The organism is Micromonospora sp. CMU55-4 (assembly GCF_011602315.1).
GTDB lineage: Bacteria > Actinomycetota > Actinomycetes > Mycobacteriales > Micromonosporaceae > Micromonospora > Micromonospora chalcea.
This window is the reverse complement of record NZ_JAAOLH010000009.1, coordinates 56,757-260,840: the sequence shown is the minus strand read 5'-3', so window position 1 is coordinate 260,840 and position 204,084 is coordinate 56,757. Positions and strand designations below refer to the sequence as shown.

The 204,084-nt window shown below is 73.6% G+C and carries 184 protein-coding genes, 1 tRNA gene and 2 pseudogenes (1 of these 187 cut by a window edge); 127 read left to right on the top strand and 60 right to left on the bottom strand.

Going from position 1 to position 204,084, the window contains the following annotated elements; translation table 11 throughout:
• Positions 1-38: 38 nt before the first annotated feature.
• The 3 genes from HA073_RS18180 to HA073_RS18170 are packed head-to-tail and all read right to left on the bottom strand — an operon-like array spanning position 39 to position 1,803.
• Positions 39-593 (bottom strand): GNAT family N-acetyltransferase, encoded by a 555-nt coding sequence (locus HA073_RS18180; protein WP_043329442.1) that lies wholly within the window; start codon positions 591-593, stop codon positions 39-41.
• Positions 590-1,318, bottom strand: a complete 729-nt coding sequence (locus HA073_RS18175; RefSeq protein WP_043329444.1) for a monooxygenase — start codon at positions 1,316-1,318, stop codon at positions 590-592. The genes HA073_RS18180 and HA073_RS18175 overlap by 4 nt, the downstream gene beginning before the upstream one ends.
• Positions 1,315-1,803, bottom strand: coding sequence for a YbaK/EbsC family protein (locus tag HA073_RS18170; RefSeq protein WP_064445214.1), 489 nt, complete (start codon positions 1,801-1,803; stop codon positions 1,315-1,317). The genes HA073_RS18175 and HA073_RS18170 overlap by 4 nt, the downstream gene beginning before the upstream one ends.
• Before the next feature lie 513 nt (positions 1,804-2,316).
• Here HA073_RS18170 and HA073_RS18165 point away from each other — a divergent pair.
• The 9 genes from HA073_RS18165 to HA073_RS18125 all read left to right on the top strand — a co-directional run bounded on the left by HA073_RS18165 (position 2,317) and on the right by HA073_RS18125 (position 13,064).
• Positions 2,317-2,823 (top strand): SAV_6107 family HEPN domain-containing protein, encoded by a 507-nt coding sequence (locus HA073_RS18165; RefSeq protein WP_064445215.1) that lies wholly within the window; start codon positions 2,317-2,319, stop codon positions 2,821-2,823.
• 155 nt (positions 2,824-2,978) lie between these two features.
• Positions 2,979-3,740 carry a hypothetical protein gene (locus tag HA073_RS18160; protein WP_064445216.1) on the top strand — a complete coding sequence of 254 codons (762 nt, stop codon included), beginning with the start codon at positions 2,979-2,981 and terminating at the stop codon, positions 3,738-3,740.
• A complete protein-coding gene (locus HA073_RS18155; protein ID WP_166456909.1) occupies positions 3,737-5,563 on the top strand; it encodes a DNA polymerase Y family protein in 1,827 nt (608 codons plus the stop codon). Before HA073_RS18160 ends, HA073_RS18155 begins: the two co-directional genes overlap by 4 nt.
• 93 nt (positions 5,564-5,656) lie before the next feature.
• Positions 5,657-9,007 (top strand): error-prone DNA polymerase, encoded by a 3,351-nt coding sequence (locus HA073_RS18150; protein ID WP_166456908.1) that lies wholly within the window; start codon positions 5,657-5,659, stop codon positions 9,005-9,007.
• A 96-nt stretch (positions 9,008-9,103) separates the two neighbouring features.
• Complete coding sequence (locus HA073_RS18145) at positions 9,104-9,283, top strand: hypothetical protein (RefSeq protein ID WP_030500224.1); 180 nt, start codon at positions 9,104-9,106, stop codon at positions 9,281-9,283.
• 31 nt (positions 9,284-9,314) lie between these two features.
• The gene (locus HA073_RS18140; RefSeq protein WP_030500225.1) at positions 9,315-10,046 is read left to right on the top strand and encodes a methyltransferase domain-containing protein; all 732 of its coding nucleotides are present in this window, start codon (positions 9,315-9,317) and stop codon (positions 10,044-10,046) included.
• Complete coding sequence (locus tag HA073_RS18135; protein ID WP_166456907.1) at positions 10,043-11,206, top strand: alkaline phosphatase family protein; 1,164 nt, start codon at positions 10,043-10,045, stop codon at positions 11,204-11,206. The genes HA073_RS18140 and HA073_RS18135 overlap by 4 nt, the downstream gene beginning before the upstream one ends.
• An 84-nt stretch (positions 11,207-11,290) precedes the next feature.
• On the top strand, positions 11,291-12,550 hold the full coding sequence (locus tag HA073_RS18130) for a DNA polymerase IV (RefSeq protein ID WP_069089022.1): 1,260 nt from the start codon (positions 11,291-11,293) through the stop codon (positions 12,548-12,550).
• Positions 12,551-12,665: 115 nt separating this feature from the next.
• Entirely contained in the window at positions 12,666-13,064 is a 399-nt protein-coding gene (locus HA073_RS18125; protein WP_030500228.1) for a DUF3040 domain-containing protein, read from the top strand.
• Positions 13,065-13,557: 493 nt separating this feature from the next.
• Here the strand turns inward: HA073_RS18125 and HA073_RS18120 are convergent, their stop codons facing one another.
• From HA073_RS18120 to HA073_RS18110, 3 genes are read right to left on the bottom strand one after another with little or no spacing between them, the layout of a single operon-like run.
• Positions 13,558-16,026 (bottom strand): DUF3488 and transglutaminase-like domain-containing protein, encoded by a 2,469-nt coding sequence (locus HA073_RS18120; protein WP_166456906.1) that lies wholly within the window; start codon positions 16,024-16,026, stop codon positions 13,558-13,560.
• A 16-nt stretch (positions 16,027-16,042) separates the two neighbouring features.
• A complete protein-coding gene (locus tag HA073_RS18115; protein WP_030500230.1) occupies positions 16,043-17,341 on the bottom strand; it encodes a DUF58 domain-containing protein in 1,299 nt (432 codons plus the stop codon).
• 1 nt (position 17,342) lies between these two features.
• A complete protein-coding gene (locus HA073_RS18110; RefSeq protein WP_043329458.1) occupies positions 17,343-18,398 on the bottom strand; it encodes a MoxR family ATPase in 1,056 nt (351 codons plus the stop codon).
• A gap of 401 nt (positions 18,399-18,799) precedes the next feature.
• Between HA073_RS18110 and leuS the strand changes: the two genes are divergently transcribed.
• The gene (leuS, locus tag HA073_RS18105) at positions 18,800-21,640 is read left to right on the top strand and encodes a leucine--tRNA ligase (RefSeq protein WP_166456905.1); all 2,841 of its coding nucleotides are present in this window, start codon (positions 18,800-18,802) and stop codon (positions 21,638-21,640) included.
• Positions 21,641-21,686: 46 nt separating this feature from the next.
• Here the strand turns inward: leuS and HA073_RS18100 are convergent, their stop codons facing one another.
• From HA073_RS18100 to HA073_RS18090, 3 genes are read right to left on the bottom strand one after another with little or no spacing between them, the layout of a single operon-like run.
• On the bottom strand, positions 21,687-22,364 hold the full coding sequence (locus HA073_RS18100; RefSeq protein WP_369799370.1) for a TVP38/TMEM64 family protein: 678 nt from the start codon (positions 22,362-22,364) through the stop codon (positions 21,687-21,689).
• A gap of 29 nt (positions 22,365-22,393) precedes the next feature.
• Positions 22,394-23,116 (bottom strand): type 1 glutamine amidotransferase, encoded by a 723-nt coding sequence (locus tag HA073_RS18095; protein ID WP_043329464.1) that lies wholly within the window; start codon positions 23,114-23,116, stop codon positions 22,394-22,396.
• A complete protein-coding gene (locus HA073_RS18090) occupies positions 23,106-24,353 on the bottom strand; it encodes a MurT ligase domain-containing protein (protein ID WP_064446416.1) in 1,248 nt (415 codons plus the stop codon). Before HA073_RS18090 ends, HA073_RS18095 begins: the two co-directional genes overlap by 11 nt.
• Positions 24,354-24,708: 355 nt before the next feature.
• Between HA073_RS18090 and mraZ the strand changes: the two genes are divergently transcribed.
• The 25 genes from mraZ to HA073_RS17965 all read left to right on the top strand — a co-directional run bounded on the left by mraZ (position 24,709) and on the right by HA073_RS17965 (position 50,997).
• Complete coding sequence (mraZ, locus tag HA073_RS18085) at positions 24,709-25,140, top strand: division/cell wall cluster transcriptional repressor MraZ (RefSeq protein ID WP_013287610.1); 432 nt, start codon at positions 24,709-24,711, stop codon at positions 25,138-25,140.
• A gap of 204 nt (positions 25,141-25,344) precedes the next feature.
• Entirely contained in the window at positions 25,345-26,454 is a 1,110-nt protein-coding gene (gene rsmH, locus HA073_RS18080; protein ID WP_166456918.1) for a 16S rRNA (cytosine(1402)-N(4))-methyltransferase RsmH, read from the top strand.
• Complete coding sequence (locus HA073_RS18075) at positions 26,451-27,032, top strand: hypothetical protein (protein WP_043329466.1); 582 nt, start codon at positions 26,451-26,453, stop codon at positions 27,030-27,032. Before rsmH ends, HA073_RS18075 begins: the two co-directional genes overlap by 4 nt.
• A 3-nt stretch (positions 27,033-27,035) precedes the next feature.
• Positions 27,036-29,249 (top strand): penicillin-binding protein 2, encoded by a 2,214-nt coding sequence (locus HA073_RS18070; RefSeq protein WP_064445225.1) that lies wholly within the window; start codon positions 27,036-27,038, stop codon positions 29,247-29,249.
• Positions 29,250-29,301: 52 nt separating this feature from the next.
• The gene (locus tag HA073_RS18065) at positions 29,302-30,864 is read left to right on the top strand and encodes a UDP-N-acetylmuramoyl-L-alanyl-D-glutamate--2,6-diaminopimelate ligase (protein WP_187694459.1); all 1,563 of its coding nucleotides are present in this window, start codon (positions 29,302-29,304) and stop codon (positions 30,862-30,864) included.
• Positions 30,861-32,270 carry a UDP-N-acetylmuramoyl-tripeptide--D-alanyl-D-alanine ligase gene (gene murF, locus HA073_RS18060; protein ID WP_043329471.1) on the top strand — a complete coding sequence of 470 codons (1,410 nt, stop codon included), beginning with the start codon at positions 30,861-30,863 and terminating at the stop codon, positions 32,268-32,270. The genes HA073_RS18065 and murF overlap by 4 nt, the downstream gene beginning before the upstream one ends.
• On the top strand, positions 32,267-33,394 hold the full coding sequence (gene mraY / locus HA073_RS18055; RefSeq protein ID WP_043329473.1) for a phospho-N-acetylmuramoyl-pentapeptide-transferase: 1,128 nt from the start codon (positions 32,267-32,269) through the stop codon (positions 33,392-33,394). Before murF ends, mraY begins: the two co-directional genes overlap by 4 nt.
• A 231-nt stretch (positions 33,395-33,625) precedes the next feature.
• On the top strand, positions 33,626-35,041 hold the full coding sequence (locus tag HA073_RS18050; protein WP_176722845.1) for an FtsW/RodA/SpoVE family cell cycle protein: 1,416 nt from the start codon (positions 33,626-33,628) through the stop codon (positions 35,039-35,041).
• The gene (gene murG, locus HA073_RS18045; protein ID WP_043329477.1) at positions 35,041-36,147 is read left to right on the top strand and encodes an undecaprenyldiphospho-muramoylpentapeptide beta-N-acetylglucosaminyltransferase; all 1,107 of its coding nucleotides are present in this window, start codon (positions 35,041-35,043) and stop codon (positions 36,145-36,147) included. The genes HA073_RS18050 and murG overlap by 1 nt, the downstream gene beginning before the upstream one ends.
• Before the next feature lie 31 nt (positions 36,148-36,178).
• Complete coding sequence (murC, locus tag HA073_RS18040; RefSeq protein WP_064445228.1) at positions 36,179-37,657, top strand: UDP-N-acetylmuramate--L-alanine ligase; 1,479 nt, start codon at positions 36,179-36,181, stop codon at positions 37,655-37,657.
• Complete coding sequence (locus HA073_RS18035; protein ID WP_166456904.1) at positions 37,654-38,472, top strand: cell division protein FtsQ/DivIB; 819 nt, start codon at positions 37,654-37,656, stop codon at positions 38,470-38,472. Before murC ends, HA073_RS18035 begins: the two co-directional genes overlap by 4 nt.
• A 227-nt stretch (positions 38,473-38,699) precedes the next feature.
• Positions 38,700-39,815 (top strand): cell division protein FtsZ, encoded by a 1,116-nt coding sequence (gene ftsZ / locus HA073_RS18030; protein ID WP_030500246.1) that lies wholly within the window; start codon positions 38,700-38,702, stop codon positions 39,813-39,815.
• Between the two features lie 9 nt (positions 39,816-39,824).
• Positions 39,825-40,571: a YggS family pyridoxal phosphate-dependent enzyme gene (locus HA073_RS18025; RefSeq protein WP_064445230.1), complete on the top strand. Its 747-nt coding sequence runs from the start codon at positions 39,825-39,827 to the stop codon at positions 40,569-40,571.
• 193 nt (positions 40,572-40,764) lie between these two features.
• Positions 40,765-41,466, top strand: coding sequence for a cell division protein SepF (locus tag HA073_RS18020; RefSeq protein ID WP_166456903.1), 702 nt, complete (start codon positions 40,765-40,767; stop codon positions 41,464-41,466).
• A gap of 28 nt (positions 41,467-41,494) precedes the next feature.
• A complete protein-coding gene (locus HA073_RS18015) occupies positions 41,495-41,800 on the top strand; it encodes a YggT family protein (protein WP_030500249.1) in 306 nt (101 codons plus the stop codon).
• Positions 41,801-41,841: 41 nt separating this feature from the next.
• Positions 41,842-42,648, top strand: a complete 807-nt coding sequence (locus HA073_RS18010; protein WP_043329484.1) for a DivIVA domain-containing protein — start codon at positions 41,842-41,844, stop codon at positions 42,646-42,648.
• 300 nt (positions 42,649-42,948) lie between these two features.
• The gene (locus HA073_RS18005; RefSeq protein WP_375336238.1) at positions 42,949-43,485 is read left to right on the top strand and encodes a hypothetical protein; all 537 of its coding nucleotides are present in this window, start codon (positions 42,949-42,951) and stop codon (positions 43,483-43,485) included.
• Between the two features lie 2 nt (positions 43,486-43,487).
• On the top strand, positions 43,488-43,796 hold the full coding sequence (locus tag HA073_RS18000) for a DUF167 domain-containing protein (protein WP_064445232.1): 309 nt from the start codon (positions 43,488-43,490) through the stop codon (positions 43,794-43,796).
• Between the two features lie 22 nt (positions 43,797-43,818).
• Positions 43,819-45,324 carry a potassium/proton antiporter gene (locus HA073_RS17995; RefSeq protein ID WP_166456901.1) on the top strand — a complete coding sequence of 502 codons (1,506 nt, stop codon included), beginning with the start codon at positions 43,819-43,821 and terminating at the stop codon, positions 45,322-45,324.
• 224 nt (positions 45,325-45,548) lie between these two features.
• Positions 45,549-45,968 carry a TraR/DksA C4-type zinc finger protein gene (locus HA073_RS17990; protein ID WP_030500254.1) on the top strand — a complete coding sequence of 140 codons (420 nt, stop codon included), beginning with the start codon at positions 45,549-45,551 and terminating at the stop codon, positions 45,966-45,968.
• Positions 45,969-46,034: 66 nt separating this feature from the next.
• Entirely contained in the window at positions 46,035-46,637 is a 603-nt protein-coding gene (gene lspA, locus HA073_RS17985) for a signal peptidase II (protein WP_064445234.1), read from the top strand.
• Positions 46,634-47,578, top strand: coding sequence for an RluA family pseudouridine synthase (locus HA073_RS17980; protein ID WP_064445235.1), 945 nt, complete (start codon positions 46,634-46,636; stop codon positions 47,576-47,578). Before lspA ends, HA073_RS17980 begins: the two co-directional genes overlap by 4 nt.
• Before the next feature lie 2 nt (positions 47,579-47,580).
• Positions 47,581-48,435 (top strand): hypothetical protein, encoded by an 855-nt coding sequence (locus tag HA073_RS17975; protein ID WP_166456900.1) that lies wholly within the window; start codon positions 47,581-47,583, stop codon positions 48,433-48,435.
• Between the two features lie 140 nt (positions 48,436-48,575).
• Positions 48,576-50,114 carry a hypothetical protein gene (locus tag HA073_RS17970; RefSeq protein WP_064445237.1) on the top strand — a complete coding sequence of 513 codons (1,539 nt, stop codon included), beginning with the start codon at positions 48,576-48,578 and terminating at the stop codon, positions 50,112-50,114.
• A 49-nt stretch (positions 50,115-50,163) separates the two neighbouring features.
• Positions 50,164-50,997, top strand: a complete 834-nt coding sequence (locus tag HA073_RS17965; RefSeq protein WP_069089032.1) for a DUF2567 domain-containing protein — start codon at positions 50,164-50,166, stop codon at positions 50,995-50,997.
• On the opposite strand, the gene HA073_RS17960 is transcribed toward HA073_RS17965, so the two are convergent.
• Complete coding sequence (locus HA073_RS17960) at positions 50,963-51,667, bottom strand: LON peptidase substrate-binding domain-containing protein (protein WP_043329490.1); 705 nt, start codon at positions 51,665-51,667, stop codon at positions 50,963-50,965. The two genes, HA073_RS17965 and HA073_RS17960, sit on opposite strands and share 35 nt — an antisense overlap.
• Before the next feature lie 108 nt (positions 51,668-51,775).
• Here HA073_RS17960 and hisD point away from each other — a divergent pair, with 108 nt between their 5' ends.
• The 12 genes from hisD to hisF all read left to right on the top strand — a co-directional run bounded on the left by hisD (position 51,776) and on the right by hisF (position 59,882).
• A complete protein-coding gene (hisD, locus tag HA073_RS17955; protein ID WP_166456899.1) occupies positions 51,776-53,101 on the top strand; it encodes a histidinol dehydrogenase in 1,326 nt (441 codons plus the stop codon).
• A complete protein-coding gene (locus HA073_RS17950; RefSeq protein ID WP_166456898.1) occupies positions 53,098-54,171 on the top strand; it encodes a histidinol-phosphate transaminase in 1,074 nt (357 codons plus the stop codon). The genes hisD and HA073_RS17950 overlap by 4 nt, the downstream gene beginning before the upstream one ends.
• The gene (gene hisB, locus HA073_RS17945; protein ID WP_018785239.1) at positions 54,168-54,779 is read left to right on the top strand and encodes an imidazoleglycerol-phosphate dehydratase HisB; all 612 of its coding nucleotides are present in this window, start codon (positions 54,168-54,170) and stop codon (positions 54,777-54,779) included. Before HA073_RS17950 ends, hisB begins: the two co-directional genes overlap by 4 nt.
• A 5-nt stretch (positions 54,780-54,784) precedes the next feature.
• A complete protein-coding gene (locus HA073_RS17940) occupies positions 54,785-54,946 on the top strand; it encodes a hypothetical protein (protein WP_166456842.1) in 162 nt (53 codons plus the stop codon).
• Positions 54,946-55,569 carry an imidazole glycerol phosphate synthase subunit HisH gene (hisH, locus tag HA073_RS17935; RefSeq protein ID WP_043329494.1) on the top strand — a complete coding sequence of 208 codons (624 nt, stop codon included), beginning with the start codon at positions 54,946-54,948 and terminating at the stop codon, positions 55,567-55,569. Before HA073_RS17940 ends, hisH begins: the two co-directional genes overlap by 1 nt.
• A 19-nt stretch (positions 55,570-55,588) precedes the next feature.
• On the top strand, positions 55,589-55,909 hold the full coding sequence (locus HA073_RS17930) for a hypothetical protein (RefSeq protein ID WP_069089035.1): 321 nt from the start codon (positions 55,589-55,591) through the stop codon (positions 55,907-55,909).
• Positions 55,910-55,928: 19 nt separating this feature from the next.
• Positions 55,929-56,657, top strand: coding sequence for a bifunctional 1-(5-phosphoribosyl)-5-((5-phosphoribosylamino)methylideneamino)imidazole-4-carboxamide isomerase/phosphoribosylanthranilate isomerase PriA (gene priA, locus HA073_RS17925; protein ID WP_069089036.1), 729 nt, complete (start codon positions 55,929-55,931; stop codon positions 56,655-56,657).
• Entirely contained in the window at positions 56,654-57,076 is a 423-nt protein-coding gene (locus tag HA073_RS17920) for a RidA family protein (RefSeq protein ID WP_043329499.1), read from the top strand. Before priA ends, HA073_RS17920 begins: the two co-directional genes overlap by 4 nt.
• A gap of 80 nt (positions 57,077-57,156) precedes the next feature.
• Positions 57,157-57,603 (top strand): MarR family winged helix-turn-helix transcriptional regulator, encoded by a 447-nt coding sequence (locus HA073_RS17915; RefSeq protein ID WP_043331106.1) that lies wholly within the window; start codon positions 57,157-57,159, stop codon positions 57,601-57,603.
• A gap of 1 nt (position 57,604) precedes the next feature.
• Positions 57,605-58,030 (top strand): organic hydroperoxide resistance protein, encoded by a 426-nt coding sequence (locus HA073_RS17910; protein WP_064445243.1) that lies wholly within the window; start codon positions 57,605-57,607, stop codon positions 58,028-58,030.
• Complete coding sequence (locus HA073_RS17905; protein WP_166456897.1) at positions 58,027-59,028, top strand: NADP-dependent oxidoreductase; 1,002 nt, start codon at positions 58,027-58,029, stop codon at positions 59,026-59,028. The genes HA073_RS17910 and HA073_RS17905 overlap by 4 nt, the downstream gene beginning before the upstream one ends.
• A gap of 86 nt (positions 59,029-59,114) precedes the next feature.
• The gene (gene hisF / locus HA073_RS17900; RefSeq protein WP_043329502.1) at positions 59,115-59,882 is read left to right on the top strand and encodes an imidazole glycerol phosphate synthase subunit HisF; all 768 of its coding nucleotides are present in this window, start codon (positions 59,115-59,117) and stop codon (positions 59,880-59,882) included.
• A 7-nt stretch (positions 59,883-59,889) separates the two neighbouring features.
• Here the strand turns inward: hisF and HA073_RS17895 are convergent, their stop codons facing one another.
• Both HA073_RS17895 and HA073_RS17890 read right to left on the bottom strand, forming a co-directional pair.
• A complete protein-coding gene (locus HA073_RS17895) occupies positions 59,890-60,351 on the bottom strand; it encodes a hypothetical protein (protein ID WP_043329504.1) in 462 nt (153 codons plus the stop codon).
• A gap of 116 nt (positions 60,352-60,467) precedes the next feature.
• Positions 60,468-61,103: a YitT family protein gene (locus HA073_RS17890; protein WP_043329506.1), complete on the bottom strand. Its 636-nt coding sequence runs from the start codon at positions 61,101-61,103 to the stop codon at positions 60,468-60,470.
• A gap of 59 nt (positions 61,104-61,162) precedes the next feature.
• Between HA073_RS17890 and HA073_RS17885 the strand changes: the two genes are divergently transcribed.
• Together HA073_RS17885 and HA073_RS17880 are read left to right on the top strand one after the other, a co-directional pair.
• On the top strand, positions 61,163-62,614 hold the full coding sequence (locus tag HA073_RS17885) for a PLP-dependent aminotransferase family protein (protein WP_064445245.1): 1,452 nt from the start codon (positions 61,163-61,165) through the stop codon (positions 62,612-62,614).
• Positions 62,615-62,686: 72 nt separating this feature from the next.
• Positions 62,687-63,994, top strand: a complete 1,308-nt coding sequence (locus tag HA073_RS17880; RefSeq protein ID WP_309228039.1) for a low temperature requirement protein A — start codon at positions 62,687-62,689, stop codon at positions 63,992-63,994.
• A 71-nt stretch (positions 63,995-64,065) separates the two neighbouring features.
• On the opposite strand, the gene HA073_RS17875 is transcribed toward HA073_RS17880, so the two are convergent.
• The 3 genes from HA073_RS17875 to HA073_RS17865 all read right to left on the bottom strand — a co-directional run bounded on the left by HA073_RS17875 (position 64,066) and on the right by HA073_RS17865 (position 67,740).
• Positions 64,066-65,892, bottom strand: coding sequence for a long-chain fatty acid--CoA ligase (locus HA073_RS17875; RefSeq protein WP_043329509.1), 1,827 nt, complete (start codon positions 65,890-65,892; stop codon positions 64,066-64,068).
• 139 nt (positions 65,893-66,031) lie between these two features.
• The gene (locus HA073_RS17870) at positions 66,032-66,982 is read right to left on the bottom strand and encodes a terpene synthase (protein WP_043331108.1); all 951 of its coding nucleotides are present in this window, start codon (positions 66,980-66,982) and stop codon (positions 66,032-66,034) included.
• Positions 66,983-67,110: 128 nt separating this feature from the next.
• Positions 67,111-67,740, bottom strand: a complete 630-nt coding sequence (locus tag HA073_RS17865) for a TIGR03085 family metal-binding protein (RefSeq protein ID WP_030500278.1) — start codon at positions 67,738-67,740, stop codon at positions 67,111-67,113.
• Positions 67,741-67,933: 193 nt separating this feature from the next.
• Here HA073_RS17865 and HA073_RS17860 point away from each other — a divergent pair, with 193 nt between their 5' ends.
• Positions 67,934-69,802, top strand: coding sequence for an ABC transporter ATP-binding protein (locus HA073_RS17860; protein WP_181373759.1), 1,869 nt, complete (start codon positions 67,934-67,936; stop codon positions 69,800-69,802).
• On the top strand, positions 69,799-71,589 hold the full coding sequence (locus HA073_RS17855) for an ABC transporter ATP-binding protein (protein ID WP_043329513.1): 1,791 nt from the start codon (positions 69,799-69,801) through the stop codon (positions 71,587-71,589). The genes HA073_RS17860 and HA073_RS17855 overlap by 4 nt, the downstream gene beginning before the upstream one ends.
• A gap of 4 nt (positions 71,590-71,593) precedes the next feature.
• Here HA073_RS17855 and rpsD read toward each other — a convergent pair whose 3' ends face one another.
• Positions 71,594-72,202: a 30S ribosomal protein S4 gene (gene rpsD / locus HA073_RS17850; protein ID WP_064445248.1), complete on the bottom strand. Its 609-nt coding sequence runs from the start codon at positions 72,200-72,202 to the stop codon at positions 71,594-71,596.
• A gap of 67 nt (positions 72,203-72,269) precedes the next feature.
• On the opposite strand from rpsD, the gene HA073_RS17845 reads away from it, so the two are divergent.
• Positions 72,270-73,004, top strand: coding sequence for a DUF2470 domain-containing protein (locus HA073_RS17845; protein ID WP_166456896.1), 735 nt, complete (start codon positions 72,270-72,272; stop codon positions 73,002-73,004).
• Positions 73,005-73,015: 11 nt separating this feature from the next.
• On the opposite strand, the gene HA073_RS17840 is transcribed toward HA073_RS17845, so the two are convergent.
• The 3 genes from HA073_RS17840 to HA073_RS17830 are packed head-to-tail and all read right to left on the bottom strand — an operon-like array spanning position 73,016 to position 75,083.
• Positions 73,016-73,612: a TetR family transcriptional regulator gene (locus tag HA073_RS17840; RefSeq protein ID WP_030500283.1), complete on the bottom strand. Its 597-nt coding sequence runs from the start codon at positions 73,610-73,612 to the stop codon at positions 73,016-73,018.
• A complete protein-coding gene (locus HA073_RS17835; protein WP_166456895.1) occupies positions 73,609-74,364 on the bottom strand; it encodes an ABC transporter permease in 756 nt (251 codons plus the stop codon). Before HA073_RS17835 ends, HA073_RS17840 begins: the two co-directional genes overlap by 4 nt.
• A complete protein-coding gene (locus tag HA073_RS17830) occupies positions 74,361-75,083 on the bottom strand; it encodes an ABC transporter ATP-binding protein (RefSeq protein ID WP_043329517.1) in 723 nt (240 codons plus the stop codon). The genes HA073_RS17835 and HA073_RS17830 overlap by 4 nt, the downstream gene beginning before the upstream one ends.
• A gap of 110 nt (positions 75,084-75,193) precedes the next feature.
• Here HA073_RS17830 and HA073_RS17825 point away from each other — a divergent pair, with 110 nt between their 5' ends.
• The 5 genes and pseudogenes from HA073_RS17825 to HA073_RS17810 all read left to right on the top strand — a co-directional run bounded on the left by HA073_RS17825 (position 75,194) and on the right by HA073_RS17810 (position 79,080).
• Positions 75,194-75,583: a MerR family transcriptional regulator gene (locus HA073_RS17825; protein ID WP_069089041.1), complete on the top strand. Its 390-nt coding sequence runs from the start codon at positions 75,194-75,196 to the stop codon at positions 75,581-75,583.
• Positions 75,584-75,734: 151 nt separating this feature from the next.
• Positions 75,735-76,382: pseudogene (locus HA073_RS30670) on the top strand (phosphoribosyl-AMP cyclohydrolase); the annotation flags it as partial.
• A 180-nt stretch (positions 76,383-76,562) separates the two neighbouring features.
• Positions 76,563-76,976 carry a phosphoribosyl-AMP cyclohydrolase gene (gene hisI, locus HA073_RS30665; protein ID WP_043331113.1) on the top strand — a complete coding sequence of 138 codons (414 nt, stop codon included), beginning with the start codon at positions 76,563-76,565 and terminating at the stop codon, positions 76,974-76,976.
• Positions 76,973-78,526: an anthranilate synthase component I gene (locus tag HA073_RS17815; RefSeq protein ID WP_043329521.1), complete on the top strand. Its 1,554-nt coding sequence runs from the start codon at positions 76,973-76,975 to the stop codon at positions 78,524-78,526. The genes hisI and HA073_RS17815 overlap by 4 nt, the downstream gene beginning before the upstream one ends.
• On the top strand, positions 78,523-79,080 hold the full coding sequence (locus tag HA073_RS17810) for a Trp biosynthesis-associated membrane protein (protein ID WP_069089042.1): 558 nt from the start codon (positions 78,523-78,525) through the stop codon (positions 79,078-79,080). Before HA073_RS17815 ends, HA073_RS17810 begins: the two co-directional genes overlap by 4 nt.
• Here HA073_RS17810 and HA073_RS17805 read toward each other — a convergent pair.
• Entirely contained in the window at positions 79,073-79,348 is a 276-nt protein-coding gene (locus HA073_RS17805; protein ID WP_166456893.1) for a hypothetical protein, read from the bottom strand. The two genes, HA073_RS17810 and HA073_RS17805, sit on opposite strands and share 8 nt — an antisense overlap.
• Before the next feature lie 443 nt (positions 79,349-79,791).
• Here HA073_RS17805 and trpC point away from each other — a divergent pair, with 443 nt between their 5' ends.
• From trpC to trpA, 3 genes are read left to right on the top strand one after another with little or no spacing between them, the layout of a single operon-like run.
• On the top strand, positions 79,792-80,595 hold the full coding sequence (gene trpC / locus HA073_RS17800) for an indole-3-glycerol phosphate synthase TrpC (protein ID WP_030271968.1): 804 nt from the start codon (positions 79,792-79,794) through the stop codon (positions 80,593-80,595).
• Between the two features lie 35 nt (positions 80,596-80,630).
• Positions 80,631-81,857, top strand: a complete 1,227-nt coding sequence (trpB, locus tag HA073_RS17795) for a tryptophan synthase subunit beta (RefSeq protein WP_166456892.1) — start codon at positions 80,631-80,633, stop codon at positions 81,855-81,857.
• Between the two features lie 4 nt (positions 81,858-81,861).
• On the top strand, positions 81,862-82,665 hold the full coding sequence (gene trpA / locus HA073_RS17790; protein WP_043329522.1) for a tryptophan synthase subunit alpha: 804 nt from the start codon (positions 81,862-81,864) through the stop codon (positions 82,663-82,665).
• 122 nt (positions 82,666-82,787) lie between these two features.
• On the opposite strand, the gene HA073_RS17785 is transcribed toward trpA, so the two are convergent.
• A complete protein-coding gene (locus HA073_RS17785) occupies positions 82,788-83,324 on the bottom strand; it encodes an NUDIX hydrolase (RefSeq protein WP_166456891.1) in 537 nt (178 codons plus the stop codon).
• A gap of 117 nt (positions 83,325-83,441) precedes the next feature.
• Between HA073_RS17785 and lgt the strand changes: the two genes are divergently transcribed.
• Positions 83,442-84,653, top strand: coding sequence for a prolipoprotein diacylglyceryl transferase (gene lgt / locus HA073_RS17780; RefSeq protein ID WP_205797687.1), 1,212 nt, complete (start codon positions 83,442-83,444; stop codon positions 84,651-84,653).
• An 11-nt stretch (positions 84,654-84,664) separates the two neighbouring features.
• Positions 84,665-85,852: an NAD(P)/FAD-dependent oxidoreductase gene (locus HA073_RS17775; RefSeq protein WP_043329527.1), complete on the top strand. Its 1,188-nt coding sequence runs from the start codon at positions 84,665-84,667 to the stop codon at positions 85,850-85,852.
• Between the two features lie 17 nt (positions 85,853-85,869).
• On the opposite strand, the gene HA073_RS17770 is transcribed toward HA073_RS17775, so the two are convergent.
• On the bottom strand, positions 85,870-86,712 hold the full coding sequence (locus HA073_RS17770) for a GNAT family N-acetyltransferase (RefSeq protein WP_043329528.1): 843 nt from the start codon (positions 86,710-86,712) through the stop codon (positions 85,870-85,872).
• A 145-nt stretch (positions 86,713-86,857) separates the two neighbouring features.
• Here HA073_RS17770 and gltB point away from each other — a divergent pair, with 145 nt between their 5' ends.
• The 3 genes from gltB to HA073_RS17755 all read left to right on the top strand — a co-directional run bounded on the left by gltB (position 86,858) and on the right by HA073_RS17755 (position 93,684).
• Positions 86,858-91,516 carry a glutamate synthase large subunit gene (gene gltB, locus HA073_RS17765; RefSeq protein ID WP_166456889.1) on the top strand — a complete coding sequence of 1,553 codons (4,659 nt, stop codon included), beginning with the start codon at positions 86,858-86,860 and terminating at the stop codon, positions 91,514-91,516.
• Positions 91,509-93,014 (top strand): glutamate synthase subunit beta, encoded by a 1,506-nt coding sequence (locus tag HA073_RS17760; RefSeq protein ID WP_166456888.1) that lies wholly within the window; start codon positions 91,509-91,511, stop codon positions 93,012-93,014. The genes gltB and HA073_RS17760 overlap by 8 nt, the downstream gene beginning before the upstream one ends.
• A 142-nt stretch (positions 93,015-93,156) precedes the next feature.
• Positions 93,157-93,684 carry a hypothetical protein gene (locus HA073_RS17755; RefSeq protein WP_043329534.1) on the top strand — a complete coding sequence of 176 codons (528 nt, stop codon included), beginning with the start codon at positions 93,157-93,159 and terminating at the stop codon, positions 93,682-93,684.
• A 52-nt stretch (positions 93,685-93,736) separates the two neighbouring features.
• On the opposite strand, the gene HA073_RS17750 is transcribed toward HA073_RS17755, so the two are convergent.
• Positions 93,737-95,272: a M1 family metallopeptidase gene (locus tag HA073_RS17750; protein ID WP_166456887.1), complete on the bottom strand. Its 1,536-nt coding sequence runs from the start codon at positions 95,270-95,272 to the stop codon at positions 93,737-93,739.
• A gap of 195 nt (positions 95,273-95,467) precedes the next feature.
• Between HA073_RS17750 and HA073_RS17745 the strand changes: the two genes are divergently transcribed.
• Positions 95,468-96,253: an SGNH/GDSL hydrolase family protein gene (locus tag HA073_RS17745; protein ID WP_113972516.1), complete on the top strand. Its 786-nt coding sequence runs from the start codon at positions 95,468-95,470 to the stop codon at positions 96,251-96,253.
• Between the two features lie 66 nt (positions 96,254-96,319).
• On the opposite strand, the gene HA073_RS17740 is transcribed toward HA073_RS17745, so the two are convergent.
• Positions 96,320-97,774, bottom strand: coding sequence for an MFS transporter (locus HA073_RS17740; protein ID WP_166456886.1), 1,455 nt, complete (start codon positions 97,772-97,774; stop codon positions 96,320-96,322).
• A gap of 182 nt (positions 97,775-97,956) precedes the next feature.
• Between HA073_RS17740 and HA073_RS17735 the strand changes: the two genes are divergently transcribed.
• Positions 97,957-98,538 carry a TetR/AcrR family transcriptional regulator gene (locus HA073_RS17735; protein ID WP_043331116.1) on the top strand — a complete coding sequence of 194 codons (582 nt, stop codon included), beginning with the start codon at positions 97,957-97,959 and terminating at the stop codon, positions 98,536-98,538.
• Between the two features lie 37 nt (positions 98,539-98,575).
• Here the strand turns inward: HA073_RS17735 and HA073_RS30660 are convergent, their stop codons facing one another.
• Both HA073_RS30660 and HA073_RS17730 read right to left on the bottom strand, forming a co-directional pair.
• The gene (locus HA073_RS30660; protein ID WP_082930966.1) at positions 98,576-98,830 is read right to left on the bottom strand and encodes a hypothetical protein; all 255 of its coding nucleotides are present in this window, start codon (positions 98,828-98,830) and stop codon (positions 98,576-98,578) included.
• A gap of 26 nt (positions 98,831-98,856) precedes the next feature.
• Positions 98,857-99,195, bottom strand: coding sequence for a hypothetical protein (locus HA073_RS17730; protein WP_233514627.1), 339 nt, complete (start codon positions 99,193-99,195; stop codon positions 98,857-98,859).
• A gap of 183 nt (positions 99,196-99,378) precedes the next feature.
• On the opposite strand from HA073_RS17730, the gene HA073_RS17725 reads away from it, so the two are divergent.
• Positions 99,379-100,146, top strand: coding sequence for a DUF5753 domain-containing protein (locus HA073_RS17725; protein WP_166456885.1), 768 nt, complete (start codon positions 99,379-99,381; stop codon positions 100,144-100,146).
• Entirely contained in the window at positions 100,137-100,343 is a 207-nt protein-coding gene (locus HA073_RS17720; protein ID WP_166456884.1) for a DUF397 domain-containing protein, read from the top strand. Before HA073_RS17725 ends, HA073_RS17720 begins: the two co-directional genes overlap by 10 nt.
• A 207-nt stretch (positions 100,344-100,550) precedes the next feature.
• Here HA073_RS17720 and HA073_RS17715 read toward each other — a convergent pair whose 3' ends face one another.
• Together HA073_RS17715 and HA073_RS17710 are read right to left on the bottom strand one after the other, a co-directional pair.
• Entirely contained in the window at positions 100,551-100,760 is a 210-nt protein-coding gene (locus HA073_RS17715; RefSeq protein ID WP_166456883.1) for a Fic family protein, read from the bottom strand.
• Between the two features lie 113 nt (positions 100,761-100,873).
• Positions 100,874-102,283, bottom strand: a complete 1,410-nt coding sequence (locus tag HA073_RS17710; RefSeq protein WP_166456882.1) for an alkaline phosphatase PhoX — start codon at positions 102,281-102,283, stop codon at positions 100,874-100,876.
• 184 nt (positions 102,284-102,467) lie between these two features.
• Between HA073_RS17710 and HA073_RS17705 the strand changes: the two genes are divergently transcribed.
• The 4 genes from HA073_RS17705 to HA073_RS17690 all read left to right on the top strand — a co-directional run bounded on the left by HA073_RS17705 (position 102,468) and on the right by HA073_RS17690 (position 107,192).
• Positions 102,468-104,984, top strand: a complete 2,517-nt coding sequence (locus tag HA073_RS17705) for an FtsK/SpoIIIE domain-containing protein (protein ID WP_140946360.1) — start codon at positions 102,468-102,470, stop codon at positions 104,982-104,984.
• Positions 104,981-105,808, top strand: a complete 828-nt coding sequence (locus HA073_RS17700; RefSeq protein ID WP_166456881.1) for a hypothetical protein — start codon at positions 104,981-104,983, stop codon at positions 105,806-105,808. The genes HA073_RS17705 and HA073_RS17700 overlap by 4 nt, the downstream gene beginning before the upstream one ends.
• Positions 105,809-105,954: 146 nt before the next feature.
• A complete protein-coding gene (locus HA073_RS17695; RefSeq protein WP_013287536.1) occupies positions 105,955-106,218 on the top strand; it encodes a DUF6244 family protein in 264 nt (87 codons plus the stop codon).
• Between the two features lie 170 nt (positions 106,219-106,388).
• Positions 106,389-107,192 (top strand): alpha/beta fold hydrolase, encoded by an 804-nt coding sequence (locus HA073_RS17690; protein ID WP_064445267.1) that lies wholly within the window; start codon positions 106,389-106,391, stop codon positions 107,190-107,192.
• Between the two features lie 41 nt (positions 107,193-107,233).
• Here the strand turns inward: HA073_RS17690 and HA073_RS31160 are convergent, their stop codons facing one another.
• On the bottom strand, positions 107,234-108,826 hold the full coding sequence (locus HA073_RS31160) for a GMC family oxidoreductase (protein ID WP_166456880.1): 1,593 nt from the start codon (positions 108,824-108,826) through the stop codon (positions 107,234-107,236).
• A gap of 79 nt (positions 108,827-108,905) precedes the next feature.
• On the bottom strand, positions 108,906-109,772 hold the full coding sequence (locus HA073_RS17680; protein WP_166456879.1) for an aldo/keto reductase: 867 nt from the start codon (positions 109,770-109,772) through the stop codon (positions 108,906-108,908).
• Between the two features lie 163 nt (positions 109,773-109,935).
• On the opposite strand from HA073_RS17680, the gene HA073_RS17675 reads away from it, so the two are divergent.
• The 6 genes from HA073_RS17675 (at position 109,936) to HA073_RS17650 (ending at position 117,486) form a co-directional block, all read left to right on the top strand.
• The gene (locus HA073_RS17675) at positions 109,936-110,301 is read left to right on the top strand and encodes a YciI family protein (protein WP_043329557.1); all 366 of its coding nucleotides are present in this window, start codon (positions 109,936-109,938) and stop codon (positions 110,299-110,301) included.
• A 405-nt stretch (positions 110,302-110,706) separates the two neighbouring features.
• Positions 110,707-112,155, top strand: a complete 1,449-nt coding sequence (gene pyk, locus HA073_RS17670) for a pyruvate kinase (RefSeq protein WP_043329559.1) — start codon at positions 110,707-110,709, stop codon at positions 112,153-112,155.
• Positions 112,152-113,030, top strand: a complete 879-nt coding sequence (locus tag HA073_RS17665) for an acyl-CoA thioesterase II (RefSeq protein ID WP_043329561.1) — start codon at positions 112,152-112,154, stop codon at positions 113,028-113,030. Before pyk ends, HA073_RS17665 begins: the two co-directional genes overlap by 4 nt.
• Before the next feature lie 70 nt (positions 113,031-113,100).
• Entirely contained in the window at positions 113,101-113,568 is a 468-nt protein-coding gene (locus HA073_RS17660; protein ID WP_043329564.1) for an Rrf2 family transcriptional regulator, read from the top strand.
• 111 nt (positions 113,569-113,679) lie between these two features.
• Positions 113,680-114,780 (top strand): sulfite exporter TauE/SafE family protein, encoded by a 1,101-nt coding sequence (locus HA073_RS17655; RefSeq protein ID WP_104112821.1) that lies wholly within the window; start codon positions 113,680-113,682, stop codon positions 114,778-114,780.
• Between the two features lie 420 nt (positions 114,781-115,200).
• Entirely contained in the window at positions 115,201-117,486 is a 2,286-nt protein-coding gene (locus tag HA073_RS17650) for a cellulose binding domain-containing protein (RefSeq protein ID WP_166456878.1), read from the top strand.
• Between the two features lie 167 nt (positions 117,487-117,653).
• Here HA073_RS17650 and HA073_RS17645 read toward each other — a convergent pair whose 3' ends face one another.
• Both HA073_RS17645 and HA073_RS17640 read right to left on the bottom strand, forming a co-directional pair.
• Positions 117,654-118,649, bottom strand: coding sequence for an LLM class flavin-dependent oxidoreductase (locus tag HA073_RS17645; protein WP_205797685.1), 996 nt, complete (start codon positions 118,647-118,649; stop codon positions 117,654-117,656).
• A gap of 61 nt (positions 118,650-118,710) precedes the next feature.
• The gene (locus HA073_RS17640) at positions 118,711-119,190 is read right to left on the bottom strand and encodes an Lrp/AsnC family transcriptional regulator (protein ID WP_030503801.1); all 480 of its coding nucleotides are present in this window, start codon (positions 119,188-119,190) and stop codon (positions 118,711-118,713) included.
• 83 nt (positions 119,191-119,273) lie between these two features.
• Between HA073_RS17640 and HA073_RS17635 the strand changes: the two genes are divergently transcribed.
• Positions 119,274-120,449 carry a PLP-dependent aspartate aminotransferase family protein gene (locus HA073_RS17635; RefSeq protein ID WP_166456876.1) on the top strand — a complete coding sequence of 392 codons (1,176 nt, stop codon included), beginning with the start codon at positions 119,274-119,276 and terminating at the stop codon, positions 120,447-120,449.
• 36 nt (positions 120,450-120,485) lie between these two features.
• Here the strand turns inward: HA073_RS17635 and HA073_RS17630 are convergent, their stop codons facing one another.
• Positions 120,486-121,235 (bottom strand): transcriptional regulator, encoded by a 750-nt coding sequence (locus HA073_RS17630; RefSeq protein WP_166456875.1) that lies wholly within the window; start codon positions 121,233-121,235, stop codon positions 120,486-120,488.
• 35 nt (positions 121,236-121,270) lie between these two features.
• A tRNA-Leu gene (locus tag HA073_RS17625) sits at positions 121,271-121,344 on the bottom strand.
• 104 nt (positions 121,345-121,448) lie between these two features.
• Between HA073_RS17625 and HA073_RS17620 the strand changes: the two genes are divergently transcribed.
• The 11 genes from HA073_RS17620 (at position 121,449) to polA (ending at position 133,958) form a co-directional block, all read left to right on the top strand.
• Positions 121,449-122,069: an ANTAR domain-containing response regulator gene (locus HA073_RS17620; RefSeq protein WP_043331122.1), complete on the top strand. Its 621-nt coding sequence runs from the start codon at positions 121,449-121,451 to the stop codon at positions 122,067-122,069.
• A 36-nt stretch (positions 122,070-122,105) separates the two neighbouring features.
• Positions 122,106-123,326, top strand: coding sequence for a hypothetical protein (locus HA073_RS17615; protein WP_166456874.1), 1,221 nt, complete (start codon positions 122,106-122,108; stop codon positions 123,324-123,326).
• Positions 123,327-123,583: 257 nt separating this feature from the next.
• A complete protein-coding gene (locus HA073_RS17610; RefSeq protein ID WP_043329570.1) occupies positions 123,584-124,744 on the top strand; it encodes a branched-chain amino acid ABC transporter substrate-binding protein in 1,161 nt (386 codons plus the stop codon).
• A gap of 105 nt (positions 124,745-124,849) precedes the next feature.
• Positions 124,850-125,800, top strand: coding sequence for a branched-chain amino acid ABC transporter permease (locus tag HA073_RS17605; protein ID WP_043329571.1), 951 nt, complete (start codon positions 124,850-124,852; stop codon positions 125,798-125,800).
• Positions 125,797-126,936 (top strand): branched-chain amino acid ABC transporter permease, encoded by a 1,140-nt coding sequence (locus HA073_RS17600; protein WP_030503807.1) that lies wholly within the window; start codon positions 125,797-125,799, stop codon positions 126,934-126,936. The genes HA073_RS17605 and HA073_RS17600 overlap by 4 nt, the downstream gene beginning before the upstream one ends.
• Positions 126,929-127,774, top strand: a complete 846-nt coding sequence (locus HA073_RS17595) for an ABC transporter ATP-binding protein (protein WP_030503808.1) — start codon at positions 126,929-126,931, stop codon at positions 127,772-127,774. The genes HA073_RS17600 and HA073_RS17595 overlap by 8 nt, the downstream gene beginning before the upstream one ends.
• Positions 127,764-128,474, top strand: a complete 711-nt coding sequence (locus tag HA073_RS17590; protein WP_043329572.1) for an ABC transporter ATP-binding protein — start codon at positions 127,764-127,766, stop codon at positions 128,472-128,474. Before HA073_RS17595 ends, HA073_RS17590 begins: the two co-directional genes overlap by 11 nt.
• Positions 128,475-128,506: 32 nt before the next feature.
• Positions 128,507-129,418 carry an ABC transporter substrate-binding protein gene (locus tag HA073_RS17585; RefSeq protein WP_104114974.1) on the top strand — a complete coding sequence of 304 codons (912 nt, stop codon included), beginning with the start codon at positions 128,507-128,509 and terminating at the stop codon, positions 129,416-129,418.
• 2 nt (positions 129,419-129,420) lie between these two features.
• Entirely contained in the window at positions 129,421-130,392 is a 972-nt protein-coding gene (locus HA073_RS17580; protein WP_043329574.1) for an amino acid ABC transporter permease, read from the top strand.
• 5 nt (positions 130,393-130,397) lie between these two features.
• Positions 130,398-131,186, top strand: coding sequence for an amino acid ABC transporter ATP-binding protein (locus HA073_RS17575; RefSeq protein ID WP_369830118.1), 789 nt, complete (start codon positions 130,398-130,400; stop codon positions 131,184-131,186).
• 72 nt (positions 131,187-131,258) lie between these two features.
• Complete coding sequence (gene polA / locus HA073_RS17570) at positions 131,259-133,958, top strand: DNA polymerase I (protein ID WP_166456873.1); 2,700 nt, start codon at positions 131,259-131,261, stop codon at positions 133,956-133,958.
• Positions 133,959-134,052: 94 nt separating this feature from the next.
• Here polA and HA073_RS17565 read toward each other — a convergent pair whose 3' ends face one another.
• From HA073_RS17565 to HA073_RS17535, 7 genes and pseudogenes are all read right to left on the bottom strand, one after another.
• The gene (locus tag HA073_RS17565; RefSeq protein ID WP_113972500.1) at positions 134,053-134,448 is read right to left on the bottom strand and encodes a MerR family transcriptional regulator; all 396 of its coding nucleotides are present in this window, start codon (positions 134,446-134,448) and stop codon (positions 134,053-134,055) included.
• Between the two features lie 7 nt (positions 134,449-134,455).
• Positions 134,456-135,205, bottom strand: coding sequence for an SDR family NAD(P)-dependent oxidoreductase (locus tag HA073_RS17560; RefSeq protein WP_166456872.1), 750 nt, complete (start codon positions 135,203-135,205; stop codon positions 134,456-134,458).
• 40 nt (positions 135,206-135,245) lie between these two features.
• Positions 135,246-136,112: a CPBP family intramembrane glutamic endopeptidase gene (locus HA073_RS17555; RefSeq protein ID WP_166456871.1), complete on the bottom strand. Its 867-nt coding sequence runs from the start codon at positions 136,110-136,112 to the stop codon at positions 135,246-135,248.
• Between the two features lie 44 nt (positions 136,113-136,156).
• Positions 136,157-136,501, bottom strand: a pseudogene (locus tag HA073_RS17550) (DUF3140 domain-containing protein); the annotation flags it as partial.
• The gene (locus HA073_RS17545; protein ID WP_043329581.1) at positions 136,488-136,706 is read right to left on the bottom strand and encodes a DUF2945 domain-containing protein; all 219 of its coding nucleotides are present in this window, start codon (positions 136,704-136,706) and stop codon (positions 136,488-136,490) included. The pseudogene HA073_RS17550 and the gene HA073_RS17545, both read right to left, overlap by 14 nt.
• 41 nt (positions 136,707-136,747) lie before the next feature.
• Entirely contained in the window at positions 136,748-137,299 is a 552-nt protein-coding gene (locus HA073_RS17540; protein ID WP_166456870.1) for a Uma2 family endonuclease, read from the bottom strand.
• 107 nt (positions 137,300-137,406) lie between these two features.
• Positions 137,407-138,210, bottom strand: coding sequence for a class I SAM-dependent methyltransferase (locus tag HA073_RS17535; RefSeq protein WP_113972497.1), 804 nt, complete (start codon positions 138,208-138,210; stop codon positions 137,407-137,409).
• 312 nt (positions 138,211-138,522) lie between these two features.
• Here HA073_RS17535 and rpsA point away from each other — a divergent pair, with 312 nt between their 5' ends.
• Both rpsA and coaE read left to right on the top strand, forming a co-directional pair.
• Entirely contained in the window at positions 138,523-140,052 is a 1,530-nt protein-coding gene (gene rpsA, locus HA073_RS17530) for a 30S ribosomal protein S1 (RefSeq protein WP_051611429.1), read from the top strand.
• Between the two features lie 161 nt (positions 140,053-140,213).
• Entirely contained in the window at positions 140,214-141,392 is a 1,179-nt protein-coding gene (gene coaE, locus HA073_RS17525) for a dephospho-CoA kinase (RefSeq protein WP_069089072.1), read from the top strand.
• A gap of 36 nt (positions 141,393-141,428) precedes the next feature.
• On the opposite strand, the gene HA073_RS17520 is transcribed toward coaE, so the two are convergent.
• Positions 141,429-143,048: a hypothetical protein gene (locus tag HA073_RS17520; protein WP_240925821.1), complete on the bottom strand. Its 1,620-nt coding sequence runs from the start codon at positions 143,046-143,048 to the stop codon at positions 141,429-141,431.
• 300 nt (positions 143,049-143,348) lie between these two features.
• Here HA073_RS17520 and uvrB point away from each other — a divergent pair, with 300 nt between their 5' ends.
• The 4 genes from uvrB (at position 143,349) to HA073_RS17500 (ending at position 147,701) form a co-directional block, all read left to right on the top strand.
• Positions 143,349-145,454: an excinuclease ABC subunit UvrB gene (gene uvrB, locus HA073_RS17515; RefSeq protein ID WP_043329585.1), complete on the top strand. Its 2,106-nt coding sequence runs from the start codon at positions 143,349-143,351 to the stop codon at positions 145,452-145,454.
• 25 nt (positions 145,455-145,479) lie between these two features.
• Positions 145,480-146,316, top strand: coding sequence for a helix-turn-helix transcriptional regulator (locus tag HA073_RS17510; protein ID WP_166456869.1), 837 nt, complete (start codon positions 145,480-145,482; stop codon positions 146,314-146,316).
• A gap of 24 nt (positions 146,317-146,340) precedes the next feature.
• Positions 146,341-146,709 carry a VOC family protein gene (locus HA073_RS17505; protein ID WP_043329588.1) on the top strand — a complete coding sequence of 123 codons (369 nt, stop codon included), beginning with the start codon at positions 146,341-146,343 and terminating at the stop codon, positions 146,707-146,709.
• Positions 146,710-146,804: 95 nt separating this feature from the next.
• Positions 146,805-147,701, top strand: a complete 897-nt coding sequence (locus tag HA073_RS17500; protein ID WP_030503826.1) for a DUF5753 domain-containing protein — start codon at positions 146,805-146,807, stop codon at positions 147,699-147,701.
• A 116-nt stretch (positions 147,702-147,817) separates the two neighbouring features.
• On the opposite strand, the gene HA073_RS17495 is transcribed toward HA073_RS17500, so the two are convergent.
• The gene (locus HA073_RS17495; RefSeq protein WP_030503827.1) at positions 147,818-148,111 is read right to left on the bottom strand and encodes an antibiotic biosynthesis monooxygenase; all 294 of its coding nucleotides are present in this window, start codon (positions 148,109-148,111) and stop codon (positions 147,818-147,820) included.
• Between the two features lie 385 nt (positions 148,112-148,496).
• On the opposite strand from HA073_RS17495, the gene HA073_RS17490 reads away from it, so the two are divergent.
• Entirely contained in the window at positions 148,497-149,495 is a 999-nt protein-coding gene (locus HA073_RS17490) for a TerC family protein (protein WP_043329590.1), read from the top strand.
• A gap of 7 nt (positions 149,496-149,502) precedes the next feature.
• Here the strand turns inward: HA073_RS17490 and HA073_RS17485 are convergent, their stop codons facing one another.
• Both HA073_RS17485 and HA073_RS17480 read right to left on the bottom strand, forming a co-directional pair.
• A complete protein-coding gene (locus HA073_RS17485) occupies positions 149,503-150,339 on the bottom strand; it encodes a C40 family peptidase (RefSeq protein WP_223201373.1) in 837 nt (278 codons plus the stop codon).
• 129 nt (positions 150,340-150,468) lie between these two features.
• A complete protein-coding gene (locus HA073_RS17480; protein WP_043329594.1) occupies positions 150,469-151,566 on the bottom strand; it encodes a mandelate racemase/muconate lactonizing enzyme family protein in 1,098 nt (365 codons plus the stop codon).
• Positions 151,567-151,610: 44 nt separating this feature from the next.
• Between HA073_RS17480 and HA073_RS17475 the strand changes: the two genes are divergently transcribed.
• Complete coding sequence (locus HA073_RS17475) at positions 151,611-152,408, top strand: tyrosine-protein phosphatase (protein WP_043329595.1); 798 nt, start codon at positions 151,611-151,613, stop codon at positions 152,406-152,408.
• A gap of 5 nt (positions 152,409-152,413) precedes the next feature.
• Here HA073_RS17475 and HA073_RS17470 read toward each other — a convergent pair whose 3' ends face one another.
• Positions 152,414-153,280: a serine hydrolase gene (locus HA073_RS17470; RefSeq protein WP_113972493.1), complete on the bottom strand. Its 867-nt coding sequence runs from the start codon at positions 153,278-153,280 to the stop codon at positions 152,414-152,416.
• A gap of 61 nt (positions 153,281-153,341) precedes the next feature.
• Between HA073_RS17470 and HA073_RS17465 the strand changes: the two genes are divergently transcribed.
• Positions 153,342-154,007 carry a class I SAM-dependent methyltransferase gene (locus HA073_RS17465; RefSeq protein ID WP_166456868.1) on the top strand — a complete coding sequence of 222 codons (666 nt, stop codon included), beginning with the start codon at positions 153,342-153,344 and terminating at the stop codon, positions 154,005-154,007.
• Between the two features lie 528 nt (positions 154,008-154,535).
• Here HA073_RS17465 and typA read toward each other — a convergent pair.
• Positions 154,536-156,404, bottom strand: coding sequence for a translational GTPase TypA (gene typA / locus HA073_RS17460; RefSeq protein WP_166456867.1), 1,869 nt, complete (start codon positions 156,402-156,404; stop codon positions 154,536-154,538).
• A gap of 131 nt (positions 156,405-156,535) precedes the next feature.
• Between typA and HA073_RS17455 the strand changes: the two genes are divergently transcribed.
• The gene (locus tag HA073_RS17455; RefSeq protein ID WP_064445291.1) at positions 156,536-157,993 is read left to right on the top strand and encodes a DedA family protein; all 1,458 of its coding nucleotides are present in this window, start codon (positions 156,536-156,538) and stop codon (positions 157,991-157,993) included.
• Between the two features lie 32 nt (positions 157,994-158,025).
• Positions 158,026-158,898, top strand: coding sequence for a lytic transglycosylase domain-containing protein (locus HA073_RS17450; protein WP_064445292.1), 873 nt, complete (start codon positions 158,026-158,028; stop codon positions 158,896-158,898).
• 81 nt (positions 158,899-158,979) lie between these two features.
• Here the strand turns inward: HA073_RS17450 and HA073_RS17445 are convergent, their stop codons facing one another.
• The gene (locus HA073_RS17445; RefSeq protein WP_166456866.1) at positions 158,980-161,115 is read right to left on the bottom strand and encodes an efflux RND transporter permease subunit; all 2,136 of its coding nucleotides are present in this window, start codon (positions 161,113-161,115) and stop codon (positions 158,980-158,982) included.
• 133 nt (positions 161,116-161,248) lie between these two features.
• Here HA073_RS17445 and HA073_RS17440 point away from each other — a divergent pair, with 133 nt between their 5' ends.
• The 5 genes from HA073_RS17440 (at position 161,249) to HA073_RS17420 (ending at position 166,507) form a co-directional block, all read left to right on the top strand.
• Complete coding sequence (locus HA073_RS17440; RefSeq protein ID WP_064445294.1) at positions 161,249-161,773, top strand: MarR family winged helix-turn-helix transcriptional regulator; 525 nt, start codon at positions 161,249-161,251, stop codon at positions 161,771-161,773.
• Between the two features lie 2 nt (positions 161,774-161,775).
• The gene (locus tag HA073_RS17435) at positions 161,776-163,428 is read left to right on the top strand and encodes a CocE/NonD family hydrolase (RefSeq protein ID WP_166456865.1); all 1,653 of its coding nucleotides are present in this window, start codon (positions 161,776-161,778) and stop codon (positions 163,426-163,428) included.
• Positions 163,429-163,598: 170 nt separating this feature from the next.
• Positions 163,599-164,507: a hypothetical protein gene (locus HA073_RS17430; RefSeq protein ID WP_166456864.1), complete on the top strand. Its 909-nt coding sequence runs from the start codon at positions 163,599-163,601 to the stop codon at positions 164,505-164,507.
• Between the two features lie 97 nt (positions 164,508-164,604).
• Positions 164,605-165,180, top strand: coding sequence for a helix-turn-helix transcriptional regulator (locus HA073_RS17425; protein ID WP_043329610.1), 576 nt, complete (start codon positions 164,605-164,607; stop codon positions 165,178-165,180).
• Positions 165,181-165,232: 52 nt separating this feature from the next.
• Positions 165,233-166,507: an MFS transporter gene (locus tag HA073_RS17420; protein WP_309228038.1), complete on the top strand. Its 1,275-nt coding sequence runs from the start codon at positions 165,233-165,235 to the stop codon at positions 166,505-166,507.
• Positions 166,508-166,558: 51 nt separating this feature from the next.
• On the opposite strand, the gene HA073_RS17415 is transcribed toward HA073_RS17420, so the two are convergent.
• Entirely contained in the window at positions 166,559-166,762 is a 204-nt protein-coding gene (locus HA073_RS17415) for a cold-shock protein (RefSeq protein WP_013287480.1), read from the bottom strand.
• A 181-nt stretch (positions 166,763-166,943) separates the two neighbouring features.
• On the opposite strand from HA073_RS17415, the gene HA073_RS17410 reads away from it, so the two are divergent.
• Together HA073_RS17410 and HA073_RS17405 are read left to right on the top strand one after the other, a co-directional pair.
• A complete protein-coding gene (locus HA073_RS17410) occupies positions 166,944-167,618 on the top strand; it encodes a methyltransferase (protein WP_166456863.1) in 675 nt (224 codons plus the stop codon).
• An 89-nt stretch (positions 167,619-167,707) separates the two neighbouring features.
• Complete coding sequence (locus HA073_RS17405) at positions 167,708-168,316, top strand: DedA family protein (protein WP_043331128.1); 609 nt, start codon at positions 167,708-167,710, stop codon at positions 168,314-168,316.
• Positions 168,317-168,361: 45 nt separating this feature from the next.
• On the opposite strand, the gene HA073_RS17400 is transcribed toward HA073_RS17405, so the two are convergent.
• Positions 168,362-169,015, bottom strand: coding sequence for an MBL fold metallo-hydrolase (locus HA073_RS17400; RefSeq protein ID WP_166456862.1), 654 nt, complete (start codon positions 169,013-169,015; stop codon positions 168,362-168,364).
• 8 nt (positions 169,016-169,023) lie between these two features.
• Positions 169,024-169,740 (bottom strand): maleylpyruvate isomerase family mycothiol-dependent enzyme, encoded by a 717-nt coding sequence (locus HA073_RS17395; RefSeq protein ID WP_069089084.1) that lies wholly within the window; start codon positions 169,738-169,740, stop codon positions 169,024-169,026.
• A gap of 221 nt (positions 169,741-169,961) precedes the next feature.
• On the opposite strand from HA073_RS17395, the gene rsgA reads away from it, so the two are divergent.
• The 5 genes from rsgA to HA073_RS17370 all read left to right on the top strand — a co-directional run bounded on the left by rsgA (position 169,962) and on the right by HA073_RS17370 (position 178,296).
• Complete coding sequence (gene rsgA / locus HA073_RS17390) at positions 169,962-171,041, top strand: ribosome small subunit-dependent GTPase A (protein WP_166456912.1); 1,080 nt, start codon at positions 169,962-169,964, stop codon at positions 171,039-171,041.
• Between the two features lie 208 nt (positions 171,042-171,249).
• On the top strand, positions 171,250-174,198 hold the full coding sequence (uvrA, locus tag HA073_RS17385; protein ID WP_043329614.1) for an excinuclease ABC subunit UvrA: 2,949 nt from the start codon (positions 171,250-171,252) through the stop codon (positions 174,196-174,198).
• 100 nt (positions 174,199-174,298) lie between these two features.
• Positions 174,299-174,787 (top strand): Rieske (2Fe-2S) protein, encoded by a 489-nt coding sequence (locus tag HA073_RS17380; protein WP_064445299.1) that lies wholly within the window; start codon positions 174,299-174,301, stop codon positions 174,785-174,787.
• 75 nt (positions 174,788-174,862) lie between these two features.
• Positions 174,863-176,812: an excinuclease ABC subunit UvrC gene (gene uvrC / locus HA073_RS17375; protein ID WP_069089086.1), complete on the top strand. Its 1,950-nt coding sequence runs from the start codon at positions 174,863-174,865 to the stop codon at positions 176,810-176,812.
• 827 nt (positions 176,813-177,639) lie between these two features.
• On the top strand, positions 177,640-178,296 hold the full coding sequence (locus HA073_RS17370) for a C39 family peptidase (RefSeq protein WP_113972485.1): 657 nt from the start codon (positions 177,640-177,642) through the stop codon (positions 178,294-178,296).
• 103 nt (positions 178,297-178,399) lie between these two features.
• On the opposite strand, the gene recQ is transcribed toward HA073_RS17370, so the two are convergent.
• A complete protein-coding gene (gene recQ, locus HA073_RS17365; RefSeq protein ID WP_166456861.1) occupies positions 178,400-180,271 on the bottom strand; it encodes a DNA helicase RecQ in 1,872 nt (623 codons plus the stop codon).
• A 171-nt stretch (positions 180,272-180,442) separates the two neighbouring features.
• Here recQ and rapZ point away from each other — a divergent pair, with 171 nt between their 5' ends.
• From rapZ to HA073_RS17325, 8 genes are all read left to right on the top strand, one after another.
• Positions 180,443-181,366: an RNase adapter RapZ gene (gene rapZ, locus HA073_RS17360; protein WP_043329622.1), complete on the top strand. Its 924-nt coding sequence runs from the start codon at positions 180,443-180,445 to the stop codon at positions 181,364-181,366.
• Positions 181,363-182,370: a 2-phospho-L-lactate transferase CofD family protein gene (locus tag HA073_RS17355; RefSeq protein ID WP_043329623.1), complete on the top strand. Its 1,008-nt coding sequence runs from the start codon at positions 181,363-181,365 to the stop codon at positions 182,368-182,370. Before rapZ ends, HA073_RS17355 begins: the two co-directional genes overlap by 4 nt.
• Positions 182,371-182,424: 54 nt before the next feature.
• Positions 182,425-183,405: a DNA-binding protein WhiA gene (gene whiA, locus HA073_RS17350; RefSeq protein WP_030503240.1), complete on the top strand. Its 981-nt coding sequence runs from the start codon at positions 182,425-182,427 to the stop codon at positions 183,403-183,405.
• 263 nt (positions 183,406-183,668) lie between these two features.
• On the top strand, positions 183,669-184,673 hold the full coding sequence (gene gap, locus HA073_RS17345; protein ID WP_043329624.1) for a type I glyceraldehyde-3-phosphate dehydrogenase: 1,005 nt from the start codon (positions 183,669-183,671) through the stop codon (positions 184,671-184,673).
• Positions 184,670-185,869 (top strand): phosphoglycerate kinase, encoded by a 1,200-nt coding sequence (locus tag HA073_RS17340; RefSeq protein WP_166456860.1) that lies wholly within the window; start codon positions 184,670-184,672, stop codon positions 185,867-185,869. Before gap ends, HA073_RS17340 begins: the two co-directional genes overlap by 4 nt.
• On the top strand, positions 185,870-186,661 hold the full coding sequence (gene tpiA, locus HA073_RS17335; RefSeq protein WP_043329625.1) for a triose-phosphate isomerase: 792 nt from the start codon (positions 185,870-185,872) through the stop codon (positions 186,659-186,661).
• A 95-nt stretch (positions 186,662-186,756) separates the two neighbouring features.
• On the top strand, positions 186,757-187,017 hold the full coding sequence (gene secG, locus HA073_RS17330; protein ID WP_043329626.1) for a preprotein translocase subunit SecG: 261 nt from the start codon (positions 186,757-186,759) through the stop codon (positions 187,015-187,017).
• Between the two features lie 130 nt (positions 187,018-187,147).
• Complete coding sequence (locus tag HA073_RS17325; RefSeq protein ID WP_013287462.1) at positions 187,148-187,492, top strand: RNA polymerase-binding protein RbpA; 345 nt, start codon at positions 187,148-187,150, stop codon at positions 187,490-187,492.
• 65 nt (positions 187,493-187,557) lie between these two features.
• Here the strand turns inward: HA073_RS17325 and pgl are convergent, their stop codons facing one another.
• The 6 genes from pgl to tkt all read right to left on the bottom strand — a co-directional run bounded on the left by pgl (position 187,558) and on the right by tkt (position 195,992).
• Positions 187,558-188,328, bottom strand: coding sequence for a 6-phosphogluconolactonase (gene pgl / locus HA073_RS17320; protein WP_043329628.1), 771 nt, complete (start codon positions 188,326-188,328; stop codon positions 187,558-187,560).
• Between the two features lie 69 nt (positions 188,329-188,397).
• On the bottom strand, positions 188,398-189,414 hold the full coding sequence (locus HA073_RS17315) for a glucose-6-phosphate dehydrogenase assembly protein OpcA (protein ID WP_043329629.1): 1,017 nt from the start codon (positions 189,412-189,414) through the stop codon (positions 188,398-188,400).
• Between the two features lie 31 nt (positions 189,415-189,445).
• A complete protein-coding gene (gene zwf / locus HA073_RS17310; protein WP_043329630.1) occupies positions 189,446-190,960 on the bottom strand; it encodes a glucose-6-phosphate dehydrogenase in 1,515 nt (504 codons plus the stop codon).
• A gap of 50 nt (positions 190,961-191,010) precedes the next feature.
• A complete protein-coding gene (locus tag HA073_RS17305; RefSeq protein WP_166456911.1) occupies positions 191,011-192,579 on the bottom strand; it encodes a glucose-6-phosphate isomerase in 1,569 nt (522 codons plus the stop codon).
• Between the two features lie 79 nt (positions 192,580-192,658).
• Complete coding sequence (gene tal / locus HA073_RS17300) at positions 192,659-193,837, bottom strand: transaldolase (protein WP_166456859.1); 1,179 nt, start codon at positions 193,835-193,837, stop codon at positions 192,659-192,661.
• Between the two features lie 16 nt (positions 193,838-193,853).
• Positions 193,854-195,992 carry a transketolase gene (gene tkt / locus HA073_RS17295; protein WP_043329631.1) on the bottom strand — a complete coding sequence of 713 codons (2,139 nt, stop codon included), beginning with the start codon at positions 195,990-195,992 and terminating at the stop codon, positions 193,854-193,856.
• Positions 195,993-196,256: 264 nt separating this feature from the next.
• Here tkt and HA073_RS17290 point away from each other — a divergent pair, with 264 nt between their 5' ends.
• From HA073_RS17290 to HA073_RS17280, 3 genes are all read left to right on the top strand, one after another.
• Positions 196,257-197,216 carry a heme o synthase gene (locus HA073_RS17290; protein WP_043329632.1) on the top strand — a complete coding sequence of 320 codons (960 nt, stop codon included), beginning with the start codon at positions 196,257-196,259 and terminating at the stop codon, positions 197,214-197,216.
• A 219-nt stretch (positions 197,217-197,435) separates the two neighbouring features.
• A complete protein-coding gene (locus HA073_RS17285) occupies positions 197,436-197,768 on the top strand; it encodes a hypothetical protein (protein WP_013287454.1) in 333 nt (110 codons plus the stop codon).
• A gap of 9 nt (positions 197,769-197,777) precedes the next feature.
• The gene (locus HA073_RS17280; RefSeq protein WP_166456858.1) at positions 197,778-198,695 is read left to right on the top strand and encodes a RimK family alpha-L-glutamate ligase; all 918 of its coding nucleotides are present in this window, start codon (positions 197,778-197,780) and stop codon (positions 198,693-198,695) included.
• A 592-nt stretch (positions 198,696-199,287) separates the two neighbouring features.
• Here the strand turns inward: HA073_RS17280 and HA073_RS17275 are convergent.
• The gene (locus HA073_RS17275) at positions 199,288-200,955 is read right to left on the bottom strand and encodes a right-handed parallel beta-helix repeat-containing protein (RefSeq protein WP_069089091.1); all 1,668 of its coding nucleotides are present in this window, start codon (positions 200,953-200,955) and stop codon (positions 199,288-199,290) included.
• Positions 200,956-201,028: 73 nt separating this feature from the next.
• A complete protein-coding gene (locus HA073_RS17270) occupies positions 201,029-201,991 on the bottom strand; it encodes a heme A synthase (protein ID WP_181373768.1) in 963 nt (320 codons plus the stop codon).
• 208 nt (positions 201,992-202,199) lie between these two features.
• Between HA073_RS17270 and HA073_RS17265 the strand changes: the two genes are divergently transcribed.
• Together HA073_RS17265 and sufB are read left to right on the top strand one after the other, a co-directional pair.
• On the top strand, positions 202,200-202,865 hold the full coding sequence (locus HA073_RS17265) for a metalloregulator ArsR/SmtB family transcription factor (protein ID WP_223201463.1): 666 nt from the start codon (positions 202,200-202,202) through the stop codon (positions 202,863-202,865).
• Positions 202,862-204,084, top strand: partial view of a Fe-S cluster assembly protein SufB gene (gene sufB, locus HA073_RS17260; RefSeq protein ID WP_013287447.1) — the 5' portion only. It continues 208 nt past the right edge of the window; only the first 1,223 of its 1,431 coding nucleotides appear in the window; its start codon is at positions 202,862-202,864; its stop codon lies off the right edge, out of view. Before HA073_RS17265 ends, sufB begins: the two co-directional genes overlap by 4 nt.

Below are 204,084 nucleotides of genomic sequence, written 5' to 3'. Positions count from 1 at the left end.
CGACTGCGGGGCTCGCAAACCCGGCTCACTCCTCGCGCTCACGGGGCGTCCGGCGGGGGCAGCGGCAGGTCCCGGCCGAGCACGCCGAACGGCCGCTCGTCGCCGGGGAAGTGGAAGTGCCGCAGGACGTCGACGAAGCCGAACCGGCGGTACAGCCGCCAGGCCCGGGACTTCTCCTCGTCGGCCTCCGGCGTGGACAGCAGCGTGGTGTCGCCCTCGGCCACGGCGAGCAGCGCGCGCAACTGGCGGGCGCCCAGGCCGTGCCCCTGCGCGGGCGGGCGGACGTGCAGCTCGACCACCTCGAACGGGTGCGCCAGCCAGCGCTGCCGGTCCCGCGCGTTCAGCGCCCGGTGCACCTGGTCGTGCCACCACTGCCCGGTGGCGCCCCGGTAGCCGTACCCGAAGCCGGCCAGGTGGCCCTCGGTGGTGAGGCTGGCGACGGCGCGGAAGCCGGGCCGGCGTACGTGGGTGGCGATGTAGCCGCGGCGGGCCTCCAGCAGGTCGGGCCGGTAGCCCATCGCCTCGCCGTAGACGGCCACCACGTCGTCCAGCCGCCGGACCAGGTCGTCCGGTGTCCACCGCACCAGCCTCATGCGTACCCTCTCGCTGTTTCCGGGCCGCCCTCGGCGGCCCAGCCGAGCACCGTGCGGTCGCCGACCACGTCGCCCACCGCGAACCGCGCGAACAGTTCCTCCGCGTACCAGCCCTCGGTGGGGGTGCGGGTGATCGCGGCGCGGTGCTCGGGGGAACGGTACGCGAACGCGACCAGGTCCGCCGGGTCGCGCCACACGCTCACCGTGCCCTGCCAGCCCAGCGGCGCCTCGCCGACGCCGAAGCGGGCGAGCAGGCCGGGCGCGGCGTGCAGCTCGGTGGCGACCGGCGGGATCGCCCGCCAGAACGTGGCCGCCCGGCGGGCCCGCAGCCGGGCCCGGGTCAGCGCCAGCACCGGACCGGTGACCCGCCCGCCCGACGGCGCGCCGAACGGCTCCCGGCCGGACCACCGGCCGCGGCTGGTCAGCGGGCGCAGGTCGACCCGTACCGCGGCGCGGGCGATCCGGGCCCAGGAGCGGGCGACCGGGGAGGCGTCGAAGCCGGCCGCGTCGGCGGGGGAGTCCCAGACCACGAGCGCGGCCCATCGGGTCAGGTCGGCGTCGCCGGGGCCGAATCCGGTGCCGGTCCCGGTGCCGAGCAGCTTGGCGAAGCGGACGCCGGGCAGGCGGCGCAGCCGCGCCGGGTGGGTGGCCATCCGGGCCGGCACACCGGGTACGGCCCGCCGGGGCACACGCCACACGTGCAGCGTGACGAGTTCGGGGTTCACGCCACCTCGGCCGGCGCGCCGGCGGTGATCCGCAGCAGTTCCGCGTACGTGGTGGGGAACACCGCCCGGGGTACGCCGCCGGCCGCCCACACCTCGTCGTACCCGGTCAGGGCGGTGTCGACGACGGTGCGCAGCGGCGTGGGGTGGCCGACCGGGGCGACGCCGCCGATCACCTGCCCGGTGTGCTGCTTGACGAACTCCGGGGTGGCCCGGCGCAGCCGGGTCACGCCCAGCGTGGCGGCCAGCCCGGCGGTGTCCACCCGGTGCGCGCCGGAGGTGAGCACCAGCAGCGGCGCGCCGTCCGCGTCGAAGATCAGCGAGTTGGCGATGGCGCCGACGGCGACGCCGAGCGCCTCGGCCGCGGCGGCGGCGGTGTGCACCGCGTCGGGCAGCAGTCGGACGAGGCTGGCCTCGCCCGATCCGTCCCGCGCGCCCGCCTCGTCGAGCGCTCGCTGCACCGCCTGCACGTTCGGGTGTGGCTGCATGCCCCCATTCTTCCCTCACCCCCGGTACGACCCCGCCGGGGGCCGTGGCCCTCCCGTGTGTCCCCGGCGCGTCACACGTTGCGTTTTCGTCGGTGGGGAGGTGTACTGTCAGGGTAGTTAGAACGAGTGTTCGATTCGGTTGGAGCGGATAGCGGCTCAGCTCCCCGGCTGGCCCGGCTCCGGTCCGACCGGTCGGGCACCCGTCGAACGCTCCGGAAGCGGTGTTTCGCGGCACCGGCTTCCGGGAGGTGCGGCACCGCGGGCCGCACCGGGTTCGGACAGTCGCGAGTCCGGGCCCGTCAGGCAGGTCGTCGCCCGCCGCCCACGACCCCCGGGCGGCGGGCGACGGACCCGCCGGCACGCCGGCCGGGGGTGGGTGTGGGGAAGCGTCCACACCCGGCCGGCCAGCCACCTGAAGGTGCGTCTTCCTCCGCACCGACCGCCCCGGGCGACCGGGCGACGGTTTCCCCGTCGCGCGACCGCCCGCCCCGGCCACACGCGGAGGAGAGACCCATGCCGACCAGTCCGGCCCAGGCGCCCACGGTGCCCGCGCACGTGCTGCCGCACCGCACCCCCGCCCAGTTGCTCGCGGTGGCCCGCGACGGGCTGGCCGAGGCCGCCCGCACCCGTCCCGACGGTCTCCGGTACGCCGCCGCCCACCTCGCGGCGCTGCGCGCCGCCGCCGCAGTGCTCGCCGCCCGGGCCCGTCCCGCGCCCACCCGGCGGAACCGGATCACCAGCGTCTGGGTGCTGCTCGCCACCGTCGCCCCCGAGCTGGACGAGTGGGCCGCCTACTTCGCCGCCGGCGCGAGCAAGCGGGCCGCCGCCGAAGCAGGCATCCCCCGGGTGGTCACCGCCCGGGAGGCCGACGACCTGCTGCGCGCCGCCGAGGAGTTCGTGACAGTGGTGGAGACCGCGCTCGGCCTGGCCCACCAGCCGGCGCTCGACGGCCTGCCCCGGCCCCTGCGGCGCGGCGTCTCCGACTCCCCGCCGTCGCGGCCCGGAGCGGCAGCCGCCTGATTCGTGGCGCCCGGCCACCACCGGCGGGACCCCGGGTGGCCGGGCGCCGCACCAACGGCACCACGTGCCGCAGCACCGACACGATCCACAGCACACGATCCACAGCACCATCCACGGGCGGGCCCGTGGCGGAAACACGACGGGGGGTTGGTCCGATGGCGGGCCGCATGGTGGTCGGTTCCGCCGCCCTGGCCGAGCTGGTCCGTCCGGCGAGCGCGCCCGACCCGGCCGGCGGCCACCGGGTGCTGCCCGTCCGGGCCGAGCTGACCGGGCTGCTGCCCAACCGTGGCCTGCGCCGCGGCAGCACCGTCGCGGTCGGCGCCGGCCAGCCCCGGCGCAGCGGCGCCACCTCGCTGATCCTCGCGCTGCTCGCCGAGGCGTCCCGGGCCGGCTCGTGGTGCGCCGTGGTCGGCGTACCCACCTTCGGGGCCGGCGCCGCCGCCGAGGCGGGCATCGCCCTGGACCGGCTGGCCCTGGTGCCCGACCCCGGGCCGGAGTGGCCCACAGTGGTCGCCGCGCTCATCGACGGGGTCGACGTGGTGGTCACCGCCGTGCCGGCGACCGTCTCCGCCTCGATCGCCACCCGGCTGGCCGCCCGCGCCCGGCAGCGCGGAAGCGTGCTCGTCCCGTACGGCCGGTGGGACGGCGCGGACGTCACGCTCCAGGTGGTCCGGGGCGTCTGGCAGGGGCTCGGTGCCGGTCGCGGGCGGCTGCGCCGCCGTGAGGTGACCGTCTCGGCCCGGGGGCGGGGCGCCGCCGCCCGCCCCAAGGAGATCAAGGTGTGGCTGCCCGGCGACGAGCTGACCCGGGTGATCCCCCGCTCGGCCGGGTTCGGCGCACCGTCCGCCGCGCCGTCGCGCCGGCTGCGCGTGGTGGCTCCGCCCGCCCGTACGCCCGCCGTGGCCGGGCCGGCGTGAGCGGCGTACCGCAGCGGACGCTGCTGCTCTGGTGCCCGGACTGGCCGGTCCTCGCCGCCGAGATCGTCGACGGGGTGCCCGCCACCGACCCGGTCGTGGTGCTGCACGCCAACCGGGTGGTCGCCTGCTCCGAGCGGGCCCGTGCCGAGGGGATCCGGCGCGGGCTGCGCCGCCGGGAGGCGCAGGGGCGCTGCCCGCACCTGACGGTGGTCGACCACGACCCGGGGCGGGACGCGCGGGCGTTCGAACCGGTGGTGGCCGCCGTGGAGGAGGTGGTCGCCGGCGTCGAGGTGATCCGGCCCGGCGCCTGCGCCACGGCGGCCCGGGGGCCGAGCCGCTACCTCGGCGGCGAGGAGGCGGCGGCCGAGCGGATCGTCGAGCACGTCGCGCAGAGCTGCGCGGTGGAGAGCCAGGTCGGCATCGCCGACGGGGTGTTCGCGGCCGGGCTGGCCGCCCGGGAGGGGCGGATCGTGGCGCCCGGCGGCACCCGCGAGTTCCTGGCCACCCGGCCGGTCGAGGCGCTCGGCCGGCCCGCCCTGGCCGACCTGCTGCGCCGGCTCGGCGTCCGCACCCTCGGCGACTTCGCGGCGCTGCCCGCCGGGGACGTGCTGGCCCGGTTCGGTTTCGAGGGCGCGCTGGCGCACCGGCTCGCCGGCGGCCGGGACGACCGCCCGCTCGCGGTCCGGCAGCCGCCCGCCGACCTGATCGTCACCGCCGACTACGACGAGCCGGTCGACCGGGTCGACGCCGCCGCGTTCGCCGCCCGCACGCTCGCCGAACTGCTGCACGAGCGGCTGGCCGGGTACGGGCTGGCCTGCACCCGCCTCGGCATCGAGGCGGTCACCGCGCACGGCCAGGAGCTGCACCGGGTCTGGCGGCACGACGGCCTGCTCACCGCCGCGGCCATCGCCGACCGGGTCCGCTGGCAGCTCGACGGCTGGCTCACCGGCAGCAACGGCCGGGGCGGGACGCGCCCGGCCCGCCCGACCGCCGGGATCGTCCGGTTGCGGCTGGTGCCCGACGGGGTGCTCGCCCAGGCGGGCCTGCAGCCCGGGCTGTGGGGGGAGACCGGCGCGGAACGGGAGCGGGCGCACCGCGCGCTGAGCCGGGTGCAGGGCATCCTCGGCCCCGAGGCGGTGGTCACCGCCGTGCTCGGCGGCGGGCGGTCCCCGGCCGACCAGGTGCGCCTCGTGCCGTGGGGCGACGAGCGGGTGCCCGCGCGCCCCGGCCCGCCACCCCTGCCGCCCGCCTCTCCCACCGCCGCGCCACCGGTCCCGGCCGGTTCGGTGCGCGGTGTCGCGTCGTCGCGCCCGGTCCCGGCCGGTTCGGTGCGCGGTGTCACGTCGTCGCGCCCGGCTCCGGCCGCTCCGGCGAGCGGCGTGACGCCGTCGCGCCCGGCCGCCGGGGCCGCTCCGGGTGCCGCGTCCGCCCCTGTCGTCGTACCCCCTGGGGGCCGTGCGGGGCGGCGGGCCGGGCGGGGCCGGGCGATGGCCGAGCCGCCGTGGCCGGGGCGGATCCCGCCGCCCGCGCCGGCCGTGGTGCTGCCCGCCCCACTGGCCGCCGACGTGCGCGACGCGGCCGGGGATCCGGTGGTGGTGAGCGCGCGGCTGGCGGTCAGCGCGGCGCCGGCCCGGCTCACCGTCGGCGACGGGCGCCCGGCCGAGATCACCGGCTGGGCCGGCCCGTGGCCGGTGGACGAACGCTGGTGGGCGCCGGCCGAGGCGCGCCGCCGGGCCCGGTTCCAGGTGTGCCTGGCCGACGGCGCTGCGCTGCTGCTCGCGGTCGAGGGCGGGCAGTGGCTGGTGGAGGCGATCTATGACTGAGCGCCGGGAAAGATCTTGGTACGAAAGCGCCCCTCCGGGGGCCGCTTCGTACCAAGATCTCGGGCTTTCGGGTGCAGGGCGAGGCGGGCACCGGTGAGCTTCCACAACCCGAAGATGCCCTGGTCGAAGCTGGAGCAGGTGCTCTCCGGCCGGGCCAAGGGGGAGCGGCACCTGCACGTGGTCGACCCGCTCGCGGTCGACGCCGACGGCGGCGACTCACCGGCGTGGAGCCGCAAGCGCCAGGAATACCGGCCGCCGCAGCTGGACCGGCCGGACGGCGTGGTGCCGTACGCGGAGCTGCACGCGCACTCCAACTTCAGCTTCCTCGACGGGGCCAGCCACCCGGAGGAGCTGGCCGAGGAGGCGGCCCGGCTCGGGCTCACCGCGCTCGCCGTCACCGACCACGACGGCTTCTACGGCGTGGTGCGCTTCGCCGAGGCGGCCCGCGCGCTGCGGCTGCCGACGATCTTCGGCGCGGAACTGTCGCTCGGACTGCCCGGCCCGCAGAACGGCGAACCCGACCCGCTCGGCCGGCATCTGCTGGTGCTGGCGCACGGCCACGAGGGGTACGCGCGCCTGGCCGCCACCATCTCCCGGGCCCAGCTGCGCGGCGGGGAGAAGGGCCGCCCGGTCTACGGCGAGCTGGAGGAGATCGCGGCGGAGCTGAAGGACCACGTGCTGGTGCTCACCGGCTGCCGCAAGGGGCACGTGCCCGCCGCGCTGCTCACCGAGGGCGTCGACGCGGCGGCCCGGGAGCTGGACCGGCTCACCGCGCTGTTCGGCGCGGAGACGGTGGCGGTGGAGCTGACCGACCACGGCCACCCGGTCGACGCCGACCGCAACGACGCGCTCGCCGACCTGGCCGCCGCGGCCGGGCTGCCCACAGTCGCCACGAACAACGTGCACTACGCCACCCCGGGCCGGCGGCGGCTGGCCACCACGGTCGCGGCGGTCCGGGCCCGGCGCAGCCTCGACGAGATCGACGGCTGGCTGCCCGCCGCGGCCACCGCCCACCTGCGCAGCGGCGCGGAGATGGCGGCGCGGTTCGCCGCGTACCCGGGGGCGGTGGCGCGGGCCGCCGAGTACGGCGCGGAACTCGCCTTCGACCTGCAGCTCGTGGCGCCGAAGCTGCCGGCGTACCCGGTGCCGCCCGGGCACACCGAGATGAGCTGGCTGCGCCGGCTGACCATGGACGGCGCCCGCGAGCGCTACGGCCCGCCCGAGGCGCACCCGGAGGCGTACGCGCAGCTGGAACACGAGCTGCGGATGATCGAAGACCTCGGGTTCCCCGGCTACTTCCTGGTGGTCTACGACATCGTCGCGTTCTGCCGTGCGCAGGACATCTACTGCCAGGGCCGGGGCTCGGCGGCCAACTCGGCGGTCTGCTACGCGCTGCGCATCACGAACGTGGACGCGGTCCGGCACCGGCTGCTGTTCGAACGGTTCCTCGCCCCGGAACGCGACGGCCCGCCGGACATCGACGTGGACATCGAGTCCGACCGCCGGGAGGAGGTGATCCAGCACGTCTACGCCCGCTACGGCCGGGAGCACACCGCCCAGGTCGCCAACGTCATCTCGTACCGGCCCCGGTCGGCGGTGCGGGACGTGGCGAAGGCGTTCGGCTTCTCACCCGGCCAGCAGGACGCCTGGAGCAAGCAGATCGACAGGTGGGGCTCGGTCGCCGCGGTCGACGTGGCGGACATCCCGGAGCAGGTGGTCGCGTACGCCAACGAGCTGCAGACGTTCCCCCGGCACCTGGGCATCCACTCCGGCGGCATGGTGATCTGCGACCGGCCGGTGATCGAGGTGTGCCCGGTGGAGTGGGGCCGGATGCCCGGCCGCAGCGTGCTCCAGTGGGACAAGGACGACTGCGCGGCCGTCGGCCTGGTCAAGTTCGACCTGCTCGGCCTCGGCATGCTCTCGGCGCTGCACTACGGCTACGACCTGATCGGCTCCCGCCTCGACCTCGGCGACATGACGCTGGACGACCCCGAGGTCTACGACATGCTCTGCCGGGCCGACTCGGTGGGCGTGTTCCAGGTGGAGAGCCGCGCCCAGATGGCCACGCTGCCCCGGCTCAAGCCGCGCGAGTTCTACGACCTGGTGGTGGAGGTGGCGCTGATCCGGCCCGGCCCGATCCAGGGCGGCTCGGTGCACCCGTACATCAGGCGCAAGAACGGCCAGGAGCCGGTCACGTACGCGCACCCGCTGATGCGCAACGCGCTGGAGAAGACGCTCGGCGTGCCGCTGTTCCAGGAGCAGCTCATGCAGCTCGCCATCGACCTGGCCGGGTTCGACGCGGCCGGCGCCGACCAGCTGCGCCGGGCCATGGGGGCGAAACGGTCGGTGGAGCGGATGGCGCAGATCGCCGACCGGCTCTACGCCGGGATGGCCGAGCGGGGCATCACCGGCGAGCTGGCCGACGACGTCTACCGCAAGCTCACCGCGTTCGCCAGCTACGGCTTCCCGGAGAGCCACGCGATGAGCTTCGCCTACCTGGTGTACGCCAGCTCGTGGCTCAAGCGCTACCACCCGGGCCCGTTCCTGGCCGCGCTGCTCAACGCCCAGCCGATGGGCTTCTACTCGCCGCAGACGCTCGCCGACGACGCCCGCCGGCACGGCGTGGAGGTACGCCGGCCGGACATCAACGCCAGCGGCGCCAAGGCGGTGCTGGAGTCCACCCCGCAGACGCGGTGGGGCAGCGTGCCGGGCGAGCCGCCGCACGCCTGGGGGCTGGGCGGCCCGGCGGTACGGCTCGGGCTGGGCAGCGTCCGTACCCTCGGCGAGGACGTGGCCGAGCGGATCGAGGCGGAACGGACGGCGCACGGGCCGTACCGGGACATGCCGGACCTGGCCCGCCGCGTCGGTCTCACCGCCGCGCAGCTGGAGGCGCTGGCCACCGCCGACGCCTTCGCCTGTTTCGGGCTGACCCGGCGGCAGGCCCTCTGGGCCGCCGGCGCGGCGGCCCAGGACCGGCCCGGCCGGCTGCCCGGCACGGTGACCGGCGCGGACCCGCCCACGCTGCCCGGCATGGCCGCGGTGGACCGCCTGGTCGCCGACGTCTGGGCCACCGGCCTGTCCCCGGAGAGCCACCCGGCCCGGTTCATCCGGGACCGCCTCGACGAACTGGGCGCGGTGCCGATCGCCCGGCTCGGCCAGGTGCCGCCCGGGCAGCGGATCCGGGTCGGCGGGATCGTCACCCACCGGCAGCGCCCGGCGACCGCCGGCGGCGTCACGTTCCTCAACCTGGAGGACGAGACCGGAATGCTGAATGTCACTTGCTCCCCGGGGCTGTGGCAGCGCTACCGTCGAATCGCCCGCACCAGTGGAGCACTGGTGGTGCGGGGCCGGCTGCAGCGGCACGAGGGCGTCACGAACCTCACCGCGGACCGGCTGGACGCGATCGAGCCCCCCGTCACACCGGCATCCAGGGATTTCCGTTGATGGAGTGATCCACATTACGGTTTCCGTGAGCCGGAGGCGGGAGACTCCCGACGCGGGTGGGCAGAGTGGCCCACCCGGGGTATGGGGGATGAACAGATGACCTTTCACCGCACGTACGCCGGTGGCGTAGCCAACGCCCGACGGACCCGCCTCGGCGCCGACTGGGCGCCCACCCACGAGGCCGAGCCGCGGGAATACCAGGTGACCGACGGCCCGGTGGCCAACGACCAGCGCTCCCGCGCCGAGGACGACCCCGCCGGCGGCGGCGAGTCCTGAACCTGGGCCGGGGGGTGACTAGGCTCGGCGCGTGGAGCAGATCCGAACCCTCACCCCCCGCACCGCCGTCATCTGGTCGGTGCTCCGGGCCGAGCTGGACCGGCGGGCCGGCGAACGACTCTCCGTGCTCGACGTCGGCGGCGGGACCGGCGGCTTCGCCGTCCCACTCGCCGAGGCCGGTCACCGGGTCACAGTGGTCGACGCCAGCCCCGACGCGCTCGCCGCGCTGACCCGCCGCGCCGCCGAGGCCGGGGTCGCCGACCGGGTACGCGCGACGCAGGGCGACGCCGACGCGCTCGCCGGGCTGGTCGAACCGGCCACCGTGGACCTGGTGCTCTGCCACTCCGTCCTCGAAGTCGTCGACGAGCCGGAACCGGTGATCTCCGCGCTGGTCACCGCGTTGCGCCCGGGCGGCGCGGCGAGCGTGCTCGTCGCCGGCCGGGCCGCCGCCGTGTTCGGCCGGGCGATGAACGGGCAACTTGACGCCGCCGCGGCGCTGGCCGCCGACCCGCACGGCACCACCGGCCGCCGGGACACGCTGCGCCGCCGCTACGACGCCGCCGACGCGAGCGCGCTGCTCACCGCCGCCGGCCTCGCCGTGGAGGAGATCCACGGGGTACGGGTGCTCGCCGACCTGCTTCCGGCCGCCGTGGCCGACGGTCAGCCGGCCGCCCTGGTGGAGCTGGAACGGGCGCTCGCGGCCCGGCCCCCGTACCGTGATCTCGCCGCTCAACTGCACCTGTTCGCCCGCCGCCCGGCATGACCGGCCCGGCTCCCGGCCCGCTGGACCGGGTTGCGCCGCGCTACGACGGCGGCAGCCTGGCCGACGTGCTGCCCAGCGCGCTGTCGGTGCTCGGCGTACCCGGTGCGGCCGACCGGCTCGGCCTGGCACCGGGGCTGGCCGGGGTACGCCGGATCGCGGTGCTGCTCGTCGACGGCCTCGGCTGGTACCAGATCCCCACCGCCGCCCGGTACGCCCCGACGCTCGCCGGACTGGCCGCCACCACCGGCCGGCCGCTCACCACCGGCTTCCCGTCCACCACCCCGACCAGCCTGGTCAGCCTCGGCACCGGCACCGCGTCGGGCGCGCACGGCGTGCTCGGCTTCACCGTCCGGGTGCCCGGCACCGACCGGGTGCTCAACCACGTCGACTGGGCCGGCGACCCCGACCCGGTGAGCTGGCAGCCGGTGCCCACCTGGTACCAGCGGGCGCGTGCCGCCGGGGTGGCGGTGACCGTGGTCAGCCGCCCCGAGTTCGCCGGCAGTGGCCTGACGCTCGCCGCCAACCGGGGCGGCGACTACCGGGGCGCGGCCGGCGCGGACGCGCTCGCCGCGCGGATGCTGGCGGCGCTGGCCGCCGGGGACGGACCCGCACTGGTCTCCGGGTACCACCCCGACCTGGACCGGCACGGGCACCTCAGCGGTGTCGACTCCGAGCCGTGGCGGCTGGCCGCCGCCGATGTGGACGCGCTGCTGGCCCGGCTCGTCGACGGGCTGCCGCCGGACGCCGCGCTGCTGGTCACCGCCGACCACGGCCAGCTCGACGTGCCCGCCGGGCACCGGATCGACCTGGACGCCGATCCCCGGCTGCGCGCCGGGGTACTGGTGGTCGCCGGTGAGCCCCGCGTCCGCTACCTGCACACCGAGCCGGGCGCCGAGGCCGACGTGGTGGCCGCCTGGACCGAGCTGCTGGGCCCGGCCGCGCACGTGCTGACCCGCGCCGAGGCGGTGGCGACCGGCTGGTTCGGGCCGGTGCCCGAGGCGCACCTGAGGCGGATCGGCGACGTGGTGGTGGTCTGCCGGGACACGTACGCGGTGGTCGCCACCCGTTCCGAGCCGCCGATGGCGTCGCGGCTGGTGGCGTACCACGGCGCGGACACCGCCGCCGAGATGACCGTTCCGCTGCTGGTGGTGCGGGGCTGACCCGGCTCATCCGCGGCTGCGGCCGCGTCGGTGGCCGCCGGGCTGGGCGGTGGGGTTGTCGGACCGGCGGGCTAGCCTGCTGGCATGGGCCGCAGCCAGTCGTTGCCCCGAGGCGGTGACCCGCGCTTCGGGCCGGACGCCGACGACACCGGCTGCGCCATCCTGCACGTCGACATGGACGCGTTCTACGCCTCGGTCGAGGTGCGCCGCCGACCCGAGCTGCGCGGGCGGCCGGTGGTGGTGGGCGGCGTCGGCCCGCGCGGCGTGGTCAGCTCCGCCAGCTACGAGGCCCGGCAGTACGGCGTCCGCAGCGCCATGCCCACCGCCCGTGCCCGGGCGCTCTGCCCCGGCGCGGTCTACCTGCCGCCCGACTTCACCGCCTACACCGAGGCGTCGCGGGCGGTCATGCGGATCTTCCGGGACGTCACCCCGCTGGTCGAGCCGCTCTCGCTGGACGAGGCGTTCCTCGACGTGGCGGGCGCCCGCCGGCTGTTCGGCCGGCCCGCCGACATCGCCGCGCTGATCCGCCGCCGGGTCGCCGAGGAACAGCGGCTGACCTGTTCGGTGGGCGTCGGGCCGAGCAAGTTCGTGGCGAAGCTCGGCTCCACCCGGGCCAAGCCCGACGGCCTGCTCGTGGTCCCGGCCGCCCGGGTGCTGGAGTTCCTGCACCCGCTGCCGGTGTCCGCCCTGTGGGGCGTGGGGGAGCGTTCCGCCGACGCGCTGCGCCGCCTCGGCCTGCGCACCGTACGCGACCTCGCCGAGGCACCGGCCGGCCTGCTGCGCCGGGCCGTGGGCGAGGCGTCCGCCGCCCACCTGCACGAGCTGGCGTGGGGGCGCGACCCGCGCGGGGTGACGCCCGAACAGGTGGAGAAGTCGATCGGCGCGGAGGTCACGTTCGACATCGACGTGACCGACCCGGACGAGATCCGGCGGTCCCTGCTCGCGCTCGCCGACAAGGCCGGCGCTCGGCTGCGGGCGGCCGGGCAGGTGGGCCGTACCGTGTCGCTCAAGGTCCGTTTCGCCGACTTCCGGACGATCAGCCGCTCCCGCACGCTCGCCGTGCCCACCGACACCGCCCGGGAGATGTTCGACACGGCCTGGGCGTTGTGGGGCGCGCTCGCTCCCGGCGAGCCGGTTCGGCTGGTCGGGGTCCGGATGGAAGGTCTCGCCCCCGCCGGGGAGACCCCGCAGCAGCTCACCCTCGGCGCGCCCGAGCGCGGCTGGCGTGAGGCGGAGGCGGCGGCCGATGCGGCGGCCGCCCGATTCGGGCGGTCCGTCATAGGTCCGGCCAGTCTTCTCGGCCGTCGTGATACACGACAAGTCGAAAAACCGACCCGGCCGTAGGTCGTCCCGCTTTCCGACGCGCGGGGGCCCTCGTAGACTTGCGGGTAAGCAGCCGGTTGGCTGCCACGGTCTGTCGGCCCGCCCGGGTCGACCAACGTGACCGGGGAGGAGTGCCGTGCCGCTCTCGGAGCACGAGCAGCGGCTGTTCGAGCAGATCGAGCGGTCGCTTGCCGAGGACCCCAAGTTCGCCTCGGCCGTGCGCGCCAGCGACCCGCGTTTCCACGCGCGGCGTCGCGTGCTCGTCGCTGCCGGCGTGGTCGTCGCTGGTCTGGCCCTGTTGATCTATGGTGCCGTGATCAAGATTCCCGCGGTGGCCGTGGCGGGTTTCGTCGTCATGCTGGCCTCGTTGGGCTACGCGGTGCAGTCGCACCGCCGATCCCAGTCGCCCGACCTGCACGTGGTCGGCGGCACAACGAGCCGGCGTCGTCCCCGTGGCCGCAGCAGTGGCCGCCGGGGCTCCTTCCTCGACCGGATGGAGGACCGCTGGCGGCAGCGCCCGGAGGGACACCGCTGACCGTGCTCCGCCCCGGACCGGGGCGGATGTCGCGGCGACGCCCGTCGGCGTGCGCTTCGTCGTGCCCGCTCCACGGCGGCGGCTGCGCGTAGCCGTCGATCGCGCCGTGCCTGTTGACGTCTGGTGCCGGCCGGTGTGGCGGTGCCCCCGGATTCCCCGGCTGCGGCGTGAGTCTCTCCCCGGTCCGCTGGCCAGTGCTTCGCAGCCGATCATCGCCTCCGCGCCGACCTGCGGCGGCTCCTGTCGGCTGATAGTCCACGACTAGAGATCGATCTTCCAAAGCGCGGGAAACGCGAAGATCTTGGTAGGAAAGGGCCGCTATAGGGGCCTTTTCCTACCAAGATCTCAAGCGCCCCCGCTCCCCACCCCGCCAGCCCGCTGAGCAGTCGGTGATCAAGGAGTTTGTGTCCGGTCGGAGGCCTCGCGGAGACACAAACTCCTTGATCAACGGGCCGGGGGCCGGGGGACGGGCCGGGGGGACGGGGCGGGGCGGTCAGCGGGCCGTGCGGCCCGCCAACAGGCGGCGTGGGCTCCAGCGCAGCATCTGCGTCCGGGCCTGCCCGCTCGTGGTGACGATCCGGGCCGACTGCTCGGCCAGGGCGGTCCGCCAACGCTGGATCACCGACGGGGGCAGCAGCGCGGCCAGCAACCGGGTGCGGCGGTCGGCCCCGGCCGCGAGCGCGCCCCGGACCGTCCGCAGCGCCGGTTGCAACTCCGCGCCGGCGAGCGGGTCCCGCGCGTACCGGGCCCGCTCCTCTGCCCGGCCCAGCAGCCGTACCCCGGTTGCGGCGTCGCCATTCTCGGTGAGCGCCTCCCGGGCCAGCCGCTCGGCGGTCGCGCGTGGGGTCTCCGTGCGGTCCACCCGGACGTGGAAGTCGACGAGCGTGTCGAGCAGCTCGTCCCAGGCGGCGTGCGCGTCGGCGCGGGCGGACTCGGCGTCCACGCCGACGACGACCTCCCGTGCCTCGCCCCGCTGGCCCGGCACCGCGAGCGCGGTGGCCGAGGGCGCCCGGACCCGGACGCGCCGGCGGCGGCGCAGGGTGGAGCGGCGCAGCCCCGGTACGGCGAACAGCGCCAGCAGCGCCAGCGCCGCGGCCAGCCACCACGGCCACACCCGGTTCTGCTCGGCCGGGTCACCTCCGCCCAGGGACAGGCCCTGGTCGGTGTCCTTGTCGAGCCGGTCCGCCTCGTTCGGGCCGGCCGACGGGTCGGCGGCGCCGGGAGCGACGGTGCTGCCGGGCGACGGGGTGACCTCCTCGGGGGCGTCGGTGTCCGGCGCCCACGCGGAGCGGACCGAGCCCTGCACGCTCGCCGCCGGGGTGGCGTCGAACGGCACCCAGCCGATCCCGTTGCCGAAGTTGACCTCGGTCCACGCGTGCAGGTTGCGGTTGGTCAGCACGTACGTGCCGCCGTCGGACTTGCTGCCGTTGGTGAAGCCGACAGCCACCCGGGCCGGAATACCGGCGGCCCGGACCAGCCAGGCCATCGCCGCCGCGTACTGCTGGCAGTAGCCGACCTTGGTGGCGAGGAAGTCGGTGATGTCCTCCCCGCTGCTGCCGTCGCGGGTGGACAGCGAGTAGGTGAAGCCGTTCTCCACGGAGAAGTACTCGTAGATGGCGCGGACCTTGTCGTAGTCGTTCGACTTGCCCCTCACCAGCTCGTCGACGAGCTCCTCGACGGCCGGGACCGACGGCCGGTCGGTCTGCTGCCGCTTCACCTGGCTGTCCGCGGGCAGGGACGGGGCGGCGCGCAGCGCCGCCGGGCTGAACGTCGAGCGCACGTACTCGAACGAGTAGCTCTTGCCGCGGGCGTTCTCCCGGTTGGAGAAGACTATCTGCTGGCTCGAGTCGTACAGCCAGTTGCCGTTGAGGTCGTCCGCCTTCACCGGATCGGCGTAGACCGGCAGCAGCGGCATGTTCAGGTTCTTCGACACCTCGACGGTGGCCTTGTAGCGCTGCCGCTCGACGCCACGCGGGGTGCGCTCGCTCGGGTCGGGCAGGCCGCGGGTGACCGGCCGCCCGGTGGGCACGCGCGCCTGGAAGCCGCTCGGCCGCAGGTCGTCGACCACGCCGAGGCGCAGGTAGAACGGGCTCGGCTCGTTGGTGCTGACCTTCACCAGCTCGGTTTCCTGGCTCTGGTTGAGCTGGCCGCTGAGCGCCGCGAACAGGTCGATCCGGCCCGGGCTGCCACCCTGGCCGGGCCGGCCGTTGCCCTCACCGGGCCCGGCGCCGACGTTGTTCATCAGCCCGCCGGTCATCCCGGGCACGGCCAGGGGCAGGGCCACCGCCACCGCCACGCCGACCACTGCCAGCCGGCGGCCCGCCGCGGCCAGCGGCGACGCCTCCCAGACGTCGACGTCGCGTCCCTCACCGGTGAACCGGCGGCCGAACCGGCGTACCCGGTCGACGTTGTCGGTGACCAGCAGCCACAGGTAGCCGGCGGCGCCCACCACGAACGGGGTGGCGGGGACGCTGTCCAGGTAGACCGCCACCGGCACCGAGTAGATGGCGAGCATCGGCAGGCCGGCCAGCGCCGGCCGGCGCAGCCCGACCGAGAGGACGTCCACCACCACGGCGACCGCGCCGATGCCGAGCACCGCGAGGAACAGCAGCGAGTCGACGTCGGGCACCTTCACGCCGTACGAGCGCATGTCCTCCAGCGACGCCTGCGTCAGCTCGCCGAAGTGGGCGAACGTGCCCGGGGCCGGGATGAACGCGAGCAGCTCGGCGCCGCTCGGGAAGATCCACGTCAGGCCCAGGGTCAGGCCGGCGAGCATCGCCAGCACCTGCCCCCACAGCGGTGCCCGGGCCAGCCGGCTCAACGCGGCCGAGCCGGCCACCACGGCGACCACGATGGTGGCCTGGATCAGCCACGTCCAGCGTTCGAAGATCGCCGACAGCGGGGCCGCCGCCAGCAGGGTCGCCGCCGCGGCGACGAACCCGATGTTGCGATGGGGGGTCACGGGAGCTTCCTTCCGGTCATCGCATGCCTCCGGCGACCGTCTCGGCCAGGGCCGCCCGCAGCGCGAATCCCTGCGATCCGCGCCCGGCCTGCGGCCACAGCACCGGCAGACGGCTGCCGTGCTCCACCCCGATGACCCGCCAGCCGCTCTGCAGCAGCGCGAGCGCGGCGGCGCCGTGCGCCCGTTCCGCCTCGGTGCGGGCCTTCGGCGGCAGGTTCAGCCAGGTGTTGCTGTCGAGCAGGAACGCCACACAGGTCGCGCCGTTGCCGCGCAAACCGGCCAGCAGCTCCGCCTCGGCGGCGCCGAGCGTGCCGAGCAACGCGATGATCAGGCCGCCGTCGGCCCGCTGCCGGACCTGCTGCACCAGCGTGGTGATCTCGCCGCGCCGGTCCAGGTGCACGTCGGCGAGCTGGTCCAGGAGCAGGCCCTCACCGCCGGCCTCGGTCGCCGCGACGTCGGCGCCGTTGCCGGTGACCAGGCGCAGCTTGTAGCCGGCCTGGCGCAGGTGCACGGCGATGCTGGCGGCCGCCGAGACCGCCCACTCGAAGCTCGCCGTCGGCCCCTCGCCCCGGTGCCCGGCGGCGCGCGTGTCCAGCACGACGGTGGCGCGGCTCTCCCACGGCTGCTCCTCGCGGCGCACCATCAGCTCGCCGGTGCGGGCGGTGGACTTCCAGTGCACGCGGCGCAGGTCGTCGCCCATCCGGTACTCCCGGGTGGCGGCGTCGTCCTCGCCGTGTACCGCTACCGAGCGGGCCCGGCTGTCGCCGCTGCCGGCGTACTCGCCTGGTAGCCGCACCGACGGCAACGGAGTGACCTGCGGGATCACCGTGAGGTGGTCGGTGCTGGGGAACGAGCGGGTCAGCTCGCACAGCCCGAACGGGTCGGTCAGCCGGATCACCAGCGGGCCCACCTCGTAGCGGCCGCGCACGTCCGCCCGGACGGTGTACGCCACGGAGCTGGCCTGGTGCGCGCCGAGCCGCTCCAGCACCACCCGGGGGCGGCTGCCCAGCGCGTACGGCAGGCGGTCCTCCAGCAGCAGCGTGCCGGTGGGCAGCCGGGACAGGTTCTGCAACCGCAGCACCACGCGGGAGCTGGCCCCGACCGGCACCCGGTGCGGCTCCAGCGACCTGTTGCAGGCCAGCTTGTACCGGCTGCGCCCGACGTACGCGGCGGCCAGCAGCGGCAGGACGGCGAGCAGGACCGCCACCCGGAGCAGGTCCTTCTCGCCCAGGATGCCGGCGGAGATCGCCGCGGCCACCGCGGCCGCCAGGAAGGAGCGGCCGCGGGTGGTCAGCCCACGCAGGCCGTCGCGCACGTCACGGCCTCCGCGGCTCGTACGGCCCGCGGCCGTTGTTGCCGCCGCCGGGGCGGGTGTCGTACGGCGAACGCTGCCGGTCGTGCGGGAGCGGCAGGCGGTGCACCAGCTCGGAGACGATCGCGTCGGTGGTGCGCCGGGCCAGCTGGGCGTCGGCGGTCGGGATGATCCGGTGCGCCAGCACCGGCACCGCGAGGACCTGGAGGTCGTCCGGCAGCACGTAGTCGCGGCCCTCCAGGGCGGCCACCGCGCGGGCGGTGCGCAGCAGCTGGAGCGTGGCCCGCGGGGACGCGCCCAGGCGCAGGTCCGGCGCCTCCCGGGTGGCGGTGACCAGGTCGATCGCGTACTGCTTGACCGCGTCGGCGACGTGCACCTGCCGGACGTGACCGATCAGCCGGCGGACGGTGGCCGCGTCGGAGACCGGCCGCAGCCCCGACAGCGGGTCGGTGGCGCCGTGCCCGTCGAGCATGGCCAGCTCGGCGCGCGGGTCCGGGTAGCCCATGGCGATGCGGGCGGTGAACCGGTCGCGCTGCGCCTCGGGCAGCGGGTACGTGCCCTCCATCTCGATCGGGTTCTGCGTCGCGATCACCATGAACGGCGTCTGCAGCTGGTAGGTGACGCCGTCGACGGTGACCTGGCGCTCCTCCATGCACTCCAGGAGCGCCGACTGGGTCTTCGGCGAGGCCCGGTTGATCTCGTCGCCGACCACCAGGTTGGCGAAGACCGCGCCGGGGCGGAACTCGAAGTCGTGCGTCTCCTGGTTGTAGACGCTCACGCCGGTGACGTCGCTGGGAAGCAGGTCGGGGGTGAACTGGATCCGCCGGACCGAGCAGTCGATGGACCGGGCCATCGCCTTGGCGAGCTTGGTCTTGCCGACGCCGGGCACGTCCTCGATGAGCAGGTGGCCCTCGGCCAGCAGCACCGCCAGGGCGAGCCGGACGGTGGCGGTCTTGCCCTCGATGACCTGCTCGATGTTGGCCACGATGGCCTCGCTGGCGGCGCGGAACTCGTCGTGCGGCAGCAGACCGCCCACCTCGTCCCAGGTCTGTTGTGTCACGGGCCTCCTCCTCGTCGCCTGGACGGCAGCTCTTTATAGAGCACCTGGACCCGCCGTTGGGTTCGCGACGCCGAGCCACGTCTGCCGCAGTAATCTCACTGGCCTCTCAGGCTAACCATGTTTGTCGTTACTGCCGACTCCCGCAGGTGGTCGGTCGGTTACGCCCGGAATATTCGCCGGACCGGGGGACCGGCCGCTCCGGGCGGAACAGGCGCGCCGCCGCCGAGGGCTGCGAGGTACACTGCCTGCATGGCCGGGTTCTTCCTGCTTCTTACCGAGCCGTGTTGATGCGCTGAACGCGCGACAGCACGGCCGCCCCTCCTGCGCGAGGGGCTTTTTTGTGCCCGCAGCAGACCGCCCACAATTTTTTCGAATCGCCCGATCCGCGCCGAGGAGACGCCATGAGTGAGGCAGCCGCACCGGCGACCGACATTCCCCCGTTCCGGTACACCGCCGCACTGGCCGACGAGATCGAACACCGCTGGCAGGACACCTGGGAGCGGGACGGCACCTTCCACGCGCCGAACCCGACCGGCCCGCTGGCCGACCCGGGTCATCCGCGCGCGGGCGCCGAGAAGCTGTACGTGCTGGACATGTTCCCGTACCCCTCCGGCGCCGGCCTGCACGTCGGCCACCCGCTGGGCTACATCGGCACCGACTGCTACGCCCGCTACCAGCGGATGGCCGGGCGCAACGTGCTGCACGCGATGGGCTTCGACGCGTTCGGCCTGCCCGCCGAGCAGTACGCGGTGCAGACCGGCACCCACCCCCGCACCACCACCGAGGCGAACATCGAGCGGTACCGGGCGCAGCTGCGCCGGCTGGGGCTGGGCCACGACGAGCGGCGGTCGGTGGCGACCATCGACACCGACTTCTACCGCTGGACGCAGTGGATCTTCCTGCAGGTCTTCAACTCCTGGTACGACACGGACGCACGCAAGGCCCGGCCGATCGCCGAGCTGATCGCCGAGTTCGAGGGCGGCACCCGCGCCACCCCGGACGGGCGGCCGTGGGCCGAGCTGTCCGTGGGGGAGCGGCGGCGCGTCGTGGACGACCACCGCCTGGCGTACGTCTCGGAGGCGCCGGTCAACTGGTGCCCGGGGCTGGGCACCGTGCTGGCCAACGAGGAGGTCACCGCCGACGGCCGCTCCGAGCGCGGCAACTTCCCGGTCTTCAAGCGCAACCTGAAGCAGTGGATGATGCGGATCACCGCGTACGGGGACCGGCTGCTGGAGGACCTGGACACACTGGACTGGCCGGAGCCGATCAAGCTGCAGCAGCGCAACTGGATCGGCCGGTCGACCGGCGCGCACATCGACTTCCCGACCGCCGCCGCGCCGGTGCGGGTGTTCACGACCCGGCCGGACACCGTCTTCGGCGCCACCTACATGGTGCTGGCCCCCGAGCACGAGCTGGTCGACGTGCTGACGCCGGCCGCCTGGCCGGAGGGGACGAAGGACGCCTGGACCGGCGGGCACGCGAGCCCGCGTGAGGCCGTCGAGGCGTACCGGAAGGCCGCCGCGGCCAAGACGGACATGGAGCGGCAGGCGGACAGCAAGGAGAAGACCGGCGTCTTCGTCGGCGCCTACGCGACCAACCCGGTGACCGGCGGGCAGATCCCGATCTTCATCGCCGACTACGTGCTGGCCGGGTACGGCACCGGCGCGATCATGGCGGTGCCCGCGCAGGACGAGCGGGACTGGGACTTCGCCGAGGTCTTCGAGCTGCCGATCGTGCGGACCGTGCAGCCGCCGGAGGGCTTCGCCGGCAAGGCGTACACCGGGGACGGCCCGGCGATCAACAGCGCCGCGCCGGAGCGCGGCATCGACCTGGACGGCCTGGGCGTCACCGAGGCCAAGGCGCGGATCATCGAGTGGCTGGAGGCGAACGGACACGGCGCCGGCGCGGTCACCTGGCGGCTGCGCGACTGGCTGTTCTCCCGGCAGCGTTACTGGGGCGAGCCGTTCCCGATCGTGTACGACGAGACCGGCGCGCCGATCGCGCTGCCCGAGTCGATGCTGCCGGTCGAGCTGCCCGAGGTGGAGGACTTCTCGCCGAAGACGTTCGACGCCGACGACGCCGACAGCAACCCGGAGACCCCGCTGTCGCGGCGGCGCGACTGGGTCGAGGTGGAGCTGGACCTGGGCGACGGGCCCAAGCGCTACACCCGCGAGACCAACGTGATGCCGCAGTGGGCCGGCTCCTGCTGGTACGAGCTGCGCTACCTGGATCCGACCGACTCGCAGCGCTTCGCCGACCCGGAGAACGAGGCGTACTGGATGGGGCCGCAGCGTCCGGGTGACTGCGGCGGCACCGACCTGTACGTCGGCGGCGCCGAGCACGCCGTGCTGCACCTGCTGTACGCGCGCTTCTGGCACAAGGTGCTGTACGACCTGGGCCACGTCTCGTCGTTCGAGCCGTTCCGCCGCCTGTTCAACCAGGGCATGATCCAGGCGTACGCGTTCGTCGACCCGCGCGGCGCGTACGTGCCCGCCGAGGAGGTCGTCGAGGTCGACGGCCGCTGGTTCCACGGCGAGACCGAGGTCCGGCGCGAGTACGGCAAGATGGGCAAGTCGCTGAAGAACGTCGTCACCCCGGACGACATGTGCGCGGCGTACGGCGCGGACACGTTCCGGGTGTACGAGATGTCGATGGGCCCGCTGGAGGTGTCCCGCCCGTGGGAGACCCGGGCGGTCGTCGGCTCGTACCGGTTCCTGCAGCGGGTCTGGCGCACCGTCGTCGACGAGCAGACCGGGGAGCTGCGGGTCACCGACGAGCCGGCCGACGAGGCGACCCGGCGGCTGCTGCACAAGGCGATCGACGGGGTCCGCGCCGACATGGACGGCATCCGGTTCAACACCGCCATCGCCAAGCTGATCGAGCTGACGAACGGCCTGACCCGGCTGGCGGAGACGCCGCGTGAGGTGGCCGAGCCGCTGGTGCTGATGGTCGCCCCGTTCGCCCCGCACATGGCGGAGGAACTGTGGCGCAAGCTGGGTCACGAGGAATCCCTGACGTACGCGGACTTCCCGGTCGCCGACCCGGCCCTGCTGGTGGCCGAGTCGGTCACGTACCCGGTGCAGGTCAACGGCAAGGTCCGGGGCCGGATCGAGGTGCCGGCCGACGCGTCCGAGGAGACCGTCCGCGCGGCGGCGCTGGAGGCGGTGGCAGGCGCGCTGGCCGGCAAGGAGCCGCGCAAGGTGATCGTGGTGAAGGGCCGGATGGTCTCGGTCGTCGTCTGACCCGGCGGGTGGGCGTGTCCACACGCGGGACACGCCCACCCGCCGGTCAGGTCGCGCGGCGTCGCCGTTCGGCCCGCCACCAGCGGTGGATGATCAGCACACTGGCGATCAGGCCGAGGCTCGCAGGCGCCGCCGCGTACCAGTTGATCGACCCGGGCGTGGTCACCGCCGCGCCGATCGCCGCGTAACCGATGGCGGTGGGGGCGGAGGCGATCACGCTGCCGGCCAGGAACGGCCCCACCCGGGCGGCGGTGGTGCCGTAGCCGTAGCTGACCAGGCCGAACCCGGCGATCGGCAGCAGCCGGACGGTGATCACGCCGAAGACGCTCTGCCGGGCGAACCAGCCGTCGAGGCGGGCCAGCCGGCCGCGTACCCGCTCGGCGACGAAGTCGCGCCCGAGCACCCGCCCCACCGTGAAGCCGAGGGCCGCCGCCAGCAGCGCCGCGCCGAGCGCGTACGCGGCGCCCTGCACCGGGCCGAAGATCGCGCCCGCGGCCAGCGTGACGAACGTGCGCGGCACCAGAGCCACCAGCAGCAGCGCGCCGCCGAGAACCGCCGCGGGCGGGCCGTAGCCGCCGAGCGAGTCGGCGAGCCGGGGCAGGTCGGCCGGATCCGGCCGCGGCACCAGCAGCAGCGTCACGCCGAACCCGGCGAGCAGCAGCAGGAGCAGCCCGAACCGGCGCGCCGAGGGCTGCCGCAGCAACCCGGCGAGCCGGCGGGCCACCGGTCGCCGCCCCGGCCGGGCGGCGTCGGTCACGGCCTCGGGGCGGCGGCCACCGCGGTGCGGCGTTCGGAGCGGAGCCGGTCGGCCCAGGTGTCGTCGAGCGGCGGAAGCTGGTGGATGCCGGTCGCCCAGCGCAGCAGCAGGTCGGCCAGGTCGGGGTTGCGCGCCAGCGCCGGGCCGTGCGAGTAGGTGCCGAGCAGCTTGCCCCGCCACGCGCCCTCGGTGGCGCCGTCGTTGCCGACGCCCGTGGTGACCCGGGCCAGCGGGGACACGCCGGGGCCGAGGTGGGTACGGCCGCCGTGGTTCTCGAACCCGGACAGGTGCGGGATGCCCAGCCGCGGGTCGACCTCGCCGGCCAGCTCGCCGACGGCCCGGGTGGGGCCGCGGTCGGAGGAGAGGTCGAGCAGCTCCAGGCCGGCGCACTGGGTGCCCTTGGCGAAGAAGGAGGTGCCGAGCAACTGGTAGCCGGCGCAGACGCCGAACACCACCGAGCCCTGGGCCACCGCCCGGTGCAGGCCGCCGTCGGCGATCAGGCGCTGGGCGCCGAGCGCCTGCGGGCCGTCCTCGCCGCCGCCGAGCAGGTAGATGTCGGCGGTGGCGGGCAGCCGCTGGTCGGAGCGGACCTCCAGCACCTCGACCGGCATGCCGCGCAGCTGGGCCCGGCGGGCCAGGATCAGCGCGTTGCCCCGGTCGCCGTAGGTGGACAGCAGGTCGGGATAGATCCAGACGATGCGCAGGCTCTCAGTTGACACGGTCCAGCTCCGCTCGGATGTCCTGGAAGGCGGTGTAGTTGGCGATGACCTCCAGCCGGCCCGGCGGCACCGCGCGGACCGCCTCGTCGAAGCTGCGGACGTGCTGGAACGGCACGCCGTTGACCTCGAGCCGCACCGCCAGGTCGTACGCCCGGTCGCCGGTGATCAGCACCTGCCGGCCGGTCAGCGGGGAGAAGTCCACGTCGAACAGCCAGGACGTGTCCAGCCCGTCGGGGTCGCGGGCGTTGATGGACAGCAGTGTCGGCGCGACGTCGGCCATGTCGAACGCCTCCAGCCAGCTCGCCGGGTTCTTCGCCAGCAGCAGCCGGATGTTGCGCCCGTCGCGGTTCACCTGGGCGTAGCGCCCGGCCACCGAGGTGACGGTGCCGAGCCGGGAGACCGCGTCCACCGGGCGTACGCCGAACTCGGCGGCGACGGCCAGGGCGGTGGCCGCGTTGCCGAGGTTGACCTTGCCGGGGAGCTGAAGCTGGATCTTGTGCCAGGCGCCGGTGGGGTCGAGCACGCCGTCGTCCTCGACCGTCCAGTTCGGCTCGGGGCGGCGCAGCGGGCAGCCGGTGCACCACCACTGCTCGCCGGAGCGCTGGATGGTGGAGCCGCACTCGGGGCAGACCCAGGAGTCGTCGTGCCAGCGCTGCCCGGCGCTGAACCAGGTGACGTGCGGCGGCACGTGGCCCTGGGCCGGGTCGGCCGGCGGGGTGGCGGCCCACACCACCATCGGGTCGTCGGCGTTGGCGACCACCCGTACCCGCGGGTGCCGGACCAGGGCGGCGCGCCAGAGCTGCGCCATCATGGCGACCTCCTTGGCGCGGTCGAGCTGGTCGCGGGAGAGGTTGAGCAGCGCCACCACGTGCGGCTCGGTCGCCTCCAGCACCTGGGCGAGGTAGTGCTCGTCGACCTCCAGCACCGCGTACGGCGTGCTGCCGGCCTTGGCGAGCGCCGAGGTGTGGCCGGTGGGCATGTTCGCGCCGAAGGAGTTGGTGGCGACCCGGCCCAGCACGCCGACCGCGGCGGTGGTGAGCCGGGTGGTGGTGGTCTTGCCGTTGGTGCCGGACACCAGGGCGATGGCGCGCCCGGCCGAGAGGTGGGCGAGCAGGTCCGGGTCGATCTTGAGGCCGATCCAGCCGCCGATCACCGAGCCGTCGCCACGGCCCGCGGCCCGCGACAGCGCCGCGGCGGTGCGCGACACGGAGCTGGCCACCTTTGCCCGCAAGGGCATCTTCGCGTCCGTCACGCGAGCGAGGTTACCGGACCGCCACCTCCACCAGATCGCCGCCGACGGCGAACCGTTCGGCCGGGGACGTTCCGGCGGACGGGTGGAGCGCGCGGGGCCGGACGGCGTCGGTCGATGTCGGGTAGCGGACGGTGCCGGGCGCGCCCCACCCCCTCCACTCCGCCCCACCCGCGTTGACGTGCGGTTTTGCGCGCGGAAACGCCACGCCGCGCGGGCGATTCTGGTTGCAGGTGGAGGGAAGTGGAGTAGAGTGGGGCGCGATGGTGAGGCCGGGAGGGCCACACCGGCCCGGGGGGTCAGCGGCGCCGCGAACGCCGCTCAGGGCGAGGGGGTTGGGCCGATGTTCCTCGGCACCCACACTCCGCGCCTGGACGACAAAGGCCGGTTGATCCTGCCGGCGAAGTTCCGGGACGAACTGGCGGGGGGTGTCGTGATCACCAAAGGGCAGGAGCGCTGCCTCTACGTCTTCCCGATGCCCGAGTTCCAGCGGATCGCCGACCAGTTGCGCGCGCAGCCGATGACGAGCAAGGCGGCCCGGGCCTACAGCCGGGTCTTCTTCGCCAGCGCGCACGACGAGGTGCCGGACAAGCAGGGGCGGGTCACCATACCCGGCCACCTGCGGTCGTACGCGGCACTGGACCGGGATCTGGTCGTGATCGGAGCGAGCACCCGGGTGGAGATCTGGGACAAGGCGGCCTGGGAGGCCTACCTCGCGGAGAGCGAAGACGACTTCGCCGACATCGAGGAGGGGGTGCTGCCCGGCGGTCTGTAGGGCGTGACGGCGCCCGACGTACTGCGAGATCTCCAGCCGCTTTCGAGTTCCTGGCACCCCTTCCCCGGTGCCAGGCGCACGATCCGACACGGAGGGCCGCGGCCTCCGGCGGGCGGGAGCGGATGGGGATCTGGCGGTATGGCGAGGCGTCGTGGCGACGACGGACACGTGACGGAACGGTTGGCGAACGGGGTGGGGGTCGAGATGGGGGAGCTACGCGGCACGCACGTGCCGGTGCTGCTCGAGCGGTGTCTCGAGCTGCTGGCCCCCGCACTGGGCCGGCCCGGCCGCACCGTCCACGTCGACGCCACGCTCGGCCTGGCCGGGCACGCCGAGGCGGTGCTCACGGCGCATCCGGACACGGTGCTGATCGGCCTGGACCGGGACACCGAGGCGCTCGCCCACGCGCGGGTCCGCCTGGCCCGGTTCGCCGACCGGATCCACCTGGAGCACGCCGTCTACGACGAGCTGCCCGAGGTGCTCGACCGGCTCGGTTACCCGGCGATCGACGGGGTGCTGTTCGACCTGGGCGTCTCGTCGCTGCAACTGGACGCGCCCGACCGCGGGTTCGCGTACGCGCAGGACGCGCCGCTGGACATGCGGATGGACCAGACCCGGGGGGTGACCGCCGAGGAGGTGGTCAACACCTACTCCCACCCGGACCTGGCCCGCCTGCTGCGGGTGTACGGCGAGGAGAAGTTCGCCGGGAAGATCGCCTCGGCGATCATCCGGGAACGGGAGCGGGCCCGGATCACGTCGTCGGCCCGGCTGGCCGAGCTGGTCCGGGAGAGCATTCCGGCGCCAGCCCGACGAACTGGCGGACACCCGGCAAAGAGAACGTTTCAGGCTTTACGGATCGAGGTAAACAGAGAACTGGCAGCGCTGGAGACAGCGCTGCCGGCCGCTCTGGACAAGCTCACAGTGGGCGGCCGCATGGTGGTCCTGTCCTACCACTCGCTGGAGGACCGGCTCACCAAGCACGCGCTCGCCGACCGGGTCCGCAGCAAGGGCCCGGTCGACCTCCCGGTCGAACTGCCCGGGTCGGGCCCGACGTTCCGGCTGTTGAGCCGGGGCGCCGAGCTGCCCGGGGAGGCGGAGGTGGCCGCGAACCCGCGCGCCGCCTCGGTGCGGCTGCGGGCAGCGGAGCGGCTCGACCTGGAGGCGGCCCGGCAGGGGCGTACCGACCGCGAACGGTACCGCCGCCGGGTGAAGGCGATGCACCAACCGGGGACGGGGTCACCGGGGTCCGGGACGGACCCCGCGTCGGCTCCGGGGGACGGGATCGGGACGGACGAAGAGGGGGAGGGGACATGAACGTCGAGAAGCGCGACGGCCGGGGAGCCGTCGGGCAGCGCGCACCGCGGTCGGGGGGCCGGACCGCGGCGCAGCGCACCACGCGGGCCACGACGGCGACCGACCGCCGGGAGGACACTCGCGCCCGGGGGGCGCGCGAGTTCCCGACGCAGGGCAGCGCCGCTCTGCGGCCGGCCGAGCGGACCCGGGTCACCGGCACGCCGGCGCCGCGCCTGCGGGTCGCCCCGCCGGCGCCGATCCGGGTGCCCCGGGCGCCTTTCGTCGCACTGATCCTGGTTCTCGTGGTCGGTGGGGTGCTGGGCATCCTGGCCGTCAACACCAAGATCAATGAGAACGCCTTCAAGCTGGAGAGGCTCCAGCAGCAGCAGGCCAAGCTCGACGTGGACGAGCAGGAGCTCAAGAAGGAGATCGCCAACCAGAAGGCGCCCGGCAACCTGACCGCCAACGCCCGCAAGCTGGGCCTGGTCGAGTCCGAGGACCCGGCCTACATCCGGCTGCCGGACGGGCAGACCATCGGGGTGCCGCACCCCGCCCAGGGCGCCCCGTCGGTCACCAGCCAGCAGGGCAACGGAGGCTGAGCGGTGCCGCCGAGATCGGAGGATCCGCGCCGGGACGCCACGGGCTCCCGGCGCGGATCGTCGCGGGGGTCGGAGCCGCGCGAGCCGGGTCTCGGCGGGATCTCCGACGCCCGGGCGTACACCCCACGCGGACGGACCGTGCGCGAGGGCGGCGGCGCCGAGCAACGGCGTACCCCCCGCAGCACCCGGTCCGGCGACCCGTTCCGGCCCGCGTTGCAGGTGCTCGACGGCGGCCGGGCCGGGCGTGCCGGCACGCGCGAGCCCACGGGTGACGGCGCCCGGACCGGCCGCCGGGCCACCGCCGCGGGCGGCCGGGCCGGCGTGGTGCGGACCGTCTCGTCCCGGCCCGTGCGGGAGCCGTTCGACGACGAGGAGGACGCGCCGCCGCCGCGCCGCCGGTCCCAGCCGCGCCGTCCCGCCGCCCAGCCGCGCCGACCGGTCCGCAAGCCGCGCCGGCCCCCGCGGCTGGGCGATCCGCGCCGGCGGCTGCGCCTCGGCACGCTGCTGGCGCTGACGTTGTTCGCCAGCATCGGCGTGCGGCTGGTCTACCTCCAGACCGTCGACACCCCGGCGTACGCCGACGGCGGCCTGCCCAACCGGCTCGCCGTGGTCGAGCTGCCGGCCCCGCGCGGGGCGATCCTCGACCGCAACGGTGAGCCGCTGGCGCACAGTGTGGAGGCCCGGTACGTGTTCGCCGACCCGACCCGGGTCAAGGACCGCGCCGCCACCGCACGGGCGCTGTCCCCGTTGCTCGGCGTGCCCGCCTCGGACCTGGCCGAGAAGATGCGCGAGCGCAACCTGCCCGGCACCGACACCCCGTTGCAGTTCGTCTACCTGGCCCGGGGCGTCGAGATCGGCACCGCGAAGCGGATCATGGCACTCGACCTGGCCGGCATCAACGTGCACCGGGACGAGCGGCGCGAGGTGCCCGGCGGGGACCTGGCCGCGAACCTGCTCGGCTTCGTCGGCCAGGACATGAACGGCCTGGAGGGGCTGGAGGCCAGGTACGACGACGTGCTGCGGGGACAGGCCGGCAAGCGGACCTACGAGGTGGGCCAGGGTGACCTGGCCGCGCCCATCCCGGGCGGCTACAGCCGGACCACCCAGCCGAAGCCGGGCAGCTCGCTGCAACTCACTGTCGACCGGGACCTGCAGTTCATGACCCAGCGGATCCTGGCGAAGCAGACGGAGAAGGTCAAGGGCAGCGTCGGCGCCGCGGTGATTATCGAGATCCCCAGCGGCGAGGTGCTGGCCCAGGCCAGCCAGCCGACGTACGACGCGGCCAACCCCACCAAGGTCACCTCGCCGTCGGACCGGGACGACGCGGCCACCACGTTCGTGGTCGACCCGGGCTCGATCCACAAGGCGATCACGTTCGGCGCGGCGCTCCAGGAGGGCGTGATCACCCCGGACACCGCGTTCCCGGTCGCCAACACCATCGAGCGGGGCGGGGTTACCTTCCGCGACACCCACCCGGTCGACGGCCGCACCATGAGCATCCCCGGCATGCTCGCCTTCTCGTCGAACGTCGGCACGATCGAGATCGGCGAGAAGCTGGGCAAGGAACGGCTCTTCGACTACCAGAAGCGGTTTGGGCTGGGCCAGGTGACAGGCGAGGGCATGCCGGGTGAGGCGGCCGGCCGGCTGCTCCCGCCGGACCAGTGGAGCGGCTCGGCGTACGGGTCGGTGCCGATCGGGCACAGCGTGGACGCCACGCCGCTGCAGATGGCCGCCGCGTACGCGGCCATCGCCAACAACGGCACGTACGTGCAGCCGCACCTGGTCAAGGAGACGATCGGCGCGGACGGCACACGCAGCCCCGCCGCGACGCCGACCACCCGGTCCGTGCTCAGCCCCGCGAACGCGGCCGCGCTGCGCCGGATGATGGAGGCGGTCACCACCGTCGACGGCCCGGAGGGGCAGGCCACCGGGCTGGCCGCCGCTGTGCCCGGCTACCGGGTGGCCGGCAAGACCGGCACCGGGCTGCGCTACGACAACGGCAAGCAGCAGCCCGGTGAGGTCGGCTCGTTCATCGGCATGGCCCCGGCGGAGAACCCCCGGTACGTGGTGGCGGTCTTCGTGTGGAGCCCCGGCGGCGGTGGCGGCGCGGTGGCCGCGCCCGCGTTCCGGGAGATGATGGGCTTCACTCTCCGCCACTACCGGGTGCCTCCGTCGCTGACCAACAAGTCCCCGAAGTTCGAGGTCTTTCCGCGCTGAGCCGGGACGGCGGGACATCATCGGTGAGTGGCGACGAACCACCGGGGCGGCTGTGCGGTCGGAACCGGACGACCGGGTAGGGTCTGACGCCGTGCCCGGCAATCCACGTCCCGCCACCGTGCGTCCCGTACGGCTCGGCGACCTCGCCGCCCGCGTGGCGGTGACCCCGCCGGAGGGGGCCGCCGAGGTGGCTGTCACCGGCGTGACCCACGCCAGCCAGGAGGTCCGCCCCGGCGACCTGTACGCGGCCCTGCCCGGCGCGCGGCGCCACGGCGCGGAGTTCGCCGCCGCCGCCGCCGAGGCGGGCGCGGTGGCCCTGCTCACCGACCCGGCCGGCGTGGCGCTGGCCGCCGGCGCCGGCCTGCCCGTGCTCGTCGTCGACGACCCGCGCGAGGCGCTCGGCGAGGTGGCCGCGACGGTCTACGGCGACCCGACCGCCGGCCTGACCGTGATCGGCGTGACCGGCACCGCCGGCAAGACGTCCACCAGCTACCTGGTCGAGTCCGGGCTGCGCGCCGCCGGGCGCGTCACCGGCCTGATCGGCACCGTGGAGACCCGCCTCGGCGATCTGGTGATCGACAGCGTCCGGACCACCCCGGAGGCCACCGACCTGCACGCCATGCTCGCGGTGGCCCGCGAGCACGGGGTGGACACCGTGGTCATGGAGGTGTCCAGCCACGCCCTGGCGATGGGCCGCGTCGGCGGCGTCCGCTTCGACGTCGGCGGCTACACCAACTTCGGCTCCGACCACCTGGACTTCCACGCCGACGAGGCGGACTACTTCGCGGCCAAGGCCCGGCTGTTCGACGGCCGCTGCCGGGTCGAGGTGCTCAACCACGACGACCCGGCGCTGCGCCCGCTGTACAAGCCGGGCACGGTCACCTACTCGGCAGCCGGCGACCCGGACGCCACCTGGTGGGCCGAGGGCATCGACGGCGAGGGGTACGCGCAGCGCTTCACCCTGCACGGGCCGGACGGGCTCGCGCTGCCCACCGGGGTGGCGCTGCCCGGCCGGCACAACGTGGCGAACGCGCTGCTGGCCGTCGCGCTCCTGGTCGCCGTCGGGGTGGACGCGGAGACCGCGGCGCGCGGCGTGGCCGCCTGCGGCGGCGTGCCCGGGCGGCTGGAACTGGTCAGCGGCGACGCCCCGGTACGCGGGGTGGTCGACTACGCGCACAAGGCCAACGCGATCGAGGCGGTGCTGACGGCGCTGCGCGACCTGACCGGCGGCCGGCTGATCTGCGTGCTGGGCGCCGGCGGCGACCGGGACCGGGGCAAGCGGCCGGTGATGGGCGGCGTGGCCGCGCGCGGCGCCGACGTGGTGCTGGTGACCGACGACAACCCGCGGACCGAGGACCCGGCCGCGATCCGGGCCGAGGTGCTGGCCGGCGCGTACGCCGCCGCGACCCCGGCCCGCGTCATCGAGGTGCCCGGGCGGCGGGCGGCGATCGAGGAGGCGGTCCGGGTGGCCGAACCGGGTGACGTGGTGGCGGTGCTGGGCAAGGGCCAGGAACGCGGCCAGGAGATCGGCGGCGAGGTGCTGCCGTTCGACGACCGGGTGGAGCTGGCGGCGGCGCTGCGCGCCCGCTTCGGTGACCTGGTGGGTCAGCGGTGATCCCGCTGACGCTGGCCGAGGTGGCCACCGCCGTCGACGGCCGGCTCGTCGGCGCCGACCCGGACGCCCGGGTCACCGGCACCGTCGAGTTCGACTCCCGCAAGGTGAGCCGGGGCGGCCTGTTCGTGGCCTTCCCCGGCGAGCGGGTGGACGGCCACGACTACGCGGCCGGCGCGATCTCCTCGGGCGCGGTGGCGGTGCTCGGCACCCGGGAGGTGCCGGGCGTGCCGATGGTGCTCGTCGGCGACGCGCTCGACGCGATGGGCCGGCTGGCCCGCGCCGTCGTCGACCGGCTGCCCGGCCTGACCGTGATCGGGCTGACCGGCTCGTCCGGCAAGACCACCACCAAGGACCTGATCGCCCAGGTCGCGGTCCGGCTCGGCCCGACGGTGGCCCCGCCCGGCTCGTTCAACAACGAGCTGGGGCACCCGTACACGGCGCTGCAGGCCACCCCGGAGACCCGCTTCCTGGTGATGGAGAAGGGCGCCCGCGGGGTGGGGCACGTCCGGTACCTGTGCGACGTGGTGCCGCCCCGGATCTCGGTGGTGCTCAACGTCGGCGTGGCGCACCTGGGCGAGTTCGGCTCGGTGGAGGCCATCGCGCTGGCCAAGGGGGAGCTGGTCGAGGCGCTGCCGTCCGACGGGCTGGCGGTGCTCAACGCCGACGACCCGCGGGTGGACGCGATGTCGACGCGTACGCAGGCCCGGGTGGTGCGGTACGGCGAGTCGGAGCGCGCCGACGTGCGCGCCGTGGACGTGACGCTCGACGGCCGGGGCCGGCCCTCGTACACGCTTGTCACCCCGGAGGGGAGCGCGCCGGTGCGGCTCGGGCTGACCGGCCGGCACCAGGTTTCCAACTCGCTCGCCGCGGCGGCGGTCGGGCGGGAGCTGGGCCTGCCGCTGCCCGACCTGGCGGCGGCGCTGAACGAGCTGGGCCTGGTCTCCACCCGGCGGATGGACGTCTTCGAGCGCCCCGACGGGGTGACCGTGATCGACGACTCGTACAACGCGAACCCGGCCTCCACCGGCGTGGCGCTGCGGGCGTTGGCCAGCATGCGCGGCGAGGGGCGTACGGTCGCGGTGCTCGGCTACATGGCCGAGCTGGGTGACTTCGAACTTCAGGGGCATCAGCAGGTCGGCCGGCTCGCGGCCGAGCTGGGAGTGGACCGGCTGCTCGTGGTGGGCGAGCCGGCGGCGCCGATCCACGAGGGCGCGACAGCGGTAGGCAATTGGGGAGGAGAGTCGGTGCTGCTCAGCGATCAGGCGGCGGCCGTCGAGGTGCTGCGGAGCGAGCTGCGTCCGGGAGACGTGGTGCTGGTGAAGGGCTCCCGGTACCGGACCTGGGAGGTGGCCGACGCGCTGCGCGCGGACGCCCGCGAGGGTGCGACGGAGGGCGGCGCCGCATGAGGGCGGTCATCGTCGCCATCGGGGTCGCGTTCCTGATCTCGCTGTTCTGCACCCCGATCGCGATCAAGGTGTTCGCCCGGCTGAAGGCCGGCCAGCCGATCCGGTCGAACCTCGGGCTCGCCAGCAACGAGGGCAAGAAGGGCACGCCGACGATGGGCGGCGTGGTCTTCATCCTGGCCACTGTCATCGCGTACGTCGCCGGGCACCTGGCCCTGACCACGCTGCCGGACGCGCAGATCGCCCAGGTCGAGCCGACGATCACGGCGCTGGTGCTGCTGGGGCTGATGGTGTTCTCCGGCGCGGTCGGCTTCATCGACGACTTCCTGAAGGTGCGCAAGCGGCACAGCGGCGGCCTCAACAAGCGGGGCAAGCTGGCCGGGCAGATCCTGGTCGGCGCGGTCTTCGGCGCGGTGGCGGTCTACTTCCCGTCGAGCATGACCGACGCCGGCGGCAACGCGACGAACACCGAGACGGTGGCCAGCACCACGCTGAGCTTCATCCGGGACATCCCGGCGCTGGAGATCGGCAAGATCGGCTCGGTGATCGTCATCATCATGGTGGTCATGGCCGCCACCAACGGCGTCAACCTCACCGACGGCCTGGACGGCCTGGCCACCGGCGCCTCGGTGATGGTGCTCGCGGCGTACGCGCTCATCGCGTTCTGGCAGTACCGGCACTGGTGCGCCGACCCGAACTACACCGAGGCGTACTGCTACACCGTGCGCGATCCGCTGGAGATCGCGCTGATCGCCGGCGCGGCGGCGGGCGCCTGCGTGGGCTTCCTGTGGTGGAACACGTCCCCGGCGCGGATCTTCATGGGTGACACCGGCGCGCTCGGGCTGGGCGGCCTGATCGCCGGCATGGCGATGTCCACCCGCACGATCCTGCTGCTGCCGATCCTGGGCGGCCTGTTCGTGATCATCACGATGTCGGTGGTCATCCAGATCATCTCGTTCCGTACCACCGGCAAGCGGGTGTTCCGGATGTCGCCGTTGCAGCACCACTTCGAGCTGGCCGGCTGGAGCGAGGTCAACATCGTGGTCCGGTTCTGGATCATCGCCGGCATCGGCGTGGCCATCGCGCTGGGCCTGTTCTACAGCGAGTTCCTCGCCGCGGTCAGCTAGGTGTAAGGAAGGGCCCCTTATTAACAGACGTCTGTTAATAAGGGGCCCTTCCTTCAGATCCGACACGCCGACCGGGCGGTTGCGCCACGGGCGGGCGGGGCGAGCGGCAATGATGGGCCTGTGGGGGAGGGACGAGACATCCAGGTGACCAGCGACCCGCCGGCCCGCCGTGCGCCGGCGGCCACGCCTCCGGCCGAACCGCCGGCGGCGCGCTGGGATCCGGCCGGTGGGCTGGCCGCGCTGCGTGGCCTGCTGGCCCGGCCGCTGGCCTCGTACTACCTGCTGCTGTCCAGCGTCGGACTGCTGCTGCTGATCGGCCTCACCATGGTCTTCTCCGCGACCAGCGTGAAGGACTTCGCCGAGGGCGGCGACGCGTCCGCGTCGCTGACCAAGCAGGCCGTGTTCGCGGTGATCGGCATCGGCGCGTTCTGGGCCTGCCAGCGGCTGCCCGCGCGCACGTTCCGGGCGGTCAGCCGCCCGGCGCTGGGGGTGGCGGTCGCGCTGCTGCTCCTGCTCAACCTGCTCGTCGCGATGGGCTCGCTGTTCGGGGTGACGTCGATCGGGCCGTTGCGGGCCGAACTCCTCTCACTCTCGCTCGGCCCGATCTCGCTGCAACCGGTCGAGGTGGCGAAGTTCGCGCTGGTGCTGTGGGCGGCGCACGTGCTGGCCCGCAAGGGCGCGGTGCTGGGCTGGTGGAAGGAACTGGCCACGCCGCTGTTCCCGGTGGTGGGCCTGCTGTTCGTGCTGGTCGGCTACAACGACCTGGGCAGCATGCTGTGCCTGCTCGCGCTCGTGGTCGGCATGCTCTGGGCGGCGGGCGTACGGACCCGGGTCTTCGCCGCGCTCACCGCGATCGGCCTGGCCGGCATCGGCCTGCTGGTGGCCGCGGCCTCGCTGGGCGCCGGCTCCGGCTCCCGGGGCGCCGACAACTACCGGCTCGGCCGCCTCACCATGTGGCTCGACCCGCCCTCCCCGCGCACGTGTTTCGAGCAGGAGCTGCCGAACTGCTACCAGCTCGTGCAGGCCCGCTACGCGATCGGCAACGGCGGCTGGTTCGGCGTCGGCCTGGGCCAGAGCTCGCTGAAGTGGAACTGGCTCCCCGAGGCGCACAACGACTTCATCTTCGCCATCGTCGCGGAGGAACTGGGCGTGGTCGGCTGCACCGTGATCCTGGTGCTGTTCGCCGTGCTCGCGTACACCGGGCTGCGCATCGCCCGCCGGGTCGAGGACCCGTTCCGCCGGCTCGCCGCCGCCGGCGTGACCGCCTGGCTGGTCGGCCAGGCGGTCATCAACATCGGTGGCGTGACCGGGCTGCTGCCGCTGACCGGCGTACCGCTGCCGTTCATCTCCGACGGCGGCAGCGCCCTGGTGGTGACGCTCGCCGCGGTCGGCATGCTCGCCTCGTTCGCCCGCGCCGAGCCGGACGCCGCGCGAGCGCTGCATGCCCGTCCGCCCGCCCGATGGGTCCGACTAGTGTGGGCCCCGTTGCCGCCGCTTCCCGGCCGGCGCCGCAAGCCGGCGTCGCCGCCGGCCGACCGAGGGTCCGTGCCCCGGTCCCGGCAGCGGCGGCAGGACGATCAGGCCGCGCCCCGCGGCGCCCGGTCCGACCGGGCGCGCACCGGCGCGGCGAGCGAGAGGAGACGCTGATGGGTCCGCTGCGTTCGGTGGTGCTCTGCGGAGGGGGTACGGGCGGGCACATCTACCCGCTGCTCGCCTTCGCCGACTGCCTGCGCCGACACGACCCGAGCGTCCGGATCACCTGTCTGGGCACACCGAAGGGGCTGGAGAACGAGCTGATCCCGCCGGCCGGCTACGACCTGCGGCAGATCCCGGCGTACCAGCTTCCCCGGTCGGTGAACATGAGCCTGGTGCGCACCCCGGACCGGATGTGGAAGGCGGCCCGCGCCGCGGGCAAGGTGATCGACGAGGTCCAGGCCGACGCCGTGGTCGGCTTCGGCGGGTACGTCTCGGTGCCCGGTTACCTGGCCGCGTGGCGGCGGGAGCTGCCGATCGTCATCCACGAGGTGAACGTGCCGCCGGGCGTGGCGAACCGGCTCGGGATGAAGTTCACCAAGAACGTCGCGGTGGGCTTCCCGCACCAGCCGGCCCAGGCCGAGGCGCTGCGCGACGCCCGGGTGGTGGGCGTGCCGCTGCGCCGGGGCATCGCCGGGCTGGACCGGGCCGCCCTGCGTGACGCCGCCCGCGCCCACTTCGGACTCCGTCCCGACCTGCCGGTGCTGTTCGTCGCCGGTGGCTCGCAGGGCGCCCGCTCGATCAACCTGGCCGTGTCCGGCGCGGCGAAGGAGCTGGCCCGCAACGGCGTGCAGGTGCTGCACGTCATCGGCGCCCGCAACGAGCCGGTCTCGGTGCCCACCGACCTGCCGGTGCCGTACGTCACGCTGCCGTACCTGTCCGAGATGGAGCTGGGCTACGCCGCCGCCGATCTGATGCTGGCCCGGGGCGGCGCGATGACCTGCGCCGAGGTGGCCGCGATCGGACTGCCCACCGTCTACGTGCCCTACCCGCACAGCAACCAGGAGCAGAAGCGCAACGCGCTGCCGGTGGTGGAGGCGGGCGGCGGTCTGCTGGTCGACGACGCCGAGATGACCCCGGCCTGGGTGGAGCGGACGGTGATCCCGCTGATCCGGGACCCGCAGCGGCTCTGGGCGATGAGCCAGGCGGCAGCCGGCTACGGCCGCCGCGACGGCGACGTGGCGCTGCTGAACTTCGTCTACGAGGCGGTGGCCCGCTGATGAGGGAAACCGCGACGGGAAGGTACGTCTGATGAACACCGCGCAGTTCACGCCCGCCGGCACCATGACGGCGGAGGACCTGGGCCGGATCCATCTGATCGGCGTGGGCGGGGTCGGGATGGCCGGGCTGGCCCGGTTGTTCCTCACCCGGGGTCTGCCGGTCTCCGGCAGCGAGCTGCGGGAGTGGCCGTCGCTGGCCGGCCTGCGGGCGCTCGGCGGCACCATCCACTCCACCCACGAGGCGTCCAACCTCGACGGCGTGGACACGGTCGTCTACTCCTCGGCGATCCCGCAGGACCACCTGGAGATGGTGGAGGCGCGCCGGCGGGGCCTGCGGGTGCTGCACCGGTCCGAGGCGCTCGCCGCGGCGATGACCGGCCGCCGTACGGTGGCGGTCGCGGGCACCCACGGCAAGACGTCCACCACCTCGATGGTCACCATGGTGCTCCAGCAGGCCGGCACCGATCCGTCCTTCGTGATCGGCGGCGAGATCTCCGAGGTCGGCTCCGGCGCGCACCACGGGACCGGCGAGCACTTCGTGGTCGAGGCGGACGAGAGCGACCGCTCCTTCCTCATCTACCGCCCGTTCGTGTCGATCATCACGAACATCGAGGCGGATCACCTCAACACCTACGGCGACCTGGCCACGCTGGAGGCGGCGTTCGCCGAGTTCGCCCGGCTCACCGACCCGGCGGGGTTCGTGGTCACCTGCGCCGACGACCCGGGCGGGCGGCGGCTGGCCGAGACACTGCGCGCCGAGGGCCGCCGGGTCTGGACGTACGGCGAGTCCGCCGACGCGGACCTGCGGATGAGCGACGTCGTCTCGTCCGCGCACGGGGTGCGCTACCAGGCCGAGATCGAGGGCCGGGCGTTCGGCGAGTTCCGGCTGCCCGTACCGGGGCGGCACATGGCGCTCAACAGCGCCGCCGCGGTGCTCGCCGCGTACCTGCTGGAGCTGCCGGTCCCGGCGGCGGAGGCCGCGCTCGGCGCGTTCCCCGGCGTGCGGCGCCGCTTCGAGCGCAAGGGCGTCGCCGACGGCGTGCTGGTCTACGACGAGTACGCCTACCACCCGACCTCGATGACGTTGGCGCTGCAGACGCTGCGCGAGGTGGCCGGCGACGGCCGGCTGATCGTGGTGTTCCAGCCGTACCGGCTCTACCGGACCCGGGACAACCAGGCGGAGATCGCCGCCGCCCTCGGCATCGCCGACGAGGTGGTGCTGCTGGAGGTGTTCGGCCCCGGCGAGACGCGCCGCCCCGGCGAGGGCTCGGCCGCGCTGATCCAGGACGTGCCGCTGCCGGACGAGCGCAAGGTGTTCGTCGAGGCGTGGGACGACGTGCCGGCCGAGGTGGCCCGCCGGGCCCGGGCCGGCGACGTGGTGGTGACCATGGGCGCGCCGCCGATCTCGCTGATGGGTGACCAGTTGCTCGACGCCCTGCTGGCCCGCTCCGGCGGCACGGGGCTGGACGCCGGCGTCGGCCCGGACGGCGCGGCGGCCACCGCCGGATGAGTCCCGGTCCGGCCCGCGGCCGTACCCCCGGCCCGGACGGCGGAGGTGGCCGGCGCAGCCCGGTGCGGCGCTGGCAGCTCGTGCGGGCCAACGCGGACGCCGTGCCGCCGTCGACCCGCCGGTTCATGGCCCGGGCCCGGCAGCGGCGGATGCGGGCCGCGCTGCCGTGGGCGGTCGCCGCCGCGGTGCTCGCCGTCGCGGGCCTGGTGGCGTGGACGGTGCTCGGCACCGGCCTGTTCGGCGTACGCGAGGTACGGGTGGTCGGCGCGCGGCTGGTCACGCCGGTGCAGATCCGCGACGCCGCGGCGGTGCCGGACAACGAGCCGCTGGCCCGGGTGGACCTGGCCGCGACCGCCCGCCGGGTCGGCACGCTGCCGCCGGTGGCCAGCGCCACGGTCGAGCGGGAGTGGCCGGGCACGCTGGTGATCCGGGTGCGGGAGCGCACCGCGGTGGCGGCGGTGCCGCAGGGCGACGGGTTCGTGGTGGTGGACGGCTCGGGCGTGGTCTTCCAGCGCCTGGACCGGGCGCCGGACGGGTTGCCGCTGGTCAAGGTGGCCCGGCCGGGCCCGGACGATCCGGGTACGCGGGCCGGGCTGGCGGTGCTCGCCGCGCTGGGGGAGAAGCTGCGCGCGGAGCTGGTCGCGGTGGACGTGGCCGGCCTGGCCCGGATCACGTTGCAGCTGCGCGGCGAGCGTCAGGTGTTCTGGGGCGACGCCTCCCGGGGCGCGGACAAGTCCACCGTGGCGACCGCGTTGCTGAGCCGCAAGGCGGACCGGATCGACGTCAGCGCGCCGGACGTGGTCACGTTCGAGTGACCCGCGGCTCAGCGAGCGGACGCTGTGTCCCCTGTCGCTCGGTCGCGACACGCCGGAACAGGTCCTTGGCTCCTGGCGCGGCGGCGCATACGTTGCCCCGAAGAGATCAGTGGTTGACATAACTCTAAGCCTCTAGTAGAGGGTGAGGGTTCAGCCGTCGGAGGCCGCTGATCCGGCCAAGCCGTGTGGGGTCGGCCCATGCCAATCTCGAAGGGAAAGGACCGGAGATGACACCTCCGCACAACTACCTGGCGGTCATCAAGGTCGTCGGCATCGGGGGCGGCGGAGTCAACGCCGTCAACCGGATGATCGAGGTTGGGCTCAAGGGCGTCGAGTTCATCGCGATCAACACCGACGCGCAGGCGTTGCTGATGAGCGACGCCGACGTCAAGCTCGACGTGGGCCGGGAGCTGACCCGGGGACTGGGCGCGGGCGCCAACCCGGACGTCGGCAAGAACGCCGCCGAGGACCACCGCGACGAGATCGAAGAGGTCCTCAAGGGCGCCGACATGGTGTTCGTGACCTGCGGCGAGGGCGGCGGCACCGGCACCGGCGGCGCGCCGGTCGTGGCGAACATCGCCCGCAAGCTCGGCGCGCTCACCATCGGCGTGGTGACCCGGCCGTTCTCGTTCGAGGGCAAGCGCCGGCAGGTCCAGGCCGAGGCGGGCATCGAGGAGCTGCGCAACCAGTGCGACACGCTCATCGTGATCCCGAACGACCGGCTGCTCGCGCTCGGTGACCGCAACATCTCCATGATGGACGCGTTCCGCACGGCGGACCAGGTGCTTCTCTCCGGTGTCCAGGGCATCACCGACCTGATCACCACGCCGGGTCTGATCAACCTGGACTTCGCCGACGTGAAGAGCGTGATGAGCGGCGCGGGCAGCGCGCTCATGGGCATCGGCAGCGCCCGGGGCGAGAACCGCGCCGTCGAGGCGGCCGAGGCGGCCATCTCCAGCCCGCTGCTGGAGCAGAGCATGGACGGCGCGCGCGGTGTGCTGCTGTCCATCGCCGGCGGGTCGGACCTCGGCCTGTTCGAGATCAACGACGCGGCGCAGTTGGTCACCGACGCGGCCCACCCGGACGCGAACATCATCTTCGGCGCGGTCATCGACGACGCGCTCGGCGACGAGGTGCGGGTCACCGTGATCGCGGCGGGCTTCGACGGGGGCGCGCCCGCGTACAAGGCGGTCGAGCCGCCGCGCAAGAGCAACCAGAACCCGCCGGCCCAGCCGAACGCGCCGGTGAGCCCGCCGGCCACCATGCCGGCGCCGCAGCAGCCGTCGCGGCGGGTGCTCTTCGACGACGTCGACGTGCCCGACTTCCTCAAGAACGGGTCCTGAGCCGCGCCGATGACGGAGTCACAGACGGCGGTGCGGCCCGAGCGGCGCGCCGAGCTGGCGGCCGGGCTGGCCCGGGTCCGGGCCCGCATCGCCGACGCCTGCGCGGCGGCCGGGCGGCAGCGGGACGCGGTCACCCTGGTCGCGGTGACCAAGACGTACCCGGCGTCGGACGTGGTGGCGCTGGCCGCGCTGGGCGTGACCGACGTCGGGGAGAACCGCGACCAGGAGGCGGCGCCGAAGGCGGAGGCGGTGGCCGAAGCCGGCGCCGCGCCGCGCTGGCACTTCATCGGCCAGTTGCAGCGCAACAAGGCCCGGTCGGTGGTCCGGTACGCCGACGTGGTCCAGTCGGTGGACAGCGTCCGGCTGGCCGCCGCGCTGGACGCCGCCGCGGGCGCGGTCCGGGACCGGCCGCTGGACGTGCTGGTGCAGGTGAGCATCGACGGCGACCCGGCCCGGGGCGGGGCACTGCCGGGCGCCGCCGATCCGCAGCGCGGGCTCGACCCGGTCGCTGCGGCGGTGGCCGGCGCGGACGGCCTGCGGCTGGCCGGCCTGATGGCGGTGGCGCCGCTGGGCTGGGAGCCGGACCGGGCGTTCGCCCGGCTGGCCGAGGTGGCGGCGGCGCTACGGGCCGACCATCCGGGCGCCACGGTGCTCTCGGCGGGGATGAGCGGCGACCTGGAAAGCGCGATCGGGCACGGCGCGACACATGTCCGTGTCGGCAGCGCGTTGCTCGGAATGCGCCCTGCGCTGCGGTAGCCTCACCACGACGGAAGCAAATTACATCAGTGTTGTTCAGGACGGCGTCCCCGTAGCCGGGGGCCGTGACGGGCGGACCGCGAACCGCACGTCAGGGGATTGCCGATCCGGTCCGGTGGGCATGATCGTCCACTCGTGATCAAGCGACACGGCACGGGGGCGCGTGCCGCACGGCGGACGGAAGGGCGCGGGGATGGGTGCACTGCGCAAGGCGGGGGTCTGGCTCGGTCTGGTCGAGGAGGACGACGAGCGGGCGTACGAGGACGGTGGCTACGACAAGGGTGGCTACCGGGACTCGTCGCGCTACCGGTCGAGCCGGTACGCCGAGGAGTTCGCCGACGAGGACGACGACGAGGCCGACGAGCCGCCGGCGACGCGGTCCCGCCTCAGCGACCGGGGCCGGCTGTCCGAGCGCGCCTCCAGCCGGTCGGTCGACACCGACCGGGGCGACGTGGAGCGCCCGGAGCGGGTCGAGCGCTCCAGCGTCCGGTCGATCACCCGGTCCTCCGCCGGCGAGACCTCGGGCGCACTGACCTATCACACGCGGGACAATCTCGCGCTCGCGCCGCAGGCCCAGCCGCGCGAGCGGGAGCGGTTGGCGCCGGAGGACGAGCAGCGCTACCAGATCACCACGCTGCACCCGACCACCTACCGCGAGGCGCGGACCATCGGCGAGCACTTCCGGGACGGCGTCCCGGTGATCATCAATCTCACCGAGATGGACGAGGCGGACGCCCGCCGCCTTGTCGACTTCGCCGCCGGGCTCGCGTTCGGCCTGCGCGGTACGATCGAGCGCGTGACCAACCGGGTGTTCCTGCTCTCACCGGCCAACGTCCAGGTCACCGCGGAGGACAAGGCCAAGATCGCTGAGGGCGGCTTCTTCAGCCTGAGCTGACCCACATGACCGAGGGACGTCGCCTGCCGTGTTGTCGATCCTGTTCCAGGTGCTCTACCTGCTGCTGTACATCTTCCTAATTGTCCTTTTGGCGCGATTTGTTATGGGGGCGGTGCTGGCCTATGGTCGCCGCTGGCAACCGGGCCGGGGAGCGTCGGCGGGACTGGAAGTCGTGTGGAGCGTCACTGATCCGCCCCTGCGAGCGTTGAGGCGTGTGATCCCGCCACTGCGAATTGGTACCGTGAGCATCGACCTGGCCTCCCTTGTGCTCCTGGTTATCCTGTTCGTGCTGATGGAGTTCGTGTTTAGGCGCCTGATCTTCGCGTTTGCCTGACCAGAGCGCTTTCGCGGCCGCAACTGACCCGAGGAGTTTCGATGCCGCTGACCCCGGCCGACGTTCACAACGTCGCCTTCAAAAAGCCGCCGATCGGCAAGCGGGGGTATGACGAGGAGGAGGTCGACGCCTTCCTGGACGAGGTCGAGCGCGAGCTGGCCCGTCTGATCGAGGAGAACAACGAGCTGCGCGCCCAGGTGGAGCGCGGCGGTCGGGGTGGCGCTCCCGCCGGCCCCGGCGGTGACGCCCGCCTCGCGGCGGAGCTCAACGACGTCAAGGCCCAGCTCGACCGGGTGCAGCGCGACAAGGCGGCCGCCGAGCAGGCGGCCCGCGCGATGCAGGCCGAGCTGGAGCAGGTGCGCACGCAGGGCGGCCCGGCCGGGGTGACCGGGGACGGCGAGCAGCAGGCGCTGCGGGTGCTCATGATGGCCCAGCGCACCGCCGACGACCACGTCTCCGACGCCCGTCGCGAGGCCGACCAGCTGCTCTCCGAGGCCCGTTCGAAGGCCGAGGAGGTCACCCGGGAGGCGCGCGCCAAGGCCGACGCCCTGGAGCGGGACGCCCGCCAGCGGCACCAGGAGGCCATGGGCGGCCTGGACGCCAAGCGCACCGCGCTGCAGAAGCACATCGAGGAGCTCAAGCAGTTCGAGCGCGAGTACCGCACCCGGCTCAAGGCGTACCTGGAGAGCCAGCTGCGTGACCTCGACGGTCGCGGCCAGGGCCTCGAGGTGGAGATGAACCGCGCCGAGGGCACCCGTGCCGCCGGCAGCAACGGTCTCGCCGCGGCCGGCCTCGCCGGCTCCTACGGCGGTGGCCGCGGCGCCGGCTCGCTCGAGTCCGGCCGCTGATCCCGCGTCGGTGGCCGTCCCCGTGACGGCCACCGACCGCCCAGACCGACACGACGCGGCCGGGGGTGAGCCGTGGTAGCCGCCAGCATCCTGCTCATCGTCGTCGCGGTCGTGCTGCTGGTCGCCGGGCTCGCCGGCGGATCCAGCATCCTGCTCATCGTCTCGATCGCGGCCAGCGTCCTGTCCGCCGTCGTCTTCGTCGCGTTCGCCCGCCAGGCGGCCGCGGCGCGGGCCACGGCCGGCCGGGCGACCGGGCCGCGTACCCGGACCGCGCACACCGTCCCGTCTCCGGACGACCCGGTGAGCCCGGTCCCGCACCACACGTCCGCGGTCGACGCCGGCGGATCCGGGTGGCGGCAACCGCCCGGGTCGCCGGTGACCGAACCGGACGACACCCCGCCGCCTGCCGCGTACTCACCACCGGCCGATCCGTTCGACGCCGATCCGTACACCGCGACTTACGAGCCGGCGACCGCCGAGTCGTACGAACGCGTCGCCGCCGAGCCGGTGACCGACGCGGAACCGACGCCCTACTCACCGCCCGGCCAGCGCGCCTCGGACGCCACGCGGCCCACCTCGCCCGCGCCGGGCGATGCGTTCGACGGCGACCCGCCGGCCGAGTACCTCTCCGCCGGGCAGGTGGCCCGGCTGGTGCGGCTGCCCGGCGAGGTCCTGGTGGTCGACGGCCACCCCCGCTTCCACCTGCCCGGCTGCCCGCATCTGGTGGGCCGGGAGGACGAGCCCGTTCCGGTCGCCGAGGCGGTCGGCCTGGGCTTCACCCCGTGCGCGCAGTGCGCCGCCGCCACCACCCTGCTGGCCGAGGCCCGGCCCCGCTGACCATGACGATCGCGGACGACACGCTCACCGTCGCGGTGCGGGTGAAGCCCGGCGCGGCCCGGACCCGGGTCGGCGGCCGGTACGACGGGCCGCTGGGTCCCGCGCTCGTCGTCGCGGTGCACGCGCCGGCGGTGGACGGCCGCGCGACCGAGGCGGCCCGGAGGGCGCTCGCCGAGGCGCTCGGCGTCCGGCCGGCGACCGTGTCGCTGCGCTCCGGCGCGGCCAGCCGGGACAAGCTCTTCCTGGTGGAACGCCCGCACGCCGAACTGCCCGAGGTGCTGCGGCGACTGCGCGACGGCAGCACGCCGTGAGATCCGCCCGGGCCGGTCGGCGATGACCCCCGGGCTGGACGTCGCGTTGCTGGTGGGCGCCGCCGTGCTGCTGGTGGCGGTGGGCGCGGTGCGCTTCTCCACCCGGCTCGGCGTGCCGAGCCTGCTGGTCTACCTGGCGCTCGGGGTGCTGCTCGGCGAGGCCGGGCTGGGCATCCGCTTCGACGACGTCGAGCTGACCCGGGTGCTCGGCTTCTGCGCGCTCATCGTGATCATCGCGGAGGGCGGCCTGACCGCCCGGTGGAGCACGCTGCGGCCGGTGCTCGGGCTGGCGGCCACGCTGTCCACCGTCGGCGTGGTGGTCAGCATCGTGGTCGTCGGCGTGGTGGTGCACCTGCTGCTCGACCTGGACTGGCGGCTGGCGCTGCTCTACGGCGCGGTGCTCTCCTCGACCGACGCGGCGGCGGTGTTCGCCACGCTGCGCCGGTTGCGCCTGCCACCCCGGCTGGTGGCCGCGCTGGAGGCCGAGTCCGGGGTGAACGACGCGCCCGTCGTGCTCGTGGTGCTGCTGCTCTCCCGCGCCGGAGCGGAGGCGGCCCACCCGTGGTGGTACGAGGCGCTGCTGCTCGGCTACGAGCTGGGCGTCGGCGCGGCGGTCGGGGTGGGCGCCGGGCTGGCCGGGCGGTACGCGCTGCGCCGGGCCGCGCTCCCGTCGGCCGGCCTGTACCCGATCGCGGTGGTCGGGTTCACCGTGCTGGCGTACGCGGCCGGCTCGGTGGTGCACGCCTCCGGCTTCCTCGCCGTGTACGTGGCGGGCGTGCTGCTCGGCAACTCCCGCCTGCCGCACCGGCAGGCCATCCTCGGCTTCGCCGACGGGCTGGCCTGGCTGGCCCAGATCGGCCTGTTCGTGCTGCTCGGCCTGCTGGTCTCGCCGAGCCGGCTGGAGACCGCGGTGCTGCCCGCCGTGATCACCGGGCTGGCCCTGCTGCTGCTCGCCCGGCCGTTGTCGGTGGCGGTGTCCGCGCTGGCGTTCCGGGTCAACCTGCGCGAGCAGCTCTTCCTGTCCTGGGCCGGTCTGCGCGGCGCGGTGCCGGTCGTGCTCGCCACCATCCCGCTGTCGCTGCACGTGCCGGGGGCGGACCGCCTCTTCGACGCGGTCTTCGTGCTGGTGGTGATCTTCACGTTGCTCCAGGCCGGAACGCTGGCGTCGGCGGCCCGCCGGCTGGGCGTGATCGCGCCGGCCGAGCCGAACGAGATCATGCTGGAGACCGCCCCGCTGGAGCGGATGCGCGCCGACCTGCTCCAGCTGGAGGTGCCGGACGGGTCCCGGCTGGCCGGGGTGCACGTGGACGAGCTGCGGCTGCCGGTGGGCGCCGCGGTCACGCTGGTGCTGCGCGACGGCGTCGGGTTCGTGCCCGGCGCGGACACCCGGCTCAAGGTCGGGGACAGCCTGCTCATCGTCGCCACCGCCGGCGTACGGGACGAGACCGAGCGGCGGCTGCGGGCGGTGAGCCGCCGGGGCCGGCTGGCGCGATGGTTCGGGGAGTACGGCGAGGAGACGGCCCGCTGATCTGCTACCGTTCCTTTTGCCCCGATTGATGGCAGTCCGGGGCGGATACGTGGGACGACGGTGCGGCACGTTGTCGGACGCCTGTACGTTCCGTATTCTTGCCAACCTCCGGAGTGCACGGCGGGCCCGCTCGCCGTGCACCCTTCCGTACGCGGAGACGCCGACGACGGCGTCCCCGCCCACGTACCGCTGACCGCCGCGCCACGCGGCTGAGGGAGCTGACGATGGCGAAGCCAGCCGACACCAGGACCGCCGGCCGCAAGCCCGCGCCGAAGGCCACCCGCAGCGCGGCGGAGACCGAGAAGATCCGGGCCGCCCTGGCGGCGCGGCGGGACGAGCTGAACGCCGAGTACGATCAGACGCTGAGCGAGATCACCGAGCTGCAGCGCGACCGGCTGACCGACTCGGCCGGGGACGACCAGGCCGACACCGGCACCAAGACGTTCGAGCGGGAGCAGGAGATCTCTCTCGCCAACAGCATCAAGGAGCGGATCACGCAGGTCGAGCGCGCGCTGGAGCGCCTCGACGAGGGCGGCTACGGCTGGTGCGAGCGGTGCGGCAACCCGATCCCGGTGGAGCGGCTCGCCGCGTTCCCGTCGGCCACCCTCTGCGTGACCTGCAAGCAGCTGGAGGAGCGGCGCTGATCACCGCTCCCCGGCGGCCGTACGGCAGACGGTGACCACGCCGTCGCAAGCGTCGATGGGGAGCAGATGACCGCAGCACCGCCCGCCGGTTCCGGCACCACCGAGTCGGGTGCCGGCGCGCCCCGCCGCAGGGCCGTCGGCCTGCTGCTCGGCGTGTCCCTGTTCTCGCTGCTGGCGGATCTGGGCACCAAACAGCTCGCGCTGGCCGAGCTGACCGGCCGGGAGCCGGTGTCGGTGCTCGGCGGCGCGGTCTACTTCAGCCTCACCCGCAACAGCGGCGCCGCCTGGAGCATCGGCTCGGACCACACCTGGGTCTTCCCGATCATCACGTTCGTGGTGATCGGGTGGATCGCGTGGATGGCGCTGCGGCTGCGCTCGCTGCCGTGGGCGGTGTCGCTGGGCCTGGTGCTGGGCGGCGCGCTGGGCAACCTGATCGACCGGATCTTCCGCGCGCCCGGGCACTTCGTCGGCCACGTGGTCGACATGATCAGCCTCTTCGACCCGTACGGCCAGGTCTGGCCGGTGTTCAACCTGGCCGACAGCTCGCTGGTCTGCGGCGTGGTGCTGGCGGTCTTCCTGGAGCTGACCGGCCGGCAACGCGACGGCTCCCGGCTGCGCGACGAGAAGCGCGACGACGCCGCCGCGACCGAGCAGCGGGAGACCGCGTGACCTCCGCGTTCGCCGCCGGCGGCGACACCCGCTCCCTGCCCGTCCCGGACGGCCTCGACGGCATGCGCCTGGACCAGGCCGTGTCCCGGCTGTTCGGGCTCTCCCGCACCGCCGCCGCCGGCCTGATCGACGCCGGCGACGCGCTCGTCGACGGCGTGGCCCGGCCCAACTCGCACAAGGTCAAGGCCGGCTCGTGGCTGGAGGTCACGCTGCCCGCGCCGCCCGCCCCGCCGACCGTGGTGCCGCAGGCGGTGCCCGGCCTGACCGTGGTGTACGCCGACGACGACATCGTGGTGGTGGACAAGCCGGTCGGGGTGGCCGCGCACCCGAGCCCCGGCTGGACCGGCCCGACGGTGATCGGCGGGCTGGCCGGCATCGGCCACCGCATCTCCACCAGCGGCGCGGCGGAGCGGCAGGGCGTGGTGCACCGGCTCGACGTCGGCACCACCGGGATCATGGCGGTGGCCAAGAGCGAGCGCGCGTACACCGCGCTGAAGCGGGCGTTCAAGGAGCGCGAGGTGGAGAAGCGCTACCACGCCGTGGTGCAGGGCCACCCGGACCCGCTGCGCGGCACCATCGACGCGCCGATCGACAGGCACCCGCACCACGACTACCGGTGGGCGGTGGTCTCCGGCGGCAAGCCGAGCATCACCCACTACGACACGCTGGAGGCGTTCCCCTCCGCCAGCCTGCTCGACGTACGGCTGGAGACCGGGCGCACGCACCAGATCCGGGTGCACTTCTCCAGCATGCGGCACCCCTGCGTGGGCGACCTGACCTACGGGGCGGACCCGACTCTGTCGGCCCGGCTCGGGCTGTCCCGGCAGTGGCTGCACGCCCGTTCGCTGAGCTTCGCGCACCCGGGCACCGGCGACGAGGTGACGTTCGTCAGCGACTACCCGGAGGATCTGGCCCGGGCGCTGGAGATCCTGCGCGACTGACCATGAGCGACGACACCGCGCCGCCGCGCCGGTCCCGGTTCACCACGCTGACCTGGCTGGCGCTGGCCTGCGCGCTGGTGGTGCTGGTGGTAGCGGTGGCGCAGCGGCGGGACCGTCCGGTCAGCGACCGCACTGTCGGCGAGGTGACCCGGGTCGGGGTGGCCGCCGGCGCGAGCGTCCCGGCGTACCTGCGTGCCGCCGGGGAGGAGCTGGCCGCCCTCGACGCGCCCGACGCCTACGCGCTCGTCTCGTTCGCCGGCTACCTGACCCCGGCGCGGGCGGCCGCCGCGCTGGACGGCGCGCCGGTCTCGGCGGTGGTGGCGCGGGTGCCGCTGTCCGGCCGGCAGACCGAGATCGTCCGGATCGCGGCGCTGCGGCTGCCGGACGACGTGCTCGCCGGGATGGCCGACGTCGCCGGGCGCAAGGACCGGGAGGCCGCCGACTACCGGTCGCGCGCCGCCGCCCCGGCGGCCACCGCCGATCCGGAGCTGCGCCGGGTGTACGAGAGCGGGGCCGAGGTCGCGGCCCGGGAGGCGGACGCCTACCGGACCGGGTGCGCCTGCGTGTACGCCGCGGTGGTCCGTGCCGCGCCGGACGCGTTGCGCGCGCTCGCCGGGCGCCCGGGCGTACGGGTGGTGGACCCGGCGCCGGAGGTCACCCGGCTCGACCGGACGGTGTTCACCCCGCCGCTGCCGGAGCAGCGTGACGTGGCCCGGCCGCCGGCGGACAGCGCGGCGGCCCAGGGCGGCGGAATGGGCGATTCGTCGGAAGCTGCACGGACGGTGAGCGGACCTTCACCGACCGCCCGTGCGCCGGTCCCCGGATCCGGGCCACCCAATCCCGCTCCCACCTCCTGAGACATCAGCGGGCGCGGCCACCCGGTCGATCCCACCGTGCGGCGGGTCACCGGGCGATGTGCGGCGCGGGGAGTGGTCCGAATAGGGTTTCGTTCGTAGCCTGTCAGGCGGAGATCGATGGGCTGGGGGAGGGCGAATCCTTGGACGGCAGCGAGACCGGCTGGGGTCGGCAGGGCGAGCCGGCACCGCGGTGGCGGGCGCTGCTCGACCGGGCCCGGCTCGGCGGTCGCGGCGCGGAGCACGCCGACGCCGACCGGCACGTCGAGGACCACCACGCGCCGCCGCCCGACCCGCTGCCACGCCGCGCCGCCGGCACCGGCTGGACCGGGCGCGCCGCCGCCGTCGGCCGCGCCCCCGACGGGTCGTACGGCGCCGAGCCCGGTTACCGGGCCGAGGCCACGTTCCGGGTCGACCCCGCCTTCCGCGCCGACCCCCGCCAGGAGGGTGAACCGGCCTACCGGGCCGAGCCGGCGTACCGCACCGACCCGGAGCCGTCCTGGCGCGCCGGGCAGCCCTATCCGGCCGAGCCGTCCTGGCGCGCCGAGCCGTCTGTCGCGCCGGACCCGTCCTTCGCCGCCGAGCCCCGGCCGGAGCCGTCCTGGCGCGCCGAACCGGCGCTGCCGGAGCCGCGCGGCCGGGCCGAGGCGCCGGCCGAGTCGCGCTACTCCCTTCTCGACGGTGGCTACCGGCCCGCGCCACCGCCGGCCGAGTCCCGGTACGCCCTGCTCGACCGGGGCCGCTACCGGCCGGACGTCCCGCCCGCGCCGGAACCGGTGGTGCCCGCGCCGCGCAGCCCGCTGGAGGGCCGCTCCGGCCGCGCCGGGCGAGTCGCGCCGGCCCAGGCGCAGTGGCGTGCCCCCGAGCCGGACGCCGAGCTGGAACGCGCCACCAGCGTGCTGCGCCGCGAGCTGGGCACGCCCCGGGTGCTCGCGTTCGCCAACCCCAAGGGCGGGGTGCACAAGACCACCGCCACCGTGCTCGCCGCGGCGACGGTGGGCAGCGTCCGCGGGCGCGGCGTGCTCGCCTGGGACGACAACGAGCTGCGCGGCACGCTCGGGCTGCGGGCCGGCAGCGCCCGGCACGCCCGCACCATCCGGCACCTGATCCACGACCTGGCGCAGATCGAGATCCTCGAGGGCAACCGGCTGCTGTCCCACCTCGACGACTACCTGCGGCACGCCTCCGACGGCTCGTACGACGTGCTGGCCGGCGAGGAGAGCCCGCGCTTCGCCCAGCGGCTCGACCAGTTCACCGTCAAGCGGGTGCTGGAGCTGCTGCGCCGCACCCACGAGGTGGTCTGCGTGGACACCGGCAACAACGTGGAGAGCCCGAACTGGCGTACCGTGATGCAGGCGGCCGACCAGCTCGTGGTGACCACCGTGCCGCGTGAGGACGCGGCGTTCAGCGCGGACTGGATGCTCGACCTGCTGCACGAGGAGGGCATGGGCGACCTGGCCGACAACGCGGTCACGTTGATCTCCTGCCCGACGCCCGGCCGGACCTCCCTGCAGGACGACCTGGAACGGCACTTCGCCACCCGGACCCGGGCGGTGGCGGTGGTGCCCTACGACCCGGCGCTGGAGACCGGCTCCTCGATCGAGTACCACCAGCTCCAGGCCGAGACCCGCAACGCCTGGCTCAAGGCCGCCGCGGTGATGGTGGAACCGTTCGCGCGCTGAGGCGGCGACCACCGCCCCGCGCCGTGCCCCGGCCTGAGAGGATCAACGGGTGACTCCGGACACCCCTGATCCCGAGCGGACGCGCGAGCGTGCCGACGGCGCCGAGGCGCGGCCCGAGCGCGAGCAGCCGCCTGCCTGGCCCGGCGGACCACCCGGCTGGCCCGGCGGACTGCCGGTGCCCGCCGGCACCCCGGTCACCGCGCCCGGCGCCGACCCGCTGGCCGGGCATCCGGGCGTCGTGACGCAGCTCCCCGGTGCGTCGCCCGCGTCCCGGCGCTCCGCCGGCCGGGTGGTGGCGACCACCCTCGGCGTGGCCGCGCTGCTCACCGCGCTCGGTGCGCCGCTCGGGCTGCTCTGGGTGTGGGCGGCGCCGGCCACCCCGGTACGGCAGACGCCGGCCGGCGCGGTCTACGCCACCACGCAGCCGGAGCAGCCGATCGCCGCGGACGGCTGGTTCAGCCTCCTGACCCTCGGCTTCGGCGTGCTCGCCGCGATCACCCTGTGGGTGGTGCTGCGCCGCCGGCGTGGTCCGGCGGGCCTGCTCGCGGTCACCCTCGGCGGTCTCGGCGCGGCGGTGGTGGCCTGGCAGGTCGGCCGCCGGATCGGCCTGTCCACGTTCCAGCGGCTGGTGGAGACCGCGCCGCCGGGTACCGCCTTCACCAAACCCGTCGACCTGCGCGCCGGCGGCGTCGACTGGTTCGGCCCGCTCCCGCTGCCGCACGGCAACCTGCTGCTCGCCGCGTTCGGCGCCGCAGTCACGTACACGCTGCTCGCGGGCTGGTCGCGGTGGCCGTCGCTGCGGCCGGAGCCGGAGTTCGACGGCGGGTGGCCGCCGCCGGCGCCGGGGTTCAGTTCGGCGCCGGGAGACCCGCCAGCTCGCTGAGCGGCACCGGCACCGCCCGGACCTGCCGCAGCAACGCCGTCTCCCGGTTGAGCAGGCGCAGCTCGGCCCGCAGGCGGGCGGCGGTGTCGTCGATGGCGAGCAGCCGCTGCCGGTCGTCCACGGTCAGCGCGGCGGTCGCGGCCACCAGGTGCGAGAGCACCGTCGGGTCCTCCGGCAACTGCTCGGAGATCTCCTGCTGGTCCGGCCGGATCAGGCCGAGATATTGCCGGAACACCGAGATCACCCGGGCCGCCAGCAGGTCGGCCGTCTCGTCCGGGCCGCCCGGCTCGGGCAACCACTCCACCTCCGCCGTCAGGTAGGGCTCGGCGGAATGGTCGACCTCGGCGAGGCGGAACCGGCGCCGCCCCACGGTGACGATGTCGAACCCGCCGTCGGCCAGCTCGGTGACCTGCCGCAGCTCGGCGGTGCAGCCCACCTCGTGCAGCGTGACCTCGCCGGCGGTCAGCCCGAAGCGCCCCGGCGGCCCGGCCGGCGCCACCTCCCAGCCGGCCCGGATCGCGACCACGCCGAACTCGCGCGGCGCGCCCTCGGGCAGCGCCACCAGGTGGCGTACCAGCGCCCGGTAGCGCTCCTCGAAGATGTGCAGCGGAAGGACCAGCCCGGGGAAGAGGACGGTCCCGAGCGGGAACACCGGCAGCCGTGCGCTCACGCGATCGAGCGTATCCCCAACGCGCCCGCCCGCGCGTGTCCCGGCTCACCGTCCCGGCGTGCGGGCGGCCCGGGCCGGTCGCCGCGGCGGCGGCCTAGACTCGCAGGCGTGCTGAATCGGATCGACCTGCGCGGCGGGGCACGTGACCCGCGCCGCCTGCTGCCCCGTGCCCAGCTCGACGTCTCCGTGGCGGTCGAGCGGATCCGCCCGCTGGTCGAGGCGGTCCGGGAGCATGGGTACCCGGCGATCCGGGAGGCCAGCGAACGGTTCGACGGTGTGTCACCGGAGCGGCTGCGGGTGCCGGTCGAGACGATCCGCGCCGCCGAGGACGAGCTGGACCCGCAGGTCCGCGCCGCGCTGCTGGAGTCGATCACCAGGGCCCGCAAGGTGCACGCCGACCAGCGCCGCACCGACCACACCACGACCGTGGTGCCCGGCGGCACGGTCACCGAGCGGTGGGTGCCGGTCGACCGGGTCGGTCTCTACGTCCCCGGCGGCCTGGCCATGTACCCGTCGACGGTGGTGATGAACGTCGTCCCGGCCCAGGCGGCCGGGGTGCGCTCGCTGGTGGTGGTGAGCCCGCCGCAGAAGGACAACGACGGCCTGCCGGACCGCCGGGTCCTGGCGGCCTGCGCGCTGCTCGGCGTGGACGAGGTGTACGCCGTCGGCGGCGCCCAGGCCGTCGCCATGCTCGCGTACGGGGCGGACGCCGACCCGGCCGGGGACGAGCGCTGCGAGCCGGTCGACATGATCACCGGCCCGGGCAACATCTGGGTCACCGCCGCGAAGCGGCTGCTGCGCGGCGTGGTCGGCATCGACGCCGAGGCCGGCCCGACCGAGATCGCGATCCTGGCCGACGACACCGCCGACCCGGCGCACGTCGCCGCCGACCTGATCAGCCAGGCCGAGCACGACCCGCTCGCGGCCAGCGTGCTGGTCACCCCGTCCACCGCGCTGGCCGACGCGGTCGACGCGGAGCTTGCCCGGCAGGCGCCGGCGGCCAAGCACGCCGAGCGGATCGGCACCGCGCTGCGCGGCGAGCAGAGCGGCGTGGTCCTCGTCGACGACCTGGAGGCGGGCCTGCGGGTGGTCGACGCGTACGCGGCCGAACACCTGGAGATCCAGACCGAGAACGCCCGCGAGTGGGCGCTGCGGGTCCGCAACGCCGGTGCGGTGTTCGTGGGCGCGTGGTCGCCGGTGTCGCTCGGCGACTACTGCGCGGGCTCCAACCACGTGCTGCCCACCGGCGGCTGCGCCCGGCACTCCTCCGGGCTGTCCGTGCAGTCGTTCCTGCGCGGCGTCCACCTGGTCGAATACACGCAGGAGGCGCTGCGCGACGTGGCCCCGCACGTGGTCACGCTGGCGACCGTGGAGGACCTGCCCGCGCACGGCCAGGCGGTCAGCGTCCGGTTCCCCGAGGGCGGGGCGTCGTGACCACGCTCGACGACCTGCCGATCCGCGACGACCTGCGCGGGCGCACGCCGTACGGCGCGCCGCAGCTCGACGTGCCGGTGCGGCTGAACACCAACGAGAACTCCTACCCGGTGCCCGAGCCGGTGGTCGAGGCGATCGGCAAGGCGCTCGCCGCCGAGCTGCGTGACCTCAACCGCTACCCGGACCGGGACGCGGTGGCGCTGCGCGCCGACCTGGCCGCCTACCTGGGACACGGGCTCACCGCCGACCACGTGTGGGCGGCGAACGGCTCCAACGAGATCCAGCAGCAGCTGCTGCAGGCGTTCGGCGGTCCCGGGCGCACCGTGCTCGGCTTCACCCCGGCGTACTCGATGCACCCGCTGCTGGCGCTCGGCACCGGCACCCGGTGGGTGCCCGCCCGGCGCGGCGCGGACTTCGGGCTCACCGCCGACGAGGCGGTGGCCCAGGTCCGCGAGCACCGGCCGGACGTGGTGTTCCTCTGCTCGCCGAACAACCCGACCGGCACCGCGCTCGACCCGGCCGTGGTCGCCGCCGTGCTGGACGAGGCGCCCGGCATGGTGGTCGTGGACGAGGCGTACGCCGAGTTCGCCCGGCCCGGCACGGTGAGCGCGCTGGCGGTGCTGCCCGGCCACCCGCGGCTGGTGGTGACCCGCACCATGAGCAAGGCGTTCGGCTTCGCCGGCGGGCGGCTCGGCTACCTGGCCGCCGACCCGGCGGTGGTGGACGCGGTGCAGCTGGTCCGGCTGCCGTACCACCTGTCCGCGCTCACCCAGGCCGCCGCCCGCGCGGCGCTGGCGCACCGGGACGCCCTGCTCGGCACTGTGGCCGCGATCATGGCGCAGCGGGACCGGATCGTCGCCGAGCTGCGCGCCCGGGGCCACCGGGTGGCCGACAGCGACGCGAACTTCGTGCTGTTCGCCGTCGACGGGGACCAGGCGGTGGCCTGGCGTACCCTGCTCGATGCCGGCGTGCTGGTGCGCGACGTCGGCCTGCCCGGCTGGCTGCGCGTCACCGCCGGCACCCCGACCGAGACCGACGCCTTCCTCACCGCGATGGAGAACGTTTCATGAGCCGGATCGCCCGGATCGAGCGGGTCACCAACGAGACCAAGGTGCTCGTCGAGATCGACCTCGACGGCACCGGCAAGGCCGACATCTCCACCGGCGTCGGCTTCTACGACCACATGCTCAACCAGATCGCCCGGCACGGCGGCTTCGACCTGACCGTGCACACGGTCGGCGACCTGGAGATCGACGCGCACCACACGATGGAGGACACCGCGCTGGCGCTGGGCGCCGCGTTCGACCGGGCGCTGGGCGACAAGGCCGGCATCCGGCGGTACGGCTCGGCCACCGTCCCGATGGACGAGGTGCTGGTCCGCGCCGCCGTCGACCTGTCCGGCCGCCCGTACGTGGTGCACGACGAGCCGGCGCTGGCCCCGTACATCGGGCCGGTCTACCCGACCAGCATGACCCGGCACATCTGGGAGTCGTTCGGCCAGTCGGCCCGGATCACGCTGCACGTGGACGTGCTGCGCGCGGCCCGGCCGGGCGGTCACCCGGACGCGCACCACGTGGTCGAGGCGCAGTTCAAGGCCGTCTCCCGCGCGCTGCGCGAGGCCACCGCGCTCGATCCCCGTAACGCCGGTGTGGTGCCGTCCACGAAGGGCGCTCTCTAATGAAGGTGCTGCCCACTCTTGTGTTGATCCTGGCCGGGCTGCTGGTCGGCGGGACGTGGTCGCTGCTCAAGCAGGGCGCGCCGCGCGCCGCCGTGGTGGTCACCGGGCTGCTGGCCGTACTGGCCACCGTCGCCGGGGTGCTCTGGCTGCTGCCGGGGGAGAGCTGATGACGCGGCGCGTGGTGGTGCTCGACTACGGCTCGGGCAACCTGCGGTCGGCCGAGCGCGCGGTGGCGCGGGCCGGCGCCGACGTGACCGTCACCGACGACCTGGACGCCGCCGCGTCGGCCGACGGCCTGGTGGTGCCGGGCGTGGGCGCGTTCGCCGCCTGCATGGCCGGGATCGAGGCGCTGGGCGCCGGGCCGGTGATCGCCGAGCGGGTCGCCGCCGGGCGGCCGGTGCTGGGCATCTGCGTCGGCATGCAGATCCTCTTCGGGCACGGCGAGGAGCACGGCGTGGTCACCAAGGGGCTCGGGCTGCTGCCCGGCGGCGTGACCCGGCTGCCCGCGCGGCGGCTGCCGCACATGGGCTGGAACACGGTGCGGCCGCCGGCCGGCTCGACGCTGTTCGCCGGGCTGCCGGAGGGCACCCGGTTCTACTTCGTGCACTCCTACGGCGTGACGGACCCGGCGGCGCTGGCCGAGGCGGGCGCCACGGTGACGACCGCGCACCACGGCACGGACTTCGTGGCCGCGGTGGAGCGGGGCGCGCTGTCGGCCGCGCAGTTCCACCCGGAGAAGTCGGCCGACGCCGGTGCGGCGCTGCTGCGCAACTGGCTCGGCACGCTGTGACCGGCCCGCTGGCGGCCGCGTGAGCAAGGAGCGGGCCCGCCGCCGCGCGGAGCGCGAGGCCGAGCAGGAGCGTGCGCGCGCCGCCCGCGCCCGCCGGGTGGCCCGCCGGGAGCGGCGTCGTTCCCTGGTACGCCGGCTGACGCCGTCGCTGCGGCGCGGCCGTACCGGCCGGCTGCGCCGGCACACCCGCCGGGAGCGGGCGACGATCCTGGTGCTCACCGCGGTGGCGGTGGTCGGCATCTGGAGCCTGGTGGACGACCTGGCGCTGCGGCTGGTGCTGGTCGCGTTGTTGTTGCTGGTCCTGCCCGCGATCGTGGTGATCGCGCTGGACCGTCGTTGAGGACCCGAGGAGAGAAGCGTTGAGCCTCACCCTGTTGCCCGCCGTGGACGTCGCCGACGGCCAGGCCGTCCGGCTCGTGCAGGGCGCCGCCGGTAGCGAGACCGCGTACGGCGACCCGCTGGACGCGGCGCTGGCCTGGCAGTCCGACGGCGCGGAGTGGATCCATCTGGTGGATCTGGACGCCGCGTTCGGGCGGGGCTCCAACGCCGCGCTGCTGGCCGAGGTGGTCGGCAAGCTGGACGTGAAGGTGGAGCTGTCCGGTGGCATCCGCGACGACGAGTCGCTGCGGGCGGCGCTGGCCACCGGGGCGGCGCGGGTGAACATCGGCACCGCCGCGCTGGAGGATCCGCAGTGGTGCGACCGGATCTGCGGCGAGTACGGCGACCGGGTGGCGATCGGGCTGGACGTGCGCGGCCGTACCCTGTCGGCGCGCGGCTGGACCCGCGACGGCGGTGACCTGTACGAGGTGCTGGCCCGGCTGGACGCGGCGGGCGCGGCGCGGTACGTGGTCACCGACATCACCAAGGACGGCACCATGCGCGGGCCGAACCTGGACCTGCTGCGCGAGGTGTGTGCCCGCACCGACGCCCCGGTGATCGCCTCCGGCGGCGTGTCCACGCTCGACGACCTGCGGGCGCTGGCCACGCTGGAGCCGGTGGGCGTGGAGGGCGTGATCGCCGGGAAGGCGCTCTACGCGGGCGCGTTCACCGTCGCCGAGGCGCTGGCGACGCTGCGGGCCGACGCATGACCGCCGCGCCGCCCGAGCCGCCGGCGGACGCCGGTGTGGTGACCCGGCTCGGCTCGGGCGGCCCGTGGGAGGCGCTGTACGGCTACTCGCGGGTGGTCCGGGCCGGTTCGCTGGCGATCACGGCCGGCTGCACCTCCACTGTGGACGGCCGGGTGGCGCACGCCGGCGACGCGGCGGCGCAGACCGCGCAGGCGATCCGGATCGGCCTGGACGCGCTGGCCGAGGTGGGCGCCGGTCCGGGCGACGTGGTGCGGACCCGGATGTACGTGACGGATCGGATCTTCGCCGACGAGGTGGGCCGGGCGCACAACGCGGTGTTCGGCCCGGTACGCCCGGTGGCGACGATGGTGGTGGTGGCCGGGCTGATCGACCCGGACCTGCTGGTCGAGGTCGAGCTGGAGGCGTACCTCCCCGCCTGAGGCGTTCCGGGGTGCCTCGCGCGCCCCGGACCACACGCCGATCGGTTGTGCACAACCTAATTGTGCGTTACGGTTTCGCGGTGACCGATGATCTGGTGCTGCGCCGGCAGGTGTGCTTCGCCCTCTACGCGGCGTCGCGCGCCATGACCGACGTCTACCGGCCCATCCTCGACGAGCACGGCCTGACCTACCCGCAGTACCTGGTGCTGCTGGTGCTCTGGGAGCGTGACGACGACGCCCCCACGGTCTCCGAGCTCGGCGCCGCGCTCCGGCTCGACTCCGGCACGCTCTCCCCGCTGCTCAAGCGGCTGGAGGCGGCCGGCCTGGTGGTGCGTACCCGCTCGGCTGCCGACGAGCGCCGGGTCGAGGTGGGCCTCACCGGCCAGGGCCGGGCCCTGCGGGAGCGGATGTGTGACGTGCCGCGGCAGGTGGCCACCGCCACCGGGCTCACCGAGGCCGAACTGGTCTTCCTCCACGGCATCCTCACCCGGGTCACCGAGACGATCCACCGACAGAAGGAGCAGTGACATGCAGGTGCTCTACACCGCCTCCGCCCGCGCCACCGGCGACGGCCGCGACGGTCACGTCCGCACCTCCGACGGCACGGTCGAGCTGGACCTCGCCGTACCGAAGGAGATGGGTGGCGCCGGCGGCGCGGCCAACCCGGAGCAGCTCTTCGCGGCCGGCTACGCGGCCTGCTTCCACTCCGCGCTGCGCGTGGTCGCCCGCAAGGCCAAGGCGGACGTCTCCGGCTCGGTGGTCGAGGCCGAGGTGGGCATCGGCCCGAACGGCAGCGGCGGCTTCGGCCTCGCCGTGACGCTCGTGGTGGACCTGCCCGCGGTCGAGCGCGCGGCCGCCGAGCAGCTGGTCGACGCGGCCCACCAGGTCTGCCCCTACTCCAACGCGACCCGGGGCAACGTCGAGGTCACCCGCACGGTCCGCGAGGCCCGATGAGCGGGATGAACCGGGAGATCCATCTGGCGTCCCGGCCGCAGGGCTGGCCGACCGCGGAGAACTTCCGGCTGGTCACCACCGAGGTGCCGACGCCGGGCCCGGGACAGGTGGTGGTCCGCAACCGGTTCATGTCCGTCGACCCGTACATGCGCGGGCGGATGAACGACGTCAAGTCGTACGTGCCGCCGTTCGCGCTCGACGCCCCGCTCGACGGGGGCGCGATCGGTGAGGTGGTGGCCGGCGAGGCCGGCGGCGTCAAGCCCGGCGACACGGTGCTGCACGGGCTGGGCTGGCGCGAGTACGCGCTGGTGGACGCCAAGGGCGCGCGCAAGATCGACCCGGACCTGGCACCGGTGACCGCCCATCTGGGCGTGCTCGGCATGACCGGGCTGACCGCGTACGCCGGGCTGCTCGACGTGGCCGCCATGAAGCCGGGGGAGACCGTCTTCGTCTCCGGCGCGGCCGGCGCGGTGGGCAGCATGGTCGGCCAGATCGCGAAGCTGCGCGGCGCCGGCCGGGTGATCGGCAGCGCCGGCTCCGCGGCGAAGGTGGAACGGCTCACCGCGCTCGGCTTCGACGCCGCGTTCGACTACCACGACGGCCCGGTGTCCAAGCAGCTCAGGGCGGCCGCGCCGGACGGCGTCGACGTGTACTTCGACAACGTCGGCGGCGACCACCTGGAGGCCGCGATCGGGGCGATGAACGTGCACGGCCGGGCCGCCATCTGCGGCATGATCGCCCAGTACAACGCCACCGAGTCGCCCGCCGCGCCGCGCAACCTGGCGCTGGTGATCGGCAAACGCCTGACGCTGCGCGGCTTCCTCGTCAGTGACCACGGTCACCTGCGGGAGCAGTTCGTGCAGGAGGTGGCGGGCTGGCTGCGCGAGGGCCGGCTGTCGTACGACGAGACGATCGTCGACGGCATCGAGCAGGCCCCGGAGGCGTTCCTCGGCCTGCTGCGCGGCGAGAACCTCGGCAAGATGCTGGTCCGTCTCTGACCGGCGTGAACCCGTACCACCACGGGCGGTGGTGACCGGCCTCACCGGCGGGTCACCACCGCCCGCGCGTTGGCTAGGCTCGGGGCATGACGGTGGCGGTACGGGTCATCCCGTGTCTGGACGTGGACGCCGGGCGCGTGGTCAAGGGGGTCAACTTCCTCGACCTGCGCGACGCGGGCGACCCGGTGGAGCTGGCGGCGGCGTACGACCGGGCCGGCGCGGACGAGCTGACCTTCCTCGACGTCACCGCCTCGTCCAGCGACCGCGGCACCATGCTCGACGTGGTGCGGCGCACCGCCGAGTCGGTCTTCATCCCGCTCACCGTGGGCGGCGGCGTCCGCCAGGTCGCCGACGTCGACACGCTGCTGCGGGCCGGGGCGGACAAGGTGGGCGTGAACACCGCCGCCATCGCCCGCCCGGAGCTGATCGCCGAGATCGCCGACCGGTTCGGCAGTCAGGTGCTGGTGCTCTCGCTGGACGTGCGCCGCGCGCCCGACGGCACGACGCCGAGCGGTTTCGAGGTGACCACGCACGGCGGGCGGCGGGGCACCGGGCTGGACGCGGTCGAGTGGGCGGCGCGCGGCGCCGAGCTGGGCGCGGGGGAGATCCTGCTCAACTCGATGGACGCCGACGGCACCAAGGCCGGGTTCGACCTGCCGCTGATCCAGGCGGTCCGGGAGGTGGTCGACGTGCCGGTGATCGCCAGCGGCGGCGCGGGCGAGGTGGCGCACTTCCCGCCGGCCGTCGGCGCGGGGGCGGACGCGGTGCTCGCGGCGAGCGTCTTCCACTTCGGTGAGCTGACCGTCGGCGAGGTCAAGGACGCGCTGCGCGGCGCCGGGCACCCGGTGCGCTGAGGCGCGCTCACTGCCGGCCGGAGTGCCCCTCGGGGGAGCGGCGCGGCATCGGGATCGAGCGGACCACGTACTCCTGCACGGCGGCGGCGTGGTCGTCCTCGTCGAGCTGCCACTCGGACTCACCGGGCGGGTGCCGGCGGGTCAGCACGCCCTGCACCGTGTCCACAGTGGTGCCGAGCCCGGCGCTGGGGCGGGTGCGCCAGAGCCGCTCACCGTCCGGTGTGACCCGGAACCAGCCGTCGGCGACGCTGACCAGGCCCGCGCCGACGAGCCGCCGGACCGCGCCCTCCACCTCGTGCCGCTCGGGGATGGCCTGGTTGAGGTGGTCGGCGGTGGAGAGGACGTCGGCCAGTCGTACGCCTTCGGGGCGGCGTGTCGACGCGGACCGCCGGTGCCGGCCGGCGCCACTGGCGATGACAAGCGCGACGAAGATCCAGGCGTCGCTCCAACGCCATCCGTTCTCCCCCATGCAGGAATGATGCCCGGCCGCGACGGCGGAGGAAACACCTGGTTTTGCTGTTCTTCGTCACCGCAGCTCAGCGCGTTGCGGATCGCTTCGGGCCGTGGCGGTCGGCCCGGCGCCGGTCACGTAGCGTAAGCGCCGCTCGCCGGCCGTGCGGGCAGCGCGAAGACCGGGATGAAGAACTGGGCGAGCGGGCCGATGGTCAGCGCGTACGCCACGGTGCCGAGGCCGACGGTTCCGCCGAGCAGCCAGCCGAGGGCCAGCACGGTGACCTCGATGCTCGTGCGGACCAGCCGCACCGAGAAGCGGGGATGACGGGCGACGAATCCGGTCATCAGACCGTCGCGGGGCCCGGGGCCGAGCCCGGCGCCGAGGTAGAGCCCGGTGGCGGCGCCGTTGGCGACGATCCCGGCCACGAGCATCGCGGCACGCGCCGGCATGCCCTCACCGGGCGGCAGCACGGCCAGGGTGGCGTCGACGACCAGGCCGATGACCACGACGTTGCTGACCGTGCCGAGGCCGGGCCGCTGCCGCAGCGGGATCCAGAGCAGCAGCACGAGAGCGCCGACGGCGATGGTGACGGTGCCGAAGGAGAGACCGGTCTGCCGGGCGAGCCCCTGGTGGAACACGTCCCACGGGTCCAGCCCCAGCTCCGACCGGATCATCAGCGCCATGCTGAGGCCGTACAGGACGAGCCCGGCGTAGAGCTGGGTGAGTCGTCGCGCCGAACGGTGCCCGAGATTGCCAAGCGGTGCCATGCATGCCACCCTAGGGGCCAATTGCAGGACGTAAGGGGTCCAATTCCGGAGGTGTGGCCATGACCAGCCAGGTGCGCGGCGTCCAATTGGCGCGACTCCTCGGCCAGTGGCATGCACTGCCGGGCCGCCGCCGCAGCCCCGACTACGCCGCGCTCGCCGGCGCCGTCCGGGGCCTGCTCGCCGACGGCCGGCTGCCCCTGGGGGTACGCCTGCCGGCCGAGCGGGAACTGGCCGAGGCGCTGCGGATCAGCCGGACCACTGTCACCGCCGCGTACCGGGAACTGCGGGAGAGCGGCCACCTGGCCAGCCGCCGGGGCGCCGGGAGCTGGACCATGCTGCCCGGCGGCCACCGGGTCGCCAGCACCGGGCTGTGGACGCCGCTGGACGACCGCGACATGATCGACCTCGGCGTGGCCGCGCTGTCCGCGCCGCCGCAGCTCGTCCCGGCCGCCCGGGCGGCCGCCGAGGACCTGCCCCGCTACCTCGGCGGGGCCGGCTACCACCCGACCGGCATCATCGAGCTGCGGGAGGCGGTGGCCCGCGGGTACACCGAGCGCGGGCTGCCCACCAGCCCGGAGCAGATCATGGTCACCAGCGGCACCCAGCACGCGCTGGACCTGGTGCTGCGGCTGGCCCTGTCGCCCGGCGGCGCGGTGCTCGTCGAGTCACCCACCTACCCCAACGCGCTGGCCGCGCTGGCCGCCCGGCGCGCCCGGATCGCCACGCACGGCCTGTCCGACGAGGGCTGGGACGCCGAGCTGCTGCTCGGCAGCATCCGGCAGACCCGGCCGAAGCTCGCGTACGTGATCCCGGAGTTCCACAACCCGACCGGCCACCTGATGGCGGCCGACCTGCGCGAACGGCTGGTCGGCGCGGCCCACGCGGCCGGCACCGACCTCGTCGTCGACGAGTCCTTCGTCGACCTGCCGCTGGACGGCACCCCGCTGCCGCCGCCGGTCGCGGTCTTCGACAGGCACTCCCGGGTGATCAGCATCGGCGGGATGAGCAAGCCCTACTGGGGCGGCCTGCGGATCGGCTGGGTCCGCGCCTCCGCGCCCCAGGTGCAGCGGCTCGCCGCGGCCCGGGTCGGGGTGGACATGGCCAGCCCGGTGCTCGACCAGCTCGTCGCCGTGCACCTGCTCGCCGAGGCGCCGGCCATCGTGGCCGCCCGCCGGGCCCAGCTCGCCGCGCAGCGCGACGCCCTGGTCGCGGCGCTCGCGGAGCAGCTGCCCGACTGGCGGGTCACGCCGCCGCGCGGCGGCGTGACGCTCTGGGCTGAGCTGGACGGCCCGATCTCCAGCGCGCTGGCCCGGGCCGCCGAGGAGGTCGGCGTACGGCTGGCGCCCGGACCCCGGTTCGGCCTGGACGGGACGCTCGAGCGCTTCCTGCGGTTGCCCTTCACGCTGCCCGCCGAGGAACTGGTGGAAGCGGTGGGCCGGCTCGCCGCGGTGCGCTACGACCTGGACCGCACCAGCCGCCCGCAGTGGCGCGAGCCGAGCGTCATCGCCTGACCGCCCGCCCGATCCGGTGGTGAACCGCCCGAACCACAGCTGCGGGCGGGTCCGCGCCCGCACACTGCCCGGGTGGGAGACGGGGACGCGGTCCGGTGGTCGTGGGCGGTGCGGCGCAGCGCGCCGGGCTCCCGCACCACCCGGCTGGAGCTCTTCTACGACCTGGTCTTCGTCTTCGCGTTCCTGAGCGTCACCACGCTCACCGCCTCGGTGCTCACGCCCGCCAACCTCTACCGGTTCCTGCTGGTGCTGGCGCTGCTCTGGTGGTCGTGGACCGGCTTCGCCCGGATGGGCAACGCGTTCCGCGCCGACCAGGGGATGCTGCCGCTGATCGGCGTCGTCACCGTGGCGGCCACGTTCCTGCTCGTGCTCAGCACGCCCAGCGCGTTCGCCAACAGCGGTGGCTGGCTGCCCGGGCCGCTGGTCTTCGCCGCGTGCTACTTCGTGATCCGGACCGCCCAGCTCACCGTCTTCGCCTGGGCCGACCGCGCCGACCCGGCCCGGCGCCGGGGACTGCGGATGCGCTTCCTGGCCCCGACGGTGGCCACGGCGCTGCTTGTCGTCGCCGGCACACTCCCCGGCCGGCTGCCGCAGGAGCGGTTCGCGGTCGGGCTGCAACTGGCGCTCTGGACGCTGGCGCTGCTTGTCGAGTACGTCGCCGGGACGGTCCTGGGCCAGCAGTGGTGGGTGGTGCTCTCGGCCGGGCACTGGGCGGAACGGCACGCGCTCATCGTGCTCGTCGCACTCGGCGAGTCGATCATCGCGCTGGGGCTCGGCCCGAAGCGCGGGCTGCCGCTCACCGGCCCGGTGGCGATCGCCGCGTTGCTCGGCATCACGGTCGTGGCGGCGCTGTGGTGGGCGTACTTCGACACGCTGGCGTTCGCCATGGAACAGGTCCTGCACCAGGCCCGGGACCGCGCCACACGGCTGCGGCTGGCCCGCACCGCGTACACGTTCCTGCACCTGCCGATAGTCGCCGGGATCATCCTCTACGCGCTCGGCCTCAAGGACCTGCTGGCCGAGGCCGCCGATCCGCACACGCCCGCCTGGGGGCTGCCGCTCGGCGACTTCTGGGGCGCGATCCTGTTCGGCGGGGTCGCGTTGCACCTGCTCGGCGTCGCCGGGTGCTGGTGGGTGGCGCTGCGCGAGATCCACTGGCGGCTGCTGACCACCGTGGGGGCGCTGACCGCGGTCGCCCCATTCGTGTTCCGTGTGCCGGAGCTGGTCGCGCTGATCGTGCTGGCGGTGATCACCGGCGCGGGAGTGGCCTGGGAGACCCGGGGCGAGAACGGTCACCGGCGCCGGGTACGCCAGCTCGCGCTGGAGGAGCAGATCGCCGCCGAGGCCGAGCAGAGCCGCTGGCGGCAGCAGCACCTCTGACCGGCGCCGACGCGAACGGCCGTGCCCCGGGACGGTGGGGCACGGCCGGCGCTACCGGCTGGCGGTGCGGGTCACAGCTCGGCGAGCGTGCCCTCGTACATCTTGTCGATCTCGGAGGAGAAGTTCGTCTCCACGCTCCGGCGCTTGATCTTCAGCGACGGCGTGACCTCGCCGTCCTCGATGGTGAGGTCACGGGGGAGGATCGTCACCTTCTTGATCGTCTCCCAGCGGTTGAGCTTGGCGTTCAGCTCGGCGACGTACCCCTCGACCATCTCCCGCGCCTGCGGCGAGGTGACGATCGTGGTGTAGTCGCTGCCCTCCAGCGGGGTGCCGGCGGCCCAGCCCTTGATCGCGTCCGGGTCCAGCGTGACGAGCATGGTGCAGTAGTTGCGCGCCTGCCCGATCACCACCGCCTGCGAGGTGTACGGGCAGACCGCCTTGAACATGCCCTCGATGTGCGACGGCGCGACGTACTTGCCGCCGGACGTCTTGACCAGGTCCTTCTTGCGGTCGGTGATGCGCAGGTAGCCGTCGTCGTCGAGCGTGCCGATGTCGCCGCTGCGGAAGAAGCCGTCCTCGGTGAACGCGGCGGCGGTCTCCTCGGGGAGGTTGTGGTAACCCCGCATGACCGGCTTGCCCCGCATCAGGATCTCGCCGTCGGTGTCGATCCGGCACTCCAGATCACCCATGGCCCGGCCCACGCTGCCGATCTTCAGCCCGTCGGGCGGGTTCACGAACGCGCCGGCGCTGGTCTCGGTCAGGCCGTAGCCCTCGGAGATGGGCAGGTTGGCGGCGGCGAAGAAGGTGGCGATCTCCTTGCTCAGCGGCGCCGCGCCGGAGACCAGCACCCGCATCCGGCCGCCGAGCCGGGCCTGCAGCTTGCTGAACACCAGCTTCTCGGCCAGCGCGTACTTCATCCGCAGCCCGGCCGGCACCGGCTTGCCGGCCTGCTCCAGCGCGACCTTCTCCTTGCCGACCTCGACGCCCCAGGCGAAGATCTTGGCCTTCGCGCCGCCCGCGCCCTGCGCGGTGGTGACCGCCTTGTTGTAGACCTTCTCGAAGACCCGGGGCGCGCCGCACATCAGCGTCGGCCGGATCACGCCGAGCAGGTCGACCAGCTTGTCCACCCGGCCGTCGACGTACGTGGGCAGGCCGACGTGGGTGGCGCCGCAGAGCAGCGTCTTGCCGAACGAGTGCGACAGCGGCAGCCACAGGTACTGCAGGTCGTCGGTGCGCAGCAGGCCCAGCTCGGCCTGCGCCACGCCCTCCCAGCACCAGCCGCCGTGCAGCAGCTCCACGCCCTTCGGGCGGCCGGTGGTGCCCGAGGTGTAGATGAGCGTCGCCAGGTGGTCCGGGCCGATGCCGGCCACGAGCATGTCGATCAGGTCCGGCTCGGCGCTCAGCGCGGCGGCGCCGCGCTCCTCCAGCTCGGCCAGGGTGAGCTGCGGGACGGCGGCGGCCGGGTCGGGCGCGCCGTCGAAGAGCACCACGTGGGTCAGCGCGGGCAGGTCCGCTCCGGCGATCTTCGCCGCCTGGGCCGGGTTCTCCGCGAACAGCACCTTCGAGCCGGAGTCGGCGATGATGTAGACCGCGTCGTCGGGCTCGGTGGTCGGGTAGACGGTGGTGGTGGCCCCACCGGCGCACATGATGCCGAAGTCGGCCAGCACCCACTCCAGCCGGGTGTTGGCCAGGATCGCCACCGGGTTCTCCAGGCCGACACCGAGCCCGTGCAACCCGGCGGCGATCGCCTTCGCGCGCTGCCCGACCTGCTCCCACGTCAGCCAGACCGGGCCCGAGTCGTCGGGTGCGGGGTGAGCGAACGCCTGGCGGTCGGGGGAGTCCGCCACGCGCTTGAGGAACATGTCGGGTACGGAACGGTACGGTACATCGAGAGCCATCGCTGTAGCCGCCTTCAGGGGTGGAGGGACGTGACGGGGGTCACGCCGGTCTGCGGTTACCGAAGGGTATTGCCTGTACCCGGCCAGCGGCTAGCCCTGATCGGCCGAGTCGCCACCGGTCCCGACTTCTGGAATCGGATCAGGCATATCGGCTGGCGGCGCGGGACCAGTCGTAGGTGGCCCGGATCCAGTCCCGGCGGGTGTCCAGGAACGCCCGCATCCCCTCGTCGGCCCCGGCGCTCAACGCCGCGTCCCGCTCCGCGTACGAGGCGAGGGCCGCGTTGAAGCGGTTCGCCGCCGCGTTCAGCGCCGCCGACTCGTCCTGCCCGGTCTCGCCCGCGATCGTGGTCACCAGGTTGTGCGCGTCCGGGGTGACGCCCCGCTCCTTGCCGTAGGAGAACACGTCGTTGCACCAGCAGACCAGGTCGGTGGCGAGGGCGTCCAGCGCGGTCAGCGCCGGGGTCGCCCGCTGGTCGGCCCGGGGCAGGGACGGGCGGGCCAGGTCGGTCACCGTGAAGCTGGGGCGTACGCCGCCGGTGTGGCGGCGCATCTGCACGTACTCGGCGACCCCGGGCACGCGTCGGCGCTCCCGGTTCGCCGCCTCCCACAGCAGCGCCAGCAGGTACTCCCGCAACTGGCTCACCAGCCGCATCAGGTGCGCCGGCCGGCCCCGGCCGCGCGCCCGCCGGCACAGATCGTGCAGCGCCAGGCCCATCGGGCCGGCGTCGGTGGGCGCGGGCGCGTCCGGGTCACCGTGCCGGTCGAGCACTTCCAGCAGCGCCGCCAGGGTGGGCGCGAGCACCGTCGGCGCGGCGCCCAGCCCGTCGTCGTCGCAGGCGTCGTCCACCACGAACAGCCAGTTGATCAGGTCGGTGAGCAGCCGCAGACCGGCCGGGGACGCCTCGGGGCAGGCCCGTCCGGCCAGCTCCGAGGCATGGGCGCCGGCCAGCCGCAGCAGGCCGGCCTGGGTCTTGACCAGGCCGAAACCGCGCACCCAGGCGACGCTCTGCGCGGCCACCTCGTCCGCGGCCGGGTGACACCGGGAGGGAAAGGGCGGCTCGTGCAGCGCCGAGAGCGCGAAGTCCCGCATCGTCGTCCCCTGTCCGCCGCCCCGCAGGGTCGGGCCGGTGCGCAGGAGCGTACGGCAGCCGGCGAACGTTATCGAACGCCGGGTGTCCACATTCTACGATCGCCTGGGTGGACGGGCGGAAACGTCTGTCACAGGCCCAGTTCGGCGGTACGCAGACGCTCGGCGCGCTCGGCCGGACCGTCCACCTGGACCCGGGCCACCCGCTGCCGCCCGGTGAGGAACAGCACGAGTTCCCCCGGCGCGCCGACCAGCCGCAGCCGCTCGCCGCCGCCACCGGCCCGCAGCTCGCCGTGCCCCGGCGCCTGCACCAGCACCTCGGCCGGGAAGCGCCGCAGCGCCATCCGGGCCAGCAGGGCGACCCGCTTCCAGAGCACCGCCTGCTGCCCGGCCGGTAGGTCACGCGGCTGCCAGCCCGGCCGGGCCCGGCGGACGTCCTCGTGGTGGATGAAGAACTCCATCCCGTTCGCGATCTCGTCGGTGAGCGGGTTGCTCACCGGGCTCCACACCGGGGGACGGCGGACCCGGGCGATCAGGTCGGCGTACGGCCCGGCGGCGATCCGCCTGCGGACCGACTCGCCGTAGCCGCGCAGCGGCGGCAGCAGGATCCCGCCCGCCGCGTCCGGCCGGCGCTCCCGCACCAGCAGGTGCGCCGCCAGGTCGCGGGTGGTCCACCCCTCGTTCACAGTCGGCGCGTCCGGTCCCAGCTCCAGCATCAGGTCGGCGAGCGCCTCGCGCTCCGTTCGGGCGTACCGCGGCATGGCCCGATCGTAGGCCCGTCGCGGCCGATCGGCGCGCCACGCCCGGCGCTACGGCGGGCCGCGAGCATCGAGGGCCGGTGTCCGCCGAGGTCCGGTGCGAACGTGACGGCGGACATATCCCGGCCGGGTCGGCGGAGCTGGCGGCGAGCGGTAAGGATGGGGGAGAAAATTGCGGCTTACGGCGGGGGCGAACGTGGCGAGCGGGACAAGTCGGGACGTGCTCGGCAGAGGGCTACGGGTGCTCGGCCGGGCCATCCGGGAACAGCCGCGGATCTTCGCGGTGGCGGTCAGCGGCAGCGTGCTGTTCGGCCTCCTGGTGATCGCCAGCGCGTACGTGGTCGGCGGGGTGGTCGGCAAGGTCGTCGTGCCCGCGGTCGAGCGCGGCGAGGTGGCCCGCGGGACCCTGGCGCTGGCCGCGGCGGCGCTGCTCGGCATCAGCGTGCTGCGGGTCGTCGGCATCTTCGGCCGGCGGCTCGGCGCCGGTTACATGCAGTACCGGCTCCAGGCCGCCTACCGCCGCCGGGTCACCCGCCGCTACCTGGAACTGCCGCTGGCCTGGCACCACCGCAACTCCACCGGCACGCTGCTGTCGAACGCCAACTCCGACGTGGAGGCGGCCTGGTACCCGATCGCGCCGCTGCCGTTCGCGGTCGGCACGCTGGTGATGCTGGTCGGCGCGGTGGCGTCACTGTTCGTCACCGACTGGGCGCTGGCCCTGGTCGGCCTCGCCGTGTTCCCCGCGCTGTTCGCGCTCAACGTGGTCTACTCCCGCCGGATGGCGCCCCGGCAGGCCCGGGCGCAGCGGCTGCGCGCCGAGGTCAGCGGCATCGCGCACGAGAGCTTCGACGGCGCGCTGGTGGTCAAGACGATGGGCCGCGAGGCCCAGGAGACCGCCCGTTTCGCCGCCCGCGCCGGCGAGCTGCGGGACGCGCTGATCTCGGTCGGCCGGCTGCGCGGCGTCTTCGACCCGATGCTGGAGACGCTGCCCAGCCTCGGCACGCTCGCCGTGCTGGTGGTCGGCGCGATCCGGCTGCGGCAGGGCGCGATCACCGTGTCCGAGCTGGTCAGCGTCGCGTTCCTGTTCACCGTGCTGGCCTTCCCGGTGCGCGCCATCGGCTGGGTGCTGGCCGAGCTGCCGCGCAGCGTCGCCGGGTGGGACCGGGTGCGCCGGGTGCTCGACGCGACAGGCGAGATGCCGTACGGCACGAGGACGCTCGACCCGGCCACCCGTACGCCGGCCACGCTCGCGTTCCACGACGTGCACTTCGCGTACGAGCCGGCCGAGGCGCACCTGCCCGGCGCCCAGGTGCTCGGCGAGGTGACGTTCACCGTGCCGGCCGGGAAGACAGTCGCCCTGGTCGGGCCCACCGGTTCGGGCAAGTCCACGATCGCGTCGTTGGCCGTGCGCCTGGTCGACCCGGGCGCCGGGCGGGTCACGCTGGACGGCGTGGACGTGCGGGAGCTGACCGCCGCCTCGCTCGCCGGCAACGTGGCGCTGGTGGCGCAGGTGCCGTTCGTCTTCGACGACACGGTCCGGGCCAACATCGCGCTGGACCGGGCCGGCATCGGCGACGACGAGGTGTGGGCGGCGCTGCGGCTGGCCGAGGCGGACGGCTTCGTGGCCGCGCTGCCGGACGGGCTGGACACCATGGTCGGCGAGCGGGGCACCTCGCTGTCCGGCGGGCAGCGGCAGCGGCTGACGCTGGCCCGGGCGCTGGCCGGGCGCCCCCGGCTGCTGGTGCTCGACGACGCCACGAGCGCTGTCGACCCGCGCGTCGAGGCGGCCATCCTGGCCGGGCTGCGCGCGCCCGCCGACGGCGGCGCCCCGGCGTCGATCCTGGTGGTGGCGTACCGCCGGGCCACCATCGCGCTCGCCGACGAGGTGATCTACGTGGAGCAGGGCCGGGTGGTCGCCCGCGGCGCCCACACCGAGCTGCTGGCCACCGTGCCCGGCTACGCCGACCTGGTCACCGCGTACGAGCAGGCCGAGCAGGAACGCGAGCAGAAGCAGACGTACGACGAGGTCACGCCGCTGGCCTCCGGCCTGGAGGTGGAGCGGTGAGCGCGACGACGGCGGAGGCGGACCGGAGCACCGAGACCACCGAGTCGACCTGGCAGACGTTGCGGCGCGGGCTGGCGCTCTCCCCGGAGCTGCGCACCGGTCTCGCCGGCACGCTGGCGCTGGCGCTGGTCTACATGGTCGGCCGGGTCGCCGTGCCGGTGGCGGTGCAGCGCGGCATCGACCACGGCATCGTCGGCGGGCTCGACCTGAACGTCATCTCGCTCACCGTGGCGATCACCGCCGGGGTGCTGGTGGTCACCACCGCCTGCGGCTACCTGATGATGCGCCGGCTGTTCACGGTGAGCGAGACGGCCCTGGCCGGGGTGCGCACCCGGGCGTTCCGGCACGTGCACGACCTGTCCATGCTGCACCAGCAGTCCGAGCGGCGCGGCTCGCTGGTCTCCCGGGTGACCAGCGACGTCGACCAGATCACCCAGTTCCTGCAGTGGGGCGGCGTGATCCTGATCGTCAACCTGGGCCAGCTGCTGGTGACCACAGCGGTGATGCTCGCGTACTCCTGGCAGTTGACGCTCGTGGTGCTCGTCGCGTTCGCGCCCGCGGTGCTGGTGATCCGGCAGTTGCAGCGCCGCCTCGCCGGGGCCTACGGCCTGGTGCGGCAGCGCACCGGCACGCTGCTCGGCGCGATCGGCGAGAGCGTGGTGGGCGCGCCGGTGATCCGGGCGTACGGCATCGCCGGGCGGACCGCGCGGCGGCTCGACACGGCCATCGACGGTCAGCGGGTGGCCCAGCAGCGGGCGATCCGGATCAGCATCATGGGCAGCTCGGTGGGGGAGCTGGCGGCCGGGCTGGCGCTGGCCGGCGTGGTCGTGGTCGGGGTGAGCCTGGGCGTCGACCGCACGCTGTCGGTCGGTCAGCTCACCGCGTTCCTGTTCCTGGTCACGCTGTTCATCCAGCCGGTGCAGATCGCCACCGAGGTGCTCAACGAGGCGCAGAACGCGATCGCCGGCTGGCGCCGGGTGCTGGACGTGCTGGACGTCTCCCCGGACGTGGCCGACCCGGGCGAGCAGGGGCGGGAGCTGCCGCCCGGGCCGCTGGACGCCCGGTTCGCCGGCGTGACGTTCGCCTATCCGGGCGGCCCGCCGGTGCTGCACGACGTGACGCTGGACATCCCGGCCAAGAGCCGGGTGGCGGTGGTGGGCGAGACCGGCAGCGGCAAGACCACGTTCGCCAAGCTGCTCACCCGGCTGATGGACCCGACCGAGGGCGCGGTGCTGCTCTCCGGCGTCGACCTGCGGCAGGTGCGTTTCGACTCGCTGCGTTCCCGGGTGGTGATGGTGCCGCAGGACGGCTTCCTGTTCGACGCCACGGTCGGGGAGAACGTCCGCTTCGCCCGCCCCGACCTGACCGACGAGCGGCTCACCGCCGCCTTCGGCGAGCTGGGCCTGGCCGACTGGCTGGACGGGCTGCCGTCCGGCCTGGACACGCCGGTCGGTGAGCGCGGGGAGGCGCTCAGCGTCGGCGAGCGGCAGCTCGTGGCGCTGGCCCGGGCGTACGTCGCGGACCCGGACCTGCTGGTGCTGGACGAGGCGACGAGCGCCGTCGACCCGGCCACCGAGGTACGCCTGCAACGCACGCTCGACGCGGTGACCCGGGGGCGGACCACGCTCGCCATCGCGCACCGGCTGTCCACCGCGCAGGCGGCGGACGAGGTGATCGTGGTGGACCGGGGCCGGATCGTGCAGCGTGGCCCGCACGACGAGCTGGTCCGCGACACCGACTCGGTGTACGCGCTGCTGTACGCGTCCTGGTTGGAGCAGACCCGGTAACCGGTCAGCGGGAGTAGAACTCCACCACCAGTTGCTCGTCGCAGACCACCGGCACCTCGTGCCGGGCCGGTTCGCGTACCAGCGTGGCGCGCAGCTGCGCCGGCTGCGCCGACAGGTACGGCCGGGGTTGCGCGTCGGCGTGCGCCCCGGCGGCGGCGAGCTGGAACGGTGGCAGCGTGCGGCTGCGCTCGCGTACGCCGACCACCTGGCCGGGCCGCAGCCGGTACGACGGCCGGTCGACCTTGCGCCCGTCCACGGTGATGTGGCCGTGCCCGACGAGCTGGCGGGCCTGGTAGATGCTGCGGGCCAGCCCGGCCCGCAGGACCACTGCGTCGAGGCGTCGTTCCAGCAGCGCGACGAGCGTGTCGCCGGTCTTGCCGGCGGCCCGGGCGGCCTCGTCGAACAGCCGGCGCAACTGGGCCTCGCTGACGTTGTACTGGTGGCGCAGCCGCTGCTTCTCCAGCAGCCGCACCTGGTAGTCGGAGGTGGTGCGGCGGGACCGGCCGTGCACGCCCGGGGGATAGGGGCGCCGCTCGAAGTACCGCACGCACTTGCGGGTCAGCGGGATGCCGAGGGCCCGGGAGAGCCGGGCTTTGGGCCGGGGGTGGTTCACGGGGGCGTCTCCGATCGTCTAGCCTGCTTCTTAGGTAAGCCTAACCTATCTTGAGGAGGTCGGGATCATGCGGCCCAGCCCGGCGGAGATCGTGCGAACCCTTGTCGCGGGCCGGTTGCCCGCCCTCGTCCACCTGGCCCGGCACCCCGGCCCGCACCAGGTCCGGCACGCCGTCGACCCGGACGGGCGGGTGCTGCTGCTCGTACCCGTGGTCAGTGACCTCGCCGCGGCGCTCGTGCCGCCGGCGGGCGACGCCGACGTGGCCGCCGTGCTCGACGTGCTCGACCTGCCGCCGGCGGCCGGGGCGCCCTCGCTCGGCCGGGCCTGGGTGTCCGGCTGGGCGACGCGGCTGGACGGGGACGCGGCGCGCGACGCGGCGGTCGACTTCGCCGCCACCGACCCGGTCGCCGATCTGCTCGACGTGGGCAGCCGGTTCCACCTGCACCGCTTCGAGGTGGCCGAGGCCCGCTGGGAACGCGCCGGGCGGGTGCGCCGGATCGACCCGGAGGCGTTCGCGGAGGCCGAGCCGGACCCGCTGCACCCGGTCGAGGCCGCCCTGCTCGCGGATCTGGCCGACCACCACGCCGAGCAGGTCGGCGACTACCTGCGGCGGCGGCTGGACCTGCCCGGCGACCAGATCCCGCGGGTGGTCCGGATCGACAGGTACGGCCTGCTGGTCGCGCACGGGCGGCCCGGCGCGACCCGGCGGGCCCGGCTCGCCTTCCCCCGGCCGGTCGCCGACGTGGCGGAGCTGTCCCGCCTGCTGCACCCGATGCTCTGCCCCCGGGCGGCCGCGGCCTGAGCCGCGACGGCTCAGGTGATGTCGCCGGTGAGGTACCGCTGGACCGTCGGGCCGACGGCGGCCACCAGCGTCGCCGGCTCGGCGGTGGCGACCGCGTCGAGGCGGAGCACGTACCGCATCATCGCCAGCCCGGCGAGCTGGGTGGCGACCAGGCCGCCGCGCAGCGCGCGCTGCGCCGGGTCGACGTCGAGCTGGTCGAGCACCCGCCGCAGCACCTGCGTGACCAGGAACTCGCGCAGCAGGCGCGCCGTCCAGTCGTTGCTGACCGCCGAGCGCAGCAGCGCCACCGCGGCGGTGCCGGTGGGGGAGTCCCAGACCTCCAGGAACACCCGGACCATCCGCTCGCCGAGCGCGTCCGGGCCGCCGGCGAGCACCGCCGGAAGCAGCCGTCCCGGGTCGGCCGGGAACGCCGTCGCGGCCCGGAACAGCTCCTCCTTGCCGCCGAAGTAGTGGTGCACGAGCGCCGGGTCCACTCCAGCCGCCGCGGCGATGGCCCGGATGGACGCGGCGTCGAACCCCCGCTCGGCGAACGCCTCCCGCGCCGCGGCGAGGATCGCCTCGCGGGTGTCCGGAGTGCCGGGCCGCCGCCCGGTGCGCCGCGCGTTCACCCGCTGCGCCGGCGCAGCGTCGCGGCGGCCAGCACCAGCGCCGCCACCGCCGCCCCGGTCACGATCGCCACGTCCCGCCACATCGTCCCGGTCGGCTCGGCGTGCGCGCCGACCTCCTGCAGCGCCTCGACCGCGTACGACAGCGGCAGCGCGTCGCTGACCGCCTGGAGCCAGCCGGCCATCTGGTCGCGCGGCACGAACAGGCCGCACAGCAGCAGTTGCGGGGCCACCACCACCGGCATGAACTGGACCGCCTGGAACTCGGTGCGGGCGAACGCCGAGCAGAACAGCCCGAGCGCCACCGCCAGCACCGCGTTCACCCCGGCGATCAGCACGACCAGCCACGCGCTGCCCGCGGTCTCCAGGCCGAACACCCGGTACGCGACGACCGAGGCGACAGTGGACTGGAGCACCCCGGCCAGGCCGAACGCGATGCCGTACCCGAAGAGCAGGTCGAGCTTGCCCAGCGGCGTGGTGAGCAGGCGCTCCAGCGTGCCCGTGGTGCGCTCGCGGAGCATGGCGATGCTGGTCACGAGGAACATGATGATGAACGGAAAGAAGCCCAGCATGATCAGGGCCACCCGGTCGAACGTGCTGGGCGCGCCGGGCGGGGCGGGCTGGTCGACGTACATGAAGTAGACGAGCGTGAGCAGCACCGACGGCACCACCACGAGCAGCGCCACGGTCCGCCGGTCGTGCCGGAGCTGGCGCAGGATGCGCCCGGTGGTGGCGGCCAGGATCCGTCCGTTCATCGCGCCTCTCCCTCGGCGTCGCGGATCAGGCGCAGGAACGCCTCTTCCAGGTCGTCGGTCCCGGTGGCGGCGCGGACCGCGGCCGGGGTGTCGTCGGCGACCAGCCGGCCCTCGCGGATCAGCAGCAGCCGGTCGCAGCGGGCGGCCTCGTCCATCACGTGGCTGGACACCAGCAGCGTGGTGCCGGCGGCGGCCATGGCGTGGAACCGGGCCCACAGGTCGGCCCGCAGCACCGGGTCCTGGCCGACCGTCGGCTCGTCGAGGACGACCAGCTCCGGCTCGCCGACCAGCGCGCACGCGAGCGAGGCGCGGCTGCGCTGGCCGCCGGAGAGCGTGCCGACGAGCTGGTCGGCCGCCTTTCCCAGGCCGACGTCGGTGACCGCGCGGTCGGCCTCGGCGCGGCCCCGGCCCTGGAGCACCGCGAAGTAGCGGGCGTTCTCCCGCACCGTCAGGTCGGCGTAGACGCTCGGCGCCTGGGTCAGGTAGCCCACCCGGCGGCGCAGGTCGGCCGAGCCGGCCGGGCGGCCGAGCACGTCGACCGCGCCGGAGCCGACCGTCTGCACGCCGACCACCGCGCGCATCAGCGTGGTCTTGCCGCTGCCGCTGGGCCCGAGCAGCCCGGTCACCGTGCCCCGGGGCACCCCGCAGGTGATGCCGTGCAGCACCCGCCGCCCGCCCCGGTCGACCACCAGCTCGCGGACCGACACCGCGTCGTCCATGCTCGCCTCCGTCAATTCATCACCCGATGAACTCAACGCTAGATGAATTCCGTCGGCGAGGCAACGAGGGACTTGACTTCGAGTGGGCTCGAACTGGAAGCCTGGAGGGCGTGGACATCAGCACGCGGGAGACGAGCCTCACCGTGGGTGAGGCGGCGGAACGGGTCGGCCTGACCACCTACACGCTGCGCTGGTACGAGCAGGAGGGGCTGGTGGGCCGCGTCGGACGGGACTCCTCCGGCCGCCGGCGCTACACCGAGTCCGACGTCAACTGGCTGTTCCTGCTCACCCGGCTGCGGCGCACCGGGATGCCGGTGCGCGACATGCGCCGCTACGCCGAGCTGGCCCGGCACGGCGACAGCACGCTCGGCGCGCGGCGGGCGCTGTTCGAGGCGCACCGCGCCCGGGTGCTGGCCCGGATGGCCGAGCTGGAGGAGGACCTGAAGGTTCTCGAATACAAGATCGACGCGTACCGGCGGGCGGAGGAGGAGTCGGGCTGAACACCCGGCGGCGGACAGGGAGTCCGGCATCGGAAGATCAGGTTTCGGGCACCATGAGGCAGTGGGTCCAGCTCCGTTGTCCGACACCGGGTTCCTCGACCTCTGGGCCGCCCGCCTGCGGCACGCCGCCGACCGGCCGGTCGTCGGGATCATGCTGCGGGGCAGCCACGCCCGGCGGGCCGCCACCGAGCACAGCGACGTGGACGTGGACGTGCTGGTGGCCGCCGACGAGCCACGCGCCACCGGCGGGCCCCGGCAGGTCACGTCCCGCCGCGGCACGCCGTACGCGGCCCGGCGGGCGTACCTGACCGAGTTCGGCGGCCGCCTGGTGCACGTCTCCGTGGCCGCCCGCGACGTCCGCTCCTGGGTACGCCGGCTCGGCCAGCCCGCCGACTGGGCGTTCGGGCTCCCGGTCACCGCGCCGGCCCGGCTGCTCTGGGCGGTGCCGGAGTGGCGGCGCCGGATCGACCTGCCGGTGCTCTGCCAGCCCGCCGACGAGCCGCGCCTGGAGGAGCTGATCGCCACGCTGGGCAAGGTCGCCGCCGCGCGCCTGGCCGGTGACCCGGTCGGGGGCCGGCTCGCCGCGGCCGACCTGGCCCGGCTCTGCCCCTCGGTGCTGCGGCCGGCCAACCCGTCGGTGCGCGTGGTGTCCCGCCGGGCCGCCCTGACCGCCGCGCTGGACCTGCCGGTCGCCCCGGCCGGCTACCGCGACGACATGCTCCTCTGCCTCGGGCTGCGCCCCGGCGACCCGGCCGAGGTCGGGGCCGCCGCCGGACGGCTGGTCACCGGCATCCTCCCGCTGGTGCGCCCGTACGCGGCGGAGATCGCCCGGGCCACCGGGACCGACCTGGCCGAGGCGCTCACCGACGGCCGGGCGGACCGCTACCTGCGGCAGCTGGGCCGGGCGCTGGCGACGGTGACGCCCGCCTCCCGGGACACGTCGGCGGTACCCGGGCCGCGTGCGGGAGAATGGTCAACCGTGCCCGCCCCTGACGCGCCGCTGACCGGCGCCCCCAGTCCCGGCCCGGCCCGGCCGTCCCGGCTCGACCCGGCCATCGCGGCCAAACTCCGCCGCACCCCGGACGGCCTGGTCGCCGCCGTGGTCCGCGCCCACGACACGGGCGAGGTGCTGATGGTCGCCTGGATGGACGACGAGGCGCTGCACCGCACGCTCACCACCGGCCGGGCCACCTACTGGTCGCGCAGCCGCGGCGAGTACTGGGTCAAGGGCGCCACCTCCGGCAACCACCAGTACGTGCGCTCGGTGGCCCTGGACTGCGACGGCGACGCGCTGCTGGTCAGCGTGGAGCAGGTCGGCGCGGCCTGCCACACCGGGCAGCGCACCTGCTTCTTCACCGACCTGCCGGTCAGCTCACCGGAGGAGACCCCGTGACCGACGGCACCGTCAGCCCGGACCGGTCCACCTTCGCCGACCTGGCCGCCCGCTGGCGGGTCGTGCCGGTGACCCGGCGGCTGCTCGCCGACGCCGAGACCCCGGTCGGGGTCTACCGCAAGCTGGCCGGCGGTCCCGGCACGTTCCTGCTGGAATCCGCCGAGCAGGGCGTCGGGTCGGCCGGCACGGCCTGGTCGCGGTACTCGTTCATCGGCGTCCGCAGCAGCGCCACGCTCACCGAGCGGGACGGCGAGGCGCGCTGGACCGGCACACCGCCCGCGGGCGTACCGACCACCGGGGACCCGGTCACCGTGCTCCGCGAGTCGGTCGACGCGCTCGCCGGCCCGGCCTGGGACCCGGCCGGCGGAATGCCGCCGCTGACCGGCGGGCTGGTCGGCTACCTCGCCTACGACCTGGTCCGCCGCTTCGAGCGGCTGCCCGAGCTGACCGAGGACGAGCTGGACGTGCCCGAGCTGGGCATGATGCTCGCCACCGACCTGGTGGTGCTCGACCACTACGAGGGCTCGGCGATCCTGGTCGCCAACGCGGTCCTGCCCCCGCTCGATACGCCCGGGCGGGCGGAGCTGGTCGACGCCGCGTACCACCACGCGGTGGGTCGCCTGGACGCCATGACCACCGCGTTGTCCCGACCGATCCCGCCCATGGTGTCCACCGTCGGCCGGCCGGGCGTCGGCGAGGTGGTCAGCCGGACCCCGGAGGGCGGCTACCCGAAGGCCGTGGCGGCGGCCAAGGAGGCGATCCGCGCCGGCGAGTGCTTCCAGATCGTGCTCAGCCAGCGTTTCGAGCGCCCCACCGAGGCCGACCCGCTGGACGTCTACCGGGTGCTGCGCACCACCAACCCCAGCCCGTACATGTACCTGCTGCGCTTCGACGGCTTCGACATCGTCGGGTCGTCCCCGGAGGCGCACCTCAAGGTCAGCGCCGGCCCGGACGGGCGGCGGCGGGCCCTGCTGCACCCGATCGCCGGCACCCGGCCGCGCGGCGGCTCCCCGGAGGCCGACGCCCGGCTCGCCGCCGAGCTGCTCGCCGACCCCAAGGAACGCGCCGAGCACGTCATGCTTGTCGACCTGGGCCGCAACGACCTGGGGCGGGTCTGCCGGCCGGGCACCGTGGAGGTGCCCGAGTTCGCCACCATCGAGCGCTACAGCCACGTCATGCACATCGTCTCGACGGTGGTCGGCGAGCTGCGCGCCGACCGCACCGCGTTCGACGCGCTCGCCGCCACGTTCCCGGCCGGCACGCTCAGCGGCGCGCCCAAGGTACGCGCCATGGAGATCATCGAGGAGCTGGAGCCGGTGCGGCGCGGCGTCTACGGCGGCACCGTCGGCTACTTCGCCTTCGGCGGCGACCTGGACATGGCCATCGCGATCCGTACCGCGCTGATCCGCGACGGCCGGGCCTACGTGCAGGCCGGCGCCGGGATCGTGGCCGATTCCGATCCGGCAGCCGAGGACCGGGAGACGCGCAGCAAGGCCGCCGCCGTCCTCGCCGCGATCGCGGCCGCCGAGACGCTGCGGGCAGCCCGGTGAGCGCGCCCGGCACCACCGCGCCGTCGGCCCGCGGTCGGCGCGAACTCGCGTACGCGGTGCTGCTCTGCCTGGCCGGGGCGGGCCTGGCCTGCTGGGCGGTGACCCGGACCTGGTCGGTGGAGATGACCGCCCGGGGGTCGCTGCCGCCCGGCCGGGCCGACCGGACCGGCGCGGAGCTGCTGCCCTGGGTGCTGGCGCTGACCTACGTGGGGCTGGCCGGCGGCGGCGCGGTGCTCGCCACCCGGGGCCGCCTGCGCCGGCTGCTGGGCCTGCTGCTGGGCGCGGTCGGCGTGGCCGTGGCGGTCGGCGGCGGGATCGGCCTCGCCGAGGCCGGGGTGAGCCGCCAGTGGCCGGCGCTGGTGGTGGCCGGCGGCCTGGCCCTCGCGTCCGGCGGCGCGTTCACCGCGCTGCGCGCAGCGGGCTGGCCCGCGATGGGCGCGCGGTACGAGCGACGGGCCGTCCCCGCGGTCGAGCCCGGCCGGCCGGCGGTCGAGCGGGGCACCCGGGACGCGTGGGACGCGCTGGACCGGGGCGAGGACCCGACGGTCAGCTGACCGGCTGCGCCTCGCGCGCGTCGCGCCGGCGGCGGGCCGCGGCCCGTGCGGCGGTCAGCTCGGCCACCAGCCGCTCCAGCTCGCGGCGCTGGGCGGCGCGGGCCCGGTCGGCGCAGACGGCCTCCCAGGCGTTGCCCTGGGCGGTACGCGTCCGGCCGTCACCGGCCACCGCGCGCTCCAGCGTGTTCACCACGCCGAAGGCGAGGGAGGCGACGGTCCGGGAGATGGTGGTCAAGCCGATGGTCTGGTTCGGCCCGTTGGCGCTCATGGTCACCCCGCACGAGATGGTTGTCGGCGGTGGTCAGCCGCCGGTGTCGAGTCTGCCCGAGGACGATGCTGCCGGGCTCACGTTTCGCCCTCGTGAAGCACAGGTCAACGGTCCGCGAGGCGGCCCGACCTGGGCAGGGCCGGAGGTCCTTGAGCTTGGTCACAGCCCGGCGCGGGAGCGGTGCTGCGGCGACGGATCAACCGTGGTGAGATGGGGGATGGGTGACGGTCGATGCCAGCGTGGCGCTGCGTGACGTGGCGTTCACCAGAAGTCGGCCATCATGCCACAGCCCATGTCGTGAGGTGCGCCATACCCCCCGGCACTTGTCGCCAGGTGGCGCCCCCTAGCATCGGCCCATGACGCCCGGAGAGGGGAGTCCGTTGGTGACTGCTGAGCATGCGCACGCGGAGGGGGACGACGCCGGAGCGGCGCCGTCCGCAGGCGTGCTCGACGAGATCCTGGCCGGTGTGCGCGAGGACGTGGCCCGGCGGCAGGAGCAGGTTCCGCTGGAGCGGATCCGTGAGCTGGCCGCCGCCGCGCCGCCGCCGCTGGACGCGTACGCGGCCCTGCGCCGGCCCGGCGTGGCCGTGATCGCCGAGGTGAAGCGCTCGTCGCCGTCCAAGGGGCGGCTGGCCGAGATCGCCGACCCGGCGGACCTGGCCGGTGACTACGCGGCCGGGGGAGCGCGGGCGATCAGCGTGCTCACCGAGGGCCGGTGGTTCGGCGGGTCGCTCGACGACCTGGCGGCGGTGCGGGCCGCGGTGAACGTGCCGGTGTTGCGCAAGGACTTCGTCGTCTCCAGCTACCAGGTGCACGAGGCCCGCGCGCACGGCGCCGACCTGGTGCTGCTGATCGTCGCCGCGCTGGAGCAGAACGTGCTGGTCGGCCTGCTGGAGCGAATCGAGTCGCTGGGCATGACCGCGCTCGTCGAGGTGCACACCGAGGAGGAGGCGGACCGCGCCCTGGAGGCCGGCGCGCAGGTGATCGGCGTGAACGCCCGTGACCTGCGTACGCTGGAGGTCGACCGCTCGGTGTTCGAGCGGATCGCGCCCGGCCTGCCGAGCAGCGTCGTCAAGATCGCCGAGTCCGGGGTGCGCGGTCCGCACGACCTGATCCGGTACGCCTCCGCCGGCGCCGACGCCGTGCTGGTGGGCGAGGGCCTGGTCACCCAGAAGAGCCCGCGCGAAGCGGTCGCCGAGCTGGTCAACGCCGGTAACCACCCGGCCACGCCCCGCCCGGTGCGCTGAGCCGCCGGGCCACCCGATCCGAGAGGACGCCCGCGATGAGCGCCGCACCCGCAACCGGCCCGGTCCCCGACGCCGCCGGTCACTTCGGCCGGTTCGGCGGCCGGTTCGTCCCGGAGGCGCTCGTCGCCGCACTGGACGAGCTGGACGCGGCGTACCGCAAGGCGATGGGCGACGAGGACTTCCTCGCCGAGTTCGACGCGCTGCTGCGTGACTACGCCGGCACGCCCTCGATGCTCTACGAGGCCCGGCGCTTCTCCGCGCAGGTCGGGGCGCGGGTCCTGCTCAAGCGGGAGGACCTCAACCACACCGGCGCGCACAAGGTCCGCAACGTGCTGGGCCAGGCGCTGCTCACCAAGCGGATGGGCAAGCGGCGGGTCATCGCGGAGACCGGCGCCGGCCAGCACGGCGTGGCCACCGCCACCGCCGCCGCGCTGTTCGACCTGGAATGCGTCGTCTACATGGGCCAGGTGGACACCGAGCGGCAGGCGCTCAACGTGGCCCGGATGCGGATGCTCGGCGCCACCGTCGTCCCGGTGACCACCGGCTCGCGCACGCTCAAGGACGCGATGAACGAGGCGATGCGGGACTGGGTCGCCAACGTCGACGACACCCACTACCTGATCGGCACCGCCGCCGGGCCGCACCCGTTCCCGGAGATGGTCCGCGACTTCGTCCGTGGCATCGGCGTGGAGGCCCGCCAGCAGTGCCTGGACCTGACCGGCACGCTGCCGGACGCGGTCGCGGCGTGCGTCGGCGGCGGCTCCAACGCGCTGGGCATCTTCCACGCGTTCGTGCCGGACGCCGGGGTCCGCCTCTACGGCTTCGAGGCCGGTGGCGAGGGCGTCGGGACCGGCCGGCACGCCGCCAGCATCACCGGCGGTTCGTCGGGCGTGCTGCACGGCACCCGCACGTACGTCCTGCAGGACGCCGACGGGCAGACCATCGAGTCGCACTCGATCTCGGCCGGCCTGGACTACCCGGGCGTCGGCCCGGAGCACGCCTGGCTGCACGACACCGGGCGGGCCACGTACCTGCCGGTCGACGACGCCGACGCGATGGCCGCGTTCGAGCTGCTCTGCCGCACCGAGGGCGTGATCCCGGCGATCGAGAGCGCGCACGCGCTGGCCGGCGCCCGCGCGATCGCCCCCCGGCTCGCCGAGGAGCTGGGCCGGGAGCCGTTGATCGTGGTCAACCTGTCCGGCCGGGGCGACAAGGACGTGCACACCGCCGGCGCGTACTTCGGCATCCTCGACAAGGAGTGACAGCGTGAGCCGCATCGGGGTCGCCTTCGACAAGGCGCGGGCGGACGGCCGGGCCGTGCTGGTCGGCTGCATGCCGGCCGGTTTCCCGACCGTCGAGGGCAGTATCGCCGCCATGAAGGCCATGGTCGAGGCGGGCGTGGACGTCATCGAGGTGGAGATCCCGTACTCCGATCCGGTGATGGACGGCCCGGTCATCCAGAAGGCGAGCGACATCGCGCTCGCCGGTGGCGTCCGCGTCGCGGACGCGCTGCGCGTCGTCGAGGCGGTCGCCGCGACCGGGGCGAGCGTGGTCACCATGACCTACTGGAACCCGATCGAGCAGTACGGCGTCGACGCGTTCGCCCGCGACATGGCCGCCGCCGGTGGGACCGGCCTGGTCACGCCGGACCTGATCCCCGACGAGGCCGCCGAGTGGCTGGCCGCTTCCGACGCGCACGGCCTGGACCGGACGTTCCTGGTCTCACCGTCCTCGACCGACGCGCGGCTGCGGATGACCGCCGAGCACTGCCGCGGCTTCGTCTACGCCACCGCGATCATGGGCGTCACCGGCGCCCGCGCGCAGACCTCCGAGGCGGCCCCGGTCCTGGTCTCCCGGCTGCGCGAGGTCACCGACATCCCGGTCGGCGTCGGGCTGGGCGTGGGCACCGGCGCGCAGGCCGCCACCGTCGCCGGGTACGCCGACGCGGTGATCGTGGGCAGCGCGCTGGTCCGCTGCGTGCTGGACGCCCCGGACCAGGCCGCCGGCCTGACCGCGCTGCGCAAGCTGAGCGCCGAACTGGCCGAGGGCGTCCGCAACCCGGCCCGCTGACCGCCTGCTCGCCACCTGCTTGATCGACTCCACTTCGCCGAGCTGGCGTGGTCCAGGACGCCGGGATACCGCCACTTCGCCGAACTGGTGTCGATCAAGCGAGCGAGCGAGCGGGCGGGCGGTCAGCGGCTACTGCTGTCGACCTGCTCGGAGGCGCGCTGGCCGGGCGGGGCGGGCTGCCCGTCGCCGGGTGGCGTGAGCGCGTCGGCGGCGGTCGTGTGCCGCAGCACGCCGGCGCGGCCGGCGAGCGCGTCCGCGATCGCCGCGCGCGTCGTGGGGGTCAGCACGTCGGGCAGCTCTTGCGGCGGCCACCACCGAGGCAGGCACCCGGTCGCCGGTTCGCCCGCCGGTCCGGCGTCGGCCGGTCCGGCGCGGAACACGTGCACCAGCACGTCTGGGCGCGCGCCGCACCGCCCGGCCGGTGGGGCGGGCACCGGTGGACCGGTGACCCGGTAGAGGCCGACCAGGTCGGCCGGCGCCACCGCCCAGCCGGTCTCCGTGCGGACCGCCCGGACGACGGCATCCACCGGGCTCTCGTCGTGGCGCAGCCGCCCGCCCGGCAGGCCCCAGCGCCGGGCCCCCTCGGACCGGCCGCAGAGCAGCAGCCGCCCGGATGCGTCGGTGACGACAGCGGCGGCCGCCCAGGTGAGCGGGCTCATGGACAAACAGCCTACGACCGTGCAAACCAGAAGTCATCCGACCCGCGCGGCAGGCGGCCCGGGGTGCCGCGCACACAGTCCGCACCGGTACCGTGTGCACCCGTGACCATCGCCCCGATGACCCCACTGGCGGCCATGCCCAGCCCCAGCACCGCCGTCTGGCAGCTCGGTCCGGTTCCGATCCGGGCGTACGCGCTCTGCATCATCCTCGGCATCGTGGTGGCCTGCGTGGTCACCGAGTACCGGCTGCGCCGCCGCGGCGTCGCTCCGGGCGCGGTGCTCGACATCGCCGTCTGGGCGGTGCCGGCGGGCATCATCGGCGCGCGGATCTACCACGTGATCACGTCGCCGGAGAAATACTTCGGCGCCGGCGGCGAGCCGATCAAGGCGCTCTACATCTGGGAGGGCGGGCTCGGCATCTGGGGTGCGGTGGCCGGTGGCGCGGTCGGCGCGTGGCTGGCCGCCCGGCAGCTCGGCATCCCGTTCCCGGTGATCGCCGACGCGCTGGCGCCCGGGCTGCCGCTGGCGCAGGCCGTCGGCCGGCTGGGCAACTGGTTCAACAACGAGCTGTACGGCGGGCGCACCACGCTGCCCTGGGGTCTCGAGGTGCACGTGATGGACCCGGACAACCCGGGCCACGCGCTGCGCGACGACGCCGGCAATCCGGTGCTCCAGCCGGGGCTCTACCATCCGACTTTCCTCTACGAGGCGCTCTGGAACGTCGGCGTCGCCGCGCTGGTGCTCTACCTCGACCGCAAGCTGCGGCTCGGGCGCGGCCGGGCGTTCGCGCTCTACGTGATGGGCTACACGGCGGGCCGGTTCTGGATCGAGCTGATGCGCACCGATGAGGCGAACCTGATCCTCGGCGTACGCCTCAACGTCTGGACCGCCGCGCTGGTCTTCCTCGGGGCGCTCGCCTACTTCGTCCGGGTCCGCGGCCCGCGCGAATACCTGGTGCCGGTGGGCGAGCCGGCCGCCGCGCCCACCCCGTCCGGGGACGTCTCCCAGGTCGACCTCTCCGCCCGGGAGGCCGCCGCGCGGCCGGCCCCGCCCGAGGGCTACCGGGTGGTGAGCGAGGAACAGTTCGACGCGTACCGGAAGACCGGCGTGCTGCCCCCGGTGGAGCCGGCGGCCGACGACGACCGGCCGGAGACCCCCGACGGTGCCACCGACGGCGACGCGGAGCAGGCCGACCGCGCGGACACCGACCCCGTGGCCACCGACGGCGCCGACGCGGACGGCACCGACGCCGACCCGGAACGGACGGACGCCGAGCGGACGAACGCCGGCCGGGCCGACGGCGGGCGCCCGGCGGACCGGGACAGCTGAGCGGGGGAGTCATGCGCAGCGCGGTGGTGGTCGGCGCCGGCCTCGGCGGGATGGCGGTGGCCGGCGTGCTGGCCCGCTCGGGATGGCAGGTCACGCTGCTGGAACGCGCCGACCGGGTCCGGCCGGAGGCGACCGCCGTGGTGCTCTGGCCCAACGGGGTACGCGCGCTGCGCGCCCTCGGGCTGGGCGACGGGCTGGACGCGATCGCCACCCCGCTGCCCGACGGCGGCGTGCGCCGCCCGGACGGGCACTGGCTGGTGCAGGCCCGGTCCACCCCGGCCGAGCGGATGCCGGTGGTGGTGCACCGGGAGGACCTGCACGACGCGCTCATCGCCGGCCTGGGTGACCGGGTCGAGCTGCGTACCGGCGTGAGCGTGCGGACGGTGCGCGCCGCGTCCGGTGAGCGCCCGGCGGTGGGCGACGGCCGGCACACCTACGAGGCGGACCTGGTGGTGGCCGCCGACGGCACCGACAGCGAGATCCGCCGGCAGTTGGCGCCGGAGACCTCGGTGGTCAGCTCCGGGTGCGCCGCGTGGCGGGCGGTCATCCCCTGGTACCGGGCCCCGCAACTGCCCGACGACCAGCCGCTGCAGGGGGAGACGCTGGGCGCCGGCTACCGGTTCCTGGCCGCCTCGCTCGGCGAGCGGGGCAACGCCGGGGCGTCCCGCCGGGGCGGCGTCTACTGGGTGGCCACGGCGGCGGGCGCGCCCCGCCCGGAGCCGCCGGAGGTCCAGCTCGCCCTGCTCAAGCGCTGGTTCGCCGGCTGGCCCGCGCCGATCGGCACGCTGCTGGACGCGACCGACCCGGACGACGTGGTGCAGCAGGAGATCCGCGAGCTGCGTCCGCTGCCGAAGGCGTACGGCTTCCCGGCCGGGCCGGGCGGCGTGGTGCTGCTCGGCGACGCCGCGCACGCCATGCCGCCGCACCTCGGCCAGGGCGCCTGCCTGGCGTTCGAGGACGCGGCGACGCTGGCCGGACTGCTGCGGGAGTCGCGGCTGCCGGACGCGGTGACCGCGTACGACAGGCTGCGCCGGCCCCGCGCGGCCACGATGGTCCGGCAGACCCGGCGGATGTCGGCGGTCCTGCAGGCCCGGGGCCGGCTGGCGCTGCGCGCCCGCGACGCCGCCCTCGGCACGATCAGCCCGCGCCTGCGTAACACGGCCGCCGCGGCGGCCGCCGCCTGGCAGCCGCCGTCCTGACCTCCGCCGCGGCGGCCTCAGATGACGGCGGCGGGCTCGGCGATGCAGGCGGTGCCGATCCGGCGGAACCCGACCCGCAGGTAGACCCGGGCGATGTCCTCGCTGCCGGCGCTGAGGAAGATCAGGTCGGTGCCGGCGGCGCGCAGTTCCCGAGCGAGGGTGGCGGTCACCGCCGCGCCGAGGCCGCGCCGCCGCGCGGACGGCAGCGTGGCCACCCCGGCGATCTCCGCCACGTCGCCGACCCGCATGGCCATGCCGCCGGCGAGCGCGCCTTCCTCGGGCGTGGCGGCGAGCACGGAGATGCGCCGGCCGTCGGCGACCCGGGTCGCCTCCTCCTCCAGCGCGGCCACGTCCAGCCCGGAGACGGTGGCGTCCCGCTCGGCCGGTCCGGCCTCGCCGCGCGCGGTGCCGCCGTTGGCGAAGCCGACCGCGGCGACGGCCCGCCGCAGCGCGATGTCCGCGGCGAAGCCCGCGTCGCCGGGGTCCAGCACCCGCACCGGTACGTCGCTGAACGTCCCCGGTTCGGGCAGGCGCTCCGGTTCCAGCAGCATCAGCGGCGCCTCCAGCACGCTCAGCCCGGCTGAGCGGGCCACCGCCAGCAGCTCCGGTTGGTGCTCGTGCACCCATTCGAACGCCTCCGGCAGGCCCAGTTCCTGCTGCCGGGTGCGTACCGCGTTGACATCGGCGAGGGTGGGGTGCTCGGTGGCGTCGAGCCGGGGCCGGGCGTAGAACGGCCATCCGGCGCCTTCCCGGACGAAGAGCACCAGGGCGCCGTACTCCTCGGTCCGGGCCCCGTCGCGGGGCACCGCGTCGTAGAACCGCTCCAACCGGTCGAGTACGTCAGCGCGTGCGAGATCCACCGCGCGAGACTACATGTCCCAGCATCTGGAAGTGTGATCAATCTGAACTGGCCTTGCGCCGGAAGCCCTAACGTAGACTCAATAAACCGCAGAGGGCCGACGTCGTCCCCATCATGATCCATCCTGAGTGACGACAGGAGGCCCGGTGGCCTTTCCGTACCCTCACAGCCCGCAGTCGGCCCCACCGGCGACCGGGCTCTACGACCCCGCGTACGAGCATGACGCCTGCGGTGTGGCCTTCGTGGCCGACCTGCACGGGCGGCGCTCGCACCAGGTCGTCGCGAACGGCCTCGGGGCGCTGTGCCGGCTGGACCACCGGGGCGCCCGGGGCGCGGAGCACAACACCGGGGACGGCGCCGGCATCATGATCCAGGTGCCGGACGCGTTCCTGCGCGCCACCGTCGACTTCCCGCTGCCCCCGGCCGGCCAGTACGCCACCGGCCTGGTGTTCCTGCCCGACGACGACGCGGCCGAGACCCGTGCCCGCCAGGTGGTCGACAAGTACGCGCTGGTCGAGGGCGCCGACGTGCTCGGCTGGCGCGAGGTGCCGACCGACCCGTCCGGCCTGGGGGAGACGGCGCTCGCGGCGATGCCCCGGGTCCGGCAGCTCTTCGTGGCCGCGCGCCGGCTGACCGACTCACCCGCCGGCCCGGCCGGCTCCCCGCTGACCGGGCTGGACCTGGACCGGGTGGCGTTCTGCCTGCGCAAGCAGGTCGAGCGGGAGACCGCCGAGCGAGGCGTGCCGGCGTACTTCCCGTCGCTGTCCGGCCGCACCATGGTGTGGAAGGGCATGCTCACCCCGGACCAGCTTCCGGAGTTCTACCCGGAGCTGACCGACGAGCGGGTGGTCAGCGCCATCGCGCTGGTGCACTCGCGCTTCTCCACGAACACGTTCCCCTCCTGGCCGCTGGCGCACCCGTACCGGTTCATCGCGCACAACGGCGAGATCAACACGATTCGCGGCAACCGCAACTGGATGCAGGCCCGCGAGGCGCTGCTGCGCAGCCCGAACCTGCCCGGCAACATCCGCCGGGTCTTCCCGGTGTGCACCCCGGCCGCGTCCGACTCGGCGAACTTCGACGAGGTCCTGGAGCTGCTGCACCTGGCCGGGCGGAGCCTGCCGCACGCGGTGCTCATGATGATCCCCGAGGCGTGGGAGAACGACCCGGACATGCGCGCCGACAAGCGCGCCTTCTACCGCTTCCACGCCAGCCTGATGGAGCCGTGGGACGGCCCGGCCTCGGTCGCCTTCACCGACGGCGAGATCGTCGGCGCGGTGCTCGACCGCAACGGGCTGCGCCCGGGCCGCTGGTGGCACACCGCCGACGGGCTGGTGGTGCTAGGCAGCGAGGCGGGCGTGCTCGACCTGGACCCGTCCACCGTGATCGCCAAGGGCCGGCTCCAGCCGGGCCGGATGTTCCTGGTCGACACCGTCAACGGCCGGATCGTCTCCGACGACGAGATCAAGACCGAGCTGGCCGCCGAGCAGCCGTACCAGGAGTGGCTGCACGCGGGCCTGATCGAGCTGGACGACCTGCCGGCCCGCGAGCACATCGTCTACACCCACGACTCGGTACGCCGCCGCCAGCAGGTGTTCGGCTACACCGAGGAGGAGCTGAAGATCCTGCTCGGCCCGATGGCCCGCAGCGGCGCGGAGCCGATCGGCTCGATGGGCACCGACACGCCCATCGCCCCGCTGTCCACCCGGCCGCGGCTGCTCTACGACTACTTCCATCAGCTCTTCGCGCAGGTCACCAACCCGCCGCTGGACGCCATCCGGGAGGAGCTGGTGACCAGCCTGGCGTCCACCATCGGGCCGGAGGGCAACCTGCTCGACCCGGGTCCGGCGAGCTGCCGGCAGATCGTGCTGCCGTACCCGGTGATCGACAACGACGAGCTGGCCAAGATCCTCTCCATCGACGAGGACGGCGACCTGCCCGGCTTCAAGGCGGTCCGGGTCTCCGGTCTCTACCGCCTGCGCGACGGCGGCGCCGGCATCAAGGCCCGGCTGACCGAGATCTGCCGGCACGTCTCCGAGGCGATCGAGGACGGCGTACGCATCCTGGTGCTCTCCGACCGGGACTCCAACGCCGACCTGGCCCCGATCCCGTCGCTGCTGCTCACCGCCGCGGTGCACCAGCACCTGGTACGCGAGCAGACCCGCACCCAGGTCGCGCTGATCGTCGAGTCCGGCGACTGCCGCGAGGTGCACCACGCGGCGGTGCTGATCGGGTACGGCGCGGCGGCGGTCAACCCGTACCTGGCCTTCGAGTCGGTCGAGGACATGATCTCCACCGGCGTGCTGGCCGGCGTCGACCGGGTGAAGGCGGTCCGCAACTACGTCAAGGCGCTCGGCAAGGGCGTCCTGAAGATCATGTCCAAGATGGGGATCTCGACCGTGTCGTCGTACTGCGGCGCGCAGGTCTTCGAGGCGGTCGGCCTGGAGACCCGCCTGGTCGACAGGTACTTCCGGGGCACGCCGAGCACCATCGGCGGCATCGGGCTGGCCGAGATCCACGCCGAGGTGGCGGCCCGGCACGCGCGGGCCTGGCCGGCACCGGGCGTGCAGGCGAACGACCGGCTGGAGGTCGGCGGCGAGTACCAGTGGCGCCGCGAGGGCGAGCTGCACCTGTTCAACCCGGAGACCGTCTTCCTGCTCCAGCACGCCACCCGCAGCCGCCAGTACGACGTGTTCCGGCAGTACACCGCGAAGGTCGACGAGCTGGCCGCGCAGGCCGGCTCGCTGCGCGGGCTGTTCACGCTGCGCACCGGCGTACGACCGGCGGTGCCGCTGGACGAGGTCGAGCCGGCCAGCGAGATCGTCAAGCGCTTCGCCACCGGCGCCATGTCGTACGGGTCGATCTCGGCGGAGGCGCACGAGACGCTCGCGATCGCGATGAACCGGCTCGGCGGCAAGTCCAACACCGGTGAGGGCGGCGAGGACGTCGAGCGGCTGCACGACCCGGCGCGGCGCTCCGCGGTCAAGCAGATCGCCAGCGGCCGCTTCGGCGTGACCAGCGAATACCTCGTCAACGCCGACGACCTCCAGATCAAGATGGCGCAGGGCGCGAAGCCCGGCGAGGGCGGGCAGCTACCCGGCAACAAGGTCTGGCCGTGGATCGCCCGGACCCGGCACGCCACCCCCGGTGTCGGCCTGATCTCCCCGCCGCCGCACCACGACATCTACTCCATCGAGGACCTGGCCCAGCTCGTCCACGACCTGAAGTGCGTCAACCCGGCCGCCCGGGTGCACGTCAAGCTGGTCAGCGAGGTCGGCGTGGGCACCGTCGCGGCGGGCGTGGCCAAGCTCAAGGCCGACGTCATCCTGATCTCCGGCCACGACGGCGGCACCGGCGCGTCCCCGCTCAACTCGCTCAAGCACGCCGGCACCCCGTGGGAGCTGGGCCTGGCCGAGGCGCAGCAGACGCTGCTGCTGAACAAGCTGCGCGACCGGGTCACCGTGCAGGTCGACGGCCAGCTCAAGACCGGCCGGGACGTGCTGATCGCGGCGCTGCTCGGCGCCGAGGAGTTCGGCTTCGCCACCGCCCCGCTGATCGTCGAGGGCTGCGTGATGATGCGGGTGTGCCACCTGGACACCTGTCCGGTCGGCATCGCCACCCAGAACCCGGTGCTGCGCGAGCGCTTCACCGGCCGCCCCGAGTTCGTGGAGAACTTCTTCCTCTTCCTCGCCGAGGAGGTCCGCGGCTACCTGGCCGAGCTGGGCTTCCGCAGCATCGACGAGGCGATCGGGCACACCGAGCTGCTCGACGTGGCTGGCGCGATCGACCACTGGAAGGGCCACGGGCTCGACCTGAGCCGCGTGCTGCACCTGCCCGAGCTGCCCGAGGGCGCGGCCCGCCGGGGCGTACGCGCCCAGGACCACGGCCTCGACGCGGCGCTGGACAACCGGCTCATCGAGCTGGCCGGGCCGGCGCTGCGGGAGCGCACCCCGGTCCGGGTCGAGGTCGAGGTGCGCAACGAGCACCGCAGCGTCGGCGCGATGCTCGGCGGCGAGGTGACCCGCCGCTTCGGCGGCGCCGGCCTGCCCGACGACACGATCGAGTTCCTGCTGCGCGGCACCGCCGGCCAGTCGTTCGGCGCGTTCCTGCCGCGCGGCGTCACGCTGCGCCTGCACGGCGACGCCAACGACTACGTCGGCAAGGGACTGTCCGGCGGACGCATCGTGGTGCGGCCGGACGCCGACGCGCCGTTCGTCGGCGTGGACGCCGCGCCCGGCCGCCGCGCCGAGGACCAGATCATCGCCGGCAACACCATCCTGTACGGCGCGACCGGCGGCGAGGTGTTCCTGCGCGGCCGGGTGGGGGAGCGGTTCGCGGTCCGCAACTCCGGCGCGGTGGCGGTGGTCGAGGGCCTCGGCGACCACGGCTGCGAGTACATGACCGGCGGCACCGTCGTGGTGCTCGGGCCGACCGGGCGCAACTTCGCCGCCGGCATGTCCGGCGGCACCGCGTTCGTACACCGGCTCGACCGGCGACTGGTCAACACCGAGCTGGTCGACCTGTCGCCGCTGCGCGACGAGGAACGCGACCGGCTGCACGAGCTGGTCCAGCGGCACTTCGCCGAGACGGACTCGGCGGTCGCCGAGGACCTGCTCAAGCGCTGGCCGCAGGCGGTGGAGGAGTTCACCGCGGTGGTGCCCCGGGACTACCGCCGGGTCATGGAGATCATGCGGGCCGCCGAAGCCGCCGGCCGAGACGTCGACGACGCGGTGATGAGCGCCCTCTCGCCCGCGCCGGTACCGCCCGCGCCCCGGGCGGTCGCCCAGGAGGTGGCTCGTGCCTGACCCGAACGGTTTCCTGCGCTACGACCGGCGGCTGCCGGCCCGCCGTCCGGTGCCGGTGCGCATCTCCGACTGGCGGGAGGTGTACCCGCCGGCCGGTGAGGAGCTGATCCGCGAGCAGGCCACCCGGTGCATGGACTGCGGCATCCCGTTCTGCCACGACGGCTGCCCGCTGGGCAACCGCATCCCGGACTGGAACGACCTGGTCCGCACCGGCAACTGGGACGCGGCGGTGGACTCGCTGCACGCCACCAACAACTTCCCCGAGTTCACCGGCCGGCTCTGCCCGGCGCCGTGCGAGGCGGCCTGCGTGCTCGGCCTGGGCGGCCAGCAGCCGGTCACCATCAAGCAGGTCGAGGTGGAGATCGCCGACGCGGCGGTGGCCCGCGACGGCCTGCGGCCCCGGCCCGCGTCCGTGTCCACCGGCCGGTCGGTGGCGGTGGTCGGCTCCGGCCCGGCCGGGCTGGCCGCCGCGCAGCAGCTCGCCCGCGCCGGTCACACGGTCACCGTGTACGAGCGCGACGACGCGATCGGCGGCCTGCTCCGCTACGGCATCCCCGACTTCAAGCTGGAGAAGCAGCACATCGACAAGCGGCTGGCCCAGCTCACCGCCGAGGGCGTGCGGTTCCGCACCGGCGTCGAGGTCGGCGTCGACGTGACCGCCGAGCAGTTGCGCGCCGAGCACGACGCGGTGCTGCTTGCCTGCGGCGCGTTGCAGGGCCGGGACACCCCGGAGACGCCCGGCCGGGCGCTGCGCGGCGTGCACCAGGCGATGGCGCACCTGGTCGCCGCGAACCGGGTGGTGGCCGCCGCCGGGGATGGGAAGCCCGCCCTCGCGACGCTGCCCGACGGTACGCCGATCGACGCCGCCGGCAAGCACGTGGTGATCATCGGTGGTGGCGACACCGCCGCCGACTGCCTCGGCGTGGCGCACCGGCAGGGCGCGGCCGGCGTACACCAGCTCGACCTCTACCCGGAGCCGCCGACGGAGCGGGACGCGGCGCGGGACCCGTGGCCGACCTGGCCGTGGGTGCTGCGCAACTACCCGGCGCACGAGGAGGGCGGCGAGCGGGTCTTCGCCGTCGCCGTCCAGGAGTTCGTGGACGACGGCACCGGCCAGGTCCGCGCGGTCCGGATCGCCGAGGTGACAGTGGAGAAGGTGGACGGTCGCCGCATCGTCACCGCGCTGCCCGGCTCCGAGCGCGAGATCCCGGCCGACCTGGTGCTGCTCGCCATCGGCTTCGAGGGCACCGAGGAGCAGCCGCTGCTGGCCCAGTTCGGGGTGAACCGCAACGGCCGGGGCGCGATCGACTCCCGCCCGGACTGGCAGGCCACCGACGGCGTCTTCGTCGCCGGTGACATGCACCGGGGCGCGTCGCTGATCGTCTGGGCCATCGCCGAGGGACGCGCCGCCGCGGCGGCGATCCACACGTACCTGGGCGGGGTGGGCGACCTGCCCGCCCCGGTCGACCCGGCCCGCCAGCCGCTCGCCGCCAGGTGAAAGGAAGGGCCCCCTCTTAACGCCTCAGGTAGAGGAGGGGGCCCTTCTTAACACCCGCCGCCGCGCGGCCGTCCGGGAAGGGTGGCCCAGGTCATGCCGGACGGGGCCCCGGCGGCACGACGACCGTCGTTAGGCTGCGGCCATGGACGTCGAGGTACGCCTGCGGCGCATCCGCCGCTGGCTCTGGCTGGTGGTGGCGGGGCTCTTCCTCAGCGGGGTGACCGCGTTCCCGCTGGAGGTCGAGGTGCGCTGGCTGCTGGCGGCGTCCGACCCGCTCGCCGGGCAGTTTCCGGCGCTGGTCGACTGGATCGAGCGGGTCCACGTCGGACTGGTGGCGGCCGGTGAGGACTACCCGTTCCTGCGGTACGGCACCGACTGGCTGGCCTTCGCGCACCTGGTGCTCGCGGTGGCGTTCTGGGGGCCGCTGCGTGACCCGGTCCGCAACGTGTGGGTGGTCCAGGTCGGAATGATCGCCTGCGCCGGCATCGTGCCGCTGGCGGTGATCTGCGGTCCGATCCGGGACATCCCCTGGTTCTGGACGCTCGTCGACCTCTCGTTCGCGGTCGGCGCGTTCCCGCCGCTCTGGTTCGCCTACCGCCACATCCGCGCGGTCGAGGCGGCGCAGCCTTGGACGGCGTCGACTGCGGCACCCGTGCCGACCGCCGGTTGACCGGCCGGCCGGGCCGCCCCCGTGGTGGGGGAGCGGCCCGGCCGGCGCCCGGTCAGCGGCCGAGCAGGTCGTGCGCCGCGCGGATCTTCGTCCACGAGGCCGGCTGCGCCGGTGCGGCGGTCGTCCGCGCGGCGGCGGTCACGTCGGGGCGGCCGGGCGTGAACAGCCAGGTGGTGAACACCGCGTCGAGGTCCCGCCCGGAGATCCGCTCGGCGAGCGCCTGGAACTGCGCGACGGTGCCGTTGGCGTACTGCCGCTTGGCCGTCCAGGTGCGCAGGATGCGGAAGAACGCGGCGTCGCCGACGGCGAGCCGGATCTGGTGCAGCGCCATCGCGCCCCGGTCGTAGACGGCGTCGTCGAAGATCCCGCTCGGGCCCGGGTCGCCGGGGCGCACCTGCCAGAACTCGGAGTCGGCCGGGTAGCTGTCGTAGGTGAAGTCGAACAGCTCCTGCGCGGTGCCCTCGCCCTGCTCCTCGGACCAGAGCCACTCGGCGTACGAGGCGAAGCCCTCGTTGAGCCAGATGTGCCGCCAGTCCGCCACCGACACCGAGTCGCCGAACCACTGGTGGGCGTTCTCGTGCACCACCACGTACGGGTTGGCGCCGCGCCGCCAGAAGCCGGGGCCGTACACCGGGCGGGTCTGCGTCTCCAGCGCGAAGCCGATGCCGTCGACCGGCCCGGCCACGCCGCCCTGCGCCTCGAACGGGTACGGGCCGAACAGCCCGCTCTCCCAGTCGACGATCTCGGCGGTGCGTTCGATGCTGGCCCGCGCGGCGGGCAGGCGCTCGCCGAGCGTGGTGCTGTACGCGTTCACCACCGGCTGGCCGTTGGGCGCGACGTCGGTGACGATGTCGTACTGCCCGATGGCCAGGAACGCCTGGTACGTGGCGCCGGGCTTGACGCTGCGCCAGCTCCACCGGGTGCGGTTGCCGGCCTCGGGCAGCGGGTCGCGCGGCTGCACGCCGTTGCTGATCACCTCGACGCCGGTCGGCACCGAGACGGAGATGTCCCAGGTGGCCTTGTCCTTCGGGTGGTCGTTGCTCGGGTACCACCACCAGGCCGACTCGGGCTCGTTGACGGCGAGCGCCCCGTCGGCGGTACGGGTCCACGCGGTGTAGCCCTGGACCGTGGTCTGCGACGGCACGCCCGCGTACTTCACCACGACGGTGAGCTGCTGCCCCTTGGTCAGCGGCCGGGCCGGGGTGATCACCAGCTCGTGGTCGCCGGCCCGGGTGTACGTGGCGACCCAGCCGTTAACGCGCACCGACTCGACGGCGAGGACGAAGTCCAGGTTGAACCGGGACAGGTCCTTGGTGGCGGTGGCCAGGATCGTGGTGGTGCCGGTGAGCCGGTCGGTGGCCGGCTCGTAGCGCAGCCGGATGTCGTAGTGCCCGACGTCGTAGCCGCCGTTGCCGTAGTCGGGGAAGTAGCTGTCGCCCAGCCCGGGGCTGCCGGGCGTCGGGGTGGCCGCCGCGGGTTGCGGCCGGCCCCATCCGGCCGGGGCGGCCTGGCCGGGCGCGCCGGTCACTGTGGTGCCGGCCGCGGTGAGGGTCAGGGCGGCGATGGCCGCCGTGAGTGCGCGTCGCACGGGGGACTCCCTCCGTCGGGTGTCGTCAACGCCAAGCTAATCGACGCATGTGAACGCTTCTGTCCCGTCCGGCCGATCTCGACTATTCAATTTCGGCAAATGTTTCGATAGCATTACCGACCAGTAACAGCACCGATCCCTCGGCCACGCGCGCGGTCAACGGGCTCCACCACCCTGCCCCGTGGAGGCTCTGCCATGCCCCGTCGCGTCCGTACCGTGTTCGCCGCCGTCCTGGCGGCCGTCCTCGGCGCCGTGCTCCTGCCCGGCGCCGCCCGGGCGGCCACCGTCAACTACGTCGCTCTCGGCGACTCCTACTCCTCCGGGGTCGGCGCCGGCCCGTACGACCTGTCCACCTGCCTGCGCAGCCAGAAGTCGTACGCCCCGCTCTGGGCCGCCGCCCACTCGGTCACCAGCTTCAAGTTCCCGGCCTGCGGCGGCGCGGTCACCGCCGACGTGCTCAACAACCAGGTCGGCCAGCTCAGCAGCAGCACCACGCTGGTCACCATCACCATCGGCGGCAACGACGCCGGCTTCGCCGACGTGATGACCAGTTGCCGGTTCGGCAGCACGTCGAGCTGCGAGAGCGCTGTGAACGAGTCGAAGGCGTTCGCCACCGCGACGCTGCCCGCCCGGCTCGACGCCACGTACACCGCGATCCGCAACCGGGCCCCGAACGCCCGGCTGGTGGTGCTCGGCTACCCGCGGCTGTTCGAGACCGGCTCCTGCGGCCTGCTCGCCATGAGCAGCTACAAGCGCACCATCCTCAACCAGGCCGCCGACACGCTCAACGGCGTCATCTCCGGCCGGGCCGCCGCGGCCGGGGGCACGTTCGTCGACGCGCGGCCGTTCTTCGCCGGGCACGGCGTGTGCGCCGCCGACCCGTGGATCCGTGACGTCAGCGGCGTGATCGAGGCGTACCACCCGAACGCGAACGGCTACCGCTACGGCTACCTGGCCGCGCTGACCGCCGCGATCGGCTGACCGGCACGGCGAAGCCCCGCCCGGCACCGGCGCCGGGCGGGGCTTCCGTCCGCGTACCCCATGGGGTCAGCGGGCCGGGACCAGCTCCGGCGCCGGCGCCAGGTCCGGCACCGCCGGCCCGATCCGTCGCCGCGGCCACCGGCGGCGGCCGGAGGGTACGGCGAGCGCGGCCAGCGCCGCCGCCACCGAGATGCCGGTGAGCAGCAGGAAGCCCGCCGTGAAACCGGCCTCCCGGGGCAGCCCGCTCGGCTGCGGATTCGCGGTGATCACGGCACTGGCGAGCGCCGCGCCGATCGCGCCGCCGATGGTACGGATGTTGGCGTTCATGCCGGTCGCCGCGCCGGTCTGCCCGGCCGGCACGTTCGCCACGATCAGGTTGGCCATCGAGGCGAACGCCAGCCCGATGCCGAGGCCGACCAGGCCACCGGCGACACCGACCTGCCAGCGGGTGTCGTGCGCGACGGTCAGCATGGCGGCGGCCGCGACGTTGAACACCGCGCCGGTGCTCAGCTGCGCCTTGGCGCTGAACCGGGACTGCAGGCGCCCGGCCAGCAGGCCGGCCACGAACATGCCGACGAGCATCGGCAGCATCAGCAGCCCGGCCTGGGTGATGCTGGCGCCGAAGCCGTAGCCGGCGCTGGTCGGGATCTGCGCGAACTGCGGCAGGAACGCGTAGACGGCGAACATCGAGGCGCCGTAGAGCAACCCGACGAGGTTCGTGGTCCAGACCGCCGGCAGGCGCATCATCCGCAGGTCGATCAGCGGGTTCGCGGCCCGGGCCTCGGTCGCCAGCCAGGCGACCGCGAGCACCGCGGCCAGCGCCAGCAGTCCGACCACCCGGCCGGAGCTCCAACCCCACGCGGCGCCCTTGCTGACCGGCAGCAGCAGCGCCACCAGCCAGCCGGACAGGAGTACGGCGCTGAGCCAGTTGATCCGGCCCGGGGTGCGTACCGGCGAGCGCGGCACGAACCGGTGCGCGGCGAGCGCGGTCAGGCCGACCACCACCAGCGGGATCCAGAACAGCCACCGGTAGCCCAGCGTGGCCACGATCGGCCCGGCCAGTACCACGCCCAGCCCGCCGCCGACTGCGACGACCGCGGAGATCGAGGCCACCGCCGAGCTGACCCGGGCGGCCGGGAACTCGTCGCGGATGATGCCGAACGACAGCGGGAAGACGGCGCCGCCGATGCCCTGCACCACGCGGGCGGCGATCAACACGCCGATGCTGGGGGCGACGGCCGCCAGCAGGCAGCCCAGCGCCAGTGCGGCGAGCGAGAAGACGAGCGTCTTCTCCTTGCCGACCATGTCGCCGACGCGGCCGATGATCGGCGTGAAGACGGACGCGGAGAGCAGGTAGGCGGTGAGGACCCAGGTCACCGTGTTGGGCGAGGTGTGGAGGTCGTGCTGGATGGTGGGCAGCACCGGCGTGATCAGCGACTGGAGCATCGCGAAGAATCCGGTGCCGGCGGCCAGCACGAGGAAGGTGAGCCGGCGCGAGCCGCGCCGGGTTGAGTGGATCATGTGGGACGACTCCCCGTTCGGTACGAGACTGGTGGCCGCTCGCGCGGTCCTGCGGCGGTGGCGGCCGGAAGTCCGGAGTAAGCTATCCGGAGGGGTGGCTCCGGTCAGCAACCGGAGGCTTGCCTCCATTAACTTAGCGGAGGGTTGCCTCCGGTTGCAAGACGGAAGGGGTGACGCGGGTCATGACCGACGCCGACGTGCCCGGTGAGGTCTTCTCCCGCCGCCCGAAACGGGCCGACGCCCGCCGCAACTACGACGCGCTCATCGCCGCCGCCCGTGAGGTCTTCGGCGAGCACGGCGCGGGCGCGTCGCTGGAGGAGATCGCCCGCCGGGCCGGCGTGGGCATCGGCACGCTCTACCGCAACTTCCCCCACCGGCGTGACCTGTTCGAGGCGGTCTACGTCGAGGAGGTGCGCGCGCTCAGTGCCTCCGCCGCCGACCTGGCCGACGAGCCGCCCTGGGACGCCCTGGTCGGCTGGCTGCACCGGTTCGTCGCCTACGTGGCCACCAAGCGGGCGCTGGCCGAGGAGCTGGTGCACGACTCCGAGGTGTTCCGCAGCTGCCGCACCGAGATCTACGCGACCGGCGAGCCGCTGCTGCGCCGCGCCCAGGAGGCGGGAGCCGCCCGGCCGGACGCCGGCTTCGACGACGTGATCCGGCTGATCAGCGGGCTGGCCGCGTACCAGTTCCCGGACCCGGCCCAGCGCGACCGCGTCCTGGCCATCGCGCTGGACGGCCTGCGCCCGCCGGCCCGTGTGACCTGATACGACTCGTCGCCCGGCCGTCTGTCGACGTGACGCATCAAGGGCTGCTCGGCACGGGAGGAAGTGGCGGGCGCGGCCGTGCCCAGCCGACGAATCGAGCGAACAACACTTGTGGGCTGGGAGCCTCGTACGGGTTGAGGCGATGTAGCTCGTGGGCTGCGTCATAGAGCTGCCCACACAGGTAGATCGACAGGGCGACACGATCGTTCGCGTACTCGGCGAGCAGTGCGAGTCGAGCCTCCGCGCACGGCCACGGATAAGCGCAGCGTTTGCAGATCCAGAGTGGGCGCATAGGCAGATGCGCGCGAGCGCCCGTGCTCACCCCAGCCCTCGCAGCCGCGTGGCCGCGTAAGTGCGGCTGCTGCTGCTGGACATGCGCTCCCGAGTTGTTGATTCCAGTCGGCGCAGACCAGCCAAATACACGAAAAGTTCCCGCTTGGCGACTGCGGTGCCTCGGGCGTTCAACTCGTACGCCTCGATCCATGCCCAGCCGTCGTACGGCTGGCGATCCTCGATCTCCCGGATCACGCGAACGGTGATCGGGCGAAAGAACTGAACGCTTGCCCTGCGGTCGAGGCAGAGGAGGTCTCCCGCCTTGAGCGGGCTGTCATTCGCCGTTGCGTCGCGTCGACCCGCCCTCGGCCTGCTGTCGGGCATGAGTTTCCTCTCCTGCCAGGGGGCTGCGTCGGGCGGCTCGCCCGACATCCCTGGTCCTGTGGCCGCCGGACGTCCGAGCACCGGCTGTGCCGCCTGGAGGTCAGCTTGCCGAGAGCTATGGGATCAATACACAGCGTTGATGTATGGTGCCGAGGCGGTCGGGACGTCCATGAGGGAGGAAGGATGAACCACGCGCTCCAGGTGGCGATGGCCGAAGCCGGTGAGACGGCGGAGAGCCTTGCAGCTCAGACCGGCGTGGATCCGAAGACGGCGGCCCGTTGGGTCTCTCCGGTACGTATTCCGCAGCCTCGGCGACGTGCCCAGGTGGCGGCGCTCCTCGGCCGGGACGTCGGGGATCTTTGGCCGGACGTCCTCAAGCGCCGTGAACCGCCGTGGCTGCGTGAGTGGGTCGACTGGGAGCGGGACGCCGTGTCGATCCGCTGGTTCGAGCACACATGGGTGCCCGGGCTGTTGCAGACCGAGGCATATGCACGCGCGACGCTGACCGGCGAGGCGCTGACCGCAGCGGAAATCGATGAGCTGGTCGCCTCGCGGCTCGAACGACAGGCGATCCTCCGTCGGGACCGGCCGCCTCTGGTCGTCGCGGTCATCTTCGAGGGCGTACTGCATCAGTCGGCCTACGGCGACCGGGAGCTGATGCGGGAGCAGCTTGAGCACCTGGTCCACTGCGCAGCCCTGCCCGGTGTGCAGATACACGTCGTGCCGAGGGACATCGGCATGTATCCGGGGCTCGGTGGCGGCTTCATCCTCGCCGAACTGCCCACCGGTGAACATGTCGCGCACGTCGACAGCCAGGCGTCCGCGCAGCTACTTAATGAGGCTGCGGCCGTTGCTACGCTCAGCCGTAGGTGGGAGCGCATCAGGGGCGAGGCCCTCTCCCGAACCCAGTCACTAGACCTGATCATGGAAGCGGCAGGATCATGGACATGACCGCTGCGCGATGGCGCAAGAGCATGAAGAGCGGCAACAACGGCGGCTCTTGTGTGGAGGTCGCCGACAACCTCGCGGGCGTCGTGCTGGTCCGGGACACCAAGGACCGGGCCGGCGCGACGCTGGCCTTCGCGCCGGCGGCCTGGCAGGGATTCGTCGACCTGGCCAAGGAGATCGGCGTCAGTGAGCGTCGATGACACCAGCACCGACGCTCGGTGAAGATCTCGATGCCGAACTGGCCCGGCGGGGGATGGCGGTCTCCGCCGAGGGCTGCGCTCGCGCGGGGAGGCAACGTGCTCAGGTGGAGCAGCAGTGGCCTCGCGGTCGTCGGGTCAAGCTGCGCGAACGCATGCGTCAAGCGGCACAGGAGATACCCTCCAGGATCTATGACTGAGCAGCGTGGCTCAGCTGATCCGCCGGACGACCGGATCGAGCGCTGCCTTCAGGAGGTCCGTCTCGCCGGTGTTCAGGTGCTGGACGCAAGCGGCGATGTTGTCCGCCGCATCGAGTTCCGACCAGTCGAGCAGGTAGCCGGCCGCGACGCCGAGCTGGCGCAGGAGGGCGCGCAGGGTCCGTCCGTTGCCCTCCCGGAACGGATGGCAGACGTTCAGCATGATCCGCCTGGCCAGGCGACCCGTGCATCGGTGTCGAATGGGACGTCTGTCGCAGACCAGCACTGCTCGGCCGGCGGCTCCCGAGCGAGAACCGCCGGCCGCTCACCGTCCCGTCAGCGGTGCCCGTTACCCGGCCGCCCCCACGGCCCGGTGATCGCGAACACGTACCCCGGCGACTGGATGTTGGCGAACAGCGTCCTGCCGTCCGCGCTGAACGTCGGCCCGGTGAACTCGCTGTCGTTGCGCTCGTTGCGCGCCAGCGGGTACGCCTCGCCCTGCTCGGTGACGCCGACCAGGTGCGACACGCCCTCGCCGTCCTCGGCCAGGATCACCCCGCCGTACGGCGACACGGTGATGTTGTCCGGCCCGTCGTAGTTGCCGTGGTCGGCGTCCGGGTCGGTGTTCACCCCGAAGATGGTCTTCAGCGTCACGGTCTGCCGGCGCGGGTCGTAGAACCACACCTGCCCGTCGTGCTCGTTGGCGCTGCCGTCGTCGTGCCGGGCGTAGCTGGCCACGAAGTACGCGCCGCCGTCGCCCCACCAGGCGCCCTCCAGCTTGCGGCTGCGGGTCACCTCCGCGTCGGTGAACTGTTTGCGTACGGACACGGTGCGCGCGTCGCGGTCCGGCACCTCGACCCACTCGACCCGGTAGCGGGTGCCGGGGGTGGTGGCCTCGGACAGGTCGGCCACGTGGGTGTCGCCGCGCAGGCAGCGCATCGCTGCGAGGCTGCCGGCGGTGCCGCCGTCGGGCCGCTGGGCGAGCGCCCGCAGCGCGCCCTTGCCGGCCCGGAAACCGGGCGGCGGCGTCCACCGGAAGTACAGGCCGTTGGGCCCGCTCGCGTCCTCGGTCAGGTAGATCGAGTGCGTGTACGGGTCGACCGCGACCGCCTCGTGCGAGTACCGCCCGAGGAACGTCAGCGGCACCGGGTCGGTGTTGGCGGACCTGTCGTGCGGGTCGACCTCGAAGACGTACCCGTGGTCCTTCAGGAATCGCCCACCGGCCCGCTGCTCGGTCTCCTCGCAGGTCAGCCACGTGCCCCACGGGGTGATGCCACCGGCGCAGTTGTTGTGCGTGCCGGCCACGCTCACGTATTCGCGCAGCCGCCGCCCGTGCCGGTCCACCTCGATGGTGGTGGTGCCGCCGCGGGCGCCCGGGTCGTAGGTGAGACCGGTCAGCGCCGGCACCGGGTACGGCTCGTCGCCGCCGATCTCGTGGTTGTTCACCAGCACCGAGCCGCGCGGGCCGCGGAAGCAGCCGGTGCCGTCGGCGTCGCTGGGGGTGGGCTGCCCGGACTCCAGCAGCGTCGCGCCCGCCTGCGCGACCACCGTGTACGAGAAGCCCGGCGGCAGCGCCAGCAGGCCGGCCGGGTCCGGCACCAGGTCGCCGTAGCCGACGGCGGGACGGCACGCGGGCCGGGCCGCGGCCGGGCCGGCGATCGCCTCCAGGCTGCCGGCCACCACGATGCCGAGCCCGCCGGCCACGCCGCCGCGCAGCAGGGACCGCCGGGGAAGAGGTGAGGTCACGTCGTCGCCTTCCTGTGCGCCACGATTGCCTGGAGGAAGGCAAGCGGGGCCGGGGGAACGGTGGGCGGCGCGCCCGTCCGCCGCCGGGTGAACAGTGGACGAATCCCCGGTGCGGAGCGCCATGTGCCGCTGCGCCGCGCGTCCGTTAGGGTTCCCTCGATCGCAAGACGTCGGAGGGCGGACGGTGGGCAGACTCGCGGCGGCGTACCGGCAGGCGGTCGATCGGCACCGGCAGGCACTGCGCCACTGGGAGGCGGCCCGGCGGCTGCTCGGCGCCGCCGGCCCGGCGCCGGTGGGCAGCCCCGAGCTGGTCGCGCGGCTGGCCCGCCTCGGCGGTGAGCTGGCCGCCGCGGTGCCCGGCACCGCCCGCGTCGCGACCCACCCCGTTCCGGTACGCCTCGGCGCGGCGACCACAGTCGACGGCGCGTTCCCGGTGCTCGTGCCGGTGGGGGCGGGCGCGCATCTGGCGCTCGATCAGGACGCCCGCGACCCGCGCGTCGGGGAGCTGCTGCGGGCGGTGGTGGTACGGCTGCTGACCGCCGCTCCGGCCGGCGCGATCCGGGTCGTCGGCATCGACCAGGCCGCCTTCGGCGCGGCCTTCCTGCCGCTGCGCCCGCTGCAGGACGCCGGGGTGCTCGCCGCGGCGGCGACCACCGAGGCGGAGACGGCAGCGCTGCTCGACGCGGCCGAGCGGCACGCCCGTACCGCCCAGCGGTCCGCGCCGGAGGACCGGGAGCTGCTGGTGGTGGTGGCCGCGTCCGCGCCGCCGCCCCGGGAGCTGGCCCGGCTCGCCGCGCTCACCCACGCCGGCCCGGCCGCCGCGGTCTGCGTGCTGCTGGCCGGTCACCGGCCCGCCGGGCCGAGCGCCGCGCCGCCGCTGGGCGCCACCACCCATCTGCGGATCACCGAGCGGTACACGCTCGTCGGTGACCCGCCCGGCCGCCCGTTCAGCGCCGACGGCAGCGGGCTGGCCGCGCCGGTGGTGCTCGACGGCGACCCGTCGCACGCCGCGGTGACCGCGCTGGCCCGCCGGTACGCCGAGACCGCCGACCAGGACGTCGTCACGTTCGCCGACCTGCTGCCCGCGCAGCGCTGGGCCGGGTCCGCCGCCTCCGGCCTGCGTACCGTGCTCGGCCGCGCAGGCCGCCGCCCGCTCGCGGTGGCGTTCGACGACGCCACGCCGCACTGGCTGATCGGCGGCCGCACCGGCGCCGGCAAGACGGTGCTGCTGCTCGACGTGCTCTACGGGCTGGCCGCCCGCTACTCCCCGGCCGAGCTGCGGCTGATGCTGCTCGACTTCAAGGAGGGCGTGAGCTTCACCGAGTTCGTGCCCACCGACCGCGACCCGTCCTGGCTGCCGCACGCCGACGCGGTGGGCATCGAGTCCGACCGCGAGTACGGCGTGGCGGTGCTGCGGGAGCTGCGCGCCGAGTTGGGCCGCCGCGCCGACCTGCTCAAGCGGCACGGGGTCAGCCGCCTGGCCGACCTGCCGCCCAACGCCCGGCCGCCCCGGATCGTCACCGTGATCGACGAGTTCCACGTGCTGTTCGCCGGCAACGACGCGCTGGCCCGGCAGGCCGTCGACCTGATCGAGGAACTGGCCCGCAAGGGCCGCTCGTACGGCCTGCACCTGGTGCTGGCCAGCCAGAGCACCACCGGCATCGAGGCGCTCTACGGCCGGGCCGAGGCCATCTTCGGCCAGTTCCCGCTGCGGATCGCGCTGCCCGGCGGGGACGCCGTGCTGGACCCGCGCAACGACGCCGCGCGCGGGCTCACCGTCGGCACGGCAGTGGTGAACACCGCCGCCGGCGCGCCCGGCGCGGACGCGGAGGTGCGGTTCCCCGACGCGCACGCCGCCTCGGCCGACCTGGCGGCGCTGCGCCACGAGCTGCACGCGGCCCGCCCGGCCGGATCGCGCCCGCCGTCGGTGTTCCGGGGACACGAGACGCCCCGGCTCACCGACGACTCCGCCTGGACCGCGCTGACGCCGGGCGCCGACCCGCCGTACGCGCTCGTGGGCCGCGCGGTCGACGTCGCCGGCAGCCCGGCCGGGTTTGCGCTCGACGCCAGCCCGGGCCGGCACCTGGCGGTGGTCGGCACCGCCACCGTCGGCGCGGAGGTGCTCCGGTCGGCCACGCTGTCCCTGGCCCGGCAGCACGCGCCCGGCACCGCCCGGTTCCTGTTCGCGCCGCTGGCGCCCGGCACCACCGACGCCGCCGACGACCTGGCCATGACGCTGGCCGCCGCCGGGCACCCGGTCCGCCGCCTGGCCGCCGAGGCACTGCGCGCCCAGCTCGCCGAGGCCGCCGCAGGTGACGCCCCGGCCTCCGGGCGTACCTACCTGGTGGTGTTCGGGGTGGACGCCGCCGCCACGACGCTCGCCGCCTCCGACCCGGCGACGTTCCGTTCCGGGTACGACGATCTGCGCGCCGTGCTGCGCCAGGGGCCCGCGCGCGGGGTGCACGTGCTCGGCTGGTGGCGCGGGCTGCGCCGGCTCGCCGACGACCTGGGCGGCAGCGGGCAGCGCGACGACGTCACCGGCCTGGTCGCGCTCAACGTGCCCGCCGCCGACCTGGGCCTGCACCTCGGCGTGCACGACCTCGCGTACGTGCCGCGCGAGGGCCGCGCGCTGCTCGTCGACCGGCACGAGCACCGCACCGCGCTGATCGTGCCGTTCGCCGCGGGGAGTGATGTCCCATGAGTGGATTCGACGAGTACGCGGCGCTGCTGCGGGAGCTGTCCACCCGGCAGCGGGGCGGGGAGCGGGAGATCGCGGCCGAGGCGGAGCGCCGCCGTGGCCTGCAGGCCGCCGTCGACAAGCTGGGGCAGCGGCTCGTCGCCCAGGGGCAGCACCTGGACCGGCTGGGCCAGGCGATCGGCACGCCGATGACCTCGGTACCGGCGCCGGCGGTTGCGGTGGCCGCCGGACCGGCCGCGCCGGAGGCGGCAGACGTGGGCGGGCGGACGGGCGCCGGGCGGGGGGAGGACGCGGGCGGGCGGACGGGCGCCGGGCCGGGGGACGGCGTGACCGGCGGCGCAGCCGCCGCGCCGGGGCAGGCGGGCGTCGGGGCGTACCCCTCTCCGGGTGTGGCGCCGCGGGCGGGTGACCCGGCGGCGGAGCTGGCTGCGGCGGAGCGGCTCGCCGGGGAGGCCGACGGGTACGGGCAGCAGGCCGACGCGCTGGCCCGCACGCCGGTGCTGTTGCCGACCTGGTCGGCGCCGGCCCGGGCGGTCGCGGTGTACGGCGGTTGCGCGCTCGTCGGCTCGCTGCTGATGCTTGTCGCGCTCGTGGGGTCGCCGGTGCCGGTGGCCGGGCTGGACCTGGTGGCGGCGCTGTCCTGCGCCGGGGTGCCGCTGCTGTCCTTCGTGGCCGGTCAGGTCGTGCTGGCCCGGTGGGGCCGCCCGGCGCTGGCCGGCGGTGAGGCCACGACCGGGCGGTACGTGCCGCTGGGCTTCGTGATCTGCGCGCTGGTCTCCCCGTCGCTGTTCTGCGTCTACCTGCTTCTGTTCCGCCTCCTCCGCTGACCCCAGCCCCTGTCGATCATGGACTTGTGGCCGCGGCGGTGGGCTTGATGTGGCTTTTGCCGGGGCGGAAACTGCAAGATCGCGAAGGCGTGGGGGTGGGGGAGGGCGGTAGGGTTCCCGAGGGTGGGTGAGGTGGGGGAGGGGTTGTGAGCGCGGCGGAGATCATCGCGAGGCTGGCGGCGGCGGCGCAGAAGCTGGACGAGGCCAAGGCGCGCACGGCTGCCGCGGCACAGGACGCGGCGGAGGCGCGGGCGCTGGTGGCGGGCGCGCTGGAGGGGGCGACGGCCGGGCCGCTGATCGGCGTCATCGACTCCTACCGGCAGGCGCTGGCGCAGGCTGCGCAGGGCGGGGAGCCGGCCCGGCAGCACGTCCAGGAGACGATCGCGAAGGTCCAGGCGCTGGGCAACTGAGCCCGGCCCGGCTTGCCGGTTTGCGCGGTGGGCGCGACAAGTGGTTACCGCCGCGTAACTTTTCATTGACGTGTGTGAAATCGGACACGCATCATCGTGTCCACGATCGATCGGATCCCACCCGTCCCCTCCCGGTCCGCCCGGGTGCCTCCCCCTCGGAGGTGCAGCCCATGCTGCTCCGAACGATCCTGGCCGCCACCACCGCCGCCACCGTCCTGCTCGTCCCGGCCGCCGCCCAGGCGGCCGCCGCCGAACCCGCCGCCCCGTCGAACACGGCCACCGTCACCACCGCCGCGCAACGGGCCGCCGCCGCGGCCGCCGACCCGGTGATCGTGGTCGGTGGCCTCAGTGGAATCTCCATCGCGTACGAGCCGATCGCCGCCCGGCTGCGCGCCGACGGCTACCGGGTCTCGATCTTCCAGTTGCCGAACCTCGGTCTCGGCGACATCCGCGAGTCCGCCCGTGCGCTCTCGACCTACGTGGACCAGGTCCGCGCCGCCACCGGAGCGGCCCGGGTCGACCTGGTCGGCCACTCCGAGGGCGGCCTGGTCAGCCGCTGGTACGTCAAGTACCTCGGCGGCGCCGCCACCGTCGACCAGTACGTCAGCCTCGGCAGCCCGCAGTACGGCACGTACGTCGCCAACCTGGTCGCGTTCCTCGGGCTGGGCAGCTGCGCCGGGGTGATCGCCTGTCAGCAGATGTCGATCGGGTCGAGCTTCCTGGCCGACCTCAACGCCGGCGACGACACGCCCGGGCCGGTTCGCTGGGCCACCGTGCGCACCTGGCAGGACGAGCTGGTCCGGCCGGTCGACAACGCGCTGCTCGCCGACGGCGCCACGAACGTGCTGGTGCAGGCGTGGTGCCCGCTGCGGGTCGTCGGCCACCTCGGGCTGGTGCTGGACGGCACCACGTACACGGTGGTGCGCCAGGTGCTCGCCGGCGCCCCGGTCCGGCCGAACTGTTTCGCGGTCTGACACCGGTGCCCGGGCCCGCCGTCGCGCGGGCCCGGGCGCTGTCAGCTCCCGTCCCGCCCGCGGATGACGTCCGCGGCCCGCCAGGCCAGCGCGCTCACCGGGGCGCTGGTCCAGCCCGCCACCATCACCGGCAGCACCGACGCGTCGACCACCCGCAGCCCGTCCACGCCGCGTACCCGCAGCTGCGGGTCGACCACGTGGTCGTCGCCGTCGCCCATCGCGCAGGTGCCGATGGCGTGGTAACCGCAGTAGCCGCGCGCCACCGCCGCCTCGACGATCTCGGCGTCGGTGCGGACCGCCGGGCCGGGCACCGTCTCGGCCCGGATCCGCTTCGCGATCGGCCCGGTGGCGAAGAACTCCCGCATCCGGCGGAACAGGTCCGCCGCCACCCGCCGGTCGTGGTCGGTGGTGAGGTAGTTCGCCACGACAGCCGGCGGCGTACGCGGGTCCGCGTCGGTGATCGCCAGGCTGCCCTCGCTGTCCGGCCGGGTCACCGTGCCCAGGCACATCACGCCCGGTTCCCGTTCCAGTTCGAGGGCCTTGCCGGGCCGGGGCGGGGCGGCCGAGAACGGCGCCATCAGCAGGTGCGCGTCCGGGCGGTCCAGCTCCGGCCGGGACTTGACGTGGGCCGCCACGTCGAGCACCGGCAGGGCGAGCGGGCCGCCGCCGGTGAGCAGCCAGCGCAGCGTGGCCCGGGCCTGCCCGAGCGGGCTGCCGATGGTCATGTTGTGGCCGCCGGGCTCGGCGAGGCGGTACTGCAGCACCATCGACCGGTGCTCGCGCAGCCCCGCGCCGACCCGGGGCCGGTCGAGCAGCACCGGCACGCCCGCGGCGCGCAGCGTGTCCGCCGGCCCGATGCCGGAGACCTGCAACAGGTGCGGGGTGGCCAGGGCGCCCGCGGCGAGGATCACCTCCCCGGCCGCCCGGCGCTCGACCTCCCGGCCGCCGTGCGCCACCCGTACGCCGACCGCCCGGCCGCCCTCGACCAGCACCCGCAGCACGACGGCGCCGACCTCGACGGTCAGGTTGGGCCGGCGCCGGATCGGGTGCAGGAACGCGTCGGCGGCGCTAACCCGCCGTCCGTCGTGGATGGTGGCGGTGGGGTAGCCGATCCGCTCGTCGTCGTCGGCGTCCAGGTCGTCGGCCCGGCGCCAGCCCAGCTCGGCGCCGGTGGCCACCATCTCCTCGGCGAGCGGGTCGGTGCCGGTGGCGATGGACAGCCGCACCGGCCCGCCCGCCCCCCGGTGCGGCGCGGGGCCCAGCGGGTGGTCCTCCAGCCGCGTGAACACCTGCCGCATGGCCGACCAGCCCCAGCCCAGCGGGTCGAGGGCGTCCCAGTCGCGGGCCGCGCCGCGGCTCCAGATCATGCCGTTCACCGACGTCGAGCCGCCGATCATCCGGCCGCGCTGCCAGATCTCCTGGCGGCCCGGCCCGGTGGTGGCCGGGTAGTGCCAGGCGGTGCGCTCGTCGTCCATCAGCCGGGAGAACGCCTTCGGCACCCGCACGTACGGGCTGCGGTCCCAGCCGCCCGCCTCCAGCAGCAGCACCCGCGTTCCCGGATCCTCGGTGAGCCGGTTGGCCAGCACGCACCCCGCCGCGCCGGCCCCCACGATGACGTAGTCGAACTCCTCCACAGCGGACCCCCACTCGTGAGAATCCTTCTGACGGTAGTTGCTCGATCACGTTCCGCGAAAGGGCCGGACGGCGGCCGACTCAGGCCGCCTTGGCCAGCGCCTCGAACTCGTCGTCGGTCAGTTCCACCTCGGCCGCCGCCACGTTCTCCTCCAGGTGCGCCACCGACGACGTACCGGGGATCGGCAGCATCACCGGCGAGCGGCGCAGCAGCCAGGCCAGCGCGAGCTGCGCCGGAGTGGCGCCGTGCGCGGTCGAGATCGCGTCCAGCGGGCCGCCGGGGCGGGCCAGGTTGCCGGTGGCGATCGGGAACCACGGGATGAACGCCAGGTCGTGCCGCTCGCAGTGCGCCAGCACGTCCTCGGCGCCGCGGTCGGCCAGGTTGTAGAGGTTCTGCACGGACACGATCGGGACGATCTCCCGGGCCGCCTCGATCTGCTCGACGCTGACCTGCGACAGCCCGATGTGCCGGATCTTGCCCTCCTGCCGCAGCAGCGCCAGCTCGCCGAGCTGGTCGGCCAGCGGCACCTTCGCGTCGATGCGGTGCAGCTGGTAGAGCGGGATGCAGTCCAGGCCCAGGTGGCGCAGGCTCAGCTCGCACTGCTGGCGCAGATACTCCGGGCGGCCCACCGGCCGCCAGTCGTCCGGGCCGGAGCGGGTCAGCCCGGCCTTCGTCGCGATGACCAGGTCGTCGGCGTACGGGTGCAGCGCCTCGCGGATCAGCAGCTCACTGACGAACGGCCCGTACGAGTCGGCGGTGTCGATGAACGTGACGCCCAGCTCGTACGCGCGGCGCAGCACCTGTACCGCCTCGGCCGGGTCCTTCGGGTCGCCCCACACGCCGGGGCCGGTGAGCTGCATCGCCCCGTAGCCGAGGCGGTCGACCCGCAGGTCACCACCGATCCGGTAGCTGCCGGACGCCTTGGCGGGCTGGGTGCTGGTGGCCATCGCGGTCCTCCTGTGCTCGTACGCGGTCGCGGGCGGCGCGCGCCCCGACCCCTGGACATTCCCCGAATCGTGGCGGCGAAGCACTGGTAGTTGCGGCGAGCGGCCCCGGCGCACCGGACCGCCGTGCGAGGCTGGGCGCAACGGTGGTCAGCAGGAGGTGCGCATGGGCACGACGCCACGGCTCGACTTCGCGCTGGACACGTACGAGTGCATCGTGCTCTACCCGGGGCCGTCCGGCCGGGCCCTGCCGGAGGAGACCGTGCAACGGCTGCAGGCCGAGCATCTGCAGCACATGCGGGCGCTGCAACGGCGCGGCATCGTGCTCGTCGACGGCTCGGTGGACGGCCCGGCCCGGGAACCGGATCCGCCGATCGGCTTCGGCCTGGCCCGCACCGGCTCGGTGGACGACGTGCGCAGCGTCATGGAGGCCGACCCGGCGGTACAGGCCGGGCTCTACCGGGTCGAGGTGCTGACCTTCCTCTGCCCGGCCGGCTCGCTGGAGTTCCCGCTGGTCAAGACGGAGAGCTGACGGCCGGCGCGGTCTCGTCGCCGTTCTCGGCGATCGCGCTGCACCACTTCCACGGCGCCGCGAGCCGGGTCCCGCTGGAGCGGACCGCGTCCGGGCTGCGCGCCGACCACCTGCTCGCCGAGATCATCGCGGCCTGGCCGCCCGGCGGCTGCCCGAACCTGCCCCCGGCCGGTCCGGCGGGGCCGCGCCACGGCGAGGGCGGACGGCATCCACGGGAGCACCCGGCCGGCACGTGACGGCGAGGGGTACCATTTCCGCCGCGCGGTCGCCGATGCCCGCCACACACGACGTTCCGGTGCGGTACGCCAACCGCCCGCCCGCGCGGTACACGCGCGTCGTTGGACAACTGTTCCGCTGTCCGCAAGGGGTCGGCCGGGAGGCCGATCCGGAGGAGAGACTAGCCTGATGGGCGTGACACGCCGCGCGAAGATCGTCTGTACTCTCGGCCCCGCCACCTCGTCCCCGGAGCGTATCCGAGGGCTCGTCGAGGCGGGCATGAACGTGGCGAGGCTCAACTTCAGCCACGGCAGTCACGCCGACCACGAATCGGTCTACCGGCTGGTCCGCGAGGCCGCCGAGGCGTCCGGCAAGCCGGTCGCGGTGCTGGCCGACCTCCAGGGGCCCAAGATCCGGCTGGGCCGGTTCGCCGACGGCCCGCACGAGTGGCGCACCGGCGACTCGGTCGTGATCACCGGTGACGACGTCGTCGGCTCGAAGGAGCGCGTCTCCTGCACCTACCGCAAGCTGCCGCAGGAGGTGAAGCCGGGCGACCGGCTGCTGATCGACGACGGCCGCGTCGCGGTCGAGGTCAGCGACGTCACCGGCAACGACATCCGGTGCCTGGTCACCGAGGGCGGCCCGGTCTCCAACAACAAGGGCGTCTCGCTGCCGAACGTGGCGGTCAGCGTCCCGGCCCTGTCCGACAAGGACGCGGAGGACCTGCGCTTCGCCCTCGGCCTCGGTGTCGACCTGGTCGCGCTCTCGTTCGTCCGCTCACCCGAGGACATCAAGCTCGTCCACTCGATCATGGACGAGGAGGGCGTGCGCCGCCCGGTCCTGGCCAAGGTCGAGAAGCCCGAGGCGGTCGACCACCTCGAGGCGATCGTGCTGGCCTTCGACGGCGTCATGGTCGCCCGCGGCGACCTCGGCGTCGAGCTGCCGCTGGACCAGGTGCCGCTCGTGCAGAAGCGCGCCGTGCAGCTCTGCCGGGAGAACGCCAAGCCGGTCATCGTGGCCACCCAGATGCTCGACTCGATGATCGAGAACTCCCGCCCGACCCGCGCCGAGGCCTCCGACGTGGCCAACGCGGTGCTCGACGGCGCGGACGCGGTGATGCTCTCCGGCGAGACGAGCGTCGGCAAGTACCCGGTGCTCACCGTCAGCACCATGGCCAAGATCGTCACCACCACCGAGGCCGGCTCGATCGCCGTCCCCCGGTTGCAGCACGACCCGCGTACGCACGGCGGCGCGCTCACCGTGGCCGCCTCCTCCATCGCCCGGGCCATCGGCGCCAAGGCCATGGTGGCGTTCTCGCAGACCGGCGACACCGTCAAGCGGCTCGCCCGGCTGCACTGCGACCTGCCGCTGCTGGCCTTCACGCCGGTGCCGGAGGTGCGCAACCAGCTCGCGCTCTCCTGGGGCGTGGAGACGTTCCTGATGCCGTTCGTCCAGCACACCGACGACATGTTCCGCCAGGTCGACCAGGCGCTGCTCGGCCTCAACCGGGCCAACCCGGGCGACTACGTGGTGATCGTGGCGGGCAGCCCGCCCGGCACCCCCGGCTCCACCAACACGCTGCGCGTGCACCAGCTGGGTTCGCTCGTGGACGCGGCCTCGGCGCGAGCGCTCCAGTGAGTGCTGCGGCGACCGGGCAGGCGGCGGTCGACCAGCTGCTGGAGGTGCTCGACCTGGACCGTACCGGGGAGATGACCTTCCGGGGGATGAGCCCGCCGGTGGGCCCGCAGCGGGTCTACGGCGGGCAGGTCGCCGGCCAGGCCCTGGTCGCCGCCGGCCGCACCGTCGACGCGGAGCGGGCCGTGCACTCCCTGCACGGCTACTTCGTGCGCCCCGGTGACCCGGCCGAGCCGATCGAGTACCAGGTGGAGAACGTCCGCGACGGCCGGTCCTTCTCGGTGCGCCGCTCGGTGGCGTTGCAGCACGACAAGCCGATCTTCTTCATGTCGGCGTCGTTCCAGCGGCAGGACGAGGGGCTGGACCACCACGCCCCGGTGCCGCCGGACGTGCCCGGCCCGGACGACGTGCCGACCATGACCGACAGGCTCTCCCGCTACCCGGAGCGGCTCGGCATCTGGGGGATGATCCCGCGCCCGATCGACGTGCGCTACGTCGGCGAGCCCGGCTGGGTACGCCCCGGCGACCGCCCGGCCGAACCGCACCAGCGGGTGTGGATGCGGCTGGACGGCAAGCTGCCGGACGATCCGCTGCTGCACGCGTGCGCGCTGACGTACGCCTCCGATCTGACGCTGCTGGACTCGGTGCTGTCGGTGCACGGCGAGGTGTGGGGCCCGGGCGGCGTGGTCGGCGCGAGCCTCGACCACGCGCTGTGGTTCCACAGGTCGTTCCGCGCCGACGAGTGGTTCCTGTACGACTGCTGGAGCCCGTCCGCGTCGGGCGGCCGTGGCCTGGCCACCGGCCGCATGTTCACCGCCGACGGGCGGCACATCGCCAGCGCCGTGCAGGAGGGACTGCTGCGCCGCGTCGGCGGCTGAGCGGCGGGTGATGATCGTCCGGGCGCGGGTCGGCGGGGCGGCCCGCACCCGAGCGGACTAACCTGGCCGTATGCGTCTTTCCGCCCGGGTCGACTATGCCCTCCGCGCGGCCGCTGAGCTGGCCTCGGTCGCGGACGGGACCGCCGAGCGGAGCCGCCCGGTGACCGCCGAGCAGATCGCCCGGTCCCAGGACATCCCGCCGAAGTTCCTGGAGAGCATCCTGCTCCAGCTTCGCCGGGGCGGCATCGTGCACGCCCAGCGTGGCCCCGAGGGCGGCTACTGGCTGGCCCGGCCGGCGAGTGAGATCTCCCTGGCCGAGGTGATCCGCGTCATCGACGGGCCGCTCGCGCACGTGCGCGGCCAGCGTCCGGAACAGCTCGGCTATCAGGGCGCGGCCCGCGCGTTGCAGGACGTCTGGATCGCGTTGCGGGCCAGCGAGCGGGAGATCCTGGAGCTGGTCACGATCGCCGACGTGGCCTCCGGTGAGCTGCCCGGCCGGGTCAACGAACTGGCCGCCGACCCGCGCGCCTGGAGCTGACCGCGCCGTCCGGCGCGTCCTACCAACCGGATGGGGGACTTGACCGGGACCACCTTCGTGCCGCATTGTCGACCAAGTCGATAGGAGATACCGAAAAGTCAGGGGGCGCTCGTGCGCAAGCTGCTGGTCCTCGCCCTCGTCGGGCTCGCCGCGCAACTGGTCGACGGCTCGCTCGGCATGGCGTACGGGCTGACCTCCTCGACGCTGCTCCTGTTCGCCGGTGTCGCGCCGGCCGCCGCGTCGGCCTCGGTGCACCTGGCCGAGATCGGCACCACGCTCGCCGCGGGCGTCTCGCACTGGCGCTTCGGCAACGTCGACTGGCGGGTCGTCGGCCGGATCGCGCTGCCCGGCGCGATCGGCGCGTTCGCCGGGGCGACGTTCCTCAGTTCCATCTCCACCGAGGCCGCCGCGCCGTGGATGGCGGCCATCCTGTTCACGCTCGGCGCGTACCTGCTGGTGCGGTTCTCCCGGCCGCTTCGGGCCACCCGCGCCGCCGGCCGGCTGCGGAGCCGCTTCCTCGCCCCGCTCGGCCTGGTCGCCGGCTTCGTCGACGCCACCGGCGGCGGAGGCTGGGGCCCGGTCGCCACCCCGGCGCTGCTGGTCTCCGGCCGGATGGAACCCCGCAAGGTCATCGGCTCGGTCGACACCTCCGAGTTCGTCGTGGCCGGCGCGGCGAGCGTCGGCTTCCTGATCGGCCTGGGCACCGAGGGCTTCCTGCTGCCCACGGTGGCGGCGCTCCTGATCGGTGGCCTGATCGCCGCCCCGATCGCGGCCTGGCTGGTCCGCATCGTTCCCGCTCAGCTGCTCGGCGCCGTGATCGGCGGCGTGATCGTGCTGACCAACGCCCGCACGCTGCTCAGCGCCGGCGGCGTGAGCGGCTCGGCGCCGGTGGTGGTGTACGCGCTGCTCGGTGTCGCCTGGGTGGTCGCCATTGTCCTGGCGGTGCGGGCGCTGCGCCGCACCCGCCGCGCCCGCGCCACCGTCGAAGCGGCGCTGGCCTCCGCGTCGCCGGCCTCCGCGTCGCCGGTCGAGGCCGCGCCCGTCTCCGCGTCGCCCGCGGAGGCGGGGGAGTCCGCTCGGCCGGGGGAATCCGTCGGGTCGGCAGAGGCCGCGAAGTCGGGGCAAGTCCCGGAGCCGGTGGTCACCGCCGAGACCTCCGAGCCTGCCGAGGCCGCGGAGTCGCGGAAGCTCGCCGCCGCCGTCGAGGGCTGAGCCGCTCGCGTTCCCGGGCCGCGCCATCGCCCAGGAGTGTTCTGTCTCGGCGTGTCGCGCGCCGTAGATACATGTCCTGCTGACCGATATACCTCAGAGTCATAATTATGACTCTGAGGTATATCGGCTTTCAGGCATCTCTTCTCGTCGGCGTCGGCGTCGGCTGTTGGCCGCCGCGCTCCTGCGCCGCCACTCCACCGCGCCGTTTCGCCGCCCCGCCCGGCCCCGCGCCGCCGCGCTGCCCGCCCCGCGCACGCTGCCGCGCTTGTGGGGGTGTCCGGCGGTGACCTAGGCTGACGGAGCGCGGAGCCGAATCATCGACGTCGATGCGTTGACGTCGCCCGTCGCGTCAGGGTACGTATCCGCCGGTCCGGGCAGGCCGGCGTCGTCGCGTGCCTGACCTCCGCGAAAGGCATCTCCGTGCACCTCACCACCCCACGCCGCCGACTCGCGCTGCTCGCCGCGGCCTCGGCGCTCACCCTGTCGGCCGGCGCGCTCACCACGATGACCGCCGCGGCGGCGGCCGTCGGCTGCCGGGTCGACTACCGGATCACCAACCAGTGGAGCGGCGGATTCGGCGCCGACGTGACAGTGACCAACCTCGGCGACCCGGTCAACGGCTGGACCCTCGGCTGGAGCTTCGCCGCCGGCCAGCAGGTCGTCCAGGCGTGGAACGCGACGGTCAGCCAGTCCGGCGCGCAGGTGAGCGCCCGCGACGCCGGCTACAACGCGGCCATCGGCACCGGCGGCACCGCGAACTTCGGCTTCAACGGCTCGTGGAACAACGCGTCGAACCCGGTGCCGGCCGCGTTCACGCTCAACGGCACCGCCTGCACCGGCGCGCCGTCCACCAGCGCGCCGCCGTCGACGCCGCCTCCGCCCACCACGCCGCCACCCACCACACCTCCGCCCAGCACACCGCCACCAACCACGCCCCCGCCCACCGACCCGCCGGACGGGGCGAAGCAGATGGAGAAGCTCGACCGAGGGCTGGTCAGCGTCCGCTCCGGCAGCGGCAACCTCGTCTCCTGGCGGCTGCTCGGCACCGAGACCACCGGTGTGGCGTTCAACCTCTACCGAGGTGGCACCAAGGTCAACGCCAGCCCGATCACCGGCGCCACCACGTACCTGGACAGCGGCGCGGCGGCCGGGTCCGCGTACACCGTGCGGGCCGTGGTGAACGGCGCCGAGCAGGCGGCGTCGGCCCCGGCGCTCCAGTTCGCCAACGGCTACCTGGACGTGCCGATCCAGCCGCCGCCCGGCGGCACCACCCCGGCCGGGGAGGGGTACAGCTACTCGGCGAACGACGCGAGCGTCGGTGACCTCGACGGCGACGGCCGCTACGAGTTCGTGCTCAAGTGGGACCCGTCGAACGCCAAGGACAACTCGCAGTCCGGCTACACCGGCAACGTCTACGTCGACGCGTACACGCTCACCGGCACCCGGCTGTGGCGCGTCGACCTGGGCCGCAACATCCGCGCCGGCGCCCACTACACCCAGTTCCAGGTGTACGACTACGACGGCGACGGAGACGCCGAGGTGGCCATGAAGACCGCCGACGGCACCCGCTCCGGCACCGGTCAGGTGATCGGCAACGGCTCGGCCGACCACCGCAACTCCAGCGGTTACGTGCTCGCCGGCCCGGAGTACCTGACCATGTTCGACGGCCGCACCGGCGCGGCCCTGTCCACAGTCGACTACGACCCGCCGCGCGGCACCGTCTCGTCCTGGGGCGACTCGTACGGCAACCGGGTCGACAGGTTCCTCGCCGGCACCGCGTACCTGGACGGGCAGCGCCCCTCGCTGATCATGGCGCGTGGCTACTACACCCGGGCCGTCGTCGCCGCCTGGGACTTCCGCGACGGCACGCTGCGCAAGCGCTGGACGTTCGACTCGAACGCCTCCGGCAACGGCGCCGCCGCCGGCCAGGGCAACCACCAGCTCTCCGTGGCCGACGTCGACAACGACGGCCGCCAGGAGATCGTGTACGGCGCCGCCACCATCGACGACAACGGCCGGCTGCTGTACTCCACCGGCAACGGCCACGGCGACGCGCTGCACGTCGGCGACCTCGACCCGTCCCGCGCCGGCCTGGAGGTGTTCAAGGTCGACGAGGACGGCAGCAAGCCCAGCTCCTGGATGGCCGACGCGCGTACCGGGCAGATCATCTGGCAGACCGCGCCGAACGGCGACAACGGCCGCGGCGTCTCCGGCGACGTCTGGGCCGGCAGCCCGGGCGCGGAGTCCTGGTCGTCGGCCGTCGACGGGCTGCTCAACACCCGGGGCCAGAACGTCGGGCGCAAGCCGTCGTCGGCGAACTTCCTGATCTGGTGGGACGGCGACCCGGTCCGGGAGCTGCTCGACGCCACGAAGATCGACAAGTACGGCACCGGCGGGGAGACCCGGCTGCTCACCGGCAGCGGCGTCGCCTCGAACAACGGCACCAAGTCCACCCCGGCGCTCTCGGCGGACCTGCTCGGCGACTGGCGGGAGGAGGTCGTCTGGCGCACCTCCGACAGCACCGCGCTCCGGATCTACAGCACGCCGGTCACCACCGGCCTGCGGCTGCCGACGCTGATGCACGACCCGCAGTACCGGGTGGCGGTGGCCTGGCAGAACACCGCCTACAACCAGCCGCCGCACCCGGGCTTCTACCTTGGCGACGGCATGAGCACCCCGGCCGCGCCGAACATCTACCTGCGCTGAAACGACAGGCACCGGGTCGCCGGCCGCGGAATCCGCTCCGCCGGCGACCCGGTGCACCACACCGCAGCATTCCCGACCCGTCCCGACCGGGAATGCCGTACCACCACCGGGGACAAAGTTATGCGTCCCGCGCGACGCTGCGGTGACGTGGCTATGAAGAGCGTGTTTCAGCCCTCCCGGCGCAGCCCGCCCGCCACCTTCTCGGCGATCAGCTCGAACGAGCGGACCCGGTCCGCCACGTCGTACACCATCGTGGTGAGCATCAGCTCGTCCGCGCCGGTGCGCTCCAGCAATTCCCCGAGCTGCCGGGCCACCGTCTCCGGCGAGCCGGTCGCCTGGCCGTCGCGGCGCTGGGCGACGAACTCCCGCTCGAACTCCGAGTACGGGTACGCCGCCGCCTCCTCCGGCGTGACCAGCGGCTCCGGGCGCCCCGAGCGCAGTTTCAGGAACGACAGCCCGGCCGGCCCGGCCAGCCACTCGGCCCGCTCGTCGGTCTCCGCGCAGACCGCGTTGACCGCCACCATCGCGTACGGCCGGTCCAGCCACTGCGACGGCCGGAAGTGCTGCCGGTAGAGCTGCAACGCCGGGATCGTGTTCTGCGAGCTGAAGTGGTGCGCGAACGAGAACGGCAGCCCGAGCAGGCCGGCCAGCTGCGCGCTGAATCCGCTGGACCCGAGCAGCCACACCTGCGGCGACTGGCCGCGGCCCGGCGTCGCGGTGATCGGGCCCGGCTCGGCGCCGGAGAAGTAGTTCATCAGGTCGGCCAGCTCACGCGGGAAGTGCTCCGCGGACAGGCCCTCCATGGTGCGGCGCAGCGCCAGCGCGGTCACCTGGTCGGTGCCGGGCGCCCGGCCGATGCCCAGGTCGATCCGGCCCGGGTGCAGCGCCTCCAGGGTGCCGAACTGCTCGGCCACCACCAGCGGCGCGTGGTTGGGCAGCATCACCCCGCCCGAGCCGAGCCGGATGGTGCTGGTGTTCGCCGCCAGGTGCGCGAGCAGCACCGCCGGCGCGGAACTGGCGATGGCGGGCATGTTGTGGTGCTCGGCCACCCAGAACCGGCGGTAGCCCAGCTCCTCGGTGCGGCGGGCCAGCTCCGTGGTGTACCGCAGCGCCTCACCGGCGTTGCCGGTCGCCGCCACCGGGGCAAGATCAAGAACAGACATGGGTACGTCGATCACAGCGTGGTGCAACAGGCCACGTGCCGGAATTGTTCCGCCGGGTGCGCTACCCCATACCCCGGGCCTGCTCGAAGATCAGGCTGGTCTGGGTGTGCTGCACCGCCGGATCGACTGCGAGATGATCGAGGACGAAGTCCCGCAGCGCGTCACCGGAGGCGGCCCGCACGTGCAGCACGTAGTCCTCCGCGCCGGCCACGTGGAACACCGACACCACCCCTGGTAGCCGCACCGACCGGGCCCGGAACGCGTCCACAGCGGCCCGCTCGTGCGCGGTCAGCCGCACCGACACCAGCGCCTGCAACGGCAGCCCCACCGCCGCCGGGTCCACCTCGGCGTGGAACCCGCGGATCGCCCCGCACTCGCGCAGCGCCCGGGTACGCGTCAGGCACGTCGACGGCGCCACCCCGACCCGCTCGGCCAGCGCGTTGTTCGGCAGCCGGCCGTCGGCCGCCAGCTCGGTGAGGATCGCGCGGTCGACGTCGTCCAGGCCGGCGAACGGCCGTACATCATTCGGTGCGGCAGGCATGTGACCATCCTTCACCGAATCACCGCTGGGCGAAAGCGTGATTGTCAGAATCTTCTTCGCTGCTATTGCCTCTAGCCATCGTCATGTTCGACGCTTCCGGCATGACTTCCGTGGACACCGCAGCCGTACACGCCGGGCGCGCCGACCTCGCCGGGCTCGGCGTCCACGTCCCGCCGATCGACCTGTCCACCACCAACCCGCTGCCCTCGGTGGCCGGCGGCGGTGACGACTACGAGACGCTCGCCACCGGTGGCACCCTCCCGGCCGGCGGCAGCGCCGTCTACCAGCGCCTCTGGAACCCCACGGTGGCCCGGTTCGAGACCGCGCTCGCCCAGCTCGAAGACACCGCCGAGGCCGTCGCCTTCGCCAGCGGCATGGCCGCGCTCACCGCCGCCCTGCTCGCCGCCACCCGCGACGGCAACCGCCACATCGTCGCCGTCCGCCCCCTCTACGGCGGCACCGACCACGTCCTCGCCACCGGCCTGCTCGGCACCGAGGTCACCTGGGCCGCCCCCGCCGACGTGGCCGCCGCGATCCGCCCCGACACCGCCCTGGTCGTGGTCGAGACCCCGGCGAACCCCAGCCTCGACCTGGTCGACATCGCCGCGCTCGCCGACGCCGCCGGTGACGTCCCGCTGCTCGTCGACAACACCGTCGCCACCCCGGTGCTCCAGCAGCCCGCCCGCCACGGCGCCGCGCTCGTGCTGCACAGCGCCACCAAGAGCATCGGCGGCCACGGCGACGTCCTCGCCGGCGTGATCGCCTGCGCCCCCGACTGGGCCGCCCGGCTGCGCCAGGTCCGCGCCGTCACCGGCGCCGTCCTGCACCCGCTCGGCGCGTACCTGCTGCACCGCGGCATCCAGACCCTTCCGCTGCGCGTCCGCGCCCAGCAGGCCGGCGCGGAGAAGCTCGCCGCCTGGCTCGCCGGGCACCCCGCCGTCGAGCGCGTCCACCACCCGTCCCTGCACGACCCGGCCGGGCTGGTCGGCCGGCAGATGTCCGGCACCGGCAGCCTGCTCGCCTTCGAGGTACGCGGTGGCGCGCCCGCCGCGGCCGAGGTCGCCGGCGCCTGCGAGCTGATCACGCACGCGGTGTCGCTCGGCGGCGTCGACACGCTGATCCAGCACCCAGCCTCGCTCACCCACCGGCCGGTCGAGGGTGACGCGAAGCCCTGCGGCGGGCTGCTGCGCGTCTCGGTCGGCCTGGAGGACCCGGAGGACCTGCGGGCGGACCTCGCGCGAGCGCTGGCGCGGATCTGACGCCTGCCGGTCGGCCGGGTTGGCGGCGCGGGCCGGTCACGACTTGGGGCCGACGTGCTGGTCGAGGGCGGCGACCGCCTCCCGGCGGGCCACCGACAGGGAGTTGGGTCGGTTCATCCGCCAGGCGATGCCGAGCCGGTCGAGGGCCTGCTGGCACAGGCCCATGATGTCGGCCGACTCGTTGTGGAACATGTAACGGGGATAGACGTACTCCTTCTCCCGGACGACGACGCGGTTGGCGAAGCGGCACCCGTCGGAGTGGAAGAGGCCGCGCAGGAAGTCGCCCGCCTGAGCCTCGACGATGGGGCGCTGCCAGTCCGCCAGGACGATCGGGCGTTGGTGCTTCTTGCCGGGTCCGTGCTGTGGGAACAGGCACGGCCAGTGCTTGCCGTAGCTCTGCACGCTGACGCAGCCCGGATGTTGGACGCGCTGGACCTTCGCCGCCAGGACCCGCCGCATGGCGTCGTCGCAAGCCTCGATCAGCCCGGGCCAACTGTCACTGCAGGAGATCCGGAGCACCGGCACCCGCGCCCTGGTCACGAGATGCCCGTCGCCCAGGTAGAGCCCGAGGAGATAGGCATAGGCCGCCGGATCTGTCGGAACGCGGACACTCTCGCGGCAGCGGAAACACCGCAGCGCGGTGCCGTGCTGCTTCGACTCCGGCCGATCCCTGCACCAGTGCCAGACGGTGCGGTAGTTGAGGCCCACTGCGCGGGCCGCCTCCGCGACGGTGGCCCCGGACAGGAAGGCCTGACGTGCTCGCGCGCGTATCTCGGGTGGATGCACGCGGACATCTTCGAACGCGCGTACGACAGTTTCGGTGTCCCCGGTGGGATTCGAACCCACACTGTCGGAGGTTTGAGCTCCGTTTCTCTACCGGTTGGAATACGGGGACAGGCTCGCGCGACGCTCTCGCGTCGTGCCATAGGTTACCTACTACGCTAGGGGCGGCGACACCCGGCAGGGCGGGTGTCGGGCTCGAACCGGTGGGAGTGGCTCGTGGGCGAGATGCAGGCGGACGCCGAGCGCAAGCGCGTTCTGATCGCCGAGGACGAGGCGCTCATCCGGCTGGACCTGGCCGAGATGCTCGTCGAAGAGGGCTACGAGGTGGTCGGCGAGGCCGGCGACGGCGAGACCGCCGTCAAGCTCGCCGAGCAGCTCAAGCCCGACCTGGTCATCCTCGACATCAAGATGCCGATCATGGACGGGCTGGCCGCCGCCGAGCGGATCGCCGGCGCGCGCATCGCCCCGGTGATCATCCTGACCGCGTTCAGCCAGCGTGACCTGGTGGAGCGGGCGCGGGCGGCCGGCGCGATGGCGTACCTGGTCAAGCCGTTCCAGAAGAGCGACCTGGTGCCGGCGGTCGAGATCGCGCTGTCCCGCTACTCGGAGATCGCCGCGCTGGAGTCGGAGGTCGCCGGCCTCACCGACCGGCTGGAGATCCGCAAGACCGTGGAGCGCGCCAAGGGCGCGCTGATGACCACGTACGGCATGACCGAGCCGCAGGCCTTCAAGTGGATCCAGCGCACCGCGATGGACCACCGGATGACCATGAAGGAGGTCGCCGAGCGGATCCTCGCCGAGACCGCCGGCGGCGAGGTGGAGCAGCCGGCTTCCTGACCTGCCGGAAGGTGCCCGATCGATAGGATCGGGTCCATGCCTTCCGTGCGCGTCCGGCCGGCGCTCGCCGCCGTGACCGCTGCCGCGTCGCTCGTGGCGGCCTGTCACGCCACCCCGCGGCCGCTGCCCGTGCCGGTGCCGGTGCGCCCGGAGTGGCGGGCCGTGGAGCTGGCCCTTCCCGACGGTGCCGCAGGCCGCCCGGTGCCCCGGGACGCGGCGCGCTGTGCCGGCCGCTGGTACGTGGTGGGCGGGCTGGTCGACGCGGCGGGGGAGACCCGGCCGGCGGTGTGGTCCTCATCGGACGGCGTGACCTGGTCGCCGATCCCGGTACGCGGGCAGACGTTCTACGGCCGTCAGCACGTGCTCTACGCGGTCGCGTGCCGCGACGACGGGATGGCGGCGCTGGGTGCGAAGACCGGTGGTGTGCACGGCAATCCGCGTACCGGGACGTGGGTCTGGCGTCCGGGTGGGCCGGTGCGGGAGGTGCCGGCGGCGTTCGAGTTGTTCGGTGGCCCGCGCGCGGTGAGCGCGTCGCGGCTGGCGGCCGGGCCGGGTGGGTGGTTGGTCGCCGGGTCGCGCGCGGACGGCGCGTCGGTGTGGGCGTCGCCGGACGCCGAGGGGTTCGTACTGCGTGAGGGCGTGGCGGAGCTGGCCGGTGACGGCCGGGGCCGGACGGCGGCGTACGACGTGGCGGCGGTGGGCTCGGGTTGGCTGGTGGTGGGGTCGTTGCTGCCGCCCGGCGGTACGGCCCGGGTTCCGCTCGCGTGGTCCTCGGCCGACGGCCGGGTGTGGCGGCGCGCGGCGTTGCCGGTGCCGGCGGGCGCCGCCGGGGCGGCGGAGCGGGTGGTGCCGGCCGACGGCGGGCCGGTGGTCCTCGGGCCGGTGGGTGACCGGTTCGCGGTGTGGCGCGGGTGCGACGACTGCGGCTCGCCGTCGGCCGGTTCGGCGGGTGCGGCGCAGGGGTGGCGGCGGGTCGGCGGGTTCGGTACGGCGGGTCCCGGGGTGTCGTCGGTGGACGCGCTCGCGGCGGCGGGTCGGCGGCTCGTCGCGGTGACCGGTGACGGGGCTCAGCGACGGCTCTGGATGTCGCGTGACGGCGGCGCGTCGTGGCTTCCGGTGATCACTCCGGTGCCGGTGCCGGACGGTGGCGACGCGGCGCTGGCGGTGGCCGTCGGCGACGACGGGCTGTTCGTGGTCGCCGACGATGGGAAAACGTCCCGTGCCTGGTGGGGGGCGTTGCCGGCCATCGATCGGTAGCGGGTGATCGCCGATAGGCCCGTTACCGAGGAATAGTTGGTGAAAGCCTTTCCCCGCCTACGGTTCTTACGGCGATCGGCTTGAATCCGCCACCGCGTGTAACGGTTCGGTCAACCCCGCTTTCCAGGTCTTACGCCACCGCTTCCGGTGGGATAACGTCCCGGCCCAGACCGGCGACGACGGTCTTGGTTCGTCCACCCCGCAAGGGCCAATCAGCGGCGGGTGGTTCGGATCATGGACGGAGGAGGGTTCGGGCCTTGAGGCAGAAGCTCGCACGCGTGATCGGCGGGGTCGCCATGCTGGCGCTCGTCGCCGGTGGCACCGCTTGTTCCAGCGGCAGCGACGATGAGGGTTCCGGGGGCAGCGCCTGCGGGAGCAAGATCGCTTTCTTCGGCGCGCTGACCGGTAGCTCGGCCGCGCTGGGCATCAACGAGAAGAACGGCGTCAAGCTGGCCGTCGACAAGTACAACAAGGAGAACCCGGACTGCAAGGTGGAGCTCGCCGAGCTCGACTCGCAGGGCAGCCCGGACCAGGCGCCGGGTCTGGCCCAGAAGGCGATCGACGACACCAAGATCCTGGGTGTCGTGGGTCCGGCCTACTCGGGCGAGTCCGAGGCCGCCGGTCCGCTGTTCAACGAGGCCGGTCTGGTCACCATCACCCCCTCCGCGACCCGTCCCAGCCTCGCCGAGCAGGGCTGGAAGACGTTCTTCCGCGCGGTCGGCAACGACTTCAGCCAGGGTCCGGCCGCCGGTAACTACATGAAGAACGTGATGAAGGCCGACCGGGTCTACGTCATCGACGACCAGTCCGCGTACGGCGCCGGCCTGGCCGACGAGGTCAAGAAGGTCCTCGGCCCGGCGGTCGTGGGCAGCGACAAGGTCCAGGGCGAGGGCAAGCAGGTCGAGTTCTCCGGTGTGGTCACCAAGGTCAAGGCCGCCAACGTGAAGGCGGTCTTCTACGGCGGCTACTACCAGGAGGCCGGTCTGATCCGTAAGCAGCTCACCGCTGCCGGGGTCACCGCTCCGCTGGTCGCCGGTGACGGCGTGAACGACGGCGCGTACATCACCTCCGCCGGTGCGGCTGCCGCCGAGGGCACCATCCTCACCTGCCCCTGCGCTCCGTCCACCGAGGCGCGCGGCACCTTCGCCGCCGACTTCAAGGCGCTCAACGGCACCGACCCGGGCACCTACAGCGACACCGCCTACGACGCGGCGAACATCCTGCTGGCGGGCATCAAGGCCGGCAAGAGCAGCCGCGCCGACCTGCTGGAGTTCGTGAAGGGCTACAGCGGCGAGGGCGTTGCCGCCAGCTACAAGTTCGTCGAGGGCGGCGAGCTCGACCCGGCGCAGGTCAAGGTCTGGGCGTTCAAGGTGCAGGGCGGCAAGGTCGTCCCGGACCAGGAGATCCCCAAGTCCTGATCGTTCGATCGCTGGACTGGCGATTGAGTAGTGATCGCGGGTGCGGCCGGGAGCTGGCTCCCGGCCGCACCCTCTTTTTCTCTTGAGCGACGGAGCGTCCCTCCCTTGGACTTCGACGGATTGTTCTCCAACTTCGGGGAACTCACCACGACCGGCTTGACGCAGGGCGCCATCTACGCCCTGGTCGCGCTCGGCTACACGCTTGTGTACGGCGTGCTCAGGCTCATCAACTTCGCCCACTCCGAGGTCTTCATCGCCGGCGCGTTCGCCGCGATCTGGACCTGGAACGGATTCGGACTCGACCAGAACTCGCAGGTCAGCGGCCTCGGCTCGATCCTGTTCTACCTGCTGGTGGCGATGATCGTGGCGGCCATCGCCTCGGCGGGCACCGCGACGGTGATCGAACGGGTGGCGTACCGGCCGCTGCGCAAGCGCAACGCGCCGCCGCTGGCGTTCCTCATCACCGCCATCGGCGCCTCGATCGCCATCTCCGAGGCGTTCGGCGTCTACACCCGGCGTCGGCCGGAGGGCGCGCCGATCCTGGTCAGCTCGGAGCCGCTGTTCCACATCGCCGGGGTGCCGATCGACGCGGTGCAGTTGCTCACGATCGGTTCCGCGCTGGTGATGATGTTCGCGCTGGACCAGTTCATCAACCGCAGCCGTACCGGCCGCGGCATCCGGGCGGTGGCCCAGGACGCCAACACGGCGGCGCTGATGGGCGTCAACAAGGACCGCATCATCCTGATGGTCTTCATCGCCGGTGGCACCATGGCCGGCGTCGCGGGCCTGCTCTACGACGTGCGGATCCAGACGCTCACCTACAGCGTCGGCTTCCTGCTGGGCCTCAAGGCGTTCACCGCCGCGGTGCTCGGCGGTATCGGCAACCTGCGCGGCGCGCTCGTCGGCGGGTTGCTGCTCGGCGTCGTGGAGAACTACGCCGCGGGCCTGTTCGGCAGTCAGTGGAAGGACTTCGCCGCGTTCGCGGTGCTGGTCGTGCTGCTGATGTTCCGGCCGACCGGTCTGCTCGGCGAATCACTGGGGAGGGCACGCGCATGACGACCACCATCGACCCGCCGGAGCGGCGGGAGACGGCGGCGGACAAGCTGCGGCAGGGCCGGCACGCGATCTCGGAGCGCTGGCACCACGCGCCGCGCTGGGTGCGCTGGGTGCTGCTGGTCGCGGTCATCGCGTTCTTCTACGCGCTGCCGAACAAGGAGTTCTACCAATACCTCGGGCCGATCCCGACCCCGGGAGCGAACTTCACCCAGGTGATGTTCACGGTCTCGATCTACGTGCTGCTGGCGGTCGGGCTCAACATCGTGGTCGGCTTCGCCGGTCTGCTCGACCTCGGCTACTTCGGCTTCTTCGCCGTCGGCGCGTACACGGTGGCGGTGCTGACCTCGCCGAGCAGTGACCTCAAGACGCTGTGGCCGTGGCTGGCGGTGGTGCCGATCGCGATCGGCCTGACCATGGTCTCCGGCGTCATGCTCGGCACGCCGACGCTGCGTCTGCGCGGCGACTACCTGGCGCTGGTGACGCTCGGCTTCGCCGAGATGATCCGGATCGCTGCGGTCAGCTCCGAGTTCCTCAAGGGACAGCGCGGCTTCAACCAGATTCCGCACCCGCCCGGCCAGTACGCCGACGGCCGGCCGTGGTTCGGCGTGCTCGACGCCCGCCCGTACTACTGGCTGGTGCTCACGCTGATCATCCTGGTGGTGATCGGGGTGCGGAACCTGACCCACAGCCGGGTCGGCCGGGCCTGGATCTCGATCCGTGAGGACGAGGACGCCGCCCAGCTCATGGGTGTGCCGACGTTCAAGTTCAAGCTGTGGGCGTTCGCCTCCGGCGCGGCCATCGCCGGCCTGGCCGGCGCGTTGTTCGCCGGTAAGCAGAACTTCGTCAACTCGCAGAACTTCGAGCTGCTCAACTCGATCATCATCCTGGCCGCCGTCATCTTCGGCGGCTCGGGCAACATCGTCGGCGCGATCGTCGGCGGCGGCCTGGTCGCGTACATGATCGAGCGGTTCCGCGGCATCGAGCTGTTCGGCATCGAGCTGTACGAGTACCGGTTCCTCTTCTTCGGTCTGGTGCTCGTGGTGATGATGATCTTCCGGCCGCAGGGCCTGATCCCGAACCGGCGACGAGCGGCGGAGTTCAAGGACCGCCGCAAGGAGGTGATCGTCGGTGAGTGACACCGAGCAGACCCCGGCAGTTCCGGCCCAGGCGGCGGCCCCCGCCGTCGAGACGGTCGACAAGCGGGAGCCGTTGCTGGAGGTCGACCACGTCACGCTGCGCTTCGGCGGCGTGGTGGCCCTCAACGACGTGGACTTCACCCTCTACAAGGGGGAGATCCTCGGTCTGATCGGCCCGAACGGCGCCGGCAAGACCACCTGCTTCAACGCGATGACCGGTATCTACCAGCCCACCGAGGGGCAGATCCGGTTCCTGGGCCAGAAGATCAGTGGCAAGAAGCGCCACCAGATCACCCGGATGGGCATGGCCCGTACGTTCCAGAACATCCGTCTCTTCCCGGAGATGACCGCGCTGGAGAACGTCCAGGTCGGCGCGGACGCGCACCACAAGACAAGCGTGATCGCCGCCCTGCTGCGCCTGCCGCGGCACTGGAAGGAGGAGCGCGAGGGCCGGGAAAAGGCCGAGCGCCTGCTGGAGTTCGTCGGCATCAGCAACCGGATGCACGAGTTCGCCCGCAACCTGTCCTACGGCGAGCAGCGCCGGCTGGAGATCGCCCGCGCGCTGGCCACCGACCCGAAGCTGCTCTGCCTGGACGAGCCGGCCGCCGGCTTCAACCCGGCGGAGAAGGAGGAGCTGCTCCAGCTCATCCGGCAGATCCGGGACCAGGGCGTGACGGTGCTGCTGATCGAGCACGACATGCGCCTGGTGATGGGCGTGACCGACCGGATCGTGGTCCTGGAGTTCGGAAAGAAGATCGCCGAAGGGCTGCCCGCCGAGGTGCGGGACAACCCGAAGGTGGTCGCGGCGTACCTGGGGGTGCCGGACGATGCTGCTTGAGATCGAGGACGTGAGCCTGCTCTACGGGCGGATCCAGGCGCTGCACGGCATCAGCCTGACCGTGGACGAGGGGGAGATCGTCGCGCTGATCGGCGCGAACGGCGCCGGCAAGTCCACCACCATGCGGGCGATCTCCGGCATCCGGCCGGTCGCCTCCGGCACGATCAAGTTCGCCGGTGAGGACATCACCAAGCTCCGCGCCGACCTGCGGGTCCGGCGCGGGCTGTGCCAGGCGCCCGAGGGCCGGGGCATCTTCCCCGGCATGACGGTGCTGGAGAACCTCGACATGGGCGCGTACACCCGGCGCGACAAGGCCGGCATCGCGCAGGACCTGGCCCGGGTGCTGGACCTGTTCCCGCGGCTGGCCGAGCGGCGCAAGCAGGCCGGCGGCACGCTCTCCGGCGGCGAGCAGCAGATGCTCGCGGTCGGCCGGGCGCTGATGAGCCGGCCGAAGCTGCTGCTGCTCGACGAGCCGTCGATGGGTCTCGCGCCGATGCTGATCCAGCAGATCTTCACGATCATCACGGAGATCAACCAGCAGGGCACCACGATCCTGCTGGTGGAGCAGAACGCCCAGCAGGCGCTGGCGCGCGCCCACCGGGCGTACGTGCTGGAGACCGGCCGGATCGTCAAGAGCGGCACCGGCGCGGACCTGCTGCACGACCCCTCGGTCAAAGAGGCCTACCTCGGCGTGGCCTGACCGACCGACCCCTCGCAATAAGGAGTACAGCCATGTTCCACCCCAACCCCGGACGGCGGGCGGCGCTCGGCGTCGCCGGTGCGGCCGTCCTGCTGCTCTCCCTCGCCGCGTGCGGCGAGAAGGAGAACTCGGCCGAGCCGGGCGACGGCCCGTCGGTGTCCGCCACGGCCGACTCCAACCTGGCCGCGAAGGTGCCGGACGCCATCAAGGCCGACGGCGTGATCAAGGTCGGCACCGACTCGACGTACGCCCCGGCCGAGTTCCTGGACCAGGACGGCAAGACCGTGGTCGGCTTCGACGTCGAGCTGTTCAACGCGGTGGCGCAGAAGCTCGGTCTCAAGGCCGAGTACGAGTCGGCGCCGTTCGACGCGATCCTGCCCGGTGTGGGTTCGGGCAAGTACGAGGTCGGCGTCTCGTCGTTCACCATCAACGCCGACCGTCTGAAGACGGTCAACATGGTGAGCTACTACTCGGCGGGCACCCAGTGGGCGACCAAGAAGGGCAACCCGGCCGGGGTGGACCCGGAGAACGCCTGCGGCAAGAAGATCGCCGTGCAGGTCGGTACGGTCCAGCTCGACGACATCACCGCCCGGTCGAAGAAGTGCACCGACGCCGGCAAGCCGGCCATCAAGATCGACCAGTACCAGGCGCAGAGCGACGCCACCGCCGCCGTGGGCAGTGGCAAGAACGACGCCATGCTGGCCGACTCCCCGGTCGGCGCGTACGCGGTGAAGCAGAGCAACGGCCAGCTGGAGGTGCTCGGCGACATCTACGAGTCGGCGCCCTACGGCTACGCGGTGAACAAGGAGCAGCAGGCGTTCGCCGAGGTGCTCAAGGAGGCCGTGCAGGCGGTCATCGCCGACGGCAGCTACAAGGCGGCGCTCAGCAAGTGGGGTGTCGAGGGCGGCGCCATCACCAACGCCGAACTGAACCCGTCGGTCTGACCATGTCGGCCGACACATCCGGACGGGCACGGCCAGAACCGATCAAGGCCGTGCCCGTGCGGCACCCCGGGCGCTGGGTCGGCGTGGCGGTCATCGCCGTGCTGGTCGCGATGTTCGTGCACATGCTGGTCACGAACTCCGCGTTCCAGTGGTCGTTCATGGTGGACGAGATGTTCCGCCCGCCGATCATCGAAGGGCTGCGCGGCACCATCCTGCTGCTGATCACGTCGATGGTGATCGGCATCGGCCTGGGCATCGTCATCGCGATCATGCGGCTGTCGCCCAACCCGGTGCTGCGCGGCGTGGCCTGGGTGTACACCTGGTTCTTCCGGGCGGTGCCCCGGCTGGTGCTGGCGATCCTCTTCGGCAACCTCGGCATCCTCTGGTCGCGGCTGGAGTTCGGTCTGCCGTTCGACAGGCAGATCGGCGCCCTGTTCGGGTTGCACGACTTCGAGGCCCGGCTGTTCGGGTTCAGCGCGGTGGACATCCTGACCGGCTTCGTCGCCGGCATGCTGGCGCTGGGCCTTTCCGAGGCCGCGTACATGGCCGAGATCGTCCGGGCCGGCATCCAGTCGGTGGACGAGGGGCAGACCGAGGCGGCTCAGGCGCTGGGCATGAGCCGGGCGCAGATCCTGCGGCGGATCGTGCTGCCGCAGGCGATGCGGGTGATCATTCCGCCGACCGGCAACGAGACCATCGCGATGCTCAAGGACACCTCGCTGGTGGCCTTCGTGCCGGTGTCGATGGAGCTGTTCTTCCAGCTCAAGGCCGTCGGTTCCCGGACCTTCCAGCCCTTCCCGATGTACGTCGCGGCGACGTTGTGGTACCTGCTGCTGACCAGCGTCCTGCTGGTGGGGCAGTACTACCTGGAGCGGCACTACTCCAAGGGGTTCGGACGCAGCGGGCGGGCCCGGCAGCGGCTGCGGAATCTGACCGCCGAGAGCGGCAGTACCACGAGTGGGACGGCGCAATGACGGACATGACCGCTTCCCCGCAGACGCCAGCCGCCGAGTTGATGGTCCGGGCCGAGCAGGTGCACAAGTCGTTCGGGCCGCTGGAGGTGCTCAAGGGCATCGACCTGGAGGTCCGCTCCGGCGAGGTGTGCTGCCTGCTCGGGCCCTCCGGCTCCGGCAAGTCGACGTTCCTGCGCTGCATCAACCACCTGGAGAAGATCGACGCCGGCCGCATCTGGGTCGACGGCGACCTGATCGGCTACCGGGAGCGCGGCGGCAAGCTGTACGAGATGCGCGACCGGGACGTGGCCGCGCAGCGCCGTGCCATCGGCATGGTGTTCCAGCGGTTCAACCTGTTCCCGCACATGACGGTGCTGCAGAACGTCATGGAGGCCCCGGTGCTGCTGCGCCAGGCCAAGAAGACGGAGGCCCGGGAGCACGCCGCGCAGCTGCTGGACCGGGTGGGGCTGGGCGACAAGCTCGGCGCGTACCCCGGTCAGCTCTCCGGCGGCCAGCAGCAGCGGGTGGCGATCGCCCGGGCGCTGGCCATGCGGCCGAAGCTGATGCTGTTCGACGAGCCGACCAGCGCGCTCGACCCGGAGCTGGTGGGCGAGGTGCTGGACACGATGAAGGACCTGGCCCGCGACGGCATGACGATGATCGTGGTGACCCACGAGATCGGCTTCGCCCGCGAGGTGGGCGACCACCTCGTGTTCATGGACGGCGGCGTGGTGGTCGAGCAGGGGGACCCGCGCGAGGTGATCTCGGCGCCGAAGCACGAGCGGACCAAGGCGTTCCTGGCCAAGGTTCTCTGACCTCGGCCTCCGGTGCGGCGCGCGCCGCACCGGAGGCCGGAGTTGTCGGGCGTACGGACTAGAGTCGCAGCCGTGACAGCTACGACGCCGCGCCTGCTCCTCGTCGACGGACATTCCCTGGCATACCGGGCGTTCTTCGCCCTGCCTGTGGAGAACTTCTCCACCACCACGGGGCAGCCGACGAACGCCGTCTACGGCTTCACCTCGATGCTGATCAACGTGCTGCGCGACGAGCAGCCGACGCACATCGTGGTCGCGTTCGACGTGTCCCGCCGTTCCTTCCGCACCGAGAAGTACTCCGAGTACAAGGCCGGCCGCAGCGAGACCCCGACCGACTTCAAGGGCCAGGTCAGCCTGGTCAAGGAGGTCCTCGCCGCGCTGCGCGTGCCGGTGGTCGAGAAGGAGGGCTACGAGGCCGACGACGTCATCGCCACGCTCGCCTGCCAGGCCCGCGACCAGGGCATGGACGTGCTGATCACCACCGGCGACCGGGACGCGTTCCAGCTCGTCGGCGAGCGGGTCACGGTGCTCTACCCGCGTAAGGGCGTCTCCGACCTGGCCCGGATGGACCCGGCCGCGGTCGAGGCGAAGTACGGCGTCACCCCTGATCGCTACCGCGACCTGGCCGCGCTGGTCGGCGAGACCAGCGACAACCTGCCCGGCGTGCCCGGCGTCGGCCCGAAGACCGCGGCCAAGTGGATCAACCTGTACGGCGGCGTCGAGGGCGTGGTGGCCCGCGCCGACGAGATCAAGGGCAAGGCCGGCGACAGCCTGCGCGAGCGGCTCGCCGACGTGATCCGCAACTACGAGATCAACTGCCTGGTCTCCGACCTGGAGCTGCCGGTACGCCCCGAGGACGCCCGCTGGCAGGGCTGGGACCGCGAAGCGGTGCACCAGGTCTTCGACACGCTCCAGTTCCGCATCCTGCGCGACCGGCTCTACCAATACCTGGAAGCGGTCGAGCCGGAGGCCGAGGCGGGCTTCGACCTGGACGGCGCGGTGCTCACCGAGCCGGGCGCGCTCGCGGGCTGGCTCGACACGCACGCCCCGGCCGGCACGCCGGTCGGCCTGGCGGTCACGCTCGACACCGGCCCGAACCGCCGCCACACCGCCACCGTGACCGGGATGGCGCTGGCCACCGCCGCCGGCGCGGGCGCCTGGTTCGACCCGAGCCGGCTGGACGCCGGCGACGAGGCCGCGCTGGCCGGCTGGCTGGCCGACGCCGAGCGCCCGAAGGTGCTGCACGACAGCAAGCCGGCGGTGCTGGCGTTCGCCGCGCACGGCTGGGAGCTGGAGGGCATCGCCCGCGACACCCAGATCGCCGCCTACCTGGCCCGCCCCGACCAGCGCTCGTACGACCTGACCGACCTGGCGCTGCGCTACCTGCACCGGGAGCTGCGCGTCGACGCTCCGGAGACCGGTCAGCTCACGCTCGACGGGTTCGGCGACGAGGGCGCGGCCGAGCAGAACCTCATGCTCCAGGCCCGCGCCACGCTCGACCTGGCCGACGCGATCGACGCCGAGCTGTCCCGCGACGGCGAGCAGTCGGCCCGGCTGATGGCCGGCGTGGAGCTGCCGCTGATGCGGGTGCTCGCCGCGATGGAGCGCACCGGCATCGCCGCCGACACCGACTACCTCTCCGAGCTGGAGGCGCACTTCGCCGCCGAGGTGAAGGCCGCCGCCCAGAGCGCGTACGAGGTGGTCGGCCGCGAGTTCAACCTCGGGTCGCCGAAGCAGTTGCAGGAGATCCTCTTCACCGAGCTGGGCCTGCCCAAGACCAAGCGGATCAAGACCGGCTACACCACCGACGCGGACGCGCTCCAGTGGCTCTACGCCCAGACCGAGCACCCGCTGCTGCACCACCTGCTGCGCCACCGCGACGTGGCGAAGCTCAAGTCGACTGTCGACGGCCTGCTCAAGTCCGTTTCCGACGACGGCCGGATCCACACCACGTTCAACCAGACGGTGGCGGCGACCGGGCGGCTGTCGTCCACCGAGCCGAACCTGCAGAACATCCCGATCCGCACCGAGGAGGGGCGGCGGATCCGCCGCGCGTTCGTCGTCGGCGAGGGCTACGAGTGCCTGCTCACCGCCGACTACAGCCAGATCGAGATGCGGATCATGGCGCATCTGTCCTCCGACGACGCGCTGATCGAGGCGTTCAACTCCGGGCACGACTTCCACGCAGCCACCGCGTCCTCGGTCTTCACCGTCGAGGTCGCGGACGTCACCGCCGACCAGCGCCGCAAGATCAAGGCGATGAACTACGGCCTGGCGTACGGGCTCAGCGCGTTCGGCCTGTCCCAGCAGCTCGGCATCAGCGCCGAGGAGGCGCGCGGGCTGATGGAGAACTACTTCGCCGGGTTCGGCGGGGTGCGTGACTACCTCCAGGAGGTGGTGGCCCGCGCCCGCCAGGACGGCTACACCTCCACCATCCTGGGCCGCCGCCGCTACCTGCCCGACCTGGTCAGCGACAACCGGCAGCGTCGGGAGATGGCCGAGCGGATGGCGCTCAACGCCCCGATCCAGGGTTCGGCGGCCGACATCATCAAGGTCGCGATGCTGCACGTCGACGGCGCGCTGCGCGAGGCCGGGCTGCGCTCGCGGATGCTGCTGCAGGTGCACGACGAGCTGGTCTTCGAGGTCGCGCCGGGCGAGCGGGAGGCGCTGGAGGCGCTGGTGCGCAAGCAGATGGGCGAGGCGTACCCGCTGTCGGTGCCGCTGGAGGTGTCGGTGGGCGAGGGCCGCGACTGGAACAGCGCCGACCACTGACCCCCGACGCCCCACCCCGTCCGGCCCGCCGGCCTGTGGGTGATCAAGGAGTTTGTGTCCTCCTGGGGCCCGAATCAGGACACGAACTCCTTGATCACTGAAGGGAAGCGGGTGAGGGCGCGGGCGCGGCCGGAGGGGCGGCGGCCTGGAGGGCGGCGGCCAGGCGGTCGCGGACGGCCACCTGGGCCGCGATCCGGGCGTCCAGCACGGCCAGGCGCTCCCGGCCGACCCGCAGCCCGGCCACTGACGGCGGCGCGGACGCCACGTCCCCGTCCAGGCAGGGCAGGAAGACCCGCACGTCGTCGAGCGTCAGCCCGGCGTCGAGCAGGTGACGGATGTTGCGGACCCGGGTGACCACCGCGTCGTCGTACTCGCGGTAGCCGTTCGCGGCCCGGGCCGAGGCGATGAGCCCGTGTTCCTCGTAGTGCCGCAGGGCACGCGGCGTGCAGCCCGTCGCCTTCGCCACCGCGCCGATCCGCACCGCCGTCACCGTCCTCTCACGCGACCACCGCGCCCCCGTCCACCGGCAGCACCACACCGGTGACGAAGCCCGCCTCCGGCTCGCAGAGTCGCCGGATCGCCCAGGCTACGTCCTCCGGGCGGCCGATCCGGCCCGCCGGGGTGTGCGCGAGTTGCCAGTCCCGCACCGCCGCGCGGCGCTCGGGGGACAGGCCACTGTGCACGCCGATCGGCGTGTCGATCGCTCCGGGCGCCACGGCCACCACCCGGACGCCGCGCGGCGCGAGTTCCACCGCCCAGCTGCGGGTCAGCGAGTCCAGCGCGGCCTTGCCGGCCGCGTACACCGAACTGCCCGGCCAGGCGCGCAGGCCGACCGACGTGGTGACGTTGACCAGCACACCGCGTGTCGCGGCGAGCGCCTCGACGGCGGCGTGCGCCAGCCGGACGGGCGCGAGGAGGTTCGTCTCCAGTTGCCGCCGGGCGGCGTCCTCGTCCAGATCCGCCAGCGGCCCGCCGCCGGCCACGCCCGCGTTGTTGACCAGGACGTCCAGGCGGCCGTACCGGTCGAGCGCGGCGCTGACGATCCGGCCGGGCCCGTCGGGCGCGGTGACGTCGGCGGTCAGTGGCGTGATGTCCGGCCGGCCGGCGGCGGTCTCCGACAGCGGCGCGGCGCGCCGGCCGACGGCGACGACGGCGTACCCGGCGGTGGCGAGGGCGTGTGCGGTGGCCCGGCCGATGCCGGTGCCCGCACCGGTGACCACGGCGGCCCGTGGTGTGCGGCGTTCCATGCCGGCATCGTCCGACCCTGCCGCCTGCGGCAGGGTCAAGTCAGAGGCCGAGCAGGACGGGCATCGCGTTTACCGCGCCGTGCACCACGAGCAGCGGCCACATGCGGCGGTACCGCGACCACAGGTAGCCGAGGAACAGCCCGGCGACCCCCTGGTTCACGATCACCGACGCCAGGTCGACGGCGGGACGGCCGCTGCCCTGGATGGCCACGTGCCAGACCGCCCACACCAGCGACGCGAGCACGATCGCCGGCCAGCGTCCCAGCAGCGACTCCCACCGGGTCTGCAGCCACCGCCGGTAGAAGACCTCCTCCAGCAGTGCGTTCACCGCGAAGGCCACCAGCAGCGTCACGACCAGCTCGACCGGCCCGACGGTCCGCCCCCAGTCGCTCGCCGGCACGGCCAGCGGCGTCGCGTAGCTGAGCGCCAGCCACACCGCCACCGGCAGCGCCGGACCCCACCGGTGGGCGGCGTCCGCCGGGGCCGGGCCCGGCGACCACCGTGGCGGCCGGCGGCGCGCGGCCAGGAACACCACGAGGGGTACGCCGAGCAGCAGCGCGAGCTTCAACACCGTGTACGCGGGTTCGCCGCCCAGCAGCGGCATGACGGCGGCGAACGCGATCCCGGCCAGCAGCAGCGGCACCGCCTCGCGGTACGGCGCGACCGGGTCCGGCCACCTCGGGTCGGGCGCGGGCGGGATCAGCCGGATCAGCGCGATCCCGGCCAGCGCCGGGATCCAGCGGCTCCACATCGGCACGGTGCCGTCGTGGTCGGCGCTGTAGCGGATGCCGGTGTTGCCGGTTGCCACCAGGAAGACTGCCGCGACGGCGATCAGGCCGAGGCCCGCCAGGAGGACCACCCGTCCGGCGCGGGGATGACGGCCGGCGGTCGGGACGTCTGTCGTCATCGCCGGCACGGTACCAACGCGCGGCGAACGACCCGGGCGGCTCAGCCCTTGAGCGGGTCGTGCCCCCAGTTCATCAGCGACCAGCGCCACCTGGTGTCCCGCACGTCCCCGGACGGCCGCTGGGCGAGGTGGCGGTGGACGTACCCGATCACCTTGCGCATGTGCTTGTAGTCGGCGGCGGTCAGGTCGGCGCGTTTGCGGCGCAGCAGGTCGACGATGCGCCGGCCGGAGTCGTGCCCGACCGACTCGCCGCCGGCGGTGCCCTTCTTGTGCCAGCCGACGTGCTTGGACTCCTCGGTCTCCAGCCAGCGGGACAGCTCACCCGGCTTCATGTTCACCGCGTCGGTGAACTCCCGGTACGTCTGCTGCGGGTCCTCAGCGCGACTCATGGCGCAGCACCTCCGGGCGGTGGGCGACGTCGCGGCCCGAGTCGTCGTTGGTGATCCGGTACTGCGGCTGCTCCGGCGAGGCGTTCACGGTGTGCCCGCGGACGTGGGTGCGCTCGGTCAGCTTCTCCTTGACCACCCCGTACGCCCGGCCGCTGTGGCTGGCCCAGGAGACGTGGTCCCCGGCGTGGAACTCCTTCTCGGCCATGCCGCCCGGTTACCCGGAGTGGATACCGAGTAACGGCGTCGTCAGGGCCGGATCTCCGCGATCGGCAGCTTGATCGCGAAGGGCTCGGGCAGCTCGATCACCTCGCCGCTGTCGTCCACCAGCTCGTACTGCCGCTCGCCGCCGGGGCCGATCCGGTCACCGAGGCGGTACGCGTGGAGGTGCACCGGATCCTGCTCGATCCGCCAGTAGAAGGGGATCCCCGCGGCGGCGTATTCGCCCGGCTTGGCGAACCGGTCGACGCGCCGGGTGCCGGGGGAGACGATCTCGACGGCCAGGACGACGTCCGCCGGTCGCAGGAGGGACCTGTCGCTCGGCAGCCCGGCGTGGTGGAGCAGGACGTCCGGTTGCCGGCTGGTGTTGGGGCTGAGCCCGACTCCGACGGCTTGGGACGCCCGCAGGTGAGCCGGTGCGTGCGATCGAAGCCAGAGCCACAGCAGGCTGGAGATTGTCTGGTGGCCCAGGGTGGGGGAGGGTGTCACCTGGAAGACTCCGTCGACGAGTTCGACGCGGGGGGCGTCGTCCGGCAGGGTGAGCAGATCCTCCAGCGTGTAGTCCGCACGCTGCTGCCGCATCGGGTCCGGACACCAGGGGCCAGGTGATGTCGGGATGGGCTCGGCGCTCATGCGGCGAGCGTACCGCCGGGTGCCGGAGCTCGTGTCGCACCGGACGTGCGACGCGCTCAGCCCGTGGGCTTCTCGGCGACGAAGATCGCGGTGCCGGGGAACAGCCGGCCGCGCAACGGGCTCCACTGCCCCCAGATGCCCTCGTGCCCGGCCGGCCACTCCGGCTCCACCAGGTCCAGCAGCCGGAACCCGGCGCCGACCAGCTCCCGGATCCGGTCGCCCAGGGTGCGGTGCTGCTCGACGTACGTGGCCACGCCGTGCTCGTCCTGCTCGACGTAGGGGGAGCGGTCGAAGTACGAGTGCACGGCGGTCAGCCCGCCCTCGCCCGGGTCGTCCAGGAAGATCCAGCGCATCGGGTGGGTGACCGAGAAGACCCACCGGCCGCCGGGGCGCAGCACCCGGGCCACCTCGCGCATCGCCGCCGCCGAGTCGTCCACGAACGGGATCGCGCCGAACGCGGTGCAGACCGTGTCGAACGCGGCGTCGGCGAACGGCAGGGCGAGCGCGTCGGCCTGCACCAGCGGCACGCGTACCCCGGTGCGTTCGGCGGCCTCGGCGGCGTGCCGCAACATGCCGGCGGACAGGTCCAGCGCGACCGGCCGGGCGCCCTGGGCGGCGAGCCAGCGGGCGGCGGCGGCCGCCCCGGCGCCGAGTTCGAGGATCCGCCGGCCGGCCACGTCGCCGAGCAGCCGCGCGTCGGCCTCGCGCAGGCCCTCCGGGCACCAGACGAAGTCGGCGTCACCGAGGAACGCGCCGTGCTCGGCCTGGTACGCGTCGGCGTCGGTGTCCCACCAGCCGCGGTTGGCCCGGCGGATCTCACCGGCGTCGACCCGTCGGCGGGTCACCCTGTCGTCGTCCACCCGTCCACGCTAGGTCCGGCGGCGTCCGGCCGGTCGGGTGGGGTGGCGGTTGGGACGGGTGTGACGGACGAGACAGCTGTGGCCCCTTACCGCGCAAAATCTCCGCTTTCGCAGCGGATGAGTTCGCGCGGACCCGGGAGGGCTTGCACGCTGTGGTAATGCAGCGGGTAGGCTAGACGATGCGCTCGCGGATCGTGTGCCTCGGCAGGGAGCAGGTGCGCGGTCACCGGAGCCACTAATGATCTTCTCGCGTCGATCGTTCGGTGTGCCCGGCGACGGATCCGTTGGCGCGGCAGAGTCACCGCGACACCCATGCCCGCTGTGACAACCCATCCGACCGGAGCAACCGCCCACATGACGAGCAGCATCGAGGCCACCTCGAGCGCCAACAAGGTCACCCACGACGACCTCGGCTCTGAGGAAGCTTTCCTCGCCGCGATCGACGAGACCATCAAGTACTTCAACGACGGCGACATTGTCGAAGGCACCGTCGTCAAGGTCGATCGGGACGAGGTCCTGCTCGACATCGGCTACAAGACCGAGGGTGTCATCCCCTCTCGGGAGTTGTCGATCAAGCACGACGTGGACCCGGCCGAGGTCGTTTCGGTGGGCGACCACATCGAGGCCCTCGTCCTCCAGAAGGAGGACAAGGAGGGTCGGCTGATCCTCTCCAAGAAGCGGGCGCAGTACGAGCGGGCCTGGGGCACGATCGAGAAGATCAAGGACGAGGACGGCGTCGTCCGCGGTTCGGTCATCGAGGTCGTCAAGGGTGGTCTCATCCTCGACATCGGCCTGCGTGGCTTCCTGCCCGCGTCGCTCGTCGAGATGCGGCGTGTGCGTGACCTGCAGCCGTACGTCGGCCGCGAGCTCGAAGCCAAGATCATCGAGCTGGACAAGAACCGCAACAACGTGGTCCTGTCCCGCCGTGCCTGGCTGGAGCAGACGCAGTCCGAGGTGCGCACCGAGTTCCTCAACAAGCTGCAGAAGGGGCAGGTCCGCAAGGGCGTCGTCTCCTCGATCGTCAACTTCGGCGCGTTCGTCGACCTGGGCGGCGTGGACGGCCTCGTGCACGTCTCCGAGCTGTCCTGGAAGCACATCGACCACCCGTCCGAGGTCGTCGAGGTGGGCCAGGAGGTCGAGGTCGAGGTCCTGGACGTCGACCTGGACCGCGAGCGGGTCTCGCTGTCGCTGAAGGCGACGCAGGAGGACCCGTGGCGTCAGTTCGCCCGCACCCACGCGATCCAGCAGATCGTGCCGGGTAAGGTCACCAAGCTGGTGCCGTTCGGCGCGTTCGTCCGGGTGGACGACGGCATCGAGGGCCTGGTCCACATCTCCGAGCTGGCCGAGCGCCACGTGGAGATCCCGGAGCAGGTCGTGCAGGTCGGCTCCGAGGTCATGGTCAAGGTCATCGACATCGACCTGGAGCGCCGCCGGATCTCGCTGTCGCTCAAGCAGGCCAACGAGGGCTTCGTCGAGGGCGAGGAGCACTTCGACCCGACCCTCTACGGCATGGCCGCGACCTACGACGAGCAGGGCAACTACATCTACCCGGAGGGCTTCGACCCGGAGACGGGCGAGTGGCTCGAGGGCTACGACAAGCAGCGCGAGACCTGGGAGCAGCAGTACGCCGAGGCACGTCAGCGCTGGGAGGCCCACACCAAGCAGGTGCAGACCTCCCGCGCCGCCGACGCCGAGGCCGCTGCCAACCCGGCTCCGCCCGCCACCAGCGGCACCACCACCTCGACCTCGGCCCCGAGCCGTCAGGCCGAGGAGCCGGCCGGCACGCTCGCGACCGACGAGGCGCTCGCCGCGCTGCGGGAGAAGCTCGCCGGCGGCAAGTGACCGGACGCTGACACCGGCTCGTCCCACCGGACGAGCCGGCGACCGCCTCTGACGACGGGCCCCGTCCCCGCGTTCCGCACCAGCGGAGCGCCGGGGGCGGGGCCCGCGTCGTGTGCCGGGACGGTTTGGCATGTGGACGAGCGATCCGGTTGACTGTCCGGGTGCTGAAGGTGGGGCTGACCGGCGGAATCGGATCGGGCAAGAGCGCGGTGGCGAGCCGCCTCGCCGCGCTGGGCGCGGTGATCGTCGACTCGGACCGCATCGCCCGCGAGATCGTCGCGCCCGGCACCGACGGGCTGGCCGAGGTGGTCGCCGCCTTCTCCGACAGGGTCCTCGACGCCGACGGGGCGCTGGACCGGGCCGCCCTCGGCGCGCTGGTCTTCGGCGACGAGGCCGCCCGCCGCACGCTCGAAGGGATCACCCACCCCCGGGTACGCGCACGCAGCGCCGAACTGGTCGCCGCCGCCCCGGCCGACGCGATAGTCGTCAACGACGTCCCGCTGCTGGTCGAGGTGGGGCTCGCGCCCACGTACCACCTGGTGGTCGTGGTGCAGACGGCCGTGCCGACCCGGATGGCCCGGCTGACCCGCGACCGGGGCATGGCCGCGGCGGAGGCGCAGCGGCGCATCGCCGCGCAGGCCGACGACGCCACCCGGCGCGCGGTCGCCGACGTGCTGCTGGCCAACGACGGCACGCTCACCGAGTTGCACGCCGCCGTGGACGCCCTCTGGCGGGACCGCCTGGTGCCCTACGAGCGCAACGTCCGCGAACGCCGCGCCGTGCCGGCCGACCCGGCGGCGCTCGCCGGGCCGGACCCGACCTGGCCCGAGCAGTACGCCCGGCTGGCCGCCCGGATCCGCCACGCGGCGGGCGGTGACGTCCGGGTCGACCACGTCGGCTCCACCGCCGTGCCGGGGCTGGCCGCGCCGGACGTGATCGACATCCAGGTGACTGTCTCCTCGCTGGACGAGGCGGACGGGCCGATCGCGCAGCGGCTGGCCGAGGCGGGCTTCCCGCGCCTGCCGGGTGACTGGTGGGACGTCCCCCGGCAGCCGGAGCCGGTGCGCTGGCCCAAGCGGCTGCACGGCGGCGCGGACCCGGGGCGTCCGGTGCGGCTGCACCTGCGCGAGGCCGGCTCGCCCGGCTGGCGGTACGCGCTGCTGATGCGCGACCACCTGCGCGCCGACCCGGCGCGGCGGGCCGACTACCTGCAGGTGAAGCGGGAGCTGGCGGCCACCGCGCCGGAGCACGCCGCGTGGGGCACTGTCAACGACCCGTGGTTCGACGAGGAGCACCTGCGCGCCGAGGAGTGGGCCGCGCAGACCGGCTGGCGTCCCTGACGCTCACCCGCGGCCTCGCGCGCGGCGGCGGGCGGGTCAGCGCGACGCCGGGCCCGCTGGACCGGCGGACACACGGCCCGGCGTGAGGTCGAGCCGGACCCAGACACCGGACCCGGTGCGCAGTTCCAGCCGGCGTGGCAGCCCACCGCGGTCGAGCCACCAGCGCCTGCCGCCCGGCACCTCGACCACGTCGACGGTCCGGTCGGCGACCCGGTCCTCCCGTACCCGGAGGGCGGCGCCGTCCGGCGCGTGCGTCCCGGCGCGCAGCGCCGCGTCGATCAGCCGGTCCAGGTCGTCGCCGGGCGGGCGCGCGGGCGCCGCGAGCAGCCCGGCCGGCATCGGCGTCGGCGGCGTGGCCGGCCCGTCGGGGGACCGGTGCGCCTCGGCCACCCGGCCCGGCCGGACCCAGCGCAGGGTACGCCGGCCGCTGCCGTCCTCGATCACCACCAGGTACGCCGACGAGGTAGCCCAGCTCAGCGTGCCCGTGCCGCGCAGGGTGGCGGACGGGCCGAGCGGGGCGGTCACGGTCACCGCCGCGCCGCCGACGGCGCGCAGGCGGGCGGGCAGCGCGGCCAGCCGCTCGGCCTCGTCGTCGGTGAGGGCACGGGGTTGCCCGGGCCGGCCGCCGAGGGCGTCCACCGGGTGCAGCGTGGGCCGGTCCGCGCGGCTCAGCTCGACGGTGACCGGGGTGCCGTCGGCCAGCCGTCCGGCGAGCCGGTGCAGGCGGGCGTCGGCGTCCAGCCAGAGCGTGGGCCGCGGGTCGCCCGGCACGGCGAGCGGGGCCTGGAGCACGTCCACCGGGATGCCGCCGACGCTGTCGTGGCGCAGCCACCGGCCGTCGGCGCCGGGCGGGTCGACCCGCCCGGCGCCGAGCCCGATCAGCAGGTCGCGTACCGCGCCCAGGCCGTGCCCGCCACCCGGGGCCCGCATCCGCCAGCCGTCAGTGGGCGGCACCAGCGGGGGCCGGGCCGGCGTGGGGAGCGCGCCGGGGTCGGGGCGCACGAGCAACGCGGAGCCGGTGGCCTGGGCCAGGCCCCGGTCGGCGTCCGCGCCGGGGCCGCCGACGTCCAGGTAGACCAGGGGGCGGGCCCAGTCGACCCAGCCGACCAGTTCGGTACGGGCGCCGCCGGCACCCACAGTGACCCGGACGCCGGCGCGTACGTCGCGCAGGTTGGTGACCCGCAGCGCGGCCACCCGGTCGGCCTCGGCGGAGGTGAGCGGGCGAGTCGTCCCGGCCGGTGCGTCGGGCCCGGGCGTCCCGGTCAGCAGCGCGGCGACCAGCGCCGTCGCGGAGATCACGGCGGCGCCGGCGAGCGCGGCGAGCATGATCCGGCGGCGGCCCGGCCCGTCCGGTGGGTCGTCGGCGCCGTCCAGTTCCGGGCCGCCTCCGGGCCGGGCCGGGTGAGCGGGGGAGCGGCCGGTGACGAGCTCGCGGCGGCGCCGGCCGGCCACGGTGGCGGGCCGGGCCGGCGTGCTGGTGCGGGCGCGGCGGTGCCGGCGGCCGGGCTCACGGGGCACGGACTGGTCGCCGCCGCCCCGGGCGGTGAGGCGGCGGGGGCGACCCGCGCCGCGCGGGCGGCCGGCGTCGTCGGCGGACGGGGGCGCGCCGGTGTCGGGCGGCTCGCGTCGCGGCCGGCGGTCGGGAGAGGTCCCCACGAGTGGAAAACGCGAGAGCGGGGTTTCGGTGACGAGCAGGGGCGCTCGCGGCGGCCGGTCAGCGCCTGCGCGCGACCACCGTCGGCGCGCACGCCGGTCGACCCGGGTGCTGCGGCCCTGGCGCCGGGGGCAACCGGCCCTCGGAAGGGGGCGGTCGCCGGCCCGGTCGGCCGCCGCGAGCGGCCTACGGTACGAGGGTAAACCCGTGAGATGAGCCACACAATGGGAATATCGAAGCTGATCAGGGACGGTCCGTGGTCGTGGCCGGAAGTGTCGGACCGCGGGCGTACGGTTGGTGTCATGGCGCTCGACATTCCCCGGCTCGACGGCCGCTTCCAGGTCGTCAGTGAGTTCCAGCCGGCCGGTGACCAGCCGGCTGCCATCGACGAGCTTGAGCGTCGCGTGCGGCGCGGCGACCGCAACACGGTGCTGCTCGGCGCGACCGGCACCGGCAAGAGCGCCACCACGGCGTGGCTGGTCGAGCGGCTGCAGCGGCCGACCCTGGTGCTCGCCCCCAACAAGACCCTCGCGGCCCAGCTGGCGAAGGAGTTCGGCGAGCTGCTGCCGCGCAACGCCGTCGAATACTTCGTCTCCTACTACGACTACTACCAGCCCGAGGCGTACATCCCGCAGACCGACACCTACATCGAGAAGGACTCCTCGATCAACGAGGAGGTCGAGCGGCTGCGGCACTCGGCCACCATGTCGCTGCTCACCCGGCGCGACGTCATCGTGGTCGCCACCGTCTCGGCGATCTACGGGCTGGGCACGCCGGAGGAATACCTCGACCGGGCAGTGCGGGTGAAGGTGGGGCAGGAGCTGGACCGTGACCAGTTGCTGCGGCGGCTGGTCGACATCCAGTACACGCGCAACGACATGGCCTTCCAGCGCGGCACCTTCCGGGTCCGCGGCGACACGCTGGAGATCATCCCGGCGTACGAGGAGCTGGCGGTCCGGATCGAGCTGTTCGGTGACGAGATCGAGAAGCTCTACTACCTGAACCCGCTGACCGGTGACGTGGTCCGCGAGGTCGACAGCTTGATGATCTTCCCGGCCACGCACTACGCCGCCGGCCCGGAGCGGATGGAACGGGCGATCCGCGACATCGAGGCCGAGCTGGGCGAGCGGCTGGCCGAGCTGGAGCGGCAGGGCAAGCTGCTGGAGGCCCAGCGGCTGCGCATGCGCACCACCTACGACATCGAGATGATGCGGCAGGTGGGCTTCTGCTCCGGCATCGAGAACTACTCCATGCACATCGACGGCCGGCTGCCCGGCAGCCCGCCGCACTGCCTGCTCGACTACTTCCCCGACGACTTCCTCACCGTGGTCGACGAGTCGCACGTGACGATCCCGCAGATCGGCGGCATGTACGAGGGCGACGCCTCCCGCAAGCGGATGCTCATCGACCACGGCTTCCGGCTGCCCAGCGCGGCGGACAACCGTCCGCTGCGCTTCGACGAGTTCCTGGAGCGGGTGGGCCAGATGGTCTACCTGTCCGCCACCCCCGGCCCGTGGGAGCTGGAGCAGGCGCAGGGCGAGTTCGTCGAGCAGGTGATCCGCCCCACCGGCCTGATCGACCCGGAGGTCGTGGTCAAGCCGACAAAGGGCCAGATCGACGACCTCATGCACGAGATCAAGCTGCGCACCGAGCGGGACGAGCGCGTCCTGGTCACCACGCTCACCAAGAAGATGGCCGAGGACCTCTCCGACTACCTGCTGGAGAACGGCATCCGGGTGCGCTACCTGCACTCCGAGGTCGACACGCTGCGCCGGGTCGAGCTGCTGCGCGAACTGCGCAAGGGCGACTACGACGTGCTCGTCGGCATCAACCTGCTCCGGGAGGGTCTCGACCTGCCCGAGGTCTCCCTGGTGGCGATCCTCGACGCCGACAAGGAGGGGTTCCTGCGCAGCGGCCGGTCGCTGATCCAGACCATCGGCCGGGCGGCCCGTAACGTCTCCGGCCAGGTCCACATGTACGCCGACAAGATCACGCCGTCGATGGCGGACGCGATCGACGAGACCAACCGGCGCCGGGCCAAGCAGATCGCGCACAACGAGGCGAACGGCATCAAGCCGGAGCCGCTGCGCAAGAAGATCCACGACATCCTCGACGACATCTACCGCGAGGCGGAGGACACCGAGAACAGCAACGTCGGCGGTGCCGTGCGGCAGCTCTCCCGGGGCAAGGCGCCGGTGAAGGAGACCCGCAGCCGCCGGGGCGCCGCGACCACCCCGTCCCGCGAGGGCATGGCCCGGGCCGACCTGGCCAACCTCATCCAGGAGCTCAACGACCAGATGCTCGCCGCCGCGCGGGAGCTGCAGTTCGAGCTGGCCGCACGCATCCGGGACGAGGTCGCCGACCTCAAGAAGGAGCTGCGCGGGATGGACGCCGCAGGAGTCCGGTGACCGGCGTGACGGCCGGGGTGGCGCGATGCTGACCGAGGCCGTCGTCGCGCGCCCCGATCCGCGACTGCGCCAGTGGGTGGACAGCTACCTCGGCTACCGCGAGGACGTGTCCGTCCCGCTGGCGCGCCGGGAGGTGGCGGGCGCGTTCGTGGTGCTGATCCTGGGCTGGGGCGCCCCGATGGACGTCGCCGACCCGCGTGACCGGGCCCGGGGCGCGTACGGCACGAACGCCTTCCTGGCCGGCCCGTTCGACAGCTGGTGCGCCACCCGCACCGTGGGGACGGGCACCGGGGTCCAGGTGATGCTGACCGCCCCGGCGGCCCGCCGCCTGCTCGGGCTGCCGCTGGCCGAGCTGGCCAACCGGGCGGCGCCGGTCGACGCGGTGGCGGGCTGGCTGGCCCGGCTGCGCGACGAGCTGGCCGCAGCACCGGGCTGGCCGGAGCGCTTCGCCCGGCTCGACGCCGCGCTGTCCGCGCGGCTGGCGGCGACCACGCCGGTGGACCCGCACCTGCTGGCCGCCTGGCGGCGGCTGAACGGCGGCGGGGAAGCGGTCGGCGTGGCCACCCTGGCCGAGGAGCTGGGCTGGTCGCGTCGCCACCTGTCGGTCCGGTTCCGACGGGAGTTCGGCCTGCCGCCGAGGACCGTCGCCCGTCTGCTGCGTTTCGACCGGGCGTACGCGAGCCTGGGCCGTACCGTGCTCACCGCGCCCTCCGCCGTGCCCGACGACACCGGATGGGCGGAGCGGGCGGCCCGGTGGGGCTACTACGACCAGTCGCATCTGATCCGGGAGTTCCGCGAGTTCGCCGGCGTCACCCCGGCCGCGCTGGCCGGGCCGGGATCTCATTCGTCCAATCCGGCCTGACCGAGGCGGCGGCAGACTGGCGGCATGCAGAGCGTTTATCCCGTCTTGCGCTATCCCGACGTGCGAGCCGCCGTCGACTTCCTCTGTTCCGCGTTCGGCCTCACCGTGCGCGAGCTGCACGAGCTGCCCGACGGCACCCTGGTCCACGTCGAGCTGGAGTACGCCGGCGATCTGGTGATGCTCGGCCCGGGGCCGGCGCCGCAGCCCCGCCCGGCCGACGACGACTACCGCGTCTACCTGGCGATCGAGGACGTCGACGCGCATCACGAGCGGGCCGGGGCGGCCGGCGCGGAGATCATCAGGGCGCCGTTCGACACCGACTACGGCTCCCGTGACTACATCGCCCGCGACCTGTCCGGGCACGTCTGGTCGTTCGGCACCTACCGCCCCTGAACGACTGGCGCCTACTCCGGGCGTGGTAGCGCTGTGTGGGCGAGGTATTGCCGAGCGTGATGGTCATGCGTACTCTCCTCCCCTGGGAGGCGTGCATGCCGTTGTCAGCAAGTCCCGTGGTCCGGAGGGCGCGGCTCGGTGTGGAGCTGCGCCGGCTGCGCCGTCGCGAGTCGCTCACGTTGGAGCAGGTCTGCGTCCGGCTGGGTTGGGCGTCCACCTCGAAGCTGTCCCGCATCGAGCTGGGGCAGAGTCGGCCCGACCTGGCCGACGTGCTCGACCTGCTCGACGTCTATCAGGTGCCGTCACCGCAGCGGGACGAGCTGATAGTCATCGCCCGGGACGCCGCCACCGGACGCGGCTGGTCCCGGGCGCTCGGCGAGATGGGCGAACGGCAGCGGGCGTACGTCGAGCTGGAGGCGGGCGCCGAGCGCATCGTCGAGTATCAGTGCGCGCTCGTGCCCGGCCTGCTCCAGACCCCGGCGTACGCCCGGTTGCGCGTATCGGCGGGCGCGGCGCTGACCGGGGACGTGGACGTGGAGGCCGAGGTCCGCGCCCGCGCGGCGCGTCAGGAGCTGCTGATCCGGCCGGATCCGCCGCACTACACGGCGCTGATCGACGAGCGGGTCTGCGACCCGGACGGCCTGCCCGGTGACGTGTGGCGTGACCAGATGCGGCATCTGCTCGCGCTCGCCGAGCGGCCTCGCGTCAGCGTCCGGCTGCTGCCCGGCGCGTCCTGCGGCGACGGCCCGCACCCGCTCGCGCCGTTCTCCTACTACGCCTACCCCGATCCGGCGGACCCGCGCACCGTGCTGGTGGAGACGCTGACCACCGACGTGCGCCTGGTGTCCGAGACGGACGTGAGCCACTACGAACGGGTCATCGAGCGGCTGCTCGCGGTCGCGCTGCCACCCGATGCCACGGCCGAGCTGGTGGCCCGGCGGCTGGGGGCCGCGCCGGTGCCCCGTCAGCGCGATCCGCACGACCTGGGCTGACCGGCGCGAGCTGGATCGACCGGCACGAGCTGGCGCGACCACCGGGCCCGGCGCCCCCGATGACCGTCGGGGCCGGTGGCCGCGCAGCGCGCAGGCTACGGCACGGGTACGACAGTTCAGGCCGGGACGTCGGTGAAGTGCTCGACCAGCGGCGGCCCGGCGAAGTACGGGCCGATCAGCCCGCGCCACTGCGCGAACCGGTCGGTCTGGCGGAAGTTCACGTCGTGCGCCTCGACCGAGTCCCACTCGACCAGCAGGACGAACCGGGTGGGCGACTCCACGCCCCGAGTCATCCGCACGGAACGGCAGCCCTCGGCGCCGGCGAGGATCGGCCGTGCCTGCGCGTAGGCGGCGGCGAAGTCGTCCTCGTTTCCGGGCGTCACATCGATCAGCGCGACCTCAAGAACCATGTCCGCAGCCTGCCATGCCGCCCCGCCGGGTGTACGCACCGGGGGAGACGCCCGGGCGAGAGTTGCTGGGCTAGCCTCCTAGGATGCGCTGCGCGGGGTGAGGCGGCGCACGTCACCCAGCCATGCGACGGCCCGGAGATGCGGCACCTGGGTGTGATGGTGAACAATGGCGCCCGAGGAGGGGAGTATTCCCTCGCGGTGGAGTCGTCAGCACGGAAGAGCGCCGGTACCTTACGGTGGCCCGACCCGGCTCCGTCGGTCGGAACCTGCTGTCAGGCTCCGGCGGAAGAGACCTCCGACAGTCACCCCTGTCGGCGTCGACGCACCCCTGCAGCCCACCCGGCGTACGGTGTGCCCGAGGCCGCGTGTCTGCCGGAGGATGGATTTGAACGTGTCCGCATTGGTGTGGGCGGTAACGCTGATCGCGATGATCGCGGTCCTGCTCGCCGACCTGTTCATCATCGGCCGGCGACCGCACGAGCCCAGCGTCCGCGAGTCCAGCCTCTGGGTGGGCTTCTACGTCGGCCTGGCGCTGATCTTCGGCGGGGTGCTCTGGCTGACCGCCGGTGGCCGCGTGGCGGGGGAGTTCTACACCGGCTGGCTCACCGAGTACAGCCTCTCGGTGGACAACCTCTTCGTCTTCGTCATCATCATGGCCCGCTTCGGGGTGCCCCGGCAGTACCAGCAGAAGGTGCTGCTCGTCGGCATCATCCTGGCGCTGGTCATGCGCGGCGGCTTCATCGCGGCCGGCGCGGCGCTGATCTCCCAGTTCTCCTGGGTGTTCTACATCTTCGGCGCGTTCCTCATCTACACCGCGGTGAACCTGGCCCGGCAGGGCGAGCCGGACGAGGACGAGTTCAGCGAGAACGTGCTGATCCGGTGGAGCCGGCGGGCGCTGCCGCTGTCCCGGGACTACGACGGGGCGAAGATCACCACCCGGGAGAACGGTCGGCGGCTGTTCACCCCGATGCTGATCGTGATGATCGCGATCGGCACCACCGACCTGATCTTCGCGCTCGACTCGATCCCGGCGATCTTCGGCATCACCCAGGAGCCGTACCTGGTCTTCACCGCCAACGTCTTCGCGCTGATGGGGCTGCGGCAGCTCTACTTCCTGCTCGGCGGCCTGCTGGACCGGCTCATCTACCTCAGCTACGGCCTCGCCGTGGTGCTCGGCTTCATCGGCGTGAAGCTGATGCTGGAGGCGCTCGCCGACAACCACCTGCCGTTCATCAACGGCGGCGAGCCCGTGGGGTGGGCCCCGCACATCCCGATCTGGCTGTCGCTCACCGTCATCCTCGGCACCCTGGCCGTGGCCACTGCGGCAAGCCTGGCGAAGTCGTCGCGGGACCGGCGACGGGAGCTGGTCAAGACCCGCCCCTGACCGCAGGTCAGACGCGGTGCGCGCCGACGAGCGTGGCGGCCCGGTCGGCGGGCAGCTCCTCCTCGACCACCCGGCGGGTCAGGTAGCAGGCGTGCAGCATCCGGCGCCGGCCGCCGTGCGGCTCGGCCGACACGATCCCGACGTGGTGGACGCGCCGGCCGGGCCGCGCGAAGAAGTAGAGGTCGCCGGGACGTTCGTCGCCGAGCGCCACCGGCGTCGTCGCGTCCGCCTGGTCGTCGGCGTCGCGGGGGAGCGTGATCCCGTGCCGCCGCCAGGCCAGGTGGACCAGCCCGGAGCAGTCGATGCCGTCGGTGGACAGGCCGCCCCAGACGTAGAGCAGGTCACGCAGCCGCTCGGCGACCGCGAGCACCTCCTTGGCCTCGGGGCGTTCGGCCGGCAGCGGCACCAGGTCGCCCTCCGGGGCCCACAGCGGGTCGGCCCGACCCGGTACGCGGACCGGTCGCCCGCCGTCCACCGGCCGCCCGGCCGACTCCAGGCGGGTGCCGAGCACCAGGCCGCGAAGCGCCGGTGCTCCACCCGGCGAGGCGTGCAGCGTGGTGTGGGCGACGTCGACGGTCAGCGCGGCGCCGGCCGGCTCGGCGGTGGTCAGGTGGGCGGTCCGCACCCAGCCCGGATAGCCGTCGGCGCCGTGTTTCGCGGCGGGCTGGCCGAGCGCGACGACGCGGGCCCAGCCGTCCGGCCGCGTCTCGGTGATCCGTACCGGCTCGCCGAGCAGCAACTGGGTCAGGACGCAGTCACCGACCCGCTGGTCGCGGTCCATCCCGGCGATCCAGCCGGCGACGTCGGGGCAGTCGGCGAGAGCGGGCCGGTCGATCGGGCGCACCGCATCGGGTGCTGTCCACAGGGTCGCCACCGGCACCCGTACGACGGCCTGTCGGCACGGTTGAGGCGCCACGCGTACCCCTCTCTGGAATGCTTCTCCGGGCGACCATATGAAAAATTCTGCCGCTACTCAACCATGTGACTGAATTTTAGCTTCACGGAGGCCGGTGACGCCGAGACCCGGCGCGTCCGGCAGCAGCACGCTCGCGCCCTCGTACCGGATGCCGCCGGTCACCGGCGACCAGGCCAGCCACCAGGCGGCGTCGAGGTCCGACACGGCGGTGGTGCCGTAGGCGGCGACCAGGCTGGCGGCGGCGCCCACGCCGACCGGGCCCTCCATCATCGAGCCGACGATGGTGCCCATGCCGTGCGCGGCGGCCAGGTCCAGCAGCGTGCGGGCCGGTTGCAGCCCACCGCACTTGGCCAGCTTCACGTTGACCATGTCGGCGGCCCGCCGCCGGATCACCTCGACCATGTCCCGCACGTCGAAGACGGACTCGTCGGCCAGGATCGGCAGCCCGACCCGGTCGCTGACCCAGGCCAGCCCGTCCAGGTCACGGCGGTGCACCGGCTGCTCGACCAGCTCGACGTCGAGCCCCGCGTCCTCGATCGCGCGGATCACCCGCACCGCCTCCCGGGGCGTCCAGCCCTGGTTGGCGTCCAGCCGGATCCGCACGTCCGGCCCGACCGCGGCCCGCACCGCGCGCACCCGGTCCAGGTCGCCGCGGGCGTCGGTGCCGACCTTGAGCTTGAGCACCCCGAACCCCTCGGCGCCGCGCCGCGCCGCCGTCGCGGCCAGGTCGACCGCGTCGCCGGCGGCCAGCGTGACGTCCGTCGGCACCCGCAGCGCCGTGCCGCCGAGCAGACGCACCAGGGGTACGCCGAGCCGCCGCGCGGCCAGGTCGTGCAGCGCCACGTCGACCGCCGCCTTCGCCGACTCGTTGCCCACCACGGCGCGACGCACCAGGGCGCAGCCCGCCTGGAGGTCGTCGGCGTCCCGGCCGATCAGCAGCGGCGCGAGCAGTTCGCGTACGCACGCCTCGGCGCCGGCCACCGACGCGCCGGTCACCTGCCAGACCTGCGGCGCCTCACCGAAACCCGAGCGGCCGTCGCCGTCGATCACCTCCACGACCAACGTGTCCACTGTGGTGGTGCGGCGCAGCGCGGTGACGAACGGGGTGTGTAAGGGGGCCGACAGACGGTGGGTGCGTACCGCGGCGATGGTCATGTGGGGCACCCTATAGCCAACTGGCGGCGAGCAGGGGAGGGCCGATGACCGGGCGGGAATGGGAGCTGGTGGGCGCGCCGAACGCGCGTGACCTGGGCGGACTGCCGACGACAGACGGGCGGCGGGTACGCGCCGGGCGGCTCATCCGCACGCCCGCGCTGGGCCGGCTCACCGACGAGGACCTGCCGGTGCTGGGCAAGCTCGGCCCGGCCTGCGTGGTGGACCTGCGTGACGTCCACGAGCAGGCGGTGGCCCCGCCGGACCGGCTGGCCGGTGCGCCCCGCGTGGTGCACCTACCCGTCTACGACGCGGCGCATCCCGTCTTCACGTACGTCTCGGCGGTGCTGCAGGGCCACGACCTGAACGCCTACGCGGCGCTGGCCCGGGAGGGCATGCCGGGGGCGATGACGGCGATCTACCGCTGGTTCGTCACCGGCGAGTCGGCGCGGGCCGGTTTCAGCGCGGCGGTGCGGCTGGCCGTCGAGGACGCGAACCTGCCGCTGCTGTTCCACTGCTCGGCCGGCAAGGACCGCACCGGCTGGCTGTCGGTGGTGCTGCTGACCGCGCTGGGCGTCCAGGAGGAGGCGATCCGCGCCGACTACCTGGTGCACAACGAGCTGACCGAGAGCCTGCGCGAGGTGCTGCTGTCCGCGATGATCCAGCGCCGGCCGGACCTGGATCCGGCGGTGGCGCGGCCGCTGCTGGAGGTGCGCCCGGAATACCTGGACGCCGCCTACGACGAGGTGCGCCGGACGCACGGCTCGTTCGAGGCGTACCTGCGCGACGGTCTGGGGGTGACCGACGCGGACCGCGCGGCGCTGCGCGAGCGGCTGCTGGAGTAGCCGGGTCAGCCGGCCAGGTCGTGCCGCGCCGCCCAGACCCGCGCGGAGGCGTGCGCGATCAGCCGGCAGGCGTCGTCCTCCACCTCGTCGCCGTCCGCGCCGCCGTCGGCCAGGTCGGTGGTGGTGCAGACGACGATCGTGTACGGCGGCGCGTCGTCCGGGAAGACCACGCCGGCGCCGTGGCGCACGCCGCGCACCCAGCCGTTCTTGTGCGCGATGCGGGTGCCGTCGGGCAGCCCGGCGGCCAGGTCCTCGCGGTGCTCCTGGGCGGCGAGCACGTCGAGCATGGCCGCGCAGGCAGACGGCGAGGCGAGCGGGCCGGGCCGGGTCGCGCCGAGCGCCAGCTCGCCGAGCAGGGCGGCCAGGTCGGCGGCGGTGACCAGGTTGTCGATGCCGGAGTCGCGGGCGGCGAAGTCCTCGATGCCGCGGCCGGTGACGCTGTGCCGCGCCCCGGCGAGCGCCCACGCCCGCGCCACGGCGGGCAGCCCCACCTGGCCGATGCAGATGTTCGTGGCCAGGTTGCTGGACCGGACGATCATCCGTTCGGCGAGCCAACGCAGCGGCGCGTCCCCGCCGACGCGGTCCCAGACCGCCTCGTCGTTGTCGTAGTTCCGGGCGTTGGCGAACCGGGGCGCGCCGGGCAGCGCGGAGTCGAACGAGTTGCGCACCGGCACCGGCGCGTCCAGGTCGAGCCGGCCGGCCTCGGCGGCGCGGAACAGCGCCACCAGCACGGCGAGCTTCATGGTGCTCGCCGCGTAGTGGGTGGCGTCGGCGCGCCGCGTCCACGCCGGCCGCGCGCCGGGCCGGCCCACGTACGCGGAGACGGTGCCGGGCACCTTGTCCAGGTGCGCGTCGAGCTCCTCCCAGGTCATGGGGGCACCGTAGCCGATCTGCGGGGCAGCGGCGGGCCCGGTGCGGGGCTAGCGTGCGGAGATGACGACCCCGTTGTACGACGACATCGCCGACTGGTACGAGGAGTACGCCAGCGAGACCTCGTCGGTCTACATGGACCGGATCCGGTCGGTGCTGGCCGGCCTGCTGGGCGAGGGCCCGGGCCGCTGCCTGGACCTGTGCTGCGGCACCGGCGCGCACGCGGCCGAGCTGCGCCGTCTCGGGTGGACGCCGGTGGGTGTGGACCTGTCCGGCGGGCAACTGCGCCACGCCCGGTCGCGGCTGCCGGTGGCCCGGGCTGACGCGACAGCGCTGCCGCTGGCCGCCGGCGCGGTGCCGGCCGCGGTGTGCGTGCTCGCGCACACCGACATGCCCGACTATCCGGCCGCGCTCGCGGAGGCGGCGCGGGTGCTGGCGCCCGGTGGCCGGCTGGTGCACGTCGGGGTGCACCCGTGTTACGTGGGCGCGTTCGCCGACCGGTCCGAGCCGGAGCGGATCGTGATCGACGGCGGGTACGCCTCACGGGAGCACACGCTGCGGTCGTGGAACGCCGTGGGGGTGCGGGCGCGTGTCGGCGCCTGGCACCTGCCCCTGGCCGACCTGCTCAACGCCGTCACCGCGGCCGGTCTGGTGGTGACCCGGGTGGTCGAGTCCGGCTCCGGGCCTGTCCCCGACGCCCTGGCGATCGCCGCCACCAAGCCCCGCTGACGCCTCGTCCCCGCGATCGTCCTGTTACGGGCGTTCGTCCGGGTCCGTGCCGCCACCGCTGTCGCCCGACCTCCACCGTGGTCGGCCACTCGTCCGCCCGCTTCCGGGATCCGCCCGCCCGCTCCTGCCCCCGTCCGCCGGCTTCCGCCTGCGTCGGCCCGCTCGCTTCTCCTCCGCCCACCGGTTCCGGCCTGCGTCGGGCCGTCCACTGCTGGCTCAGTCCGCCAGTTCCGCGTCATCCGACGGCCGCTCCCATGCCGTCCGCGGAGACCGCCCAATCTCCCACTATCCGGGATCTGGAAGGTCATATCCCGAGATCCGTGTAGATCTTGGTAGGAATCGGCCCCTGGAGGGGCCATTTCGTACCAAGATCTCGCGCTTTGGCGGTCGATCATGAGGTTAGCGGCGGTTATGGAGATCGAAAACGCCGCCAACCTCATGATCAACCGGGCAGGGCAGGGCAGGGGGAGAGACGGGGGAGCCCGGTCCGCCTGGGGGCGGGCCGGGCTCCGGGTGGGGCGGGGTGGGTCAGCCGGCGTGCTTGCGGCGGGCCGCCATCCGGCCGCGCTGGGTCTGGTCCAGCACCACCTTGCGGATGCGCACCGCGGCCGGGGTGACCTCGACGCACTCGTCCTCGCGGCAGAACTCCAGCGCCTGCTCCAGGGACAGCTTGCGCGGCGGGATCAGCTTCTCGGTCTCGTCGGCGGTCGACGAGCGCATGTTGGTGAGCTTCTTCTCCTTGGTGATGTTGACGTCCATGTCGTCGGAGCGGGAGTTCTCGCCGACGATCATGCCCTCGTACACCTCGGTGCCCGGCTCGACGAAGAGCTGGCCGCGCTCCTGGAGGTTGGTCATCGCGAACGCGGTGACCGCGCCGGCCCGGTCGGCGACCAGCGACCCGTTGTTGCGGGTGCGCAGCTCGCCGAACCACGGCTCGTACGACTCGAAGACGTGGTGCAGGATGCCGGTGCCGCGGGTCTCGGTGAGGAACTCGGTGCGGAAGCCGATCAGGCCGCGCGCCGGGACCAGCCACTCCATCCGGATCCAGCCGGTGCCGTGGTTGACCAGCTGCTCCATCCGGCCCTTGCGGGTGGCCAGGAGCTGGGTGATCGCGCCGAGGTACTCCTCCGGGGCGTCGATGGTCAGCCGCTCGACCGGCTCGCAGGTCTTCCCGTTGATCTCCCGGGTGACCACCTGCGGCTTGCCGACGGTGAGCTCGAAGGACTCGCGGCGCATCTGCTCGACCAGGATCGCCAGGGCCAGCTCGCCGCGGCCCTGCACCTCCCAGGCGTCCGGCCGCTCGGTGGGCAGCACCCGCAGCGACACGTTGCCGATCAGCTCCTTGTCGAGCCGGTCCTTGACCATCCGGGCGGTGACCTTGGCGCCCTTGACCCGGCCGACCAGCGGCGAGGTGTTGGTGCCGATGGTCATCGAGATGGCCGGCTCGTCCACGGTGATCAGCGGCAGCGGCACCGGGTTCTCGGCGTCGGCGAGCGTCTCACCGATCATGATCTCCGGGATGCCGGCCACGGCGATGATGTCGCCCGGCCCGGCGGACTCGGCCGGCTTGCGCTCCAGGCCCTCGGTCATCAGCAGCTCGGAGATGCGTACCCGCTGGGTGCTGCCGTCGGTGCGGCACCAGGCCACGGTCTGGCCCTTGCTGATCGTGCCCTGGCGGACCCGGCACAGCGCGAGCCGGCCCAGGAACGGCGAGGCGTCGAGGTTGGTGACGTGCGCCTGCAGCGGCGCGCCCTCGTCGTACGCGGGGGCCGGGATGGTGTCCAGCAGGGTGCGGAACAGCGGCTCCAGGTTGCTGCTGTCGTCCGGGACCGCGCCGTCGGCGGGCTGGGTCAGCGAGGCGATGCCGTCGCGGGCGCAGGCGTAGACGATCGGGAAGTCGATCTGCTCCTCGTCGGCGTCCAGGTCGAGGAACAGCTCGTACGTGTCGTCGACGACCTCCTTGATCCGGGCGTCCGGACGGTCCACCTTGTTGATCACCAGGATGATCGGCAGCCGCGCGCGCAGCGCCTTGCGGAGCACGAACCGGGTCTGCGGCAGGGGGCCCTCGCTGGCGTCGACCAGCAGCACCACACCGTCGACCATGGTCAGGCCGCGCTCGACCTCGCCGCCGAAGTCGGCGTGACCGGGGGTGTCGATGATGTTGATGGTGACCGGTTCCGAGCCGTCCGCCGGCAGATACCGCACGCCGGTGTTCTTGGCGAGGATGGTGATGCCCTTCTCGCGCTCGAGGTCCATCGAGTCCATGACCCGCTCGGTGTTCTCACCGCGGGCGCCGTAGGCGCCGGCCTGCCGCAACATGGCGTCGACCAGGGTCGTCTTGCCGTGGTCGACGTGGGCGATGATGGCGACGTTGCGGAGGTCGGTGCGTAGCTGCATACCCTCCATACTCCTGTCTGCGGTAGCCCGGGCACGCCTCGGGGTCACCCCGAGATCGCCCGGATCTGCGTCGAAAGTGCTGTGCCGACCGTTCCAGCGACTGGCATGCTGACACCCGTGCGGGGTGTCCGATGCCTGACCTGCTGAGCTGGCTGCAGGAGCTGCCGCCCCTGCTGATCTACCTGGCCGCCGCGGCGATCGTCGCGGCGGAGACCGCGGTGATCGTCGGGCTGCTGATGCCCGGCGAGGCGACCCTGCTTCTGGTCGGCTTCCTAGCGTACGCGGGGACGCTGCGCCTCGCGCCCGTGCTGGTGGCCATGACCGCCGCCGCCGTGATCGGAGACACACTCGCGTGGCGGGCCGGGCGGCGGTACGGCCCACGGCTGCGCGCCTCGGGGGTGGGTGCCCGGATCGGGGCGCACCGGTGGCGGCGGGCCGATTCGCTGCTGGACCGGCTGGGCGGTCGCGGCGTGCTGGCCGCCCGCTGGATCGCGTTCGCCCGTACGCTGGCGCCCCGGCTGGCCGGGTCGGCCGGAATGCCGTACCGGCGGTTCGCGCCGTGGAACCTCGCCGGGGTGGCGAGCTGGGTCGGCGCCTCGGTGCTGGCCGGTTACCTGGCCGGGGAGTCGTACGAGCGGGTGTCGAAGCTGCTCGGCCAGGCCACCGGGGCGGTGCTGGCCCTGCTGCTGTGCCTGCTCGGCGTGGTGCTGGCGGGCCGCTGGCTGGGGCGCAACCCGGACCCGGTGCGCGCGCTGGCCGCCCGGGCCGCCGCGCTGCCGCCGCTGCGCTGGCTGCGGTCCCGGTACGGCGTGCTGTTCTTCCTGGTCGCGATGCGGGTCGGCCCGGCCTGGAGCCTGCTGGTCAACCTGGTGCTGGGGCTGGCGCTGCTGTTCGTCGCCGGGCTGGCCGTGGCGCTGCTGCTGGAGGCGGTGGTCCGGCACAGCGGGCTGGGTGTCCTCGACGGGCTGGTCTCCGACTGGTTCGCCGCCCGGCGTACCCCCGGGGTGGTCGACGCGGCGCAGGCCGCGGTGTCGGGGCTGCGCGGCTGGCTGCTCATCGCCGCGGTCGCCGTGGTGGCCGCCGTGGTGACGGGGCGGGGCCGGCCGTGGCGGGCCGACCCGCTCGGGGTGCTGGGCACCGTCGGCGCGGCGGTGCCGCTGGTGTTGCTCGTCGTTGTCGCGGAGCTGACCGATCCGGGTGGCCCGGACCGGGCCGGTGACCTGTTCCCGACCCAGAACGCGGTGGTGACGGCGAGCTTCGGCACGCTGGCCTGGCTGCTGTCCCGCGGCGTGCGCTGGCCGGTCGGCGTGGCCGTGTGGACGGCCGCGTCGGCAGGCGTGGTCATGGTCACCGGCGCGCGGCTCTACCTGGGACTCAGCACCGCGAGCGGCACCGTCACGGCGGTGCTGCTGGGCCTCGCCTGGACCACCGTGTTCGTGGTGGCGTGGGCGACCCGGGACCGGCTGGCGGACGGCGCCGAGCGGCCGGACCCGGCGGACGGCGGCCCGGCCCCACGGGACGCGCCGCCGCGGCCCCGGCGGCGCCGGTCGGCGTCTCGGGTACCCCGCGGACCTGCCGATCCTTGTTAGGGTGCGCCGACGGCAACGACGGGGGAGGTCGGATGCGGCGAGGATTCGGCAGGTGGGCCGCGGTGGCGGTGGCAGCGCTGCTCGCGACGGGCACGCTGACGGCGTGCGGCGAACAGGAACGGCCGGTCCGCGAGGTCGCCGCGGACCTGCCCACGGCGGCGCCGGCGGACGAACCGCAGGAGGCGCCCGCCGACGCGCCCAGCGAGGAGCCACCGGCGGTCGCGGCGATGGGTGGGCGGCCCAGCCCGAGCGCGTCGGCGAAACCGAAACCGGCCGCGAAGCCGTCCCGCACGTCCACGGCCCCGCTGGCCAAGCCGAAGCCGCCGACCGAGACCCAGGTGCCTCCCGCCCCGCCGAAGCCGGCGGACGAGGGCTGTAAGCCGAGCTACCGGGGCACCAAGGCCAGCCAGAGCCAGGTGAAAGCGGCGCTCGCCGATGCCGCGGCGCGCACCTACTGGCCCACCTCGGCGCCGGACATCCGCATCCCGTCGGCCCTGATGAAGGCCACCGCCTGGCAGGAGAGCGGGTGGCAGTCCAACATCATCGCCTGCGATGGCGGGGTCGGGCTGATGCAGGTCATGCCGGCCACGGCGGAGTGGATGAACCAGCGGTTCGGGCAGTCGTACGACATCGACGCCTACCGCGACAACGCCTACCTGGGCGGCACGTACCTGGCCTGGCTGACCAAGTACATCGGCGACATGTACTTCGAGTCCGACTACCGCCTCGACGCCTCGCTGTGCACGTCCACGTTGAACTCCTGCCTGCTCAACGCCGTGATCGCGGCGTACAACTACGGGCACGGCGCGGTGGCGCGGGAGGACCAGCCGCTGACCATCCCCAACCCGCAGTACGTGCGCAACGTGCGGGCGCTGATGACCCAGTGCGAGTGCCTGAGCTTCTGAGCGAACGAGCGAACGAGCGAACGAGCGGACAAACGAACGGGCGGGGCCGGCGAACGTGCCGGCCCCGCCCGTCTGTCCAGGTCAGTCCCGCGCGGGCACCGGCTCGGCCGGCGCGTCGACGGCGTCGCTGGGCGCGTCGGCGTCCCGGGTGATCCGGCCGGGCCACCAGAACCGGTCGCCGAGCAGGAACGCCAGCGACGGCACCAGCACGGTACGGACCAGCAGCGTGTCCAGCAGCACACCGATGCAGACGATGATGCCGATCTGGGTGAGCGTGATCAGCGGCAGCACGCCGAGCACCGCGAAGACCGCGGCGAGCAGCACGCCCGCGCTGGTGATGACGCCGCCGGTGACCCGCAGCGCCGACAGCATGCCGTCGCGGGTGCCGGTGCGCCGGGCGTCCTCCCTGGCCCGGGTGACCAGGAAGATGTTGTAGTCGACGCCGAGCGCCACCAGGAAGACGAACGCGAGCAGCAGCACCCCGCTGTCCAGCGCCGGGAAGTCCAGCACGTGGTCGAAGAGCAGCCAGGCCGCGCCGAGGCTGGCGAAGAACGACGCGATCACGGTCACCACCAGCAGCAGCGGCGCCAGGATTCCGCGCAGCAGCAGCACCAGCACCGCGCCGACCAGCAGCAGGATGAGCGGCAGGATCAGCTTGAGGTCCTTGGTGTTCGCCTCGTTCGAGTCGTAGGTCGCGGCGACCGAACCACCGACCAGGGCGCCGTCGGGGGCGTCCGCGCCGTCCACGGTGGGCGGCGCGGAATCCGGTACGGCGGCCACGGCGTCGCGCAGCGCCACCACGGCCCGGTCGGAGGCGGCGCTGCCGGGCTCGGCGGTGAGCACCACGTCGATCTGGGCGACCCGGTCTCCGGCGGCGCCCGGCCGGGCCGAGGCGACCCCGTCGACGTCGGAGGCGGCGGCGAGCACCGCCGGGGCGGCCTGCGGGTTGGTGAGCACCGCAACCGGCTGGGTGCTGCCGGCCGGGAACGCCCGGGCGAGCGTCTCCGCCCCGGCGACCGCCTCCGGCTTCTCACTGAACTGCTCGGTCTCGGACAGGCCGGTGCGGATGCCGAGGCCGCCGAGGGCCAGGCCGGCGAGCAGCAGTACGGCGAGCGCGGCGACCGGCAGCGGCCGGCGGATGACCATCTCGCCGAGGCGGCCCCAGATCCGGCCCTCGCGGGCGGCGCTGCCGACGCGGGGGATGAACGGCCAGAACAGGCCCCGGCCGAACAGCAGCAGGGCCGCGGGGAGCACGAACAGGGCGGAGAGCATGGCGAGGATCACACCGGTGGCGCAGGCGATGGCGAGCGCCCGGTTGGTCTCCTGCTCGGACAGCAGCAGCGTGAGCACGCCGAGGACGACGGTGCTGCCGCTGGCCAGGATCGGTTCGGCGGTGCGGCGCAGCGCCGAGCGCATGGCGGCGAACCGGTCCTCCTCCCGGCGCAGCTCCTCCCGGTAGCGGGCGATGAGCAGCAGGGCGTAGTTGGTCGCGGCGCCGAACACCAGCACGCTGGCGATGCCGGTGACCTGGCCGCTGGGCAGGTAGATGCCGAACGCGGGCACGAGGGACTCCACCACGCGCAGCGTGATCTGCTCGGTCGCGCCCACCACGAGCAGCGGTACGAGCCACAGGAACGGGCTGCGGTAGGTGACCAGCAGCAGCACCGCCACCACGGCGGCGGTGACCAGCAGCAGCGTGGTGTCCGCGCCCTGGAACACCTTGCCCAGGTCGGCGGTGAACGCGGGCCCGCCGGTGACCTCGACGGTCAGCTCGCCGGGCAGGTCACCGACCGCCTCGCGGAGCTTCTCCACCTCGTCGACCACCGCCGACGGGCCGCCCTCGGTGGACAGCGGCACCGCGACCAGCGCCACGGTCCCGTCCGGGGAGACCTGGGCGGGGGAGACCCGGCCGCCGGCGGCGAGTGAGTTCAGCTGGCCGGCGAGGCCGTCGAGCTGGCCCCGGTCGGCGCCGCTCAGCGGAGCCTGGTCGGCGCGGCTGACCACGACCAGGGCGGTCTGGGCGTCCTTGGAGGGCAACTGGTCCTGCAGCCGTTCGACCTGCGTCGACTGCCATTCCACGGACAGGCCGGTGCCGGAGACCGGGTCGGGATTGTCCGGCTTCGGCGGCCCGAAGGCGACTACGCCGACGACGAGCGCGACGGCCAGGGTGAGCCAGGCGGCGAGCCGGCCCCGGACGACGCGGGAGAACAGTGACATCGGATGCCCTCACTATTGGTCGCGGAGGATTCTCTCTGAACGAGTATCTTGATAGGCGAGATTATCCGGGGTGGTTCTATGCTGCAACCGGATCAGTTCGGGCAGGGGGTGTCGGCGAGCGGTGGCGCACAGGATGTACCGGCGACGGGACGACCCGCGCGGGCGGATGATCGCCGAGATCACCAACGACCTGCGGCGCTACTCCGTCGACGCCCAGCACATCGGGCACGCCTTCGCCGGGCTGCACGGGCTCAACGCCACCGACCTGCACGCGCTGATCGCGGTGATGGAGGCCGAGCTGGTCGGCGACCCGATCACCCCGGGCCGCCTCGGTGAGGCGCTCAACATCTCCTCCGGGTCGGTGACAGCGCTCGTCGACCGCCTGGAACGCGGCGGTCACATCCGCCGCGACCGGGACACCGCCGACCGCCGCAAGATCCTCCTGCACTACGCCGACCGTGGCGCCACGCTGGCGCAGAGCTTCTTCGGCCCGCTCGGGCGCCGCACCGACGAGGTGATGGACCGCTTCACCGACGACGAGCTGGCCGTGGTGCAGCGGTTCATGGCGGAGATGGTGCGCTCCATGCGTACCCACCGGGACGAGATCCGCGCCGCGCCCCGCCGCGGCGCCGCACCCGGCCCCGGCGAGGGCGACTGACCGTGCGGCTGGTCACCCGGGCCGCCGCCGCGGCGCTGCGACTACCGGCCGCCCGCACCGGGCGGGTCACCGTCACCCGGGACATCCCGGTCCGGGTCCGCGACGGGGTGACGCTGCGTGCCGACCACTACGCACCCGACCTGCCCGGCGCGCACTGCGTGCTGATCCGCACCCCGTACGGGCGGGGCGGGCCGATCCGCCTGCTCGGCCGCCTGATCGCCGAGCGGGGCTTCCACGTGGTCATCCAGTCCTGCCGCGGCACGTACGGCTCGGGCGGCGAGTTCGCGCCACTGGTGCACGAGCGCGACGACGGCCTCGACACGCTGGACTGGCTGCGCCGCCAGCGGTGGTGGACCGGCGCGTTCGGCATGTTCGGCGCCAGCTACCAGGGCTTCGTGCAGTGGGCGCTCGCCGCCGAGGCGGGCGACGAGCTGCGCGCGATGGTCGCCGTGGTGACCGCGTCGGGCACCCGCGACTCCACGTACGCGGGGGAGTCGTTCGCCCTGGACACGGTGCTCACCTGGGCCGAGCTGCTCCAGGCGCAGACGGTGCCCTGGCTGGCCCGGCAGTGGGAACTCAAGCGCGGTCAGCCCCGCCTCGTCCGTGCCCTGGCGCACCTGCCGCTGGCCGAGGCGGACCGGGTCGCCACCGGTGTCACGGTGCCGTTCTTCCAGGAGTGGCTGCGCCACCACACCCCCGACGCCGACTACTGGCGTACCCGGGTCTTCGGCGAACGGATCACCGAGGTGCGCGCCCCGGTCGCCATGGTCAGCGGCTGGCAGGACATCTTCCTGCCGGCCCAACTCGACGACTACGCCCGCCTGCGGGCCGCCGGAGCGCGACCCCGCCTGGTCGTCGGCCCCTGGACCCACGGCAGCCCGGGGCTGCTCCTGGCGTCGCTGCGCGAAGGGCTGGACTGGCTCAACACGCACCTGGCGGGGCGGCCCGCGCCGCAGCGCGCGCCGGTGCGGGTGCACGTCGGCGGCGCCGGCGGCGGCTGGCGTGACCTGCCGGACTGGCCGCCGCCCGCCACGCCCGTGCGGTGGCACCTGCGCCCCGGCGGCGGGCTCGCCCCGGAGCCGCCGGAGTCCGGCACCACGCCCGACCGCTTCTGGTACGACCCGGCCGACCCGACCCCGTCGCTGGGCGGGCCGCTGCTCGTGGCCCAGCGCGCCGGGGCGGTGGACAACCGGCCGGTGGAGGCCCGGCCGGACGTGCTCACCTACACCAGCGGGCCGCTGCCCGAGCCGGTCGAGGTGACCGGGCCGGTACGCGCCGAGATCCACGTGCGCAGCGAACTGTCGTACCTGGACGTGTTCGTGCGTCTGTGCGACGTGGACCGGCGGGGGCGTTCCTGGAACGTCTGCGACGGGCTGGTCCGGGTCGAGCCGGGCCGGTTCCCGCGTGATCCGTCCGGTGTGGTCGCCGTGCCGGTGACGCTCTGGCCGACCGCGTACCGCTTCGCGCCCGGGCACCGGCTGCGGGTCCAGGTCTCCGGTGGCGCCCACCCCCGGTACGCGCGCAATCCCGGCACCGGTGAGCCACTCGGCACTGCCGTGACTCTTCGTGCTGGTTGGCGAGAGATTCTCAGCGATCGTGAGCATCCCTCGGGGTTGGAGCTGCCGCTCACGCGGACACCGTCCACAGCGGGCTGATAGTCCAAAAAACCGTCCCTGAGCTGGGCACTTCTGCCTAACCGTGGTTAAGCTCGGAGCAAGTGCCCGGTGCCGTGCAGTTATCCGGCGGGGCGCGTCCGCGGATCGCACGCCATCACGCGGTGTGATTGTCGTGCCCTCGCCGGTCATCGATCGGAAGGGGATCTGCCATGACGTCGGCCCCGGCGAACCTGCTGGCCGTCCGGAACCTGTTGCTCACCTATCTCAACGTCGACAAGAAGGCCGTACGCGCCGACGACCTGGAGCCGGCGGAGGTCGGCATCGTCGGCGACCCCAACCACCGGGGCGGCTACCACTGCGGATCCGACCGGGTCGTGACGAACGACTACTCGGTGGTGGAGTCCACCCGGGACCGGTCCGGCCTGACCCTGTACGCGTCCGCGTTGGACGTCGGCACGTTCTCCGTCCGCTCCGGCGGCGGTACGCACAACCTGCGGACGTTCTCCACCTGGATGGTGGCGCAGTGCATGGCGAACGCGGCCGACACCCGGGACATCCGGGAGATCATCTACTCCCCGGACGGGCGGACCGTGCGCCGCTGGGACCGGCTGGGACGGCGCACCAGCGGCGACAGCAGCCACCTGTACCACACGCATTTCAGCTTCTTCCGTGACTCGACAAAGGCGGGGCGTGACCTGACCCCGCTGTTCCGCCGCTATCTGACCGCGATCGGAATGATCGCCACCGCGAAACCGGAGGACGACATGGAACAGACCGACCGGCTCATCAAGGACACCGGCTCGAAGAACCGCACTGTGGGCGACGTCCTGGCCGACCTGCAGAACCTGCGCAACTGGCTGATCTCGCCGGCCAATACCGCCGGGCTGGTCAACCCGCCCATGCCCAACTCGCCGTTGCAGCAGATGCTGGCGATGCTGCGCGCCTGGCCGGCGCTGGTCGCGCAGGTGAACGAGTTGTCCGGCCGGGACTTCACCGACGAGCAGCAGATCGTCTCCGGTGTGCTGGCCGGGTTGCCGCCGGAGAAGATCGCCGAGGCCATCCCGCCGCAGATCGCCCGGGACGTGGCCGACGAGTTGTCCCGGCGGTTGATCGCCTGACGGTCCGGCGCCGCGACCGCGGGTCGCGGCGCCGTCGGCCGGCGCATTCCGCAAGAGTTGTTGCGCAACAGCTCTTGCGGATGTGAGACTCGGGCGCATGGAACAGCGGACCGTCCGGCAGATCACCGACTCGCGGGTGCTCGCCGCGCTCGCCCACCCACTGCGCCGCCGGCTCATGGACGTGCTCAAGGTGTACGGCCCGTGCACCGTCGGCATGCTCGCCGACCGCACCGACCAGGCGCCGGCGAACGTGAGCCACCACCTCAAGGTGCTGGCCGCCGCCGACCTGCTGGTCGAGGCGCCCGAGCTGGCACGCGACCGCCGGGAACGCTGGTGGCGGCTGCGCGATCGCGGGGTGCGCTGGTCCAACAGCGACTTCGGCGACGACCCGGCGGCCCGGGTGGTGGCCGACGCGGCCAGCTCGCTCAACCTGGAGCGGCACGCCGAGCTGGTCCGCGCCTGGCACGCCGCCCCCGACGAGGCGCACGCCGCGTGGGGAGAGGGGCCGTTCAGCACCGACAAGTGGCTGCACCTGACCCCGGACGAGCTGGCCGAGCTCAGCCGTGAGGTGATCGCGCTGTTCGCACGGTGGGCCGACCGGCCGGCGCCCGAGGACGGGCAGCGCCGCGAGCCGGTCTTCGTGTTCGCCCACGGCGTCCCGAGCCGGCCGTGACCGTCCACCGCGTTCCGGCGCCGTGCGGGAACGCCTTACCGGGACGCCCGTCGTGACCGCCCCCGCGCGCATGTCGGGGCCGGCCGCGCCGACGCGCGGAGGGCTGTTCCGGCACCGCGACTTCCGGCTGCTCTGGACCGGCCACACGGTGAGCGCCGTCGGCAGCAACATGACCGCAGTGGCGCTGCCCCTGGTCGCGGTCGCGGTGCTCGACGCGAGCACGTTCCAGGTGGCGGTGCTCACCGCCGCGGCGTGGCTGCCCTGGCTGCTCGCCGGCCTGCCGGTCGGGGCGTGGGTCGACCGGGTCCGCCGCCGGCCCGTGATGATCGCCGCCGACCTCGCCGCCGCCGCGCTGTTCGCGAGCGTCCCGGTGGCCGCCCTGCTCGGCCTGCTCACCGTCGGGCACCTGCTGGTCGTGGCGCTCGGCGCCGGCCTGGCCCGGGTCTTCTTCGAGACCGCCGACCAGGTCTACCTGCCCACGCTGCTGCGTCCCGAGCAGGTGCCCGAGGCGAACGCCCGGCTGCACGCCACCCAGACCGCGAGCTACCTCGTCGGCCCGGGACTGGCCGGTCTCGTCGCCCAGCTCGTCGGCGCGGTGACCGCGGTGGCGCTGGACGCGCTCACCTTCCTGCTGTCCGCGCTCTGCCTGCGCCGGATCAGCGCGGTCGAGGCCCGGCCGCACCGGAACGCCGGGACGACGTCGCTGCGCCGCGAGGTCGCCACCGGACTGCGGTTCGTCGTCCGCGACCCGTACCTGCGGGTGCTGACGGTCTTCGGGGCGGCGAGCAACATCGGGCTCACCGGCTACCAGGCGGTGCTCGTGGTGTTCCTGGTGCGCTCGGCCGAACTCCCGGCGGGCCTGGTCGGCCTCCTGATCGGACTCGCCAGCCTCGGCGGCGTGATCGGCGCCGCGCTCGCCGCGCGCCTGGCCCGCCGGATCGGTAGCGCCCGGACGCTGCTGGTCGCCGGCGCTCTCACCGGGCCGCCCGCGCTGCTCATCCCGCTCGCCGGTCCCGGCGCTCGGACCGCCTGGCTGGTGCTCGGCGGTGTGCTCGTGAGCCTGGGCGTCGCGATCGGCAACGTGGTCAAGGGCAGCTTCCGGCAGACGTACACCCCGCACCGGCTGCTCGGCCGCGTCACGGTGAGCATGCATCTGCTCAACTACGGCACCATTCCGCTGGCCGCCCTGCTCGCCGGCGCGCTGGGCGCGGCCTGGGGGCCGGGTGGCGCGATCCGGGTGATGACCGCGTGGCTGGCGCTGACCCCGCTGATCCTGCTGGCCGGGCCGCTACGGAGACGGCGCGACCTGCCGGCCGCGCCGTCCTGATGATGCGCTGCGGCGGCGGTCGGAGCCCCGACCGCCGCCACCGGCACGTCACTACATCGGACGGACGTTGTCCGCCTGCGGGCCCTTCTGGCCCTGGGTCACCTCGAACTCGACCTTCTGACCCTCGTTCAGCTCGCGGTAGCCACTGCTCTGGATGGCCGAGTAGTGGACGAACACGTCCGGGCCTCCGCCGTCCTGCTCGATGAAGCCGAAGCCCTTTTCCGAGTTGAACCACTTGACCGTGCCGGTTGCCATGCGTCTCTCCCTGTTCAATGCGGGCGAGCACCGGCCCCGCGGCCGGTGGTCGCCCTGTACCACCCCGACAGTAACCGTCCGGACCGCAATCCGCTGCCGGAAGTGCGCGGCGCGCCCATGAATACGTGCCGCGCCGGGAAAATGACCCCGGCGTCGGGCGGGGCGCGGCATGCTTGCCCCGATGAGCACGCAGACGGCTCTGGCCGACCTGGAACAGGAGATCGCGGTGCCCGGCGCGGGCCCGGACCGCCTGCGTCTGGTCGACACGCCGTTCGTGCCCGAGGTGCGCCTGCACCTGGCCGAGGACGCGATCCTGTGGTGGGCCCGGATGGAGGCCGCCGCCGGGCGGTCGCTGCCGCCGCCGTACTGGGCGTCGGTCTGGGCCGGCGGGCAGGCGCTGGCCCGGCACCTGCTCGACCACCCCGAACTGGCCGCCGGGCGGCGGGTGCTCGACCTGGCCGCCGGATCGGGGCTGGTCGCCATCGCCGCCGCGCTCGCCGGGGCGGACGAGGTGGTCGCCAACGACATCGACCCGTACGCGGTGGCGGCCGTCACTGTGAACGCCCGCGCCAACCGGGTCCGGGTGGCGGCCGACGGCGACGACCTGCTCGACGGCGTCGCGGGCGCCGACCTGCTGGTGGCCGGGGACGTGCTCTACGACGCCGGACTGGCCGCGCGGGTCCTGCCCTATCTGCGGCGCTGCGCCGACCACGGCGTCGAGGTGCTGGTCGGCGACCCGGACCGGGGTCACCTGCCGCCGCACGGGCTGGAGCTGGTGGCCAGCTACCCGGTGCCGACCACCGAGCCCTCCGTCGACTCCCCGGTACGCCGGGTGCAGGTGCTGCGACCCCGATGACCCTCAGGGATCTCCGGGTCGGGTGTCGGGGGCCACTGGGGGATCATGCCCGATGTGCCGGGTGACCGGCGGGCCATAGCGTGCAGCTCATGAACGATCTCGTGGCCGCCGCCGGTGAGCTGCCCACCACCCTCCTGATGGGTCTGCTGGGCATCGTGATGCTCGCCGACGCCGTACCCCTGATCGGGGTGCTGGTGCCCGGCGACGCGGCGGTCCTCGCGGCGGTCGGCGCCGGTCGCCCGGCCGGCGGGGCCCTGACCGTCGCCGCGGTGGTCACCGGCTGCCTGGCCGGCTGGTCGCTGAGCTTCTTCGCCGGACGGCGCTGGGGCGGGCAGCTGCGGGAGAGCCGGGTCGGCGGCTGGATCGGCGAGTCCCGGTGGACCGCCGCCGAGACGCTGCTGCACCGCGGTGGCGGACGGATCGTGCTGGTGGCGCCGTTCCTGCCGGTGTTCAACGCGCTGCTGCCGCTGGCCGCCGGCGGGCTGCGGATGTCGTACCGGCGGTTCCTGGCCTGCGCGGCGGCGGGGGCGACCGCCTGGGCCGGGCTCTACGTGGCGCTGGGCCTGACCGCGCGGGCGCTGACCGGGCTGCTGCCCGCGGCGCTCAACCCCACGCTGCTGACCATGGCGGTCGGGCTGCTCCTCGCCGGCCCGGTGCTGCTCGCCACCCGGCGCCGCCTGCGCGCGGTCACCGGCTGACCGCGCCCGGCCCGGCCGCCACGGGGGAGGCCGGACCGGGCGTGTTCACCAGCCGCGGGCGCGCCACTGCGGCAGCGCGGGCCGCTCGGCGCCGATGGTGCTGTCCTTCCCGTGGCCCGGGTAGAACCAGGTGTCGTCGGGCAGCCGGTCGAAGAGCTTGGCCTCGACGTCGTCGATGAGCTGCCCGAAGCGCTCCGGGTCCTGGTCGGTGTTGCCGACGCCGCCCGGGAAGAGAGAGTCGCCGGTGAACAGGTGCGGGGTGCCGGAGGGGTCGCGGTAGAGCAGCGCGATCGAGCCCGGCGTGTGCCCGCGCAGGTGGATGACCTCCAGCGCGCAGTCGCCGACCGGCACCGTGTCGCCCTCGCCGAGCCGCTCGGCGGAGATGGGCAGGCCCTCGGCGTCGTCGGCGTGCACGAGCGCGCGCGCCCCGGTCTTGGCCACCACCTCTTCCAGCGCGACCCAGTGGTCCATGTGCTGGTGCGTGGTCACCACGGCGGCCAGCCCGCCGTCGCCGGCCAGCTCCAGCAGGCGTGGCGCCTCGTTCGCGGCGTCGATCAGCACCTGCTCGCCGGTGGCGTTGCAGCGCAGCAGGTAGGCGTTGTTGTCCATCGGGCCCACCGACAGCTTGGTGACGGTGAGCCGGTCGAGGTCGCGCACGGCCGGCGGCCCGCCGGGCGTGACGTCTCCGGTGTAGGTCATGACGATGTTCAGATCCATTCCGGTGGGTTGGGCAGAGGGCCGTCGGGGTCGACGGTGAGCAGCTCGCCCGCGCCCCGGCCGGTCAGCCAGGCGGCGAGTTCCGGCGCGGGGCCGGTGACCGTGGGCGCCCCCTCGGGGTCACCCACGACGAGTTCGGAGGCCGCGCCGTCGAAGCGCAGCACCATGGCCGGCGCGGCCGGATTGCCGGACAGCCCGGTCACCACCTCGTGCAGCAGCCGCTGGGCGAACGCCTCCGGCCAGTCCGCCGGAAGGTAACCGGCCGCCAGGTCGACGTGGTGGACCTCGACCTCGCGCAGCCGGCCCCAGACCAGCATCGCCGCCGGCCAGGGGCCGCGCCGGGTCTGCACGGTGGCGCCCCAGGCGTCCACGGGCATCGCCGCGACCGCCGCGTCGAAGCGCTGGCCGCTGCGGCGTACGTCGTCGAGCAGGTCGGCCGGACCCCGGTCGGCGCCGGCGTCGATGTCGGCGGCGCGCGCCTGCGCCGAGGCGTACATCGGGATGTCCTCGCCGGTGCGCGCGGAGGTGAGCAGGTTGACGAACCCGTCGGCGTTGCGGGCCAGGTGGGTGAGCACGTGCGCCCGGGACCAGCCCGGCAGCAGCGAGGGCGCCGCGACGTCCGCCGCGGTCAGGCCGGACACGGTACGCAGGAGACGGTCGTTCGCCTCGGCCAGCGGGCCGGTCAGCAGCAGGGGGTCGGTGGTCATCGCGTTCTCACGGTTCGACACTAGCGGGCCCGGGCAGGGCGCGCCGCCGGGGAAATCGCTTTCGGCGCGTCGGCGCGGCACCTACCGTCGGGGCCGACGACCTGGGCCGCCCGGTCCGCGTCGTCGCCAACGCGGCACCGGGAGTCGGAGAGGAGGTGGTGTGCATGCCGGTCGCAGCGCGTGTGCTCCACCACGTATCCCTCGACACCGAAGAGGACACCATGACTCTCGACCTGACCGCCCTCGGCTGGGACGCCGGCTGGGCGGCCCACCTCGACCGGCGCGCCGGCCACCGTCCCGGGCGGGTCGCCCGGGTGGACCGGGGCGTCTGCACCGTGCTGAGCCCCCAGGGGCCGGTGCGGGCCAGCCTCGGCGGCGCCGTGCTCGCCGCCGCCGCCCGTGACCTGACCGCGCTGCCCTGCGCGGGCGACTGGGTGCTGCTGTCCACCTGGCCGGACGGCCCGGTCACGGTGGAGGCGGTGCTGCCGCGGCGTACCGCGCTGGTGCGCCGTACCGCCGGCAAGGACGCCAGCGGCCAGGTGCTGGCCGCCAACCTCGACGCCGCCGCGGTGGTCGAGCCGGTGCACCCGGAACCGGACGCCGCACGGATCGAACGGCTGCTCTCCCTGGCGCACGAATCCGGGGCGCAGCCGCTCGTCGTGCTCACCAAGGCCGACCTGGCCGCCGACCCGGAGGCGGTGGCCCGGCAGCTGGCCGACCTCGCGCCGGGCGTGCCGGTGCTGCCGGTCAGCGCCGAGCGGGGCGCCGGCCTTGCGCCGCTGCGCCGGTTCGTCGGCCCCGGGCGCACGCTCGGCCTGCTCGGCCCCTCCGGCGCCGGCAAGTCGAGCCTGGTCAACGCGCTGGCCGGGGCGGACGTGATGCGCACCCAGGCGATCCGCCGCGTCGACGGCAAGGGCCGGCACACCACCACCTGGCGGTCGCTGGTGCCCCTGCCGGGTGGGGGAGCGGTGCTGGACACCCCGGGCGTACGGGCGGTCGGCCTGCTCGACGGCGCGGCCGGCCTGGACCGTGCCTTCGCCGACATCGCCGAACTGGCCGCCGGCTGCCGGTACGGCGACTGCGCCCACGATGCCGAGCCGGGCTGCGCGGTGCGCGACGCGCTGGAGGACGGCGCGCTGCCGGCGCGCCGCTGGGAGAGCTGGCGCCGGCTGCAGCGGGAGATCGAGTTCGAGGGCGGCCGGCGCGCGGCCCGGCTGGCGGCCGAACGGCGGGGCGGCTGGCGTGGCGGGCGGCGACGTACCGGGCGTCCGGCGCCGCCCCCCGCACCCGGGGCATTCTGAACCTGCGCGAGCCGGTCGGGTGGGCGTGAGTGGTTCCCGCCCGACCGGCCTGAGCTGGGGGAATGTTCGCGAGACGGAAGTTGTCATACGTCGGGGCTAGAGTTGCCGAGGCGTCTTCTCTGCGCCCCGACAACCTGTGAAAACCACCCAGACCCGGCGTCTGGTGCACAGATCCGCCTCATATTCTTCTTCCGGGAGCACACGCACCGTGGCCGACCGACTGATCATCCGTGGCGCGCGCGAGCACAACCTGCGTGACGTCAGTCTCGACCTGCCCCGGGACGCCCTGATCGTCTTCACCGGGCTGTCCGGTTCGGGCAAGTCGAGCCTGGCGTTCGACACCATCTTCGCCGAGGGGCAGCGCCGCTACGTCGAGTCGCTGTCGTCGTACGCCCGGCAGTTCCTCGGGCAGATGGACAAGCCCGACGTCGACTTCATCGAGGGCCTCAGCCCCGCCGTCTCCATCGACCAGAAGTCCACCTCGCGCAACCCCCGCTCCACCGTCGGCACCATCACCGAGGTCTACGACTACCTCCGCCTGCTGTTCGCCCGCATCGGAGAGCCGCACTGCCCGATCTGCGGCGAGCGGATCTCCAAGCAGAGCCCGCAGCAGATCGTCGACCGGGTCCTGGCCATGGCCGAGGGCACCCGGTTCATGGTGCTCGCGCCGGTGGTGCGCGGCCGCAAGGGCGAGTACGTCGACCTGTTCGCCGAGCTGCAGGCCAAGGGCTACGCCCGGGCCCGGGTCGACGGCGTGGTGCACCCGCTGACCGAGCCGCCGAAGCTCAAGAAGCAGGAGAAGCACACCATCGAGGTGGTGATCGACCGGCTCAGCGTCAAGCCCAGCGCCAAGCAGCGGCTGACCGACTCGGTCGAGGCCGCGCTCGGTCTCTCCGGCGGCCTGGTGCTGCTCGACTTCGTCGACCTGCCGGAGGACGACCCGGCCCGGGAGCGCCGCTACTCCGAGCACCTGGCCTGCCCGAACGACCACCCCCTCGCGATCGAGGACCTGGAACCCCGGGTCTTCTCCTTCAACGCGCCCTACGGCGCCTGCCCCGAGTGCACCGGCCTGGGCACGAAGAAGGAGGTCGACCCCGAGCTGGTCATCCCCGACCCGGAGCGCACGCTGCGCGAGGGCGCGATCCAGCCGTGGGCCACCGGGCACAACCTCGAATACTTCCTGCGGCTGCTGGAGGCGCTGGGCGAGGCCGAGCACTTCGACATCGACACGCCGTGGCGGAAGCTGCCGTCGCGGGCGCAGAAGACGATCCTGCACGGCTCCGACGACCAGGTGCACGTGCGCTACCGCAACAAGTACGGCCGCGAGCGCTCCTACTACACCGGCTTCGAGGGCGTGGTGCAGTGGATCGAGCGCCGGCACACCGACACCGAGTCGGAGTGGTCCCGGGAGAAGTACGAGGGCTACATGCGGGACGTGCCCTGCGCGGCCTGCGGCGGCGCGCGGCTCAAGCCCGAGGTGCTCGCGGTCACCCTGGCCGGCAAGAGCATCGCCGAGGTCTGCAACCTGTCCGTGGGTGAGGCCGCCGACCTGCTCGCCGGCATCGAGCTGACCGACCGGCAGAAGATGATCGCCGAGCGGGTGCTCAAGGAGATCAACGCCCGGCTGAAGTTCCTGCTCGACGTCGGGCTGGACTACCTCTCCCTGGACCGGCCCGCCGGCACGCTCTCCGGTGGCGAGGCGCAGCGCATCCGGCTCGCCACCCAGATCGGCTCCGGCCTGGTCGGCGTGCTCTACGTGCTCGACGAGCCGTCGATCGGCCTGCACCAGCGCGACAACCACCGGCTCATCGAGACGCTGCTGCGGCTGCGCGGGCTGGGCAACACGCTGATCGTGGTCGAGCACGACGAGGACACCATCCGGGTGGCCGACTGGATCGTCGACATCGGCCCGGGCGCGGGCGAGCACGGCGGCAAGATCGTGCACAGCGGCTCGGTGCCGGCGCTGCTCGACAACACCGAGTCGGTCACCGGGGCGTACCTTTCGGGGCGTAAGTCCATCCCGACGCCTGCCGGCCGCCGCCCGCAGACACCGGGCCGCGAGCTGGTGGTGCACGGCGCGCGCGAGCACAACCTGCGCAACCTCACCGTGAGCTTCCCGCTCGGCCAGCTCATCGCGGTCACCGGAGTCAGCGGCTCGGGCAAGTCGACGCTGGTCAACGACATCCTCTACACGGTGCTGGCCAACCAGATCAACGGCGCCCGGCTGGTGCCCGGCCGGCACACCCGCATCACCGGCCTGGAGCACGTGGACAAGGTCGTCGGCGTGGACCAGTCGCCGATCGGGCGTACCCCGCGCTCCAACCCGGCCACCTACACCGGCGTCTGGGACCACATCCGCAAGCTCTTCGCCGAGACCACCGAGGCCAAGGTCCGGGGGTACGGCCCGGGCCGGTTCTCGTTCAACGTCAAGGGCGGGCGCTGCGAGGCGTGCTCCGGCGACGGCACCATCAAGATCGAGATGAACTTCCTGCCGGACGTCTACGTCCCCTGCGAGGTGTGCAAGGGCGCGCGCTACAACCGCGAGACGCTCGAGGTGCACTACAAGGGCAAGACTGTCGCCGAGGTGCTGGACATGCCGATCGAGGAGGCGGCCGAGTTCTTCTCCGCCATCCCGGCCATCCACCGGCACCTCCGGACGCTGGTCGACGTCGGCCTCGGCTACGTGCGCCTCGGCCAGCCCGCGCCGACGCTGTCCGGCGGTGAGGCGCAGCGCGTCAAGCTCGCCTCCGAGCTGCAGAAGCGCTCCACCGGCCGCACCGTCTACGTGCTCGACGAGCCGACCACCGGCCTGCACTTCGAGGACATCCGCAAGCTGCTGATGGTGCTGGAGGGGCTGGTCGACAAGGGCAACACCGTCATCACCATCGAGCACAACCTCGACGTGATCAAGACGGCCGACTGGCTCATCGACATGGGCCCCGAGGGTGGCCACCGGGGCGGCACGGTCCTCGCCACCGGCACGCCGGAGGAGGTCGCCGAGGTGCCGGAGAGCCACACCGGGCAGTTCCTGCGGCCGATCCTCAAGCTCGACGGCAAGGCCAAGGGCGCCAAGGCGGCCACCAGCCGGGCGGCCAAGGCCAACGGCAACGGCGGCGCCAAGCCGCGGGCCCGCAAGGTGCCGGCCGCGGCGCGCTGACCGACGTCCTCCATGCGATGCCCGGTACGTTGACGCGCCAGTATGAACCGTGCCCCACGCTGGTGCGTGTTTCCGCAGTAAGCCGAGAGAAAGGCCGGATATGAGTGATGATCAGGCGTTGACCCGACCGGTCACCCAGAGCCGCCGTGCCCTGCTCGCCGGAGCCGGGGCGGTCGGCGCGGCAGTGGTCCTCGCGGGCTGCGGCAGCGACGACGAGGCCTCGCCCGGGCTCGCCCCGACCAGCGGCGGCCCGCCCGGCGCCACCGCCACCGGGGACGCCGGCGGCGGCGACCGGGCCGGCAGCAACTCCGTGGCCCGCACCTCGGACATCCCGGTCGGCGGCGGCGCGGTCTTCGCCAGCCAGGGCGTGGTCATCACCCAGCCCGAGGCCGGCCAGTTCAAGGCGTTCGACCCGATCTGCACGCACCAGCGCTGCCCGGTGTCGAACGTCGACGGCGGCACGATCAACTGCACCTGCCACAACAGCCGCTTCTCCATCGTCGACGGCTCGGTGAAGGGCGGCCCGGCCACCAAGCCGCTCGCCGCGAAGGACATCACCGTCGACGGCGACCAGATCCGCCTGGCCTGACCACCCGCCGCGCCCCCGGTCACCCGGGGGCGCGGCGGCGGCCGGGTGTCAGGGGTGCGGACTAGGCTTGACAGCGTGGCTGACCCCTCGACGTACCGTCCCGCGCCCGGCACCATCCCGGAATCGCCAGGGGTCTACCGCTTCCGCGACGGCACCGGGCGGGTGATCTACGTCGGCAAGGCGCGCAACCTGCGCAGCCGGCTCAACTCCTACTTCGCCGACCCGGTCGGCCTGCACCAGCGCACCCGGCAGATGGTCTTCACCGCCGAGTCGGTCGACTGGATCACCGTCGCCACCGAGGTCGAGGCGCTCCAGCAGGAATACACCTGGATCAAGCAGTACGACCCGAGGTTCAACGTCCGCTACCGCGACGACAAGTCGTACCCCTATCTCGCGGTCACACTCGACGAGGAATACCCCCGGTTGCAGGTGATGCGGGGCGTCAAGCGCAAGGGCGTGCGCTACTTCGGGCCGTACTCCCACGCCTGGGCGATCCGCGAGACGCTCGACCTGCTGCTGCGCGTCTTCCCGGCGCGGACCTGCTCGTCCGGGGTGTTCAAGCGGGCCGGGCAGGTCGGCCGGCCCTGCCTGCTCGGTTACATCGGCAAGTGCTCCGCGCCGTGCGTCGGCAGCGTCACCGCCGACCAGCACCGGGAGATCGTCGACGGTTTCTGCGACTTCATGGCGGGCCGCACCGACACCATGGTCCGCCGGCTGGAGAAGGAGATGCTCGACGCCAGCGAGCAACTGGAGTTCGAGCGGGCCGCCCGCCTGCGCGACGACGTCGCGGCGCTGCGCCGGGCCATGGAGAAGCAGACCGTGGTGCTCGGCGACGGCACCGACGCCGACGTGGTCGCCTTCGCCGACGACCCGCTCGAAGCCGCCGTGCAGGTGTTCCACGTCCGCGGCGGCCGGGTGCGCGGCCAGCGCGGCTGGGTGGTGGAGAAGACCGAGGAGCTGAGCACCGGCGACCTCGTGCACCACTTCTGCACCCAGGTGTACGGCGGCGAGCAGGGCGAGGCCGACGTGCCCCGCGAACTGCTCGTGCCCGAGCTACCAGGCGACGCCGACGCGCTCGCCGACTGGCTCTCCACCCGCCGGGGCAGCCGGGTGTCGCTGCGGGTGCCGCAGCGCGGCGACAAGCGGTCGCTGCTGGAGACCGTCGAGCGCAACGCCAAGGACGCGCTGGCCCGGCACAAGCTCAAGCGGGCCGGCGACCTGACCACCCGCAGCCAGGCGCTCGACGAGATCGCCGACGCGCTCGGCATGAACACCTCGCCGCTGCGCATCGAGTGCTACGACGTCTCCCAGATCCAGGGCACCGACGTGGTCGCCAGCATGATCGTGTTCGAGGACGGGCTGCCCCGCAAGAGTGAGTACCGCCGCTTCATCGTGCGCGGCGCCACCGACGACCTGTCGGCCATGTCCGAGGTGCTGCGGCGGCGCTTCGCCCGCTACCTCGACGCCCGCGCCGAGACCGGTGAGCTGGGCGAGGAGACCGCCTCCGACCCGGACCGCCCCGGCATCGACCCGACCACCGGGCGGCCGCGCAAGTTCGCGTACCCGCCGCAGCTCGTGGTGGTCGACGGTGGCCCGCCGCAGGTGGCCGCCGCCGCGAAGGCGCTCGCTGAGCTGGGCATCGACGACGTGGCGCTGTGCGGGCTGGCGAAGCGGCTGGAGGAGGTGTGGCTGCCCGACGACGAGTTCCCGGTGATCCTGCCCCGCACCTCCGAGGCGCTCTACCTGCTGCAACGGGTCCGCGACGAGGCGCACCGCTTCGCCATCACGTTCCACCGGCAGCGGCGCTCCAAGCGGATGACCGAATCGGCGCTGGACAACGTCCCCGGCCTCGGCGAGGTACGCCGCAAGGCGCTGCTGCGGCACTTCGGCTCGCTGAAGCGGCTGTCGTCGGCCACCGTGGAGGAGATCACCGAGGTGCCCGGGGTGGGCAGGCGTACGGCCGAGGCGATCCTGGCCGCGCTGGACGGCTCCACCGACGCCACCACGGCCGCCCCCCGTTCCTGACCCTTCGCCTGCTCGCGCCTGCTCGCGCCTGCTCGCGCCTGCTCGCGCCTGCTCGCGCCTGCTCGCGCCTGCTCGCGCCTGCTCGCGCCTGCTCGCGCCTGCCGTCGTGGCCCCCGGCCGCTGTCCAGCGTGCGTCAACCAACGCCCGCTGTCCGGCCCGCCGGCCCGCCACCGCCGTCGCGTGCCGTGGGTGGAACGCCGTGGGTGTCTCGGGCTGCTTTTGACACCCATGCCGCTCCAGTCGCCGTCGCCAGGTGCCTCGGGTGGAACGCCATGGGTGTCTCCGCCCGCCTTTGACACCTACGCCGTTCCAGCCATGGTTGTTCCCGGTGGGCGAAACCGTCATCCTTGCAGTTCGTGCCTAACGTATGACCGCTTTGTGAGGCTTGCCCGGGGGGCCGACTGCAAGGTCTGCCGTGCGCGTGCACCGCGGAGGCGCCGTCCAGCGCGCCCTGGGGCCGGTGTCCGGTTTGCCCGGGGTGGCGCGTTGTGGTCGGCGCCATGCCCACGGCGGAATCCGGGGTGGGGTGCAGGCGTTGTACATGGCTGACCGCCCAGGCACCAGGGCCGAGCGCTCAACCCGGTCCGCCCGGCGCCACGGGGCAGGTCACGGGAATCGCCCCGGCCCGGCCGTCGTTACATCCCCCGACGACGAGCACCCCCGCCGGCGGGAATGACCCCGGCCCGGTGGTCGTTACATCCCCGAGCCGCGGAGCAGCCCCCTTTCGGGGCGCCCGCGTGCCAGCCCGCTCGACGGGCGCCCCCCAAGACTTTTCCCCTTCGCGGCACCCCCGCCGCGTATCCCCCATTTCAGGGAGGCAACCATCATGGCTACCACTCTGCTGCGCAAGACCGTTCTGACCGCTGCCGGTGTCGTCGCCACCGCCGGTGGCATCGCCGGCCCCGCCATCGCCGCCCACGCCGCCCCGGCCGAGAAGGCCGCCATCGTCGCCGACCGCAAGAGCGGTCATGGTGAGCGTGAGCTGGACGTGCGCTACGAGGCCCAGCCCAACTTCTACTTCTGCGGCCCCGCCGCCGCCCGCAACGCGCTGAGCGTGCAGGGCAAGAACATCGACGTGCACGCCATGGCCCGCGAGATGGGCACCACCGAAGCCGGCACCAACTCCATCAACGACATCACCCCCGTGCTGAACAAGGAGACCGGCGCCAAGGACGCCTACAAGTCGGTCGAGATCAGCACCCCCAAGGCCGACGACAAGCAGACCGACAAGCTGCGCGCCGACGTGGTGAAGACCGTCGACGCCGGCCGGGCCGTGGTCGCCAACATCGCCGGCACCGCCACCGACACCGACGGCAACACCCACTCCTTCGAAGGCGGCCACTACATCAGCGTCATCGGCTACCGCGACGACGGCAAGACCGTCACCATCGCCGACAGCGCCGACCCCAACACCGCCACCTACCGGATGAGCATCGACAACCTCGCCGACTGGATCGCCACCCGCGGCTACAGCACCAGCTAAGACCAACACCGCCGCACCCATGGCTGCAGAGCAAGAACAGGCAGCACGCACACCGGAAGGGCCCGACCCCCACCACAGGAGGTCGGGCCCTTCCGCGCGTACGTCAGGACTCGGCGAGGACGGCCAGGATCGCGTCGCCGTACTTGGCGAGCTTGTTCTCGCCCACCCCGCTGACCCGGGACAGCTCGGCCAGGGAAGCCGGCGGCTCGGCGGCGATCTGCCGCAGCGTCGCGTCGTGGAAGATGACGTACGCCGGGACGCCCTGCTCCTTGGCGGTGGCCGCGCGCCACGCGCGGAGCCGCTCGAAGACCGGCGCGGCGGCGGGGGAGAGGTCGGCGACCACAGTGGCCGCGCCCCGGGGCTTGGCGGACCGGCCGGCCGCCGGCCGCTCCGGCTCCTTGCGCAGCGTGACGGTACGGCGGCGGCCGAGCACGTCCGCGCTGGCCTCGGTCAGCGCCAGCGTGCCGTAGTCGCCCTCGACAGCGAGCAGACCCTCGGCGAGCAGTTGCCGCACCACACCACGCCACTCGGCCTCGCGCAGCTCGCTGCCGATGCCGAACGTGCTGAGCGAGTCGTGGCCGTACTGGTCGATCTTGTCGGTGTGCTTGCCGAGCAGGATGTCGATGCTGTGCCCGGCGCCGAAGCGCTGGTTGCGTTCGCGGTCGAGCCGGTAGACGGTGGAGAGCAGCTTCTGCGCGGCGACAGTGCCGTCCCAGGACTCGGGCGGGTCGAGGCAGGTGTCGCAGTTGCCGCAGGCGGCCACGCCGGTCTCGCCGAAGTATTCGAGCAGCTGGGCGCGGCGGCAGCGGACCGTCTCGCAGAGCGCCAGCATCGCGTCCAGGTGGGCGGCGAGGTTGCGCCGGTGCGCCAGGTCGCCCTCCGACGTCTCGATCATCTTGCGCTGCTGCACCACGTCCTGCAGGCCGTACGCCAGCCAGGCGGTGGACGGCAAGCCGTCGCGCCCGGCGCGGCCGGTCTCCTGGTAGTAGCCCTCGACCGACTTCGGCAGGTCCAGGTGGGCGACGAAGCGTACGTCGGGCTTGTCGATGCCCATGCCGAACGCGATCGTGGCGACCATGACCAGCCCGTCCTCACGCAGGAAGCGCTGCTGGTTGGTGGCGCGGGTCGTGGCGTCCAGCCCGGCGTGGTACGGCAGCGCGGGGATGCCGTTGGCGACCAGGAACTCGGCGGTCTTCTCCACCGAGGCCCGGGACAGGCAGTAGACGATGCCGGCGTCGCCCGGGTGCTCGTCGCGCAGCAGGCTGAGCAGCTGGCGGCGGGGCTCCCGCTTCGGCACGATCCGGTACTGGATGTTGGGCCGGTCGAAGCTGGCCACGAAGTGCCGGGCCTCGGTGAGCCGCAGCCGGGTGGCGATCTCGGTGCGGGTCGCCCGGGTCGCGGTGGCGGTCAGCGCGATGCGCGGCACGTCCGGCCAGCGTTCGTGCAGCATCGACAGGTTGAGGTAGTCGGGGCGGAAGTCGTGCCCCCACTGCGAGACGCAGTGCGCCTCGTCGATCGCGAACAGCGCGATCCGGCCGCGTTCCAGCAGGCCGAGCGTGGACCGCACCGCGAGCCCTTCCGGGGCGAGGTAGAGCAGGTCCAGCTCGCCGGCCAGGTAGGCCGCCTCGACCCGGCGCCGCTGCGCCGGGTCCTGCGTCGAGTTGAGGAAACCGGCGCGTACGCCGACGGCGGTGAGGGCGTCGACCTGGTCCTGCATGAGCGCGATCAGCGGGGAGACCACTACCGCCACGCCGTCGCGGACCAGCGCGGGGATCTGGTAGCACAGCGACTTGCCGCCACCGGTGGGCATGAGCACCAGCGCGTCGCCGCCGGACACCACGTGTTCGACGACGTCCTGCTGGAAGCCGCGGAAGGCGTCGTACCCGAAGACCCGCCGCAACACGTCGAGCGCGTCGCCGGTCGGTGGGGAGCCGGCCGGTGCGGAGGTGGTCCGCTCGTCGGTGGGGGAGACCATCCGCGCAGTCTACGAGCGTCCCCCGACAGCGCCCGTCCGGCGAGCCGGTCCGGGGGTGGCGACATGTTCCGGCGGTCACCCCGTGGAATCCCGGACGGGGTCGCAGCCGTTAGAGTCGCTGATTGACCATGCGCGGCCGACCGGCCGCGGCGCCACGGCTGGGGGTAGCGGGTGAGCGAGGCGCGTACAGCGGGTGACCTGGGGCCGAGCGAGGCGGAGACGGCGCCGGCCGAGTCGGACACCTCACTGGTGGTGGTGACCGGGCTGTCCGGCGGCGGGCGCAGCACGGTGGCCCGGGCGCTGGAGAACGTCGGCTACTACGTGGTCGACAACCTGCCCCAGGCGCTGCTGCTCGACATGGCCGAGCTGGCCTTCAAGGCCGGCGGCGCGGCCCGGCGTACGGCGATGGTGCTGGACGTGCGCTCGCGCGCCTTCTCCACCGACCTGGCCGGGGCGATCCGGGAGCTGCGCGAGCGCGGCTTCTCCCCCCGGGTGGTCTTCGTCGACGCCGACGACGAGGTGCTGATCCGCCGGTTCGAGAGCGTGCGCCGCTCGCACCCGCTGCAGGGCGACGGGCGGCTGGCCGACGGCATCGCCGTCGAGCGGACGCTGCTGGAGGAGGCACGCGAGCAGGCCGACGTGATCATCGACACCAGCCACCTGAACGTGAACCAGCTTCGGCGCCGGGTGGAGGAGCTGTTCGGCGGCGAGGACGCCCGCCGGCTGCGGATCACCGTGATCTCGTTCGGCTTCAAGTACGGCCTGCCGCCGGACGCCGACTTCGTGATGGACGCCCGGTTCCTGCCGAACCCGTACTGGGTGCCGGAGCTGCGCGAGCACACCGGCCGGGAGGAGGCGGTCAGCGCGTACGTGCTGGGCCAGGAGGGCGCGGACGCCTTCGTGGCCGGGTACGCCGACCTGGTCAACGCCACCACCGCCGGTTTCGAGCGGGAGGGCAAGCGCTACCTGACCGTGGCGGTCGGCTGCACCGGCGGCAAGCACCGCAGCGTGGCGATCGCCGAGGAGCTGGCCGCCCGGCTGCGCCGCTCCGGTATCGCCGCCAACGCCCAGCACCGGGACCTGGGGCGGGAATGACCCCGACCAGGGTGGTCGCCTTCGGTGGCGGGCACGGGCTCTCGGCGTCGCTGCGGGCGCTGCGGCACTGCGTACCCGAACTGGACCTGGACATCACCGCGGTGGTCACCGTCGGCGACGACGGCGGGTCCAGCGGGCGGCTGCGCGCGGAGCGCGGCGGCCTGCCCCCGGGTGACCTGCGTCAGGCGCTCGTGGCGCTGGCCGGCGACCATCCGGCCACCCGGCGCAGCGCGGCGCTGTTCCAGTACCGCTTCACCACCGCGACGCCGCCCCCGCCGACGCTCGCCGCGCCGGTTCCGGCCGCCCGCGCCGGCGACTCGCTCGCCGGCCACGCGGTCGGCAACCTGCTGCTGCACGGCCTGACCGAGCTGCTCGGCGATCCGGTGGCCGCGCTCGACCACGCGGGCGCGATGCTCGGCGCGGTGGGGCGGGTGCTGCCGATGTCCCGTCAGCCGGTGGGCATCGAGGCCCGGGTCCGCGGCGCGGACCCGGCCCATCCGGACGAGGTGTCCACCGTGCGCGGCCAGCACCAGGTCGCGGTCACCCCGGGCACCGTCGAGTCGCTGCGGCTCAACCCACCCGCGCCGGCCGCGTGCGCCGAGGCGGTGACAGCGGTACGCGCCGCGGACTGGCTGATCTTCGGGCCGGGCAGCTGGTACACGAGCGTGCTGCCGCACCTGCTGGTGCCGGGCCTGGCCGACGCGATCGTCTCCAGTCCGGCGCGGCGGCTGGTGACGCTCAACCTGGTGGCGGAGAAGGAGACCTCGGGGCTCTCCCTGCCCGACCATCTGGACACGCTGCGGCGCTATCTGCCCGAGCTGAAGGTGGACCGGGTGCTGGCGGACTCCACGGCGGTGGGTGATCCCGCGGCGGTCGAACGTGCGGCAGAATCGCTTGGTGCCCGGCTGGTCCTCGCTCCCGTCGCCGTCCTCGACGGCACGCCCCGTCATGATCCAGCCGCACTGGGCGCCGCGCTGGTGCCTGTCCTGCGCGCCGATCGTTAGACACGTACGTAATCACCGGCGACACGCCGGAACCGGTCCGTGAGGGGGCGCACTATGGCGATGACGGCTGCGGTCAAGGACGAGCTGAGTCGGGTCGACGTGCCCAAGCCCTGCTGTCGGCGGGCGGAGATGGCCGCCCTGCTGCGTTTCGCCGGCGGCCTGCACATCGTGTCCGGCCGCGTCGTGGTCGAGGCGGAGCTGGACACCGGCGCGGTGGCCCGCCGGCTGCGGCGGGAGGTGGCCGAGGTCTACGGTTACCCGAGCGAGATCCACGTGCTCGCCTCCGGCGGCCTGCGCAAGGGCAGCCACTTCATCGTGCGGGTGGTCAAGGACGGCGAGGCGCTCGCCCGGCAGACCGGCCTGCTCGACGTGCGGGGCCGCCCGGTGCGCGGCCTGCCGCCGCACGTGGTGGCCGCGAACGTCTGCTGCGCCGTGTCGGCCTGGCGGGGCGCGTTCATGGCGCACGGCTCGCTGACCGAGCCGGGCCGTTCCAGCGCGCTGGAGATCACCTGCCCCGGCCCGGAGTCGGCGCTGGCGCTCGTCGGCGCGGCCCGCCGCATCGGCATCACCGCGAAGAACCGCGAGGTGCGCGGCGTGGACCGGGTGGTGGTCAAGGACGGCGACGCGATCGCCGCGCTGCTCACCCGCATAGGAGCGCACTCCAGCGTGCTGGCCTGGGAGGAGCGGCGGGTACGCCGGGAGGTGCGCGCCACCGCCAACCGGCTGGCCAACTTCGACGACGCCAATCTGCGCCGCTCGGCCCGGGCCGCGGTGGCCGCCGCCGCCCGGGTGACCCGCGCGCTGGAGATCCTCGCCGACGACGCGCCCAACCACCTGACCTCGGCCGGCCGGCTGCGGCTGGAGCACCGTCAGGCGTCCCTGGAGGAGCTGGGCGCGCTCGCCGAGCCGCCGCTGACCAAGGACGCCATCGCCGGCCGGATCCGCCGGCTGCTCGCGCTGGCCGACAAGCGCGCCCGCGACCTGGGCATCCCGGATACGGAAGCGGCAGTCACGCCCGACATGCTCGTGGTCTGATAGGACTCGGGCGGCGAGCACGCGAGCGGGATCACCACCCGCCGCAGCGCGACGCCGCACGCTCGGATATGGTCGCTGCGTACGGCAAGGGGGCCGCGCACAGGCATCCCTCGCCGTGCTCACCGCCTCGGGCGGTCAGGTCTCCGTGACCGCGGCGGGGTGGCCGAGATGACATGTCGACGGCCGGCTCCAACGGTCGGCGCACACACCTCCGCCGGCCCCGGTCTGGCGCCGGCGGACCAGAACGCGAGGAGATGGGACCTGTGACCATCCGGGTTGGCATCAACGGCTTCGGCCGGATCGGCCGCAACTTCTTCCGGGCAGTGCTGGCGTCCGGCGCTGACATCGAGGTCGTGGCGGTCAACGACCTGACCGACAACGCGACGCTCGCCCACCTTGTCAAGTACGACAGCATCCTGGGCCGCCTCCCGCACGAGGTGAAGGCCACCGCCGACGAGATCACCGTGGGCGGCAAGACCATCAAGGCGTACGCCGAGAAGGACCCGGCGAACCTGCCGTGGGGCGAGGTCGGCGCCGACGTCGTCATCGAGTCCACCGGCTTCTTCACCGACGGCACCAAGGCGAAGGCGCACCTCGACGGCGGGGCCAAGAAGGTCATCATCTCCGCGCCGGCGAAGAACGAGGACGTCACCGTGGTCATGGGCGTCAACCAGGACCAGTACGACCCGGCCAAGCACAACATCATCTCGAACGCCTCCTGCACCACGAACTGCCTCGCGCCGATGGCGAAGGTGCTGCAGGACACGTTCGGCATCCAGCAGGGCCTGATGACCACCATCCACGCGTACACGCAGGACCAGAACCTGCAGGACGCGCCGCACAAGGACCTGCGCCGGGCCCGCGCCGCCGCGCTGAACATCGTGCCGACCTCGACCGGCGCCGCGAAGGCGATCGGCCTGGTGCTGCCGGAGCTGAAGGGCAAGCTGGACGGTTACGCGCTGCGCGTGCCGATCCCGACCGGCTCGGCCACCGACCTGACCGTCACGGTCGGCCGGGAGACCACTGTGGACGAGGTCAACGCCGCGCTCAAGGCCGCCGCCGAGGGCCCGCTGCGGGGCATCCTCACCTACAACGAGGACCCGATCGTCTCCGCCGACATCGTGACCGACCCGGCGTCGTGCATCTTCGACGCGCCGCTGACCAAGGTGATCGGCAACCAGGTCAAGGTCGTCGGCTGGTACGACAACGAGTGGGGCTACTCGAACCGCCTGGTGGACCTGGTCAAGCTGGTCGGTAGCTCGCTGTGAGCATCCGCAACCTCGACGACCTGCTCGCCGAGGGGGTGTCGGGTCGGCGCGTGCTGGTGCGCGCCGACCTGAACGTCCCGCTCGACAAGCAGACCGGTGAGATCACGGACGACGGCCGGATCCGGGCCGTCCTGCCGACGCTGAGCGCGCTGGTGCAGGCCGGCGCGAAGGTGGTCGTCTGCTCGCACCTGGGCCGCCCGAAGGGCGCGCCGGACCCGCAGTTCAGCCTCCGCCCGGTCGCCGGGCGGCTCGGTGAGCTGCTCGGCGTCCCGGTGCACTTCGCCGAGGACACCGTCGGTGACTCGGCGCGGTCCACCGTGGCCGACCTGGCCGACGGCCAGGTGGCGCTGCTGGAGAACCTGCGGTTCAACAAGGGCGAGACCAGCAAGGACGACGCGGAGCGGGGCGCGTTCGCCGACCAGCTCGCCGCGCTCGGCGACGCCTACGTGGACGACGCGTTCGGCGCTGTGCACCGCAAGCACGCCAGCGTGCACGACGTGCCGGCCCGGCTGCCGCACTTCGCCGGCCGGCTGGTGCTGCGCGAGGTCGAGGTGCTCAGCCGCCTCACCGGCTCCCCGGAGCGGCCGTACGTGGTGGTGCTGGGCGGCTCGAAGGTCTCCGACAAGCTGGCCGTGATCGAGGCGCTGCTGCCGACCGTGGACCGGCTGCTCATCGGCGGCGGGATGTGCTTCACCTTCCTCAAGGCCCAGGGCCACGAGGTGGGCACGTCGCTGCTGGAGAAGGACATGGTCGAGACCTGCCGCAACCTGATGGAGCGCGCGCCCGGCAAGATCATGCTCCCGGTCGACGTGGTGGCCGCCGACGCGTTCGCGCCGGACGCCGCGCACGACACCGTGCCCGCCGACGGCATCCCCAGCCACCGGCTGGGTCTGGACATCGGCCCGGAGACGGTGGCCGGCTTCGCGGCCGCGCTGTCGCAGGCGAAGACCATCTTCTGGAACGGCCCGATGGGCGTGTTCGAGATGGCGGCGTTCGCCAACGGCACCCGGGGCGTGGCCGAGGCGATCACCAAGGCCGACGCGTTCAGCGTGGTCGGTGGCGGCGACTCGGCCGCGGCGGTGCGCGCGCTGGGCCTGGACGAGTCCTCGTTCGGGCACATCTCCACCGGCGGCGGCGCCTCCCTGGAATACCTGGAGGGCAAGACCCTCCCCGGCATCGCGGCTCTGGAGAACTGAATGGCGAGCACGACCCGCCGGCCGCTGATGGCCGGCAACTGGAAGATGAACCTGAACCACCTCGAGGCCAATCTGCTGGTGCAGAAGCTGGCCGCGAGCCTGAACGAGAAGCAGCTCACCGACGTCGAGTGCGTGGTGCTGCCGCCCTTCACCGACCTGCGTACGGTGCAGACCGCTGTGGACGGCGACAAGCTGCTGATCGGCTACGGCGCGCAGGACCTGTCGCCGCATCCGTCCGGCGCGTACACCGGTGACATCGCCGGGCCGATGCTGGCGAAGCTGGGCTGCGGCTACGTGGTGGTCGGCCACTCCGAGCGGCGGCAGTACCACCACGAGGACGACGCGCTGGTCAACGCGAAGGTGTCGGCGGCGCTGGCGAACGGGCTCACCCCGATCCTCTGCATCGGCGAGGGCCTGGAGGTCCGGGAGCAGTCGGGGCAGGTGCGGCACTGCTGCGACCAGCTCGACGGCGCGCTGAAGGGGCTCACCGCCGAGCAGGTCACCAAGGTCGTCGTCGCGTACGAGCCGGTCTGGGCGATCGGCACCGGCAAGACGGCCACGCCGGAGGACGCCCAGGAGGTCTGCGGCGCGGTGCGCAAGCGCATCGCCGAGACCTACGACGAGGGCACCGCCGAGCAGGTCCGGATCCTGTACGGCGGGTCGGTCAAGGCGTCGAACGTCGCCGCGATCATGGCGCAGCCGGACGTGGACGGGGCCCTGGTCGGGGGTGCCAGCCTGGACGCGGAGGAGTTCGCGCAGATCTGCCGGTTCCCGGAGCACACCGCCCGCTGATCGCTCGCTATCCTTGACGCTGCCCGTCCACCGGCCGGTGCCGCAGTGCCCGACAGGTCCGGGCAGTGATCGCAACGAGAGGACTGACCCCCGCCATGCCGATCTGGTTCGCCTACACGATGATCACGTTGCTGGTCATCACCAGCGTGCTGCTCGTCCTGCTGATCCTCCTGCACCGCGGTAAGGGCGGCGGGTTGTCGAGCATGTTCGGCGGCGGCGTCAGCTCCAGCCTGGCCGGTTCGTCCGTGGCCGAGAAGAACCTCGACCGCTACACCGTTCTGGTGGGAATCGTCTGGTTCGCCTGCATCATCGGGCTCGGGCTCTGGCTGCGGTTGCAGATGGCCAACGGCACCTGAGTCGGCGCTGAGAAGCGTACAATCTGCGCGCGGTCCGTCACGGACCGCGCGCAGTTTTGTTTCTCCGCGCGTCGCCCGTCGCCCACCCCCTCCGGCGGCGGTCCCCTCCGACGACAGGGAGCGAGCAACCGTGCCCAGCAACAACGTCATCCGCGGCACCCGGATCGGGTCCGCCCCCGAGCGCTTCGACCAGCGCGTGGAGCCCGCGCCGCGCCGCCCGGTCGTCTACTGGTGCCGCCACGGGCACCGGGTCGAGTTCCTGATCGCCGCCGAGGCGGAGACGCCGGCCGCCTGGGAGTGCCCCCGCTGCGGCGAGCCGGCCGGCCCCGACCCGGGCGACCCGCCGGGCCGCCAGCGCGCCGAGCCCTACAAGACCCACCTGGCGTACGTGCAGGAGCGGCGCACGCCGGAGGAGGGGGAGGCGCTGCTCGCCGAGGCCCTCGACGCGCTGCGCCGACGTCGTGGCCGCGCCTGAGCCGAGGCGTTAAGAAGGGGCCCCTTCTCTACCGGAGACGTTAAGAAGGGGCCCTTCCTTACACCTCAGCGGAGGCTGCGCAGGCGCGGCGGCACGTTGGCCGCCGCGGCCCGGTCGAGCAGCCAGAGCGTACGGGAGACGCCCTGCACCCCGGCGGCCGGCAACTGCACCGGCCCGGCCCCGGCCAGCGCCATGCCCACCGCCCGGGCCTTGTCCGCCCCGGCGGCGATCAGCCACACCTCCTCGGCCGTGTTGATCGTCGGCAGGGTCAGCGTGGTACGCACCGGCGGCGGCTTCGGGCTGCCCCGTACCGCGCTGACCGGGCGGTTGTCGTGGTGCACCGGGTGCTCCGGGAACACCGACGCCACGTGCCCGTCCTCGCCGACGCCGAGCATCAGCACGTCGAAGTGGGGCACGATCGCGTTCCCGGGCCGGGCGGCGGCGGCCAGCTCCCGCGCGTACCCGGCGGCGGCCGCCTCCGGGTCGTCACCGGCCGGGCCGTCGGACGCCGGCATCGGGTGCACCCGGGCCGGGTCCAGCGGCACCGCGTCCAGCAGCGCCGCCCGCGCCTGCGTCTCGTTGCGCTCCGGGTCGCCGGCGGGCAGGAACCGCTCGTCGCCCCACCACACGTCGACCCGGGACCAGTCGACCGCGTCCCGGGCGGGCAGCTGCCCGACCGCCCGGTACACCGCAGCGGCGATCCGCCCGCCGGTCAGCACCACCGACGCCTGGCCGCGCTCGGCCTGCGCGTCGAGCAGCTTCACCACCAACCGGGCCGCCACCGCCTGCGCCAGCAGGTCGGGGTCGGCGTGTACGGCGACACTCGCCTCAGTCATCCGTCGAGCCCTCGTGTTCCGACCGCCCACCGGCGGTCACCTGTGCCTCCGACCACCCGGTCCGGGCGGTCACTCGTTCGCGGTCGCGCCCGCGTGCGCGGTCACGCCGGCCTCGGCCCGCTGGGCGGTCGCCGGATCCTTCCACACGTGCACCCGCTGGGCGGGCCGCTGGTCGAGTCCGGTGATCCCGGCCGCAGCGCCGAGCGCCTCCGCGTACACCTGGTCGGCGTCGAGGCGGCGCAGCTCCTCGGCCAGCTCGTCACCGAGCGGCCGGCGGACCAGCGGCAGCGTGCGGTCCTCCTGCCCGGTACGCCGGAACACCGCGATGCTGTCGTCGCGGGTCAGCGTCAGCTCGTCGCCGTTGGCGCAGCGCAGCTGCACCTGACGCATGCGCGGGAACTCGTCGGTCCGCTCCCAGGTCGGTTCGATGCCGAGCCGGGCCTTGAGCCACCCGCTCATCAGCGCGGCCGTCGGATCCGACGGTGGCGCCACCACGCTGGCCTCGGTGACCCGGGCCTGGGTGGTGTCGAACGCGCCCGCCACCAGCGTGCGCCACGGGGTGATCCGGGTCCACGCCAGGTCGGTGTCGCCGGGGGCGTAGTCGTGGGCCCGCTGCCGCAGCGCGGCGATCGGGTCGGCCGCCTGCGCCGAGTCGGTGATCCGCCGGTCGGCCACCACACCGAGGAAGTCGGTGGCGATCTCCTCCGGCGGCTCGCCGTGCCACCACGTCACCACCGGTACGTCCGGGACCAGCAGCGGCATCACCACGGATTCGGCGTGCAGCGCGAGCCGCCCGTACATCCGGGTCACCACCGCCTCGCACGGCCCGAGCCGGCCGCCCACGACGATCTCCGCGTCCAGCCGGTTGCGGTCGCGCTCCACGTCGGAGCGGACCACCACGAGCAGGCGGCAGGGGTGCGCCGCCGCGGCGATGGTGGCGGCCGCCTCGGCCTCCCGGACCCGCTTCTCGTCCACCACCACGATCAGCGTGAGCGCCATGCCGCTGGCCACCCCGCCCGCGCTGCGCCGTTCCGCGGCCAGCGCCTTGACCACCTCGTTGCCGGTGGTGTCCCACAGCCCGATCAATGGAGCCTCCTGGTTCGCTCGCAGTGCTCGCTCACGCTCTCCGCCAAGCCCGGCCCTCGCGGGCCAGCATCTCGTCGGCGGCCCGGGGTCCCCACTCGCCGGCCCGGTACGGCTCCGGCGTCGTGCCCTCCCAGGCGTGTTCCAGCGGGTCGACGACCTGCCAGCTCTGCTCGACCTCGGCGGCGTCCGGGAACAGCGTCCGGTCGCCGATCAGCACGTCCAGCACGAGCCGCTCGTACGCCTCGGGGCTGGACTCGGTGAACGCCTCGCCGTACTGGAAGTCCATCGCGATGTCGCGGACCTCCATCGTGGTGCCCGGCACCTTGGAGCCGAACTTCAGCACCACGCCCTCGTCCGGCTGCACGCGGATGACGAGCTGGTTGGGACCGAGGGACTCCATGTCGGCGGCGTTGAACGGCAGGTGCGGCGCCTTCTTGAACATGATGGCCACCTCGGTGACCCGCCGGGGCAGCCGCTTGCCGGCCCGGATGTAGAACGGCACCCCGGCCCAGCGCCGGTTCTGGATGCCCAGCTTCACCGCCACGTACGTCTCGGTGGTGGAGCCCGCCGGGACGCCCTCCTCCTCCAGGTAGCCCTTGGCGCGCTCGCCGCCCACCCAGCCGGGCAGGTACTGGCCCCGCACGGTGTCCTCGGAGACGTCGTGCGGCACGGTGATCGCCTTGAGCACCTTGAGCTTCTCGGCGCGGATCTCGTCGGCGTCGAAGCTCGTCGGCTCCTCCATCGCGACCAGCGCGAGCAGTTGGAGCAGGTGGTTCTGGAGCACGTCACGGGCGGTGCCGACGGAGTCGTAGAAGGCGGCCCGGGTGCCGATGCCGACGTCCTCGGCCATGGTGATCTGCACCGAGTCGACGTACTTGGAGTTCCACAGCGGCTCGAACAGGTTGTTCGCGAACCGCAGCGCCAGGATGTTCTGGACCGTCTCCTTGCCCAGGTAGTGGTCGATCCGGAACACGTCCTGGCGGGTGAAGACGTCGTCGACCAGGTCGTTGAGCGCCTTGGCCGAGGGCAGGTCGTTGCCGAACGGCTTCTCCACCACCACGCGGCGCCAGCCGCCGGACCTGTCGTTGTCCGCCATGCCGGTGCGGGCGAGCTGCTTGAGCACCACCGGGAAGGCCGCCGGGGGGATGGAGAAGTAGAAGGCGGCGTTGCCGGCGATGCCGTGCGAGTCGCGCAGCTCGTCGAGCGTGGCGGCGAGCTGGTCGAACGCGGCGTCGTCGTCGAACGAGCCGCCGACGAACTTGATGTTGCCGGCCAGCCGGGCCCACACCTCCTCCCGCCACGGGGTGCGGGCGTGCTTCTTGGCCGCCTCGTGCGCCACCGACTCGAAGTCGCCGTCGCCCCAGTCCCGGCGGGCGAAGCCCAGCACCACGAAACCGGGCGGCAGGAGCCCCCGGTTGGCCAGGTCGTAGACCGCCGGCAGTAGTTTCTTGCGGGCCAGATCGCCGGTCACCCCGAAGATCACCAGGGCACACGGCTCGGGGATCCGGGGCAACCGCCGGTCCTGGACGTCGCGCAGCGGGTTCACCGGGCCACCTCCTCCTGCGTCTCGGTCCGCTGATTCCAGGTCATTGATCGTCACGTGCGTGTCCGTCCGGCCGTATCCAGCAGCTGGGCGACGCCAGCCGCCCGCTTGGTCAGGTGCAGTCGCAGCACCGGTCGTTCCCGGCCGGCCAGGGCCCGCCGGTCACCGGCGGCCTGGGCCGCCTGGAGCTGCGCGAAGGTGTACGGACGACCGGGCACTTCCAGATCATCGGTGACCGCACCGGTGATCTGGAGGTGCCGGCCGCGGGTGTCCGTGTGCTCCGGCCGGCGCGGTCCCCAGGTGAAGGTGACCGGCCGCCGGGTGTGCCGTGCCAGCAGCGGGCGCAGCCCGGCCAGCGCCGCGTCGGCCCGCGGGTCGAGGTACGCGGTGACCGCGAGGTGTTCCCGTTCGCCCAGCCCGTCGAGCAGCCAGCACAGCGCGCCGGTCAGGTCGGCCGGCGCGCCGCTCGGGGCGTACACCTCGATCGCGTCCTCCACCGACGACGGCGGCCCGCTGTCCGCCTCGTCGTCGGCCGCCGCGGCGGCGGGCGCCGCGAACGGGTCGGTCCGCAGCGTCACCGCGGCGGTCGCGGCGGCGTAGGTCCAGGTGAGCAGGTGCGCGCCGAGCGGCCCGTTGACGGCGACGTCGGCGGCCACGCCCGGGCCGACGCCCGCGCCGAGGGCGCCGCCGAGACCGACTGTGAGCACGCCCGGCCCGGTGGCGCCGGGGGAGTCGGGGGACTCCACGGCCACCGGCAGGAGCCGTCCGCCGGTCGCGTCGGCGAGCAGCGCGCCCGCCCAGCGGCCCAGGCCGTCGAGTCCGGTGCCGTCGGGGACCAGCGCGACCGTGTGCCGGCCCTCGCCGGGCGCCGCGCCCAGGGCCGCGCCGAGCGCGAGGCCCGGATTGTCCCGGGCCCGGTCGAGCGCGGCGGTGAGCGCCTCCGCCTCGTCCAGCACCTCGGCGACCGGCGCGCCGGCCAGCGCCGCCGGGACCACGCCGAACGCGGTGAGCGCGGCCCACGGCCCGGCCACGCCGGGCTCGGCCGGGAGCACCACCGCGCCCAGCTCGTCGGCGCGCGCCGCGAGGTCCGTGCCGGGCTCGGTGACCACCACGACGTGCCGGGCGGCATCCGGGCCCTCGTCCGCCCACGCCTGCCGGTAGGCCCGCAGGTGGGCGTCGGTGGTCCGGTCCAGGCCGTGCCGGGCGGCGAGCACCAGGAGGGTACGCGCCGGGCGGTCGGCGAGCGCGGCCCGGACCGGCCCCGGATCGGCGGTGTCGAGCACCGTCACCGGCCGGCCCAGGCATTCGGCCAGCACCTCGGCGGCGAGCGTGTCGTCGGGGGCGCCGGCCAGCACCACGTGGTCCAGGTCGCTCAGCTCGGCGGCCAGCTCGGCGAGCTGGGGGAGCAGGTCCCGGCTGCGCCGGTGGGCGTGCAGCCAGCCCAGCCGGTCGAGGGCCGCCGGCTCGGCGGCGGGCCCCCAGAGGGCCGGGTCGGCGGCGGCGAGCCGGGCCGGGACGTCGTGGGCGACGAGCGTGGCGCGCGCCGACGCGCCCAGGGCGTCCGCGCCGCGCACGGCCAGACCGGCGGCCATGTCGGCCCGCCCGGCCAGCAGGTCACTCACGGTGCCGCCCCTCACCCAAACCACGGTACGGCGCGACGCGCCCCGGGGCCGGGCCCCGGGACGCGTCGGACGCCGTCTGTCACGCGTTGCCGCCGGCCTGCTGCGCCGCCTGCGCGTTCTTCCCGGCCGCCCGGTGCGGGCTGCCCGAGCCCTTGGCCGCCTCGGCGAGGGACTTCTTGACCCCCTCCAGCAGCTCCACCCAGCTAGCCTCGAACTTCTCCACGCCCTCGCGCTCCAGCGTGGCGATCACGTCGGACAGGTCAACGCCCACCGCCAGCAGGTCGGCGAAGACCTGGCGGGCGTCGTCGTACGCGACGGTGACGGTGTCCGGCTTCGTCTCGCCGTGCTCGGCGTAGGCGTGGATCACCGGCTCCGGCATGGTGTTGACGGTGCCGGGCGCGATCAGCTCCTCGACGTAGATGACGTCCCGGTAGTCCGGGTTCTTCGTCGAGGTGGAGGCCCACAGCGGGCGCTGCGGGTGGGCGCCCGCGTCGGCCAGCTTCTGCCAGCGCGCCGAGGAGAACACCTCGCCGTAACGCTCGTACGCCAGCCGGGCGTTGGCGACAGCGGCCTTGCCGCGCAGCGCCTTGGCCCGGTCCGAGCCGATCTTCTCCAGCCGCTTGTCCACCTCGGTGTCGACCCGGGAGACGAAGAACGAGGCGACCGAGCCGATCTTCGACAGGTCGTGCCCGTTGGCCTGCGCCTGCTCCAGGCCGGCCAGGAAGGCCTCCATCACCTGCGAGTACCGGTCCAGGCCGAAGATCAGCGTGACGTTGACGCTGATCCCCTCGGCCAGCGTCGCGGTGATCGCGGGCAGGCCCTCCTCGGTGGCCGGGATCTTGATGAACAGGTTCGGCCGGTCGACCAGCCACCACAGCGCCTTGGCCTCGGCGACGGTCTTCGCCGCGTCGTGCGCCGAGCGCGGGTCCACCTCGATCGACACCCGGCCGTCCACGCCGCCGCTGGTCTCGTACGACGGGCGCATCACGTCGCAGGCCCACCGCACGTCGTACGTGGTGAGCATGCGGACCGCCTCCTCGACGTCCACACCACGTACGGCGAGGTCACGAAGCTGCCAGTCGTACTCGTCGGCGTCGCTCAGCGCCTTGGCGAAGATCGTCGGATTGGTGGTCACCCCGGCCACGTGGCTCTCCCGGCGCAGCTTGTCCAGCCCGCCGGAGCTCAGCCGTACCCGGGAAAGGTCGTCGAGCCAGATCGCCACCCCGGCGCCCTGGAGCTCCTTCAGCCTGTCCGTCATGCCGTCCACGCTCCCCTCAGTTGCCGGTCGTGAAACCGGTGATGTCGCCCACCCGGGTCAGCGCCGCGTGCGCGGCGGCCACGATCCGGTCGGGGGTGAACCCGAACTGCTCGAAGAGCACGGTGTGCGGCGCGCTGGCGCCGTAGTGCTCGATGCTCACGCACTCGCCGCTGTCGCCGACGATCGCGCGCCACGACATCGCGATGCCCGCCTCCACGCTCACCCGTGCCTTTACCCCGCGCGGCAGCACCGACTCCCGGTACGCCTCGTCCTGCGCGAAGAACCACTCCTGGCAGGGCATGGAGACGACCCGGGTGGGGGTGCCGTCGGCCTCCAGCCGCTCCCGTGCGGTGAGGCAGAGCTGCACCTCGGAGCCGGTGCCGACGAGGATCACCTGCGGCTTGCCGTTCGACGCCTCGGCCAGCACGTACCCGCCCTTGGCGACGCCCTCGGCGCCGGCCAGGTCGGTGCGGTCGAACGTCGGCAGCGCCTGGCGGCTGAGCGCCAGCGCGGTCGGCCGGTCGGTGTGCTCCAGCGCCTGCCGCCACGCCCAGACCGTCTCGTTGGCGTCGGCCGGGCGCACCACGTCCAGGCCGGGGATGGCCCGCAGCGCGGTCAGGTGCTCGATCGGCTGGTGCGTCGGGCCGTCCTCGCCGAGGCCGATCGAGTCGTGCGTCCAGACGTACGTCACCGGCAGCTTCATCAGCGCGGCCAGCCGCACCGCCGGGCGCATGTAGTCGCTGAACACCAGGAACGTGCCGCCGTACGGGCGGGTGCCGCCGTGCAGGGCGATGCCGTTGAGGATCGCGCCCATGGCGTGCTCGCGGATGCCGAAGTGCAGCGTGCGGCCGTACTCGTCACCGGGGAAGTCCTTGGTGGCGTGCGCGGCCGGGACGAACGACGGCTCGCCCTTCATCGTGGTGTTGTTGCTCTCGGCCAGGTCGGCCGAGCCGCCCCACAGCTCCGGCAGCACCGGCGCCAGGGCCTCCAGGATCTTGCCGGAGGCGGCCCGGGTGGCGACGCCCTTGGCATCCGCCGGGAAGGTCGGCAGCGCGTCGGTCCAGCCGGTCGGCAGCGTACGGGTGGCCATCCGGTCCCACAGCGCCTTGCGCTCCGGGTTGGCCTGCGCCCAGGCGTCGAACCCGGTGGTCCACTCGGCCTGCTCCTGCGCGCCACGCTCCAGCACCTGACGGGCGTGCTTGAGCACCTCCTCGTCGACCTCGAAGGTGCGCTGCGGGTCGAAGCCGAGGATCTCCTTGGTGGCCTTCACCTCGTCCGCGCCGAGCGCCGAGCCGTGGATCTTGCCGGTGTTCTTCTTGTTCGGCGCGGGCCAGCCGATGATGGTGCGCAGCGCGATGAACGACGGCCGGCCGGTCTCCGCCTTGGCGGCCAGCAGCGCCTGGTACAGCGCCTCCACGTCCTCGTGGTAGTCGCCCTGGTCGGCGTCGCCGCTGCGCCAGTCGACGGTCTGCACGTGCCAGCCGTACGCCTCGTAGCGGGCCGCCACGTCCTCGCTCTTGGCGATGCGGGTGTCGTCCTCGATCGAGATCTCGTTGTCGTCGTAGATCACGCAGAGGTTGCCGAGCTGCTGGTGACCGGCGAGCGCGCTGGCCTCGTGGGTGATGCCCTCCTCGATGTCACCGTCGGAGGCGATGCACCAGATGTCGTGCCGGAACGGCGAGTCGGCGCGGTCCGGCTCGCTGTCGAACAGGCCGCGCTCGCGGCGGGCCGCCATCGCCATGCCGACCGCGTTGCCGAGGCCCTGGCCGAGCGGCCCGGTGGTGGTCTCCACGCCCGGGGTGTGGCCGTGCTCCGGGTGACCCGGGGTGAGCGAGCCCCACTGGCGCAGCGCCTTGAGGTCGTCCAGCGACAGCGGGTAGCCGGAGAGGAAGAGCTGGATGTAGAGCGTCAGGCTGGAGTGGCCGGCGGAGAGCACGAACCGGTCGCGCCCGGCCCAGTTCGGGTCGGCGGGGTTGTGCCGCATGACCCGGTTGAAGAGCAGGTACGCCACCGGGGCGAGGCTCATCGCCGTCCCCGGGTGGCCGTTGCCGGATTTCTCCACGGCGTCCATGGCCAGCACGCGGACCGTGTCGACGGCCCTGCGGTCGAGGTCGGACCAGTTGAGAGCGGGAAGCTCGGGTCGGTTGGCAGCCACGATGGTTGTGCTCCTCGGCAGATGGGCGGAACCCTCACTGATGACCCTATCGAGCGGTGCTAAACGTCCGCCCGGGGATCTCAGCATGCTGTTCTGTACGGATCGCGGACGTCCGGTCGTTCAACCCCAGGTGTGACGGCTCGCACCGTTGCCGGGTCTGCGGGGCAGCCAAAACGACGCCGCGTAGTGTGTGGGGCGGTGTGTGGACCTCGACGGGTCCGGGCCGAACGACCTCCCCCCGCCGATGCCGGAAGGTGGCAATCCGTGAGCATGATCACCGAGCGCCCCGTCAGCAACCCTGCCGGGCAGCCGCCGGTGGGCGCGGTGGCGGAGGCGCCGGCGAGCGGCCGGCGGGACGTACGCGCCGTGGTGGCGGCGTACGTGGCGCTGACCAAGCCGCGGATCGTCGAGCTGCTGCTGGTCACCACCGTTCCGGCGATGATGCTCGCGGACGGCGGCATGCCGTCGCTGTGGCTGGTCGCCGTCGTGCTCGTCGGCGGCTCGCTCGCGGCCGGCGCGGCGAGCGTCCTGAACTGCTACATCGACCGGGACATCGACCAGCTCATGCGGCGCACCAAGCGCCGCCCACTGCCCGCGCACACGGTTTCGCCGCGCAGCGCGCTGATCTTCGGTCTGGTGCTGGCGGCCGTCTCGGTGGCGCTGATGGCGGCGACCACCAACTGGCTGGCGACGGTGCTGACGCTCGCCGCGATCGCCTACTACGACCTGGTCTACACGCTGTGGCTGAAGCGGACCACCGCCGCCAACACGTTCTGGGGCGGCATCTGCGGGGCCGCGCCGGTGCTGATCGGCTGGGCCGCTGTCACCGGCTCGCTGGCGCCGGCCGCGTGGGGCCTGTTCGCCGTGGTCTTCTTCTGGCAGATGCCGCACTTCTACGCGCTGGCCATCAAGTACAAGGCCGACTACGCGCGCGCCGGCGTGCCGATGCTGCCGGTGGTGGCCTCGGTCCGGCGGGTCAACGCCGAGATCATCGGGTTCTCCTGGCTGACCGTGCTCTCCTCGCTGGCGGTCTGGCCGCTCGGGATGAGCCCGATCTACGGTGTCACCGCGCTCGTGGTCGGCGGGATCTTCCTCGTCGAGGCGCACAAGCTGTGCCGTCGCGCGACGCGCGGCGAGGCGGTCAAGCCGATGCGGCTGTTCCACTGGTCCACCACGTACCTCACGATCCTCTTCGCGGCCGTCGCGCTCGACGCGCTGCTCTGACGCGCCCGTCCGGCGGTTCATCAGAAATTTTTTTCGGGCTTCCCCGGAGGGGTCCAACCCGGACAGATTGTGACGATCTCGCCCGCCCGCTTCGCCCAGATATAAGCGACATATGCAGGCGAATTACCTGTGGTTCTTCTTAAACCGGCGGGTAATTGGCATCACATTCAGTTCATGGTTCTCGCACATCCGGGTGGAACTCTGCTTAGGCTTCGCGTCATGGCAGATGGTTCCGATACGACGCTGACGGCTGACAAGACCGCGGAGCAGGCCCCCAACGGCCTGGTCGCGGGCATCAAGTCGTTCGCCGCCGGACACGGCGGCGCGAAGGCGGTCATCGAGTACGTCGGCAAGCGCGGCGCACGGATCGTCCTCGTGGGTTCCGACGGGGTATGGGCAGACCAGTTCGCCGACGGCACCGACGTCGCGCGGCAGGCCTGCGCGAAGGCCGGGGTCGACGTCGAGAACGCCTGGGAGCGTGAACTGATGGACCAGATGCGTCCGAGCAACGACCTGTGGCGGTCGATGGCCCGGCGCACGATGGCCCGTTGACATAACCGAATGACCAACCACCACCAGTCGACCCGGGGGAGACCCCGGGTCGCTTTCGTCACCTGCGCCGAGCTGCCCGACCTCGACCCGGACGACCGGCTCGCGCTCGGCCCGCTCGCCGCCCGCGGGGTCACCACCGAGATCGCGGTCTGGGACGACCCGGGCGTCGACTGGTCCCGGTACGACCTGGTCGTGATCCGCTCCCCGTGGGACTACGCGCGGCGGCGCGACGAGTTCGTGGCCTGGGCGCGTACCGTGCCGGCCCTGGTCAACCCGGCCGACGTGGTCGCCTGGAACACCGACAAGCGCTACCTGTCCGAGCTTTCCGCCGCCGGAGCGCCCACCGTGCCGACGCAGTGGGTCGAGCCCGGGCGGGAGTGGACCCCACCGGCGGGCGGCGAGTACGTGATCAAGCCGGCGGTCAGCGCCGGCAGCCAGGACACCGGCCGCTACGACCTGACCGACAGGGAGCACTGGGAACTGGCGGTGGCCCACGTACGGCGGCTCTCCGACGCCGGGCGGGTCACCATGGTCCAGCCGTACCTGGAGGCGGTGGACACCGCCGGGGAGACCGCGCTGCTGTTCCTGGCCGGGCCCGACGGCCTGGCGTTCAGCCACGCGATCCGCAAGGGTCCGATGCTGACCGGGCCGGACCTGGGCAAGGCCGCGCTCTACAAGGAGGAGCGCATCGACGCGCGCACCGCCACCGCGGAGCAGCGCGCGGTGGCCGAGAAGGTGCTGGCAGCCGTGCCGGGCGGCCCGGACCGGCTGCTCTACGCCCGGGTCGACCTGATCCCCGGCCCGGACGGCACGCCCGTGCTGGTCGAGCTGGAGCTGACCGAGCCGAGCCTGTTCGTCGGGTACGCCGACGGCGCCCCGGACCGGCTCGCCGACGCGGTGCTCACCCACTTGACCCCCCGCGCCTGACCCGTCCCGCCTGGCCGCGGCCGTGGCCGTGGCCGTGGCGAGCGTGCCGGCCCTGGCGGCGTCCGGGCTTTGGCAGCGGGCCCGGGACCGCGACCCTCCCGGCTGCGGACGCACCTCGCCGACCCACCCAACGCGGTGCACGCAACGCCAGGCTGTCTCAGGGCTCGAGGCACCCACGGTGTTCCACTCGCTGTCTGCCGGGGCCCTGGATGGAACGGCATGGGTGTCTCAGGGCTGTCCAGGCACCCATGGTGTTCCACTCGCGATCCGTCCGTGCCGTGAGTGGAACGCCATGGGTGGCACGAGGGGGCGCGTTTCCACTCGGGCTGGCGGCGCGTTTGCCGGCCGTCGCCGCCATCGTGGCGTCGGCGGCTTTCGCCGGGGCCCACCGGGCCGCGTCTTCGATACCATCAGCGCGCGCTGCTCGGCCTGCACGTCGCCAGGCTGCTGCACCGCGACGGCGATCTCTGGGTGCTGATCGTCGCGTACGCGGTCAGCAACGGCAGCTTGGTCATGCTGGCTGTCACCACCGACGCCGGCCCGGCTGAACCGGAGCCGCCCGAGCCGCCGGTGCCGCCCGCGCCGCCGGAGGTCAGTCGCGGTCGCTGTGGTTGCGTGCCCAGCGGCCGCCGATCGGCGGCGTGTCCAGCCGCAGCGCGGCCTCGGTGCCGGCCAGGTCGTTGTCCTCGAACGCGCACGAGACGCAACTGCCCGCCTCAGTGACCCAGATGCCGTACGCCTGGGTGTCGGCGTCCCGGTGCCAGATCCGGTTGCCGCGCACGGTGGCCGAGTCGAACGGCGCGGCGATGGTGATGCCGCCGCAGGCCGGCGGGCCGTCCGGCAGCTCGTACCTCGTGCCCGGCCCCGGGGTGGCCTCGTTCCAGCCGGTGGTGCCGTCCGGGCGTACCTCGGCCAGGGAGAGCCGGGTGGCGCTGTTGTCGGACACCACCGCGTCCCGTGAGCCGACCCGGACCACCTTGCCCCGGTGCCCGCCGTCGGGCCAGTCCGCGTTGCCGTCGGTGAGCTCGCGCGGGCCGTAGCGCACCGCCTCGCCGGAGCCGGAGCAGGCCGGGGCGGAGCGGCGGCCGTTGTCCCGGATCCGGTTGCCCACGATCGAGGTGTCCAGCATCGGCCGGTCGATCCGGATGCCGTCCAGCGCGTTCTCCCGGATGTCGTTGTCCTGGATCACCACGTCGGCCGCCGCGCCCCGGTAGCCGTGGCCCAGGTCGTGCTCGTGGTAGCCGAAACCGCCGTTGCGGCTGATCCGGTTGCCCTGCACCGTGTACGGGCCGGGGGTGTTGCCCATGCTGATCCCGTCGCCGACGTTGGCGTCGATCACGCAGCCGGTGAGCAGGCCGCCGCGCCCGGCCACCCCGGCGGTGCCGTTGCCGGACACGTCGAAGCCGGCCTCCAGGTTGTTGGTCATGGTGCAGCCGGAGACGATCAGCCCGTCGGCGCCCCAGTCGGAGATGCCGAACCGGTTGGCCTGGCTGTGGCAGCCGATGATCCGGAAACCGCGCGGTGGGGTCCAGTAGTCCTTCTGCAACTCCAGGAAGATCCCGTTGGTGCCGTTGCCGATGGTGGTGCAGTTGGCGATGGTGAGGCGTTCCACGTCGCCCCAGCCGCCGATACCGACGCCGATCCCGGCGCCGCCCATCTGGTCGCCGTTGTCCAGCCGGCCGCACCCCACCACGACTACGCCGTCGATCAGGCTGTCCTGGAGGAAGTCACAGCCCAGGCCGGTCGCCCCGGTGTGGTGGATGTAGAGGTTGCGGAACACGCCGCGCACCACGTACTGCAGGCCCAGCCCCTTGGCCAGGTAGTCGTAGGAGGTCTGGGCGACCCCGGAGCCGTCGATCTCGAAGTCGGCGAACGTGCAGTCGGCGATGTGCCGGTCCCGGTCGGCGCCGTGCTGCACGGTGGTCCAGTACGCCAGCGGGACCGGTGCGCTGCGGTCGCCCTCGTTGCTGAGCAGGAACCGGGTCGCGGCCGGTCCGGCGCCGATCAGCGAGACACCGCTGCGCCAGACGGTGCCGGCGTCGCGGATCGAGTACAGGCCGGGCGGACAGTAGATCACCCGGGCCCGGCCGTCGGCGTCGTACCCGGCGCCGAGCCGGTCCACCAGGGCCGCCAGCGCCGGCTGGTCGTTCGTCACCCCGTCGCCGGTGAGGCCGTGCTCGTGGGCGTCGCACCACAGCGGCGCGCCGGCGACCGGCGTCAGCCGTTGCGGCGTGGTGGTGGCGAGGCTCTTGCGCGGCACCGGGAACTCCCCTCGGGCGTACGGTCCGTGGCCCGGACCGCTTTCCCGTTCCCGTCGTGCGATAACGTCCCGCTCAGGCGCCGGCGCCCACCGGCTCGGCGACCGGCTCGGCCGGGGCCGGCGGGGCGGCCGGCAGCCGCTCCCGGGTCGCGAACAGGACGCCGAGCGTGGCCAGCAGCACCAGGCAGGAGCCGAGCATGTGCGCGCCGACGAGCACGCCCGGCAGGTGGGTGAAGTACTGGACGAAGCCGATCACGCCCTGGCCCAGCTCGACCGCGATCAGCACCGCGGCGGCCCGCGCCGCGCGCTCCGCGCCGACCGCCCGGAACGCGAAGTACAGCGCCACCGAGAGACCGATCAGCAGGAAGACGCCGTCGGCGTGCACCTGCGAGATCTGCGTCGGGTCCAGGCCGTTGCGGGCCGCGCCGTGGTCGCCGGCGTGCGGGCCGCTGCCGGTCACCCAGGTGCCGACCACCAGCACCGACGCGCTCACCGCCGTGGTGATCCAGGCGAGGGTACGCAGCGGCGCCGGCACGGTCGGGCTGACCGGCCCGTCCGGCTCCTTGATCCGCCGCCAGAGCGCGTACGCGGCGGCGATGACCGCCATCGAGGCGAGGAAGTGCAGCCCGACCACCCACGGGTTGAGGTTGGTCAGCACGGTGATGCCGCCGATGACCGCCTGGGCCGGGATGCCGAACAGCACGCCGACGGCCAGCGGGAGCAGCCCGCGCCGGCGGGGACGGTGGGCCAGCACGGCCAGCACGACGGCGAGTGCGATGATCCCCACCGCGAAGGTGAGCAGCCGGTTGCCGAACTCGATCACCCCGTGCACGCCCATCTCGGCGGTCGTGGTGTAGGAGTCGTCGGTGCACCGGGGCCAGGTGGGGCAGCCGAGGCCGGACGCGGTGAGCCGGACGGCCCCGCCGGTGACCACGATCGCGACGTTCGCGATGATCGAGGCGAGCGCGAGGCGGCGCAGCAGCGTGGACGAGACCGGGAACCGGACGGAACGCTTCACGGAGCGAATCCTACGCACCGTAGTTGATCCCGATCGGGTGACTCCGCCACCCCGGTGGTCGGAATCACCGGACCCGGGTTTGCGAGCCCCGGACGATTTACGTAACGTTGCCGTTGTGAAAAACGCGGCGGCGCTGTCCCGGGCGTCGGTGACCGGTGCGGTCACCGGCGGTTCGCGGTCGCGTCGTGGCACCCGGCACGTCGAGCGGGAGTCCGCTCCGGCCGACCTGTCGACCCGTGACCGGGTCACCCAGCTCCTGCTGGAGCGGGGCGCCACCACCGCAGCGCAGCTCGGCTCGGCGCTCGGCCTCAGCCCGGCCGCGATCCGCCGGCACCTCGACGCCATGCTCGCCGACGGCGACGTGGTCGCCCGCGACCAGGTCGTGCGCGGCAGCCGGGGGCGGGGCCGGCCGGCCAAGGTCTTCGCGCTCACCGAGGCGGCCCGGGGCCGCTGCGGCACCCACCACTACGACAACATGGCCACCGCCGCGCTGCGGTGGATCGCCCGCACCGGCGGCGCCGAGGCGGTCGCGGCGTTCGCGGCCGAGCAGGTCTCCGCGCTGGAGACCCGCTGCCGGGCGGCCATGGAGGACGCGGGAGACGCGCCGCTCGCGCGGGCCGAGGCGCTCGCCGGGGCGCTCACCGCCGAGGGTTACGCTGCCAACGCGTCCACGATCGCCTCCGGCGGCCAGCTCTGCCAGCACCACTGCCCGGTGGCGCACGTGGCCGCCGAGTTCCCTCAGCTGTGCGAGGCCGAGACCGAGGTCATCTCCCGTCTGGTCGGCACCCACGTACAGCGCCTGGCCACCATCGCGCACGGCGACGGCGTGTGCACCACGCACATTCCCGCCCAGTCCGGTTCCACCGTCACCACTGTGAGGACAGATAGATGACCGAGCAGATCGTTCAGCCCCTGACCCAGGAGGAGCAGCTCGCGGCCCTCGGTCGTTACGAGTACGGCTGGGCCGACCCCGACGTCGCCGGGGCGTCCGCCCAGCGCGGCCTCAGCGAGGCGGTGGTGCGGGACATCTCGGCCAAGAAGAACGAGCCGGCCTGGATGCTCGACCTGCGGCTCAAGGGCCTGCGGCTGTTCGGCCGCAAGCCGATGCCGAACTGGGGCGCCGACCTCACCGGGATCGACTTCGACAACATCAAGTACTTCGTGCGGTCCACCGAGAAGCAGGCCACCTCCTGGGAGGACCTGCCCGAGGACATCAAGAACACCTACGACAAGCTCGGCATCCCGGAGGCGGAGAAGCAGCGCCTGGTCGCCGGTGTCGCGGCGCAGTACGAGTCCGAGGTGGTCTACCACCAGATCCGTGAGGACCTGGAGGAGCAGGGCGTCGTCTTCCTGGACACCGACACCGCGCTCAAGGAGCACGAGGACCTGTTCAAGGAGTACTTCGGCACGGTCATCCCGGTCGGCGACAACAAGTTCGCCGCGCTGAACACCTCCGTCTGGTCCGGTGGCTCGTTCATCTACGTGCCGAAGGGCGTGCACGTGGACATCCCGCTGCAGGCCTACTTCCGGATCAACACGGAGAACATGGGCCAGTTCGAGCGGACGCTGATCATCGTCGACGAGGGCGCGTACGTGCACTACGTCGAGGGTTGCACCGCGCCCATCTACTCCTCCGACTCGCTGCACAGCGCGGTCGTGGAGATCATCGTCAAGAAGAACGCCCGGTGCCGGTACACGACCATCCAGAACTGGTCGAACAACGTCTACAACCTGGTCACCAAGCGTGCCGTGTGCCACGAGGGCGCGACCATGGAGTGGGTCGACGGCAACATCGGCTCCAAGGTCACCATGAAGTACCCGGCGGTCTACATGACCGGCGAGCACGCCAAGGGCGAGGTGCTCTCGGTGGCCATGGCCGGCGAGGGCCAGCACCAGGACGCCGGCGCCAAGATGGTGCACGCCGCGCCGCACACCTCCTCGACCATCGTGTCGAAGTCGATCGCCCGGGGCGGCGGCCGCACCTCGTACCGCGGTCTGGTGCAGGTGCTGGAGGGCTCGACCAGCAGCAAGAGCACGGTCAAGTGCGACGCGCTCCTGGTCGACACGATCTCCCGCTCCGACACCTACCCGTACGTCGACATCCGCGAGGA

Bases quoted from the DNA above. Each gene is read 5' to 3' on its own strand.
- murC (WP_064445228.1), top strand. From the start codon at position 36,179: ATGAACACCGCGCAGTTCACGCCCGCCGGCACCATGACGGCGGAGGAC.
- HA073_RS17635 (WP_166456876.1), top strand. From the start codon at position 119,274: ATGTTCGACGCTTCCGGCATGACTTCCGTGGACACCGCAGCCGTACAC.
- tal (WP_166456859.1), bottom strand. From the start codon at position 193,837: ATGACGGACAGGCTGAAGGAGCTCCAGGGCGCCGGGGTGGCGATCTGG.
- HA073_RS30660 (WP_082930966.1), bottom strand. From the start codon at position 98,830: ATGCGCCCACTCTGGATCTGCAAACGCTGCGCTTATCCGTGGCCGTGC.
- HA073_RS17995 (WP_166456901.1), top strand. From the start codon at position 43,819: ATGACCCCCGGGCTGGACGTCGCGTTGCTGGTGGGCGCCGCCGTGCTG.
- HA073_RS17845 (WP_166456896.1), top strand. From the start codon at position 72,270: ATGCGGCCCAGCCCGGCGGAGATCGTGCGAACCCTTGTCGCGGGCCGG.
- HA073_RS18025 (WP_064445230.1), top strand. From the start codon at position 39,825: ATGACGGAGTCACAGACGGCGGTGCGGCCCGAGCGGCGCGCCGAGCTG.
- HA073_RS17405 (WP_043331128.1), top strand. From the start codon at position 167,708: ATGAACGATCTCGTGGCCGCCGCCGGTGAGCTGCCCACCACCCTCCTG.
- HA073_RS17885 (WP_064445245.1), top strand. From the start codon at position 61,163: ATGACCAGCCAGGTGCGCGGCGTCCAATTGGCGCGACTCCTCGGCCAG.
- HA073_RS17890 (WP_043329506.1), bottom strand. From the start codon at position 61,103: ATGGCACCGCTTGGCAATCTCGGGCACCGTTCGGCGCGACGACTCACC.
- leuS (WP_166456905.1), top strand. From the start codon at position 18,800: ATGAGTGAGGCAGCCGCACCGGCGACCGACATTCCCCCGTTCCGGTAC.
- HA073_RS17700 (WP_166456881.1), top strand. From the start codon at position 104,981: ATGAGTGGATTCGACGAGTACGCGGCGCTGCTGCGGGAGCTGTCCACC.
- HA073_RS17415 (WP_013287480.1), bottom strand. From the start codon at position 166,762: ATGGCAACCGGCACGGTCAAGTGGTTCAACTCGGAAAAGGGCTTCGGC.
- ftsZ (WP_030500246.1), top strand. From the start codon at position 38,700: ATGACACCTCCGCACAACTACCTGGCGGTCATCAAGGTCGTCGGCATC.
- HA073_RS17720 (WP_166456884.1), top strand. From the start codon at position 100,137: ATGGACATGACCGCTGCGCGATGGCGCAAGAGCATGAAGAGCGGCAAC.
- lgt (WP_205797687.1), top strand. From the start codon at position 83,442: ATGACCCCACTGGCGGCCATGCCCAGCCCCAGCACCGCCGTCTGGCAG.
- HA073_RS18075 (WP_043329466.1), top strand. From the start codon at position 26,451: ATGAACGTCGAGAAGCGCGACGGCCGGGGAGCCGTCGGGCAGCGCGCA.
- HA073_RS17555 (WP_166456871.1), bottom strand. From the start codon at position 136,112: ATGACGACAGACGTCCCGACCGCCGGCCGTCATCCCCGCGCCGGACGG.
- HA073_RS18020 (WP_166456903.1), top strand. From the start codon at position 40,765: ATGGGTGCACTGCGCAAGGCGGGGGTCTGGCTCGGTCTGGTCGAGGAG.
- hisH (WP_043329494.1), top strand. From the start codon at position 54,946: ATGACGCGGCGCGTGGTGGTGCTCGACTACGGCTCGGGCAACCTGCGG.
- HA073_RS17450 (WP_064445292.1), top strand. From the start codon at position 158,026: ATGCGGCGAGGATTCGGCAGGTGGGCCGCGGTGGCGGTGGCAGCGCTG.
- HA073_RS17280 (WP_166456858.1), top strand. From the start codon at position 197,778: ATGACCAACCACCACCAGTCGACCCGGGGGAGACCCCGGGTCGCTTTC.
- HA073_RS17560 (WP_166456872.1), bottom strand. From the start codon at position 135,205: ATGGAACGCCGCACACCACGGGCCGCCGTGGTCACCGGTGCGGGCACC.
- HA073_RS17370 (WP_113972485.1), top strand. From the start codon at position 177,640: ATGGCTACCACTCTGCTGCGCAAGACCGTTCTGACCGCTGCCGGTGTC.
- HA073_RS17465 (WP_166456868.1), top strand. From the start codon at position 153,342: ATGACGACCCCGTTGTACGACGACATCGCCGACTGGTACGAGGAGTAC.
- HA073_RS17785 (WP_166456891.1), bottom strand. From the start codon at position 83,324: ATGAGCCCGCTCACCTGGGCGGCCGCCGCTGTCGTCACCGACGCATCC.
- HA073_RS17870 (WP_043331108.1), bottom strand. From the start codon at position 66,982: ATGCGGGACTTCGCGCTCTCGGCGCTGCACGAGCCGCCCTTTCCCTCC.
- HA073_RS17975 (WP_166456900.1), top strand. From the start codon at position 47,581: ATGAGCGACGACACCGCGCCGCCGCGCCGGTCCCGGTTCACCACGCTG.
- murG (WP_043329477.1), top strand. From the start codon at position 35,041: ATGGGTCCGCTGCGTTCGGTGGTGCTCTGCGGAGGGGGTACGGGCGGG.
- whiA (WP_030503240.1), top strand. From the start codon at position 182,425: ATGGCGATGACGGCTGCGGTCAAGGACGAGCTGAGTCGGGTCGACGTG.
- rpsA (WP_051611429.1), top strand. From the start codon at position 138,523: ATGCCCGCTGTGACAACCCATCCGACCGGAGCAACCGCCCACATGACG.
- HA073_RS17510 (WP_166456869.1), top strand. From the start codon at position 145,480: ATGCTGACCGAGGCCGTCGTCGCGCGCCCCGATCCGCGACTGCGCCAG.
- HA073_RS17775 (WP_043329527.1), top strand. From the start codon at position 84,665: ATGCGCAGCGCGGTGGTGGTCGGCGCCGGCCTCGGCGGGATGGCGGTG.
- secG (WP_043329626.1), top strand. From the start codon at position 186,757: ATGCCGATCTGGTTCGCCTACACGATGATCACGTTGCTGGTCATCACC.
- HA073_RS17590 (WP_043329572.1), top strand. From the start codon at position 127,764: ATGCTGCTTGAGATCGAGGACGTGAGCCTGCTCTACGGGCGGATCCAG.
- HA073_RS17745 (WP_113972516.1), top strand. From the start codon at position 95,468: ATGCCCCGTCGCGTCCGTACCGTGTTCGCCGCCGTCCTGGCGGCCGTC.
- HA073_RS17640 (WP_030503801.1), bottom strand. From the start codon at position 119,190: ATGCCTGCCGCACCGAATGATGTACGGCCGTTCGCCGGCCTGGACGAC.
- HA073_RS17805 (WP_166456893.1), bottom strand. From the start codon at position 79,348: ATGAGCGCCAACGGGCCGAACCAGACCATCGGCTTGACCACCATCTCC.
- HA073_RS17835 (WP_166456895.1), bottom strand. From the start codon at position 74,364: ATGAACGGACGGATCCTGGCCGCCACCACCGGGCGCATCCTGCGCCAG.
- uvrB (WP_043329585.1), top strand. From the start codon at position 143,349: ATGGCGCTCGACATTCCCCGGCTCGACGGCCGCTTCCAGGTCGTCAGT.
- HA073_RS17500 (WP_030503826.1), top strand. From the start codon at position 146,805: ATGCCGTTGTCAGCAAGTCCCGTGGTCCGGAGGGCGCGGCTCGGTGTG.
- tpiA (WP_043329625.1), top strand. From the start codon at position 185,870: ATGGCGAGCACGACCCGCCGGCCGCTGATGGCCGGCAACTGGAAGATG.
- HA073_RS17400 (WP_166456862.1), bottom strand. From the start codon at position 169,015: ATGACCTACACCGGAGACGTCACGCCCGGCGGGCCGCCGGCCGTGCGC.
- HA073_RS17430 (WP_166456864.1), top strand. From the start codon at position 163,599: ATGACGTCGGCCCCGGCGAACCTGCTGGCCGTCCGGAACCTGTTGCTC.
- HA073_RS17285 (WP_013287454.1), top strand. From the start codon at position 197,436: ATGGCAGATGGTTCCGATACGACGCTGACGGCTGACAAGACCGCGGAG.
- HA073_RS17645 (WP_205797685.1), bottom strand. From the start codon at position 118,649: ATGTCTGTTCTTGATCTTGCCCCGGTGGCGGCGACCGGCAACGCCGGT.
- HA073_RS17440 (WP_064445294.1), top strand. From the start codon at position 161,249: ATGTACCGGCGACGGGACGACCCGCGCGGGCGGATGATCGCCGAGATC.
- HA073_RS17380 (WP_064445299.1), top strand. From the start codon at position 174,299: ATGAGTGATGATCAGGCGTTGACCCGACCGGTCACCCAGAGCCGCCGT.
- HA073_RS17600 (WP_030503807.1), top strand. From the start codon at position 125,797: ATGACGACCACCATCGACCCGCCGGAGCGGCGGGAGACGGCGGCGGAC.
- typA (WP_166456867.1), bottom strand. From the start codon at position 156,404: ATGCAGCTACGCACCGACCTCCGCAACGTCGCCATCATCGCCCACGTC.
- HA073_RS18145 (WP_030500224.1), top strand. From the start codon at position 9,104: ATGACCTTTCACCGCACGTACGCCGGTGGCGTAGCCAACGCCCGACGG.
- HA073_RS17730 (WP_233514627.1), bottom strand. From the start codon at position 99,195: ATGCCCGACAGCAGGCCGAGGGCGGGTCGACGCGACGCAACGGCGAAT.
- HA073_RS18035 (WP_166456904.1), top strand. From the start codon at position 37,654: ATGAGTCCCGGTCCGGCCCGCGGCCGTACCCCCGGCCCGGACGGCGGA.
- trpB (WP_166456892.1), top strand. From the start codon at position 80,631: ATGAGCGCCGCACCCGCAACCGGCCCGGTCCCCGACGCCGCCGGTCAC.
- HA073_RS17445 (WP_166456866.1), bottom strand. From the start codon at position 161,115: ATGTCACTGTTCTCCCGCGTCGTCCGGGGCCGGCTCGCCGCCTGGCTC.
- HA073_RS17990 (WP_030500254.1), top strand. From the start codon at position 45,549: ATGGCGAAGCCAGCCGACACCAGGACCGCCGGCCGCAAGCCCGCGCCG.
- HA073_RS17680 (WP_166456879.1), bottom strand. From the start codon at position 109,772: ATGGCCACCAGCACCCAGCCCGCCAAGGCGTCCGGCAGCTACCGGATC.
- HA073_RS17755 (WP_043329534.1), top strand. From the start codon at position 93,157: ATGGACGTCGAGGTACGCCTGCGGCGCATCCGCCGCTGGCTCTGGCTG.
- pgl (WP_043329628.1), bottom strand. From the start codon at position 188,328: ATGACTGAGGCGAGTGTCGCCGTACACGCCGACCCCGACCTGCTGGCG.
- HA073_RS17505 (WP_043329588.1), top strand. From the start codon at position 146,341: ATGCAGAGCGTTTATCCCGTCTTGCGCTATCCCGACGTGCGAGCCGCC.
- HA073_RS18165 (WP_064445215.1), top strand. From the start codon at position 2,317: ATGCCGACCAGTCCGGCCCAGGCGCCCACGGTGCCCGCGCACGTGCTG.
- recQ (WP_166456861.1), bottom strand. From the start codon at position 180,271: ATGGTCTCCCCCACCGACGAGCGGACCACCTCCGCACCGGCCGGCTCC.
- mraZ (WP_013287610.1), top strand. From the start codon at position 24,709: ATGTTCCTCGGCACCCACACTCCGCGCCTGGACGACAAAGGCCGGTTG.
- mraY (WP_043329473.1), top strand. From the start codon at position 32,267: ATGAGGGCGGTCATCGTCGCCATCGGGGTCGCGTTCCTGATCTCGCTG.
- HA073_RS17475 (WP_043329595.1), top strand. From the start codon at position 151,611: ATGACCGGGCGGGAATGGGAGCTGGTGGGCGCGCCGAACGCGCGTGAC.
- HA073_RS17575 (WP_369830118.1), top strand. From the start codon at position 130,398: ATGACCGCTTCCCCGCAGACGCCAGCCGCCGAGTTGATGGTCCGGGCC.
- HA073_RS18135 (WP_166456907.1), top strand. From the start codon at position 10,043: ATGACCGGCCCGGCTCCCGGCCCGCTGGACCGGGTTGCGCCGCGCTAC.
- HA073_RS17675 (WP_043329557.1), top strand. From the start codon at position 109,936: ATGGGCACGACGCCACGGCTCGACTTCGCGCTGGACACGTACGAGTGC.
- HA073_RS17910 (WP_064445243.1), top strand. From the start codon at position 57,605: ATGCAGGTGCTCTACACCGCCTCCGCCCGCGCCACCGGCGACGGCCGC.
- HA073_RS17875 (WP_043329509.1), bottom strand. From the start codon at position 65,892: ATGGCTCTCGATGTACCGTACCGTTCCGTACCCGACATGTTCCTCAAG.
- HA073_RS17585 (WP_104114974.1), top strand. From the start codon at position 128,507: ATGTTCCACCCCAACCCCGGACGGCGGGCGGCGCTCGGCGTCGCCGGT.
- HA073_RS17580 (WP_043329574.1), top strand. From the start codon at position 129,421: ATGTCGGCCGACACATCCGGACGGGCACGGCCAGAACCGATCAAGGCC.
- HA073_RS18130 (WP_069089022.1), top strand. From the start codon at position 11,291: ATGGGCCGCAGCCAGTCGTTGCCCCGAGGCGGTGACCCGCGCTTCGGG.
- HA073_RS17480 (WP_043329594.1), bottom strand. From the start codon at position 151,566: ATGACCATCGCCGCGGTACGCACCCACCGTCTGTCGGCCCCCTTACAC.
- HA073_RS17395 (WP_069089084.1), bottom strand. From the start codon at position 169,740: ATGACCACCGACCCCCTGCTGCTGACCGGCCCGCTGGCCGAGGCGAAC.
- HA073_RS17740 (WP_166456886.1), bottom strand. From the start codon at position 97,774: ATGATCCACTCAACCCGGCGCGGCTCGCGCCGGCTCACCTTCCTCGTG.
- HA073_RS17545 (WP_043329581.1), bottom strand. From the start codon at position 136,706: ATGGCCGAGAAGGAGTTCCACGCCGGGGACCACGTCTCCTGGGCCAGC.
- rsgA (WP_166456912.1), top strand. From the start codon at position 169,962: ATGACTCTCGACCTGACCGCCCTCGGCTGGGACGCCGGCTGGGCGGCC.
- HA073_RS17920 (WP_043329499.1), top strand. From the start codon at position 56,654: ATGACCGCCGCGCCGCCCGAGCCGCCGGCGGACGCCGGTGTGGTGACC.
- HA073_RS17690 (WP_064445267.1), top strand. From the start codon at position 106,389: ATGCTGCTCCGAACGATCCTGGCCGCCACCACCGCCGCCACCGTCCTG.
- HA073_RS17865 (WP_030500278.1), bottom strand. From the start codon at position 67,740: ATGCCGCGGTACGCCCGAACGGAGCGCGAGGCGCTCGCCGACCTGATG.
- HA073_RS17830 (WP_043329517.1), bottom strand. From the start codon at position 75,083: ATGGACGACGCGGTGTCGGTCCGCGAGCTGGTGGTCGACCGGGGCGGG.
- HA073_RS17470 (WP_113972493.1), bottom strand. From the start codon at position 153,280: ATGACCTGGGAGGAGCTCGACGCGCACCTGGACAAGGTGCCCGGCACC.
- HA073_RS18160 (WP_064445216.1), top strand. From the start codon at position 2,979: ATGGCGGGCCGCATGGTGGTCGGTTCCGCCGCCCTGGCCGAGCTGGTC.
- HA073_RS18180 (WP_043329442.1), bottom strand. From the start codon at position 593: ATGAGGCTGGTGCGGTGGACACCGGACGACCTGGTCCGGCGGCTGGAC.
- HA073_RS17355 (WP_043329623.1), top strand. From the start codon at position 181,363: ATGACCCCGACCAGGGTGGTCGCCTTCGGTGGCGGGCACGGGCTCTCG.
- rsmH (WP_166456918.1), top strand. From the start codon at position 25,345: ATGGGGGAGCTACGCGGCACGCACGTGCCGGTGCTGCTCGAGCGGTGT.
- HA073_RS17495 (WP_030503827.1), bottom strand. From the start codon at position 148,111: ATGGTTCTTGAGGTCGCGCTGATCGATGTGACGCCCGGAAACGAGGAC.
- lspA (WP_064445234.1), top strand. From the start codon at position 46,035: ATGACCGCAGCACCGCCCGCCGGTTCCGGCACCACCGAGTCGGGTGCC.
- HA073_RS17455 (WP_064445291.1), top strand. From the start codon at position 156,536: ATGCCTGACCTGCTGAGCTGGCTGCAGGAGCTGCCGCCCCTGCTGATC.
- HA073_RS17660 (WP_043329564.1), top strand. From the start codon at position 113,101: ATGCGTCTTTCCGCCCGGGTCGACTATGCCCTCCGCGCGGCCGCTGAG.
- hisB (WP_018785239.1), top strand. From the start codon at position 54,168: ATGAGCCGGATCGCCCGGATCGAGCGGGTCACCAACGAGACCAAGGTG.
- pyk (WP_043329559.1), top strand. From the start codon at position 110,707: ATGGGCGTGACACGCCGCGCGAAGATCGTCTGTACTCTCGGCCCCGCC.
- HA073_RS17425 (WP_043329610.1), top strand. From the start codon at position 164,605: ATGGAACAGCGGACCGTCCGGCAGATCACCGACTCGCGGGTGCTCGCC.
- HA073_RS18000 (WP_064445232.1), top strand. From the start codon at position 43,488: ATGACGATCGCGGACGACACGCTCACCGTCGCGGTGCGGGTGAAGCCC.
- HA073_RS17615 (WP_166456874.1), top strand. From the start codon at position 122,106: ATGCCTTCCGTGCGCGTCCGGCCGGCGCTCGCCGCCGTGACCGCTGCC.
- HA073_RS17725 (WP_166456885.1), top strand. From the start codon at position 99,379: ATGAACCACGCGCTCCAGGTGGCGATGGCCGAAGCCGGTGAGACGGCG.
- HA073_RS17715 (WP_166456883.1), bottom strand. From the start codon at position 100,760: ATGCTGAACGTCTGCCATCCGTTCCGGGAGGGCAACGGACGGACCCTG.
- HA073_RS17895 (WP_043329504.1), bottom strand. From the start codon at position 60,351: ATGGGGGAGAACGGATGGCGTTGGAGCGACGCCTGGATCTTCGTCGCG.
- HA073_RS18170 (WP_064445214.1), bottom strand. From the start codon at position 1,803: ATGCAGCCACACCCGAACGTGCAGGCGGTGCAGCGAGCGCTCGACGAG.
- HA073_RS18010 (WP_043329484.1), top strand. From the start codon at position 41,842: ATGCCGCTGACCCCGGCCGACGTTCACAACGTCGCCTTCAAAAAGCCG.
- HA073_RS17540 (WP_166456870.1), bottom strand. From the start codon at position 137,299: ATGCGGCAGCAGCGTGCGGACTACACGCTGGAGGATCTGCTCACCCTG.
- HA073_RS17735 (WP_043331116.1), top strand. From the start codon at position 97,957: ATGACCGACGCCGACGTGCCCGGTGAGGTCTTCTCCCGCCGCCCGAAA.
- HA073_RS18090 (WP_064446416.1), bottom strand. From the start codon at position 24,353: ATGCCCTTGCGGGCAAAGGTGGCCAGCTCCGTGTCGCGCACCGCCGCG.
- HA073_RS17410 (WP_166456863.1), top strand. From the start codon at position 166,944: ATGAGCACGCAGACGGCTCTGGCCGACCTGGAACAGGAGATCGCGGTG.
- hisF (WP_043329502.1), top strand. From the start codon at position 59,115: ATGACGGTGGCGGTACGGGTCATCCCGTGTCTGGACGTGGACGCCGGG.
- HA073_RS17905 (WP_166456897.1), top strand. From the start codon at position 58,027: ATGAGCGGGATGAACCGGGAGATCCATCTGGCGTCCCGGCCGCAGGGC.